Origin of the sequence: Deinococcus sonorensis KR-87 (assembly GCF_040256395.1) — a bacterium.
GTDB lineage: Bacteria > Deinococcota > Deinococci > Deinococcales > Deinococcaceae > Deinococcus > Deinococcus sonorensis.
In genome coordinates this window covers 114,549-344,673 of sequence record NZ_CP158298.1, presented here as the reverse complement: position 1 = coordinate 344,673, position 230,125 = coordinate 114,549, and the positions used below count along the sequence as shown (strand labels likewise).

Below are 230,125 nucleotides of genomic sequence, written 5' to 3'. Positions count from 1 at the left end.
GCCGCCGCCCGGCCCACAGGGGGGAACCTGCACACTGAGCATCCAGGTCCCGTCGCGCCCGTCGGTGGGGCCCGCTGCAGCTGCGGGAAGCGTCCGGGCCCGCACCGCCGCGTCACGTCGACGAGCCAACAGCGGCCGCCCTTCGACCTGGACCCACGAGGGCCGGCTCAGCAGCGGGCACGGGCCTGCTCCCCTGCCGCGGTGGTGGCGCTGCCTCAGCCGCCGACGTGCACCAGCGGCCGGCGGCTGCGGTCCGGCTCGGCGCGGCGCAGCACCTCGCGGGTGAGCGGCGCGATGTCCCCCTCGCCGGACAGCAGGAAGTGCCCCACGGCCTTCAGCGGGCTGCCCTCAATCCACTCGAAGTACACGTCCGGCCGCTGCCCGTAGTGGTCACGCACGTACAGCAAAAACGCCGCGATGGCGTTCGGCACGGCGCTCGATTCGATGCGCACGATCCGGTGGTCGCCCACCTGCACGCCGCGCACCTCCAGCACGTCGCTGAACTCGCTCGGGTCGGCCACCAGGACTTCCAGGAACAGCGCCGGCAGGCCGCTGGGCAGGTGCGTCTCGGCGCGCACTTCCCGCTCCTTCTCGTCGTATTCCGCGGTGTCCCCGGCATTGAGCTCGTTGGCGATGAACCGCAGGTCATTCCCGGCGGCCGCTTCGTCCAGGAAGCGCCTGGCGGTGTCGTCCAGCTCGACCCGTTCGGTGCGCAGCTCGGTGGCGCGCGCGGCGCGGGAGATCACCGAGACGACCACGATCGCCAGGATGAACAGCAGGCCGAGGCGCAGGCCGCTCAGGTCATCGATGAACGTGACCAGCAGGGTGTACCCGAAGATCACGCTGACCAGCCCGAAGCCGGCCACCTGCAGCACGTTCCGGCGGCGCACGGCCGACAGCGTCACCGCCACGGACGCGCTCCCGATCAGCACCAGCACCCCGGTCGCGTACGCGGCGGCCTGCGCGTTCACGTCCGCCCGGAACGCCACGGTGAGCAGCACCGCCGTGGCGGTGTAGATCAGCACCAGCGGCCGGGTCGCGCGCGCCCACTCAGGGGCCATGCCGTAGCGCGGCAGGTAGCGCGGCACGATGTTCAGCAGCCCCGCCATGGCCGAGGCGCCCGCGAACCACAGGATCAGGATGGTGCTGAGGTCGTACACGGTGCCGAACACCTCGCCCAGCTGGCGGTGCGCCAGGTACGCCAGCGCCCGGCCCGCTGCCTTGCCCCCCTCCCGGAACGCGTCCGGGGGGATCAGCAGGGTGGTGACGAACGACGAGCAGAGCAGCATCACGCTCATGATCAGCGCGGCCGCGAGCAGCAGCTTCCGGGCGTTGCGGATCCGGCCGGTCGGTTGCCGCTCAGTGTCTCCGGGATCGCCCTTCACCAGCGGCATCACCACCACACCGGTCTCGAAGCCGGACAGGCCCAGCGCCAGCCGCGGAAACACCAGCAGCGCCGCCCCGATCAACGCCAGCGGGCTGGTGAAGCTGCCGGAGAGCGCCCGGGTCCAGTCGGAGAACACGGCCGGGTGCGCCAGCACCTCCCGCACCGACGCGGCGATCACCACCGCGTTCAATCCCAGGTACGCCACCACCAGCACCACCGCGATGCCGATCGCCTCGCTGAACCCCCGGAGGAACACCCCGCCCAGCAGCAGGATCAGCGCCAGCGTGATCGGCACGTTCCACCCCGCCAGGGCGTGCGAGAACAGCGGGTTCTCCACCACGTGCGCGGCGGCGTCGGCGGCCGAGAGGGTGATGGTGATGAAAAAGCCGGTGGCCACGAAGCCGAGCAGCACCAGCACCAGCAGCTTGCTCGGCCAGCCGGGCAGCAGGCGCTCGAGCATGCTGATGCTGCCGTCGCCATGCGGACTTTCCTGGGCCACCCGTCGGTACATCGGCAGCGCGCCGAACAGCGTGACCACCACCAGCACCAGCGTGGCGACCGGCGACAGGGCGAGCGTGCCGGCCGAGATGGCCGCCAGCGCCGCGATGCCCGGCTGGTAGCCGAGGGTGCTGAAGTAATCCACGCCGGTCAGGCACATCACCCGCCACCACGCCTGGGCATGGTGCTGGGCGTGCGACGGCGACTCGTGGGGGCCCTGGGTGGGCTGGCCGTGCAGCAGCCAGGCTCGAACGGAAGCGCGCCAACCGGGCGCGGACGCTGTAGGATCGGCCATACCCCCACATTCTGGGGGCTTGCACGAACGAACGCCAGGACGGGCAGACACAGTGGCGCCGGGACCGGACCAGGTCGGGATCCGCTGAGACTGCTGTGGGCTCCCCGCCGGCGAGCGTTCAGCGGAAGCACGGTTCGGACAGCGCACCGACCACGCCGGTGCCCCACGGGACGCCAGCCGTCAGGGTGCACGGTCACTGGAGCACGGGAGGCCGCCCTTGAGTGGCGACGCGAACACCAGAATGCGCGCCTCCCTCGCGCCACGGGTCCAGGGTGTGAGCTCAGGCGCTGGCCGCCTCACGACGTGCCAACCCCGCCGGTGGAGACGTTCGTCTCGCTGGGACGGCTTCGTTCCCGGGCACACGTTACGGCCGACCTTGACCCGGCGAAGACGGAGGAAAAGGGCGGCCTGCCTTCACCTGGTGGGCGTGGGATGCCTCTGAACGGTCTGGGGGACATGGAAGCCCAGCACGTCACCACGCCTCGCCAGGGCCGCCCCCGCTGTTCGAAGTGGTCGTGGTCTGCCCCGTGGACACCCCCGCTTCCGGAGTCCGGCGAAGCGGCCACGGTCAGGGGGTGTGCCCAGCCAGGTCGCCAGTCCCCCCGGAACAGACAGTCATCCCCCCTGGGGTCGTGGGTCCGCAGCGTGCTCGCATGGCCTGACGCGGCGAGCCGGTGACGCGGCGGGCAGCCGAGGGAGGGCCCGGTGGCTGAAGGCGTCACGACCGGCCCGTGGCGCGACCCGCTGTACGCCCGAAGGAGCATGCTGAGCACGAACCCGGGGGCGCCCGCAGTTGATGGCCTGTGCCGTGTCTGCGTGCCCGGACCGAACGCGTGCCCACGTTACAGCGGCGTGAGGCCCAGTCGGAGCATGTACGCCCGGCCTTCGTCAGGTTCCGGCAGCCGGGCGTAGCGGTCGAGTAAGGCGTGCAGTTCGCTTCGCAGCGCGTGCGCGTCCGCTTCGGTCAGCGGCCGCTCCAGCCACGCGTTCACCACGTCCGGGCGGGCGCTCCAGTCCGGCCAGGCCTGGCGTCGGAGCGCCCGCACCGCGTCCGCATCCCGCGTCAGCAGGGTGCCGTGGCCCGCAGGGCGCTCGGCGATCGCCCGGGCGATCGCCGAGCCGAAGCGCTGTTCTCGAACCTGGCCATCGACCAGCACCTGGGTCTCCAGGGTGTCGGCGCCGGTCACGTCGAACGGCACGAAGAAGGCGGAGGCCACCGCCCGGTAGTGCCGCACGGCGCGCCCCGCGCGCGCCTCGCGGCGCGTTTCCCGCACCAGACCAAGGGTCAGCAGCCGAAGTGTCCAGTAGTGCGCCCGGCCAAGGGGCAGGGAGAGGGCGTGGGCCACCTGACTCACCGTCACCTCCGCGTCGATGAACGGCGACAGGTAGGCCTGACGGCGGGGATCGCTCAGGAACGCGGCGGCCGCCGAGTCGGACACGACGTGCGTGCCGACGGGAAGGCTACTCAGGATGCGCTCTGCCATTCGAAGCAGCGTAGCGCGCACGCTGGGTCATGACCTTCAACACGCCTGAATGGCACCCTGACCACCGCGAGGACATCGTCATGGCCGCGGCCGACGCCCTTGAAACGGGGTACGTGTACCCGGACCGGGGCGCGGCGCTCGCCCGGCACCTGCGCGCGTGGTGGCGCGAGGCGGTCGACGTACCCACCTCGCCCGGGCCGTTCGCCGAAGCCGTGACCGCCGCGATGCGCGTCCACACCCCCGACAAACACCTGCGGCTCATCCTCGCCGGCACCCCGTCACGTGATGAAGCGGCGGCCAGTGCGCACGGCGTACGGCGGGTCGAGGTCCTCAACCGAAACGTCGGCCTGCTCGAACTCCACCACTTCGACGCCCCGGATGAGGCCGGGCCGGCGCTGGCGGCGGCCATGCAGCTCATGGCGCCGACGCGAGCGCTGGTCCTGGATTTCCGTGCGCATCGCGGCGGGCACAGCGACACCGAAGGCCTGTTCGCCGGCTTCTTCTGCGCGGAGCCGGCCCTCATCACCACCTTCTTCGAGCGGGGCGATCCGGTGGGCCGGCAGATGTGGTCGGCGGCGTTCGTGCCGGCCCCCCGGTACCTGGAGCGCCCGGTGATCGTGTTGACGAGCGCGGTGACCGGCTCGGGAGCGGAGTCGACGGCGCACTTCCTGCAATCGAGTGGCCGCGCCACGCTTGTCGGCGAGACGACGGCCGGCGCGGCTCACCCCGGACGATTCGTCGCCGTGCACCCGCTGCTGCACCTGTTCGTCGCTTCTGGCCGGCCGGAGTCTGGCGTGACCGGCACGAACTGGGAGGGTGTGGGCGTGGTCCCGGACCACCCGGTTCCCGCGTCGGACGCGCTGAACGCGGCGCTGGCGCTGTTGGGGTAACGCCAGCGCCACCCGGCGACCTCCAGAAGGCGCCAGTCCTGACTTCACATGGTCGGCCGATGACCTCACCCGCAACCCGACCCTGCCCGGCTCAGCGCAGCGGCGTGGCGCTGCCCCGCCGAGTTGAGGGGCGACCGGGAGCGAGGTCGAGGCGTTCATGCGCCTCCACCAACCCGGCGCGCCGTCCAGGGACGGTGCGCCGCGCTTATTCCACGCTTGCCCCCGCTTGTCGCAGGCCGTGGAGGAGGCGCGGCCTCCTGACTCGCCGTGGAGCTCACGGAGACGCGCCAGGCGACCGCACGCCTGGACGACGCAGCGTCGCCCCTGCAGGACGAAGGGGTGCAGGCGCAGAAGACGAGGTCGACCGCCGTGCTGGCCTTAAAGGAAGGAGAGCCGGACCGGGCCAGGGGATGGGCGCTCGCCGCCGCACTTCCTGGGGGCTCGGTCCAGGACCAGCGGTGTCGCCGTGGCCTCTCCCGCGCTCCCCACCTGGCCATCACGCCCTGGACCCCACCCCGCGGATCGTCCGCCACGCCGTGACGCTGGCGGGTGGGGCCACCGGCGCTCCCCACCTGCTGGCCCGGCCACCTGACGTCCGCGAACCGCCACCCATGCCGCCACGCTGGAGGAGGAGCGGACGGCCCAAGGGCACGCCCTCCAGCAGACCACGTGGCCCTCCCTCCTGGCGGTCTCCCCTGCTCCACCGGGCAGGGACGCCCGGAAAGGGCCGCTGCTTGCCACGGAGGCCGATGCACATCAGCTGCGGGCGCTGCGGGACAGCCGCCAGCACCGCGCGGCGACCGCACCCGGGCCCGTTCCGGGCACAGATGCGTTGCGTGGTCGCTGGGAGGATGGCGTACAGTCGGGTGACTGTGGACCTGCCTCCGTTTCCTGACCTGACGCCCGAACGCCTGGACGCGCTGCTTGCCCGCCACGGGCTCACCGGCGAGCCCGTGGTCCGGCTCCCGGGCGGGGGGATCTTCAATGCGATTTTCGCGGTCGGAGCGCACCTGATTCTCCGGGTGCCCCGCCAGCATCCTGCCTTTATCGAAGCGGCGCGCAAGGAGCGCGTGGCCGTGCCGCTGGCCCACGCTCTGGGCATTCGCACTCCCGCCCTCATCGCGTTTGACGATGCAGCGGACCTGCTGCCTGTGCCGTACGGCCTGTATGAGCGCGTGCCGGGTGAAGCGCTGGAACACCTCAGGCTGGCCCCGGCCGGCACGCCGGACGCGTACCGCGAGGTCGGCCGGGACCTCGGGCGGCTGCACCGCGGTGCTCAGGCGCACGGCGCCCTGGCCACGTTGGTGCTGGAGGACGTGCCGGCACCGGACCGGTGGCCGGATGAGCTCGCGGAGCAGGGGTACCTCGGTCCGCTCGATGCCGCGTGGTTGTCCGCCTGGATGGCGCACCTGCAGGCGCTGGGCGCCGACACGCCCGGTGAGCGGGTGTTCCGGCATGGCGACGTTCAGGCCCCGAACATCATGGTGCAGCCCTGCGGTGCCTACGTGGCGTTGCTGGATTGGGGAGCGTGTGGGTGGGGTGCTGCGGCGCACGACTTTGCCGGCGTGCCCATGTCCGCCATGCCGTTCATGCTGGACGGCTACCGGGACGTGCGGCCCGTGCCGGAGGATGGGTCGTTCGAGGCCCAGGTGGTCGCGAGGCAGCTGCACCTGGCACTGTTCCTGATTCGCCGTGCCCCGCAACCGGACAAGTCCTGGGCGGAACGTCCACTCGGGATGCTGCTGGACCTGGTGCGGTCCCTGGCCGGAATGCAGGACGCCCGCTGGAGGCGCACGCTGCTTTGACGCAGAGGGCGGACCGGTGGGACCCGACCTCCGCGCCCCTGGACCCGGCGCACCTTGACGCTGCGGCGACCATGCCGCACAACAGCACGGTTCATCGAAAAGGTGCGGCCGACAGACCGGAAGGTGGGCTGATCCCCCACCAGCGCGCCGCCGGTCATGCAGACCCTAGTCTTGTCCACGGCCCGGGCTCGCGGGCCGGTGCGCTGGACGCCAGTTGGGCTTCTGGGGGCCAGCACGTCATTCCGGTCCCTATGGTGCGTCGCCGCACGAACGCCAGCCGCCGGTTCAGCGGCGGTTGGGGCTGGGTGGTGCCCTGAGATTCACCCGGTGTGGCGGCGACCTCCTTCGGCTGCTGGGTGTCGACGGTCACATCCACCATCACCGTCTTCAACCGGCGATTCACGTCCTCCAGGGCGCGGCGTCGGTTGGTGTCGTTGGTCACGCCACCGCCTCTGGGCGTCGTGCGGCGGAGGGTGCGCCCGGCCATGACGGGGACGCGAACATTGCCGCGGGAGAGCGCCCCGCGTCCACCGGCAAGAGGCGCTCCCCATCTGCGGGGCGCCGGACCGGTTTTTTGTCAGCGCACCTCCTGATGGTCCAGCGTGTCGCCACCGGCGTGGACGGAAGACCGGTGGCCACTCCACGGACTGGGCGCATGCGATGGCCATGGGCATCTGCACGTTCGGTGCCCCCTCGCCCCGTTCGGCCGGACGCGGTGTCGGTCTGCCACTAGCGGCCGGCCAGCTAACGGCGGCTAACGGTCACCTTTTAAGGTCTGGTCAGCTCGACAGAGCTTCTGCAGGACCACGGACCACCCGGCCATCGTCCTCTCCCGGAGCCGCTGCACCGGCAGCGAAGGAGCCACAGCCACGCACATCTCGCTTGACCTCCCGGCGCACGTCCATCCGAAGGTTCCGGTCAGCCCGCCCGGGCCGGACGCAACGCTCATCCATCCGCCGCCCACCCCGGTCGAGGGGACCGTGTGCCCGGATCCTGGTCGCCCAGACCGTGCTGGGCCGGTGGGCACACCTCGACCGTGGTCAGCGCTGCCCAGCGGCCGTCCTTTTCCGCTCCATTCATTGTTCTTCGCCAGGTGCCCATGATGCATGTTCCCTGTCTCCACCACCCCCGCCACCCTCTGACCGGCATCGCCGTCGCGCTGCTGCTGGCGTCCTGCGGGCAGAACGCCACCCCCACGGCCACGCCCGGCTCCGGCGCCACCCCGCCCGGAGGGGCAGCCGCCCCCACGGCGTCGGCCCTGCAGCTGCTGAGCGCCGACGCCACCAGCAGCACCTCCATCCACCTGGTGTTCAGTGGCGCGGTGGGGACCGGCAGCACAGATGCCCGAACGTACCGGCTGACCGACGCCAGCGGCGCGCCGCTGGAGGTGCTGGCCGCCTACCTGGCCGATGACGGTCAGAGCGTCGATCTGGCGACCCGCGTGCAGGCACCGACCGCGTACACCCTGGTGCTGGACGGGGTTCAGAGTCCGTCCGGTCAGCCGGTCGTGGGCAAGAAGACGGTGAGCGGTTCGGCGGCCTCTGCGCCGGTGCTGGGTGACGTCGTCCCGCTCGGTCCGTCGGAAGTCCTCCTGCGCTTCGAGGATCCGGTCAGCGGGCTCCCGGCCACGCTCGGTCAACGTGCGCTGCGGGCGGCCGCCTTCCGGTTCTCGCCGGCCGTCGAATTCAAAAGTGCCCGCCTGAGCCAGGACCGCAGCAGCGTGGTCGTCACGACCGCGGGCCTGAGTGCGGACAGCAGCTATACCGTTTCGGCGTTGAGCGTGCTGGCGACCGCCGGGGCCGGTCCGGCGACGCTGGTGGACCCGCAGCACAACCAGGGCACGTTCATCGCGTTGGCGCTGCGGGACACCGTCAAACCGGTAATCAAGCGGATGATGGCCCTGAGCAGCACCAGCGTGCAGCTGATTTTCAGCGAGCCGGTGTCGGCCAACGCCGCCGACCTGAGCACCTACCTGATCAAGGACGCGACCGGCGCCGTGCTGCCCGTGACCGGCGCCGACCTGAGCGAGTTCCGCACCTCGGTGACGCTCACCACCACGCCGCAGGCCATCGGCGCCACGTATACCCTCACTCCGGGAGACCTGACCGACAGCGCCGGGAACCCGCTGGACAGCGCCGCCGGGAAAAGCGTCCTGAGCTTCGCCGCGTCGTCCGGGCAGCCGGGGCGCGCCGACACCACACCGCTACGCGTGGCTGGGGCGACCTCGACCGGCAACGGCACGGTGCTCGTGACGTTCTCGGAAGCGGTGCGGGGCGGAACGGCCAGCGCGGAGAACCCCGCCCATTACCACGTGACTGGCCTGGAACAGCTGGCGGCGGCCCAGCCCGCTCCGGCGGCGGCGCCCAGCCTGCCGACGCCTCAGAGCGCGGCCCTCAGTATCATCTCCGCGGTCCTGCAGCCGGACGGCACCAGCGTCCTGCTGACCACCCGCGCGCAGTCGGACATCAAGTACGAACTTCAGGTCACCGGGGTGACGGACCTGGCCGGGAACCAGATCGCGGCCCCCGAGCGCGGCGTCGACCCGGGCAAGGCGAGCTTCACCGGCACCCCGGTCAGCGGCTACGGCAAGGACACGGACGGCGACGGGCTGAGCGACGCCACCGAGCAGCGCGGCTGGCTGGTCAGCGTGGTGCGCCTGGACGGCGGCAAACGCCAGTACGAGGTGACCAGCGACCCGACCCTGGCCGACACGGACGGTGACGGCCTGGACGACTCGGACGAACTGGCGAACCTGACCGATCCGCGCGTCGCGGACACCGACGGCGACAAGATCACCGACAGCGACGAGTACAACCTGGTGTACTCCAGCCCCACCAACGCCGACACCGACAGCGACACCCTCTCCGACGGCTCGGAGTACACCCTGTACGCCTCCTCGCCGCTGCTGGCGGACACCGACGGCGACCAGATCCGGGACGACGCCGAGGTGCTCACCAGCCTGCGCAACCCCCTGATCGCCGACCTGCCGGCGCCGCGCATCTCCGTCGACGGGGTGGACCTGCAACTCGACGTGAACTTCACCGCCACCAGCGACACCGGCACCCGGCAGCTCGACTCCAAGACGGCGCAGACGACCCTGACGCAGGGCACCAGCAACAGCACGGAACGCAGCGACACCACCACCAGCGAGTGGTTCGCCAATCAGAGCGTCGGGGCGTCGTTCCAGGAAACGATCGGTGATGAATTCAAGGCGTATCCCAAGGTCACGTTCTCGCAGAGCGTCACGTCCGACACCGGCACCAGCGGCTCCGCCGGCACCAGCTTCACGACCGCGTCGGTCCGGAATGCCCAGCAGGAGTACGCCGACAGCCTGACGACCGACAAGGAAGTCAGTGCCAACGACAGCGTGACCCGCAGCGTGTCGGGGGCCAGCCTCTCGGTGGGCGTGACGATCGAGAGTCAGAGCAACGTCGCGTTCACCATGACCAATCTGGAACTCACGGCGTTCATGCCGGACCCCTTCGCGCCGGGCAAGCTGATCCCCATCGCCACCCTTCAACCGGAGGGGGCTGTGGCGAGCGGTGGCGTGACCCTGGGGCCGGGCAGCCCCAGCCGTGGGCCGATCCGCTTCAAGGCGGTGCAGATCTACGCGTCGCTGGCCGAGAAGCTGATGCAGGACCCGTCCGGGCTGGTGTTCAAGATCAGCAACTACACGCTCTCGGACGAGACGCGCCGGGACCTGGCCTACGTGTCGCAGGGTGTCAAGGAACGGACCGCCGAGGTCTTCATCGATTACGGCGGCGCCCTGCCGTTCGAGCGCTCCAACGTGGCCACCTTCTCGAACTACGGCGCCGACAGCAAGCCCACGGGGATCACCATGCAACGGGTGATGGAGGGCATCCTGGGGCTCAAGCACTACGATCAGTCGCAGGACGCCGGCCTGAGCGGCACCGCCCTGCACAACAGCTACTCGACGTTCATGGACGACGGCGTCGAGAAGCTGGCACGGGTGCGCGAAAAGACCTTCGGATCGCTGAGTGAGCCCAAACGCTGGTTCGTGACGATCAACAACAACGGCTCGAACATCGGCTTCCGCGACACCATCGTGAAGGCGGGTGACAAGGTCCGCCTGGCGTACACCGAGGACCTGGACCGCGACGGCCTGACCCGGGCGGAGGAGGACCTGTACGGCAGCAGCGACACCACGGTCGACACCGACGGGGACGGCGTGAGCGACATCGAGGAAGTGTACGGCCCGGCGGACGCGAGTGGCCGGCGCTCGCCCCGAACGATCCTGCGCGACGACGGCACCACACAGGCCCTGATCTCCAATCCGGCGGCGGCCGACACCGACGGGGACGGCCTGACCGACTGCCAGGAGTTGTCCATCGTGATCGGCACCACCCGGGTCAACGGCCAGACCATCACCAATTACCGCTGCCCCATCGCCGTGCAGGCCCGGCTGCTGATCTACGGGATGCCGCTCGACCCGTCCAACCCCGACACCGACGGGGATGGCATCTCGGACCGGACCGAGCTGTTCGGCTACGCGGTCAAGAGCTACATCAAGACCGGCCAGCCGCTCACCGCGTACAGTGATCCGCGGAAGGCCGACAGCGACGGTGACGGGACGCCCGACCGCCTCGAATACCGGCTCGGCACGAACCCCGCGGTGGCGGACCGCGACCTGGTGCTGGACGACGACCGCGACGGCCTGTCGAACTACCAGGAGGTGCAGGGGTGGACCGTGACGGCGCAGACGGCCAACGGCCCCGTCACGAAGACGGTGACCTCGGATCCGCTCTCGGCCGACGGGGACAACGATGGGCTCAACGACGCTCAGGAGAAGGTGGCGCTCACCGATCCCCGCAGCGCCGACACCGACGGCGATACCCTGAAGGACGGAGCGGAAGTCAAGCTGAGCACCTTGCCGCTGCGCTGGGACACGGACGGTGACCAGCTGAGCGACGGCGCTGAGGTGAACTCGACCATGCTGGTGCACGTCAAGAGCGCCGCGGGCACGGCCTCCATTCCCGACTACGTCGCGAAGTTCAACCCGCTCCTGCCGGACGCCGACCAGGATGGGCTGACCGACGACCGGGAGATGAAGGCCGGCACCGATCCCAACCTGCGCGATACCGATCAGGACGGTGCAGACGACCGGTTCGAGGCGGTCACGTCCCACAACATTTCCGGCGCGAGCCCTCAGGGCACCGATCCGCTGCTCAAGGACAAGCTGCTGCTGGTGAAGCTGGAGAGTGCGGATGTGGTCGGCGACTGCGATCCACTGGCGGGCGACTCGAACGGCGAATTCAGCGGCGAACTGCTGATTCAGTCGGGCACCCACACCCCCACGCACCTGCTGTACCTCAAGCTGGATGGTCAGGACGGCCTGCTCGACCACACCAGAGAAGGCACCAGCTACACCTTCAACGACACCAAGGTCTACGAATACGTCACCGAGGACCGCGAGTTCCGGTTCCTGTCGAAGGGCCTCCAGGAGCTCGACACCGGGAACGCCAACGACCCGCTCAATCAGCTGAATGACGTCAAGGCCTACGCCGACGTGAAGACTGGAAACTACACGGTGGACGCGGTGGCCGCCGATGCCAGCGACAGCTCCTGCAAGGTCACCTTCCACTACAGCATCACGCTGCGCCAGAACTGACCGCCTGTCCTTCCCGCACCGTGCCGGGTGCCGCCTCAGCTGGAGGTGGCACCCGGCACGGTGCGGTGTCGGTGTGAGACGGGTGCCAAGGCACTTCTCAGCTTCGAGGCGGTGCTCGGTGTCGGCACCTTGGTCCTGTCCGTCCCGCTCGCAGGAGACGACCCGGACAGACGGCTGTTCTCCTGTCACTTCCTGATGTTCTTTCCGGAAAGAACACAGACGCGGGGCAAGTTCGCCGGCGAAAGACGCTGCTCAGGGCGGGGAGAAGCTCCGCCCTGAGCAGGGGAGCGACAACACACCCGCCTCTTGTTCCCGATTTGACTGAGGGGAGGTGGTGGACGGAGGTGCAGGAAAGCCGTTGTGGTGACACGCCAGTTCGCCCGCACCGCCGCACGCCTGATCCTGGGGACAGATGACGGTCACGGGACGGTGGGCGGCCGGGTCCGGCACCGATCCAGGTTGCTGTGCATGGTTTAACTGCCCAGCAGGACGAGAAGCTGGGTTTGAAGGAAGGGGCCTGGGCCAGAGTCAGGAATCGGCCAATCCCCCGTCTGGCGGGTGAAGCGGCACAGCCGCGATGCTGGTGCCACGCTGGCCGCAGGACCCCAAGGCCAGCCCACCCACCGTGTCCGCCCCGCGGATGGTCGCTGGGTCCTTCGACTGCCGTTACTCCAGCCCGGTGGCCTTGCGGAGTTCCTCCGGCATCTTGGCGAGCCACGCTTCCAGCTGTCTGGACTCCACATCGCTGAGTCTGGCCTGCCAGCGGGCGCTGGCAAGCTTGCGCCCCAGCTGTCCCAGGCGCTCGCGGTCCAGGCGACCGGCCGGCCGGGCCTTGAGCTGTTTCAGCGCGGCCTGCACCCGCGCTTTGCTCGCTCCGCTCAGGGCGAACTTCAACAGCTCCGCCTGGGCTTCCGGTGGGGCGGCGGCGACCAGCCCGGCGATGCTGTACGGCAGCCCCTGTTCCCGCATGGCCGCCAGCACCGGCGCCGGCCAGTTGAGGATCCGGACCTTGTTCTTCGCGAAGCTGGTCCAGTGCTCCCCCCCAAGCTCCCGGAAGAGGCGCTCGAGCATCTCCACGGCCGCCTCGTCGTTCGGCGCGCGCAGCAGGCCCAGCAGCCGGTGCCGGGCGGCGTCCACGCTCACGTCCCAGCGGGTGGCGATCAGCAGCAGGGTGGCGTCCACCTGATCGATCGTGCTGAGGTCCTCGCGCTGCAGGTTCTCCATCAGCGCCAGTTCCAGCGCCGCGCTGTCATCCAGCTGCTGCACCGTGACCGGCACCTCGCTCAGCCCGGCCAGTTGCGCGGCCCGCCAGCGCCGCTCGCCCGCCACGATCTCGTAGCCGTCCCCGCGGGGCCGGACCAGCAGCGGCTGCAGGATGCCGCGCTCCTTGATGCTCGCGGCCAGCTGCTGCAATCCAGCCTCGTCGAAGCGCCGACGCGGCTGGTGGACCGTGCCCGGCTGCACGGCCGTGACGGGCAGCGTGATCGTGCCGACCTCCGGCTCGGGGGGCGCGGCGATCAGGCCGGCGAGGCGGGCGCCGACGGTGGGTTTCTTCGGGCTCACGCCTGCACCTGCACGTTCAACCCGGCCGCGTCGGCGATCTCCTGCGTGACCCGCCGCACGTCCTTCCACGCTTCGCTGCGGGGCGCGTACACGCCGAGCGGCTGCCCGGCGGCCGTGGCTTCGTGCCACGCCGCGCCCCGGTCCGCGACCGGCTGGGCCACCGGCGACACCGAGGCCTTCAGCACCGCCAGGGTCTCCTGGTCGTGCTTGCGGCGGCCGTCGTATTTCATCGGGACGTACAGCGCCACCTTCAGGTCGCGCCGGGCCTTGCGGTACTGCTGCATCGCCTGATGCAGTCCCACCAGCCCGTTGAGGCCCTTCTGCTGGGTCAGCACCGGCACGATCATCGCGTCGGCCGCCAACGCGCCCAGGATGGCCACCTGCCCGAGGCTGGGCGGCGAGTCGATCAGCACCACGTCGTACCGCTCCTGGACCGCCTGCAGCGCCTCGCGGAGCGCCAGGTGGGCCCCGACCCGGCCCATCATGGCGCCCTCGACGAGCGCCAGGCCCAGGTCCGCGGGGATCAGGTCCATGCCGTAGACCGTGGTCGGCGTGGGCAGGTCGCTGCCCTGGGTGGCCACGCCGGCGATGGTGTCTTCCGGCTTCACGTCCTGGACGCCGAGCCAGTCGGTGAGGTTGGCCTGGGCGTCCAGGTCGATCAACAGGACGCGCTGGCCAGACTGAGCAAGGGCATATCCCACGTCGCGGGTCAGGCTGCTCTTGCCGGAGCCGCCCGCGTGATTAAAGACGGTGAGGGTGATCATCTGTGGCCCCAGCCTACCCGATGCAGTGCACGAGAAGCTGGAACCGCCGAGGACCACGGACGCAGGAGCGCACCTGACCAGGAGCGGGTGAACGCCTGAGGCGACCTGAACCGTCCGGCGTGTCGGGCCGGGGCGTCACGTGGAAGGCCCTCCAGCCACAGATGAACACCTCGACCACACATCACTGCCCCAGCAGCACCGGCCACTGGAGGGCGCTGTGGACGACTACCCAGCGCCCGACGACCGTTGGGCATCTGACGGAACACGGCGCTGCTCCTGCACGGCCTAGACCCGGACGAGCCGCGCAGACGGCTCGGAAGCGGGTGCACTCTGGGTCGTCGTCCACCCTGCTTCGCTGTTGCCGCACACGCGAAGGGCGCCGGTTGAGTCTGTCGTGGTCTGGAGCATCTCCTGGAGTGGACCCGTCCTCAGGTCAATGTTCCGGACAGGCCGGTCGTTCCGGCGGGTGTGGGTGTTCGTGGTGCTGGCCTCAGTGGACGAGACGGATCGCGCGGCGCTGTCGTGCGTCGCGGGCCCGTTCCACCGCCACCTCGGAGAACATCCACGTGTAGCCCAGTCGTTCGGTCGCCAGGTTCGAGGGACCGTCTGCTGGATCGGTCGGCTGAGGCTCGGCGGGTCACGTCGTGTTCTTTCCGGAAAGAACACGAGTACGTGTTCTTCCACAGCCGCATCTGTGCGTCGTCCACCCGTCTCCGCAGCAGGTTCCCATCGGCCCACACCGCTGCAGGTACGCCCAGATCACCAGGGTGCCCGCGGCCAAAGCCTGACGCTGTCGCTGCTCGACGTTGAGGGGCTGGAACGTCTGATTCATCGGTCGGAGCGTACCGGTTCGACGACTTCAGTTGACCGCCGGGACCGTGTGAGGGTCCGTCTGCTCCAGCATCAGGTCACGGATACCGCTCGTGAGCACCACCCGGTGGCGAACGGTCTCCTCGGGAGACGCGCAGGGCGCTCCGGCCAGACGTGCCGTCAGCGCACATGTGGGTGCGTGTGGGGAAGGCGGGCCAGGTGATGGCGTCCCAGAGCAGTGGAGAGCATGCGGCCTGGAAGAACCGCCGTGCGATGGCACGTGCTGCTGAGGTGGCCGCGGCCGACCAGGTGCAGCCGAGCCCACGGCTCCTTCAGCGGCTGGCCGGAGCCAGAATGGTCGGTGTCCGCCTGCAGGTCCAGGGTCCCAGGCCGAACGGTGCAGTCGAAGCCGGTCAGGGGTGGGTGCCGGGGCGGATCCTGGAAGGCACCGGAGGTCCCGTGCCTCAACCCGGGTGGTCTGGGCCGCCGGGACGGTGGCTGGGCAACGGCAGGTGGCAATCACGGTTCGGACGGCGCTGGGCCGCTGCTTTGCCGAGAGGCGCCGGTTCGCCTGGGCTAGTTCAGGGACGCGCAGCCGGGTGGTCAGCCGCAAACGCCCACAGCAGTTCAAGCAGGCGCTCCGGAGACTCGATCTGTGGCAGGTGCCCGGTGCCTTCCATCAAGACGAACTGCGCGCCGGGGATGGCGTCGGCGTAGGCGCGGCCGTTCTGCGGGTCGGTGATGCGGTCCGCTTCGCCCCACACGACCAGAGTGGGGAGCGTGATGCCGGGCAGCCGGGCGGGCAGCCCCGGGTCCACCATGGACGGCTCGCCCCCGTACACAGCCAGCGCGGCGCGGTTCAGTGCCATGACGCGCTGCGCCTCCGGGCTCAGCTGCGCCGGGTTCAGGCGGTACCGGTCCGGCTCGGCGTAACTGTACTCGGCGATCTGGTCGAACGTCAGCGTGAAGAAGTCCGCGACCGGGTGCTCCGGCAGGTCCACACCGACGGCATTGACCAGCACGATGCTTGACACGCGGGCGGGGTGGCGCAGCGCGAGCTCCGCGGCGATCCACCCGCCGATGGAGTTGCCGACGACCGTGACGTCTGTCAGGTCGAGGGCCACGAGCAGCGCCTCGTACACGGCCGCGAGCTGGCGTGGGGTGGTGAGCTCCGCGGGACGTTCGATGCCCTGGAAGCCCGGGTGGGTGGGGGTATACACGCGCGCGGCACGCGCTGTGGCCAGCTGCTCGGCGAAGCGGGCGACGGACGCGGGGCCCGCGCCGCCGTGGAGCAGCAGGAACGGACGGCCCTCACCGCGCGCGTCGAACTGCAGCGGCACCGGGCCGAGGTCGGGGAGGTCGAGACGCAGGGTGCGCGATTCGGTGGACGTCATGGAGCCTCCTGCAGGGCGCGGGGTAAGTGACCCGGTCTGCAATATCAACAACCTTAGATCAGGTTGTTGAGAAAAGCAAGCTGAGGTAGAGTGAGGGCATGGCGACCGAAGAGGACGTGGCCCGCGCCATCAAGCGGGTGCAGCACCGCCATCACCGGGCCTTCACTGCCGCGCTCGCCGATCTGGGCGTCTCGCTGGTGCAGTGGGATACGCTGCGCCACCTGCACCGCCACCCGGACGCGTCGCTGCACGACCTCGCCCAGCTGACCTTCCAGACGGACCAGGCGTTCGGCACCCTGGCCACCCGCATGACGGAACGCGGCTTGATCGAGCGCGTCAACGGGCCGGGCCGAGCCGTGCGCCACACCATCACTGCCCGTGGCGAAGCCGTGCGCGTCGCGGGCGAGCGCCGGGTGCGCGACACCACCCGCCGGTCCCTCGCCCAGCTGCACCCGAACGACCTCGACCTGCTCGCCCGGCTGCTCACCACTATCCTGGACACCCCGCTCGACCACGTCCCCGGCACCCCCAAGGGGGACGAGGCGCCTTGAAGACCCCCGGGCGAGGCGACCACCTGAGCCCTGCCCACGCCCACCTCCGATTCCTGCACAGCCGCCGCCGTGCCCAACGAGGGGGTGAGGCCGCCGGCGTTCGTCGGGCTGGATGTGGCCGGCACCCGCCGCGGAGGCGACCGGGAGTGGCGGCGATCACGGTCTGGACGATTCGCGGCCACGATCCGCCAGGCGCCTGGTGAGGCAGGCCGGTGCGGTCCACTCGTTCCGGAACGCCACCCGGACCGGGACGGCCCCATTCGCCCGCCGCGGTGCAGCGGTGCGGTTTGACAGGCACGGTCCCGCCCACTGGGCTGGAGGGCCTCAACCGGATCACCGCCCTGGACGCGCGGTTCGACGTAGCCCAGGGCCCTGAGGGTCGTTCAAGCCGGTTGGCCTGCGCGCCACTGCTTCCGGGTCGGGCGCCGGCCCGGAGGAGGGGAGACGGGCGGGGTGGGCATCGTGCAGCAGCGCGTGCTGGCGCTCCACATGCTCAGCGTGGCCCCCAGTGCTCCGCCAGGCCGCGCCGGTCAGGTGCCCCATCACTGAACACGCTCAGCGGTTCGCGCTCACCTTCACCCCTGCACGGGCCACGCGATGGTGCAGACGCGCTCGTCCTCGTCCACCCGGTCGGGTTCCGTCCAGTACACCTCCCGCGGCGCGCCCGCCATCTGGAGCCCCTGGCGCTGAATCGCGGTCGCCACCGCGTCATACGCTTCGAGGATGCCGGGAAAGGCCCACTGCCGTCGGGTCACGGTGGTGTACAGTTCGCGGCCGGCGGCGTCGGTTCGCACCACCAGCTGGCCTGCCGGCTGAAGGTGGCCCTCGAACGGCACGCAGAGCTCCACCGGGCCGTCACTGTCCTCGTTCACCTGCCCGTGAAAGACCACGAACCAGCCGTGGTCAGCGTGGGCCCCGGCGCCACGCAGCGCGTCGAACAGGTGCACCCGGGCTTCGCGCAGGAAGCCCTCCAGACCGGCAATGGGGACGTTGGCGCTCAGCGCCGCGACCTGCTGCGCTGGACGGACATGGTCGTGCACTTCGAACATGGTGTCTCCTGTTCCCTCGAGATGGCGTTGCAGGTACTGCGCCAACTGCCGCTTGACGGCCTGCTCACGCTCCACCTGCTGCCAGTAACGGCCGATCCGCGCGGCCGCCTGCCCAGCCGGCAGGTCAAGCACGTCCGCGATCTGGCCCAGCGGCATGTCGAGTTGTCGCAGCAGGGCAATCAGCTGGGCGCGGGCCCGTTGATCCGGGTGGTAGAAGCGGTAGCCACTGTGCGGATCCCGCACGCGGGGCACCAGCAGTCCCGCGGCGTCGTACAGGCGCAGGGCCTTGATGGACAGCCGGACCTCGCGGGCGAACACCCCGATGGTCCACCGATCCGCTTCCGCGCGTCCGGTCGGGTGTGCAGCGGTGCCGGTCTCGCCGTGGTCACTCACGCTTCAAGTGTGAGGCCTCCCCTTGGGGAAGAGTCAACCGGCCCGGAGCACGGCGCGGTGCAGGCACGGGTGGCTCAGGCGCGCCGCGGCTGGGGGTGGCGCCGGGCCGGTCCGCCCGGTGGGGTACCGGTGGTCCTGGCGCGGGACCGTGCAACGGCACCCACGCTCCGTTCCGCGGATGACCCGCCGTGGCGGCCGGTGGTGTGGCGGGCCGCTCGCCGTGACCCCCCGCTTGCCCGGTCCCGGGGCCCTCGTTCGTTGGGTTCTCCTTCATGTCCCGCTCCGCCTGCAGACGCCCCTGGCGCGCTTCGGGCGGGGCAGGTATATAACGGGCTTGGCCCGCTGCACCGGAGGCCCCGCGCGCCGCCGTCCCTGCATCCAGCGTGTTCGCGGTGTGGGGCACGACAGGAGGAGCATGACGAACCCGATCGATTCCCGCCCGGCGCAGGACCACACCCTGCCCGTCTCGCTGCACGTGAACGGTGAAGCACGCCAGGTGGACGTGCCGCCCCAGGCGACCCTCCTGGACGTGCTGCGCGAGCGCCTCGGGCTGACCGGAAGCAAGAAGGGCTGCAATCACGGCCAGTGCGGCGCCTGCACCGTTCACGTGGACGGCGAGCCGTACCTCTCGTGCCTGACGCTCACGCTCTCGCTGGAGGGCCGGTCCGTGACGACCATCGAGGGGCTGGCGGACGGGGCAGCGCTGCACCCGGTGCAGCGGGCCTTCATCGAGCACGACGCGTTCCAGTGCGGCTACTGCACGCCAGGGCAGATCATGTCGGCGGTCGCGTGCCTGCAGTCCCGGCACGCGCAGGACGAGGCGGCCCTCAAAGACTTCATGAGCGGCAACCTGTGCCGCTGCGCCGCGTACCCGCAGATCGTGCGGGCCGTGCAGAGCCTCGTCGAGGAGCCGGCCCGTGCGGCCCTTTGAGTACCTGCGGGCGGGCAGCGAAGCGGAGGCGGTGGCTTCGGGCGGGCGCTTCCTCGCCGGCGGCACCAACCTGCTGGACCTGATGCGGCTGGACGTGGAGCGCCCGGCCCGCCTCACCGACATCACCCGCCTGCCGTTGCGGGACATCCAGGAGACGGCCGGCGGCGGCCTGCGGATCGGGGCGCTCGCCAGCAACACCAGCGTGGCGGAGCACCCGCTGGTGCGGGCACGCGCCCCGCTGCTCAGCGAGGCGCTGCTCGCCGGCGCGTCCCAGCAGCTGCGCAACATGGCGTCGATGTCCGGGAACATCATGCAGCGCACCCGCTGCCCGTACTTCCGCAACCTCGACTTTCCGCACTGCAACAAGCGCGAGCTCGGCAGCGGCTGCGGCGCCCTGGAAGGCGACCACCGCAAGCACGCGGTCCTCGGCACCTCCTCCTGCTGCGTCGCCGTGCACGCCTCGGACGCGGCGGTGGCGCTGGTGGCGCTCGACTGCAGCGTGACGCTGCACGGCCCGGAGGGGGAGCGGGAGGTGCCGCTCCGCGACTTCCTGCTGCAGCCGGGCGACCACCCGGAGCGGGAGCACGACCTGCGCCGCGGCGAACTGATCGTGGCGCTGACCCTGCCGGCCTTGCCGTGGGCGGTGAACGCCACCTACCTCAAGGTCCGCGAGCGCGAGTCGTATGCCTTCGCGCTGGCCTCGGCGGCCGTGGCGGCCGATCTGGACGGCCGCACGGTCCGTGACGTGCGGATCGCCCTGGGCGGGGTGGGGACGGTGCCGTGGCGCGCGACCGCCGCCGAGGCGCAGCTGCGCGGCCAGCCGGCGACCCGGGCGAACTTCGAGGCCGCGGCCCTCGCCGCGCTGGCCGGCGCGCAGCCGCTGCCGCAGAACCGCTACAAGGTCCAGCTGGCGAGCAGCGTCATCGTGCGTGCCCTGGAGCGCGTGACCGGGGCGAGCGCATGACCCCCCCGCCCCAGGACCGGCCCGGCGGCGCCATCGGCCAGCCGATGAACCGGGTGGACGGTCCCGCCAAGGTGACCGGACGCGCCACCTACGCCGCCGAACATCCGCTCCCGAACCTCGCGCACGCGGTGCTCGTCACGTCGGCCATCCCGCACGGCCGGGTGCGGCGCATCGACACCACCGCCGCGCTCGCGGTGCCGGGTGTGCTCACCGTGCTGACCCACCAGTCCCCCGGCGTCACGCTCAGGCCGGTGGAGGCGCCGTACCCCAAAGGCCCGGCCGGCAGCGGGCTGCTGCCGCTGCAGAGTGACGAGATCCTGCAGCGCGGGCAGGTCGTGGCGGTGGTGGTGGCCGACACGCTGGAACAGGCCGAGCACGCCGCCACACTCATCGAGCCGGAGTACGAAGCGGCGCCCTTCATCGGCACCCTCGCCGAGAGCCTCACCAGCGACCGCGAGGACCTGCGGGCGCCGGTGGAGCAGGCCGACTACACCCGCGGCGAGCCGGAGCAGGCGTACCGGGCTGCCGAGGTGCAGCTGGACCTCACCTACACCACGCCTCAGGAGCAGCACAACCCGCTGGAGCTGCACGGCACGCTCGCTGTGTGGGAGAGCACCACCCGGCTGACGGTGTACGAGCCGAGCCAGTGGATTCTGGCGCCGCAGCACACCCTAGCGCACCACTTCGGCCTGGACCCGGAGGCGGTGCGGGTGGTCTCGCCGTACATCGGCGGGGGGTTCGGCAGCAAAGCCGCCACCTGGGCGCACCTGCCACTGGCGGCGCTGGCTGCCCGGGTGGTGCAGCGTCCGGTGAAGCTCGCGCGCAGCCGGGCGCAGGAGTTTGCGGGGGTCGGCTACCGGCCCGCCACGAAGCAGCGCTATCAGGTGGGGGCGACGCAGGACGGGCGGGTCACGTCGGTCCTGCTGCACGCCGACAGCCAGGCGGGGATGCACAACGACTTCCCCGAGCAGGTGGTCAACATCACCCGCATGCTCTACGACGTGCCGCACATGCGCACCGCGCAGCGCCTCGCCCGCACCCACGCGGGCGAGGGCATCATGATGCGGGCGCCGGGCGAGGCCAGCGGGTCCTTCGCGCTGGAGAGCGCCATGGACGAACTCGCGTATGCCGTGGGCCTCGATCCGCTCGAGGTGCGGCTGCGCAACTACGCCGAGACGGAACCGGAGAGCGGCCTGCCGTTCAGCAGCAAACTGCTGCGCGAGTGCTACGCGCAGGCCGCCCAGCGGTTCGGCTGGGCCCGGCGCACCCCCACGCCCGGATCGATGCGCGACGGCGACACCCTGATCGGTTGGGGGATGGCGAGCGTCACGTACCCGGTGTACGCCTCGGCGGCCACGGCCCGCGCGCGCCTGTTCGCGGACGGGCGGGCCGAGATCGAGGCGGGATCGCAGGACATCGGCACCGGCACGTACTCGATCCTGACCCAGATCGCCGCCGACGGGCTCGGCGTGGCGCCAGCGCAGGTGCGGGTCTTCCTGGGCGACACCCGCTACCCCAAAAACGCGTACTCCGGCGGGTCGCGCACGGCGGCCAGCGTGGGCGACGCGGTGATGGCCGCCTCGCTCGCCGTGCGCCAGGACCTCGCGCTGCTCGCCGTCCACGACCCGGCGTCCCCGCTGCACGGCCTGACGCCGGAGGCCCTCGAGATGCGGGCCGGCCACCTGTATGCCTGGGCGGACCCGGCACGCGGCGAAGCGCTGAGCGTCATTCTGGAGCGGGCGGGCCGCGACCACCTCGAGGCGTACCGCGAGGTGCTGCCCGTCGGGGGCGAGCGCAAGAATCTCCAGGAGATGATGAGCGCCAAGAACGCCTCGGTGCCGGCGGACGCCGGCGGGTACGCCCGGCATTCGTTCGGGGCGATCTTCGTGGAGGTGCGGGTGGACCCGGATTTCATGACGCCGCGCGTGTCGCGCATGGTCGGGGTGTACGACGTGGGGCGGGTGCTCAACCACAAGACGGCCCGCAGCCAGCTGATCGGCGGGATGATCTGGGGCGTGAGCATGGCCCTGCACGAGCAGACCGATGTGGATCCCACCACCGGCCTGGTGCTCAACGACAATCTCGCGGAGTATCACGTGCCGGTGAACGCGGACATCGGCGAAGTGGACGTCACCCTGCTCGACGTGCCGGATCCCCACGCCAGTCACCTCGGGGTCCGCGGTGCGGGCGAGCTGGGCACCGTCAGTACCGCTGCGGCTGTCGCCAACGCGGTCTACCACGCGACCGGGAAACGGATCCGCGACCTGCCCGTGTCCATCGACAAGCTGCTGTCCCCCGAGGACCGCTGAGTCCGGCCGGGCCCGCGCGATGGACGCCCAGGGGGGAGTGCGTGGGGGGTACTGGCCTTCCCGGAGCACCCAGGAGCGCGCGGTCGGCCCGCCAGATGCAGATGGGCGATGCTCTGGCACCGCGGGCTCGCCGCGCTGGAGCGTGGTCCGTGGCGGACCAGGTGTGGTCGGACCAGCAGCCACCCCGTCCACCCTGTACTCAATCGGCGTGCGCCCGCGGCGGTCCAGACGATGCTGACCGGATGACTCTTGTGGTGGGGCGGGCTATCGGAACTGCCATCCAGTGCCACCGTGCTTCTCTCAGGGTACCTCCAGCGGCTGACGGAGGCGCTGGCGGCCACCCACAGAGAGGAGCAGGTGCAAACCGTCACGCTGCAGCTGGCCATCACAGCCCTTGAAGCCAAGGTGGGAGGGTTGCTGCCGAGTTGGAAGCGATCTTCACCAGCCCCCGGAGGCCATCCGTGCGGGCACTGCCCAGGGCATCACCCGGGCCAACCCGGTGGCGTTACGCATGCTGGGATTCAGGACGCTCGACGACCTCAACTGGGATATCCACGAGCTAGCAGAACAGCTGCACAACCGCCATCCGAGGACCAGCGAGCGGATTTAGCTGGAGGAAGGGGCCGATGGGGCCTTCGCCATCGCGTTGCAGGGTCAGGCGCACACCTCCAAAGTGCTGTCGACCACCGGGGTGCGCCTGCTCCGGTCGGCGGCCGCGTCGGTCCTGCTGAATGGCATGGTCATCGAGGCGGTGGCCATCAAGCTGGAACGCCGTGTGTGGGAGCACACTGGTGAACTCGAAGCCCGGAACCGGAACCTGGAAGGTGTCGTCTCCGCGGTGCTGGACCTGCGGGATGACCCGGCCACGCTGATCCGACAGACGCAGGAGCTGGTGCTTGACCTGCCGCCGCCCGGCTATACGACGTACTTCGAGCCGGTCGAGGGCCGCTACCGGGGACGGGTGCAGACCGGGGACGCGGGCCCCCGCTGCTGAAGGCGATTATTGACGGGGGATTTCCGCTGGGCCAGACGCCCCTGATCGCGGAGTGCAGGTGCACACCGTATTTCGTGGATGTGGATGACCATGACATCCACATTGATCCGAAGGTGGCGGGGCACCCGAAGGCCGCGGCGTGCCTGCCCGTGATCGTAACCCAGAGTGTGCACTTTCCAATAAAAGAGTGGTCCCGAAGGAGCACCAGCGTATCTCAGAACGAGGGCAGCAGGTACGCTTTCCCGCCGTTTTCATACGCGAGTGACCCGTCGGCGCCCACCGCCACACCCGAGAGGTACTTGTTGGGTCCCAGGGTCGGCACGGCAGCAACCTTTAGGCCGGACGGCTGTGCGGACAGCTGCACGATCTGCTCGGAAAAGCTGTCCAAGTCTAAGTAGCGAAGGAACACAGCGTCTCCCGCTGCGAACAGCTGAAAATTGCCGCGCGAAAACGTGTCGAAGTTGAAGTGATCAAATGTCTTGCTGGCTGGGTGCAGCACATGGATGGTCGATGCGCGCTCATCGACGGACCAGACGTCCCCATTCTTCGTAATGGCCAGGTTTGACGATAAATGGCTATCAAAACTCCCGACGTCAAAGCTGGTGAACACATGGGTCGTGGGATTAAAACGGACCAGGCTGACGGTCGTCGTCCTTGTCCCGTCATCAGTGTAGTTCGGGGCCCAGATCTGGCCATCCGGAGCAACGGTCAGAGGCCATAAGGTGCCCTCCCAGGGATACAGGTTGATGGATCCGTCGGCGGGTGAGTAAATACCGATGGATGTCGTGTACACGACATAGTCGTCCGTTCGCGAATAATGAAAAGCGAGCCGCTGATCGGGAAGCGCCACCAGCGAGTCCAAGGTATGGATCACACCATCATCGTCGCCTATAGGAACAGAGGTGACGGATCCGTCCTTTGGATTGACGCCGAGCAGACGCGTATGAAAGCCGTTGTTGACGACCATCCACAATTTGTTCTGTGTGAAGGTCAGCCCGGAGTGGTCGTCAGAGACGCCCAACGGGTACTGGGTGGTTTGCACCGCTCCTGTAGCCAGATTGACGCCGATGAGGGGTGAGGTACCAGTCGGCGTGGTTGGACCAGGGGTCATCCAATAGGTGCCGTCATGAATGGTCGTCGCACCGTTAATCAACTGGCAGCTATCACAACCTGCGTCGGTCGGCATGGCGACCGAACGGTAGAGGTATGGAGCGAGATGGCTCGTTTTCGATACGCCTTTGCCGCTGACCACGACGTTCAACTTTGGGACGCCGGAGACTCCGCCCGTCTGAAGCTGCATGGTCAGTGTGGTGGCGCCTTGAACGTTGCCGTGCACCGGAGCGGCCGTCACACCAGCGGGGGGATTCACCAGTGTTGCGGTCACCTCACCGGTAAACCCGTTTTGCGGGGTGACCACGATCTGGACGGTGGTGCGTTCCCCGACAAGCCCGACGAGGCTGTCAGGTTCGACGGCGAGGGTGAAGGTGGCGCCAGTCGTGTCGGTGGGGGTGCCGGGTCCGGTGCTGCCACAGGCGGTCAACAGCAAGGCAGACATCAGCGTCAGGGCGGAGAGCTGGCCGAGGAATCGCATCCTCGGAAAGGTAGCAGTTATGAAAAACTTTTTAGGAAAATTTATGGTGTTACGGGACGGCCACCTGGAGTCCTGCCACGCCCTGCGGCCCCCAGTACAGCACCACGTCCCGGCGGACGCACGCCGGAGCGTCTGAGTGGACGCTCCATCCTACGCGGCCCGTGAGGTCTGCGCTGCCGCGCCCCGCCTGAAGGCAACGCGGTGTCCGTGAGCAAGGCCGTGCGGTGTCCCTGAGCGCGGCGGTGCTGTGGACCACCGCCTCCTCCCGGACGTCCAAGGCCCGCCCCTGCGAACCGCCTGCCCGCGTCCCCACAGTCTGCGTCCGATCGGGGGAGGCGAGGGCCCGGACGGGGCGGGCCCGAGCGAGCGGTCTTTGCACGGCGGAGCACCGATTCACCATGCCACGCCGTGCAGAGCTCCTGCTCCCGCCTGCAGGTGCGCCTAAAGCCAGCACGGCGGCCTTCGCCCCTGGTGGGGAGACGGCCCGGCCACGAGGTCTGCCCCGGGATCGGCGCTGCGGAGATGATCGCCTGCCTCGGCACCGTTTGCCCGCATGAGGCCTCCTTGCTGCGCGTGGCCCGGCGGGTCTGCATCAAGTCTTGCCGGATCTGCACCGCGTCTCCATCACCGGACGGTACGGTCGGGGCAGTTCAGAAGCGCCGGTGGCCAAGCAGCGGCCTCTGAACTCAGCTGCGCCGCCATCCTGTGAGGCTCCATCATGACCCTGTCTGCCCCGCCCGTGCTCCGTCCGCCTACCCCCGCCCGAGTGAGCGTCCACCCACGTCTGGTCCGGCTGGACCCCCAGACCCGGGCGCGCCTTCACGCCGCCGCGGAGGCGTTCGAAGTGCCCGCCGAACTGATCGCCGGGGTGCTGATTGATGAGCATGCCCGCCTTGACCGCTGGGACGCGATGCAGGACGTGGCGGTCCGCTTCGGGCTCCGCCTGCCCGGGCCCGTGGCGGCCGGGTGGTGGCGGCTGCTCGGGGGGTGCTGTGGCCGGCCGGTGGATTCGTTCAGTCTGGGGCGCGCGCAGATGAAGCCCGAGACCCTGCGGCACCTGGGGCGCCTCGGGTATGTCGACGTGCCCGCCACACCGGACGCCCTCTGGCGGATGCTGCTCGACGACCGGCTGGCGGAGCGGCTGGTGGCCGCCTGCCTGCGCGCCACCGTTGATCACTGGGCGGCGGGGGGCGTGGCGATCCTCCACCGGCCGGACGTGCTCGGCACCCTCTACAGCCTGGGTCTGACCGGCGCGAACGGCGTTCACGCCCATCCGGTGGCGAACGCGCGCGGGGAGGGCATCGCCCGGTGGGCCTCCTGGCTCAGCACCCAGGGCGTCCTGACTGGCCAGGCGCCCCAGCGCTGACCGGCCGAGGAGACGGACCGATCCGGAGATTGAGCGGAGACGCCACCACCGGACGCTGTTCTAGGGCAGAGGTCGCCGGCGCTTCAAGACGCCCGGTTGTGCAGCATCGGGCTGGGCACGAGGCTCGATCGCTGCACAAACCACTCAGGGGCATGCCGCCTCCAACGACATGCCGCGGCGCGCCGGACACGTCAGGAAGCGGCCCTGCCCTGATCGGGCTGCCACGTTCGTCCCCCGTGCACACGGTCGCTCCCTTTCGCCGCGGCCCGTCTGCGTCACTGCGCCTGCCCGGCCGACTGGTCAGCGCGGCAGACGCCCGGCTGGACCTCCACGTCTGTTCAGTTCGGTGGTGATGGGCGGTGAACGCTGGCAGGCGGTCTCCTGGCCGTGGCAGAGCGGAGGTTGTCCGCCCGATCGCTCGGGCAGCACCTCGCGGGTCACCATGGCCTTCGCGGCGAGACCAACACCAGCAGCGACTGAGCGGAACGACTGGCCAGGCGGCACTCTGCTCATCTCTGCCTAGCCGAGGTCCAGCTGGCCTCCGGTTTACTTCGTCGGGTGGGGCATCAGGCGCTCCAGGCTGCCCTGCCAGTTGGCGTGAAGGGCCTGCACCGCATCGTCCGTGGCGCCCGCGAGCAGCGCGTGGATGACGGCAGCGTGTTCGTCCAGCGACGCGGCGCCGGAGGCGGCGGCGTTGAAATACCCGAGCTCGATGCGGCGAAGTTTGCGCTTGAGCCCGCGCAGCGTGTGTTGCAGCTCCTGGTTGCCGCACTGGTCGGTCCAGACGGCATGGAAGGCGGTGTCCGCCTCGACGGCCGCCTGGGGGTCGCGCTGGTGCAGGGCCAGGCCCAGGTCCTGCTGGTGCTGCTGCAGACGTGCCAGGTCCCGGGCGGTGAGGCTGGGCGAAGCGAGGCGGAGGGCGAGGGCCTCCAGCGTGTCCACCACCGGGTACAGCTCGGCGGCCTGCTCGGCCCGCAGCGGCGCGACGCGGGTCCAGCGGTTCAGGGCCGTCTCGACCAGGCCCTCGTCCTCCAGGCGCCGCAACGCTTCGCGGACCGGGGTGCGGCTCACGCCCAACTGAAGGGCGATGTCCTGATCCCGCAGCGGTTCCTCCGGCGCGAGGGTGCCGTCGATGATCCAGCCGCTCAGCTGGCTGTACACGTCCTCGCGGGCGAGCGTACGGACGCGTTTTGGTGCGGTGGGGGGAATCGGCATGCTCGCGGTCCATGGTACCGGCTCGGGCGGTGCCATGTAGTATATCACCATGCCTGAGCGGTTGACTGACCTGCTGGCGGCCCTCGTTCGCCTCGACTCCACCAACCCCGCCCTGGTGCCCGGCGGCGCGGGCGAGGCCCCCATCGCCCGCTTCGTGGCCGACTGGCTCACCCGCCACGGCATCCCCGCGGACCTCGACGAAGCCGCGCCCGGCCGCCTCAGCGTGATCGCCACGGTCAAGGGCACCGGAGGCGGCCGGACCCTGATGCTAAACGCCCACCTCGACACCGTCGGCACCGAAGGGATGACGCGCCCGTTCGAGCCGGTCATCCAGGACGGCCGGATGTACGGCCGCGGCACCTACGACATGAAAGGCGGCCTCGCGGCCGCCCTGATGGCGCTGCTCGACGCCCGGAACGCGGGCGTGCGCGGCGACGTCATCCTCACGGCGGTCGCCGACGAGGAACACGCCAGCCTCGGCATGCAGGCGGTGCTGAAGCGCGTGCGCGCCGACGCGGCCATCGTCACCGAGCCGACCGAACTGGGCGTCTCGGTCGCGCACAAGGGCTTCACCTGGCACCAGATCACCACCCACGGCCGCGCGGCCCACGGCTCCCGCCCCGACCTCGGGGTGGACGCCATCGCCCACATGGGCCGCGTCCTCGGGCAGCTCGAACGCCTGCAGCGGGACCTGGCGCGCCGACCGGCCCACCCGCTGCTCGGCCACGCCAGCGTGCACGCCTCGCTGATCCGCGGCGGGCAGGAACTGTCCAGCTACCCCGAACGCTGCACCCTGCAGGTCGAACGCCGCACTTTGCCGGGCGAGACGCCTGAAGCCGTCACCCAGGAGCTGGAGGCGCTGTTGAGCGCCCTGAGGGCCGACCCGACCTTCCGGGCCGAGCATCATCTCACGCTCGCCCGCGACCCGTTCAGCGTCACGCTGGACGCGCCGATCGTCCAGCTGCTGCAGGCGGCGGCGACCCGGGTGCTCGGCACCGCGCCCACGGTGATCGGCCAGACCTTCTGGATGGACTCGGCGTTCCTGGCGGCGGCCGGCATTCCCACCGTCGTCTTCGGCCCGTGCGGCGCGGGAGCCCACGCGACCGAGGAATGGGTCGACCTCGCCTCGGTCGAGCAGTGCCGCCGGACGCTCACCGCCACCATCCAGGCGTTCTGCGCCTGACCGGAGACTCGCATGACCGCAGACCCCACACGCCGTTACCTCAAGCCCACGCCGCCCATGACCATGAGTGCCCGCCCCGATCCCGCCGTGCTGGCCTTCCACCAGCGGCTGCCGGACTACCACCCAACGCCCCTGGTGCGCGCCCCCCACCTCGCCGCTCGCCTGGCCGTCCCTGCAGGGTGGCCTGAGCGCGTCCATCGCCATTTCCGACCAGCAGGCCGAGGACGCCATGCGGCTGCTGGCCCTGGATGGGGTGGTGTCCGGCGAGAGCGGCGCGGCGGGGGCAGGCGGGCTGCTGGCCCTGCTGCGCGGGGAGGACACCGCGACCATCCGGACCCGGCTCGGCCTCGGCCCGGACAGCACCGTCCTGGTCATCTCCACCGAAGGCGCCACCGACCCTGAAGCGTACGCCCGCATCCTGCGCGGGCCGCAGTGAGCAGGTGCGGCCGCATCGGCCAACGGCACACCTCGCGTCCGCTTAACGGACCCGGCAGGGCGAGCAGCGCGTGGCGGGGCACACCACCTGCAAAGAGGCGAAGTTCCTCAACCTAACGCCTGGCCCACCCCTGACCGCTGGCCGCGTGGTGGATTCCCACCGCCTGCATGCGGGTCCTGTCGCCCGGGCAGTGGGCCAGTCCAGGGCGGTGGCCGGTGACGGTGCCGACGTGCGGTTCGGAGCCCGGATGATGGGCCTGGCCGCCCGCCCCTTGCTTCACGGCTCCAGCACCCCGGGTGGTGGGGAACCCTGCACGCGCCCGCCAAGCCGCCGTGTTACGCTGATCTCCTCGCTGCACGACGTTGCCCCGTCCCTGTTCATGGGTGGAGGACGATATGACCGGACTGCTGCCTCAGCTCACGCGCCGCGTCTTGACCGATGGAGGGCTGGAGACTGACCTGCTCTTCAATCGAGGGATCGAGCTTCCCTCGTTCGCCTCGGTGGTGCTGCTCGGCCATGCGGAGGGCCGCGCCGCGCTCGAAGCGTACTACCGCCCGTATCTGGAGCTCGCCCACCGCCTCGGCACGGGATTCATCCTCGAGAGCGCCACGTGGCGCGCCAGCCCGGACTGGGCCGCGCCCCTGGGCCTCACGCTACCGGAACTGGACCGCCTCAACGTCGCGGCCGTCGAGTTGCTGTCCCGCCTGCGGGCGGAGTTCATGAGCGGCCTGACGGTGATCAGCGGGTGCGTCGGTCCCCGCGGCGACGGCTATGTGCCCGGCCAGCGGATGAGCGTTCAGGAGGCCGCCGACTACCATGGGCATCAGGTGCGCGTGCTCGCGTCGGCGGGGGTCGACATGCTCTCGGCGCTGACCATGACCACCGTCAACGAGGCGGCCGGGATCGCGGTGGCGGCGGCCGCGGTGCAGCTGCCGGTGGCGGTGTCGTTCACGGTGGAGACCGACGGGCGCCTCCCGAGCGGCGAAACGCTGATGGACGCCGTGCAGGCCGTCGATGCCGCGACCGGAGGGTACCCCAGCTACTTCATGATCAACTGCGCCCATCCGGACCACTTTGCTGCCGTGCTGGACGACGCTGCCCCCTGGGCGCGCCGGATTCGTGGCGTGCGCGCCAACGCCTCGCGGTGCAGCCACGCGGAACTGGACGTCATGACGGAACTCGACGACGGGGACCCGGCGGAACTCGGGCACCTCTACCGTCAGCTGCTCGAGCGGCATCCACACATCACGGTCCTCGGTGGGTGCTGCGGCACGGATCTGCGGCATGTCACGGCCATTGCCGAGGCGTGCGCGAGTCTCCCTGGCCCGGCCTGACGGCGAACCGATTCAGCGCCTGGAGTGGACGTCAGCGTCTGGGCGGTCGTTTCCAGCGGGGCGACCTCTGTTCTTTCCGAAAAGATGCCGCGGTTGATGGAGTCAACAGCGGAGCCTAAGAGCCGTGCAGGGCGCTCCGTTCAACCGTTCTTTCCCGCCAGTGCGGAGGCTTCGGACTCCCCCTCGGTTTGCAGGAGCCTGCCTCGCCACGTGCGCCTCCCTGATCGCCGAACCGCCGGTGCGGCTGGGCGTGGCTGGCCCAGGGGTCAGGTGGGAACGCACGCCGGACGATCCCCGGTCGGTGCCGCTATACGCGGGCGCGACGTGTTTCCCTGTACCGTCGTCCCATGTCCGATCCCCTTCAACACGCCCTGCATTCGGTCGCGGTGCACAGCCCGCTGCTCTCCGCGCTGGCCGTGTTCTGTGCCGCGTCCCTCCTGTTCGTCTTGATCGCGGTGTTCGTCGTGCTGGGGCTGACCCGGGTCCGGCGCGTGACCTGGCTTCAGGTGGCGCGGATGGTGGCTTCCCTCGGCATCGCCGGGCTGCTGACGCTGGTCCTGAAGCACCTGGTGCACGATCCAAGGCCGTTTATGGTCGAGCATTACGCGCCGCTGACCCACGCTTCGTCCGACAACGGCTTCCCCAGTGACCACACCCTGATCGCGGCGCTGCTGGCCGGCTGGGTGTGGTGGCTGGACCGGCGCTGGCTGGCCCTGTTCATCGTCGGCGTGCTGCTGGTGATGCTGGGCCGCCTGGCGATTGGCGCGCACCACACGCTGGACGTGCTGGGCAGCCTCGCGTTCGCCGGACTGGGCCTGGCGCTGGCCGCGCTGGTGCTGTTCTCGCCCGCCTGGGAGCGTCCAGTGCTGCCAGGCCGCCCACCGAAGAAGGGCACGCCCACGTGAAGTGGCGCCTGAGGACTTCGCCGAACTCCAGCAGGGCAGGCACTCCGCCAGGAAGGGTCATCTTCGTCTCCTGAGCGGGAGGGCCGAAGTGGAGACGACGGGCGTCCACGTCCGGTGGACCGTGCCGCGTCCTGGGCAGCCGCGGGGCCCGAGGCACGCGCCGCTCACGCACCTCTGGCCCGCGTCACGCCGTAGCATGGACGCGGGCACCTCCCCGCCCGCCCCTTTTGTTTCCGGGGAACGCTGCTGCCCTGGCGTGTACCCGCCCCGGTCGCCGCGCCCTCACCCTCACGCCCAGCCGGCATCCCTCAGGAGGCCCCGATGTTCAATCCCGCTGCAGAAGCCATGCCGCTGCCTGTCCTGCGCGCCCTGCAGCTGGAGCGGCTGCAGGCCACCGTTGAGCGCCTGCACGAGCACGTGCCTGCCTACCAGGGCAAGTTTGCGGCGGCCGGCCTGACCCCCGCGGACCTGAAGACGCTGGACGACCTGCGCCGCTTTCCCTTCACCCGCAAACGCGACCTGCGCGACCACGCCCCGTTCGGCCTGGCGGCGGTCGGCCGCACCGAATTGCGGCGGGTCCACGCGTCCAGCGGCACCAGCGGCAAGGCCACGGTCGTGGGCTACGACGAGCACGACCTCGAGGTGTTCGCCGAGGTGGTCGCGCGCAGCCTCCACGCCGGGGGCGCGCGGCCGGGCATGCTGTTCCACAACGCCTACGGGTACGGCCTGTTCACCGGAGGGCTCGGCATTCATGCGGGCGCCGAACGGCTGGGCGTGGGTGTGGTCCCCGCCTCCGGCGGCAACACCGAACGGCAGGTGCAGCTGATCGAGGACCTCGCGCCGGAGGTGATCGCCTGCACGCCCAGCTACGCGCTGGTGCTGGCCGACGCGCTGCAGCGGCGCGGCCACACCCCAGGCACCATCAGCCTGCAGTACGCCATCCTGGGGGCGGAACCGTGGTCCGAGGCGGTGCGTCAGGAAGTGCAGGCCCGATTGGGCGTGCGCGCCACCAACATCTACGGCCTGTCCGAGATCATCGGCCCGGGGGTCAGCAACGAGGACGCGGGCGAGCAGCAGGGCAGTTACCTGTGGGAGGACCACTTCTACCCGGAGATCGTGGACCCCCAGACAGAAGAGCCGCTGCCGGACGGCGAATACGGGGTGCTGGTGCTCACGTCCATGTCCCGCACCGCCATGCCGTTGCTGCGCTACTGGACCGGCGACATCACCCGCCTGCTGCCCGGCGAGAACAAGACCGGCCGCACCGTGCGCCGGATGGACGGCATTCGCGGCCGCAGCGACGACATGATCATCCTGCGCGGCGTGAACGTGTACCCCACCCAGATCGAGGCGGTGCTCGCGCACCTGCAGGACCTGAGCCCGCACTACCAGCTGGTGCTGTCACGCAGCGGCGCGATGGACGAGTTGCTGCTGCGGGTAGAATGCGCCCGCGTGGACGCCGCGCTGCGCCAGGAAGTCGTCCGGCTGGTCAAGGCGCAGGTCGGCGTCACGATCGGCTGTGAGCTGTGCGAAATTGGCAGCCTGCCGCGCAGCGAGGGCGGCAAACTCCAGCGCGTGCTGGACCTGCGCGCCCCCCGCTGAACACACCCTGGGCGCCGGTCCTGGAACGCGGGCCTCCAGGGGCCCGGCCAGCCACGCCGTCCGAAAGCAGGGGAGGCGGTCCTGGCGGCGAGCCGATCGTAGACCGCGCTTCACCACCTGAGCAGGTCTGGGGACGACAACGCGCCCTGAAAGCCGGGCATCGCCCCGCGCAGGTCCAGGGCCGGGCTCACACGTCCCTCAGGTGCGCGCCGAACGCCACAGCGGCACCGGGAGACGCGGGACCACCGGACCGGGTGCCGGTGGTCGGCCCCGGTGGTGCGCGCCGCCGCTCCACCGGACGGCCGCGGCACCCGGGGTCAGGATGCTCAGGGCAGTGAGGAGGGTCAGCACGCGGGGCATCCCCCGAGGCTACGGCTTGGCCGCTGCCTGAGCGGCGTCACGTGAGGGGGGCGCTCCAGCGTGCCCCAGGTCCGATGGAGGGCCCCGGCGCCGCGCGGTCCACGGACCAGATGCCAAGATGACTTCACCTCGAAAGGAGGGGAGACGTGCATGCTGGTGTTTGAAACGATTCTGGGCCTGCTGTTGGGCGCGACGCTGTTGTCGCTGGCCGCGCGGCGCCTGAACATTCCGTACCCCACCCTGCTGGCCGTGGGCGGCGCGCTGATCGCGTTTCTCCCCGGGGTGCCGCGCTTTGGCCTCGCGCCGGACCTGATTCTGGCGCTGTTCGTCGCGCCGGTCCTGTTGGACGCCGCGTACGACACGTCGCTGCGCGACCTGCGGGACAACTGGCATCCGGTGCTGTCGCTGGTGCTGGTGGCGGTGGGCCTCACGACGCTCGCGGTGGCGTTCGCCGCCCGGCAGCTGCTGCCGGACCTGCCGTGGGCGGCCGGCGTGGCGCTGGGCGCGCTGCTCGCGCCGCCCGACGCGGTCGCGGCGCTGGCGGTGCTGCGGCAGGTGAACCCGCCCCACCGCATTCGCAAGGTGCTGGAGGGGGAAAGCCTGCTGAACGACGCGTCCGCCCTGCTCATCTACACGCTGGCGGTGGGCGCCGTCACCGCAGGGGGCTTCAGTGTCGCGGGCGCCCTGCCGACCTTCGCCCTGGTGGTGGTGGGCAGTGTGGCGGTGGGGTGGCTGCTGTCCTGGCCGACCGGGTGGCTGGTGGCGGCGATCGAGGACGCGCCCACCTCGGTGGTGGTGCAGTTCGTGCTGACTTTCGGCCTGTGGATCGCCGCTGAGCGCCTGGGCCTGTCCCCGGTGGTGACGACGGTGGTGTTCGGCGTGACGGCCGGGCGGCGCGGGAACCTCGCGGCGCGGCTGCGGGTGTCGACCTTCGCGACGTGGGAGGCGGTGACGTTCGTGCTGAACGTCCTGGCCTTCACCTTGATCGGCCTGCAGCTGCGGCCGATCGTGGACGCGTTGAACGGGCCGCAGCTCGCGCAGCTGCTCCGCGCGGCGCTGGTGATCCTGGCGGTGGTGATCGTCGTGCGCCTGCTGTGGGTGATGACCTACAGCCTCACGGCCCGCCCGACCGCCCGGCCGGCCCGCCGGGGGCAGGCGGTCGCCGCGCCGCTCACCCTCAGGGGCGGGCTGGTGATCGGCTGGGCCGGCATGCGCGGCATCGTCACGCTGGCCGCCGCCGCCGCGCTCCCAGCCGACTTCCCGCACCGGGACTTCATGCAGCTCACCGCGTTCGTGGTGGTGCTGGGCACGCTGGTGGTGCAGGGACTGACCCTGCGCCCGCTGCTCGCCTTCCTGCGCCTGCCGCCCGACACGGTGATCGAGATGGAGGTGCGCCTGGCCCGCAAGATGGCGCTCAAGGCCGCGATGCGCACGCTGGACGGCGACGACTCGGCCGCTGCGCAGCGTCTGCAGCTGGAGTACCGCGAGCAGCTGAGCCGCGCGTGGATCGGCGAGGATCCGCACGACTCGCCGGACAACGCGCTGCGCCGGCAGACGGTGGGCGCCGCCCGGCAGGCGATTCACGAGCTGCGCCGCAGCGGGAAGATCGGCGACGACGCGTACCACCTGGTGCAGGAGGAGCTGGACTGGCTGGAGTTGAGCACCACCGCGGCCACCGCCCCCGAGGTGTGAGCCGCTGCAGCGGGAACGGGGTGCGCGCTCGCCCACGGGCAGGGACGACAGCGGGCTCAGGCCGGCCGCCGGTGCGCGTCGCCTTCCCGCAGCGTACGGGTGGACTGCGAGTCAGCGTGGACGGTGTCATCCGGCCTGAGCGCGCTCAGCCGCCGTCCCGCGGATCCCTGGACGCTGAGGTACTGGCCCAGACATGGAAGAGCACGCCATCCGGGTGGCCGAACCGTCCTCCACCCTCCTCACCTCGCGCCCTGGTGCAAGGACCCGCGTGCCGGGGCCTCCAGCGCCCCACGCAACCGGAGGGTGCCGGGCAGGGGAGGGGGCCTGCCCGGCACCGGCCTGGACCTCACCGGGACGTCGTGCACACCGCGGCCGGTTCCGTTTATGGTGGGGGGATGCCGCTGACCTTCGAAGACCGCCTCGACCGGTACGCCGCGCTGCTGGTGCACATCGGCGTGAACCTCCAGCCCGGGCAGCGCCTGCTGCTCAGCATTGACCTGGAATGCGCCCCGCTGGCCCGGCGCATCACCCGCCACGCGTACGCCGCGGGCGCGCCGCTGGTGAATGTCATCTGGAACGACGCGGCCACCACCCGCATCCGGTTCCAGCAGGCCGCGCCCGAGACGCTCGCCACCTTCCCAGCGTGGCGCGCGGACCTGTGGCGGGACACCGCCGAGCGGGGGGACGCGTTCCTGCACGTGACGTCCGACGACCCGGCCCTGCTGACGGACATCGACCCGGACCGGATCGACCGGGAGCGCCGGGGCCGCCAGGGTCCGCTGCAGCCGTTCACCGAACGGATGCGCAGCAACGCGTTCGCGTGGTGCCGCGCGGCCGCCCCCAGCGCCGCCTGGGCGGCCCGCGTCTTCCCGGACCTGCCGGTCGACGCGGCCCTCGCGCGGCTGTGGAACGACGTGTTCACGGCCAACCGGGTGGACGCGCCGGATCCGCTGCGGGCGTGGCAGGACCACCTGGCGGACCTGGCGCGCCGCGCCGACACGCTGAACGCGCGCCGCTACCGGGCCGTGCACTTTCGCGGGCCCGGCACGGACCTGGAGGTTGGCCTGGCCGACACCCACCTGTGGGTCGGCGGCGCCTCCCCCACGCCGTCCGGCGTGCTGTTCGCCGGCAACCTACCGACCGAGGAGGTCTTCACCGCGCCCCACCGCGCGCGGGTGCGCGGGACGGTGCGTGCCACCACACCGCTGAGCCTGTCCGGCACGGTGGTTGAGAACATCAAACTGCGCTTCGAGGACGGCCGCATCGTGGACGCCCGGGCGTCGCGGGGCGAGGAGGCCCTGCAGCGGGCGCTCAACACCGATGACGGCGCGCGGTTCCTGGGGGAAATCGCCCTGGTCTCCACCCGGTCTCCCGTCGCGGCGACCGGCACCCTCTTCCTGGACAGCCTGTACGACGAGAACGTCGCGTGTCACCTGGCGTTCGGGTTCTCCTTCAGCGAGAACTTCGAGCGCGGCCGCGACCTGAGCCCGGGCGACATCGCCGCGCTCGGCGGCAACGACAGCCTGACGCACGTCGACGTGATGTTCGGCAGCCCGGAGGTGGACGTGGACGGCATCACCGACCGTGGGGCGCGTGAGCCGCTGATGCGCGGCGGGGACTGGGTCCGCTGAGCACTGGACCACGCTGGCACTGCCGGGCCCTGAAGGTTGCCCGGCGCCGTGGCGGCCTGGTGACCTCGCACCGGGACGCCCAGTGTGCCGACCGCCGTACCCGGCAGGCCTGCGTTGTCGCGGGTGAACGCAGCTGCGGCCGGAGCTGGGTCAGCGCGGGGCCCGGCGCGTCCGTACCGGGAAGGGCAGCGGGACCGGCACCCACCGCCAGATCACCAGTCGCCTCCCGAGCGAAACGGCCGGTGTGCGCCGGGCACGCTCGGCGGCGGTCTTGAGCAGGGCCGTGTGGTGGTTCACTGCAGCCGGGGCGTGTGCTTCTGAGAACATGGGTGCTCCTCGGCGGGCCGGTCAGCCCGCCTGAACGGTGGACAGCCGGAAGGGGGCGGCTCAGGTGTCGTGCAGCGCACCGGCAAAGCTCAGCACCACGAAGGTGCTGAGCGTCCCGCCGGAGCCGTCGGTTGGGCCCGGGAGGTCCGTCGGGAGGCGGTCCAGCGCGTCCTGCGCCTGCCGGTACTGCTCAGCGGTGACGTCGGACTGTCCGCAGCCGCATCGACGGCGGGTGCGGGCCGTCCGGCGGCCGGACCTCCGGCTCGGACGTGTGCACCTGCTGGCGGCCGTCCAACTGCACGGTGGGGTAGGCGCTGTCCACTTCGGGGGTCTGCGTGTCGCGGCGCGTCTGCCACCCGATGACGGCCTGCGCGTAGCCGCGCGTCAGTTCCCGCATGGCCGGCTCATCAGCGAGAGCGGTTAGGACAGCGGCACCAGCACGCGCGGCACGTGAAAGGTATGGGCCGCCACCTGGTCGTGGACGCGCGTTCCGTGCCGCCGGGCGACGCGCAGGAGGCCGGCCGCGGTGAGCTTGCGCACGTGGGAGGTGACGCGGTTGGCGGGTTCGGCCAGCGCGCGGGCGGCCTGGCTGGGCGTGGCGGGGTCCATAAACTGCTCGAGCAGGCGGACCCCGGAGGTGAAGTCCAGCAGCGCCTGGGCTTGAGCGGCTGTGCTCACCTGAAACGGCGGGGGAAAAGACGCGGTCATGCCCAGAGTGTGCGGTCATGCGTTTTCAAAGGACACCCCCAGTGTTGAACAGCGAATGGCGGAGTGATGGTGCGTGGACCCGGCGGGCCAGACAGGATCGTGCGCGGAGTCCGCTGGTCAGGGCGCCGCCCCGCCGCTCCGGGCCATCTCCACCCGCCTTGCCGACCGATTCGACCGCCTCCGAGAGCGTTCGGCCAGCCGGGCACCTCGCGGTGACGTTGTCCTTGGCGGAGCGGGCGCGTAGCACGCCCTTGACGGGGGCGCTGGCGTGCGCCGCGGCACGTCACCTGAAGGCCAGCTGACAGCGCTGCGCTTTCCTGCAGGCGTGAAGCTGCTTCCTGTCTTCGTCGCGCTCGGCCTGGCCTTCGCCCCGCCCGCCTCCGCCCTGGGCATCCAGGGGCAACTGGCCAACCCCGCGGTCGTGTCCCGCCTGATGGGCAGCAGCAGCGGCGTGTACGTGTTCCTGACCAGCGTTGCCAGCGGCACGGTGGCGGGTCTGGCGCCGCTCACCGGGGACCACTTTTACCTGCAGGTCCCCGACACCCAGCCGCGCCGGCTCGCGGCGCTGGAGATCTGCGACGGCCCGACGCTCAGCGCCCACCCCAGGGTCTACCAGGCCGAGACGATGCTGCTGTACAGCAAGGCGCTCAACCGGGTGGTGGGGCCGTTGATTCAGGCGGACGATCCGGCGAATCCGTCGCGCACGGTGCGCTGGATGTACAGCGACCGGGCGGCCGCAATCCAGGGCCAGTGCCGCGGCCTGAGCACCCGCTACGACCTGACGCTGCGGCAGGGCTGGAACGCCGTGATGACCGTCAACGACGACGCCCGCCTGACCTACAGCAACGCCCGGCAGCGGCTGCCGTACTGGGTGCAGGGCAACCTGACGCTCAACAACGCGCGCAGCGTGCTGCCGGCCGGCTTCTTCAACTCGCCCTGAGCGCCGGTCCGGTGAACGCGCCACTGCTGGTTCGAACAGGTGAGGACAGAACCTGCCGGCCCACAGTGCCGCCGGGCTGGGAAGCAGGGTCCGCCTCGGCGCCGCACTGGCGCGGATCACCCCAGGGGACGTGGCGGGCGCCGGGTCACGCCGCAGCCCCCACACGTATCCTGCCGCTGGTTGAGGGACGCACACGGGCGCCCCACCCCTGCCTTGAGGGTTCCCGGACGTCTCGCGCCGCGACCGGAGGCGGAGTCACCCGGGGCCACGCCGCACACCGCGCCCCAGGGCTGGTCGATGCGCTGCAGGGGACCAGTCTTCATCCGGATGTCGCCCGATCCGGCAGCGGTGATGAACCGGTACGCCGCACGGTTCATCACTGCTGCCGGAGGTTCACGATGGGGCTCATGACTGGGAAGAGCATGTCATGGGCGCAGCGGGGTGCGGCCACTCGCTCCGGGCCACCGCTCACCCAGCCTGTGCCGCTCCTTCACGCGCTGGAAACCTCACGGTGAAGACGGTGCCGGTCCCCACCTCGGTCTGAACCTCGGTGGTGCCGCCGAAATGCCCGTGGACGATGTCATGCAGAATGGCCAGCCCCAGCCCCGTGCCCTTGCCGGCTTCTTTGGTGGTAAACATGGCGTCGAAGATGTGCCCGATCACCTCCGGGGCGATGCCGCTGCCGTTGTCCTGCACCTGCAGGTCCACACCTCCCTGCTGCTCCAGGAAGCGCACGTCCACCCGCCGGGCCCCGGCGCGTCCCTCGCAGGCGTGAATGGCGTTGATCACCAGGTTGGTCAGCACCTGCGTGAAGCGTCCCGGTTCGCCCCGCAGCCGCAGCGGCAGCGGGTAGAACTCCAGGTGCAGGTCCACCTGTGCGGCGCGCGCCTCGTGCGCCACCATGGTGAGGGTATCCGAGGCGAGCTTGAACGGGTCAAACGAGCCCACGCCACTGACGGTATCGCGGGTATGGCCACGCATCTGGCGGATGAACTCCCCGATGCGTGCGGTGGTCTTGCCGGCCTCGTTCAGGGCCGCGAGGGTCTCGCTGGCGATCTCCTGGTGATCCGCGTCGGTGACCCCGGCGTGACCGATGGAGCCCTGGTACTCCTGCACCAGCCCGCGGGCGACGTGCAGGTAGTTCATGGTGGCGGCCAGCGGCGTGTTGATCTCGTGCGCCAGGCCGGCCGTCAGGCGGCCCAGACTGGCCAGGCGTTCACTGGACATCAGCTGCTGCTGGCTGACACTCAGCGCCTCACGGGTGCGGATCTGCTCGGTGATGTCGCGTGCGTTCACCACCAGGCCCTGCACATGCGGGTCGGTCAGCAGGTTGGTCACCCGTCCCTCCAGCCAGCGCGCCTCGCGGGCCGCGTTCAGAACCTGGAACTCGGTGCGCACGTTGCTGCCCAGGCCACTGGAGACCAGGTCCGCCACCACCTCACGGACGCCGTGATGCTGGTCTGCCGGCAGGTGGTCCAGCACCTGCTGCCCGAGCATCGCCGGGGCCGCGTGTCCGAACACCACTTCGACGGCGGGGCTGACGTACAGCACCCGCAAGTGCGCGTCCAGCACCATGATCAGGTCCGACGCATTCTGCACCAGGGAGCGGAAGCGTCCCTCGCTGTGCTGCAGGTGGTCATTCGCCTCCCGCAGCTGCTCGGTGCGGCGGTGAACCTGCTGCTCGAGTTCCGCCGCGTGCCGTTCCGTTCTCGCGCGTTCATGCTGGTAGAGCAGCGCGTGGCTGATCATGCGCAGCGGGGTCTCATCATCGAAGTACAGCCGCAGAATGCCCTCGCGTTCGTCGGCAAGCGCATCCGGACGGTCATACAGCAGGTAGCCGAACTGCAGGTCGCCGGCGTACAGCGGCGCGACCATCACGCTGCCGCGCTGCAGCTCGCTGGCCATGCTGCTGGGCAGCAGGCTGGAGGAGGGAAACGGGGCGCGGTCCACCGGGACGCCTGTGCCCTGGCCCAGCACCACCCGCGCGGATGGCGCGGGCGCCTGGCTGTACGGCTCGTACAGCGCCAGGATGTAGCGCCTGACCTTCAGGTGGTCCAGGTACTCGCCCACGGCGGTGAACAGGTCGTCGCTGGTGCGTGTGGCGAACATCCGGGCGACCCGCAGGCTGCGCTGCTCCTCCTGCGAGCGCAGGGTGACGCGCAGGTTGTGCACGCCATCCAGCACCATCTGGGTGGCCCGCAGCGTGAGCTGACCGAAGCGTTCCTGCGGCGCGTCCGGCAGTTCCGCGCGCACCCGCTCGGTCAACGAATTCAGGAAGTCAGCCCATTCGCCAGCGCCGCCCTCGGTGTGCACGGCCGTGATCACGGTGGCGCGCCACAACGACAGAAAGTCCTGATTGCCCTCGTCCAGGAGCGAGACGCGAAATGCCTGTTCCAGGGCCTCCCGGACCGGTGAGCTCAGGTGAGCTGCGGGCGGGGCCTCCCGTCTGGTGGCGGCCGCCTGGACCGGCCGGTCCGGGGCGCGCACCTCGACGCCGCAGGACTCGCGGACCACCAGGGTGGACTGCAGCGTCTCAAGATCCTCAGCGGAGTGGCCCTGAAGCAGCGACAGCAGCTTCCGGGCCGCCAGCTGCCCTTCCTGGAACACCGGCTGACGCACGGTGGTCAGGGGGAAGGGTGGTGCGCGCCAGTTCCATGTCATCGAACCCCACCACCGCGATGTCTTCAGGAATGCGCTTCCCAGCGGCGCGCACCCCACGCATCACGCCCTCGGCCATGTCGTCATTGGCGCACACCAGCACCTGGAGCTCCGGGGAGACCCCGCTCTCCAGGTAGGCGAGCGTGGCCTCCTGGGCCCGCAACATACTGAATTCGCCGTCGATGAACGACCGCTCGTCCACCGCGAGGCCATGACGGCGCAGCGTCTGCGTGAAGATCCGCTCACGCTCCGCGGAATCGTTGTTGCCCCGCTGACCGCGAACGAACGCCAGATGCGTGTACCCGCAGGTTCCCACCAGATGATCCATCAGGGCCTGCATCCCGGTGCGGTTGTCGACCTCCACGGACACCACACCAGGCAGGGACCTTCCGACACTGACCACCGGCAGCGGGGCGAGGCGGGCCACCAGATCCAGCAGTTCGTCCGGTTCCTGCCGCAGACTCAGGGGCAGGGAGAACAGCAGGGCGCCACGGTGACGTTCCGGACGAATCAGTGAATAGATGGCGCTGGACTGCGCATAGCCCTGCTCGCCCACCACCAGGGGGCCCCCGATGTAGACAGTCATGGGCACGCCATGGTCCTGCAGGACCGACTTCACCCCCGCGAGCAGCCGGGCGGCGTAGTAATGAAAGACAAAGTCGGTGATGACCGCAACACTGCGCGCGGGCGGGTGGGCTGGACCGGTCTGGGAATCACTCATCAACCTCTGCATCCTAAAAACCGTGCCCTGACACTTTTCTCCATCAGGGCACGAGACGCGGTCCTTCATCTGTTCATGCGCAGGTGGTCACCCGCCCGCGCGGTTCACCTCGGCAGGGGAGCCCCACCGGCGGCGTGGTGCCGGTCATCATGACCAGGCAAGCCACCCGGGACGGTTGAGCGGCCACGGCAGACCGTCAACGTCCGCCAGGCGGGCTTCCTCGGGGTCGTCCTCCGACGGCACTGATGGAGGGTGTGGTGGTCTGGCCCAGGTTCGAGGACACACCTGACGGGAGACTCGGCGCAGGGCGCGTGGTCGACCGCGAATCGGGCCAGGGGCGTCGCGCACCGCCGCATGAACGCTTCAGGCGTCCGGTGGGCCAGGGAAGCAGGGGCTGACACGTGTTGGAGCTTGGCCGCTGTCCGTCCGGCAGGACCGGAACGTGTCGCTCTCCCCATCTCCGCACCTCGGGTCGACCTCTGGTGAAGACATCGCCCCGGCCCAGGTCAAGTGGCCAGCCTCCCCCCCTCAACGGCGCGTCGCCTGCAGCACCTCGCGCATCACGCGCTTCAGGGCAGCGCGGTCCTGCCCCACCGACAGGGCTGCTGCACGGGTCTCAAAGGGCGCCAGGTCGATGTTCACGTCCGTGCGGTCCTCGACGCGCAGGTTGACCTTGTCGCGGTACACGCCGACCGGCTCGCCATCGTCAATCTCGAGGTCCCCGTCCAGATCCTGCCACGCGACGGCCGCGTAGGTGCCCTCCTCAAGGTCCCGCAGCTGGTAGGGGCTGCGCAGCCGCACCGCGTCCACCTCCGCCCACTGGCTGCGTTTGGCGTCCACGTCGTTCACATCCCCACCGCGCAGGTACAGCGCGAACACCAGGGTTTTGAGCGCGCCCGTGGGCGGCGGGGGCACCGGTGTGGGCTGCGGCTCGGCGACGCCTTTCAGGAAGGCGGCAGCGTCCACAACGCCCGCGCCGCACCCGTTCGCCACGCCGCAGTCGGCCGTGGACAGCGGATGCGCCGTCGCCCTGAGCCGGGCGAGCACCTGCGCTGCCGTGAGGTTCGGCTCCCGCCCCTTGAGGAGCGCGATGAGGCCCGACACCTGGGGGGCCGCCATGCTCGTGCCCTGATAGGGCGCGTACACGGGCTCACCCTGCTCGTTCAGGATGGTCGAGTACACCCCAGCGGGATACGACTTGCCGCCCACGTTGATCTTGAGGTTCATGTTCCCGCCGGGCGCCATCACGTCCACCCGGGGCCCGTGGTTGGAGTACGGCGCCCGCTTGCCGTCCGGTCCGACCGCGCCCACGGCGATCACGCCCGCGCAGTTGGCGGGAAACGCCCCAGCGGCGTCCTCGTTCTCGTTGCCGGCCGCCGCGACGACCGTCACGCCCCACGACCGCAGCTCGTCGAAGATGCCTTGCAGGTCCGCGGTGCACGCGGAGCTGCCGCCCAGGCTGAGGTTGACGACGCTCGCCGGATGCGGGTTCTGAGGGACCCCCTCCACCTCACCGCCCGCCGCCCACCACAGGCCCTCCAGGATGTCCATCAGCGAGCCGGCGCCCGCCGAGCCCAGCACGCGCACCGGCACGATCTTTGCTCCCCAGCTCACGCCCGCGACGCCCTCGCCGTTGTTGGCGCTCGCCGCCACCGTGCCTGCCACGTGGGAGCCGTGGTAGTCCGACTCGCCTCCCTCGTCCGTGGGGTCGGCATCACGACCGTCGCCATCCGCGCCGCTCGCGGGGTCGGACACGAAGTCGTAGCCGGGCAGCACCTTGCCGTCCAGATCCGGGTGGATCACGATGCCCGTGTCCACCACGGCCACCGTCACGTCCGCCCCGGTCGTGACGTCCCAGGCCGCGTGCATGTTCATCATCGCCTGGTCCCACTGCAGGGCGTGCAGGGTGTCGTTCGGTACGCTGTAGGCGTGCAGCACGAGGTTCGGGACGACGCTCTCCACGTCCGCGCGCGCAGCGAGCGCCGCGCGCACCTGCTCAGCCGTCTGGGCCGCCAGCGAACTGCCGGAAGCGCGGTACAGCCGGTACCCGAACACGCCGCGGCCCGGCTGCCGGGTCAGGGTCACGCCCGCGGCGCTCAAACCGGCGGCCTGCGCCTGCGTCCGCACTCCGGGCTTGAACCGCACGAGGTACTCGCCCGGCACGGCCGCCTGGCGGCGCGACTGCAGCCAGGGCTGGGGGCGCTCGCGCGTCTCCACGCTCGCCGATGCAGTTCCGGCGCCCGGCACGCTCACCACGCCGGACATGCTGTGACGGCCCACCTGAGGGCCGGGTTGAGGGGTGCCGCCACACGCGGCGAGCAGCGTCGCGCTGAGCAGCGCAGCCCCGGCGGCAGACCATGTCCTGTGCTTCATATAACCTCCGACCGCGCGTGGCGGTCCATTTCGAACGAATCTGACGCCCGTGTTCTGAACGCGAGCTCAGGGTAAAAAACGCAGGATGATCAGGGAATGACAGACCGGCCGGACCGGGCGCGGGCCCAGCGCGGCACCGTCGTGCTCACGCGGGTTCTGGAAGGTGCGACTCCGTCTGGGCCCGCGCCCTGCCCCTCAGGCCAGGTGCTTCCCGGGGACGGGTTCAGCCTCGACGTTGCCCGCGGGCGAATGGACCGCCGGAACCGGGCCGGGCGCTGTTGTCCTGAACGGGGCCGTCAAAGGGCGCACCGGACGATCTGGGCTGAGGCGCGGTGACGACCAGCCGCGCGGTCCCTCCCCACAGTTCACCGGTCGCGACGCCTGCGTCAGAGGCGGTCGGGGCCGGGCCCGCTCAGGGTGCGGCCAGGTGGGTTTCGATCCACCCGGTCGCGTACCGGGTGAACGCCCGGGCAGAGAACAGCTCCGCGGTGCAGTGGCCGACCGTGCCTGTCCGGGCGTGGCCTTGCGCCAGGAAGTCCAGCAGGATCTGCGGAAAGTAGTCGCCCCCGCTCCACTCCCGGATCCCATCGGTATCGTCCAGACCCTCGATCCACTGCTCGCCGAGCTCCGCGTGGACATACCGGCGCCGCGCGCGGCGCTTGCCTGGGATGTCCGCCCGGTACTCCGCCCAGTGGGTCAGCGTGACGGTATCGGGGTCCGCCCCCAGGCGCAGCACCTGACCGTCCGCGTCGACAAAGCGTTCGAGCACCGACCCGGGCCCGTAGTAGTCATGCAGCGGGGCGGGCTCCAGCAACCCGGACGCTCCCGGGCCGCTGGCCCCGAAACGCGCCGCCGCGTGATCGTTCACCCGCGTGCCCGCCCGCGTGCGAAAGCGCTCGGCGAGCACGCCCACGTCCGGGTCGGCCGGACTGGCGAGCGAGTCGAACGGAACGCGGTCATCGGCGGCCAGGAGCATCAGCACGGTCCCGGTCGGGCCCACCACCGAGAACAAGGCGTCGAGCGCGGCGTCCGCACCGCCCTCCACCGGCCCGAGCCGGCGGAGGCTCGCATGCACCATCAGGGTCAAACCCGGGTGCACCCCGAGCGACTGCAGATCGCGGATCAGCGTCTCACGTGTGACGGTTGAGCTCATCCCAGCTCCTCCTCCGTGGGCCCAGCGGAGGCCCCGGTGCCTGCCCGAGTGGCAAGTGACGGTCAACCGGCCACCCACGGAACCGGCCGGCACGCCCGACCGCCCACGGCGTGACGGACTCCACCGAGCGGCGCGCCGTTGCCGTTGAGGCGGACGGTTCACCCCACTCCAGTATGGGGGCGTACACGATGGCCATGGGGCGTGCACCCACGCCCGCCAGTGAGGATGGTCAGTCCGGACGCGGCTCGGCGTGGGCGGTGCGGCACTGGCCATACGAGCAGGTCTGGCTGGACCTGGAGCAGGGGGTCGTGGTGGCCACCGGTGGCGGTGGCCACGTCGCCGGCCTGTTGGTGACCACGGTGCCGCTCGGCGCGCCATGAGCGGTGAGGCTCACCCGAATGGGAGCGGCAACGGGACGGCGGCCGCGCGTGGGCGGCCATGCTGGCGCCGCGGTGCTCGGACGCTCAAACGCCCCGGATGAACTGCTGTTGCTCGCGCAGCACCGCGCCGTTCCGTTCGAAGATGCGCCGCATGGCATGGTTGTCCCACTCGGTGGTTCCGCCATGTCGCTGGTGCGTCTGGGCGGCGACCGCCAGCAGGTGCGCGTGCAGCGCGCGGCCCAGACCGGCGCCCCGGCGATCTGGACGGATCCCCAGCAGGTGAATGCCGCGCGTGCCGGGCGGGGCCGGGGTCAGCAGGGCCGCGCCCAGCACCGTCCCGTGTTCCACCAGCACGAACAGGCGCTGCTCTTCGTCCTGCACGTCCTCCGCAAAGGCAATGGCTGGGTCGATCTCCCCGGTGTCGCCGATAGTCCCCACCTCCACCAGGGCCGCGTACAGTGCCAGCAGGTCCCCGCTGAGCAGGTCGGAGACCGGGCGCTCCTGCACCCGCGGATCCAGCGGCCAGCGCCGGGCGGTCAGGTCGGTCTGGGCGATGACCGCGTGCGTGTCCCGGGTCCAGCCGGCCGCCGCCCACGGGGCTGACGCGAGCGGGGCCGCGCCCTCGGTGAGGATCACGCGTTTGTCCGGGGCGGCGCGCATCACGTGCTCAGCCAGCGCGTGCAGGCCGGCCGCCTCCAGCTCCAGGCGAACCCGGGGGACGATGACCGGGCCGGGGCCGTTGATCCAGACGCCTTCCAGCCCGCGGTCCGAGTGCATCTGGCGCAGGTGCGTGTAGCTTAGCCGGCCATCCGCCAGGCGCTCCTGCAGGGCGGCCAGGTTCGCGGACGCCTCCATGAAGCGGGCGTAGGGCTCCAGGGTGGCTGGCGTCGCATGGTCAAAGGTGTACGTGGTCAAGTGTCCAGCGTAGCGCGGATGGGTCCCGGCCGTCCCGGCATCTGCGTGGGCCGTCGCGGTTCGTTGGACTGCACTACGGTGGCCCTCGACCGCACGCGGGCCACGTCGGCTCAAGTCCTCTCCTGGAGGTACGGGGGCGGTGCCTGTCCACGGGCGGAGGCGAGGCCCGCCGCAGTGGTGCCCAGGGCGACGTGCTGCGTCGCCACGTGCGCATCGTGGAAGGCGCGCCAGGACGCCTTCGCGCAGGCTGGCCCCGCCGCCGAACTCGTGGGTGAGCGGCGTCGCGCGCCGCAGAGACGGCCGCGTGTCTGGCCATCACGCCCGTCTCTGCCGTGTCGTCCGCCGTGAGTGCGCCGCCGTCAGCGCCACGGCCCACGCGGCGTAATTTCCAAAATGCGCGCTAGGTCATCCGTCCCATAGGCAATGTGTTCGACGCTGGCTACCGTACGGTATGTCCCCTTCCTTCCCTTCCCCTCTGCTTGAACGTCTCCTCGCTGAGATACGTCACGCACCCGTTCGAGCGGTCGCAATCTCTGGCAGTTACGCCCGTGGAAACGCGGATGCGTACAGTGATCTTGATCTGGTGTGTTACGTACCGCAGAGCGAACCGACCAGCGAGTGGCTCGGCTATCGTGACGGCCTGCTCGTCAGCATTGATCGTCAGCACGTTGAAGCCCGCATACAGGACCTCACGCATCCGGAAAGCGCGGTGCGGGCGGTCATGCCGTTGCGTCGCCTCCATGCCCTGTATGACCCTGAAGGCGTGGTCGTGCGCCTGCAACGCGCTGCGCAGGACTTTCAATGGTCTCAGGTCGCTCTTCAAGGCCAAGCGTTCGCTGCAGAAGTGGTGACGCACCAAGCCGAAGTTATTCACAAACTGCTGGGCGGTTTGGCCCGTGGTGACGCGGCCCGGACTTGGTCAGCGACGACAGAAGTGGTGAACGCAATGATGGTGGCGATGGCCGTCTGGCGGGGGGTGCTTGCGGACAGTGGCAATACCTATGCAGCTCAGGTCTGGGAAGCGATGGGACCAACCTCTGCTTGGAGTCGATTGCATCGCAAAGCCGCCGGCATTGAGGACCTGAGTAGCCTCCGACAACGTGGGGAAACCACACTCACGCTGTACACGTTGACCGCGCAGGAAGTGGAGGCTGCACTTTCTGAAGAGGCAGTCAACGTGGTGACTGAGGTGCGCCACCGGATCGAAGCGGCTGGGTACACGTCCAGCAGCGCTCAAGACTGAAGCAGAAACAACCCAGCTCACCTGACTGCCAGCGAAAAGCTGGCGGTGCTGCATTGGAGCGTCCATGACTGGACTGCTGACCTTGCTGGTGCTGGCTTGCAGCATGGCCTTGGTCGCCACCGCACCGTCCACGCCCTCTGCACCTGCGGCTCCGGCCGCAGCACCGCTCGTCTACGGCGCCAACGATCTCACCTTGCGGACACGCCCACCCTGGCCACGAATGGGTGGGGCCGCTTTGAACCGCAGCAACGCGGGCCGGGCGGCGGCCGTCAGGTCGTGCTGAACGATCTCGCCCGGCTGGCTTAACCAGAGCATGGCAACAGCTCCGATGGGACCTCGCAACGCGACGTCATTCCGCAGCAGCGTTGGCGGAGGGACTGAGGACCGCGGTGTACGCCTCGAAGTTCGAAGTGACGGCTCAACTTCTTGAGGCCGGCGTAGATCCAACCGAGTGGTTCGATGGCACTGAATGTTCGGCGATGGCGACGGCCGTTGAGCAGGCCTGGCCACCCGGCTCGGAACTGTTCATCAGTCCTGGCGAGGACGTGAACGCACGCGAGGATGGCGGTTGGACACCTCTGCTCCACGTCGATACGATCGAAACCGACGGCGTGGCACAGGCGGGTGAGGCGCCAAGCCTGGAGCTGTAGCGCTTTTTGCTGGCGCACGGCGCGGATTCAAACCTGCGCGGTGACCAGGACCGAAGTGCAGCAGACGGAGCGCAGATGAACGGTTGGGCGGAAGCCGTCGACCTGCGATCGGGGAGCCATCTTAAAGCAGTCGCTCTATGCCTTGGCCTCCACGCCCTGGTTGTACGTCGGGGAAGAGACAGGACCTCATTGAGCGCGCAGCATCTCAAGATGCTGCGCGCGTTCGCTCCAGAAGTGTCACTGAACTCGATCCAGGAGAGATCTGTTCGCTTCAACTGTTGTGTAGGTTCGGAGCAAGCAGTGACCATACGTCGCCCTGATATCGCCGGACGGTTCCCTGGCGATGATAGCCTGCCTGCTCATTCAGCCGCTGAGTGGGCGCATTCAGCACGTCGGTGTCCAGAAGAATGGTCGAGAGCCCAGCCCTCAACAGGGTTTGTGTACCGCGCCGCAGCAGCTCCAGTCCGTACCCAGCCCCACGGAATTCGGGGAGGACCGCCAGGTACACCACGGTCCCTTCTGCTGGCCCCAACCGTCCGGGCAGAATGAACCCGACAAGCCCACCGTGCTCGTCGTAGGCCAGCTCCCACCACTCGGGCTGAACCTGGTAGTCGGCCATCCAGCTGCGATATTCGGACTCGGCCCAGCGCTGGGGGTCGCCGTGCTCACCCGCTTTCCGCTGCATGACCTGATCGAGGGAACCGTCCAGACTGAGCGCCATGGCGCCGATCAGGACCTGCATCCCGACCTCGCTGACCGGTTGGAAGGTCAGGCGTGCAGGCGGCGACGTGGGCGTCCCCCCAGGCCAGACGTACCGTACCGTTTCCCGAACGAGGGGGAAACCGAGCCGCTCAAACACGTTCACCTGAACTTCGGAATCCTTTCCATCCGGCTCTAGGGTGCGAATGAACTGCTGAGCGCCGTGCTGAGCGGTGAGACCCAGAACAAAACGCAGGAGGTGCGCACTGACTTCAAGCGGCACGGTGGAGGGCAACCGAAGTTCGACGATCCGGACGGACGGGGTCAGGGCCAGGATCATTCGACAGGCAATTCCAGCGATGAAATGCCCGTCCTGTTCGGCCACCACGCACCATTCAGGCTGACTGTCACCCCGCGCAAAGAGGGTCAGCAGATGCTGTCGGAGTCCAGCGGCGTGTTCTGGATGGGTGGTCAGGAGTTCGACGAAGGAGTCGAGCTCGTGCAGATGGATCGAACGGATGCCGGTCAGTTCAGTGGGATGTTGAGTCATGAGGACGCTCACTTGGGATGTCGGGAGGCGGAAGCTGGACCACAACGAGAACGCCTCACGTTGGAGTGAGGCGCTGGGGTTTGGACGTTGGCCTGGAAGGACGAACGATGGAACCGAAGGTCAGCTCAGCACCGCGGGGGCGCAGGTCCGGGCCGTTGGTTGCTGATCGTTCAAGCGTCTGGCAGGCATCGCACCACCCCCTTTCCGAAGTAAACTTGTTGTACCACACCCTGAGAACGCAGTCAGGCCAGGCGTCCACCCGCAACTGCCCGGTGACCAACCGGGCGTTGCCGTCTGTTCTGTCGAGCATGCAAACTGTCAGGCGCTCAACGGTGTCCTGTCTCTTCCCCGAAGTCCAGCGAGCCGTGGTGCTGGTTGCCTGCAGTGGCAATGAAAACCGTGAAGGGGCGCGGTCCAGGGCGTTGGGAAAGCCATCTTGCTTCCGCTGCGAGCACTGATCTGAGTCGTTGGCGTTGCTTGAACGCGGAGGACCTCGTTGTGGACCTGCGCATAACCGCAGTCGGTGAGCACTGCGACAAGCGGTGCCGTGTTCCGACCAACCATCTCGGAAGCAAGGATCGTCAACAGCGGACGTTCCTGGGTCGCCGGTTGGGAACAGCGAGCGAAGCCAGGGGTACCCGGGTTGGAGGGAGTCCGGGAAACCTTCATGCCGCTCCATGACTGCACCGTACCGACCAGGCAACCGGTCAGTTGCACAGACCCGAGTGGTCTGATTCGGCAGAACGCTGGGACTCGTCAGAAGGGAGTTGGCGCTCACCGGCGCTGGATATTGGTCAAAGGATCGCCGGCAGGTCAGGTCCACATCACAGGGCTTCGGCGCTCGGTTCGGGTGGGCGGGAACAGGGTGGTGGTGCCTGAACGGTACCGGGGGAGGTTGACCCGCCGTGACGGACGTGAAGCGCGACCATCACCGCTTTCTGATGCGCGTCGTCCAGCACGCCGTCTGGCGGGATCACCGCGGCCCACACAGTGACAGGAAATCCGCCACCCGGCGGGATGAAGGTCCGTCACGCGACGCTCCGGACGTGGTACATGCCCTTCAGGGTCCTGTGACCGTCCTGCCCTCCATCCGCCACACGCCGAAGTCAGGCGACATGAGCCCTCAGTATTCGTACACGGCGAACTCGGCGTTCAGTGTCTCGGCCTGCTTGAGGTGCCCGCCTTCCAGTTCCTGCGCCACCAGTGACGCGAGGAGCGTGCAGACGCTGACGAAGGGGGCCAGAGACGCCAGGACGTCCGTGCCCTGGGTCGGCAGGTGCAGGCTCTGGTGGGCGATCTTGCTTAGCGGGGACGCGCCCTGGTCGGTGATCAGCAGCACCTGGACGCCCTGCGCGTGGAGGGCGCGGATCATCCGGGTGGTGGCGCGGCTGTAGCGCCGCAGGGTGAAGACGATCACCACGTCGTCCGGGGTGGCGTCCAGCAGCTGCTCGGGACGGCTGAGCAGCAGGTCCGAAGCGTACGCCCGCACGCCGGGGCGGAACGACGACAGGATCGTTTCGGCGAGCAGTGAGATGCCGTACGAGGACCGCGCGCCCACCACCCACACCTGCTTCGCCCGGGCGATGGCCCGGGCAAACGCCAGCAGGGTGGCTTCCGGCAGGTCCTGCAGGGTCTCGAGGTTCCCGCGCTCACTCGCCCAGAAGCGCGCGACCACGCTGTCCCGTCCGCCCGGCTGCTTCATGCCGAGCGTGGCGCGCAGGTCATGGCGAATCACCCGCTGGAGGTGCGGGTAACCTTCGTAGCCGACCCGCTGGGCGAAGCGGGTGATGGCCGCGCCGCTCACGCCGAGCGTTTCCGCGATCTCCCCGGCGCTGAGAAAGGGAATTTCCTCCGCGTGGTCGATAAAGTAGCGGGCGATCTGCTGGTCACGCCGCCCGAACCGCTCCAGGCCAGAACGCAGAAGGTCCGTCGCTGCCATCGACGCAAGTATAGGGGCGCTGAACCCGGCCGTGGTCACCGCCTGTCCCGCCGCGGCGCGGTCATCCGGGCCTGCCCGGGGCGGCGCCCGGCCCATACAGGCGGCGTCCCGGCAGGGCGCCGGTGGGCTGGCCGCCCTGCAGCGTCTGCTGCCCGTTGACCCACACGTCGCGCACGCCCACCGACAGCCGGTTCGGGTCAGGGTAGGTGGCCACGTCGCGGACGGTGGCCGGGTCGAAGATCACCACGTCCGCGTACGCGCCTTCGCGCAGTTCGCCGCGGTCCTGCAGGCGCAGGTGTTCGGCCGGCAGGCTTGTCATGCGGCGCACCGCTTCCTCCAGGCTCATCACGCCGCGCTCGCGCACGTAATGCCCCAGCAGGCGGGTGAAGTTCCCGTAGGCGCGCGGGTGACCGCCCACGCCCACCTCCCCTTGCCGCGCGGGATCGTCGCCGGCCGCGTCGGAGCCGAGCATCACCCATGGCTCCCGCAGCTGCGCTTCGATGTTCTCCTCGGTCATCAGGTGATAGAGGCTGCCGATGCGCCCCGGCTCGTTCATGATCAGGTCCAGGCCCGCGTCGATCCAGTCCTGGCCGCGCAGCTCGGCGATCTCCGCCAGCGAGCGGCCCAGGTAGGCGCGGTGGTCCGGCGCGCTCAACCCCACCGGGAAGACGCCCTGCGGCCCCGCCAGGTGGCCCAGCGGTTCCCAGCTGCCGTCCGGGTCCAGCATCGCGGCGCGGATCTCCGCGCGCGCCTCGGGGTCGCGCAGGCGCTCTTGGAGCCGGTCGTCCTCGCTGGCCCATGGCGGCGTGATGGACGACAGGCCGGTGCCGCCCGCCGTGTAGAGGTACATGTCGGCATGAATGTCCTGGCCCGCGGCGCGGCCCGCGTTGACGCGCTCGATCAGCGTGGCCATCTGCGGCCACGCCGGCGCGCCCGCCGCCTTGAGGTGATAGATGTGCAGGCGCGCGCCGCTGCGCGTGGCAATCTCCTGCGCCTCGGCGTAGCCGTCCAGGATCGCCGCGCCCTCCGAGCGCATGTGGGTGATGTAGATGCCCTGGGCCCGGGCGACCTCCTCGCAGATCTCCACCAGTTCGTCGGTGCTGGCGTAGCTGCCGGGCGGGTAGATCAGCGCGGTGGCGAGGCCGAACGCGCCGTCCTCCATCGCCTCGCGGGTCAGGCGCCGCATCTCGGCGAGTTCCTCCGGGCTGCTCTCGCCCTGGGCGTGGCCTTTGACCGCCATCCGGACGGTGGCGCCGCCGAGGAACGAGCCGAAGTTCACGGCGGCGCCCACCTCCTGCTGCGCGCTCATCCAGTCGCCGAAGCGGGTCCACGCTCGGGAACGCTCGGCCCAGCGCTCGTCCTCGCCCGGCAGGCCATGGATGGGAAAGCCGTGCGGCTCTCCCGGCACCGCCGGGGCGGGGGTCCATCCTTCGCCCATGATCTCGGTGGTCACGCCCTGCGTGACCTTGCCGACGCTTAGGCCGTCGCGCAGCAGCGTCGACACCGAGTGGCTCATCACGTCGATGAAGCCGGGCGCCACCGTCAGGCCCGAGGCGTCCACCACCCGCGCTCCCTCCGGGGCCGGACTGCCGGGCGCGCGGACCTCGGCGATGCGCTCACCGTCGATCAGCAGGTCCGCCCGGCGGCCCGGCGCGCCGGTGCCGTCGATCACGGTGCCGCCCGTGATCCAGGTGCGGCTCACACCTCTTCCAGCGCCGGGAGGGTCGGGGTGTCCGTGCCCGCGTCCGCGTGCTCGCGCGGGTACAGCCGCACCACCACCTTCAAGAACTCCACCTGCCCCTGCGCGTCGCGCAGGAAGTCGATGGCGTACCCGTCCATGTCGCCCCCGTCGATGATCGCCTGGTCCGGGGCGATGAAGCGCAGCGCCGCGTCCTTCACGCCGCCGGATGCGGTGTCGGGGATCAGCAGCGTCAGCACGCCGTCCCGCACCTCCACGTTGATCTTCATCGGCTGCCCCACCACCAGGTAGCTGCCGGCCAGCGTGTTGAGCTCGTCCTCGCTGGGCTGGTGCGTGCCGGTCTCGGGCGGCGTGACGCCCAGCACCTCGCGCTTGACCCACTCGCTCAGCTTGCGGTTGTAGGCGTGGCCGTTGCTGCCGTTGGTCATGGCGATGAAGCCCACCTTGCGGTCCGGCGACACCCAGAAATCCGACTGCTGACCGAGGGTGGTGCCGCCGTGGCTGAGCACCATCGCGTCGTCGTACTGGTCGATGAACCAGCTCTGCCCGATGTGACCGCGCTCGCCGGGAAAGCCGTTGATCGCGATGCCGATCGGCCGCACCGGCGCCCACAGCCGGGGACGGTCCACGGCGGCCAGCGGCGCGGGTTCGGCGGCTTCACCTTCGCCGCTGCTGTCCTGCGCTGCCAACGTGCCGTCCATGATGAAGTGCGCGTACTTCGCCATGTCGGTCACGGTGGAGGAGCAGGTGGCGCCCGCCGGGCCGGCCGAGCGCATCATCTGCCACGGCCGCTGCACGACGAACGCCTCGTCGATCTTGTTGTGCCCGGCGGCGAAGCGGTGGGTCATGATCTCGTTCGGGAAGAACAGCGTGTGGTCCATGCCCAGCGGCTTGAGGACCAGCTCGGTCACGGCCGCTTCCCAGGTCAGGCCGGTGACGACCTCGATCACCCGCCCGGCCACGTAGAAGCCGGCGTTGTTGTAACTCCAGTGGCCGCGCAGCGGCACCACCTGCGGCGCTTCGGCCAGAATGTCCAGCACCCGCGCAAGGGCGTCGTCGCCGTCGCCGGTGTCCTCGAACAGGTCCCCCTGAAAACCGCCCTGGTGGGTGAGGGTGTCGAGGATGGTCAGCTGCTCGGCCACCGAACCGTCCTTCAGCTTGAAGTCCGGCAGGTACGTGCGCACCGTGTCGTCCCGCTTCAGCTTCCCCTGCGCTTCCAGCGCCGCGATGGTGAGCGAGGTCAGGGTCTTGGTGGTGCTGCCGATCTGGAAGATCGTGTCGGACGTGACGGGCAGCGGGTTCTCGAGGCTGGTGACGCCCAGGTTCACGAAGTGGTCGCCGTCCGGCGTCAGCAGCCCCAGCGTCACGCCGGGCACGCGGTGCTCGTCCATCAGGCGCTGGGCCTCCTGCTCGAAGGCGGCAACGAGTTCACTGCTGGTCCTGCGGGTGGTCGTGGTCATGGGAAACTCCTTCTGGGAATGGGGGAGGGGCGGGCGAGGGGACGGCCGGGGGCGTGCTCACTGCGGCGCTTTGGGACGCTCCGCGGAAGGCGGAGCGGACGGGCACCGTGGGGGATGTCGTTCCAGGTGGGCGGGCCGGCGCGGGGGGCACGCAGGCCCCCCTACGGGCGGCGCTTCGTTACTTGCTGAGCACCTTCAGCAGGTTGGTTTTGTTGAAGGCTTCGTAGCCCTTGAGGGACGCGCTGGTGGCCGCGAAGCGCAGCGGCTGCGGCAGCGGGAAGCCGTACGTCTGGGTGTTGAGGTACGTCAGCAGGGCTTTGTACAGCGGCTTGCGGGCGGCCTGCCCGACGGCGTCGCGCGCCTGATCCAGCATCTTCTCCAGCTTGGGGTCGTTGATGCCGGTGGCCGGGCCGAGGATGCCGCCGGCGCTGTACAGGCCGCGCAGGTTGGTGTCGGGATCGGCGCCGCCCCAGGTGAGCGCGCTGACGGGCGACTTGCCGCCCAGCAGCTGCGCGTTCGCGGCGCTGAGTTCCAGGGTGTTGACCTTGGCGTGGAACTTCGGGTTGATTGCCTCGATGTTCTGCTTGAAGATGCCCGCCACCACGTCCGCGATGCCCTGCCCGGGGTAGGTCTCCAGCGGCACGGTGAAGCCGGTGGTCCACAACTTGCCCCCGAAGGCCAGCTTGAACTCGGTCTCGGCGGTCTTGAGGTTGAAGGTTGGCGGGTGGAGCGTCGTGACTTCCGCCCAGTTGTTGGTGGGCAGCGTGGTGTGGCGCTCCAGGCCGAAGCCCTGCAGGCCGTCTCTCGTGAAGGTCTTGGTGTCGAACAGCGCCGCGAACGCCCGGCGGACGTGCACGTCACTGAAGAAATTGACCGGGATGTTGCTCTGGGCCAGCTGGCCGGCGGGCAGCAGCTTGTCGTCCTTGATGTTCTGGTTGAACAGGATCACGCTGGTCAGGTCCTGGGTGGGCAGCGACTCGTAGACCTTCACGCCCGCCACGCCCTTGAGCTTCGCGAGCGTGTCGCGGTCCGGGACGATGGCGATGTCCGCGTCCCCCTTCTGGAGCGCCAGCACGCGGGCGGTGTCGCTGTCGACCTTCTGCAGGATCACGTTCTTCAGTTTCGGCGCGCCGCCCCAGTATGCGTCGAAGCCTTTCAGGACGAAGCGGCTGGGATCGCGCGCCACGAACGCGTACGCGCCGGTCCCGACGGGCTTCTGCGCCAGCACCGAGTTGGACACGTCCTTGCCGAGCGAGGCGTCGAAGTCTTTTGCGGTGCCGCTCCAGTCGCCGCCCGCCACCAGCGTCTTCATCGGCACGATGTACACCTGAGTGATGGAATCCAGCAGGCTCGGCACGTTGCGGTCCAGCGTCAGCACCAGCTGCCCCGCCGCGTTGCACTTCACCATGCTCGCGAGCTTCGCGAAGGTGTAGGACTTCTTCACCTCCGGCGTGAAGCCGGAGATGCTCAGCAGGTTGGCGCGGATCTGCGCGGCCTGCGAGGTCTCGTTGCCGACCACCAGCGTGCGGCGCATCGAGTACTCGACGTCGGCGCAGGTCATGGGGGAGCCGTCGTGGAATTTCACGCCCTTGCGGAGGGTGAAGGTGGTGGTCTTGCCATCCTTGCTCTGGGTGTAGGCGGTGGCGAGCAGCGGTTCGTATTTGCCGAAGTTGTTGAGGTACAGGCCCTCGTAGATCTGCACCACCGGCAGCACGTCGTAGGTCGCGACGGCCTGCGTGGGTTCCACGCTGGCGATGGCGGAAGCGATCTGGTACACCAGCGTGTCGGCGGGAGTGGCGAGGGCGGGGGACACGCCCAGGGCGAGCGTCACGGCAATCAACGTACGGTTCATGAGGACCTCCAGGAGGAACGTTCAGCGGTTGCGTGGATCGAGTTGCTCGCCGAGCGCGTCGCCCAGCAGATTCCAGCCGAGGCTGTACAGGGCGATGCACAGGCCCGGGAAGAGGGTGACGTACCAGTACGCGAACGGCGCGCCCGGCGGCCCCTGAATCCACTGCTGCGCCAGGGCGATCAGCTGGCCCCAGTCGGCGAACCCGAGCGGCGTGCCGAGGCCCAGGAAGGACAGCGCCCCCGCCACGATCGGCAGGCTGCCCATCTCCAGCACCACGATGCTGAGGACCGGGCCGAGCGCGTTGGGCAGCACGTGGCGCAGCGCGGTCCGCAGGCGGGGGCTGCCGAGGCTGGTGGCGGCCGCCACGTAGTCCAGCTCGCGCAGCCGCAGCACCTCGGACCGGAGCAGGCGCGCCAGGCCCGCCCACGACACCAGGCTCAGCGCGATGATGATGTTCTGCAGGCCCGGGCCCAGCGCGGCCACCAGCACCAGCACCAGAATCAGGCCGGGAAAGGCGAAGGTGACGTCGGTCAGGCGCATCAGGATGTCGTCCAGCAGCCCTCCAAAAAAGCCCGCGGCCAGGCCGATCACGCCGCCGAGCGCGACGGTGAGCGCGACGATGGTGAGGCCCAGAAAGAAGGCGGTGCGGGTGCCCCACACCAGGCCGTAGCGGATGTCGTACCCGCCCACGCTGCCCAGAGGCGTGTCCGGGGTGGGGGGTTTCGGCTGCGCTGCGAAGCCCTGGCGCGGCATCTGCAGGCACGCGTCGGGCGGCGCGACCAGCTCGCGCAGGTACGCCATCGGGCCCGGTACCGTCTGCGTGTCGGTGAGGTTCAGCGCCCGCCGGCAGTTGCCCTGCGGCGGGGCCAGCACCGGCGCGAGCAGCGCCACCGCCACGTACAGCGAGATCAGCACCGCGCCCACCCGGGCCGGCACGTTGCGCCGGAAGGTGCGGCCCAGCACCGATCTCGGCGCGGGGCGCGCCCGGCGGCTCAGCTGGCCACTCACGGCGCTCACCCGAACCTCACGCGGGGGTCGATGACCGTGTACGCCAGGTCGGTCAGCAGGTTCAGGACGGCCACGATCGTGGCGGCCATCAGCGCGAAGCCCAGCACGCCCGGCAGGTCCCCTCCCGCCGCCGCCTGCGCGGCCCACGCGCCCACCCCGGGGTAGCCGTACAGCGTCTCGGCCAGCACCGCGCCCTGCAACAGGCCCGACAGACTCAGGCTGATCAGGGTCGCGACCGGCAGCAGGGCGTTGCGGCGGGCGTGCTTGTGGATCACAGTCCGCTCGGCGACGCCCTTGGCGCGGGCGGTGCGGACGTAGTCGCTGTGCAGCGCCTCGATCATGCTGGCGCGGGTGCCTTTGATCAGGGTGGGAATGCCGACCACCAGCAGGGTGAAGGCCGGCAGGACCAGGTGCTTCAAGCCGTCCCAGAAGACGCTCAGCTGCCCGCTGAGCAGCGCGTCGATGGTCACCAGCCCGGTGACGTGCCGCACGCCGCCGGTCAGGAGCACGATGGCGCTGTCGTTGCCGAGGTTGCCGGTGCCGGGCAGCCAGTTCAGCGCGCCGTAGAAGATCACCAGCAGCCACACGCCCAGCACGAAACTCGGCACGCTGTAGCCGAGCACGGCGATCACGCGGATCACGGCGTCCGGCAGGCGGTTGCGGTGAATCGCCGCCTGCCCGCCCAGCCACACGCCCACCCCCACCAGCGGCACCAGCGTGAACAGCGTCAGCTCCAGCGTGGCGGGGAAACGCGCGAGCAGGGTCGCCACGACCGGCTGGCCGCTGGTGCGCGAGAAGCCCAGGTTGCCGCTCAGTGCCTGGCGCAGCCACAGCCCGTACTGCTCGAAGACGCTGCCGTCCAGGTGGTTGGTCTTGATGATCTCCTGCACGCGGCCCAGCTGCTGCAGGTTGGTGGTGAACGCCACCGCCCGCTGCTCCGGCGGGATCAGCTGCATCACCAGCACGATCAGGAACGTCACTGCCAGCAGGATCAGCGGCAGGCTCAGCAGGCGGCGGACGACGAAGTTCAGCATGCGGACCCGGTGCGGGTGAAGAGGTACTGCGCCCGCGCGAGGTGCACGTCCGTCAGGGTGTGGCCGCCCGCGAACAGCCGGGTGAAGAGCGGCCCGGTCGCGCGGCGCCACGCCAGCGCCCCGTCGCGGTCCTCGCGCAGCATCCGCGAGAAGTCCGCGGGGACGCAGACGGCGAGCCGGTCCGGCAGCGCGCCGGGCAGGTCGCCGTCGAGCGGGTGGAGCGCCTGCTCAGGCCACGGTTCCTGCGCGTGCCCCGCCAGACGCGCCTCCGCCCGGGCGCTGCGGAGCGCCCACTCGGCTTCGAAGCGATCGGACGGCGCGCCCGCGTTGATGCCGCTCATCTGGCCGTAGTAGTCGGGCAGGAACGTGCGCACCACCGCGCCGAGCCGGTGGATGTTGAGGTGCGCGTTGATCAGCAGCAGCGGATCGAAGGTCCAGCGGACCTGCTGAATGCCGCGCTGCAGCGCCCAGTCGCGCTGGAAACGCTTGAGGCGCTCGCCCAGGTGCGCCCCGCGGCAGGTCGGATGCACCCCGAGCCGGTGCGAGTGCTGAACGGAGCCTTCGCGGGTGGGCAGCGCCACCAGGTACGCCCACAGCTGCCCGGCGTCATCCACCGCGCCCGCCACCAGCCCGCCGATGCGCTGCACCACCTGCAGCAGGGCGGGGTCCTCCGGGTGGTCGTCGTCGCCCCAGATGGCGCGCGCCAGCGGCGGCGTGAGCTGCAGCTCACTCAGCCCGCGCAGCTCCCGGATGGTCATGGCGGCGGGCCGGGTCACGGTGCGGCGGGCGCGGCGTGGGTGCGCGGCGACGTGACGTCCACCCGGGTCCGCGTGACCGTGTCCAGGAACGGCAGGTCCAGCGTCACGCCGGTGCCGGCGCCGGTGGGCACCGGCATCATCCCGCCGCTGGTTTCGAGCGGCTCCTGGATGATGTCGCGCGCCCAGTAGCGTGAGCTGCTGCTGGTGTCGCCCGGCTTGGTGAAGTTCTCCAGCGTCGCGAGGTGGATGTTGTGCGCGCGCCCCACGCCGCTCTCCAGCATCCCGCCGCACCACACCGGGGCGCTGAACGCGGCGGCGACGTCGTGAATGCGCCGCGCTTCCAGGTGACCGCCCACCCGCCCGACCTTGATGTTCACCAGCCGGCAGGCGCCCATCTCCAGCGCTTTGCGCGCGTCCTGGGCGCTGGTGATGCACTCGTCCAGGCACAGCGGCGTGTGCATCAGCGCCTGCAGTTTGGCGTGGTCGCGCATGTCGTTCCACGCGAGCGGCTGCTCGATGTAGTCCAGGCCGAGCGTGTCCAGCGCGCGCAGGGTGTTGATCTGCCCCAGTGAGTACGACGCGTTGGCGTCCACCGTGACCGGCAGGTCGCCCAGCGCCGCCTTGACGGCCCGCACCATCGCCACGTCCCAGCCGGGTTCGATCTTGAGCTTGATGCGCCGGTAGCCCTGCTCGGCGTGCTGCACCGCGCTCTGCACGGTGGCCTCGATGCTCGCCTGGATGCCCAGCGACACGCCCACCGCCACCTCGCTGCGCACCCCGCCCAGCACGGTGGAGAGCGGCAGGTTCAGACTTCTCGCCCACAGGTCCCAGAAGGCCATTTCCAGGGTGGCGAGCGCCATGCGGTTGCCGCGAATGCCCGAGAGGTGGCGCATCAGCTGCTCGGGGTTGGCCCAGTCCTGGCCGAGCACGCTCGGCAGCACCGTGTCCTGAAGGAGGCTGAGCGCCCCGCCGATCGTCTCCTCGCGGAACTCAGGGCGCACGTCCATCACGCCCTCGGCCGCGCCCTCCAGGCCCTCACTGAACAGCCGCAGCAGCACGAAGGTTTTGTCGGTCATCACGCCGAAGGACGTGCGGAACGGCTTGAGAAGCGGCAGCGAGACGAGGCGAAGTTCCGCGCGGTCAAGTCGCATGGGACCGCCCGGGCACGCGGGAGCTGGGGGGGAGGGCCTGGAAACGCCGGGAATGTGCGCGTGACAGCATGCATGCTCCTTCAACCGCGAGGCACAGCTCGAGCACGGGGCGAACCCCGAGTGAACGTCTTCTTGCATTCGATTTTACGGCAGTCTAAGGATCTGTAAGTTGTTTTGCAAGTCTAAGTGGGAGGTGATTTGAGGTTCGGTGACATGCGGCCCCGTTCGGCAGGGTTGCCGCGCGCGCCGAGCTGGGGGACAGGTCCGCATCGACTTCACGCCAGCCCTCGCGTTGCCGTATCATGAAGGCTTGCTGAACTTGTCATTCCATCTGAAAAGGTTTCGAATGGAATCATGGATGAGACCGAGCCCGAACCGCTGCAGCTGCACGCGCAGGTCCGTCACACGCCCCGGCGGCACGTCACCCTGCACGAGTCAAACGGGGAACGCGCCGCGCGACGTCCACGGGTAAACCGCGGGAGACACCGCAGCGGCATCCCCGGGTGGCCCCAGTGAGCGGCCTGCAGCTCTCCGGGTCCTCGCTCGCGCAGCCGCGGGCCCTCACCGTGTCGCGCCGGATCCTGCGGGTGTTGTTCGGTCCACCTGCCACGCGCCCGTTCGGGGTGCGCTGGTGGGACGGCCAGCAGGAGGGACCGAGGGGCGCCCCGGCCACGCTGGTGCTGAACCGGCCGGGCGCGCTGCGCCGCATGCTGCTGCCGCCCAGCGACCTGAGCCTGGCCGAAGGGTACCTGTACGGCGACTTTGATGTGGACGGGGACCTGGTGGCGCTGCTGCGTCAGCTGGTGCCGCTCGGCACCACCCTGCTGCGCCCCGCCACCTGGCTGCTGCTGCTGCCGCTGCTGCTGAGCCTCCCCGGAGACGACGCGCCGCCGCGCCCCCGCCGCAGCTCGCCTCACGAAGGCGAGGTGCACTCCACCACCCGGGACGCCCAGGCGATCCGCTATCACTACGATGTCGGCAACGACTTCTACGCCCTGTGGCTCGACCAGCGCATGGTCTACAGCTGCGCGTACTTCCCCAGCGGCCACGAAACGCTCGACGAGGCGCAGGTGGCCAAACTCGACCGGATCTGCCGCAAGCTGCGCCTGAAGCCCGGCGAGCGGCTGCTGGACATCGGCTGCGGGTGGGGCGCGCTCGCCATCCACGCCGCGCAGCACTACGGGGTCCACGTGACCGGCATCACGCTCAGCCCCGCGCAGCTGGACGTCGCGCGGCAGCGCGCACACTCGGCCGGCGTGGCGGACCGGGTCACCTTCGAACTGATGGACTACCGGGCCGTGCCGCCCGGCCGCCAGTACGACAAGATCGCCAGCGTCGGCATGGTCGAACACGTGGGCCGCGCCCGCCTGCAGGAGTACTTCACCCGCGTGTACCGGCTGCTCAAACCCGGCGGCCTCTTCCTGAACCACGGGATCGTCACCGCGACCACCCCGCGCTTCGTGCGCTGGGGCTTCGGGCTGCTGGAGTGGTACCTGAACCGCTTCTCCTTCATCCAGGAGTACGTGTTCCCCGACGGGGACCTGCGGCGCATCAGCGAGACGCTGCAGCGCGCGGAGCAGGCGGGCTTCGAGACGCGCGACGTGGAGAACCTGCGCGAGCATTACGCGCTGACGCTGCGCGAATGGATTCGCCGCCTGGAGCAGCACCACGCGTCGGTCGTTCAGCTGGCGGACGAGGTGACGTACCGGATCTGGCGGCTGTACATGTCCGGCAGCGCCCAATCGTTCGAAGCGGGGCGCATCGGGGTGGTGCAGTCGCTGCTGGCGCGCCCCGACGCCGACGGTCACGCCGGCGTGCCCCTGAGCCGCGCCGACATCGAGCAGCCCCCACCGCGCTGAGCTGGGGCAGCGCACCCCAGGCCCATCGCCCCTGAGCCGTCCTGGTGTCCCAGCAGGGACATGGGCGTTCGCACGTGTCCTCGTGACGAAGCCCGTCCCCTGTGGCCTCACGGCCCGGACGGGGTCAATGAAGGGCGCCCTCGCCCAGAAACAAGCCCAGGGTGAACGTCGTTTCTTCGTCGTCCTGCGCGTATTCCTCGAAGAGTTCCCCGAGCCGCTCCATCAGCTGGAAGGCGCGGTCCGGGGTCAGGCGCAGTTCGGTCCACTGCATCAGGTGGGGCCGGTCCTCCAGCGGGTCACGGCCAGACGCGGTGCTGATGACCAGCGACGTCTCCTCGCCCTCCCGGCGCAGCCGGAAGCCGAGCGTTTCCCGCTTTGCCTGCAGGTGCCCGAACAGGTGGCGCAGGAAGGTGTTCATGCGCGGTTGGTTCTGCTGTTCCAGAAACTCCAACAGGGTCTCGGCGGAGGTCAATTCGAACGGCACGAACCAGTCGCTGCGCATCCGGTAACGCTTGATCGGCCGGCCGGCACGCGCGCGCGTCTCGACCACCTGCGCGATGCCCGCGCGCTCCAAGGCCCGCAGCCGGTAGTGGGCGTCCTGCACGGTGCAGCCGAGCGCGAGCGCCAGTTCGCTGGCACTCTGGGGCGCTGTCATGAGCCGGAGCAGCAGCGGATGCAGATCGGCCCGCAGCAGCAGGTGAGCCTGCTCCGGCGTGGTGGCCCAGTGCTCGACCGGGATGCTGCTCGACGCGGGCTGGGCCATGGCCTGAAGGGTAACACCTCCGCTGAACATGCTCATGGAGAGACATCCCCAGGCTGGCAAAGCACGCGCATGACGAGGCCCACACCCGGGCGGGACAGGTCAGAGCCCACCGAAGTCCTCGGGTGTTCCCGCCCTTGGCAGGCGTCTCCCTTCAAGTGTGCAGGCGGTGGAACTCACGAGAGGCTGAGAAAAGCAGCGGGGCTCCCGCCCTGACGCCGACTCCACATCGGCACGGACAGCACGGTCAGCCCAGACCTTGGCCCACCAGGAGCGGGGTCCAGGCGTGGTCGTGCCCGGTCCCTTGGCTGACGGGAAACCCAGGGTCGGCGTTCGGGGGTGGAAACGACCCCGTTCCTGCGGCGCGGACCACCGACCCGCAGCCCCGCCTCGTCACCCCTTGGAACTTGCGATGAACACACGTTCGCCGTCGACGCGGCTGACCACGTGACGTGCTGCAAGGGACGTGGGCCGGGTGCCTGCCACGGCTCAGGTGCGCACCACGGCCCGGGGGCTGGGCCTCTGGATGCGGAATGTTGGGTATGGATGGGTGCCCGGTACCCCCATACCTTCTGCGGCACGGCCCATGGGCGCCGGCTCACCGCTGCCCATGGAGACGGACCCAAAGACGCCGCGACGTTACCGGCGGACGCCAGGAGGACACGGTGAACGTCGCCGGCCTGCCCTGGGCGGGCTTCACCTTCTGGCCATTCAGCCTAGCGGGAGGCGCCCTGGGCTAGGCCAGCCGGCAGACGGCCGTTCGCGCGCCTCCGGATAGCCTCGTGGTCATGCCTTACGTTGTCTTTTCTTCCGCTCTGCTCCAGGTGGTTCGCTGATGGCCCGACACACCTCCACCGTGGGCCTGAAGCGGCAGGTCGAGCACCAGCGTGCCCTCGGCCGCTGTGCGACGCAGGTCGACATCATTCCCTGGGCGAACACCGAGATCAGCGGGCCGCTGAGGTTCACGGTCGGACCCAGAACGGTGCTGATCGAATCGGTGAACTCCGGTGCGGTGCCGGTTCAGGTGCCGTGGCAGCTCGTTCCACAGGCGGACCTTGACCAGGCGCTCCGGACCCTGCACGCGCAGATTCTGGAGGAGGCCCACGCGCTCCCGCAGCTCCTGACCGGCGCCGCGTCGAGCGATCCTGAGGCCGCCGCTCCTCGCGCCGTTCAGCGCCGATTGAAACGGATGCTGGCCCTGCGCAGCCTGCTCGAACTGGCGGCCGCCTGGGAGGACGCCCTTGTGCCGGGAGGCGTGGCGCCCGGGTGGACGGCCGGACCCGGGCGGACGGTGGCGGTCCTGCCCTGGCATCCGGTGGCCGTGCCGGTGCGTGAAGGCTGGCATCTGCATCAGCTCTGCCGTTGGCATCAACCGCAGCCCGGAACGGACTGCTGGGCGCAGACCACCGCCGCCTGGATCACCCGCGCGGCGCTCCTGCAGGATGTGAGCGGCGGCGCCACGATGACCGGACCGCTCCCCGCCGGGCGGGCGGCGCGCGACCGGCAGCGAAAGGCCCGGGCGTCTTCCGCTGGTCGGGCCACGCCTCCTGCCGCCCCTGAGGCGGTTGACCTGGATCCGGACGCCTTTGTTCGTCGGGCTCGGCTGGCGCTCAGTGCAGTGCTGGAGCCGGCGCTCGCCAGCTTTCCGGATCAGGACGTGCTGCGGGCGGTCCAGGGCGCGCGCAGCCCCGCGGTGGCGTTGTCGAGGCTGCTGCCGAGAGTCGCGGCGGGGCCGGTGCACGCCCTCGGCCAGACGCTGAGGGCCTCCCTCCGGCACGGCCGACCGATCCGGCCAGACGAGGGGGGCCGTGCCGCCCAGGCCGCCGGGTCGTGTCCCGTGCGCCGCAGCGCCTGGACGGCCGCGCGGGCCGTGAGCGTTTCGCCGCACCGGTGCCTGGCGGCCGAAGCGGCGGCCGGTCCGCTGCACCTGCTGGTGCCCGGCCTGCCCCACGCCGGGCCGGCGAGCGCGCTCCTGCAGGACGGCCGGCTCTCCACCGCACTGGAGGAGGTCGTTGACCTGTTCACCGCGGTGGCCGCCCTGCCGGCCGAACAGGATCTCCCCCTGCCGGACTTGAGCGGTGTGCTGACCGGGCGCGGCCACCTGCGTCTGGGCGCCCATGCCGGGCCAGATCCGCTCCGGACGTCGGAGCCGGACACGCCCGGCCCAGACGACGACTGGCGACAGGCAACGGCACGGGCCCTGCTCGTCGTTCCGGGGCTGACCGAAGCAGTGGGCGCCCTCCAGGCGGTCCAGGCCGCCCGCGAGCACGCGCTCGACCGGGTCCGGGAGGAGGCCTGCCACGCCACCGGACTGAGCGAGGCCCACCTGCAGGAGGCCATCGGCGGCGAGCGGTCCTTTGAGCGGACGCCCGGTGACCCGGCCCTGGAGCGGGTGCTGCGCTGGACGGGTGGAGTCTGGTCGCTGCGGCTGGCCCGGCACCCGCAGGACCTGGTGGCCGACGGCCGGGCACTGGCGCACTGCGTCGGCTGGGGCGGCTACGCGCAGCGTGTGCGGGCCGGACAGGTGCGCATCATTCGCGTCCTGGCGCGAGGTCCAGACGACGAGCGGCCCGTTCCGCTGCTGACGCTGGAATTGCTGCAGAAGGAGAACGGCGAGGGTCCGCCAGCCGCGTCCACCTGGCGGCTGGGGCAGGCGCGCGGCCTCAGCAACCGCCTGCCGACCCGCGACGAGGCGACGCTGATCGCCCTCTGGGCACGGGAGGTGGGCGTGCAGCTGGACGCCGCGAGCGAGGTGGCGCCCGTTGCCCCCACCTCGCTCCGATCCGGACGAGATCGCCTTGCCGTGGCGTGGGACGCCGTTTCAGTCCGCCTGGAGCCGTCCGCGCCGCCGAGCTCCGAACGTCAGCAGGAGGCCAGAAGTCGGCTGGCCGACGCGATCGCCGCCCGCTGGACGCCGGCCGCCACCCACCAGGAGGGGTTGCGCCGGGTGGCGGCGCTGGTGGAGCGCGCGCGGACCCACCTGACGACCGAATGTCTGCGCCTGCACGCGCAGGGCGACCCCGGGCTGGTCGGCACGATGTCCGGAGATGATCTGCTGCCCGGCACCGGCACGCTGACCCTGGCGCCGGACCCCCGGCCCCGGCTGAGCGCGTTGTCGGACGCCCGTGCGGCGACGGGGACGTCCCGGCTTCTCGGGCTGCGCCTCGAACGGCGGCTGTCGCTGGACGTCGACGGCAACCTGCAGGCACGCGAACGGCGTCAGACGCTGGAACTGCGGGCCGGGAAGCGGCCCGGCGAGCTGATGTTGCAGTACTCGGACAGCCAGGGCGCCATGGTCAACACTTATCTCAGCCCGGCCGCCCTGATGAACACCGGGGTGCTGGATCCGCTGCATGTGGACAACACCTGGACCTGGGGCGTGGCGCGCCGCCGGCAGGCCGGCCTGACCCTGCTGTGGTCGGTACTGGACGAGCCGCTCGGCGACCTGGCGGCCGCCGCCACCGCCGTCACCGCTCAGCCGGGCGCCACCCTGCGCGCCCAGCTGACCGCCTTCACCGGCACCGCCGCCGCCAGGCGCTCCCTGCAGCAGTAGACCTACAGAGCGCTGCCTGAGCGCAGGCTGGATGAATGCGAATCAGCGCAGGGAAAGGTTCAGTGGAACCCATGACCCGGACAGACAATGCACTGGTCGGCAAGGAGGGTCGACCGCGCAGCACCCCGTCACCCAGATCGATCCAACCGTCACCCTCACCCCAGGTCCAGCTACACTTTTCTTGGCATGAACCTGCTGGAGCGGGCCCCTTCGCTGGAGAAACTTCTCGGGTGGTGGCGAGAAGCCGCTTCGGGCGAGGGTAGGCTGGTGCTCCTGGCCGGCGAAGCGGGGGTGGGCAAAACCGTGTTTCTCCGTGAGTTCATCCGGAGGTCGGAACGTCAGGCGGAGGTTCTGGTGGGGGCCTGCGATCCGCTCGCCACGCCGCGCCCGCTCGGTCCTCTGCTGGATATCGCGGGCGTGCTGGGGGGCGAACTGGAGCGCTTGCTGCTGGAGACGGGCCGGCGGGACGCCGTGTTCCGCGCGTTCCTGTCCATCCTGTCCAACGCGCGCACCGTTCAGATCGTCGTTTTTGAGGACGTGCACTGGGCGGACGAAGCGACCCTTGACCTGTTGCGCTTCCTCGGACGGCGCCTCGACAGAACCCGCGTGCTGCTCGTCGCCTCCTACCGGGATGATGAGGTCGGGCCCACCCATCCGTTGAGGGCCGTGCTTGGCGACCTCGCGACGTGTTCCTCCGCCCGGCGCCTGCTGCTCTCCCCGTTGTCGCAGCCCGCCGTCGGGCGTCTGGCGGAAGGCAGCGGCATTGAACCCACCGAGTTGTACCGCCGGACGGGCGGCAACCCCTTCTACGTCACGGAGGTGCTCGCCAGTGCCACCGGGGGCGTTCCCCCCACCGTTCGAGACGCCGTGCTCGCGCGGGCGGCGAGACTGTCCACCCCCGCGCGAGCGGTGCTGGAGGCGGCCTCGGTCATCGGTTCCCGCATCGAGCTGTGGCTGTTGGAGCGCGTCCTCCCGTCTTCCCTGAACGCCGTCGACGAGTGCCTGAGCGTGGGGGTGCTCCATGGGCAGGAGGACGCGCTCAGCTTCCGCCATGAACTGGCGCGGCAGGCGGTGCTGGAAAGCCTGTCTCCACAGCGGCGGCTCCAGCTGCATCAGCGCGTGCTGCAGGTCCTGAGCACCGCGCCCGCGCGGTCCATCGACGCCGCGAGATTGGCGGAACACGCGGAGGCCGCGAACGACGCCGAGGCTGTCCTGCACTTCGCCCGGCTGGCCGCCCGGCGGGCCAGGGCGCTGAAAGCCCACCGCGAAGCCGGCGCTCAACTGAGCCGGGCGCTTCGTCAGGCCCACCGGCTGACGCCAGCGGACCACGCGCGGCTCCTGGGCGAGTACGCGGAGGAGTGCTTCATCACCGACCAGCCGGAAGAGGCCATCCGGGCGCACCAGGCAGCCCTGGCCATCTGGCAGGAGATGGGCGACCAGGAGCGCGCGGGGGAGACCCTCTCGCATCTGGCGCGGCTGTTCGTGGGCATGGGGCGCAACGCCGACGCGGAACAGGCGAGCCGGGCGTCCCTGGACCTCCTCGGCGCCCTGGCTCCCGGGGGCGCCCTGGCGTTCGCCTACGCGTGCCAGGCGCACCTGCGCATGCTGAACCGTGACAATCAGGACGCCATTCGCTGGGGTCAGCGGGCCATCGAGCTCGCGGAGGCGCATCAGCGCCCCTCGCTCTTGGTGCTCGCGTTGAACACCGTCGGGACGGCCAGCCTCCTTCAGGAGGACGAGGTGGGACGCGCGTTCCTGGAACGCAGCCTGGACCTGGCGCGCGAATTGAAGCTGGACGAGCACGTGGCCCTGGCGTACCGCATGCTGGGCTCGGTGGCCGGCGAGTTGTACCAGTTCCCCCGCGCCGACCGGTACCTCCAGGACGGGCTGCGGTACTGCGAGGAGCACGACATCGACGGGCACCGGCTGTACATGCTGGCGTGGCAGGCGCTCTCCCACGCGTACCAGGGCCGCTGGACCGAGGCGACCGAGGCGGCCCTGGCCGTCACCGGGCGGCCGGGCACGTCCGCGACCAGCCGGATCATGGCCCTGCTGGCGCTGGGCCGGGTGAGGACCCGGCGCGGTGATCCGGAGGTGTGGCCCGCGCTGGACGAAGCCCTGGAGATGGCCGTGCAGACCGGCACGCTGCAACGGCTGGCGCCGGTCCGGGCCGCGCGGGCCGAAGCCGCCTGGCTGGCCGGGGACCTTGACCGGGTGCGGGAGGAGGCGCAGGCCGTGTACGACCTGGCCTGCGAGCATCAGCACCCCTGGTTCGCGGGGGAGCTGGCGTACTGGCGCTGGAAGGCGGACGGCGCCGTACCCGCCGGCCCCGGGATGGCCGAGCCTTATGCCCTTCAGCTTGCCGGCCGCTGGCCGGACGCCGCGGCCGCGTGGGACCGCCTGCACTGCCCGTACGAGGCCGCCAGGGCGCTGGCCGAGGGAGACCAGGAAGACGCCCTCAAACTGGCCCTGCACACCTTCGAGCGCCTCGGCGCCCGTCCCGCGGCCGTGAGGACCGCACAACGCCTGCGTGAACGTGGGGCCGGCGGCATTCCGAGGGGACCCCGGCCCTCGACGCGCGCCAATGCCGCCCACCTCACGCCCCGGGAGATGGAGGTGCTGCGCCTGCTGGGTGAAGCGCTGCAGGACACGGAAATCGCCGCGAGGCTCGGGCTCTCCGCCAAGACGGTGGGACACCACGTGTCCTCCATCCTCTCGAAACTCGGCGTGCGGAACCGGACCGAAGCGGTGCGGGAAGCCACCCGGCTGGCCCTCCTTCCAACGTAGGGAACCGGAACCGTCAATCTGGGGAGTCCTCCCGATGTGTGGTGACGCCGGGCGGCGGACAATCGTGGTGGTCCGGGCAACCACTCACGCTCGACCAAGGAGGCTGGAATGCCGCGCTACATGGTTGAACGCACCTTCCCGAACGGTCTCGAGATCCCCATCAACAGTGAGGGGGCCGCCGCCTGCCTCAACGTCGTGGACCGCAATGCGGACGTCGGCGTGACCTGGGTCCACTCGTACGTCAGTGACGACAAGCGCAAAACCTTCTGCATCTACGACGGCCCCACGACCGAAGCGATCCGTCAGGCAGCCGAGCGCAATGGGTTGCCCGTGGACCAGATCTCCGCCGTCTCGGTGCTCGACCCGTACTTCTACAGGTAGAACTCGCCCGGGGATGCCCTTCCACGCTGTTCGTCGCCAGCGCAGACGGAAAAGGCACGAGTTCGCAGAGCTCAGGGCCACTGTCGTGCGTCAGGTTCGGACGCGGCATAAGCACACCGCTTGACTTCAGGCGCGGAGCAACGGGTGGGTGACCTGCAGGGTTCGGCACGGGCCGCCCTGGAGGGAGGGGTCCGGCCGCGCCGATGTGTCGCTGGTGTGCCTGGGCTCCTTGCGCGGTGTCAGCCGTGCAGGAGCTGGGCCCAGCGGGCGGCCAGGCGACGCGTTTGCAGGTGTGGGCGTAGTCGCAGGCGTTCCCGTCGGCCAGGAGTGGATCAACCCGCCGGGCGTCCAGGCCGCTGCTGGCCACCTCAGCGAGCCAGGTGCCGACGCTGTTGTCGCCCGCCCGTCCAGGGTCGAGCGAGAAAGCCACCGGCCGGGCCCACCGCTCCAGCCACACCCAAGGCACCAGGCCGAACGCACTGCCCAGCCCGACCACGGTCCAGCCGGTGCCCTCAAGGGCCAGCGCCGTGACCCCATCGCGTTCAGTTCGCCCTCCACGCACAGCACGCCGGCGGGCCGTACCCCGGAACCAGGGCGGGTTCCCGTGGCCCTCCGGGAGCTCCAGGTCGTTCCGGCCCTCGGCACGGAGCACCTGGATCTTCAGGCCCTGCAGGTGGCCGTCCGGGTCGCGCAGGGCCACCACGCCATTCCCGTCCTCGTCCAGCCCTAGCTCCAGCCGCTGCAGGTCCATCCTGCCCGCAGGGGAGGGCGAGGGTGCCCGGATGGCCATAGGTGCTTCGGCTTAGCGGGAATTGGCCAGACGGCGCTGACCGGGCGCGCCTGGACCCGCTAGGCTGCTGGGGATCTGCGATGGACACCCGGCGAAAGTACCCTCGAATCCCCCACCTGCCCTGGTCCCTCGGCGCGGGCCACGACGACACGGTCCTGGGGGTCATCACCGGCTTCGCGGGGCGGGAGGTGGTGGTCACCGAGAAGCTCGACGGGGAGAACACCACCCTGTACCGCTCCGGGCTGCACGCCCGCTCGCTGGACCCGAGGCCGCACCCGTCGCGCGACTGGGTCAAGGGCCTGCAGGGCCGGATCGGGTACCTGATTCCGCCGGGGTGGCGGGTGTGCGGCGAGAACCTCTACGCCCGCCACTCGCTCGGGTACGACGACCTGGAGAGCTACTTCTACCTGTTCAGCGTCTGGGATGAGACCAACACCGCCCTGGACTGGGACGGCACGCTCGCGTGGGCGGGGCGGCTGGGCGTGCCCACACCCCGGCAGCTGTACCGCGGTCTCTGGGACGAGGCGACGGTGCGGGCCCTTCCGGTGGACCCGCGGGTGATGGAGGGATACGTGGTGCGGACCACCGCGGGGTTCGCCTACGCCGACTTCCAGGACCACCTGGCCAAGGTGGTGCGTCCCGGGCACGTGCAGACGGACGAGCACTGGATGCACCAGGCGGTCGTGCCGAACCGGCTGCGGAGCGAACCATGAGGCCGCTGCTGGACGCCCTGCGGGGTGGAGCCAGGCCCGACTTCGGTGCGCTGACGGCCGCGCTGGGGGATGTGCTGCCGCTGCTGGACCGGCTGCATGACACCAAGCAGGACCCCCAGTGGCACGCGGAAGGCACCGTCGCCGTGCATACGACGTTGGTGCTGCAGGAGGCGTACGACCTGGCGGACACGCACCGCCTGGACCCGGAGACCCGCCTGGCCCTAGTCCTGGCGGCGCTGCTGCACGACATCGGCAAGCCGCTCACCACCCGGCGGGAGCTGGACCGCGCCGGCCGGGAACGGATCATCTCACCGCGCCACGCCGACCGGGGCCGCTCCTTCCTGGCCTACCGGCTGCCGGAACTGCAGCTGCCCCACACGGTGCAGCGGCAGGTGATGGCCCTGGTCGGGCACCACCACGACCCCGTGCGGACGCTGGAGGCCGGCACCCCGGCCGCCTTCCGCCGGCTGGCGCGGCAGGTGGACCTGCGGCTGCTGTACCTGCTGGAGGTGGCGGACACCCGCGGCCGCGTCACCGCCGACCAGGCGGCGCGGCTGGACGACCTGGAGTACTTCCGGCTGCAGGCCGAGGAGTACGGCCTGTGGACCGGGGACGACCCGTACGCCGACTGGGCGCGGCACGTCTGCGCGGCCCTGCCGGACGCCCCGGCGGCCCTGCTGGACCTGACGCTGCAGCGCGGCATCCTCGACCACGAGGCGGGCCTGATTCACACGCCGCACGAAGCGGTCGCCCGCGGGTACGCCGCCCGCGGCGGCTTCCCGGACCTGGTGGTCACCTGCGGGCCCAGCGGCTCCGGGAAGAGCAGCTGGATCGCCGAGCACCTGCCGGACCACACGGTCGTGTCGCTGGACGCGCTGCGGCAGGACCTGGCGGGCAAGCGCGCCGACCAGTCGGTCAACGGGCAGGTGCTGCAGGTAGCAAAGGAGCAGCTTCGCGCCGCGCTGCGGCGCCACGGCCGGGTGGTCTGGGACGCCACCAACACCCGCCGCGACTTCCGGCGCGTTCCCATCGGGCTGGGCTTCGACTACGGCGCGCTGGTGACCCTGGTGGTGTTCCAGCCGCCGCTCAGCGCGCTGTTCGGACGCAACCCCGGCCGGGAGCACGCGGTGCCGCCGCAGGTGCTGGCGCAGCAGGTGGAGCACGCCGAGTTCCCCTCCCTCCCCGAAGCGCACCGCACCCTGGGATTGGACGAGTATCACCGCTGGACGCAGCTGGCCGGCTTCTCGGCCGCCGGGGACCGCCCGCCCAATGAGCTCGAAGGTGCGGGCCGCCGGCCCCGCGACCTCTGGTAGCGTAAGCATCACTGAAGTGTCCGAGGAGTGCCCCATGCTGCTGACCCTGACCACCACGCACCACCCGGCCACCGACCTCGGCTACCTGCTCCACAAGCACCCCGAGCGGGTGTTCTCCTTCAGCGTCCCGATGGGCCAGGGCCGGGTGTTCTACCCCGAGGCCCGCGAGGACCGCTGCACCGCGGCGCTGCTGGTGGCGCTCGATCCGGTGGAGCTGTCGCGTGGCCGGACGGGGCAGGGGAGCGGCGCGCCGCTGGAGCCGTACGTGAACGACCGGCCGTACGCGGCCAGCAGTTTCCTGACCGCGGCCCTCCGGGAGGCGTTCGGCACGGCGATGAGCGGCCGCAGCAAGGAGCGGCCGGACCTCGCCCGGCAGGCGCTGCCGTTCGAGGTGCACCTGCCGGCCCTGCCCAGCCGGGGGAGCCCGGACCTGGCGGCCCGGCTGTTCGGGCCGCTCGGGTACCGGGTGGACGCCCGCCCACTGCCGTTGGACCCGCAGTTCCCGGAGTGGGGCGACAGCCCCTACCTGGACCTGAAGCTCAGCGGCACCGTGCCGCTGCAGGTGCTGCTCGCCCAGCTGACGGTGCTGATCCCGGTGCTGGACGACGCCCGGCACTCGTTCGTGAGTGAGGACGAGATCGAGCGGCTGCAGCGGCTGGGCGACGGCTGGCTGGCCGGCCACCCGGAGCGGGACCTGATCGTGCGGCGCGCCCTCAAGCACCAGCGAGATCTGCTGCGCCTGGCGCGGGTCGCCTTCGGAGAAGCCGACCAGGAGACCGAACGCGAGCAGGAGACCCGTGTGGCCGCCCCCTCCCTGAACGACCAGCGCCTCCAGGCCGTGGAGGCGGAATTGACCGCCAGCGGGGCGGCGCGGGTGCTGGACCTCGGCTGCGGAGAGGGGCACCTGGTGCGGCTCCTGCTGGCCAACCCGCAGTTCCGGGAGATCGTGGGCCTGGACGTGAGCGCCCGCGAGCTGAGCCGCGCGGAGCGGTACCTGCGTCTGGAGGAGCTCCCGCCCACCGTGCGGGCCCGATTGAAGCTGATCCAGGGCTCGCTGACCTACCGCGACGCCCGGCTGCGCGGCTACGACGCGGCCGCCCTGGTGGAAGTCATCGAGCACCTGGACGAGGCCCGGTTGTGGACGCTCGAGCGGGTGGTCTTCGGCGACGCCCGGCCCGGCACGGTGGTCGTCACCACGCCCAACGCCGAGTACAACGCCCGCTATCCCTTTCTCGGGGAGGGGGAGACCCGCCATCAGGACCACCGCTTCGAGTGGGACCGCCGCACGTTCAGGAGCTGGGCTGAGCGGGTGGCGGACACCTTCGGGTACAGCGTCGTCTTCAAGCCGGTCGGCGAGGAGGACCCGGCACTGGGTCCCGCGACCCAGATGGCCGTGTTCAAAAGAGGCCCGGCGTGACCGCCCCGCTGTTGCCCCTCGGCACCCGCGTGGTGACGCGGATCGTGCTGCACACCCCCAGCGGGACGGTGCTGCAGCCGGCTGGGGCGCTGGGCGTCGTGGTGCAGGCGCCGACCGACCCGCTGCACGCCTACCGCGTCCAGTTCCCCGACGGCCACACGCACAGCCTGCTCCGACGCCAGCTGAGCCTGTATCGCGAGCATCAGGCGCTGGTACCGCCGGAGGACACCGAGCTGTGGCCGCAGGTGCAGCTGCGGGTGATCGTCGGCTCGCGGGCCTTCGGGCTGGACACCGACAGTTCCGACACGGACCGGCGCGGGTTCTACCTGCCCACCGCCGAGCAGCACTGGTCGCTGTGGGGCGTGCCGGAGCAGCTGGAGAACGAGCAGACCCAGGAAGTGTACTGGGAGCTGAAGAAGTTCCTGACCCTGGCGCTCAAGGCCAACCCCAACGTGCTGGAGGTACTGTCCAGCACGCTGGTCGAGCACGCCACCCCGCTGGCCCAGGCGCTGCTGGACATGAGGGGCGCGTTCCTGTCCAACCTGGTGTACCAGACGTACAACGGTTACGTGATGGGCCAGTTCAAGCGGCTGGAGGCCGACCTGCGCACCCACGGTGAGATCCGCTGGAAGCACGCCATGCACCTGCTGCGCCTGCTGCTCTCCGGCATCGCGGTGCTGGAGCGGGGCGAGGTGCTGGTGCACGTCGGCGAGCACCGCGAGGCCCTGCTGGCCGTCAAGCGCGGCGAGCTGCCCTGGGACGAACTGAACCGCTGGCGGCTCGCGCTGCACCGCCAGTTCGACGCCGCGGTGGCGCGCAGCCGGCTCCCCGACCGCCCCGACTACGCGCGGGTGAACGCCTACCTGATCCGCGCCCGCCGCGCCCAGCTGGAGACCCCCTCATGCCCACGTCCCTGACCGTTCCGGCCCCGCTGCAGGGCGCGGCTCTGACTCACCCCTACCCGCTCGTGTTCGCCACGGTCAGCGGAGCGCACCTGTACGGTTTTCCCAGCCCCGACAGCGACTGGGACCTGCGCGGCGTGCACGTGCTGCCGGCCCGAGAGGTCCTCGGCCTGCACGAGCGGCGCGAAACCATCGGAGACGAGCGGATCGTGGACGGCCTGGAGCGCGACCTGGTGACCCACGACCTGCGCAAGTTCATAACCCTGATGCTCAAGCCCAACGGCTACGTGCTGGAACAGTTGCACTCGCCGCTGGTGATCGCCACCACGCCGGAGCACGCCGAGCTGATCTCGCTGGGTCGCCGCTGCGTGACCCGATTTCACGCGCACCACTACCTGGGCTTCAGCGCCGGGCAGTGGAAGCTGCTGAACCGCGATGACCCCCTGAGGATCAAGCCGCTGCTCTACACCTTCCGCACCCTCCTGACCGGCCTGCACCTGATGCGGACCGGTGAGATCGAAGCCAACCTGGCCGTGCTGAACGAGGACGCGCGGCTGCCGTACCTCGACGAGCTGATGGCCCGGAAGCGGTCGGGGCGGGAAAAGGAACCCCTAGACGGGGACCTGACCCGCTACGAAGCGGAGTTCCGGCGGCTGACCGGTGAGCTGGACGAGGCGAGGGTGTCCACGTCCCTGCCCGCGAAGGTTGCGCCGGACGTCGAGGCTGCCCTGAGCGACCTGATGGTGCGCCTGAGGCTGCGGGCATGACGGAGGACCTGCAGGGGGCCGTCGCTGCGCTGCACCGGGCCTTTTCCGACGTCCCGCGACCGGTTCACGTGACCGGCTGCACCAACTGCTGCATTAGCGAAGCGGAGTTGCAGCGGTTGGTCGACGTGCCGAGGGAGCAGCTGATGGCGGACGAGCTGCAGTCCTATGCCTACAACGTGCCGGACACGGTGGGGGAGGAAGCGGATTTCAGGTACTTTCTGCCCCGGCTGCTGGATCTGGTGGCCCAGGGCGAACTGCAGGGGCTGGGGGCCGGCTGGGTCATTCGCCGGTTGAAGTACGCGCCCTGGACGACCTGGAGCTCCGCGCAGGTTCAGGCCATCCGGGGCTACCTGATGGTCTGGTGGCTGGATGCCCTGTCCGACCCAGCGGGCGGTCCAGACGAACACCTCGAGCATCTGGGGGAAATCGAGCCTCCGGAAGCGTTCGAGCGCTATCTCGACCGCTGGCTGACGGCTGGGCCAGTGGCCATTGATCATCTGGCGACGTTTGTACATCAGCACATCGCCGAGCTGGCTCTGGGCCGAGGATGGGACGCCTTCGCCACCCGAGTCGCGACCGACACCCTGTATCGATGGCTGCGCTCCGGTCCCCCGGCACAGACATTGGTGCAGAACGACGAAGCCCGCCCGGATGCCCCTGGTGCCCTGCTGCGTCTCGAAGCCGCCCTTCTGGTGACACCATGACCTCCATCTCCCTGCCGGCTTTCTGCCTGGTGGCCCTGATCGGCGCGTCCGGCTCCGGAAAGACCACCTTCGCCCATGCCCACTTCCGTCCCGGCGAGGTGCTGTCGAGCGACGCCTTCCGCCTGATGGTCAGTGGCGATGAGAACGACCAGGACGCCACACACGACGCCTTCGAGGCGCTGTACTTCGTGGCCCGCCAGCGCCTGAAGCGAGGTCTGCTGACGGTCATCGACGCCACCAACGTGCAGGCGGACGCCCGACGGCGCATCGTGACGCTGGCCAAGGAGTTCGACGTGCTGCCGGTGGCGCTGGTGCTGGACCTGCCGGAGGGCGTGCTGACCGAGCGGCACCGTGCCCGCAGCGACCGCACCTTCGGCCCGCACGTCATCCCGCAGCAGGTGATGCAGCTGCGCCGGTCGCTCGGCAAGCTGCAGGCCGAGGGCTTCCGGCAGGTCACGGTGCTGCACACCCCGGAGGAAGTGGAGACTGCCACGTTCACCCGCACCCGCCTCTACAGCGACCTGCGGCACCTGCACGGGCCCTTTGACTTTATCGGGGACGTGCACGGCTGCCGGGACGAACTGGTGGAGCTGCTGGCCCAGCTCGGGTACACCGTGGACGGCGCGCAGGTCACGCCACCGCAAGGCCGCACGGCCGTCTTCCTGGGCGACCTGGTGGACCGCGGCCCCGATACCCCTGGTGTGCTGCGGCTGGTGATGGGCATGGTCGAGGCGGGCACCGCGCTGTGCGTGCCGGGCAACCACGACGAGAAGCTGGGGCGGGCCCTCCGGGGCGAACGGGTCAAGGTGGCGCACGGGCTCGAACGCTCGCTGGAGCAGCTGGAACACGAACCCCCCGAGTTCCGCCGCGCGGTGGCTGACTTCATCCGGGGGCTGGTGAGCCACGCGGTGCTGGATGACGGCCGGGTGGTGGCGGCGCACGCCGGCATGAAGGAAGCCCTGCAGGGGCGGGCGTCCGGCCGCGTCCGCGCGTTCGCGCTGTACGGCGAGACGACCGGGGAAACCGACGAGTTCGGGCTGCCGGTCCGGTTGAACTGGGCGGCCGAGTACCGCGGCAAGGCCAGGGTCGTCTACGGGCACACGCCGGTCCCGCAGGCGGAGTGGCTGAATGGCACCATCGACATCGACACCGGCTGCGTGTTCGGCGGGGCCTTGACCGCCCTGCGGTACCCGGAGCTGCAGCTGGTGAGCGTGCCGGCCCATCACGTGTACAGCGAACCGGTCCGGCCGCTGCGGGTGGAGGCGTGGCGTGCTGCCCAGCAGGCCCACGACGAGCTGCTCGACCTCGGCGACGTGACCGGCAAGCGGGTGATCGAGACCCGGCTGCGGGGACGCGTCACCATCCAGGAGGATGAGGCGGCAGCCGCGCTGGAGGCAGTCAGCCGCTTCGCCGTCGACCCGCGCTGGCTGGTGTACCTGCCGCCCACCATGTCGCCCAGTGAAACCAGCCGGCGGGAGGGCTACCTGGAATCCCCCGCGGAGGCATTCGAGCACTACCGGCGCGCTGGGGTGGAGCAGGTGGTGTGCGAGGAGAAGCACATGGGCTCGCGGGCAGTGCTGGTGGTCAGCCGGGACGCAACGAGCGCCGCCCGGCGGTTCGGCATCCGGGACGGCCGCGCCGGGGTGGTGTACACCCGCACCGGGCGGCCATTCTTCGAGGACCGGGCGATGGAGGAGGCGGTGCTCGCCCGGACCCGCGAGGCCCTGAGCCAGGCGGACCTCTGGGAGGAGCTGCAGACCGACTGGGTGGTGCTGGATGCCGAGATCCTGCCGTGGTCGCTGAAGGCGGGGAGTCTGATCCGCGGCCAGTACGCGGCGGTCGGCGCGGCAGCGGGCGCGACCCTGCCGGCCGAGCTGGCCGTGCTGGAGGCGGCCGTTGGGCGCGGGCTGCCGCTGGAGGACCTGCTGGACCGCACCCGGCAGCGCCAGCAGCTGACGCAGGGCTACGTCCAGGCGTACCGGCAGCACGTGCGCCGCGTGTCGTCCGTGGCGGACCTGCGGGTGGCGCCGTTCCACCTGCTCGCCAGTGAAGGGGCCGTGCATGTCGAGCGGGACCACGCCTGGCACCTGGAGCGGCTCGGTCGGCTGGCCGGGGTGGCGCCGGACCTGTTCATCCAGACGGCCCACCGCCGGGTTGACCTCAACGACCCCGAGCGCTGCGACGAGGCGGAAGCATGGTGGCTGGCGCTCACGGCGGCGGGCGGCGAGGGCATGGTGGTGAAGCCCGCCTCGTTTGTCGCCCGTGGCCGCAAGGGGCTGGTGCAGCCGGGCGTCAAGGTGCGGGGGCGGGAGTACCTGCGGATCATCTACGGGCCCGAGTACACCCTGCCGGAGCATCTTGAGCGGCTGCGTTCCCGGGGGCTCAGTGGCAAACGCACCCTGGCCCTGCGTGAGTTCGCGCTGGGGGTGGAGGGGCTGGAACGCTTCGTGCGGCAAGAGCCGCTGCGGCGAGTGCACGAGTGCGCGGTCGGTGTGCTGGCGCTGGAGAGCGAAGTGCTGGATCCTCGACTCTGAACGGGCAGGTTGGGGAGGCGCAGCATGGGGAGCGGCCCCTTGAGGTTGGCCCACCCGCGCGTCCTGTCTGACTTGATCGGGCCGATCCAAGTGCCTCAGAGTGGCCATCCGCGATGCAGGGCCCGAGCCCGCCGGACGACCTCAGCCGGTGACGTCATGATCGGAGCGGACCGGGTCTCCGGCAGGGTGAGGCGTCCCCGTCATCGTGGGGCGGACACCAGGAAGATGGACACGAAGCTCCACCACGAATGGAGCCTGGAGGCGCCCGGTGGCGCGGCACGCTCGGAGGCGATGAGCAGCGACCTGGAGTTCAGTGACACCCGCGGCGGCCACGAATGCTATGCGGTCACGGTCGACGGCGTGACCCTCAGGTTGCGGTATGGACGGATCGGCACGGACGGAGCCGTGCAACTCTACACCTTCCCGACACGTCAGGCGGCCGAGGAGGAAGCGGTGAAGCGGCTGGCGGAGACACGCCGCAACGGATACGAGCCGGCCGTGAAGGGGGACCGGCAACAACCGAGCGTGCCGCGGCTGGCGTGGCGCCTCCCGAACCTCCTCAACCCGTGCCGGGACGCCCCTGAGGCGACCGTGCGCACCTACGTGCACCTGGAGGGAAAGCGAGGACCAGGGCCGGCGTGGACCAGCAAGCTCGGCGGCCGGCCGTGTCGACCTCCAGGAGATGTGTGGCCGCTCGCGCACGACGGCACGCCGCTCGTGTTCCTGGCGCAGATCGACTTTGCCGAGTTTCCTCCCCTGCCGGGCTTCCCGGAGCGGGGCATCGTGCAGTACTTCATTTGGGAGGACGACCTGTATGGCGCGAATTTTGACCGGAGCCTCGACATGACCAGCCTGGCGGTCGACGCGAACGTTCGCGTCCGGTACTTTGCGGACGTGATCAAGGACGCCAAGCGACTTGACCACACCGTTCCAGACCGGTTCTCCGACCCGGATGGAAGCTTGCCGCACGATCCCACGCTGGAATTCATCCTCGTCGGGACCCTGAGGAGCGGACCGGTCACGTCCGACGACCGGCTGCTCGAGCAGCTCACCGGATCAAGCCTCTGGGCGCTTTCGGAGGACGTACACCCGGATGATCTCGCTGAGCGCTACGCCAGGCTCACGGGGACCGGGCACAAGCTGGGCGGGTACCCGACGTTCACGCCGGCGGACCCCCGACGGGTGGAGGATCCGCAGGTGCTGCTCCAGTCGGACGACGACCTGGCGCTGATGTGGGGGACGCCGGCGTCTGCAATTTCTTCATCCACCCGGACGACTTCGCGCGCGGATTTCAGCCGGGTCGCCTACAACTGGGTCTGCAGCTGACGCGGCAGATGGGTGACCTGCAATCAAGCGCCATGTTCTGCGGGCCTTCCGGCGGTGGCGTGACGTGGGGTTCAGGATGGCTCTCGTGGTTCCGGCGAGGGAAGGGGGTGGATCGTCATCACTGAGGTCCGCGGTGTGCCGCTCCAGAACAGTGATGGCCGGGTGAAGGCGGCGTGGACTCCGTTGAAGACCGGAACCGTGTGACCGCCGGACGGAGCCTCGCCGCCTCAACCAGACATGCTCACGTCCGCACTTGGGCCACCTCAGTGAAACTGCAGACGAAGCATCCGCGAACACACGTGGCGCAGCCCGTCCCAGACGCGGGGAGCGGTCAGGCGGAGGTCCATCGCCTGCCGCGCCAACTGCCGCTCGAGCGCGTCCGTATGGATGGTCTCGATGCGGTCACTTACGCTGTGAATAAGCATTTCCGGGTGCTGACACATGGCAATCTCCTTCCGCCAGAAGGCTGGACAACGTCAAGCGAAGTTGGGCCCGACAGGGGAGTCGGGTGGGCACGGCACTTGCGGGTCAGGTGACGATCTGGACCAACCGATGGGCGGCGCGGGAGGCAGCGGCCAGGACGGCCCTGGAGGCCGGGCGCTGCCTCTTCTCGGGTCCACCCCGGTCACGGCGGGGTTGCTGAACCGGACTGGACCGTCAGCCGGGCGGTTCAGCTCGGCGCTGGCCGTCCGGTGTGACGCGGGTCGTGGTGTCCCGGCATTCGGTCTGACGGCGTTTCGTTCAGCCCCAGCGGGCGCCGTCTGCTCCCAGCACGCCCAGGGCGGTCTTGCCGACGAGCTCGTGGGTCACGGCCGCGTTGGCCGGGTGAAACGCGCCGCAGCGGACGTCGCGGTACAAGCGTTCCAGTTCGTTCTGCCGGAACAGCCCGCCCCCACCGCTGAGGTCCAGCGCCAGGTCCACCACGCGCTGGGCGCCTTGAACGCAGTGGTATTTTGTGGCGACGATCTTCGCGGGCCAGCCCAGGTCGTGTGGCACGCGCGCCGTCCAGTCGCGCAGCGTGACGTCCAGGTGGGCCACCATCGCGTCGAGCGTCATGGTCAGCTCCGCCGCGCGGTGCTGCACTTCCGGGTGGTGGGCCAGGCGGCGTCCACCCAGGGCGACCGAGGTCTTGGTCCGCACGGAGGTGATCGCCAGGTCGCGGGCGCGTTCGGCCAGGCCGAGGTACACCGCGGCGAACTGCAGCAGCGGCCAGGCGTACAGGCTGAGCATGAACGGCTCCGCATCGATGGTCCCGGCCGGCAGTCGCCGCGCCACGTAGCGGTCTGGGATGAACGCGCCGTCCAACACGGTGTCGTCGCTGCGGGTGGCCCGCATGCCGAGCGCGTCCCAGGTCCACTCGATGCGGCTGCCCGGCGTGTCCCTGGGCAGGAACGCATGGATGATGGCCGGTTGGTCCGGGATGGTGGCGTCCAGCGCATGCAGGCCCAGGCGCGTCCAGACCGGCGAGAGGCTCCCGAACTGCTTGCGGCCCCAGAGGCGGTAGCCGCCGTCCTGCCGTTCGGCCCGGGCGCTGGAGAACACGATCGGGAGATCGTTGCCCGCTTCGGCGTGGCCGGACGCGAGCACTTCCCCAGCGGCGACCTCCTCCAGCAGCCAGCGGAGCGTGGGGTCGCCCGCCTGGCTCAGCTCGGCCGCCATTCCGGTCCAGTACAGGTGCATGCTGAGGCCCAGCGCGGTGGCCGGCGCGTGATACGCCAGGCGGCGCTGGGCCGCGCACACGCCCGCCAGCGAGAGGCCCGCGCCGCCCAGCGCGGCGGGCAGGGCCAGCTTCAGGTACCCGGCGTCCCGCAGCTCCTCAAAATCCTCGCTGAAGAAGCGGTTCTCCCGGTCGTACACGGGCGCCCGCTGGTGGCAGCGGTCCAGCAGCGCGTCGGGGAAGCGCCAGGGCGAATCGGGCGTGAGCGTCGGACTCAGCATGCGGTGCCTCCCACGGCGTGAATGGGCCCCACCTTCGACGGACCTCGGCCGGCCTCCCGGCCCGGCAGTGACCACGTACGGTACGTCGAGTGTACTGGAAACGTGGCGGGCGCTGGCCCAGTGGGCCCACCGCCGTGGCCTTCACCGCGCGGGGCGTCCGGACAGCGCCACGGCGTCGCCCACGTCCAGCGGCCCCAGCTGCAGGTTCGTCTGCATCGACATCAACGCGCCGTCCATCCAGCTGGTGAGCAGCACCGAGGCGTTCAGGTCCGGCCCGAACCACACCTCGTAGTGCCGCGCGCCCGACTGGACATTGAGCTGCCAGCTCGGGGTGAAACCCAGCTCCTGCAGATACCCGGCCAGCGCCTCGCGCAGGGTCATGCACCGGTCGGCGCTGGCGCTGTGGGTACTGAAGCCGAGCAGCGCCTGGGCGAGCTGCTGCCGCTGCTCCGCCTGCGCATCGGCGGCCTGCGCGGCCTCGCCCACCGTGTCAAAGAACCGGCCCACCGGGGCGGGTGCCAGGGCGGGTTGACCCGCGCCTGGCAGGTCGGACGCGGGGTGAGTCACGACCAAGGCGTGGCCCGCTTGCGGGGTGAGCAGCAGCGCGCCTGTCAGCAGGGCCACCGTCCGGTACACGTTCGATACACGTCGTGTCATGATCCGACCTCCTGGGCGAGCTCCTCGCCCCTCCTGGCCCTCCGCAAAGGGCGAACCCGGACTGGTTCTGGCGGTCCGAGGGCGGCGCTGGCCGCCACCACGAGCATGCCCCCCGGACGTTGCCGGATTGTTGCCGGGCTTGTTGCGCCGAGCGGCGCGCATAATGGAGCCACCAACGTGCTCAGGAGCAGGGGGTGGAGATGGCGGTGTTGACGGTTCACCTCATCGGCGCATTCCGGGTGTGGCGTGACGGCCAGCCGGTCGTGTGGGCGCGGCCGACCACCGCCGCGGTCCTGAAGGTGCTGCTGATCCGGCCGGGCGAGGTCGTCTCGGCCGATGAGCTGATCGAGGCGCTGTGGCCGCACCTGAGCGCGTCCGCGGGCGCCCAGTGCCTGCGGGCGGCGGTGAGCGTCCTCCGGCGGCAACTCGAACCGGCGCTGCGGCGCGGCCCGGACTCGCGTCACGTCCTGCAGGTGCGTCCCGGCTACCGGTTCGACCCGGCCCACGCGCAGGTGGATGTGCTGGAAGTCGACCGGGCGCACCAGCGCGCCGAGCAGCTGCGCCGCCAGCAGCGGGTGGCGGAGGCGATCACGGCGTACCGCCTGGCGCTGCCGCACCTGCGCGGCGAGCTGTACGCCGACGACCCGTACGCGCCGTGGGCTCAGGACGCCAGGGAGCGCTGGCGGCGTCAGCAGCTCGAGCTGCTGGAAGGGTACGCGGCGTGTCTGGCCCTGAGCGGTCAGCACCGTGCGGCGGCGGAGGTGTGTCGGCAGGCCGGTCAGCTCGACCCGTACCGCGAGTCGGTGCAGGAGCAGCTGATGGTGAGTCTCGCCCGGGCGGGCGGGCCAGCCGAGGCCGCCGCGTCGTACCTGCAGTACCGCGCCCAGCTGGAACGTGACCTGAACACGGCGCCCTCCGCCCGGCTGCAGGCGCTCAATGAGCAGCTGTTGCGGGGGGAACTGCCCGCCCCGGACCGGGACCGTCCGGCGTCCGGGGCACGCCCGACCGTGGTCGGACGGATGGACGCCCTGGCCACCCTCGACGCGCACTGGCGCGCGGCCCTGGCCGGCGAGGGCCGCCTGGTCGCCGTCGCGGGGGAGGCGGGGGTCGGCAAGACGCACCTGGTGACGGCCGCGCTGCAGGCGCTGAGCGCGCAGGGGGCGTGCGTGCTGAGCGGACGCGCGTTTCAGCGGGAGCTGTCGGCCCCGCTGGACCCGGTGCTGGACGCCCTGGACCCGCTGCTGGAGCCGCAGGACCGCCTGGGTGGAGGCGGCCCGCCGCGCGGCGCGTCCGAGGCGTGGCCGGCGGACGCGCCCCGCGGCCCGCCGTTCGCGGACCTGCTGGCGGCCCTGATCCAGGCGTCCAGACCGGGGGGGCTGGTGCTGTTCATCGACGACCTGCAGTGGGCGGAGCCCACCACCCTGGCGTTCCTGAGTTTCGCCGCCCGGCGGCTGCATCAGGAGCGGGTGCTGCTGATCGTGACGTACCGCAGCGAGGATGAGGCGCAGCTGACCGGCTGGCTGGAGGGCGCCGCGGAGCACCGGACGCTGCACGTCCTGCGCCTGCCGCGGCTGCAGGCGGCGGACCTGCGGGACCTGCTGGCCGGCCGGTCGCGGCTGAACGAGGCGGACCGCGCCTGGCTGGCCGGCGTGCTGCAGGCCGAGTCGGAAGGCAACCCGTTCTTCGCCCTGGAGTATCTGCGCTGGCTCACCGACACCGGTGTGGTGGAGGCGGACGCGGGCGGGCCGCTTTGCAGGGTCTTCCCGGAACGCTGGACCCGCCAGCACGAGCACGTGCCCATGCCGGTCCGCGCGCTGATTGAGGCGCGGGTGCAGCGGCTGCCGGGACCGGCCAGGACCGTGTTGCAGCTGAGTGCGGTGCTGGGCCGGCCCGTCGACCTGGACCTGCTGGGCCGCGCGGCGCAGCTGCCGGTGCCGGCGCTCGTGCCGCTGGTGGACGCGCTGCTCCAGGCGCAGCTGCTGTCGGAACAAGCGGATCAGCGCCTGCAGTGTTCGCATGACAAGGTACGTCAGGTGCTGTACGGCGGGTTGTCGCTCCCCCGGCGGCTGGTCCTGCACCGGCAGGTGGCGGCCGCGCTGGCGGCGGACCTTCACAGCGCCGCGGAGCGGGCGCATCACCTGCTGGCGGGACAGTGCTGGGCGGACGCGCTGGACCAGCTGCTGCGGGCCGCGCGGCAGGCCGAGGCCGATCAGTCCTGGGCGTCCGCCCTGAAGTACACCTCGGTCGCCCTGGACGCCGCTACGCACCTGCCGGACGCGGACGAACCCCGGTACGCGCTGCTGACGGTGCGCGAGCGGCTGCTTGAGCGGATGCAGCTGCCGGACGAGCAGGTGAGTGTCGTCGAGGCGATGCTGGCCCTGGCCACCCGCCAGGGTCACCAGCAGCGGCGCGCCGAGGCGCTGGTGCGGCTGGTTACCGCCTGCACCGCGCGTTCGGACGGCGCCGGGGCCGCCGCGGCGCGGGATGAGGCGCTGCGGCTGTACCGCCGGCTGGGCGACCAGGCGGGCGAGGCGCGGTTGCATCAGGAGCTCGCCTACCTCGGATGGCAGCAGGGCGCGTTCAAGGCGGCGCTGCAGTCGGGCGAGCAGGCGCTGCAACTGTTCCAGGCGCTGGGCGATGCGCGGGCCTGCGCGGTGCTGACCAGCAACCTCGCGCAGCTGCTGCTGCGCCTGGGCCGCCCCGGGGATGCCCTGGACCGGGCGGAACACGCCACCCGCTTGTTTCGTGAGCTGGGCGACGTCGCGGGGGAGATCTCCGCCCTGAGCGTCCTGCCGGGCATCCACCGGCAACGTGGCCAGCTGGAGCAGGCGCTGCAGGTGCAGCTTCAGGTGCTGCAGCTGAGCCGCAGCGTCCAGACCCCGCAGATCGTGGTCGCCCGGCACATGGCGTGCGCCGAGCTCTACCTGGCCCTGAACCGCCCGGAACACGCCCTGGCGCAGTACCGGCTGGCCGCCCAGGAAGCGCTGACGCTGCGGGACTTCCGCCATCAGGGCCACCCGTTCCTGGGCCTGGCCACCGCGCTGGAGCGGATGGGGGACGCGGCCGGCGCGGTCAGGGTGTACCGCCGGGCCGTCGAAGCGCTGGAGTTGACCTACACCGTGACCGGCAACCAGGACGAACGGTTCGCGCTGGCGGACGCGCTGCTCCTGCTCGCGCGCGCGCTGGACGGCGGCCTTGCCCAGCCCACCGAGGCGCTCGACGCGGTCCGCGCCGCGGAAGCGCTGTGCCGGGACGGGGTCAGCGACCCGCGCGCGGCCGCGCGCCTGCCGCGCCTGCTGCTCGACCGGGCCGGACTGCTGTGGCGCCTCGGGCACCTGGACGAGGCCGCCCGGACGTACCGGACCGCCGCGGACCAGGCCGGGACCGTGAACGACACGGCGGTGCAGGCGGCTGCCGTGGCCAGCCTCGGAGTGGTGTACCGCGATCAGGGGCAATTCGATGCCTCGATCCGGTGCAGTGAGCAGGCGCTGGAGCTGGTGCGCCGCGTCCGGGACCCGCAGGCCGAAGCGTACGTGCTGTCCAGCCTGGCCGCCAGCCAGCAGGCGCTCGGCCGGTGGGCGCCGGCCAGAGCGGCACTCGAGCACTCCCTGAACCTGCGACGACAGACGGGAGACGCCGAAGGCGTGACGTCGGCTGAGCGCCCAGCTGCGGCAGCTGGACCTGCGTGACTGATCTGCGTTCCCTCGGCACGAAGGAGGAACCCCATGCCCAGATACATCATCAGCCGGACCCTGGACGCTACCCCTACACCCGAGGAGTTCGACGCCGGATTCATCCGTGCCAAGGACGCCCTGCAGGGCCTGCCGGGCGTGACGTGGGTCCGGTCGTATTACGCCGAGGACGAGAGCAAGATCTACTGCGAGTACGAAGCGCCGTCGCTGGAAGCGTTGATCGAACACGCCCGGAGGGCCCACATTCCCTTCGACGGGGCGGTGGTGGTGCGGGAGTTCCTCCCCGGGATGTTTCAGTAGATCAGCAGCGGGGGCGCTCACTGCACGACGTGTCGATCGTTCGCCCGGGGCCGGTGATGCAAGCGCCGGTGTCAGGGTCGCGAACGCTCCGTTGATGCGCCGTTCATCCCGCTGCATCCGCTTCAACCGCCGGCCACGGTGTAAGGACGGCTCTGGGCTGAGCAGCTTCGTTCAGGCCGTCAGCGATCTCGCAGGCGTCCCGCACGGTGACCCGACCGAACCCGGAGCCGGCACCGGCTCGGTCCTGAACGCTGTGGTCCCCGTCGACAACTCGGAGCGCGGGGTCCTGCGGCTGAGACCTCAAGGCGACCCGCGAGTCGGCTTCTTTTGCTCCACAGACGGGTCGTGATCCTTAACGCGATCAGCGGAGGCGACGGACTGGCCTGTGGTGATGCATGCTGGCCCGGCGCTAGCGCGCCAGGTATCTGGTCAGCACGACAGCAGAGATGGCGGAACCCAGGACACCGAACCCCACCGTGAGACCCTGGCTCCACGTCAGTGGGTGCATTTGCAGGCCACCGATGCCACTCGTGAGCGCCGCGAGGACAGCGCCGATCAGCCCGCGCACGACAGAGCGCAGGCTGCCGTCCAGGCGGTGGGTGAGCGGCACGCTCACCAGCCAGGCCACCAGCACCCCGAGCGGGGCCCACGGCAGGGCGTGGCTGTCGGTGCCCGGGACCAGCTGGATGAGCACAACCAGGAGCGGCAGCCAGTCGGTGAACGGCCCGAATCTCATCGGGTAGATCTGGCTGAGGGAGCTCCACCCGGCCGCCAGGTAGCTGCGCACGTACTGCCGAGCCGCGGCTGCGAGATCACCCATGTCCCGCACCGCCTGCGCTTCGGTCAGGCCCGCTTCGATCGCGTCCTGCACGTGCGCCCGCAGCGCCTCGGTGAGGTGCTTGGCTGCTGGAGGCGCGAGGTCTGCGGTGGCGGACTCCAGCCAGACAGTGAGGGTGATCCCGCTGTTCGCTGGAGCGGCGTGTGCAGTGACAGTGTCCACCGTGGGCTCCTCAACGTGCACGCCGGACGTGTGCCTGCCGACTTGGGAAGGTGCGTCGAACGCGCGGCCAGCAGCTGAAGTGGAGAAACTCGAATCACAGCACGCTCACCGGCAGGCTGAAGCTCTGGAAGCTCGGGTCGATGTGTGTACCGGAGTCGCCCCAGCCCTGGAGGGCCGTGAATCCGGCGGTGAACATCCAGAGCGCTGGGCAACTGTTGCCGAAGCGCCACGCGTTGAACCCGGTCGCGACGTTGGGCCAGCACGAAGCTCAACACCTACACCAGCAGCGCCACCACCTCACTCCACGACAGGGAAGACGGCAGGTCTGCGAAGCGAGTCCGGGTCCTGTCGGCGTGCAGGATGAACAGCGGCAGGCACCAGTACATGCCTTGCAACACGAACGCCGTGAACCAGGGGGAGTTCGGGATCTGCCACTCCCAGGTGCTGAGGGAGGGCCGCTTGCACCCGCTCGGCCGCGGTGAACGGCAGCAGCTGCGCCGCGTCCTCCCACTTCAGGGCGATCTCGGCGTCGCTCAGGGGCATGCTCAGGCGCCGCCGGGACCGGCGATGCCCCGCACGAAGAAGCCGCAGCCGGACTTGCCGTCGGCATGCGGCACGGTGCAGTCGCAGAAGACCAGCATGGTGCCGCGCGGAGCGGATGGGTGCTGAGGGGCGCGCCACGCCAGCGGGCCGTGCCACCTCTCCTCGGTCATGTCCGGCCGCACCGGGTACGTGGTCATCACCAGCCGTTTGCTGACCGGATGCCCGCAGCGCGGGCAGTGACCGGCCTTCACCCAGTCCTGGCCATCCAGCTGCCAGGGCCAGCCCTGCACGTCTGCCACCTGGAGCGCGCTGCCTTCCTCGAGTCGGTACGGCACCTCGTTCGCGGCCATCCTGCCTCCTGGGAGTCGCGGCCTCCCTGTCCTGATGGTGGACCGGCGGAGGCGTCCTGGCAAGCGGACGAAGTCAGGGGGCAGACACGCCGCAGGTCGCCGCACTGGTGAGCTCAGGGCGGTACTCGAAGTGCATGGTGTCGTAGTGGTACCAACGCCCACCCCAGATCCACCCGTGCCGCTCGAAGATCTGGACCAGGGCCAGCGGCAGTCGGTTGCGGTACCGGATGCCCGGCTGCCCTTCTTTGAAGCCACGCCACAACCAGTAGTCCGAGTACGCCGTGTTCAGGTCGATGGCGGCCCCGAAACTATGAACACTTTGCCGAGGTGTGCCCGCCACCTTACGCCACAGGAAGGTCCCCGCGCTGGGATGTACGTAGCGCAGCAGTTCCGGATGCTGAGCAACCTCGTTGGCGACCGCCCGCAGGGAGGCGGCCGCGCCGTTCACCCCCGTGACCTGTACCGTCTGCCCGAACCAGTTCACTGGCTCCAGGTGGGAGCGGACCTCGCGGGCACTGGCGCCATACATCTTGAAGAACAGCGGCTCGTAGCGGGTGCGCCCAGGATCGAAGGTGAAGGAGGGCGTGTTCAAGGACTGACAGGCCGGGTAGGGCAGTTCCAGCTGATCCAGCAGGCCCGGCTGATCCAGCCGCGCGGAGTAGGACCTGGTGGCGTTATGGGTGAGCGGCATGCGTGTGCCGTCCTTCCAGACCAGCTCCTTCCCATCGAGCCTGGCCAGGAAGTCCGGGTAGGCTTGGATCAGCCGGGTGACCCGAGTCTGCTCTTCAGCTGTGAGCGGCTGAGCCATCGCCACTGGCGCCAGGACCAGACTGGCCACGCCCAACAGCCTCAGGGGGTGCCGTCGTTGATCCATGGCGCCCGCCCGTCACAGCTCAACCAGACCTTGGTCGAATCGTCCATGGTGGTGTCCAGCGAACGGGAGCACTCCAGGGGCACTGAGCCAAGGTCAGGGGCCACCTCGAGGAACCCCCAGCTGTTCTGCACGTCCAGCCAGGTGGTGATGGCGGCCTTCCGCTCGGGGCGCAGGTTGAAGTGCTCCCAGTCCCAGGTACTCTCTGTCGCTGCCCTGGTGAAGAGGGTGCGCTTAGGACGCGTGAGGGTCACGCGCTGGGCGTCCAAGGTCACCCGGCTGACCCGGCCCGCCGGAATCCTGGACCAGGAGCCTATCCCGATCCGCAGCCTGGGGTCCCCCGAGGTCCACTGGCTGACCAGAACGGCAGTGTCGCTGGACGTGACCTGGCCGGTGGCCTGCGGCCTCAAGGTCAGCCGGGACCTGAGGGGCGGCGCGGCTCTACGGACCAGGCCGGAACGCGACGGGGCCGAGGAGGCGTTGGCCATACGCCAGTGTAAGCCCCCTCAACTGCGGCCGCCTCACAGGTAGGGGACAGCAGCAGGAATGCAAAAGGGTGGGTGATCAGACGACCCTTCGCGAGTGTTGGCGGTGGTCGCTGGCGTTAGCCGAACTTCGACCCCACCCCGCACAAGCGTACAAGGCGGGCCCGTATCGCCGGCCCCCTGCCAAAGGGAAGCATGTCCGTGCCCCTCCGTCGTTCAGTGAGCCCTGTGCTTCACCCGGGCGCACGCCCAGATGGATATGGACCCGCGCACCACGCCCAGACCCGGGCCAGGTCGGTCGGCAGATTCGGCACGGTGAGCAGCATGTCGGGCGCCTGCACGGCCGCGTCGTGGGCCCGTGCTGGCCCGCTCCACTGGAACAGCAGTCGGGCCAGCGGGAGGACCACGGCGCCCAGGCCACGACCAGCAGGAGGTGGGAGCACGCCGGCCCCGGGTCGAGCCGCGGGCGACCAACGAGGTCCCCCGCCGGCGCGGCGCCCAGGGTGGACCTGGGCCGCTGCCTCGAGCGGGAGCGCCGCCCGGGCCCGCCCAGCCCCCGTTACTGCGCGGATTGGTGCGGGAGGGTGAAGTGAAAGGCGCTGCCCTCTCCGGGTCTGGTGTCGACCCAGATCCGGCCCCCGTGGTGCTCCACGATTTTCCGTACGATGGCCAGCCCCATCCCGTTGCCCGCGTAGTGCTGCCGCATGTGCAGCCGCTGGAACATCTGGAACACCCGCTCGGCGTACTGCGGTTCGAAGCCGATTCCGTTGTCCTGCACGGTCAACCGCCAGCCGTCCGGCTCCCGCCGCGCCGCCACGTGAATCTCCGGGGGGACGTCCTCCCGGCGGAATTTGATGGCGTTGCCCAGCAGGTTCTGGAAGAGTTGCGTGAGCTGGGACGGCGAGCCGTTCACGCTGGGCAGCGGGTCATGGGTGACCACCGCGCCACTGTGCTCCACGGCGGCCTGCAGGCCCCGCAGCGCTTCGCGGAGCGGGTCGTGCAGCGCCACCTGCTGTTGCGGTTCATGCACCGCCCCCAGGCGTGAAAACACCAGCAGGTCGTCGATCAGGGTCTTCATCCGCTGCGCGCCATCGCTGACGAGGTGCAGATAGCGGCGCCCCCGCTCGTCGAGCACGGCACTGTAGCGCAGGTCGATCAGCTCCGCGAAACTCGCGACGGTCCGCAGCGGCTCCTGCAGGTCGTGCGACGCGACGTAGGCGAAGCGCTCGAGTTCCGCGTTGCTGCGCTCCAGGTCCCGGGTGCGCAGCCGGAGCGCCTGCGCGCTTTCCGCGCCTTCCAGCGCGAGGCCCAGGCTGCGCGAGACCGTCTCCAGCACCGCCTGGTCCATCGGCGTCCACTGCCGCTGCACCAGCACCCCCACGCCCAGCAGGCCGTGCACCGCGCCGTTGACCAGCACCGGGAGCATGGCGGCGGCGCGCACATGCGGCGCCACGTCCGGATCCGTGTCGGCGCCCTGGGTGGAGGTGTCCTCGAACACCGGCTGTCGCGTCTGCCAGGCCCGGTCCAGGGGGGCGGTGTGCCCCCGGAGCAGCCCGGCGTCCACCGCCCGCTGCAGGTCCGGGTCGCCCAGCTGCCCGACCTGCGAGCGGCTGACCCAGCGGGCCTGCTCCGGCTGCCAGTACAGGGCGTACCCCTCCGGCAGGAGCGACATCAGGATCTCCTGCGCGCGCCGGACCAGCGCGAGGCTGTCCCCGGCGGTGGTCAGGTCGCGCGTCAGCAGCGCAAATGCCTCCAGGGCGCGCGACCGGGCGTCCAGCGCGTCGCGCTGCGCTTCCATGTGTGTTGTCTGCGCGGCGCGCTCCAGCGCCAGGGTGAAGCTGCGCCCGACCGCGCCGAACAACGCCTTGTCGCGCTCAGTCCAGCAGGACGTGCCGGTGCGGCCCATCGACAGGATGCCGAGCACGTCCCCCTCCACCACCAGCGGGAACGCGCCCACCGCCCCAAAGCCCTCCGAGCGCTCGACCTGTTCCCGGTCGGCGTCCCAGCCGTCCACGTACACCGGGGTGCGGGTGCGCAGCACGCTCGTGATGGCCGGCGTGTCGCTGGGCAGCCCGGCCTGCAGCGACCGCACCACCGCCGGGTCCATGTTGTCGCTCCATTCCCGCAGCGTCCAGACGGGGCCGTCCGGGGCGTAGTAGCCCACGGCGTCGTCCGGAAACCGCGTGCGCAGCACGGCGATCGCCTGCCGGGCCAGGGCGCGCACATTCGTCTCGCTGCCGACCGCCTCGGTCAACGCCGCGAAAGCGTCCAGGGACGTCGCCTGCGCTTCGAGTTCCTCGGTGCGTTGCCGCACCCGGCCTTCCAGCTGCGTGTGGCTGTCCTGCAGCTGCTGGTACAGCCGGGCGTTGTCCAGCGCGACGGCCGTCTGCGTCGCGAGCCCGAGCGCCAGCTGCTCGGCGCGGTCGTCGAACACCCCCGGTTCCGGGTGCCCGAAAAACAAGCCGCCCAGCACCTCACCGCGGCGCGACACGACCGGCACCGCCAGGTAACTGCGGACCGGCAGGTGACCCTCCGGCATCCCGTGGTGCGGCGCATTGTGGCCGTAGCGGGGGTCCTGGGTGATGTCCGCGACCCGCATCACCCCGTCCCCGGCGAAGGTCGGGCCGAACACCTGAGTGTTGCGGGGCATCGGAAACCCGGCGAACGCTTCGCGCGGCGCGCCGGAGAGGGTGTAGAGCGTGTAGCTCTCCTGGCGTTGGTTGACGACGTTGTAGAAGAACGCTCCGAACGCGGCGCCCGTCAGTTCCACCGACGCGTCCGTGACCGCCTGCACCAGCGTGCCCAGGTCGAGTTCCGCCGAGACCAGCCGGTTGACCCGGTTGAGGGTGCCGAGCAGTTCGGCCTGCTGCTGGTGGTACACCGTCGCGTTCACCCGGATCAACGCCTGGGTGGCCAGCGTCACCAGGGTCTGCAGGAACGTGCGTTCCGGTTCGTCGAAGTGCCGCTCCTCCTGGAAACTCAGGCTCAGCACGCCCCACAGCGTGCCGTTCAGCAGCAGCGGCAGCGCCGCCAGACTGCGCGTCTGCTCCCCCCGCACCCCCACGGCGTCCGGGTACGCCCGGTCGAACTGCTCACCACTGATGAAGACCGGCACGCGGCGCCGGGCGGCGTCGCACACCGGGATGTCGAGGCTCAGGGGGAAGCGTTCAAACCGGGCCCGGAGCGCCGCGGGGTAGTTCACCTCGTCCAGCAGCTGCAGATGCTCCCCGTCCGCGGACGGCACGACCAGCGAACCCGTGAGCGCGCCGGCCGCGGTGGTGGCTTCGTGCATCAGGGCCTTCACGACGTCGTCCACCACCTGCACGCTGGTGAGGGCCGCGGTGAAGCGTTGCAGGGCCGCCGTCCGGTGCTGCTCGGTCACGTTCCGGATGTGCACGCCCAGCCCGGAGGCGCCCGGCACGACCTGCACCTGCACCCACCCGCCGAACGCGGGATTGAACGCGTCGTACTGGACCGGCCGCTGCTCCGCCTGTGCGCAGCGGCTCGCGTCCAGCCAGGTGGGGCTGAAGGCGAACCCGAAGTCCGCTTCCAGCGACCGGCCGATCAGGTCCGCCGGCGTCAGGTGCACCATGGCCGCGGCCGCCGCGTTCGCGTACACAAAGACGCCGTGCGGATCCAGGCTGAAAAAGGGGTCCGGGCTGCGGTCAAGCAGCGAAACCAGGGCATCCGGGACGGGCACCTGAGGCGGACGCGTCACGGGGCAGGCGTCCTGAAGCGGCGGCGGAGGGAGCGGCGGAAGGTCACGGTCCGTGCAGTCTAGAGCCTCGGGGCCCGACCCGGCGTGGAAGGCCGTCACCGGCAGAAGCGGCTTACCCAGCGGGGCCCACACCACCGGGCAGGGACCGGCCAGCCGGTGCATCGGGTTGACCCCCCGTGCGTCACCCGCGACAGGAAAGAACTCAAGGCGACCTGCGAGCCGATTTTGTTTGCCGGGGAGGCCGCACCGCGGGCACCGCCCCCGGACCTTCTGGACGTCCTCCAGGCTCAGCCCCCCGGGCGGATGTGCACCGTGCACGGCAGGACGCCATCAGGTGCACCCCACGAAGGCCGGCCCAGGGCAGCGCGGAAGCGGACCCTGGCGCGTCAGAAGGCGCTGGCGTGCACGCCGATCCGCCCGGCAGACGCGGCCGTCGCCCCACCCCCGTGGGTGTCATGGGCGCACCGGCCAACGGTCCGTGGGTTCGGAGCCGCGGCGGAGCGTCCGCGGTGGGGGTCCAGCCGCGTTCCACCGCCCGTGGGTCTCCGCATTCCGCGAGGCCGAGCGGGAGGGGCGGTGAAGCACCGCCCGCGGCGCGCCTGGGGAACACGTTCATGAACGGGTGTGGAGGGACGCGTGTCAGAACAGCTGGTCTACCGTGAAGGCATGAAAGCGCTCGGTACGGTTGCAGGTGTGGTTTCGTTCAGTCTCGGCATGGCGTCACTCGTCGCGGGGGACGTCTCCGGTTCGCTGTGGTCGCTGACCGGCGTCACCCTGGCGTGGTACTCCCGCCCGGACTTCATGAGGCGCTAGCCGGCGGCCGCCGCGGGCGGAAGCGTGCCGCGACCGCCCGCGGTCACGCGCTGGCAGCGCTCCGCCACGCACTCCACCCGCCGTTCCGGCCAACGGTCCCTCCTCCAGTCCTGGAGGGTTCATTACCAGGCGCTCCCTAAAGGGGTCATGTGCCAGGTGGAGGGGAAGCCGGACGGGCAAGCCCTTCGCTTCGGCCCAGTCACGCTTGCCCGTCCGGAAGGCGTCGTCGCGGGCGCGCTGCACCGACCTCCACGGGCGGACCGACCCGTCCGGGCGGCTGGGGTGCCAGCCGAGTGCCGGCCCGGTCAGCGCACGGCATTGCCCGCGTCGGTGCCTGGCGGCTGCCCGGCGGGGTGCCAGCCGAGTGCCGGCGCGATGTGCTGGGCGATGGTGCCGAGCAGGCGCGTGTTGTACGTCACGCCCAGCTGGTTCGGCACGGTGAGCAGCAGCGTGTCGGCCGCCTGCACCGCCGCGTCGTGCCGCAGCGCCTCGGCGATCACGTCCGGCGCGCCGACGTAGCTTCGGCCGAAGCGCGCGCGGACACCCTCGAGCACGCCCACCTGGTCGTGCGCCGGGCTGCCGCCGAACAGCTGCCGGTCGAGGTCCGTCACGACCGGCAGCACGCTGCGGCTCACCGAGACGCGCGGCTCGCCGGGCCACCCGGCCGCGCGCCACGCGTCTCGGAACACCTGGATCTGCTCGGCCTGCAGTTCATCGAAGGGACGGCCGGTGTCTTCGCTGAGCAGGGTGCTGCTCATCAGGTTCAGGCCCTGCTCCCCGGCCCACGCGGCCGTCTGGCGCGTGCCGGACCCCCACCACAGCCGCTGGGCCAGCGACGGCGATTGCGGCTGGATGGCCAGCATCCCGCTGGACGGCCGTCCGCCCGCCGCGGCGGGCACCACCGGCGCGCCCGCGATGGCCGCCCGGAACTGCTGCGTTTTGCGCCGGGCCAGGTCCCCGTCCGTTTCGTGCTCGCCGGGCGTGTACCCGAACGCCTCCGCGCCGCGGTACGCCGGTTCCGGGGAGCCGCGGCTGAGGCCCAGCTGCAGCCGCCCGCCGCTCAGCAGGTCGGTGCTGGCCGCCTCCTCCGCCATGTACAGCGGGTGCTCGTAACGCATGTCGATCACCCCGGTGCCCAGCTCGATCCGCTGGGTGCGCGCCGCCATCGCGGCCAGTAGCGGGAACGGCGCCGAGAATTGCCGCGCGAAGTGATGCACCCGGACGTACGCGCCGTCCAGGCCCAGCGCCTCGGCCGCCACCGCCAGCTCGACCGTCTGCAGCAGCGCGTCGCGGGCGGTGGGGGTGAGCGAGCCGGGCGCGGCCTGCCAGTGCCCGAACGTCAGGAAGCCGATGCGTTTGCCGGGCATCATGCGCCCCCCGAGCCGCCGCGGGCGTAGGCGGGCGCGGTCGGCGCTTCAGCGGGCTGGAGGCTCGGGCGCGGCGCGTCCCGCAGCCCCAGCGCGATCAGCAGGCCCGCCACCGCCAGACCCGCGCCGACCAGCGCCGACGCGGTGTAGCCGTACCCGGCGGCGATCGGCAGCCCGCCCAGGAACGCCCCGAGCGCGTTCGCGAGGTTGAAGGCACTCTGGTTGGTGGCGGCCGCGAGCGTCTCGGCGCCCCGCGCCGACTGCAGCGTGATCAGCTGCAGCGGGCTGGCCAGCGAGAAGGCGATGGTGGTGAAGAGGAAGAGGGTCACCACGGCCGTCACTGGCCCGTGCGCGGCGAACGACAGCACCACCAGGATGGCCGCCAGGGCGGCGAGCAGCGCCAGGGTGGCCCGCCGGGGCGCCCGGTCCGCGACCCGGCCGCCGATCAGGTTGCCGGCCATCATGCCGAGACCCGCCACCATCAGGATCGGCGTCACCGCCGCCGCGCGGAAGCCGGCCACCTCGGTCATCAGCGGCGCGACGTAACTGAATGCCGCGAACATGCTGCCGAAGCCGATCACCGTGACGGCCATGATCCGCCACAGCTGCGGGTTCCGGAACGCGCGCAGCTGCTGCCGCAGGCCGCCCGCCTGGTTGTTGTCGAGGTCCGGGATCCAGCGCCACACGCCCAGGGCGGACAGCACCCCGATCAGCGCCACGACCGCGAAGGTCACGCGCCAGCTGAACGTCTGACCGAGCCACGTGCCGAACGGCACGCCCACCACGTTGGCGAACGACAGGCCCAGGAACACCAGCGCCATCGTCTGCGCCTCGCGCCCCCGCGGGGCGAGCCGGGCGGCGACCACCGCGCCCACCCCGAAGAACGCCCCGTGCGGCAGGCCCGACAGCAGCCGGGTGAGCATCAGCAGCGGGTAGCTGGGCGCCACGGCTGACAGCAGGTTGCCGAGCGTGAACAGCGCCATCAGCAGCGTCAGCACCGGTTTGGGCTTCAGGTGGCGGGTGAGGGCCGCCAGCGTCGGCGCGCCCACCACCACCCCCAGCGCGTACGCGCTGATCAGCAGCCCCGCCGCGGTGATGCTGACGTGCAGGGAGGTTGCGATGTCGGGCAGCAGGCCCATCGCGACGAATTCGGTCATGCCGATGCCGAAGGCACCCACGGCGAGGGAGAAGACAGGCAATCGCACGACCGATCCTAAGAGCTCCCGGCGGCCCGCAGGGTAAAGCATGCACATTCGAGCGGGCCCGTCGCCCGCCCGGCACCGTCCGCCCGGGTTACGGCAGCGGCACCAGCGAGCGCCGCCGGCCCTCGAAGCGGGCGAAGTGGGTGTACCCGAGTTGCCGCAGCAGCGCCACCGCGCGGGGGAAGTCGGCCGCCACGTCCTCCGGGCGGTGCGCGTCCGAGCCGAACGTGACCGGCACCCCGTGCGCGCAGCAGCGCGCGAGCCATTCGGGTCCCGGGTACGGCTCGCCGAGGCCCTTGCGCCACCCGCTGGTGTTCAGTTCGATCGTGACGTCCGCCGACTTCAGCACCCGCAGGGTCTCCTCCAGCTGCGGGGTGAGGCTCAGCTCCGGGAGGTGACCGCGGGTTTTCAGCCCGTCCAGGTGCCCGATGATGTCGTACGCGCCGCTGCGCGCGGCCGCCTGCACGGTGCGCAGGTACTCGTCGTACACCTGGGCGGCCGACCGGCCCGGCGGGAGGGCCGGTTCGAAGATGCTCCACGTGCCGAGCCAGTGCACGCTGCCGATCACATAATCCAGGCCCGCGTCCTGCCACAGGGTCCGGTAGTGCTCGTCCCAGCCGAGCACGTAATCGCTCTCCACCCCGAGCCGCACCGTGATCTCGTCGCGCATCTCAGCCTGCACCTGCCGCATCTCCGCCAGGTACGCGGGCAGTTCCCCCTGCGCCATGGCGGTGCCGGGCCGTGCATGCGGATCGTCGCCGAGGTGGTAGATCGGGCTGTGGTCGCTCAGCCCGATCTCCGCAAGCCCGGAACGCACCGCCGCCCGCGCGTAGTCGATCAGCTCGCCGGACGCGTGCCCGCAGCGGCGATGATGGGTGTGGTAATCAACGAGCATGGCGCCTCCTCGCCCGCCGCAGGGCGCAGTCCTGCCGGGCTGCACCGATGCTACCGGAACACCGGCCGTGCCGGAGCGCCGCAGCCCCCACGTAGGCGCGGCTGCGCCACAGCCTGGTCACGGCTGAACTGCCGGGTCCGACGGGCCGGGTGGGTGACCGTGAGGGCTGTCCGCACGCTCGCCCGTGGTCATTCGTTTGGTCCGCTCGTCCACGCGCGGCACCCCGGGAGGAACGGCGGACCCTCCAGGCAGACACGGTGAAGTCCCGCGGTGGTGAAGCTGGACGCCACGGCCGCCCGGCCAGGCGCCACAAGGCGGCGTTCAGGCGTCGACGGAGGCCAGGGAAGGGCAACCGGACCAGCGGCACCCCGTTCACGCCCATCCACATGGCGCGCCGATCGGATGAACGGCTGGAGCTCGTTCGGGGCCGCGCTGCGAGTGGACGAGCGGCCCGCGTGGCGGGCAAGATGCAGACAGCCGACACGTCGGCAAGGAGGTGACGCGATGAACCCACGAGCCGAGCCGCGCCCGGCCAGAGGCATTCGCCAGGATCAGGCGGGTCACGGGGGCGCCGCATGAGCGCGGACGCCACCACGCCAGAGGGAATGCATGTGGTGCCGAGCGCCTTCCCCCCCGCGGAGACGGTGGACCGCCTGGAGGCGATCCTCCGGGAACGGCACTTCAGGGTGTTCGCGCGCATCGATCAGGCGCAGGAGGCCCGGCAGGTCGGGTTGACGCTCCGCCCGACGATCCTGCTGCTGTTCGGCGACCCGCAGAGTGGCACGGCCCTGATGCAGGCGTCGACCACCGCCGCGCTGGACCTCCCCCTGCGCATCGTCGCGTGGCAGGATGCGGCGCAGCACGCCTGGGTGACCTACGACGATCCCGCGTACCTGGGCCGTCGCCACCACCTGCCGGACGACCTGGTCGCCCGCATCTCCGGCATTCACGCGCTTGTCCACGCGGCCGCGGCCGAATGAACGCTGGGTCAGACGTGCCCCCGCGTTCGCGGTGTGCGCTCGTGATGGGTGCCGGCCGGGGCTCCGGTTCGTCCCAGAGGGGTGGGCCAGCCTGAAGGTCGAACGCCTCGCTTGGTCCTGCTGCGTGGGGCCGTCACGCGCCCGCTTCAGGCCTCGTCCGTGACCCTGCCGAACGTGCGCTGACCGCCTTCGAACGCGCCTCAGGGGCCGGTGACGTGCAGGACCAGCTTCCCGACGGTACGTCCGGTTTCCTGCGCGCGGTGCGCGTCTGCGACCCGGTCGAGCGGGAACACCTGGCTGACGTGGGGCCGAAGGGCCCCGTCCGCAATGAGCTGGTTGAACCGCTCGAGCTGCGCCCGGGACGGGTGCACCAGGAGGCGCTGCGCCGTCACGCCGTACTGCTCCGCCAACGCGGCAGACGGGGTGCCGACGATGGTCACCAGCCGCCCGCCCGGCCGGAGCACCTGGAAACTGCGCGCCTGCGTGTCGCCGCCGACCGTGTCGAACACCACGTCCACGCCCGACACCTGCTGCTCGAACGGCTGAGCACGGTAGTCAATGAACTGGTCCGCGCCCAGCTCGAGGATGAACGCCCGGTTGGCGAGCGACCCGGTGGCCAGGACGGTGGCGCCACGGGCTTTCGCCAGCTGTACCGCGAAGTGCCCCACCCCTCCGGCGCCGGCATGAATCAGCACCCGTTGCCCGGCCTGAAGGTCTGCCGCTTCGAACACCTGCTCGGCGGTCAGGGCGGCCAGGGTGGTCGCGGCGGCCTCCTCGAAGCTCAGCCGCGGCGGTTTGAGGGCCAGGTCCGCGGCGGGTGCGGCCACGTATTCGGCGTACGCGCGTCCCTCCTGGGGAAAGCGCACCATGCCATACACCGCGTCCCCGACCTGGAAGTCCGTGACGTCCGGGCCGAGGGCCTCGACCACCCCGGCGACATCCCAGCCGAGGATCACCGGGAAGGTCGTGAACGGCCCGTGCTGGCGCCACTTGTAATCGACCGGGTTGATCGCCACGGCACGCACCGCCACCAGCACTTCACCCGCCTGGGCGACGGGCGTGGGGAGGTCTTCTTGCTGAAAGACGTCCGGGCCGCCGTAGTGGCGGAGGGTCATCGCTTGCATACGTCGCCTCCTGGCCTGCCGGGCGAACGGAAGACGGCGGTCACCCGGACCGCGGTCGTTCGACCGGAGCACGGCAGGCAGTGTAAGTTTCGCGGGCGCGCTTGACAAGCCCGCAGACAGCACCCCGGGTACCGGCTGCCCGGCGCGGGTGGGTCGCGTGGCGGGCGCAGGGGCCGTGGCGAGCCGCACCCCGGACGGCGCCGCCGTTCAAGACGCTCGCCAGGTGAAGCCCAGCAACGGGCCTGATGGGCGTTCTGCGGGGACGTCCTGCATGGGCTGCATTCTGGCGCCCCACCCTGGACCTCAAACCCCTCGCCAGACGTCTGGTGGAGCGGCGCCGGAGGACATTCGCCTTGCTGAAGGCAGATGTCTGCTCGGCTCGTGGTCCTTGCCGGTCGGCTGGGAGCAGGCCCACGCAGGACCCCTTGGAGCGCAGCGGCCGCCGCGTGCCAGCCGCTGAGCATGGGTGCCTCGGGGAACCATGCGGAGGCGCCAGCCCGGAATCAACGGCCGCGGCGGTGATGGCTGGGTGTTCCGAACAACACGGCGGGCCAGCGGATGTCCGCTGGCCCGCCGTGGGTGTCGGGGGTTACTGGGGGCCGACGTTGACGTTGGCGGTGGTGAGCTTGGAGAGCCAGCGCTGGTACTCTTGCTTCTCGGTGTCGAGGGTGGCGGTGCCGCCGTTGACGTTGCCGCTGCAGATGGTGTTGTTCAGGCCGCAGTCCGGCACCCACCAGGGGTTGGTCGTGGTGGTGCCGTCACTCTTGACCTTGGTCCACATCACGAAGTTATCCCGCATCACGTTGTTCGCGAACATCGGCGGGCTCTTCTTCCCGAGATCGTAGGGATCCCACACGTACAGGCCCACGTTCTGCGCCGCGATCGGGCGGCCGTCCGGGAGGCGACCGCTGCTGATCACCCGGTTGTTGTAGATCTGGTTGTCCACGCCACCCGCGATGCCCAGTCCATGGTTGGAGGTGCTGACGATCTGGTTGTTGTACACCCGGGCGTGGCCCATCAGGCTCGGGTCACTCGCCTGCCCGTCGCCCAGCAGGATCCCGCCGCCCGGGTAGGTCGCGTTGGTGGCCGGGTCGGCGTTGTAGGCGCCCTGGATGTAGTTGTCGTGGACCCGCATCGGGCTGCTGGCGGTGCCGCTGCTCATGTACAGGTTGATGTTCTCTTCGGGATAGCTGTTGCCGGGCGTGTTGATGATCTCGTTCCAGCTGATGTCCACGTTGGCCACCTTCTGGATCGTGTTGAACAGCACCGCCTGCGCGATGGTGCGCTGCCCGTTGTACCCACCCGCCCCGTTGCTCTGGCGGCCATCGATGTTGCGCAGCTGGTTGTTGCGGATGCGGATGCCCTCACCCTTGCTGGGATCCCCGTAGAAGGCACGCAGGTAGATGCCGGTGCCATGCTCGAAGTAGTTGTTCTCGATGGTGATGTTGTACGCCTCTTCCAGGTTGGCAAACCGTCCGAAGATCTTGCCGTACACGTTGGGGTTGAGCACGTAGCCTTTGTTGTTGCGCAGGGTCACGCGGTTGCGGAAGCCCGCCACCAGGTTGCCGCGGCCGCGCAGCGTGCTGTTCTGAATGATCACCGGTTCACTGGTCTTGATCGTGATGACTGGGACGTTGGGGTCCGTGCTTTCCCAGTTGCCCGTGTATGTTCCGCCCTTGGTGATGGTGATCGGGCCACCGAAGCTCTGCGTCGTGATGGTCGTGCCGGAGCAGGTGTGCAGCACGGCGTTCGCCCAGTCCGCGTGGTCGTAGTTGTTGCCGTCGCCGGCGTCGGTGACGACCAGCTTCAGTTCCTGCTTGCCGCTGATGTTCACGTTGACGCTCTTGGTGGCGCTGCTGCCGGTCATGGTGCCGCTGTCATAGAGCTTGGCGCCGTCGGCGTATACCTGGAACACCACGCTGCCCTGGCTGCCCACCTCGTCGTCCAGACCGATGTCCGAGGTGAAGGTCGCGCACTTCCCGCCGGTGCTGAAGGTCATCGAGCTGTTGGCGTGCGTGCCGAAGCCGGTGGTGTAGGTCTTGCCGTTCAGCGCCAGGGTCTGGCCGTCGCCCGCCGTGCTGCCGGCGTTGCTCTTGTTCTTCTCGATGGGCCCCCAGCCGTTGGTGGCGGCGGTCCAGGTCTGGCTGCTCAGCGTGTTGTCGCCGTCCGTGATGGACAGCGCCCGGATGGTCTGGCTGGGTGCGGCGGTCCAGGGCGCACCCTGTCCGTCGTTCTCGAAGGTGCGGGCGGCACCGGCGGGCGCCGGGGTGCTGCCGCACGCGGCCAGCGTGGCGGTCAACGCGGTAACCAGGCCCAGAACAGCGGGACGTTTCAGCAGAGAAAAGGCAGCGAAAGAAGCGGTGGTCATGGAATCTCCTGTGGGTCTGCGCCGTGCGCGCGGCATGAGGCACCGACCAGGCGGAAGCCTGGGTCCGGGTGCTGGAGCGGAAGCGCGGAGACGATGCGGGGACAAGAGCGCTTACGGCGGAGGGAAGTGGTGGGTTCAGGGTGCGGTGTGTGGGGCCAGCGCAGTGGTCTGACCGGTGAACCGGGAGTTGATCGGGAAGAGCAGAAGGACAACGGTTCTGGTGCGGTTCGGGACGATTCGGTGAACCGTTGAAGGAAAACTGGGTAAAGTAAAACTAAACGTTTCCTTCGGGGGACATAAAAACCTATGCCGAAATGAAGAGCGTGAGATTCCTCTGATCCGTGTGCCGAAAAACCATGAGATAGCGGTAAAAAGACGCCTGAGACGGACAGGGAGGCGTGCAACAACATGAGAACCAGCAGCCGGAGGCGGCAGTTCGTCAGCCCACGCTGGGGGTCTCCGCTGCAGGGCCTGAGCTGAACCTGAGCTGAACCGGCGGCTCATGTCCTCGGGAGCGGCAGCGATCTCCTTCCCAAGGTCGACTGCTGCGGTGCGGGCATCTTCCGGGCACCGGGCTCCACACGGATGACCGAGCCGCTCACCGCACGCTCGGTCTGCAGAGCCCACAGGAGGACGCCCACACCCTGGCCGCCCACAGCACAGCCAGAACCGCGACGGTGCCCTCAGCAGCGGTCAGAGGCACAGGTACCCACCCTCATCGTGACCAGCCAGGGCCCCGTGCCGGCGGTGCGGGAGACGTTCACCGCGGGCGTGGCCGCCCCCACCCGTTCCGGTCCATCCGGTCGAAGATGTCACGCAAACGCGGCTCGCCGGCCCTGATCGGCGCGGCCGTGCCCACGTCGGGAAGGCACGAATCGTTGGTCGCTCCGGCACGGCAGGCCAGATGGAGTGCCCGGTCGCGTCCACCCGTGGGGCGTGCACCGATGCGGGCACCGGTCGGTTCCGGTGCCCCAGGGGGCGTCGCGGCCGCGGGGCGCCCGTGGCGCCAGGGCAAGCATCCACAGCAGGGTAAAGTCCGGCCGCCAGACGGCCGCCCGACCCAACCGGACCGGGCCCGGTTCGGCGGTGCAGCCTCAGTCGGGGTCCGGCCTCACGGCCCTTCGGGCGTTCTGGTAGGTGTTCCCCGCCAGGTCCACGCCGCGGGCCAGCCACAATCGGTGCCCGGGGTTCTTCTCCGGGATGATCCGGGCCGTGGTGGGGAAATACCGCATGGTGTAGCCCGCGCGGCGGACGTTGGAGGTGTTCGCCCGCGCGCCGTGCACGATGCGGGCCTCGTGTAGGCTCGCCTGGTTGGGCTCCAGCGTGAAGAACACCGCCTTCGTTTCGTCGATAGCTTCGGGCCTGATCCGCCGTTCGAAGCCCGCGAAGTGCGCCTCGGCGCCCTCCTTTTCGTACTCGGAAAACCCGTTCGTGTGGGTGCCGGGCATCACGCCCATCGAGCCGTTCTCCGGGAACACCGGGTCCAGCGCCAGCCAGACGGTGCAGATGCCCGCCATGTCCGAAATGCGGCCCATCCAGTACGCGCTGTCCTCGTGCCAGGGCGTCGCCTTCCCGGTGCGCGGCTCCTTGGAGATGAAGTGGCTGGCCCACAGCCCGATGTTCGGTCCGGTCAGCGGTTCGACCAGGTCGAGCACCTCCGGCGCGAGCAGGAACTCGAGCAGACGTTCGTCCCGGGTGTGGGGCATATCGAGGTTCGCCGCGCCGTACTCGGCCAGGTTCTCCTCGAAGATGGCCTTCAACCGCTCGAACCGCTGTGGCGCGAACACCGGCTGGCGAAAGAGGGTGTAGCCGTCGCACGCGTACTGCTGGATGTCCTCTCGCGTCAGTCGACCTGTCGCGTTCGCTTCCTTCGTCATCGCCTGACCTCCCAGCCTCAAGCGTAGGCGTGGGCGCAGGGGCCCGTCTTGCGAGCGACGGACGTGGTTTATGCTGTGTCAACATGACCGCGCCCCAACTTCGGTTCGAACGGGTCGCGCCCGGACGGGCCTTTCATGCGGCGGTCGTCCAGGTCCGCGGAGGCCAGGGGGTGACGGCGCACCGGCATGACTTCTGGGAACTCTTCGTGGTCCGTGAGGGCCAGGGCCGCCACCTGGTGGGCGGCGAGGACCTCCCGCTGGGCCCGGGCAGCCTGGTGCTGGTGCGTCCGGAGGATCAGCACCGCATCGAGACGCGGCCGGACGGTCACCTTCAGTTCGTGAATGTGGCGGTTCCCGACCGTGCGTGGCGGGAGATTGCCGCCTGGACCGGACTGCAGGGGACGCTGCAGGAGTGGTCGGCCACGGCCCTTCCACCGACTGTGACCGTGGCCGCGGAGCGGCGTGGCGAGTGCGTGGAGGCCTTTCGTCTGGCGCTGCGGGCGTATGGGCAGTCGCCGGACCGGCTCGCGCTGTGCCGGTTCCTCGGGGCGGTGCTGCCGCTGCTGTGCCCAGCACCGCCTCCGAGCGCGGCGGTTGGGCCACCGTGGCTGGCGCCCGCGCTGGCGCTGCTGCGCGACCCGGAGCACCTGCGCGCCGGGGTGCCGCGCCTGCTTGCGCACGCCGGGGTGAGCGCCACGCATCTGGCGCGGGTCGTGCGGGACGTGCACGGCGTGACCCCCACGCAGCTGGTGAACGGGCGGCGGCTCACGCGGGCGGCGGACCTGCTGATGACCACGCCCGCCGAGGTGATCGAGGTCGCGGCCCTGTGCGGCTTCGAGAACCTGTCGCACTTCTACCGGCTGTTCAAGCAGCGCTACGGCACACCGCCGGGCACCTTCCGCCTCGAAGCGCGCTCGGCCGTCGCCCCCTACCGTTCGGGCCGCGAGGAGGTGGACGAGGCGTGACGAGGTGACCCTCGCGCGGCGGTCGCCTGCAGGGCCGCGCCGATCCAAACTGGCCGATGACCCGTGGGCCAGCCTCACCCCACGCCTCCCGCTTCAACGCCCCTTCCGTCATCGCCGTCCACAGGACCACCGACGGATACGGAACGGCATGCTCTGGATGCTCGGTTCCGGCGCCCCCGGGCGAGACCTCCCTGAACAGGACGGCACGTGGCACAGCGTCTGCGTGCGTTTCCAACGCTGGACACGTCTGGGCCTCTGGCCGCGTCCCCTGCACCACCTGCGCCGCGATGCTGAGCCGCAGGGTCTGCTGGATGGGCGCAGACGTCCTTCGTTGACGGTACCGTCATCTGCGCTGACCCCGGTGCACTTGGTGGGCGGAACGGTCAGGCACTCGGCTGCTCCCGTGGTGGATTCCGCACTCAGCGACACGGCCGAACAGCAGGGAACGGCAGGCCGATCGCACTCGTTCTGTCTGGCGGTGGGTGGCACGAAGCGGCGGACCTGGAAGCCCTGCTTGACCTCGGTCGAGTCAAGCGGGAGCGGCACGCCCGCCCGCGTGCTCGTCCCGCCGTGCCGGTCGGTGACAGAGGATTGAGCGACCCGGGTGCGCGCCGTCTACGGCAGCGCATGGCGGTGCGGCCCCGACGTTCGGACCTCGGACGAACGACGTCGTTTGACGGCTGGTGAACCGCGGGCGGCACAGGGTCGAGCGCCTCATAGGCGCCTGAACCGCTCCCGTCAGGTCGTGCCGCGGGACGACAAGCTCGCCGTGATGTTCGGGGCGTGGGTCATGCCTGCCGGCGTCTTGAGGGGGCAGAGTCCCCGCCGGGAGACCAGGGCCGTACCGTGAACCTGTCCCGCGAGCCGTCCGCCGGCGCGTCGCTTCACGGAGTGGTGGGGCCCGGCGGGGGGGACGCGCAGACGGCATGTACGCTGAAGGTGTTCCCCGGAGGTGATCCCGACGCCCACGCTGCTGTTCCCGACCCTGCCGACCCTGTCCGGTGCCGTGATTGGGCTGGCGCTGCTGTACGTGGCGGCGGGCGTGTGCGTGGGGGTGCGCCGCCTGGGGCAGGCGGCGCGTGGCGGTGGGCCGCTCGCGGAGGCCAGCACCGCCGTGCTGCTGACAAGGCTGCTGTCGCTGTGCGCTGTGCACAGCCTGCTGTGGCCCCTGCTGATGCACCCGCCCCGCCGCAGGCACGCCCGGCCCCGCCGTGCGGGTACGGCACGGCGACGGACCGGACGGGGGACCCTGAGGCCAGGCCGGCGGGCCACGGCACCCAGACGAGTCGCCGGGACAAAGCGCTCCCAGAAACCACACAGGAAGGTGACGACACCACAGCGTCGGGGGTCCAGGCCGCGCCGTTCAAGGCGCACCACCTGAGCCTCCCGCCCAGCATGACGCGCGGAGATGGGCGCTGCCCGGCTGTTGCACATGCCCGCCGTGCCGGACGCGCGGACGACCCTGTTGCCGCTTAAGCCTGCGCCGGTCGACCATGAGATGCGGGCCACCCACAGGCACCTTCCTGGGCCGTACGGTCGTGGCATGGCGTTCGTCACCCCCGGTCCATTCGGATCGCGGCGGCGCTTGCGGTGTAGCTCGCCTCTGCCGTCCTCGCGGGTCCTGGTCAGCGCGGCACTTCGGAGGCGACGACCGACCTGATCAGGTGGGGGTTGACGGTGGCCCTAGCCTCTATGTCCTTCAGCTGTGACCGGGCGGTGCACGACCCGGAAGCGAAGGAACTGCGGCACACCCTCCGCCAGGGCGGCGCACGGTATCTGGTGGTGGCGGGTCTGCTGCTGCTCGGGTGGGTGATCACGTCCGAGATCCTGGCCCTGGCTCAGGCGCCTGGCGCGAGTGCACGGCATCCCGCCGACCAGATCATCAGCCCGGTCCTGGTGGACGTGGACTTGACCGCCGTCGTCTTTTTCCGCTTGACGGCGCTTCAAATGATGCTGGAAGCGGCCCTGTGTGTGGCGTTCGTTGAATGGAAACGCTCACCCGGCTGAGGTCAGCGGGTCACGAGCGGCTGGGCACCCCGCTGCCGTCCCCAGGACGCGCCGCTGCAGCGTCCGGAACCCTGCGGCGGGACGGGGTGCCCTGGTGGCGTGTGGGCCCTCACCCTGGTCCGCCGCGGGCGTCCTGCAGGGCCACGCTCTCCCTCCGAGCAGCGCTTCGGTTCATGCGGTGCTCGGCAGGCTCCGGGCGACCCCCAGGGCCAGCAGCAGCAGCGCCGCCGTGAACGCGGCCACCCACGTCCACCCGCCGGCCGTCCAGAACCACCCGCCGGCGAGGCCGACCACGCTGGAGCCCAGGTAGTACGCCAGCAGGTAGAGCGCGGACGCGTGTCCCCGGTGGTCCGGCGCGGCGAGCCCCACCCAGCCGCTCGCCACCGCGTGCGTCACGAAGAACCCGCAGGTCAACAGCGCGACGCCGAGCACCACGCCCGGCAGCGGCATGCTCAGCGTCAGCGTCACGCCCAGAGCGGACGTGATCAGGCCGATCAGCATCACCCTGGCCCGTCCGAACCGGTCGGCCGCCGCGCCGCCCAGCGGGGAGAGCACCACCCCGAACAGGTACACCGTGAACAGCGCGCTCAGCTGGCCCTGACTCAGGTGATGCGGCGCGTCCATCAGGCGGAACCCCAGGTAGTTGAACACCGCGACAAACACCCCGAGGTTGATGAAGGCGATCACGAACAGGCGCGCGAGCGTGCCGTGCCGCAGGTGGCTGGACCAGATGCGCAGGTGCGTCGTGAGGCCGCGCGCCGCGGCAGGCCGGGCGCCGCGGCAGGCCGGGCGTGGGCGATGGCCGGCAGCATCAGGCGGAAGCCGAACGCCGCCAGCAGCGCCACGCCCGCCAGCACGCCCAGCGCGGTGCTCCAGCTGGTGAATTCCGTCAGCACCCCGACGCTGACGCGGCCCATCATGCCGCCGAACGCGGTGCCGCCCACGTACATGCCCATCGCCCGCCCCAGGTGGCGGGCGTCGATCACGTCCGCGAGGGCAGCCATGGCGATGGCGGGCACGCCGCCCAGCACCAGGCCGGTGGCGGCGCGCGCGCCCAGCAGCAGGGGCCAGGACGGCGCCATGGCCGCCGCGAGCGTCAGCAGCGCCGCGCCGCACATCGCCGTGAACATCACGTTCCGCCGGTTCAGGCGCTCGCCGAGGGCCCCCATCAGCAGGATCGCCGCGGCGAGGCAGCCGGTCGTGAGCGACAACGCGAGCGCGCTCTGCGCCGGCGTCACATGGAACGCCAGCGTGAATGCCCCGAGCAGCGGCTGAACGCAGTAGATCAGCGAGAACGACGCGAAGCCGACCAGGAAGAACGCGGCACTCACCCGGGTGTAGGCGCGGCTGCCCTGCTGAACGGCCGTGACTGGCCCCTGGACCTGAGGGGAGGTCGCCTCAGGCGGATGGGTGCGGGTCGGCGGCATGCGGGCACTCTAGACCCCCACCCGCCAGAGGTCCATTCGCGGACCGGACAGGGCGAGGCTGCTGTCCGGTCGACCGGCGCGGGGGGCGAGGTCTCGCGCTGCGGCTGTTCTGGGCCATGCCCCCGCCGACCGGACGGCCATCTGGAGGAGCGCGCGTCAGGCGGACCACCCGCCCCTGCTCAACCGGGAACGCGCCGTGCTCGGCGCGAAGCCCGCAGGGTGCTGGTCCGCCCTCACCGGCGATGCAGCTGGCGTCCCGGCGGACGTCCGGACCTCCTGCACGCCGCTTGAGTGGAGCCCGGGGCCTCCACCTGCCCTGGGGCCGCGGGCGACAACCGTGCGGTGCGTCAGGAGCTGCCCCCTGGTCCGGGCGCGCGGCCTTCCGTGATCGCCCACTGCAGGGTGTTCAGCCGGGATGGTGCGTTGTCCGCGCGTCGCCGAGCGCCCAGTCGACCGCCGCTCGGGCGTGCAGGGTGGTGGTGTCGAACACCGGCACGGGGCTGTCGTCGGCGCCCACCAGCAACATGATTTCAGTGCAGCCCAGGATGATGCCCTCGGCGCCCCGCTCGGCCAGTGCCTGCATGATGCGCACGTACTGCACTTTCGAGGTGGGCTCGACGCGGCCCTGAATGAGTTCTTCGTAGATCACGCGGTGAACGGTCTGCTGGTCTTCGGCGTCCGGCACGAGGACGTCCAGGCCGTGGCGGTCCTGCAGGCGGCGCGTGTAGAAGGCCTGCTGCATGGTGAACGCCGTGCCGAGCAGGCCCACGCGGGTCATGCCCGCCGCCCGGATGCGCTCGGCCGTGGGGTCGGCGATGTGCAGCAGTGGGATGCGGACGCTCGCCTGGATGTCGTCGGCCACCCGGTGCATGGTGTTCGAGCAGATGATGAGGCAGTCCGCTCCGGCGCGTTCGAGACGCCGGGCGGCGTCCTGCAGGATCGCGGCCGCCTGGGGCCACTCACCGGCATGCTGGTGCCGCTCGATCTGCTCGAAATCGACGGTGTACATCACGCTGCGCGCGGAGTGCGTTCCGCCCAGTCGGTCGCGGACCGTTTCGTTCACGATCCTGTAGTACACGAGGCTCGACTCCCAGGAGAGACCGCCGATCAGGCCGATGGTCTTCATGGCACGGCGGGACGATATCGCTTGGGACTTCAGATTGGTAGCGCTACTATTGGTATTCACGTAGTAGAGTAGCACAAGGAGGTGGCCATGGCGAATACAGGTTCGGTCGGTCGGCTGGTCAAGGCCCTGCTCCAGCACATCGAGCAGGACGGGCAGCCGGGTGAGCAGCTCCCCACCACGCGCAGTCTGGTAGAGCGGTACGCCGCGAGCCCGGTCACGGTGCAGAAGGCCCTGCGCGAACTCACGACCCGCGGCGTCATCGAGACGCGCCCCGGGCAGGGGACCTTCATCGCCGCCCTGCCCACCCCACCGCGCGCCGCGCGCTTCGAGTGGCAGACGCTGGTGCTCGGCGAGCGCCCCGACACGCTGGACGCCTTCGGCACGCTGTTCGCCCCGCCGCGCCCGGACGTGCTGCCGCTCGGAAGCGGCTACCTCGACGCGACGCTGCAGCCGCTCACCGCGCTGGCCGGGGCCATGTCCCGCGCCGCCCGGCGGCCCGGCGCGTGGGATCGCCTGCCGGCCGAGGGGCACGAGGGTCTGCGCACCTGGTTCGCCGCGCAACTCGGGCCCGGGTTCCACACCCGCGACGTGCTGATCGTGCCGGGCGGTCAGGCGGCCCTGTCCACCGCGCTGCGCGCCCTGACCCGCAGCGGCCAGGCGGTGGTGGTCGAGTCCCCCACCCACCTGGGCGCCCTCGCCGCGCTCCGCGCGGCGGGACTGCGCGCCGTTCCGGTGCCGACCGACGCCGGCGGGCTCGACCCGGACCGGCTGCACGCGGCCCTCGAGACCAGCGGCGCCCGGGTGGTGCTTTACCAGCCGCTGCACGCCAACCCCACCGGAACCACACTCGCGCGCGAACGCCACGCCGCGGTGCTGCAGGTGCTCGCCCGTCACCAGGCCTACCTGGTGGAGGATGACGCCGCGCGCGACCTCACCCTGGAGGGCGCCCCCACCCCACCGCTCGCCCTGCACGACGACGCGGGGCACGTGCTGTACATCCGCTCGCTCACCAAGTCCGTCGCCCCGGGCCTGCGCGTCGCGGCCCTGGTCGCGCGTGGACCCGTCAGTGCACGCTTGCGCGCCCTCCGAACCGCAGATGAGCTGTTCGTACCCGGCCCGATGCAGGAAACAGCGCTGGAATGGGTGAGCAGCCCCGCGCGAGAAGCGCATCAAACCAGACTCCGCACGCACCTCCGGTCGCGGCGTGACGCCCTGCTCGCCGCCCTCGCCACCCACCTCCCGGCCGCCCGCGTCACCCGCGTGCCACGCGGCGGGCTGTTCGCCTGGCTGGAACTGCCGGAGGGAAGCGACGACGTTCAGCTGGCCCGCGCGGCGCTGGACGCAGGCGTTCAGGTCAATCCGGGCGCCGCCTGGTTTCCTGCCGAGGCGCCCGGCCCGTTCGTGCGCCTGAGTTACGCGGCGGCCAACGAGACCACGCTGCAGGCGGGCGTGCAGCGCCTGGCGGAGGTGTGGACCCTCGGCCAGTGATCCGGTGAGCTTGCGCCGTCTGACGTGCGGGGCGCCCGGTGATGCGCGCCGGCAGATCCCGCTCACGGGGCCCAGCGTGACGGGCCCGCCGCAACTGCGGGAAGGAAAGGAGAGCGCCGCCCCGATGGAGTGGGGAGCCGCCGTGGCCGAACGCCGCAACGGCGATGCACGGTGTGCCTGCATCGCCGGGGACGGCTGCACGCCGATGACCGCAGCTCCGTTATCCAGGCAGCACGGCCAACGCGTCGAGGAACAGGAACTCTGGCCGGCCCAGCGTGCCGCTCGACTGCATGGTGGCCCTCGTGGAAGTGTCGTTCAGGAAGCGCTCGAATGCGGCTCTGCTCTCCCAGCTGAACAGCACGCGAACCTGCCCGTCCGCCTCCGGCAGCGTGAACAGCTGGCAGCTCCGGCTGCCGTGCTTCCGGCGGGCGGCGGCGCCTGCGGTTGAAAACACGGCGATGAACTTCTGAAGGTCCTCAATGTGAACGGTGGCCCAGATGTAGGTCATTTCGGTCTCCCTGAGAGGTGTGGTGGGTGCACCGGGTGCGCCGCGGTTCGTGTGGACGGCTTGGGGCGCTCACGGTGCGTGTTTCGCGGAAGTGAACGGGGTCGGCTCCGTTCACCCGCACGCTAAATGAACCCACATGATGGGAGCATGATGAGAAAAGGGAGTGGGTATGGCGCTGGGCGCACTACACCGGACTCCACCTGCGGACAGATCACCGATGACGGCCCACCCACCGGATCTGGCCAGAGGGTCATCCAGCGAGGCCTTCGCAGCGGCGGGCGGGGGCGGGCCGCGGCCACGCTCCGGCCGTCCCGCTCCCGCTGTCGGCGCCCGCCTGGCGACCATCTGCTCATCATGGCCATGCGGCTACGCTCCGAGCATCAAGGCGCCCTGGGCCCTTGGAGGAGCACACACATGAACCGACACCCCATCTGGAACCTGTCGCTGCTGAGCCTGGGCCTGCTGGCCAGTTGCACCGCCACCCCTGGACCCCACGAGACGAAGTCCCCAGGCGTCCGCCTGGTCGCCACCCCCTCCACCCTGACGGCCCCAGGGCCCCTGGCCCTCGAGGCCACGGTCGATGGCGAGACGCGCGTCACCCAGGTCGACTTCTACAAGAATGGTCAGCTGTACACGGCCGACACCGCCGCTCCCTTCACCGCCTCCGAGGACTTCCCCGCGACCACGCCGGGCGGCACCTTCACCTACACGGCCACCGCCCGGGACACGGCCGGCCAGGCCACCACCAGTGCCGCGGTCCGCGTGACGGTCCGGCCGGCGAACACCGTCCCGGGGGAAAAGGGATGGATCACCGGCCACGTCCGCAACAGCGAAGGCCGCCCCATCCCGGACGTGGACGTCTGGGCGGACAACCAGTTGCTGTACGACAGCAACCTGAGCGCCGTCACGGACGTGAACGGCGCGTACCGGATCAACATCAAGGCCATTCCGACCACGTGGCGCGTGACGGCGAACGCGAACTTCAGCTACAAGGGCCAGAGCATTCACGTGCCGCTGGTCCCGACCAATCCGGCGGACGTCGCCGGCCCCGAAGGCGGCGTCCGTGACTTCGTGATGCGTCCCCAGGACATCACGGACAGCGACCCCTACGGGAACCTCGGCATCGTCAGTGTGACCCAGCCGGTCGGCGAGTACGACATTGACGAGTCGAAGGTGAGGCTGACGCTCGAACCGGTCGGGCTGCTGGCCGACGGAACGACCGGGACGGCCAGGACCGTGAAGCCCATCCGGTCCGGTTCCGGCTGGATCGTGCCCAACGTGATGTACGGCACCTACCGGGTGACCGCCACGCAGGACGGACGGCCCCTCGAGATCCGCAAGCGCGCCAGCGGCGCCGAAACGCCACCGTGGGGCCCGAGCTACACCGGGGACTTCATTTACGGCTGGAACTCCACACGGCTGATCCTGTACGTCGAAGTGCGCGATTGATCCGGAACGCCGCGAGAGCATGGCAGCGGGCTGGGAGACCTGGACCCTAGCCCTCCCTCGGGGCCCAGGCGGGCGCCGTCACCCCCGTGGTCCGCCGCTCCCCCGACGCGGCCGCTCATGGCGCTGCGCGCGTCTCGTCCAGGGCCATGCAGGCCAGCGCGGCGTCCCGCGCGCCGGCCTCGTCGCCACTCCGCTCAAACGCCCGCTGCGCGTCCTCAAAGGCGCCGCGGGCCTCCAGCAGCCGCGCCTTGCGCAGGGCCGCCGCGCCGGCCCGCATGAACCACGGCGCGGCCTGCCGGTCCTGCTCCCCGGCCCGCCAGTGCCAGGCGATCAGCCCTGGGTCCGCCTGGTGCCGCTCCAGCGCGCGCGCTGCATTGCGGTGCAGCACCTTGCGCACCACGTCCGGGGTGTCGTGCGTGATGGTCTGCGCGATCAACCCGGAGGGAAACTGCTCACCCAGCACCACCTGGGCGCGTTCCAGTTCCGCCCACCGCTCGGCGACCTCCAACACCGGCGCCTGCAGCACCTCCGCCAGCAGGTCCAGCGTGAAATCACGCTGCAGCGTGGCCGCGGCGCGCGCCACCTGCAGGGCCGGGGCGGAGAGCCGGCTCAGCCGGGCGCTGATGGTCTGTTGAACGCGGGCCGGCAGCGGCAGGTCCTCCGGAAGGGCCTGGTCCAGCGCGCCCGACTCCAGCAGGAACTTGATGGTCTCCAGCAGAAACACCAGATTGCCACCCGCGTGCCGCCACACCCGCCGCCGCCACCCCGCGTGGTCCGGCACGCCCAGCGTGTCCATCAAGCGGTCCGCGGCAGCCTCATCCAGCGCGCCCACGGTGATCACCGTGGCCAGGTCCGCGTTCACCAGCGCCTGGATGGCGGCCTCGATGGCCGGCGGGAGTTCACCGGTGCGGTAGGTGTCCACAAAGTGCGGCAGTCCCCCCGGCTGACCCAACGGGAACCCTGAGGCCAGCAGGAACCCACCCAGTTCGAACGACGCCTGATCGTAATGCTGCAGGTCGTCCGTGATGAGCGTCCGCACGTCGCGGCTGGTTTCGCGCACCAGGTGCAGGATCGCCTGCTGGAAGTGCAGGACATGCCACGACTCGGGCGGCGCCGCCCCGAACTCCGGCAGCAGATGCGCCAGGGCCAGCCGTTCCCATTCCGAGGGGGGGACGTACGCGCGCTGCGCCAGGTGCCGCCGCAGCAGCCGGACCGCCGAAGCGTACAGTTCCTGTTGATCCCCCGGCCGACCCTCGAGCCGCAGGTACGGGCCGTGCCTCGCGGCGAATTCCTCCGCGAGTCTGGTTTTTCCGGTGCCCGCCTCACCCGCCAGGAAAATCACGTGCCCGCGCGCCCGCGCCTCTTCCATCCGCCGCCACTCACGCTCCCGCCCCACCAGGACCGGAGGGCGCTGCACTGCGAGTGGAATGCCGGAGGACACGCGCCCTGCCGGCCGCAACGGCCCTTCGCCCCGCGTGATGTCCTCGGCCAGCCGCACGGTGTCCGGCATTGGCGCCACCCCCAGGTCCCGCTCCAGGCGCGCGGCGCACGCCCGGTAGGTGGCGAGCGCCGCACCCCGGTCTCCCGTCAGGTACGCCAGCCGCATCACGTGGCGGTGCGCGTCCTCACTCAGGTCGTCGAGCGCGAGGATCCGCTCGGCATGGCCAAGCGCCTGTGCCAGCTCGCCCTGCTGTTCCGCCGCGGCCCTCAGCGCGTGCAGCTGTCGCAGGGACAGCTGCAACAGCCGCTCCCGCTGAAGGTGCATCCAGTCGGTCAGCTCCGGCAGGTCCCCGAACGTCACGTCGCTGAGAAATGTGGCGCCCGGCAGGCGCTCCGGGGGGAGCGTGCCAGCCACCAGCGCCTGAACGTCCGTCCACACCACTGGGCTCAACGTCAGCAGGTCCTGATTCAGGATCAGCTCCGTCCGGGCCATGGACGCCACGCGGCGCCGCAGGTGCACCAGGTTGTTCCTCGCGACACTCTCCGCCGAGGCCGGCCACAGCAGGGACGCCAGCCGGGCGCGGGAGGTGGGGCCCTCCACCGCGAGGTACGCGAGCAGCGCCAGCGTCGTCCCTTCACAGCGTAGCCGCCGTCCATCCGGACGGTGGAACGACGGCGTGCCGAACACCTGGAGCATCCAGCCTCGAGTGGGGCTCATGACCTCTTCACGGTAGCAGAGGGTACGGCCACGCTCCAGCGTCACCACCAGCCGCTCAGGCGCTCGGCACGTTACCGCCCGGGCCGGTCAGGAACAGCGCCCGGCAGCAACGCCTGCCGGAGGGGGTCCGTGACTGCCGCGGCCTGCGCTGGCTCGGACCCGGTGGTCCGCAGGAGCGGCGCGAGCGGCCGCCCCACGCCCACCGCCACGGCCAGGCGTTGCTGCCGGAGCCCAGCGCCGATGCCCGGCCGTGGTCCTGCGGGCCGCGCTGGACCTGACCCGTGCGGACAGACCCCCAGGTCAGCCCCGAGACCAGCCCATAGCGCCGCCTGGCTCAGGAGCGTTCCCCGCAGCCCAACATCGCCCGACAGGGCGGTGCTGAGCCGCGCGAAGATCGTGCTGACCGGTCCGCCAACATGGGTGCTGGTCAGGGTCGCCCGGATACGCGGTGCGCCGTGCAGCGGCTGTCCGAGGACGGTGAACGCCGCCTCGGACAGGGAACGCCACCTTGGACAGGGTCAGGGCCATGGTCCGCCAGCCGAAAGGCAGGAACGCCGACGTGGTGGCGAGCAGCGTGAAGGCGAACGCACCCATCAGGACCCCCAGGCTCGCCAGGGTGCGACCGACCGCCGGGGCGAGCCGTGCGGAATGAGTAGAGCCGGTCGGAACGTGAGGCTGGTCTGGGTGCGCGTCCAGCCACGCTCAGCTGAGCGTCGACCGCGCCCCGCACGCCACCGTCGTGGGTGCGGCCAGCGCCCCCACCAGGGAACGCTGGCCAGCGGGGATCCGGACCCTCAGCTCAACGTGATCAGCTGGGCCGGCACCGGGCTGCAGCAGCCGCTGTCCGGGGTGCAGCCTTCGCTGGGCTCAGTGGCACCCACCGACGGGCCACACGCTTCACCCGCCTTGCACTGCACCCCGGGCGCGCGCAGGTCCACGATCACCCGCTCCGGTTCCAACCGGATGCCCGTCACGTGGTACTGCAGGGCCGGGGTGCTGGCGGTGCCGTACTCGAACCGCACCTCCGCCTCGGCCCGCACCGGGACGTGCTTCGCGACCCGGTCGTAGATGCCGAGGAACTTGCGGGTGGTCATGTGGCCGCCGTTGGCCTCCTCCGCGGTGCCGTCCATCAGCTGAATGATCGTTTCACGCCAGGCGTTCGCCTTGCCGCCGCAGTCCATGGCTTCGATGGTGACGGCCTTGACCTCGGTGACGTGGTACCCGGGCTGCACGAGCACCGCGCTGTCGAGGTGGAACTCCAGCGGGCGCGGCTCGGTCCCCCGGAGCGTGCGGATCAGGGTGTCGGTCGCGGTCTGCGGGGTGAGGCCGGGGATCGGGAGGGTCTGGGCCATGGGAGCACTCCTGAGCAGGTGAGGCAGGGCGGAGGAACGTGGCCGCGGGGGGTGGGGCCGGACGGTCCGCGGACGTTGACGCGGGGCGCCGCTGACGTTCGGTGGACCACAGGTGCGGCAGCTCCGCATTTACCTCAGGTGCTCCTTGGGGTGCAGGCGTCGTCGCCGTTGAGTTCAGCCTGAAGCGCCTGGGTCAGGCCCTCGAGGATGCGGAGCGCCTGGGCACGGTCCTCCACCGGCAGGCGGGCCAGCACGCGGGCGGACTGGCGGTTCAGTTGGGTGTCGAGGTCCCGCGCGGCCTGGTGCCCGGCGTCCGTGAGGTGCAGCAGCAGGGCACGGCGGTCGCTGGGGTGCGGCGCCTTGATGAGCAGGCCCTGCTCGACGAGGTCGTCGGTGCTGCGGCTGAGCCACGCCTTGTCGAGGTTCAGCGTGCGGGTCAGGTGGGTGAGGGTGACGTCCCCCTCGCGCTGCAGGGTAGTGAGGATCACGCACTGGGTGGCGGACTGGACGTCGCAGCACGCGAAGTTGCGCTGCTGCAGTTCGGCGAACAGGCGGGTAACACAGCGCAGCAGGAGGCCGGTGCTGTCCGTCCCGGCCACTTGGTTGTCTTCGGCAACGGTCATGTGGTGACTGTACGCTTGACGAATTCGATTGTCAAGAACAACAATTGAGAATGACAACGGCACATGCGTTCACCTCCCGTCCCGCCACCCCGGATGATGCCCCCGCCATCGCGCACATCTACACCCAGGGCATTGAAGACCGCACCAGCACCTTCGAAACGCGGCCCCGGAGCGCCGAAGACATCCGCGGCTGGTTTGACGGCGTGCACCCGATCGTGGTCATCGAGCGGCAGCATCAGGTCATCGCCTTTGCGAGCACCAGCACCTACCGCCCCCGGGACTGTTACGCCGGCATCGCGGAGTTCAGCGTATACGTCGAACGAAGTGCACGCGGCAGCGGAGCGGGCAGGGCCGCGATGAACGCCTTGATCGCCGCGGCCCGGGACGCCGGGTACGGGAAGCTCGTCTCGCGCGTGTTCCCCGAAAACAGCGCCAGCCTGCAGCTGCTGGCCGGCCTCGGCTTCCGGCAGGTCGGCACCTACGAGCGGCACGGTCAGCTCGAAGGCGTCTGGAAGGACGTCGTGATCGTTGAGCGGCTGCTGTGACGCCATCGGTGATGACCGGACGGACCGCGGATTGATCGGCGGGCGGGGAGGACGCGGGTATGGAAGGTGAGCTTCTCCGGCGTTCTGTACGACCGTCTGCGGTGGGGCGGGCCCACGTCACAGCGGTGGAGCCTGAGCCGACCGGGACGCGCACGTTGCTCGTGGGCCGCACCGGGGTCGGCGGCGCGGTCCCGCTCTCCGCCGGCCTTCAACGTGGTTCCTGGCGCTTGTGGCGGGGACGCGTGTCTGCCCGGACGTGCCACGCGGGACCAGCGGGTGCACGCACCCCGGGAGACGTGAACTGGATGGCGGGGTGGACGGCCGCCTGCCACGTCTGACCTTCCGGTTGTGGAAACGCGCTGCGGGCGTGTGGGGCCGTGCTCTGCCGACGAGGTGCTTGAGGGTGGGGTGCTCCGGGTGCGCTGCACCTGGACGGCCATGCCCGCGAAGCACTCCCGCTGGGAACAGGCGTTCTCAAAGAATCAGGGTCAGTCATGGGAGACGCCCTGGAGGTCATGTGCGCCACTCAGGGTGCGGGCCACTCGTGAAGCGGTCATGCCACGTTGACGTCTGATGCTCAGCGAGCACGTGTCCGCCCTGTCTCTCGGCGTGCCTCCAGGATGGACGCGGGTGAGCCCCGCGGGGCACGCGGCTCGGAAGCGTCCCCCAACAGCGTGAAGGCACTAGGATGCGGAACATGCCGTCATTTCCCGACCAGCATCAGGCACTGACGCACCTCCTGGCCCAGAGCGCCTCGACCCGTCAGCGTCTGCTCGAGATGGCCGCGCGTGAACATGTGGGCGTTGCGGCCCTCAATCAGAGCACGGCGGTGGAAGAGATCATTGCGGCTGGCCGCGAGCAGATTGAGGTCACCGCGGCCCTTCAAGGGGTCCTGCAGCAGACGCTGGAGCAGCTTCGTGAGGGAGGAAGGGTGCAGACTGAAGTTGAACCGCCCGATCATTCCGGCGTGCTGCACCGAATCCTTGAGGTCGGCCAGGCCCAGCGTGACATCGCCGCGTTGATGAGCAACCAGATCGTCGATGCGCTGGAGCGCGTGACCCGCATTCCGGTCGAGGACATCAGCCTGACCACGCTCCGTACAGTGCAACGCACTGTGCAGGCCGAAATCAAGTCGTTCCGCACCCTCGTTGGGATGGCCCGACAGCAGGTCACGACGCGTCAGGACCTTGATCACCTGGATCGCATTGAGCGGGACCTCAATGCCCGGCTGGGTCACCTGCGGCACGCTGAGGCGATCGATAAAGTCAGAGGGTTTGAGCAGCTCGCTGAGGAGGCGGTATCCAACATCATGCGGGTGGCAAACGCGGAAATTGATGACCAGATCCGGGCACTCCAAGTGCTGGTGGAGCACGCACGACGAATGCTTGCCGGGTTGAGAGAGCCGTGATCTGAACATCTCTGTCCGAGCCGGCGCCGGAGGATGGAGATGTGGTGGTCGCGCCCCCACCCAGGTCAGCCGGGAGGCCCTGTCGGAGGGCGGCGGAGGTGATGGTGGAAACGAGATGCCACTCGGCCGAGCGGCATCGTTCCCGGTGCCGTTCAGCAAGCCGGTCTTCTTTCCGCCAGCGGTGCCAGGCCGGAAGTGGACATGTGTGGTAGTCACGCTGAATCCAGGCATGTGCAGCTGGTCGGCCACCTCACCCACCGCGAGTCCATTCCATCTTGGAGGTGGCCGGTGACGCTCACCGGCCTGGTTGGCCAGGGCCTTCTGTTACTGCGGGCTTTCCGTGTCCAGGAAGAACGCGATGTCCGTCTCGTACGCCTCAGGGTTCGGGGTGTCAGGAACGCTCTTCACATAGAATTCGGCGGTCACCCCGTTGATCCTGAGGTCACGGCGCATCGCTTCTTCCACCACCACGGCATACGCGGCGCCCGTCTTGTCGTAGGAACCCACGAACCGCCCAATGAAGGCCAGGCCCCCTTCAAACGTGCGCACTTCAATGCGGCCGTGGCCTTCGACAGTTCCCACGACCGGCAGGTGCACCTCAACGAGGCTTCCCTCGCCCGTGTCGTGGGTGTCGTGCACGAAGAAACTTGGCCGCTCGAGCTGGTATCCCCGGGCCTTCGCGTACGTCGTGACGTCCTTCAACGCTTCGGGAATCACCTCGTAGTGGGGGGGCTGCAGACGCGCGCGAATACTCAGGGTCTGTCGTGCGGGCAGGTGTTCGATGCGGTAGTTCATTGCTTCCTCCTTGAGGTACGCGCGCACGGTCCGCAGCGAGTGCTGACGGTCTTCGATCTCGTCACTCAGCCGCTTCGCGTGCCGGGCCAGTACCTCCGGTGCCTCGGCGGGTCGCTGGATCATGATCCGGATGTCGTCGAGCGGCAGTCCCAGTTCACGCCAGCGGCGAATCCGGACCGCCAGTTCGATCTGAGCGACGCCGTAGTACCGGTACCCGGTCTGACCGTCGACGGCTGCGGGACGCAGCAGGTCGATCTCGTCGTAGTACCGCAGCGTCGTGGAGGACAGACCGGTCAGGACAGCAAAGCGGGAGATGATCAGGCGACCTCGCATACGCTGCCACGCTAAGCGTTCCAGCTGCAGGAAGGTCAAGTGCCTCCCGGGCACCTGAGGTGCCGTGAGCCCCGGCGTGGGGTTCTCCGCCATCAGGGGTTCCAGCTCCATCAGGTCATAAAGCGCCATGCGTTTGAGCGAGAACGTACGCGGGCCCAATCCACCTGTTCGTGCATGGAACTCCGGATGCCTCCTCCAGCTTCCTCGCCGCCCATCGTTGTCGGCGATCTGCACGGCGGCCGCGGTGAGCTCGATCATCTGTGCACAGCCGTTCCCGACCGCGGCTTCGTGTGCCTGGGCGACGACCTGGACCGTGGCCCGGACCCTGGGATGATGCGCCGCGTCCGGCACCTGGTCGTGGCCGGCCGCGCGTACCGGCTGGGCTTCGGTGGCTGCGTGTCCGGGTTGCGCCGCGCGGGGAGAGGAAGGCCGGGCAGGCACAGCGGCGTCCTTGAGGAGGCGCGGCCAATCTTCCAGAATCAATGGGACGGCTGCCGCCCAGCCCGGGTCGGCCTCCGGCAGGAGAACCAGACGGCATGCGCCGGGAGGAGGGAGCTGTGGGCAAGAGGAATTATCTCGTTGAAGGCGGTTCCGGCACGGGCAAGACCTCGGTGGCCGAAGAGTTGCAGCGGCGCGGGTACCACGTCCTGCACGGGGACCGGGAGTTGAAGTACCGGGGGGATCCCGAGACGGGGGCGCCCGTCCGTGAACCCGTCCATCAGAGCGAGCGCGACAAGGCCGTCTGGCAGCACGAGCACCTCCTGTGGGATGTCAACAAAGTGAAGGCCGTGATCGGCGATCACCACCACGAGCTCTCCTTTTTTTGCGGCAGTTCGAGGAATGTCGCGCACGTTGTGGGGCTGTTCGACGGCGTGTTCGTGCTCGAGGTTGACGACCTTGAGATGGTGTACCGGCGGCTGGACGAACGTGTCGCGCGGGATCCCACCGACTGGGGCGGTACACCAGCGGAGAAGGAGCTCGTGGCGCGACTGCATCGCATGAAGGAGGATCTGCCCAGGGGCGGCATCGCGATCGACGCGGCACAGCCGCTCGTCCGGGTGGTGGACGACATCCTTCGCCGTGTCCACGGCTCGACTTGACGCGGTGATGGCGCCGGCGGTATGTGGCTCGCCCTGGACGTGCTGCGGCGCTCCCCGGTCGCCTGGTCTGGCCCGCCCGCGCTGCTGCTGGCCTTCTGGCACAGTGACGGCGGTTTCGCCGGTGCCGCTGCGCCGTCTGGAGGTGAATGATTCGCCCAAGTGCGGGGCGAACGTCCGTCCGCACCGGCTGCCTGGGGAGCACGGCGCAGCCCACGGTGAGGTGACCTTGACGGGTGGAGCGCCGGCGGACCGCAGTGCCGAGTTGAAGCGGTTCGGTGCCCCGCTGGCCCCGGAACCCTCACCCTTCCGAGCATTGCGGGTGATGCAGCTTGAAACAGCGCGTTCCTGACCGCCCGGGTGTGGTCGCCCAAACTCACCTTGCAGATGGAGCGTGGATGCGTCCTCACGGACGTCCTGCTCGCCGTTCGGTGAGCGCCGGGGTTCAGCGGGAACCCCGGTCCTGGTCAGGGGCCTCGGCGCCGCCATGGCTCTGGGGAAGTCGTCGGCGCAGCGCTGAAGTTCCGTGCCTGGACCCATCGCTGGCTTGGAAGGGCACGTTGGGCGCCGGCCCCGGCCCGGTGGCGGGCCACGTCTCCGGCGCGTGGTGCTCAGCCGGCGGAACGACCCTCCAGGCGGTGCGGGAAACGTCCAGGGACGCGCGGTGGTGCCGGTCGGGAGACGCGCGCAGTGCGAAGAACCGGGGTGCGCGGAATTCGCCTGCGGGTCCGGCGCGCGTGGGCTCCCCGGCCGGCCTGGGGAGAGCGCCGGGCCGCGGTTCAGGCGATGGGCAGCGACAGGGCGGGCTGTGCGGTGCGGCGGCGCAGGTGCGGGTCGAGCAGCGCGGGCGGCGCGTCGTGTTTCTCGTCGGGGGCGAGGTCGGTGCCCGGCGCGACGACCCGGTCGATGGCGTCCAGCACGTCGGGGGGCAGCACGGTGTCCGCGGCATCCAGCTGGCTGCGCAGGTGTGCCATGGTGCGGGGGCCGATCAGGGCGCTGGTCACGGCGGGGTGCGCGTTCACAAACCCGAGCGCCAGCTGGATCAGCGTGAGGCCCGCCTCCTGCGCGATGTGGGCCAGCTGCTCGACGGCCTCCAGCTTGGCGCGGTTGGCGGGGAGCGACAGGTCGAAGCGCTGGGGCATGAAGGTCGAGCGGTTGGTGGTGACGTCCTGGCCCGCCCGGACGGCGCCGGACAGCCAGCCGGACGCCAGGGGGCTCCAGACCAGCACGCCCATCCCGTACTGCTCGGTGACGGGCAGGACGTGCGTTTCCGCGCCGCGCTGCAGGATCGAGTAGCCGGGCTGCTCCGTCACGTAGCGGCTCAGGTGGTTCGCCTGCGCGGCCCACTGCGCCTGCACGATGCGGTAGGCCGGGAACGTCGAGGAACCGAAGTACCGGATTTTGCCGGCCCGCTGGAGGTCCGTCAGCGCGGAGAGCGTCTCCTCGTCGCTGGTGGCGGGGTCCCAGCGGTGCATCTGGTACAGGTCGATGTGGTCGACGCCGAGTCGCTTGAGGCTGTTGTCGACCTGGGTGTAGAGCCAGCGGCGGGAGCTGCCCTGGTGGTTGCGCAGCTCACCGATGGGCAGGGTGGCCTTGGTGGCGAGGATGATGTCGTCGCGGCGCCCGGCGATGGCCTGGCCGACCAGAAGCTCCGAGTCGCGGTAGGCGTCGGCGGTGTCGATCAGGTTGATGCCGGCGTCGAGCGCGGCGTCGACCATGGCGGTGGCTTCCGCCGGGGTGGTGCGGCCGATCTGGCCGAAGTTCATGGCGCCGAGCGACAGGGTGCTGACCGTAATGCCGGTGCGGCCCAGGGTGCGGTACTGCATGGGGTCCTCCTCAGGTGAGACGGCGTGTCGTGGCGGGCGGTGCTCCGCTCGCATGATGATCCGGAGCACTGCTCCGCAAATATACGGAACGATGTTCCGTTTGTCAAACTCGGTGATTGCGCCCGCCACACCGCAAGGAGAACCATGAGCAACACCGAGCCGCCCCCGGGCCGGCGCCGACGGGCCGACGCAGACCGCGACGCGCAGACCCTGCTGGCCGCCGCCGAACTCTTCGTCACCTCCGGCATGGACGTCCCGGTGCGTGACGTCGCCGCGTGGGCCGGCGTGGGCATGGGCACCCTGTACAGGCACTTCCCCACTCGCGCGGACCTGATCATCGCCGTCTACCGCTCCCAGGTCGACGCCTGCGCCGCCGCCGGACCCGCCCTGCTGCACACCAGCGCCAGCCCCCACGCCGCCCTGAGCGAGTGGATCAACCGCTTCGTGGACTTCCTGATCACCAAGCACGGCCTCGCCGCCGTCATGCAGTCAGACAAGGAGGGATTCGACATGCTGATCAGTCACGTCCTCGACCAGCTCGTCCCGGTCTGCAGCACCCTCCTGCACGCGGCCCACGCCGCTGGCGAACTTCAGACTGACATTGAGGCGTACCCGCTGCTGCGCGGTGTCGGCAGCCTGTGTGCCGGCGCCACCAGCGACGGCCGCAACGACGCCCGCAGGCTCGTCCACGTGCTCATCACTGGTGGCGCAGGCACACCCCCCAGAGTTGCCGTGACCGTCAGGAGGGCCCGCCGTGCGGCGGCCGCGCCGGACCGTCCTCACGAACGCGCGGCAGACGCCGGTTCACTGGCCTCGCGGCGACGTCCGCTCCAGGCCGGCACCGGTGAGCACCACCGCCGCGCCACCCGCCCGTTCCACGGCGGCACGGCCCGCAAACGGACCAGCCAGACGGGGTCCGGGGAGGGGCGGCCTGGCCACGCCGGCCCGAACGCCCCGGCTGGCGCTGCTGCCGCGCGACCAGGGCTTCCCGCACCGACACCAGCTGTGCCGCAACTGGCACGTCACCCTGACGGGAGCGGGCGGAGACGGGCCCGGTTCACGCCCCGCGGGCCTGGTGCTCAGAGGGTGAGCGTCTCGCCGTCGTCCGGGATGACTAGCCGATCGGCGAAGCCCTGCTCGGCCGCGAAGGCGCGCAGCTCGCGCCGCGAGAGCACCGCGTGCGCCACGCCCTCCAGGTGGGCGGCGACGAGCGTGGCGTCCGGCGCGGCGCGGTGCACCGCCAGCACGTCCTGCGTGTTCATGATGATCGACCCCAGGCCCGTGATCTGCGCGTCCCCGGCATTCAGCACGATCACCGCCGGCTGGTGGGCGCGGATCGCGCGCGCCACGTGCTCGTTCCACACGGTATCCCCGGCCACGTACAGCGTGGGTTCCTCCGGGTGCTGGAACACCACGCCGCTCACCTCCCCCAGCCGCTCGCCGATGGCCGCCATCGCCGCGTCCGAGCCGTGCTGCCCCGCCGTCTTGCTCAGCGTGATGCCCCGGAAAGTGGTCGTGTCGCCCAGGACGCGGACATCGGTGAAGCCCGAGGCGGCCACCACGCGCGCGTCCGCGTCGTGCTGCACGAAGACCGGCAGGTGCCTGGGCAGCCGCTCCCGGGCCACCTCGTCCCAGTGGTCGAAGTGCGTATGCGTGACCAGCACGGCGTCCACGGCGCTCAGCCGTTCCACCGGCACCACCAGCCGCGCGGTCGGGTTGCGCAGGTGGCTGTTCGGCGCGCCCTGCAGGCCCGGGTAGGCGCCTTGCTCCGCCAGCATCGGGTCGATCAGGAAGGTCGTGCCGGCGTACTCGAGGCGCAGGGTGGCGTTGCGGATCAGCTGAATGTTCATGGGCCCTCCAGGGGTAGGGGAGAGGACGCGCGCCCGGAGCGGTCCGGGGCGCAGGGGCGGCGTGGGTGGTCAGTCTCTGAAGCTCGCCGGGCCGTGATGAGCGCGCGTCTCGAGGCGGCGTGCGGCCGCGAGCAGCTGATCTCGCAGCTGCTGCAGCACGGCGATCTGCGCGTCGACATCCGCGATCTTGAGGGCGTACAGGGCGCGCACATCCTCCGCGGGCGCGTCGAGCGGCGCAGTCCCGTACCGGAAGCACGGCGCGCGCGTCCGGATCTCCTCGAGCGTGAACCCGGCCTTCAGGAACAGCTGAATGATCCGGACGCGGTCGACGTCCTCCGCCTGAAAGCGGCGGTACCGGTTGTCCTCGCGGGTGGAGGTGAGGAGGCCGAGGTGGTCGTAATGCCGGATGGCGCGGACGCTCACGCCCGCCGCCTGCGCCAGTTGACCGATCCGCATCGTCTCCACGCCCCCAGGGTAAACCCTGACACATACGTCAGAGTCAAGCGGCCCCCGCACGGCGGAACTCGCACCCCAACCGCGACCACCTGCCACGCTGCCGGGCGTCGGTGGTTCATGTCATGGCTCCGCACGCCAGGCCGGCCGACCTGGCGTGCACCGGTGCCCGTGAGGGACCGCTGGGGTCGGCGCGCTGGGGGTTGCGCCCAGCCAACGCGCCTTCTGCCGGGCCATTCGATCGGCGACCGCGTGGAGGCTCGAGCCGCCCCGCTTCCGGTCCGGCGTCCGAAGACGGAGACGACCGTGAGCAGCACCTTTTCCGTCCCGTCCCTGCTGACCGTGAGCGTCCTGCCCGGCGCCGTCGGTGCCCGCCCGACCGCCGCTCAACCCGGCACGGGGCGCGGCGTGGCGCTCGACCCCAGGGCCGCCCTGCAGCTGCTGGACGAAGCGGCCTCACCCGCCCAGTGGCCCCGCCTGATCCTGTTGGACCTCCACCTGTCGGGGATGTCTGGACTGAGCGTGCTGCACTACCTGAACGCGCATCGTCAGCTGCGGAGTATGCCGGTGGTGGTGATGAGCATGTCGGACGCAGGCATGGACATTCTGGCGAGTGACCAGCACCACGCGTTCAGTTCCCTGCACAAACCAGCGACGTTCGAGGGGTGGGTGCGCATGTTGCAGGCCCTGTCGGATTTCTGGCTGCACACTGCCGTTCTGCTGCGCCACCACAGCGCCGGCGCGACGTCCTGAGGACGCGGGACGCCATCCGTCACAAGGACGTGGCTGCGCGCTTGCCATGACGCCCCCGCCGTGCCTGAGCGCAGCCCCGCGCGCCGGGCCGGCCCGAGCCGAGCGCCCCGAACTCCCTGGGGAGGCCGCCTGGCCTGGTCGGACCCGACACGGTCAAGCGCTTACATGCCGAACGATCGTCGCGCCCGACGAGCCTCCGCCTGTGCCACAGCCTGGAGGTCCGTCGGGCGCGGCCATGGACGGCCATCATGCCCTGAGGTCCTCCAGCGCCGTGTTGAGGCGTTCAGCGCGAAGCGTCGCCCCGCGCCGATGAGAGGCCAGATCACCTGGACGAGCACGGAAGGGTTCGGGCGCAGGACAGACACCATGCTACCGTGGGCCCATGGCGGTACAGCGGATGGATAACGTCGGCCTCGTCGTCCATGACCTCGATGCAACGATTGAGTTCCTGCGTGACCTCGGCCTCGAACTCGAAGGGCGGACCATCATCGAAGGCGAATGGGCCGGGCGGGTCACCGGCCTCGGGGACCAGCAGGTGGAGATCGCCATGATGCGCACGCCGGACGGCCATGGCCGGCTTGAGCTGTCCCGCTTTCTCGCGCCGCCGGTGGTCGAGGATCACCGCACCGCGCCGGTGAACGCCTTCGGGTATCTGCGCGTCATGTTCGCGGTGGATGATCTCGACGAGACGCTGGAGCGGCTGGCACGGCGCGGCGCCGCGCTGGTCGGCGAGGTGGTTCAATATCAGGACGCGTACCGACTGTGCTACATCCGGGGGCCGGAAGGGGTGCTCATCGGACTCGCCCAGGCCCTCCGCTGAGTCAGCGTCCGGATCTGCACCGGGGGACACCACCGCCAACGTCGTCCGTCCACGCCTGGCGCTCTGACGTCCCATGGATGCCAGGGCCACGCTTCGAGCGCTGTCTTTCAAGGCTGCTTGAGCCGGGCTCGGTCAACCCAGCCCACGGCAGGTGGGCATCGGCATCCATGCACGGGCCTCGCCGAGGCGTGGACGATGTGTAGCTGAAGCTTTTCACAATTTTTTCTGCACCACGTCTTAAACAATATTTTATGCTGCTCCCAGGTCAGTCCGCAGCACCTCACCGTTCTCTTCCAGCTCTCGTCATCTCAAGGTCGGCCCTGCTGTGTTCCTCTGACGCGCTCCCTGCTGAAGAGCTGTCCTTCACCGGCCCTGCTCGCCTGACTGACAGGCACCCCAGAGGAACACACGATGCCAACACACCACTCGCGTGGTACTGCCCGTCTGGCCCACCGCCTCGGTACGTTGAGTCTCATCGCGCTGCTGGCCGCCTGCAACACCGCAGCGCCGCCCGCCGCTCAGACGCCGGCAGGCGCCCCGCCGGCGCTCACGGCCGCGCCTGTTCAGGCGGCCGAGCCCGGACAGGCGCCGTCCCGTCTGACCGCCGCCGTCGTGAACCAGCTGGAGCAGGCGCAGACGAACCTGGATGCTCAGGCCCTCCCGCTGCGGCTGGTGAGTTACACGTTCGGGCCCGGCCTGGAGTCCGCCGCGCAGGTGACGGCCATGGGGGACCGGCTGGTGGCAGACCAGACGGTGGTGCCGCAGTATGACGGTGTTCATCCTGACTCCTTCACGCTGAATACCATTCAGGAGCGCATGCGCGCCTTTCAGACGGATCAGCTGCAGCATCAGGACGTGGTCTCGAATATCCGGTCAACGGTGCTGCCGCTGCTCAACGTCGGTCAGGGAACCGTCCGGCTGACGTGGCAGAGCGAGGGCAAGCAGTTCCAGACGACAGGTGTCTATGACCGCAGCGGCCTCGTCTACGACAGCCTGCTGTCGAATATCGTGCTGGTCCAGGACGACACCGCCCCCCAGACGGCGTCAACGACGCAGGCCGGCGCCCGCTGGAACCATGCGGACGCCAGCGTTCAGCCGATGAGCACCAGGGCGCGGACCGCGCGGGCACTCAGCCTGACCCTCAAATGGGTGTGGGGCGGCACACGCGGCAAGATCACGGTCGATCACACCGTCATCATCAAGGGCTCCAAATTTATCGATCAGAGCGGCAGCGCCCATTACTACATGAATCTCGGCAGCGCCGGGGCCAAGACCCGCAACACGGTGCTGAAGGCCACGCAACTGGCCAAACTTGCGTACGGCTATGCCTGGGCCACGCCCACCGCGAGCTTCAGTATTTCCTTCGATGCCAAGAAAGGCGATGTGGGCGGTTCATTCAAGGTGTCCCTGAAGGGCCTGGGCAGCAAGGGCGGGGGAGACGCCCACCACACCTTCTACTTCTAGACGCTCGCTGGCCAGGGTGGCCCCACGGGGTGGGCGTGTGGCCGCCAGCAGACGGTGGGCGGCCCGGAGTGGGAACGGTGCTCCAGGTTCCGCCGCAGGCGTCTCAAGCGCGACGCCCCGGCAAACGACGGTTCCACCGCGCAGCGCTCCGGGAGCGGGAGACGCCCTGGGTCGCCTCCGGTCGCCGGACCACCAGGTTCGATCGAAGACCCGTGGCTCGACGGGCCGTTTCCTTGCCGGTGTCGCCCTGATCCGTGCCGGCCACCTGCACGTTCACCTCATTCGCTTCCTGGCCCTCCGGGCCGGAGTGATGCCCTCGAGCGCGGTTGTGCTCAACAGCGGTCAGCCGTGCCTGCGGCTGGTCCGGCGGGCCAATGGCCCGCTGGCTGTGTCTGCGGGGGCACGCCGTCTATCGGTCCAGGGTTCGCGGGACATGCGTGGACCCCCGCCCTCTTCATCGTGCTTCAGGGCGGTCGGTGACGTTCGAGCGCAAGGCCTCGCGAAATGAGGGAGGCCACGCATCCAGGATCGACGTGGGCCCATGCGGGCGCATCCATGCACTGACCCTTGCGCACAGCGAGCGCAGCACTTCGGGATCAGCCTGCGTGACCACCGCCGCCACCTGCAGCTGAAGACGTGTGACCTTCAGGCCCAGGGAGGCGAGGGGCGGCCATTGCCCGTCGAGTCGATCCCAATACGGTGTCCACCGGCCCGCCAGACGAAAGCCCCCGTCAGGCCGCGCCGTGACAGCGACTCCAGCGTGCAGGCGGGCGCCCAGCGCCTCACCTTGCGCCACGCCTTCACGCTCCGGTGCGTGCTGTTGAGGTACCGGTCCAGCGCCTCCACCCGACCGGTACGACGACGGGGGGGCTCCAGCACCTTCCGTCCGGCTTGATTGAAGCCCTGAGGATCGAGCAGCGCCCGGCCCTGGGACAGGCCGAAGTTCTGCCAGTGCACGTGGTGGCCAAGGGTCAGCCACCGGTCAAGGGCCAGGACGTGGCCCTCCGCTTCAACCGGCTCCACACCTCGCCACCGTTCCGCTTCGGGGATCTGAACGGCATCAACGACGACGAGCAGGTCCATGTCGGCGTCCTGGGCGCCCTGGCCAGGCGCACGGGAGTCGAAGAGCAACGCGCGCAGGCGGTATGGTCCACCCGCTGCAGCAGCTCCACCACCCACGGAGAAACCGGTGCCCTATCGCTGGCAGCTGGCCTGAGCGTACGGTCCCGCGCCTGGCGGCCGTTCGAAGCGGGCTCAGCCACAAGGACTCGGAATGCAGCTGGAGCAACACCTCCGGTCCACAGCGGAGCACCGCGCCTGGGTCGAGGTTCGCAAGGGCGGCGTGCCCGCATCCGGCGGGAGCGGAGCGTCGGCACGCCCCCCTGAACGCATCGTGCTGAGGTGAGGGGGTTGTCAGTGACCTCCCGCTTGCCCGGCTGCTTCACGACGGGATGTGCTTCACCCAGAAGCAATGCTGAACCCAGACGGCGTCCGGAGCGGGACTGGAGTTCATCCACACACATGTCGGGCCGCTGTCAGGCGATCGCCTTTAGAATGATGGGAAGCCGTGCATTCCGACCTGAGCTCCCGCATCCCCGGCAGACCGTATGGCACGGTGGTCCGGTCGCCTGCCCCCGACGCTGGCCTGCAGGCGCCCGGTTCGTCGGCCGGCGCGTTGCCCCCTCGTCTCCCGTCCGGACAGCAACGCTGCTCCGGCACGCCATCCTGGGGAAAGGCGGTCCCGCGCTGAATTCCGCGCTGCCTGGTCATCCCTCCGACCCCCTCCTTGAGGTGCTGTGGAAGGTCAGCAGCAACCTGATCGTGGTGCTGGACCAGGAGCGCCGCCTCATCCACGTGAATCCAGCCGCGCAGGCGTTCTTCCTCGGGGAGGACCCCCCGGCGCGGCCGGAGGACGCGGAGGACTGGACGGTCCGTCATCTGGCGCGCCGAGTGCACCCGTCGGATGTCGCTGAGGTGGGCGCGACGCTCGCTTCCCTGACCGGCACGGACACGTTGACCCTGGCACCATTCCGTGCGCGTGACGCGCGTGGCGCGTGGCGCTGGCTGGAAGGCCGGGCGTGCCGTCTGGACGGCCCACCCGCCGTGGGCGGCATCATCATCACCCTCAATGACGTCACGGACCGCGCGGCCGATGCGGCCCGCACGCAGGCGGTGATGGCCATCGCGTCGGTCCTCAGCCACGCCCACGGGAGCCAGGAGATCACCCAGGTGATTCTGAAGGAGGTGCTGCGGGTGATGCAGGCGTCGGCCGGGTCGGTGCTGCTGCTCGACGAGGGCGACCAGACGCTGGTGATGGCCGGCAGCGTCGGGTACCCGGAGGCGTTGAAGGACCCGTGGCGGCGGTTCTCCGTCCAGCTGGACACGCCGGCGACCCAGGCCCTCCGGACGGGCGAAGACCTGTACCTGCAGGCCGCCGGGTGGGCCGCCCTGTTCCCGCATCTGCCGCACCGCCGTGGCGCGGCGGCCGCCATTCCCTTGCAGGTGGACGGGCGAATGCTCGGCGTCCTCACGCTGACCTTCGCGGAGGACCGCAGCTTTTCCCCGGCAGACCGGGCGTTCATCCGCTCCCTCGCCGACCAGTGCGCGCAGAACCTCCAGCGGGGCCAGCTGCTCGAGCAGATGAAGGCCAGTCAGGCGAGATTGCGGAAGCTGACCGAGCACAGCGCCGACTTCACCCTGGTGCTCACGCTCGCCGGGACGCTGACGTTCACCACGGACGCCAGCCTGCACCTGATCGGCTACACGGAGGACCAGCTGGTCGGGCAGAACGTGCTGTCCTTCATCCATCCGGACGACGTCGCGTTCGTGAAGGTCGCCCTCGAGCGCACCCCACAGCATCCCGGCATCCCGATCACCTTCCGCTTCCGGGCCCGGGCCGGCCACTGGCTGTGGCTGGAAGCGGTCGGTACGGACCACACCGCCGATCCGGACATCGGGGGCATCCTCGTGAACGCGCGGGACGTCACCCGCACCATCACCCTGCTGCAGGACCTCGCTGGGCGGGAGGCGGCGTTCCGGCACCTGTTCGAGCACAATCCTCTGCCGATGTGCGTCACGGACATCGAAACCCTCGAGATCCTCGCGGTGAACGACGCGGCGGTGGACCGGTACGGCTACACCCGGGAGGAGTTCCTGGCGCTGAACCTGGTGGACCTGCGGCCGGCCGAGGACACCCAGCAGCTCCGGGCGGCGCTGGAGGCCATGAAGCGGCAACCGAGCAACGTCATGCAGGTCCGGCATCGCCGGAAGAACGGGGAGCTGATGGACATCGTCGTTCACGCGCGTGCGCTGACCTTCGCGGACCGGGCGGCGCGGCTCGCGGTGCTGGAGGACGTCACGGAGCAGCGCCGGAGTGAGCGCGCCCTGCGCAGCAGTGAGCGGAAGTTCCGGCTGCTCGCGGAGAACGCCCACGCGGTGATCATCGCCAGGAACGTCGCGGAAGCGGACACCTACATCTCCCCCTCAATCGACCGCCTGATCGGGTATCCCCCGGGGGAGGTCGCCCGCACCCCACTGCAGCACTTCGTTCACCCGGAGGACCGCGCGGCGTTCACCGCGTTCTGCCGGCAGGTCGCGTCCGGCGCGGTCACGCCGGCGGAACTGGAACTGCGTCTGCGGCACGCCGCGGGCCACACCATCTGGGCCCACCTCATCGTGACGGCCGGATATGACGCCCACGGCACCCTGACGGACTACCAGGCGACGGTGCACGACATCACGCACCGGAAAACGGCGGACCAGGACCGTCAGGCTCAGCAGGACCGGGACCGGCTGCTGCTGGACGTCACGGCCGCGCTCGAAGCGCAGCAGCCGCCCGAGCGGATCGCCCGGATGGTCCTGGAGCGCTGCGTGACGCTGCCGGGCGTGGATGCCGGCGCGTACCTCACCGACGCGGGACGCCGCGGAACCTGGGTCACCGCGGGCCGCACGGTGCCGCCACTCCCCCGGGACCTGCGCCGGCTGTGGGCCCTCGGCCGGGCCGACATGCCGTCGGCCGGCCCGGTCACGGCCCGGATGGCCCCGGCGCTCCAGGACGGCTGGCGGTCGGTGATGACTCAGCCGGTGATGGTCGATCACGAGCTGGTCGGGGCCTTCATCCTCCTGTCCGCCGATGAGGACCTGGCGACCGAAACGGTCCGGCTCCTGCGGACCGTGACGGAACGGATGGCGGTGGCGATGGAGCGCACCCGTCATGTGGCCCAGCTGCAGCAGTCGCGGGAAGAGACGTTGCGGGCCATGGGGGTGTTTCTGGAGTACCGCGACTACGAGACCAAAGGCCACATCGACCGGGTGGTTCAGCTGACCGAAGCATTCGCGCGCGCCCTGGCGTTCCCGGCCACGGAGCTGGATGCCCTGCGGTGGGGCGCGTACCTGCACGACACTGGAAAAGTCGCCATTTCAGACCGGCTGCTGCTGAAGCCGGGCCCGCTGACGGACGACGAGTTCCGCGTGGTGCAGCAGCATCCGACGATCGGGCACGACATGCTCCGCGCCATCCCGAACCTCCCCGCCACCACCCTGGACGTCGTGATGCATCACCACGAGCGGTGGGACGGCACTGGGTACCCGCACGGCCTGACCGGCCCGGCGATTCCGGTGGGGGCCCGCCTGTTCGCCCTGGTGGACGTCTTCGACGCGCTGATCAGCGCGCGACCGTACAAGCGGGCGTGGCGTGTCCAGGAGGCCCTCGCGGAGATTGAGCGCACCAGCGGCCACCACTTCGACCCGGACCTGGCCGCCCAGTTCCTCCGGCTGATCCGGGAGGGGTGGGGTGCTGCGGCCGACGAACGTGCCTGAAGACGGCCGCCCCTAGTGTGGGTGGAGGCGAGGGGTGGGGGTGCACCGGGGAGCGCCGCTCGGAGCCCTTCTCCGAGGTGACCGCGGGCACGGGACGGCCTGTGCCTCCCGTGCTGGAACGGCCCGGGGCTCTGGCCGCCGACCCCGGGCTCCAACGCCACCCCCAGCTGAACGGAGGCGCGGCCCGCGCGCCGTGCTGCTGCGGCCGGCCATGTCCGGGTTGGCCTGCGGTGGCGTCTGAAGCCCCATGGGCGCCGCACCGGTCGAACGGCGACTGGGACCGTCTGCCGGGTGGTTCGGGCGGACCGTTCACGCTGCAGGCGCCCCGCGTTGCCCTCCACACCCTCCTATGCTGTAATGCCCAGATGCGTTGTTCCAGGCTCTGCCCGCCCCGACCCGTCCGCCGATGAGCGTCGCCCGTCCTCAGGCCCCGTCCCGCGCCCCGACGCTGGCGTTCACGCTGGTGCTGGGCACGATCATGGCCATCGGGCCACTGACCATCGACCTGTACCTGCCGGCCTTCCCGCAGATCGTGCAGGACCTCATGGCGACGCCCGGGCAGGTGCAGTACACGCTGGCCGTCTACCTGTTCGGCCTGGCGTTGGGGCAGGCGCTGTACGGCCCGGTCGCCGACAAGTACGGGCGCCGCGCGCCGCTGCTCGCGGGGCTGGCGCTGTACGTCGCGGGCGCGGCGCTGTGCGCGCTGGCCCCCAGCATCGGGGTGCTGATCGCGGGGCGGCTGGTGCAGGCGCTCGGCGGCGCCGCGGGCGCCGTGATCGTGAGTGCGGTGGTGCGCGACCGGTACGAGGGCAAAGCGGCCGCCAGCCTCTTCTCGACGTTGATGCTGGTCACCGGCGTGGCCCCGGCCATCGCCCCCACGCTCGGCACGTGGCTGCTGACCTTCCTGCACTGGCGCGCGCTGTTCGGCGTGCTGGCGGCGTACGGGGCGCTGTGCCTGCTGCTCTCGGCACAGCGCCTGCCCGAAACGCACGCGGTCGCCGCCCGCGCGGGCATGCGGCTGCGCGATACGGCGGTCGTCTACGCCGGGCTGGTGCGGCAGCGCCGCTTTATGGGGTACTCGCTGGCGGGCGGCTTTTCCTTCGGGGCGCTGTTTGCCTACATCACCGGATCGCCCTTTCTGTTCCTGCAGGAACTCCACGTCCGCCCGGGCGTGTACGCCCTGCTGTTCGGCGTGAACGCGGCGGGCCTGACGCTCGCCTCGCAGGTCAACCGCGCGCTGTTGCGCCGCTACGAGCCGGAGCAGATGGCCCGGGTCGCGGGCCGGGTGGCCCTGCTCGTCGGGCTGCTGCTGCTGGCCGCCGCGCTGCTGCAGCTGTTGAGCGTGCCGCTGGTCGCCGCGTTGTTCTTCGCGCTGCTGTGCTGCGCGGGCATGCTGTTCCCCAACAACTCGGCGCTGGCCCTGTCGAGTGTCAGCGAGCGGGTGGGCAGCGCCAGCGCCCTGAACGGCACCCTGCAGTCGGCGCTGGGCGCGCTCTCCGGCACACTGGTCGGCGCGCTGGGTGGTGGCAGCGTGGCCATCATGACCGTAATCACCGTGTGCGCGCTCGGCGTGTTGATCTGCCATCAGGTGGCGCGGCGGTAACGGTTCCGGGCGGTCACGCGACGCCGTCCCCAGCCGCAAGTGGCGGACCGCCCGCCTGCGTTGGCCCTGCGGTCCGGTGAATGGTCGGACGGACACCAGCGCGCCGCCGAACTGCAGGGCCGCGTCAGCAGCTGGGGGTGCATCCCCCGCTGCTGGTCCCGTGACGGCAGATGCACCGTCACCACCCTCCCCCGCGCCTGGACCCTCTGACCGCCTTGGCTGGTGCGGGGGCTTGTTCGTCGCCCGAGGGACGCCCCTCACCAGTCCAGGGCAGGCCCTGGACGCGCGTCTTTCGGTACGGTCCACCTCTGCCCGCGACGGGGACGCTCCGGCGCTTCAGGCGATCGCTCGTGCGCCCTTGACGCTCCCTTCCCCCGGTGAGGGTGCGTCAGATGACGATGCATACCGCGCTGCTGCTTTTGTCCCTCCGGTGGAGGCAGACGGAAGCGGCAGCGCGTCCTTCCCCGGAGCCCTCAGCTCCGGGGTTTTCTTGTGGTGGTCCGCCCCTTGCCTTCACGCGAATGAGCCGGACCGTGACCGACACACCTCGCCGCATTCACATCTTCGACCCCACCCTGCGCGACGGTTCACCGTCGCCCGGAGTCGCCCTCCACCCTGCGCAGAAACACGAAACAGCCCATGCCCTGGAACGGCTGGGCGTGGACATCATCGAGGCAGGGTTCTCCATTCCCAGCGACGGGGACGTCGACTGCCTGACCCGCATCGCCCGGGAGGTCCGTGGCCCCACCATCGCCCCCTCGCCCGCACTGGAGGCCGCTGCAACGCGCTGCCTTCATGTCTTCACGTTCGCCGGCGCCATCCACACGGAGTACATGCTCCGCACCACTCCGGACGAGGTGCCGGCGTCGTCCGTGCAGGCCGTGAAGCTCGCGTGCCAGTCCACCGACGAACCGACGAGGTGCAGTGCTCCGCCCCGGACGTGAGGCGCGCGGACGTTGACTTCGTGATCCGCCTGTACCGCGCCGCCATCGAGGCAGGAGCGACGATCATCAACATCCCCGGTCCCGTGAGGACGGGACCCCGCCCGAAGACGGCGCGGTGATCGCCCGGGTCCGCGATGAAACTGTGGCGGGGCAGGCGGTCGAGATCAGTGCCCACGGCGACAACGACCCGAGCCTGGCCACGGCGAACAGCCTGGCGGCCGTGGAACACGGCGCCACGCAGATCGAAGGCACCGTCAACGGCATCGGTGAGCGGGCGGGGAACACCGCCCTGGAAGCGGTGGTCATGGCCGTGCACACCTGACGCCCCCACGACCGGGCCGCGATGGTCGTGCCGCCCAACAAGGCGCTGTGGGGGACCATGCCTTCGCGCACGAGACGGGCATTCGTCAGGACGGCGTCCTCAACCACAAGGAGACCTGTGAGATCATGAACGCCAAACAGAGAGGCCGCGAGGCCGGCGTCTTGGTCATCGGCAAGCACTCGGGCCGGGTGGACTTCCGCAAGGCGCTGACCGACCTGGCCTCCGATCTGGATGGCCACCGGCACCACCGGCTGAACGAGGAGGCCATGAACGCCGCGCTTCGTGCACTTCAAAGCGCTGGCCAACCGCAAGGGGCCGCTCTCCGCCGCCGACCTGCGCGCCCCTGGGGCAGGAGACTCCGGCCGGAGTGCTCCGCATGACCCACCCGCCGCGTCAGCCGCTGCCGCCCACTCGGCCGGGGCGTCCACGTCGCTGATGTTCTGGCGCGGATCGCCCGGCCTGGCGGGCTGGCGCGAGGTCACTGCACGTCGTCGGGCGTCAACTTCGACAGGGTGATGTCAATCCCCTGGGCCGGTGGGGTGACGGCGGTCACGCTCTGCCCATCCGAGGTGTAGACCCCGTACATGTCCCCGGCATCCACCTGGTTGTTGTCATTCACGTCCGTCCAGGCAAACACGTTGTGTGGCACGTTCGTCACGTTCCCGAGGACGTAGCTGCCCGAGGTCCCCAGGTCACCGGGATGGGTGTAGCGGAAGGCGTCCCCAGCCGCAGCGCAGGTCCCGGACGCCGGGCAGGCGAAGACCGACACGGCCCCGATGGTCTCGCCACTCTTCGCCACGTGAAGGGTGCCCTTGATGGACCCCGCCGCGCCGCCGGACCCGGGGGTCGAGGTCCCGCGCGGCCGGTTGTAGTGGCTGTCCACCGCCTGATGGTCCGGGTCGCCGAGCGTGAGCACCGCCTGCGCGCCGCTGCCGGCAACGTTCCAGGTGTTGACGGACGTGTTGAGCGCGCGGTTTTCGAAGGCGTCGCTCGGGGAGCAGCGGTAGCCTTTTGCGAGGGACACCTTCGGCGTGAGGGTGAGGGTGGTGCCGCTGAGCGTCACGATGCCCGTCTGGTGCAGCAGGATTTTGCTTGTGCAGTTGTACGTGGTGACGACGGTGATGCCAGTGCGTTCGTACGTGCCGTCCGCGGTGAACTTGAGGATGTCGCTGGTACCGCTCGCCTCGGCGTACTGCCCGGAGGTGGGATCGTAGTACTCAATCGGTGAAATGGTGCCGTAGTTCCACTCGCCCTGCAGCTCGGCGGGCAGTGCGGTACCGCCCCCACCTCCCCCGGTGCCGGGCGTCCCGGTGGGCGGAACGCTCCCCGCGTTCCCGCCGCACGCGGTCAGTCCCAGGCCCAGCACCAACGCAGCCCCCATCATCATCCGTGCCTTCATCAGTTCGCTCCTTTCAGCGGGCGGCGGTCCGCATGTGCGCTCCTGGGCCGCCCCTCTGTGCACCGAACAGTACCGGCAGCAGGATGGCCGGCCGATGGTGGCCCTGAGCGTCCACGGCGTCTCCACTCCGGGGAGATCTCGCGGACTTCAGGTGAGGTCACGGGGCGTGGACGGGACCGCGGGCGGCTGGCGTGTCACGCGCTGGTGCGCGGCCGGGCCTTCGGCGGGCGACGTGTTCTGGTCGGAGGGGTGTCGCGCCGACGCGCCGTGCCTGGGGACCATCCTGCAGCCATGACGGGGGCGCTCCGGTGCAGAAGCGAGGCACGGGACGACACGCCAGGGCCCTCCCCTGGGACCGCGGTTCACCGGGCCGTGGGACGCGCCCGACCCGATGACCGGCGGGCCGGGCGCATGCCACCGGTCGTGAAGCGCCCCCACCTCGATGATCACGAACTTCCGATCACCGCCGCCCACATTCCTGCACCCAACAACGCGTCCTCACAGGAAAGCCACTCCCGGACAGCGCACTCGATCGCCACACCGCGCTCCGGTGTTGAGGCGATGTAGACTCCACAGATGCCCGCTTATGTGATGGTCAACACACGGGTTTCTGACCCCACGCGCATTCAACTGTACCGTGACCTGGCCGAGCAGTCCGTCAAGCAGTTTGGTGGCACGTACCTGGCGCGCGGGGGTCACCTCCGGGTGCTGGAAGGCACCTATCACCCGGAGCGGATGGTGCTGCTGGAATTCCCGACCCTGGAGCGTGCGCAGGCGTGGTATGCCTCTGACGCGTATGCAGAGGCCAGGCGGGCCAGAGCGGGAATCGCTGAGTTTGAGATGGTGCTCGTCGAGGGCCTGCCGGCGCCCCTGTGATGGGGGGAGCGGCGTCCGGTCGTGCCTGCTCCATGCACACCCGAGGCAGGCCCGGCTGAGCAGGCATCCAGAGTGGTGGTGCGATGGGCTGCACCCAGGCCACGCCGTCACCTGACAGTGAACTGCCGGCCGCGACCAGGGGCAAGGTCAGCGGCAGCCGCCCGAACGCCGCTGCCGCCACCGTCTCGTCATCGTCCGCCACTCTTTGCCTCGCTCTGCCCAGGCAGCTGGCGCCGCCTGGTGAACCCTCCTCCAGACATGCGGGCCAGGGACTGGTTGCTCCGGACCGGCGTGGCGGATGGTTGGCTCATGCGTTCCGGCAGGCACCGGTACAGGGAGCCTGCCTGCGGTGCAAGAACGATATCGTCGGCCACGCGGAGCCTGCCGTCCTCCTGCCCGCAGTCCATCACAAGCGGCGCACCGGTGAGGCCGGGTCAAGCACTGAACGACGCTCCAGCGTCTCGCGACGGTACGACCCACGAGCCAGCACCGGCGTGGCCGGTTCGGTTCATGCCCTCACGCTCCGCAGTTCCGGCCTGCGGGGGTCCTCGGCATCACGGATTCAGGCGGAGGAGCCTTGCGCGGCTGGGTCGTCCAGCCGCAGGCCCTCCCGCAGCGCTTCCAGGCTGCGCTTCAGGAACGCCGTGGAGACAGGCGCGCCGGCCCTGAAGGTCTCGCTCGCGTGGTACCCACCCTCCACTTCGAAGAACTCACACGGCACGCCGGCCGCCGTGAGGCGCTGCGCGTACGCCTGATCTTCCCGGTAGAACAGGTCGAGGGTGCCCACCCCGATCCACGCCGGCGCGAGTCCACGGAGGTCTTCGCGCCGCGCTGGTGCCGCGTAGGGCGGGGTTGAGTCCAGGCCAGGGACCTGCCCCAGGTAACACGTCCAGCCCAGCCGGTTGGACCCGGGCGTCCAGACAAACTCCCCCCGGCCCTCGTGGTCGGGGCGCACGACCGTGCGGTCATCCAGCATCGGATACAGCAGCAGCTGGAAGGCCACGTTCACCTCGCCTCGATCGTGGGCGAGTTGCGCGAGTCCGGCGGCCAGTCCCGCGCCCGCGCTGTCCCCGGCAATGGCGATCCGCGCCGGGTCGATGCCCAGCTCCGCCGCGTGCTCGTGCATCCAGTTCAGAGCGGCGTAGGCGTCGTCCATTGGGCCAGGAAACGGGGTCTCCGGGGCCAGACGGTACTCGACGTTGACGACCAGCAGCCCGAGTTCGTTTGCAAAGCGCGCACATTGCTGGTGATAGTCCTGAGCCGACCCGGCAATGAAGCCGCCGCCGTGGAGATACAGCAGCGATGCGGTGTTCCGCGGCCCGTCCAGGGACCGGTACAGCAGCACCGGCACGTCCGGGGCGCCGGGGGGCCCTGGGAGCGCGCGCCGTTCAACGTGCACGTCGGTCGGGTCGGGCACGGTGCGCGGCAGGCGCCGCATCAGCGACACCAGGGTGCGCGTGAAGGCGGGGTGACGCAGCCTCAGCAGCGGGTGGCGCAGGTCCGGATGCAGCCATGCAAAGGACGTGGCGCGTCGGGTGTAGACCCACGCGCCGGTCGCGCCCAGCGCCGCCACCCAAGGGACGATCCTTCTGGAGTTCATGCGTGCTCCTTTCCACTGGGGAGGTGATCTGCTGGAGGTGGCGGATGCCGCGCCCGGTTAGGGAGCGAACGGTTCGCTCTCCTTCCCGTGGTGAGTGTTAGCGCAGGAAGGCCTCGATCAGGGCGAAGAACCGCTCGGGTTCCTCCAGGTTCGGCACGTGACCGCTGTGTTCCAGCACTTCAAAACGCGCCCCTGGAATCAGCTGCGCGATCCGCTCCCCCTCCTCCGGCGGGTTGAGCGCATCGTGACGCCCGCTGATCACCAGCGTCTCGGCCGTCACCCGCGGCAGGTCCGGGCGGAAATCGAAGCCTTCGAGCGCCCGGTTCGCGGCCAGATTCTGTTCGGGCGTCAGCATCAAGCCGTCCTGCGCCTGCTGTTGCACGGACGCCATCATCGACGCCCGGACCGGCGCGGGGGTCGTGGGTGCGAAGACCAGGTTGAACATGAACGCCTGCACCTCCGCCTCGCTTTTGCCCTGCAGCTCGTCCGCATGCTGGGCCAGGAGACGGGCGGAGGACGACGTGGCGCCGTGCGCCTTGGGCGTGACCAGCACCAGCCGCTTCACCCGCGCCGGCGCACGAATCGCCACGCCCTGCGCGATGTAACTGCCCATCGAGCTGCCCATCAGCTCGACCTGCGTGAGGTTCAGGGCGTCCATGACGCCGAGCACGTCGTCCACGTGGTCGGTCAGGGTGTACGCGGAGGGCTTATCGGAGCGGCCATGCCCACGACTGTCGATGGCGATGACGCGCCGCGAGCGGCTCAGCCGGTCGATCTCGGCGCGCATGCTTTCGATGTTGGCGGTGAGCCCGTGCAGCATCACCAGCGGTGAGCCTTCGCCGGTCTGTTCGACGTGAAGCTCCAGGCCATTCAGGTGCATGACGCAAGATACCGCGTGGGGTTTGTCCGCCCTGGTCGAAAGGGGGTGGAGATCCACCCGCAAGAAGCAGCGGTGCTGGGACACGGCTCGTCGAATGGAGGACTGTGAGTTGGCTGTGCCCGGTCGACGACGTGTCGGTGGCCCACACCGGGTGCCGTGGCCCGGACGACCCGCCACGGCCTCACTCTTTGCCTTCCCGCATCCGGCGCGAGGAGGACGCTGCGTGGCCCGCGTGACCCGGCACGCCGCCCAGCCGCTCATGGCCCGCATCTGGAGTGAGCTTCAGCACCCGTGCCGTCTCGTTGCCGGGCCTGAAGGCACCGGTCGGCAGCATGAGGACCGGCAGCCGCTGTTTGCCATTCCCGCCGGTGGACCCGGATCGGGGCGGTGGCCTGGACGCTCCAGCGGGGGTGTCCGTGCGGGCGTGGCGGACCTGCGCCTGCCCGCTGCTGACCATGCCTTCCTTCCAGCGTCGGGACAAGGCGCGGCGCGTTCAGGGCTGCCGGCCCAGGGGTGGCTATGCAGGGGGGCGAGGACGGCACCGACGTGGGCGCGTTTTGCGACGCTGTGGATCGGGCGCCGTGGCCTTCAAGAGGTTGAGGCGACGGACAGCCTCGCCCACCCCGGTGAAGGCCCCCCCCATTCGGTTGACCTCGTTCAGTCCTGGTCTGCTTTCGGCTTTCTTGGGCGCTTGACGGTTGCCTTCGGGGCGTCCGTGTCGGAGGCCGCCGCTTTCCGGCGTGGTGTGCGGGTCACCGCAGCGCTCGCCTCGGGCTGGACGACCACGGCCGGTGCTGAGGCGTCCACCGCAGTCTTCCGCTTCCTGGGCGCAGCTGGCGCTTTGGTCGGCTGGCCCGCATCAGCTGGGACCGGCCGCACCAGGATGCCCAGGGCGTCGAGATACCGCCCGGCCCGGCCGAACAGCCCGGCCAGTTCGGTGCCGGGCGGCAGGTCATAGCGGAACTCCGATTCGCCGCCGTCCCCACCGAACGTGACCGCTCGTCCGCGGCTGGTCGTCAGCGTCAGGGCGTCGATATGCTGCCCGCAGCGCCCGGAAATCCGGGTGAGTGTCTCGCCCGGGTCCAGCATCAACCGGCTGGTCTCGCCGCCTGACCCGCCGGCCAGCTCAGGGGCGCTGGCCGCGTCGTTCGACATCGCCGTCCCCTCCAGCGACCAGATCAGACCGACGGCGTCGATCAGACCGGCGTGCCGGACTTCCACCCCCAGCAACCGGGCCTCAGGCTCGGCCGTGAGCAGGAACGGCGCCCCCCCGTGACCACCCGAAGCGCCCAGGTAAGCGAGCGGCGAGGCCCCGGCAGAGGTCGGTTCCGCCGGGTGTGGGGTGGCCGCGGTGCGTTTGGTCGAGGTCCGGCGAGTAGCGGGTGGGTTGGTCATCAGGACTCCTCGGCTGATCCGGGATGGCCCCGGACCGCATCCCTCAGAGTCTACACGGCGCGGCCCCGCTCCCCGATGGCCCCTGCCGGGGTGGAGGAACGCGGCCCTACCCCGGTCGTGCGGCCACGTCAGGCCTGGTCGTCGCCGGGCGTGCTGCCCAGCACCACCCTCAGCCAGGCACTCGCCTCGTCGAGCGCCGTCTGCGCCTGGTCATACGTTCCGAGGCCCGAGACGAACCCGTGGTGCATGCCGTCGTAGCGCGTGACCTGCGCCGCGCCGCCCGCCGCCTGGAGCGCCCGGGCGTACGCCTCTCCCTCGTCACGCAGCAGATCGTATTCCGCCGTGATCACCAGGGCGGGCGGCAGCGCGGCCAACGACTCCGCCCGGCTGGGAGACACGTGCGGGTGCGTGGCCTGCGACGCCTCACCCAGGTACTGCTTCCGGAACCAGTACACGTCCTCGCGCGTCATCCCGTACCCCACGCCATTCTCCTGCCACGACGCGGTCTCCTCGTGCAGGTCCGTCGACGGGTAGATCAGGAGCTGGCCCCGCAGCGCCGGGCCTCCCTCATCCCGCGCCCGCAGCGCCACCACGGCCGCGAGGTTCCCTCCCGCGCTGTCCCCCGCCACCGCGATGCGCTCTGGGTCCCCCCCAGCGCCGCCGCATGGTCCGCCACCCAGCGGGTCGCGGCAACGCTGTCATCGGGCGCGGCGGGAAACGGATGTTCCGGCGCGAGACGGTAGTCCACGCTGACGACCACCGCACTCGCCCCGGCGCACAGTTCCCGGCAGATGGGGTCGTGCGAGTCGAGGGTGCCGATGGTCCAGCCGCCGCCGTGGAAGTACACGACCACCGGGAAGGTCCCCTGCCCTTCGGGCGTGTAGACCCGGACGGGCAGCTCGCCCGCCGGGCCCGGGAGGACGCGGTCCTCGACACGCGCCACCTCCGCGGTAGTCGTCACGGCCTGTGGGGACGAGCGGATGAGGTCACGGAGCGCCTGCGCCGAGAAGGTGTGCAGCGGGGGCATCAGGCCGGCCTGCTGGTCGAGGGCGGCTTTCACTTTCGGGTCGAGTGGCATACAGCTCCTGTTCGCAGCTCCTGAGCTGCCGGTGATGGTTGCGTCGAGCTCCGGCCTGTGGGGCGCACTGGATGCCGGATGACCGTCCTGACCGCACAGGCTTCAGGTCGAGGGGGTGAGGAGGGACGATGGAGCGAGCGCCGGGTCAGGACAGCACTGCCGCGCCGTCCCCTTCCTCCTGCGCCGCCGTGCGGGCGGATGCACCTCGCCGTGATGCTGCACCCTGGCGGTTGTAGTTGCTCGTTCTCCTCACGTGCTGACGAAAGACTGGCGTTCCGCTTTCGGGGAGGTGCCGAGGCCCTGAACCGCCCCACGAACGTTGACTTCGTTCGGTTCACCGGTGATCCAACGACGTCGGGGGTACTGGAGTGGACCGGCGCATGGCCTCGCGCCTGATCCGCGCCAGGCGCGGGCCGTTGCGTTGTCGCTGGCCGGACTGCGAGCGACTCACGGTGGGCGCTGTGCATCGCTGGCTCGATCGAGCGGGCGCGTCCCGGATCCTCACCGCTGGGCGGAGCGCGCGTCGACCTCGTGCAGAAACCCGATCAGGCCGTCAAAGTAGCGCTCCTGATCGTCGTAGAACGCCATGTGGCTGCCGTCCGGGCAGTGGAGGTGGCGGCCGTTGGGCAGTTCGCTGGCCATCCAGGCCATGTGAGCGGGGTCCATGGTGTCGTGCTGGGCGCCGATCACCAGCGTTGGGATGGTGACGCGGTGCAGGTCGGCGGTGCGGTCCCAGTCCACCAGCTTCCCGCTCGCGCCCAGCTCGCTGGGGCCCTGCAGCGGCACGTAAATGGCCGGGTTGATGTGCGCGAAGGCCCGGTTGACCGGGTCGGGCCAGGCCTCGGGCGGCAGGCGCAGCACGTGGTGCACGTAATGGTGCGGGATCAGCAGCTCCATGTAGCGGGGGTTTTCGAAATCCGAGTCGGCTTCCAGCCGCTGAATTTCAGCCAGCGCCTGCGGGTCCATGGCGGGCATCAGGGTGGAGCGCGCGTAGGCGTTGTACTGCGGGATGCTGGACATCATGTTGGAGATGATCAGGCCCTTGAGCTGCTCGGGGTACTTCAGGGCGTACTCGAGGGCGAGAATGCCGCCCCAGGAGTGCCCCAGCAGAAAGAAGTTGTCGTGGGACAGCCCTAGGGCCCGGCGGACCTGCTCGACTTCCTCCACGAACCGCGGCAGTTCCCACAACGCTGGCAGGTCCGGCTGATCGCTGTACGCGGAGCCGAGCTGATCGTAGTAGTAGTACTGGATGCCGGCGGCGGGAAGGTAACTGTCGAACGCCTCGAAGTACTCGTGGGTGGCGCCGGGCCCGCCGTGCAGCAGCAGCACCTTGATGGTCGGGTGGTTGCCGACGCGTTTGGTCCAGACCTGGAAGGTGCCGTGCGGCGTGTCGACGGGAATGCGTTTCACGCCGCCACTCAGACGGTCGTCACGTCCGGTCGCATCGAAGTAGGTGGCGGGATCGGGCGGGGGACGCGTCATACAAGCCTCCTGAAGACCGGCGCAGCAGCCGTTCCCACCACGGACCGGAGATGGGCAGAAACAGACGTGGTTCCCGGACTGATCCCAGCATAAATCGGCCGGCCGCGGATGGGGAAGGGCCGCGACTGGTCGAGGTCCAGGCGTGGCTCCGCTCCGCTGCTCGTGGGGTTCCGCAGGGCTCCCCAGGCACTGCCAACCGCTGGCGGCAACAACGGACCTCGGCGACCGCCGAGGATCTGGCCCGCGCCGCTGGACGTGGCGCTCCGGGGATCCGCGCGTCGGCTGCGGGCCGGACCCGCACCACCTTGAGGACAAGGCGCTGCTGCGCTTGCCGGCCCACGCCGGGACGCGCCCGGAGCAACAGCGCCGTTCCTGTCCCTTCCTCTCTGCCGTGCGGGGAAGCTTCAGAGCTCACCACCCTGATGCCGCGGGTGGGTTCGAGCGGACCGGCAAGCGCTTCGCCGGCAGGGACTGAGCGCTTGGGCGAGGTCGTCTTGAACCTGCGGCCGAAGTGAACGGGGTGGGGCAACGTCACGCCGGAGGAACGCGGGTCGGTCGTATACCCGGCCGTCAACGGGTCTCACCTGCCGCTGCGCTCTGGCGGCGGGGAGAGGACCGTGCGTCGCGATGACGAGGGTGTGGCCCGCACCGTGCAGTTCGGCGAACAGACTTCAGCTGTCGCCCCACCCGGCCTGCGGAAGATTCCAGGTGGGTTCGTCGGCGAGCAGCAACGCCAGCTGGCGGACGCCGCAGCCCAGGACCTCACGATGTCCCGCTGAGTCCCGCTGAGTCAGTGCCCCCGCTGTTGCACGGTCGCGAGCACCGGAAGATGGGGCCGGCGGATCGTCTGCACTTGGGTGGCGACGGCGGTGTCGAGGTTGCCCACCCGCGCTCGTTCCGGCCCCTCGGCTGCCCTGGCCATCGTGGCGAGGGTTTCAGAGCAGCTGGCCGTGACGGTTCCTGAAGGGCTTCCTTCGACCCGAAGACCTGGAGCACCGGGGCGACGTTGACGCCCGCGTCCGCGGTGATCTTGCCCAGCGTCGAGGCCGCGTCCCCGTCTCCAGCGCCGTGGGTTCATGTGTCGTAGAGGATCGTTTGCCGGATCGTGGGTGTTCCTGGGCAACGGCCACCTCGTGGCTCCCTTCGCTCCAGGCGCGGCCATCGGTATCCGGGGTGGTCAGCCGGCGTCGCGGGCGGGCCGCTCGGCGCGGCCCGGTCAGGGGCTCCGGGGCATGTCAGCGCCGGCGCTCCCCAGCCCGCCCATCAGGTGCTGGAGAGCCAGGGCATTGTCCACCGCGGCGCCTGAAGCGGTGTTGTCGAAGATGACCCAGGTCCGGCGCGCCGCGTGCTCCTGAAGCGTCCGGGCGAGCGCCTGAAGGGCCTCCTGCCCGTAACTGGAGCTGTATATCTTTGGCGAGCCGTGCCACCGGTAATACACCGGCTCCAGCGTCCCACCGGGGACAGCCGCCCGCGTCGTGATTGCCGGGTCCGCTGCCACCCGGCCGACCCCCAACGCTGCCAGCAGCTCGCCCGCTTCCGGCGTGAACCAGGTCGGGTGCCGGGGCTCGCAGACCACTGGCGCGGACGTCCGCTCCTGCAGCGCCTGGAAGAAGGTGCGGGCCACGTCCGAGTCGAACGCCAGGCTGGGCGGCAGCTGCACCAGCAGGCACCCGAGCTTCGCTCCGAGGCCACTCACCTCGCCGAGGAACGCCGCCAGCAGGTCCGGACGGCCCTGCAACCGGGCGACGTGAGTGATGCTTTTCGGGAGCTTGACACTGAACCGGAAGTCGTCCGGAACGCTCTCGCTCCACCGCCGGTACGTGCTCTGCCGGTGCGGCCGGTAGAAGGAGGAATTGATCTCAACCGCGTTCAAGCGGGTGGCGTACACCTCCAACACGCTGCGCCCGGCACCGAAGCGGGAACGCTGCCCACTGGAAACGCTCCAGCCAGCACAGCCGATGAACACCGTGGAAGCGGTCATGCCAGATGGTGGCACGCGTTGGCGTCCGGCGTGGCCACCCGCGACCGCCGGGCCAGGACCCCTCTTCAGGACATCCCCGGCCCGAACCGACGCCCGGTGGACTTCACGTGTCGGTGCATGACAGGCACACCGAACCGGCATCCGACCAGCGCAGCGCGACCGCGCTTCCAGGTGCGGACCGGACGGGCAGCCGGTTCAGCCTGCGCTGGCCCTCGAAGGGGCCGCTCACCTCCAGCACGATGGAACGCAGCTCGGAGGTGGACCATGACGGACCGGCCGGCAGCGTGACGCTCAACGTGCCCTCAGCGTCTGGATGCCGGCCCGCCCCTGGTGCCGTGGCGCGTGAGGGCCGGACCGCTTGCGCTGGGGGCGATACAACGGCGCCCGGCGCTCCCGCACATGCGAAGAGCGCCGGGCGGGAGGGGCGATCAGCTGCGGTTGCGGCGGCGGCTGGTGACGACGGGCGGCGCAGCGAACGGATCGTCGTTCGACTCGCCCCGCTGGCCCTCCTCGTCACCACCCTGCTCCTCCGCGTCGCCCGAGGTGCGGGGCGACTCGTCCTCCAGGGTGAGCGGCGTGTCGCTCGTCTCGCCGGTGGTGTGGGCAGTGGGCGTGCTCAGGTCGCCCACCGGGTCGGTGGTGGCCATGCTGGTGTCGGCAGCGGTGTCTTCCGCGGCGTTGGACGCGGTCGCTTCCGGGGCGGCCTGGACCGGCGCGGCGGGCGGGACCACCGGGTCGGCGTTGACTGGGGTGGCGGGGACGCCGCCCTGCGGCACGTCGTTGCTGAAGTCGAGCGCGGCGAGCACCCGGTCGAGTGCGGCGAGTTCCGGGCTCTGCTCGATGCGCAGCGTCTCGGCGTCGATCAGACTTTTCAGGTGTGACACGCTGAACGCCGGGTCCTGCACGGCGCTGCCGGCCAGCAGCTGCAGCTGCTCGAGCGCGTCGCTGGCGTTGACGCTGCCGGCGCGGTGCTGCAGCTCCGCGGTGGTGACACTCTCCCCGCCGAGCAGCGTCAGCGTGACGGGGTCAGCGGTGGTGTTGAACAGCACCACCTGCTGCTTCTGCTCGCGCATGATCACCTGGAGCAGCATCAGCTTCCGGAAGGCGTGCAGCCGGATCAGGAGCGGCAGGTGGGCGGCGACGGTGCCGGCACGCTTGAACGCGCTGGTGGTGCGGGCGGTGGGTGCAGTCATGGAAGTCTCCTGTGCGGTGAAGGGGGTGCTGGTGCGGGTATGGTAACACTTCGCTCTGTTGCGGACAATATCAACCTGATCTTTTACGCCCAGGGCCATGGACGGCGCCGCAGGGAAGCGGCCACCTGCGCGGGTGGCGCACGACCCGCGGCTCATTCACGATCTGCCGGCCGGTCCGCGGCTCTCCTTTCGCCCAGCGCACCTCCTTCGTGATCCCCTCCACGGAGACGACCTCAGCGTCATGAACAACGTCTGGTGTTGTGACCACGGAAGCTCAGGGGCGCCGGAACGGCGTGCTCCGGCGCTGTACGGCGCGTCACCCGGATGTCACGCGCCGGTTGATACTTCTGGAGTCCAGGGCCACGGGCCCGGAGGGAATGTGATGACGCAACGCTGGACGGTGCCGATGACCGCCTTACTGCTCGCCGGGTGCGCTGGTCCGCCTGCCCACCCACCGGGGGCGCTGGACCTGCGTCCGGACCACCGGTACGTGGAACTGGTCCCCCACAGCGCCAGTGAGCTGCGGCTGGACGTGCGGGGTGGCCGGCCCAGCGACCCGCTGGACCTGCAGGCGCGTGGCCTGCCGCCCGGCACGGCCCTGCGTGCCGGGGCAGACCGCGTGACCTTCACGAGCCTGGACGTGCAGCCCGGCGCGTACGCCTTCACCTTGACCGGCCGCAAAGGCCCGTTCGTTCACGAGGTGCCGCTGCAGCTGTACGTCCCGACGACGGGGCCCTTCGCGCTGGAGCCGGCGCGCCCCGTGGACGTCACGGTGAAGACGGACGTCCCCCTCAGCGTGACCGGGCAGGTCACTCCGGCCGGTGGCACGCTGAACGTTACCGGCCCGGACGGCGTGCAGTACACGCTCAACGTGCCGCCCGGGGCGGTGCTCGAGCCCACCCCGGTGCGGCTCACGCCGGTCACGGGCGTCGACTGGAGCGGCTTCAGCGCGTCACGGGGGGTGCGGATCGAGCCGGACGACCTGCAGCTGTGGAAACCGGCGCGGGTGGACGTGACGTTTCCGTCCAAACCCGCCGGAGCCGGGATCTTCCGGGCCTTCGGCGCGCAGGGCGCGGGCCGGGACCTGTTCCTGAAGGAGGTGGCTGTTCGTGATCTCACGGCGACGCTGAGCGTGACTCGGGGCGGGGTCGGGGGGGTCGGCTGGGTGCTGCCCGAAGCGCTGGAAGATCCGCCCATTCCGTCCGCGCCCGAGGCACGCCGGTCTGAGCGTCTTGCCCGGTTTGCCACCGTCAGCGAAGGGTCACACACCGAGCGGATGTACGAATGGACCCTGAACGGCCGGCTGACCGGGGCGGGGGCGCCGTCAAGCGAGGGCGCGCAGGCGCTGAGCACCCTGCTGCGCGAGGTGGCGGTGTGGAACACCGACCTGCAGACGCGACGCTGGTCGGCCGCGTGGGCTGGGAATGCTGGGCTGCTGTGGGCGCACCTCGCGGAACTCGCGGTCGCCCAGGTCGGGCCCTATCAGGCCCGCTGCCTTCAGGGCGGGACGGCGGATCCGGCGTGGACCGCGGAACTGGTCCACTGGCAACGGGCGGCGGCCGTCCTGCCCGCGTGGCAGGGCGCGCTCGGGCCCGAGGGGCTTCGTGACCTCACCGCAGCACTGAACGCGTGCCGCTGAGCTGGCATCCGGCGGCACCGTTCATCCTGTGTCGTGAGGTGTGCCTGGCCGGGAAGGGGCGCCGCACGGGCGCGGGGCCGGCTTGCCCGGGTCGGTCGCTGCCGACGGGCCGCTGTCCGGGCCCGGGTTCGCCCACTGAGCGGGCCATTCAGATCCCTAGCGCTGTTCGGTCTGGTGCGACCGGTGGAGTGGCGACCTTCCCGGACCAGTAGACGGCTCGCCGGGTCAGGGTCACCCGGTGGTGCGGCGGTATTCACCCTGCACCGGGTCGTTGCCTGTTCGATGTGCCGGTGTCACGCCGCGGTGGACCCGCGCACGCTCAACGCTCAGGTGTGGAAGGAACAGCGCCGCTCGCCTTGCTTCGCGGCCAGCGTGGCCAGTGCCGTCAAGCCTGCCGCTTCGTACCGGGCACGCTGCTCGTGCATGCCGCGCCGTGAACCGAATGCCACCCGCCTGAATCACCACGCCTAAGGCATCCACGCCTGAACCTCACGCAGGAATTCCAGTTCGACGCCCGGTCTGCGCCTCGGCGCAGCCAGTACTCCACGCGGGTGTCGACACGGTTCAGCTGCCCCACCGCCTGCGGATCACGACAGGAGTTGTCGAGAAACGGCGCCACCGGATGGACAGATAACAACCCCATAAACCGGCCCTGGTCCGCGCTGAAGATGCTGAACCCGTAGGCCTCATCGCGTTCGTGCTCGCCCATGTGCATTGCGAGATCCTCGGCATTCTTGCCCGGGAATCCATGACCGCGTCGTCATCCACGGCGGTGTCGATGAGCAGGTGACGGCGCCGCACGAACCGCGGTGTAACGAATTCCGTCGGAACGGGCAGGGTTGTGGGGTTGAGCGTCATGCGGACCTCCAGTCGCGCAAAGGTGAAGTGGGCGGCAAAAGGGCGTGGTGACCCGCGGTTGAGGGCACGGCGGACCGTGGACCGCGTGATCCCGAATCTGGCTTCCACCGTGGACGCGCGACCTGAAGCCTGTGCGGGATGCACTGTGACCGGTGGATGATGCGCGCCGCCGCTCGCGTGGCCTGAACCGGGTGACCCGCGGGGCCGCAGGGCGATCCGGCGTCGCCGCCAGCGCCGTTCCACCTGGACCTCGCCTGCCGGTGCGGCGGGGTCCGTGTGATGCCGGTGCGGGAAGCCACACGGCGTCCTATTCGGGCGGGACGCGCCCGGCGAGCGTCCCGTCCGGGTGCCCGCGGATCACGCAGGCCCTTCCTGCAGGGCCCACTTGCGGTGGAGGGTGGCGTGAGGCGCCTGTGCCGTTTGGGTGAGCAGCCGCTTCCGCGTGACGGTTCGTCGGGCGTGTTCAGCACATTGCAGGGCGCGAGTTTTGCTGCCGGGCCCATCCACCTGAGCAGCGCCCTCCGAAGGTTCAGTCGGTGGACGTTAGGGTGAGGAGGACGGGCGGATCCACCCGGCGTTCCACTTCTTTTCCCATGCCCACGCCAGCCGCGAGGGCCCGGTCCTGGCTGAGGCCAGCCTTCAGCCGCCGTGCCTCTTGGCGGTGAGGGGACGGCCGCGGCTGGGTGTGGCGTGACCCTGGCCCGTGCAGAGGCCACGGTGGCACCACCGGACCGAGCGACCGGGCGGTGACCTGCCCGGTGCGGCGGGCTTGTCCGTGGCGCACCATTCACGCCTCACGTTTCGATTTTTCAGAACAATCCGTGTGAAACCTTGCGATAGACCTCAAGATTTCCGCTCCGTACCATCAGGCATCCGCGCATTCGCGCGTCCAGGTTCAAAGGAGGCCACCCTCATGCCGTTTGTTCGTCTTTCGCTGCTCCAGGGCAAATCACCCGCGTACCTCAGAGCCCTTGCCGACCGTGTGCACGAGGCACTCGTCGAGGCGTTCGAGGTGCCCCACGACGACCGCTTTCAGGTCATCCACCAGCACGCGGAAAGTGAGTTTATCTTCGACGACCAGTACCTCGGCATTCAGCGCAGCCGCGACCAGGTCTTTATCAGCGTCACCGCTGGGCGCGCCCGCTCCGCCGCCGCCAAGGCGTCGTTCTACCGGTGCCTGGTTGAAAAACTCTCCGTCTCCCTGGGGCTGCGCCCCGAGGACGTGATGGTCACCATCACGATGAACACCGCGGAAGACTGGTCGTTTGGCTGCGGCGTCGCCCAGATGCTGGCCGGGAACACACCGGTGCCAGGGCACCGGCAGGAGGCCTGATGCACCGCCGGAACAACAGCGACCTGATCACGACTCCAGGGCCCGCCGACCTCTTCACCGGTCAGGTGTGGGTGGACGCGCTCACCCCGGACGCCCCGGACATCGAAACGAAACTCCTGCGGGTGACCTTCTCGCCCGGCGCCCGCACCGCGTGGCATATCCACCCGCATGAGCAGATCCTGGTGGTCACGCTCGGACGCGGCCTCCTGCAGCGCAAAGGCGAAGCCCCTCAGGTGATGACTCCGGGTGACACCCTCATTGTCCAGGCCGGCGAACAACACTGGCATGGCGCCGCGCCCGACAGCCTGATGCAGCACCTCGCCATCCAACCGGCGCTCGCCTCACACGCCACGCAGTGGCTCGCGCACGTCGCCGACGGTGACGATCACCTGCCCCCACCGGAACCCAAGGAGCGCCACCATGCATGCGATGCAGTATGAATTCACCTTGCCTGCCGACTACGACATGCAGATCATCCGTCACCGCGTCGCCACCAACGGACACGCCACCGACCACTTTCCAGGGCTGGGCCTGAAGGCCTACTGCGTGCGGGTTCGCGGCGAGCAGGGCTCCACCGTTCACCAGTACGCGCCGTTCTACCTCTGGGTCGATCCCGACGGGATGCGCCAGTTTCTGCTGGGCGAAGGCTTCAGGAGACTGTCGGGTTCCTTCGGCCGGCCGGCCGTGCGCCGGTACATCGGCCTTCAGTACCTGCCGGGTCAGGCGGCCGCGCCGCAGCCCGTCGCGGCCTCCCGCCGCACCGCTCGCATCCCGGCCGACGCTGAACTGCACGGCGTTCTGGACCGTCATCTCGCTCAGGCGTCGGCGCGCGCCGCCTGTTCGCAGGTGTACGCCACGGCCGTGGCCTTTGATCCACAGGCCTGGGAAATCGTCCACTTCACCCTCTGGACGCAGGGTGTGCCCAACGACGATGACGTTCAGTACCGGGTGCTGCACGTCTCACACCCCGGCATCGACCAGCTGGCCATGGCCCCTCACCCACCAACCGTCCTTCACGGCCAGGTTGACCCGTGACGCCTGTCCCTGCGCTCGGCCACGTCAGGAGCTGCCATGTCACACCGCATCGGGGTTGTCCGGAAGAGCCACGCCGACCCTGGCGGCCTGGCACTGGGTTGTACGTGCCTGAACTCGCTCAATCGTCCGCTGGCCTCGCCGCGCACGGCGGAAGGCCACCTCGGGACGGCCCGGGCCCTCAGGATCGTGATCGCGGCCGCTGGTTGAGCATCCCGCCGGGCAGGTCAACCTCGGGGAGGACGTCAGCTGCGCGGTGGGCGAGCACGGCACGACGTGGGACGTCCTGGACCCCCCGGCCGTCGCCAGGCTCGGCCCCGACATTTCCTTCCCGAGGGGCACCGCCGCATCCGTGGTCCGCGGCGCGGTGTCCACGCACGCGGCGCCTGTGGTGCCGCCCGTCGAAGCAGACCCGGGGTGGATGCCTCTGCTGAACCCAGCATCGGCCCCATGCCCGTCGCCGAACCGACCGTTGCCTCGCTGGAACGCTGACGCGGCCGCTGGCCCACCAGCGAGGCGCCTGGCGCCTCCCGGGCAGCGCCGCCCGTGGCGTCCGTGTTCAACGGCAGCAGCCACGCTGTGGAGGACACCCGCCCAGAAGGAGACGATGCTGTGCGTGCATTGCTGATCGACGCTCCGTCCACCGGTCCGGACACCACCGGCCTTCACATCCTGCCGCTGCCTGTTCCTGGCCCCACGGACGTCACCATCGATGTCGCGTATGCAGGCATCAACTACCTGGATGTGATGGCGCGCCGTGGCGACGCCGGGTACGTTCAACACTGGCCCTACGCCCCGGGGTTGGAGGTGGCCGGCACCGTGCGGGCGGTCGGTTCACACGTCGACGGCCTCACGGCCGGTCAGCCGGTCGTGGCCCTGACCACCGGTGGAGGGTACGCCGAGGTCGTCCGGGTTCCCGCGGCACTCACCGTGCCGCTTGCTGCCGGCGTGGACCTCGACTTGGCGGCGACCGTCCCCCTGACCGTCTCCACGGCGCTGCTCCTGATCACCGATGCGGCGCGCGTGCAGGCCGGAGATACGGTGCTCGTTCAGTCCGCCGGCGGGGGGCTGGGGCACGCCCTCGCCCAGCTGCTCCCGCTGTACGGCTGCTCGCAGCTCATCGGAACGGTGGGCCAGGCCAGCAAAGAAGAGGCGGCCCAGAACGCTGGCTTTGACCTGGTGCTGTCCAGGGAGGACGGTGAATTCGAGTCCTTCGCTGCGCAGTCCCCGGGGGCGTGTCAGGTTATCCTGGATCCGCTCGGCACCGCGCTGCTGGACACGGACCTGCGTGTGGCCGCTCAAGGTGCACGCGTGGTCCTGTTCGGCAACCCCTCGGGTGAACCGTTCGGGCCGCTTCCTCCCGCGCCGCGGCTGCTTGCCGGAAATATCGCCGTCGGCGGCTTCAGCCTGCGGGCCCTCGCGGCCCGCGCGCCCCACCGGGTGCGGTGGGCCATGGAATGCAGCCTCGCGCACCTCGCCGCGCGACGCCTTCAGCTGCCCCGACCGTCCGCGGTGGAACTCGCGGACATTCCCGAAATCCACCAGCGGATGGCGAGCGGACACAGCACCGGCAAGTTCGTTGCCCGGATCACGTCGTAACGCCAAGCGTTCACGCGCGGACAGCCCGCTGGCGTTCCCCGGGCCCGACACCCACACCGCTCGGCGCCGGCCACGTCCCCGGACCGGATGGACTCGTGGAGCGAGTGTGCCGCAGGAGACACACCATGATGGATTTTGACCTGAACGCGGCTCAGCGTGCCATCGCCGCAGACCCGTTCAGCCGGCTGCTCGGCACGCAGGTGACGGCCGCGCAGCCCGGCCAGGTGGAGCTGAGCCTGGAGGTGCGCCCGACCTTCCTTCACCGGGCCGGCACGGTTCACGAAGGCCTGCTGAGTTCCCTGGCCGACACGGCCCTCGCCTGCGCGGGCGGCAGTGTCCTCGGGCCCCAGGTGGTGACGGCCAGCATGCACATCAGTTACGTGGAGCCGGCCGAGGGAACCTGGGTCGCGGCGCAGGCCCAGGTGATCCGGGCGGGCAGGCGGACCGCGCTGTGCCGCTGCAGTGTGGTCGTCGTGAAGCAGGGCACCAGGGTCCTGTGCGCCACCGCCCAGGGCACCATCGTTGCTGTCGGCAACGCGTCCCGGACGACATTTCTTGACAAATGAGCCACACAGTTCAGGGGCGGCCACCCGAGACCCGCTCGAACAGGAGCAGCACATGACCATCGTACACACATGGATTGGTGTTCTCGTGGCTTCGTCCCGTGTGGCCGGGGAACGGCGCTGGAGTGAACCGGTTCACCCGCTGCGGCCGGGCCCGCAGGTCAGGCGCCACCGGCTGGACGCCGCGACAGCCGGATCACGCGCGGCTTCGGTGCTGCCGCGCCACCCGGCTGTGCGGCAGCGCGGGTGGTGGTCCACAGAGGCGCAGCGTCCAGATCAGCCGCGCTCCCTGCCACACGCGCAGGCCCGTTCGAACCTGTGCTCCGCAGGCTCGGCGACCGGTCCGGGCCAGCCGGCTCCTCGCGTCACGGACCTGCGGCGGCCCCGCGTGCCGCTCACACCACAACCGGCCCTGAACTGCAGGACTGGGTTGAGGCTGGACCCCCGGCCTTCCGGACCACCGGGGGAGGCCGGAGTGCAGGAGCACGGCACCGGCACCGCCCGCGACGACGTGCCCCGCCGCCTCATGACGGGTACACGCCCCCAAAGCCGCCGCGGCACGGTGAGGTCATGAACGAAACCCAAGGCGGGCAGCCACCCCTGGTCTTGCCCTATGACCCGTCGTGGCCGGCCGCTTTTCAGCTGCTGCGCCGCCGGATCTGGCCGGCGGTGCAGCGCACCGCCTTGAGCGTCGAGCATGTGGGCAGCACGGCGGTCAAGGGTCTGCCGGCCAAACCCATCATCGACCTGACGGTGGTCGTGCCCTTTCGCAGCGATGTTCCCGACATCATTGATCGTCTGAGCGTGGTGGGGTACCGCCATCTCGGCGACCAGGGCATCGAGGGCCGCGAGGCCTTCGACAGTCTCCACGACGGGCCACGGCACCACCTTTACCTGAGTCCGCAGGGCAGTCTCGCGCTGCACAATCACTTGATCATCCGGACGGCACTCCGAAGGAACCCCGCACTCGCGCGCCGGTACGCCGAGTTGAAACTGCACCTCGCGCAGCGCTTCAGTCATGACTTGGACGCTTACACCGCGGGGAAAACGGAGTTCCTTCTGGAGGTCCTGAGCCTCGCCGGGCTGGACACCCACAGGCCTCGGGACATCAGGAGCGCCAACGCCCTGCCGAGCCACTCTGAACGGTGAAGCGCGACGGCGCCGGCTTCCGTGCCCCGACGGCCGACAGCTCGATCATCCCGCGGCGGCCTGGCCCGGAGCCAAGGTCCGCCGCGTGTTCCGTCCTGTCGGCCGGCGCGCGGACAGCCCCGGGTGCTTGACGACGGCGGAAGCCCCACGGCCCGTCGCCCCCGCACCTCAGCAGGCCTTCGGCCGGCGAGGCCGAGCTGGAGGACCGTTCTGGGCCATGCGGAACGCCGCAGGCCTCACGACGCATCACCGTTCTGAAGCCGGAGGAAACGGATGACACACCGCCCACCGAAACGGATCCGTACCTCAGTGGAACAGGCAATGATCTGGGAACACTGGCGTTGAGCGCCTGTCCTCCGCCGTGGTCAAGGCCGGGTCTGAGCTCATGATCGGCGACGGGGTCTCGCGTCCAGTCTGGCGCGTTGCTGGTGGAACGCACCCTGGCGATTCGCTCTACGATGAGCCCCTCTGCCGGGCGGCGCACCACCTGCTCCGCCTCTGTCGCCGTCTTCCGGTTGCCTGGAGCGTCTCGAGGAGCGGACAAGAACGTCCGTCTGGCACTTGAACGGGGTGCCCCGTGTCCCACCGCCCTGAACCCGTCCCGAGCCCGCAGGAGGCCGGGTGCGCACAGGGTCACGGTCGTCGAGGCCTCAAGCTCACCTGGACTCGCCGGAGACGGACGTTGACAGCATGGCTGATTGTGGGCGTCCCCGCTGATGGCTGATCGGGTGGACTGGACCGGAGGAGCAGGGGGGACCCCCCACCGTTCGAATTCCTTGCGTGCTCGTCTGATGGAGGTGCCTCTGCTGCCATTCGGGCACCGTTTGACGTGTGGCCTTGCACTGGTCCTCATCCGACCTGTGGGCCAGACCACGTGAATCTCGTTTGCATCCGTTTCGGGGCGAGGGGATGGGTACCGTCGTCGCCGTGTTGCTTGAGCGGCGAGCGGAGCTGGTTCGGCACCGGCCATCCGGCGGGCCCGCCGGTGGTGCACCTGCAAAGCGGGGCATGCCGCTGCCCTGAGCTCCTGAACGTGAATTCCCACTTGCCCACCTGGCTTGGCTGGTGTCACCTGCCCGTCATCCTGTTCAGCCTAACGTGACGGTGGGAACGCTGAAGGAACAGCGAGGCAAAGCGGGCAGGGCACCTGCGCCCAGAGCAGGAGGTCCGGTGCCCCGCAGAACGTACTCCCTGGTGGACAGCCGTGAAAAAAGCTCCTCAACAACATGGAGACAAGAGGTGGCGTAGGGTGATACATGCAGCCGATCTTCAACCTTACCTGGACGCGGTTGCCGCTGTCCTCGAAACCGAGTTGGACGCTCAGCTGGTGGGGCTGTACTTGTTTGGTTCCGCCGCCTATGGTGCGTATGAACCGGGCCGCAGTGACCTGGACCTGCAGGCCGTGGTCAGGCACAGGCCTCCGGCGGAGCAGTGCCGGCGCCTCGCACACCTCCTGAGCGTCAAGCAGTTGCCTTGTCCGGCGAGGAAACTTGAGTTCGTCCTGTATACGGCTGGCGCTGTTGCGCCAGCGCAGCGGCATCCCCGCTTTGCCATGAACTTCAACACCGGCGGTGGACAGCCGGACCTCCTGCAGCTCGACGCTGAGCAGACCGACAGCCACTGGTTTTTGTTGGATATCGCGATGGGCCGGGCGGTGGGTCAGGCGCTGCGTGGTCCACCGCCCGGAGACGTCTTTGCCCTGATCCCGTACCTCTGGGTGTTGGAAGCCGTGCTGGACTCCCTGACCTGGCACCTCGCACACGAGCGCGACGATCCGAACACCGTCCTGAACGCCTGCCGGGGTTGGCGCTACGCTATGACCGGGATCTGGGGCTCGAAGCAAGAGGGCGGAACCTGGGCCGAGCACCGACGGCCGGACCTGAGTGTCATTGGTCAGGCGCTGTCCGCTCGGATGTCCGGGACCACCCTCCCGCCTCACGCGGTGCTTGCGTTCACGGCACTGGTCCGCCACCAGGTGCAGGCGTGCCTTGAGCGGTTCAGCTGACGGCCGCGGACTGAACGAGCGGTGCGCCGCCGGACCGGCGGAACCGGGCGCGCCCCTGCTGAAGTACGGCGTTTACAGCAAGCCTCACGCCGTCGGGGTCAGCGAGGGCAACCTGTGGGGAGATTACTCCTACCTCGAGGCCCTCGTGTGGTTGACCCGGGGGGTGCGACGCTTCGGCTGAGGAACGGGGAGGCAGTGAAAGCGGAGCGCCTCCCGGCACTGTCCGCGTGTCCCGGCCCAGACCGCCACCCCAGGGCCCTGGATGCCGGTCCTGATCAGTGCACAGCAAGCCCGAACCTTGCGAGGCGCCCGTGTTCCCAGTGAGACGGGCGGCACACTGGTCGGTGGCTACTCCAGTCGCTGACGTGTGGACGTCACCGGCCTGCTGCCCTCCCCCGGGCGGCCGTGAGTATCCGGACGCCGACGAACAGGGAAGCGAGGGAGGAGGGGAGCAGCTCGATCTGATGCGTGAGCGCCCGGCCGGGCTGCTGGAATATGTGGGCGAGTGGCAGGCTCACCCGCCGGACCATGACCTTCGGACCAGTCGGAATGACCGGATCTTGTTCGCCGGGCTCCGCCCTCGGCGGGCGATTGACGGTGATGTGTGGCGGCCTGCACCGGCGCGTGAGCACTGGATTGGGACCGCTGTCGGTCACTGCGGCACTGAATGTCGGCCTGCTGCTGTTTTCGTGCGCCGATATGTCTTCTTCCACGGCTTGGAACTCACCAGCACCTGTGCCCTGTGCTGGGTTGGACGACCAAGACCATGACCGGAACCGCCGGCCAGGTGTACCGCCCGCGCAGCACTTGGGAAACGTTCGTGGACCCGGGCGCACCCGCTGCGTGAAACTGACCCTGGCGGGTCGACCCGCCGGACCATCAGGCGTTCCCCGCCATGCCTTTTTCGCGTCACGAGCTTCAGCGTCATCACCCGTGCGCAGCGGCGGGCCATCACTGCCATGCGCCCCCATGCTGTGCCGGCCTCCATCCCGTCGGCGTCCAGAGCAGAGGACCGTGCGTCCTCCGCACCGTATCACCGAGCTCTTGACAACACCAACCTTATGGTGTATATGCTTGAGGCGTGGGAACCGAAAACAGCGTCCCACACGCGAAAATGCATGGAGGTGAATGATGACACTCGTCCCCAACCGCAGCAGCCTCGCCCCCTGGAGCCCGGAGGCGATGCCCACCTCACGCTCCCTCCTCGACCGGATGCTCGAGGAATTCACCGGACTTGGGCCGTCCACCGCACGTCTCCCGCTCGACTTGACCGAGACCGCAACGCAGGTGCTGATCGACGTGGCCCTGCCCGGTGTCCGACCAGAGGACCTCGACATTCAGGTGGAGCGGCGCACCCTGACGATCCGTGGCCGCTACGCTCCGGTGAGCGCCGAAGGCGGGAACCACTGGGTCCGGACGCTGCCCCGCGGCGACTTCCACGTCACCCTGACCCTGCCGGTGAGTGTGGAGAGCGACAGCGTGAACGCGACCCTCGACGCCGGGCTGCTGCACCTCGAACTGCCCAAGGCCGCTGAGCACCGCGCCCGCAGGATTGAGGTCCGGCAGCGCACGAACGACGCCACGCCGCACAACAGCTGAACACGTCCCGGGGGCGCCGGCCGTCGTGAGCCCGGCGCCCACCCCCTTCCAGAAGGTGATTGCGATGTCTCGCGTGACACTTGCGTTCCTGCTGGCTGGACTGCTGTTCGGTCCAGTCGGTGCTGAGCCCAGCACGGTTCTCGCCCAGACGCGCCCGGTCCAGACGGCGTCCGTTCCGTTGCGCAGCGTCGACCAGGTGCTCGGCTCGCTCGTGACGGTGACGCCAATCCGGGCGTCCAGTGTCACGGGCCTGAGCTCCCTCGGCTGGAGTCCCGCCCTTCCTCCACTCGCGTCCCCGGTCAACGCCGGGACCGGCTTCGTCGTGGGGATCGGGGAGGTGCTGACCAGCGCCAGGCTCGTGCAGGGCAACGACACCGTCCGTGTTCGCACGCGTGATGGCCGCACCCTGACGGCCCAGGTGGTCAGCACCCGGCCGGACCAGGACCTGGCGCTGCTCCGCGTCACGAAGGCCAGCGCGCTGCTGCTCGGGCCACCCGTGACGCTGGGGAACAGTGACCAGCTCGTCACAGGCGAACGGCTGATCGCCCTGGGGCTCACCCCGGATGGCGGCTTCACCGCGCAGGAGGTGGCGGTCCGCGACGTGGGCGCGGGCGGTCCTGAACTGACGCTCGGGACCGCCCTGAACCCCGCCGCCCGCGGAGGGCCCCTGGTGAACGCCGCCGGGGAGGTCGTGGCGCTCAACACCGGGCGGTTCGGCGCGCGCGTGGCGCTGCCCTTCCTGACCGGCACCAGCAGCGCCGCGCTTCCGATCAACGCCGCGAAGGCCATCCTGTCCGAACTCCAGGCGGGACAGGGCCAGACCCCGCTGAACCAGACGCTGGGCACTTCGCCAGACCACCCCAGGTTGGGCGTGCAGATCGTCGACCTGTCAGAGTTCACGGCGGCACAGTTGCGTCCGCTGAACCTCCCGAACGAGGGCCTGCTGGTCCAGCAGGTGCTCCCCGGCAGCCCGGCTGCCCGCGCGAACCTGAGCACCGGCTCGATCGAGAAGCGGGTCGGGCATGCGGTGCTGCGCGTTGATGCCGATGTGATCGTCGCCGTCAACGGCCAGCGGGTGCGGACCCCAGTGGAATTGCAGCGCGCCGTGGGCGCGGCCGGAGCGACCGCCGAACTGGAACTCGTTCGCAACGGACAGACCCGCCGGGTTCCGGTCCAGCTGGAGCCATCCGGCGGTCGTCGAACCTGAGGGCAGACCCTGGAGGTGCGCGGTGGAAGACCGCACAGGTAGGAGAGTGGCCCCGCCTGTGCGGCCTTCACCGACCAGTACGCACGGCAGAGGAGTACAACAGGCTGGGGCGGCGCGCCGGGCGTCCGACCGACGTCCCGCGGGCGAAGGGTCACCGTGAGCCAGGCGCCGCTTGACGTGGTGCGTGCCACCCGGCCCGTGCTGTGAGCGGGTGCCGGTCGCCCCGACCCCAGACTGCCCCAAACGACAAAGCGCCTCATCCCTGGCCTGTCGGCGGGCGGGTCGGCGCTTGAATGACAACGACGAGGTGGTGCTGTGAACAGGCGGTGGGCGCAAGAGCGGGGTCAGGTTTGCTGCCACTCGCGCCCTCACGCTTGAACCGCCGTCCCCGCCACGGCCGTCCTGGATGCCTGATCAGCGCCAGGCGGGCCGGCGCGTCCCGGCTCGCGGGTCCAGACTGATGGTCGTCGTCACCCGCGGATCGCGACGTCGAGGACCACCGCTGCCGGCGGCACATTCGAGATGATCATGACGTGCTGTGGTCGTGCGGCCGTAGGTTCGCCCCGGCACCTTCAACAGCAGTGCTCGCGTCCTGCGCGGACGGCAGCTGCTCATCGCGCTGATGGAGCCGCGCGGACGCGCTCGCGATCAGGACATCGACTTCGGCCAGCAGGGCGCGTGAACGGGTGATCAGCGCCTGGAGCTCTTGCACTTCGTCCTGCAATTCCTGCAGAACATGGCTGGTGGAAACGTCATCGGGCGCACCGAGTCGGTCCATGGTTGACCTCGGCCGTTGGAGTCGGCCAGAGGAAGGTTCAGGAAGCTGGGCGCGGTGCCAGGGCGTGCAGGAAACTGAACAGTGAACAGGGACGGTCCATACCGCCACTGGGCCCTCAAGATGAGGCAGACGTCCACAAGGGTGGCCGTCCCCCTCATGTTAACCGTTCCGTGGTGAACGACAACAGGGAGACCGCTGGCGGCGGGACCGCCGAAGCGCATGGATCAGCCGAGCGCGACACGATGGGCCAGGGCTTCCCACCTCCAAGCCGCTGCGGCGTGCATTCGAAGCCTGCTGGCGAGGTGGCGCCCGTCACCTCGCCAGCGCAGGAAACGCAGCAGTGGAACTTTCGGCGTCACCACCTGCCCGTTGGGTTCCAGGGATGCTTAGTGTGGGTGGCTGCGATGGTGCGTCATTCATCTGTCAGGCCCGGCTGCCTACGGTGAGGCATGTACCTGGCCGAACTCATCGTGAGTGACGACGTCTACCCCCTCGGTCTGTTCCCGACGGCGCCGCAAGCTCGACTGCATTGTTTCCGGCACACGCGGGGCCTGCTGAAACTGCACTGGTACGAGGTTGAACATGAGGTATGGATTGCGACCCTGACCCATGACCGTGACTTTCTTGTCCGCCATGTGGCCGAGCGGGTTTCCGCATAGCCCTGGGGACCAAGCACCTCTAACGCAGGCCGCCCGCCGGTGACGGCTGGCCTGCGCGAACAGTGGAGACCACGGGATAAACATCGTCAGGGTGGAGACTCCATACCTTCCTCGACATCGGTGAGGCCCGCCTCAGACGCCCTCCCCAGATGCATGGCCGGAGAGGACACTAAGGGCATGGGACGGGATGAACAGCCACACGACCCGGCACCGTCCCAGGAGGACACGCTTCTCCAGGCTCAGCTGGCGCTAAGCGGCTCGCGGTGTGGGCAAGCCGCACCATACGGCTGCGGATTCGGAGCCGGGCCCTTTGGCCCACGCCGCAGCACCGCGCTGCGTGGGAGGCCCGTACCGTCTTCCAGTCCCGCGAACCCTGGAGAAATTCATGTCTGTTCTTGGTCCGGCTGCGTGTCGGCCGCTCCGTCCGGGGTGTGGACCAGTGCGACGGTTGAGGGCTGAGCGGGGCAACTGGGCTGTGTCCAACGACGCGGTGAACCAGGGGAGGCACCCCCGAGAGAGGGGCGATACGGCCGCAACATCCTGCCCGATTTCCTAGGGCATCGACGAGCTGGAGCTGGAGGAGCGACGCGGACCGCGGGAGGCCAGATGCCAAGCCGTGCAGGTGCCGTTGATCTGGACGCGCAAGGACCTGAGCCGGAGGGCGCACCGTCATCTCCCCCTGGAAGCCCGATTGCTGGAGCGCCAGGCGACGCTGGGTACAGCGGCCCGGTGGCGGACCGGAAGGATCACCGGACGCGGCGGCTCACCACGATGGTCCTGTCGGTCACCAACCAGGCATGGCCTCCGCGGCGCCAGAAGCCCAGCGACGACCTGGAACGCTCCTCACACCTGGGCGGTGGGGGCGGCGTCCAGGTTGACGGGATGGACCTGGGCTCAGGCGTAACCAACCCTTGATCTTTACCGCATCACTTGCGCCTGAAGACGCGACATCCTGAGGCATGGACGATCAGCAGGAGGTGCGCGCGATGGCGGACGCCGCATGGGCGGAACTGCACACCGCCCAGACGACGCTGCTCGATCTGGAAGAGCTGGTGAACCGGTCCCGCCAGCTTCACGCGGAGACGCGCCATCAGCTGATGCAGAGCCGGCGCCTGAACCGACAGGACTGGAACCGGTTGGCGCTGGTGCAGCAGGCCGAGCAGATGCGGCAGACCAACCTGGCCATCGAACGGCTGAGAGCCGACCCGGCGCTGATCGGCATGTTCCCGGACGAGCAACCAGACTGATTCCCTGCAGGGCGCACGCTGGGCCGCGGCATGCACGGAACGCTGTTCATGGCAGTGCGCCGCCTCTTGTACCTGAGGACGTGCTCCAGGGGAGAGCCATGACCCGCGGGCGCCTTCACCTTCGATGCAGGTGTGATGCGCCACTTGGACAGGGGCGAGAAGGAGGAGCCGACGCAACTCCGCCAGGACTGGACGCCGCATCGGCGGAGGGGCGCAGAGGGCCCATCTCATCAAGAAGGACGGAGGAGCCGCGGGACGCGACCCTGCAGGGGCGCTGGCGGGTGGGGTTGAGAATGCAGATGACTGGGGTGCGGAGCCCCGCCAAATGGGCAGACGGGGCGTATGCCGACCACCCCGCCCTGAACTTATTGAGGACCTGAGACGTCACCCACAGCTGGCCGCGCTGTTTCCGGATGACGATCAGGAGCGCGGATCACCCTGACGGACGCCCACCGCTCAGGGGCCCCGGTGAACGGTCAACGCACCGGGTTCACAGCGTCCAAGGTGCGCCTAGTCATCCAGGCCAGGAATTCCACTGGGGCGCGCGGTTGCGTCCCCCGTGCCGATGCCCTGGATGGCGCCCATCGGAATGACCACGATCGGGCGGATCGAGCTTTCCCCATTTACGACGATGCGTGCGTCCCGGAGCGCCAGGTAGTTCCCGCCGCCCAGCCCGACCGCTTGCCTCAGTCGGTTGATGTCCTCATCGCCGTGCCCGGCCGGACCATTCTGAACCAGCTCGCCTTCAAACATGCCGGCTGCGGTGTACACGTAGACTTTCATGCGGTCATCTTAGGGCGCCCGGGTGCGCCGCCGCCAAGGTGCTCCCCTCCCGCTGTGCAGGGATGGTGGAGGAGAGCCGCCCGCCGCCGGCCCGGCGCTCAGCCGCGACACCTGCCGGTTGCGGCCCTTCGCGACCGTCCGCAGCCGGCAGGTGTCGCGCTTGTCCGTGTGAATGTCGCATCAGGTGCTGAACCATGGCACCTCCAACGCCGGCAGCCACCTGGTGAGCGCTGGCCTGGATGAAGCGATCAAGGTGAAGGACGGGCACTTCCGAAGCAAGCAACGGTGTGCAGGCGCGCTCGGTGCCTGTCATCTCGGGCACCGAACCCGACCGTCCGGCTCCCCACCCGCTCAATCGCTCGCTGGCCAGATCACGTTGAGGAGTGGTTCGGCAGCCCTGGAGGAAGACGGCGCAGGCACTGCTCGGCCTCCACCGCGGCGCCCAGCACCAGACCCGCATCGCGCAGCACCTGCAGCACCTGCCACACCTGACCGCGCTGATCGGTGATCAGCTGGCCCCGAACAGGCGTGCCGGCGCGCGGGTCGAGCGTGATGGTGGCCCGCACGCCCCGGGCGTGCAGCGTCCGGATGGCGGTGGCCGGCAGCACCTGCCGGGTCATTGCTGATCCTCGGCGGGCGGGTCCGCGTCCACAGCGGGGATGAGTGACCGGGCGGTCGCCTGTTGCAGCAGGGCGTCCACTTCGACCAGCCGTTGCCGGGTCTGGGCCACCAGGGTGTGAAGCTGCTGCACCTCGGCGCGCAGGTCCTGGAGCAGGGGGCTGGTGGTCGACGGGTCGTTGACGACATCATCAGGAGGCGTCATGAAGAACCTCAGCCCCTGGAGGGGCAGGATGAGGTTCACAAAGCCGGGCAACGTGCCAAGAAGGCCAGTTCGGTGAACGAGAACAGCGCCGATCCAGTGTGGCGCTGCTGCCCCAGGATGGAGCGTGTTCAAACACGGGACGGCTTGGACCCCTTCATCGTACCTCAGCCAGGGGAGGGTGCCGCCCAGGTGTGCATTCTCCTCGAGAACAGCCAGGGTTCCTTGGCCGGACCCGGAAGGAACAGCCTGGGGTGGGCTGGAGCTCACCGGTGGGGGCGTGCCAGGCAGGTCGGCCGCTGGAGGCGCACGTGCTCCACCACGGTGCGTATGGGGTCTCCCATGCAGGCGGCCAGCTCCGGAAGGCTCCAGCGTGGGCTTGGGTGGAGCGGCGCTCGCCAGGCGGGTGCGATGGGGCCGGTGGAGGGGTGAGCCGCTCGCTCAGCAGGCACCACAATCCAGCCCAACCGGTCACTGGCGGGTGGTGCAGGCGACTCAGGAAGAGGAGCGCGGATACGGGAGGTCCTTCCTGACCGGCTGGAGGGACGAGCGCCCGTGATGGAGACGCGACTGCTCCTTCAGGGTGGTTCCGGAACGGGGAGGTGGGTGAACAGCAGCTTGCCCAGCGATGGCGCGCGCCTCGCGGTGGCCGGCGATGACGTGGCTCAGGCGCGTGCTTTCCCGCCCACCCACAACGCGCGGACCCGTCTGGCGCGTCCAGGCACAATAACCTGGGTGCGCTGTGGCCCCTCCTGAACGCCTTCAGGTCGGCCAGAACGCCAAGCGGCAGCGCGCGATCCGTGGTCCCGGCCTCCTGAAGGTTCAGGCGGCCTCCGGCTCAGCGAATGCTGGCGATTGACGCGCTGCCGCCGAAGCGCGTGGCCCCGATCATCAAGGCCGCCGGATGTCTGTCCGTGTGCGCGTACGTCGCCGTTGCCCGCTCCCTGTGGTACGCGGCTTGACCACGCCCGTCTGCTGATTGCCGACGGGGTGAACGCGTCACCGTGGTGGCCGAAGCCTGCTCAAGCGCCTGGAGGTGGACCCCTGAATCCAGATCGGCCTCGTCGTCGCCCCGCGGGTCCTGCGCACCGTGCTCAAGCGCTTCGTCCGCCTCGGACCTGACCACGACTCACGCTTCCGGAAGGGACGGCGGGCTGAACATGGACGCCAGCGCCAGCACGGCATGCTCGGCGGACGATGCGGTGAAATCTCGATCCAGCGGCTCGTGCGTGCCCCCCAACTAGAGTCTTCTGGCGCGCATCATGGCGGAGCAGGCCCTCCTGCTGGGTTGACGCCCACGCGTTAGTCCACGATGAACAACGTGGCCCCGCTGGGGGCAGACGAACGGTGCGCTTCGGCATCGTCGGCCACCTGATAGCTCATGCCGGGAGTCAGCGTGAAGGTGCGGCCATCTTCGAGCTCCGTGTTCAGGTGCCCACTCAAGACCAGCAGGATATGCCCCTTGCGGCACCAGTGGTCGGCGAGGTAGCCCGCCGTGTATTCGACCCGGCGAACTCGAATTCCACCGAAGTGCAGGGTCCGCCACCGCGCTGAACCCTCTTCACCCGGATGGATGGTCTCTTCGACCTGGGACCAATCCGTCGTGGTGAAGGGGATGTTCTGCATGTCCATACGGTGAGTCTAGCTTGTCGGGAACGGGTGGCCGAGGGCCTCGACAGGCCCCCGGTGACCCGTCAGGATCCAGACCCTGACGGGTCACCGGCCCACGGGGACGCTGGACGAGCAGGTGGCGGTCCATCCGGTGCGTGGCGGGTACGGCGGCCCGGACCCGGCGTTCACGCTCGGCTGTGCCGCGTGGCCGGTACCATGGATTCATGGTGAACCCGGCGGCCTCTGCGGGCGTGCATCCGTTCGACTGGGTGGACGACATCATTTTCATGCTCGACGCCGAAACCCGCTTTACGTTCGTCAACGCCTACGCCCTGAACGCCTGGAACACCCACCCCCACGAGCTGCTCGGCCGCACCTTCGCCGATGTCCTCCCGGTTCAGGCAGCCGCGGAGCCGATCGCCGCGGCGTTCCAGCAGGTCCTGATGTCCCGGCAGCGGACGGAAGTCGAAACCTTCAGTGTGGGCCAGCAGGCGTGGCTGAACATCACCGTCTACCCGCATGAGGCTGGCCTGATCGTGCAGGTCAAACGGCTCCTCAGGAACAGCCGGTCGACGGGGCCCGCAGATCACGACGCCTTGACCGGTTGTCTCACCCGCGCGGCCTTCCAGACGCGGATGCAGACGGTGGCGCTGCCAGCCGCATTGGCCATCGTCGACCTGAATCAGCTGAAAAGCGTTAACAGCCTGCGCGGGCACAGCGGCGGGGACGCGCACATTCGCGCCGTCGCGCACACCTTGAGAGCTGCGTTGCCTCCAGCGGCGTTCATCTGCCGGTGGGGGGAGACGAGTTTGTGATCGTCGTTCCCGGTCATCATCGGGACACGCTCCAGGAGCTGCTCGACGCGACGAACCACACCGCGCCGGGGCCGCTGCCGGACACGGCGGCCTTCACCGGTGGCCTGGCCGACTGGGCGCAGGGCACGCCGTTCGAGCGCGCCTTCGCCGCGGCGGACGAACAGTTACAGCTCCGGAAAGAGCAGCTCCGGGAGGTCGTCGCCCCGTGGGAACACGAGGCGGACACCTTCGTGGCCTTCTCCCGAGAGCTCGAGGGTCTGCGTGAGCCCGGTGACCTGATCCAGCACACGCTGAACCGGCTGCTCCGCGTGATGGACTTCGATCAGGCGGCCTACGCCATCCTCGAGGAGGACCAGCTGGTCTACGTTCATGAGGCGCACCGCGACGGCGTTCCGGCGCCGGAACCCGGCCTGCACGTCCCGGTTCCCCTCGCCGGCACCGCTTTCCAGCGGGTGCAGCGCACGCGGACCACCGAGTGGAGCACCGACTACCCGTCCACCCCAGGCGCCCTGCCTCAGGTGGTCGAGCAGGGCGTCAAGAGCGGTATGGTCACGCCCGTCCTCCGTCAGGGACACGTGATGGCCACCATCGTGCTGTGCACCGTGAACCGCTGGCAGACCATCACGCCGCACATGCGCAAAACCGTGGAACTCACCGTGCTGCGCCTGGAGCACGCCCTGGAGCTGCGCCGTGCGGTGGGCGAAGTCCGTTCCACGCTCGAAGCGGGCATGCGGACGCTGAGCAGGGTGCTCGAAGCCAGAGACGCCGAGACGCAGGGACACACCGCGCGCGCGGCCCGCTTGGCCACCCGCCTCGGTGCGCACTTCCGGCTGGACCGCACGGCCCTCGAGCACCTGCGGTACGGGGCGTACCTGCACGACATTGGGAAGCTCTGCATTCCGGAGCGGATCCTCAAGAAACCCGGCAAGCTCACCCCGGAGGAACGCGCGACCATGCAACGCCACGCCACCGAGGGGCACGACCTGGTCACCCGCCTCCCGGGTGTGGCGCCGCAGATCGTGGCTGTCATCCGCTCGCACCATGAACGCTGGGACGGCCGCGGTTACCCGGACGGCCTTGCGGGCACCGACATTCCCCTGGGCGCCCGGATCTTCTCGGTGTGCGACGTGTACGACGCGCTGATCAGCGAACGGCCGTACAAGCGCGCGTGGAGTCACGACGACGCCGTCCTGGAAATCGAGCGTCAGGCGGGAGGGCAGTTCGACCCGGAGGTCGTCCGGGCCTTCCTGGCGCTGGTACGCGACCCTTGAACGGCCAGATTCGGAGAGGGCCGAATGACGAGCAACGGACATCCATACGCGACGCGTTCGGATCGCTCCCGGCAAGTCCGATGCTCCTGACCCAGTTCCGCCAACACAACTGTTGACCGGGTTCAGGCCATCACCCGTCACGGACAGACAGGATCGTGAACGGCCCGCGCCATCGCGTGAGGGTCACCGCGTGTCCCGTTGCCGGTCCGCGCCATCCCAGTTGATCTTGCGGATCGAGCCGCTGCATGGTCCAGAGTCCAGCGTCGCCACCCAGGTGCTTGGCTGTGGTGCGTTCGGGACCGGACCCCTTCTGGGGGCGCCGCGAAGCACCGCGACATGCACGGATGGGTGGGGATGGGGGCGCACGCAGGTCGTACACGGCCGATTCAAGCGGAATGCCGCCGGATGGCCCGACCAGAAGGGAAGACGGTCAAGGCACCGCTAACGCCGCCGGTGTGGGTCGCTCGACCATCCAGACGTGGATGCGGTCCGCCGATGACCACGGTCACGTCGCCTTCCCCGGGCACGGCAGGGCACGACTCACCGCCGAGCAGGAAGAACAGAGCGCTGGAACAACGAAACGCTGCGCCAGGCGCGTGCGCGGGGAACAGCGGCGGCCGGGTCAGCGAACGACGTCTGGGGGAGGACTGCGCTGTTCGCGCCCGACGCGCGCAGGGCCCCGTCAGGGTGCCGTGCCGGGGCTGAACGAGTCCGAGAGCGGCGAGCACTTGTGGTGACCAGACGGCAGGCATGTCTGGACGATGAGGCGCGCCTTCTCGCGCCCATCCCCAGAACAGCGAGGGTCAGGAGTACACCGCAGCATTTGGTGAACCTCGAGTGCGTCACCAACTTCAGAGCCTCAGCCTGCCGGAGTCGCGCTTCTGCCGTCCCCGGCTGCTCCTCAGCTGGACCGGGTCGGCCGCCCACAGAGCCTTCACTGACCTTAAGCGCCTGGGCGCGGGGTGACCGTTCTGACCCCGCAGGATGCGGTGGAACCACCCCGGTGGAAGGTCATGCAGCTGTGGGCAGGACGCCATCGAGGTGCCCTGCAAGAGTGTGGAGAACCGCTCGGCCAGCCGGAGCGACGTGCATGCATTTGGGCTTGGGTGCAGTGGACGTTTGTTGTGGCCGTGGTGGGAACAGCGCTGGTGACCGGCGTGCGGTGGCTGGAGATCCACGCTCCGAGGCGCGTCCTCACCGGCAGGGCCGCCCGTGTTGGCTGAATCGGACGTCAAAGAGACTGCCTGCCTCCCGAGCGAAGGCGTTGCCCCGCGGGTCGGTGCGGATGGCCCGGCGGGGACTGGAGGGCTCTCCCTGCACTGGATTGGCGACTGGCCACGGCACCGGGGCCGCCGTGGGGCCCACAGCACGCGTTCGTTCAGGCTCACGCATAGCTCGATGCACGGTACGCCTCACCTCCAGATGTCCTACTCCCGCTGCACTTGCGCCCGTGGCGGACCTGGTCCTGGTGTCTCGTGCTTCTCCCAGTGGACACCGATCAATGGAATTTCTTGACAAAACTGTTATCTTCTTCAAATAATATATACATACTAAGGCTGGTGGAACTCATCCAGAGGACTCGTGGAGAGAACCATACAGGGTCGTCACGCTGTACTGATCGCTCACCACCCGCGGACCAGAACGGTCCGCCCCGCACAGCGCCGGTCCGCCGCTGCGGACAAGCCCTGGGTCACCCGGTCGCGTCGGCGGTCCCGCCCTTTTCTGGCACATCTACGGTGGAACCATGCATAAACCTGTCTCGCTCGCGCTCCGCTGGCTGCTCCTGAGTGTGTCGCTCGCCGCCTGCGGCGCCACCACCCCCCTGCCCCACACCAGCACCGTGGCCATCGTGCCCGAGTTCGGCGCGCAGACCGTGCAGAGCGTCGGCGCGCCCCGGATCCAGACCCTCGCCGGCGCCTTCGTCACCGCCGGCGCCTTCGTCACCGCGGGTGCGTTCGTCACCGCCGGCGCGTTTGTGACGGCCGGCGCCTTCGTCACCGCGGGCGCGTTCGTGACGGCCGACCCGAGCGTCTGGACCGCCGCGCTGGACCTCTCGACCGTGCCCAGCGGCCCGAACAACACCTTCACCGCCAACGGGCCCATCTGGCAGACAGTGGGCCTCCAGCAGGCCCAGCAGCAGACCCCCCAGCTGGGCGACGGCATCACCGTCGCGGTGATCGACTCGGGCATCGACCTGCCGCACGCCGCCTTCACCGGGCATCTGAGTGCCAGCCGCCGGGACTTCCTGGACGGCGATGACGTGCCGCAGGAGGGCGGCAGCCCCAGCGACATCGCCTTCGGGCACGGCACGGGCGTGGCGGACATCATCCTGCAGGTGGCGCCGCGCGCAACGATCATGCCGCTGCGGGCCCTGCAGCCGGACGGCAGCGGCGACACCCGCGAGATTGCTGCCGCCATCCGGTATGCCGTGCAGCACGGCGCGCAGATCATCAACGCGTCGGTCGCCAGTGAACCGGACGCGGACCTGGACGCGGCGCTGAGCGAGGCGGCCGCGGCGGGCGTGTACGTGGTGCTGTCGGCCGGCAACACCGGCGCGAGCCCGGTGCTGTATCCCGCCCGCACCGCCAGCGGCACCGGCGCGACCGCGGCGTCCACCCTGTCGGTCGGGAGTTCCAGCACGTCGGGCGTGCGGTCGAGCTTCTCGAGTTACGGCGAGGACCTGGAAGTGCTGGCGCCGGGGGAGGGCGTGGCGACGGCGTACCCGGGGAATCACGCGGCGGTGTGGCGCGGCACGTCGTTTGCCGCGCCGATGGTGAGCGGCGGGCTGGCGCTGGCCCTGAGCCACGCGGGAAGCGCCGGCGTGAACGTGGCCGCCCGGCTGAGTGACACCGCCACCAACGTTGACCGGGTGAATGCCGCGTCGCTGCTGCCGGGCAAGTCCACCCTCGGCTACGGCGAACTCAACATCGCCGCCCTGGTCGCCTCCCTCCAGTAACACGCGCGATCTCAGCGTCCCTCGGGCGCGCGAGCCGCTTGGCCAGCCCCGCTGCACCTGTTCCCGAGAACAGGTGCAGCGGGGCTGATTGTCCATGCGGCCACCTGAACCTCACACGGCCGGTGCGGGACCTTCAGGTCCGCGGCGCTGCCACGACCTTGCTGGCCCGCTTGACCCAACGGGCGCCGCTCACCTCACCACATCAAGTGGTGGCACGCTCATGGCCCGGGCCCAATCAGGCGTCCTGCCGGTGCCGCCTGCGGCAACCTGAGCAGCGCGGAAGTTCGGTGCCTCCCCCGGCGGGACGGGGGGCAACTTCCCCCGTCCCGTACCCCTCGACATGTATTGAAGGGGCCTTCCTGTGATGGAGCTGTTGTGGTGTGCGTGCTGGACGTGGCGTTTGCTTAGCGTGTGGGCATGAGCAGCGGACGGGTAGCGCTTGAGCCGGTTCCTGTCTTCTTTCACACTAAGCCGCAGGCTTTCGATGCCGGTCGCGGTGGGCCTGCTGACTGGGTTCAGAGAGGCACACATCCTCAGCCGCCTGAGCCGGGCCGAGGAGATTCTGGCGAGCGGCTTTCAGCCGAAGAGCCCCGGCGCTTTCTTGGTGGACGTGATCAAGGATACGGCCGGCAAGTACGACCCGGCGGCGATCATCGAATTGCGGCACAGGGGCACCGGTCACGCCCAGCGGGCGCGGAGGTAAAACGTCAGGGGCGAGGAGCGATGGGCAGCCCACCTGAGCGTCAGCTGTGGTCGCCTGAAGGCCGCGCGCCCACGGCTGAGGAGCAGCCGGTCGAATCGGCGGTCCAACTCGGCATTGCGGCGCGCACGGAAGCGGAGGCACAGGCGTCCCTCACTGGCTGGAGCACCGTGCGCCTCACCTTAGACCCGAAATAACGTCTGGATCGGCTTTACGCCCTTCACATCCGCGTTTTGGCCGGGCGGTCTCACTGAGGGCGGGTGACTGCTTCGCCATAGAACGCTTCAGTGCACGTGTCTGCGCCTCGGCGTTGACGCTCAACGCAGAGACGCATGCGGGCGCCGCTACCGCTGCAGCTTGGGCTGCTTAGGCCAGGCGAACCAGAAGGTCGCGCCCTCGTCCACCTTCCCTTCCGCCCACACCCGACCCCCGAACAGCTCACACAATCGCCGGACGGTCACCAGGCCCACCCCGGTCCCCTCATAGGCCTTGGAGGAGTGCAACCGGCCGAACAGCTGGAACAGTCGGTCTTTGTGGCGCAGGTTGAAGCCGGTGCCGTTGTCCTCCACCCCAATGCGGTACTCCGAGGTCGTTTCCTCCACCCGCAGGTGAATGCGCGCCTCGTCCCGCCCTTTGGTGAACTTCAAGGCGTTCGCCACATACTCGTCGAAAATCAGGAGCAGCGCCTGGCTGTCGCCCTGCACGGTCGGCAGCGAGTCGTGTGTGATCCGGATGGTCCGGTCGGCCATCACCGGTTGCGCGCGCTTCAGGACTTCCCGCAGCACCTGCCCCAAGGCCACCGGCCGGACGTGCAGGCGCATGGAGCGCATCTGCATGTACCGGCCCATGGACGCCAGCAACGCGACGATCGCCTGAATCGCCTGCTCTGTCTGCATCAGCGGCCGGGTGACGGCGTCCGGCTGGTCTCCCAACTTCTGACGCAGCCGCCTCAGGACGTTCATGGCCTGGTCCACCGGATGATGCAGCTGCTGGAGGAAGGCGGTGACGATCTGCTCCAGCTCCTGGTTCAGTGTTCGCATTCGGGCGCCCTGCGTCAGCAGCTCCTGCTGGTGGGTGGTATTCGAGCTCAGCAGGTCCTGGTGCACCTGCTTATACGTCGTGATGTCGGTCAGCACCACACGGAAGTGCAGGAACACACTGTCCACTTTGGCCGCGTCGATGTCCAGGAGCACGTCGAAGGGCGTGCCGTCCGCGCAGAACAGCTGCGCTTCCCCTCGCTGCTTCAGGCCATGATTCATCACCTGGTGGAGCAGCACGTCCGCGTCGGACTGAGACGCGGGGGCGAGGAACTGAGCCAGCCGTTTTCCTCGCAGCGCTTCCGGCGTGTGGCCCAGCAGGGCGGAGGCCGCGGCATTCACTTCCTTGAAGCGGCCCTGCGCATTCAGGAGCAGGTACGGTACCGGCGCTTCGCTGAACAGCGTCATCGCCTGATGCTCAGTTGCCTGGACTTCGCTGAGCTGGGTTTCGAGCGCCTGGAAGCGATCGTGCAGGGCGGCGTACCGCTCTTCAATCGAGGGGAGAGCGTCGTGCGTCATGGTCGTGACCTGAAGGGTGCAAAGAGGCGGGCACCCGGTGGTGTCTTCAGGACCAGGGATGATGCTGACGTAGCCGTGCAGCAGAAGGACCCCAAGCATACCCGCTTCTTGATGATCCAAAACCAACGTGGCTTGCCTTCGCCGAGGATCGACATTCCCGCCGGGCTGCCCGTTCACTGCTGAGGGTGGTGAATGGGCCTACACGGGCAGCCGGTGGCCGTGAGGCACATCTGGCCCGGTCAGGTCCGGCCACGTCTTCGCCTGCACGGTGGGCAGAGCGAAGCGGGGACACGGCGAAGGGGAAGACACCGCGCTCGAACGTGGGCAGGTCCGCAAAGGCCCTCGGCGCCGGCGCTCTTCCTCCGGCGAGGGCCCGTCCATCGGCGCGCTGTGGCGCACCACCGCCGGCGCCAAGGACACGACCGTGGCCGCCGCTCCGGTCGCGGCCGTGCCGGCCAGCAGGGCCGCCAGCGGACCTGCCGACGCGCGGGGCGCGTTCAGGGCGCTGAGCAGCGGCAGCAGACCCTCCGCCAGCCGTGGGGGTCCCTGGCGCCTGGTGCTTCGTCACCTCACCCGACGGTGACCCGCTTCCTGGACCGCTCGCTCGATCTCCACAACGCGCTCGAGCAGAAGTTCCTGACGTCCCGGGAACGCAGCGGGAAGCGGTAGGCGCGTCAGACGGCGTCGCCGATCACCGCGAGGGGAAACCGGTCGCCAGGAAGCGTGTGCCGCTCAACACCGTCACCCTCTCCCGCCCCTTCACCGCTCTGGGCGTCACACGGGGAAGAGGCGCCTGGCGCCTCCTCGCTGTGGCAATCGGTGCAGCACGCGCTGGCGGAGTGGGCGATGGCGACCGGGCAGGAGACGGAAGCCGAGGGGGACCCGGAACGCGTGCAGGCGCACATCCTGGACATGCGGGCTGTGCAGCTGCGGGCCGGACTCCTCGAAACGCAGGCCTGCCTCGCCGAACGCCGGGGCGAGCCGGCCAGGGCCGCCGCCCCTTTACCGCCGGATGCTGGACGAGCTGGGCCCGGGCGGAGCGCCCGACCTGCTGGAGGAAGCCCGCCGGGGCCGGGCCCGCCTGGAGGAGCGCGCAGCTCCGGTGCCGCCACCCGCCCGTGTCCGCTCCGCCGCTGGCCTCACCGACCTCACGCCCCGCGAGGTGGAGGTGCTCGGCCTGGTCGCGCGGGGACACCAACGCGCTCATCGCGCGGACGCTGGGCATCAGCGTGCCCAACGTCAACGCGCACCTGCGCACCATCGCCCCGAAGCTGGGGGTGGGCAGCCGGGTGCTGGTCGCCCGGGTCGCCGTGGAGCGCGGGCTGCTCGGGCTCGACTGGCCCGGGCCGCCCGCGCGGGCGTAGGCTGGGACCGGAACCACGACTGACCTGCCGACACCGTCCCGGCGCCGCGCCGCTCCCGCCGCCCACCCCCTGCTCGGGCGGGACTGCGAGATCGGCGGGATCCTCGTGCTGCTCGCCCAGCCCGGGCCGGCGCTCGTCACGCTCACCGGACCTGGCGGTGTGGGCAAGGCGCGCCTGAGCCTGGCCGTCGCGCCTCGGCCGGGAAGGAGGCGGTCCGGGTGCTCCTGGCCGCGCTGCCAAGCGCCGAGCTGATCCTGCCGGCCGTGCTGCGCGCCGTGGCCACCGCTCAATTCAGATTCTGGATGTTTTTCGCTTGCCTGAAGGATCTCGCGGCTGCCGCGCGCAGGGGATCGGTGCTGCTCAACAGCGTGGCGAGCAGGGCGGTGCTGACGGTCAGCATGCTCCGCGCCAGCTTCGCCTCTTCGGGCGTCCGGTGAAGGGGCATGGCGATCAGTTCTTCTGCCAGGTTGACCATCGCCTCAACGTGGCGCAGCTCGTGGAGTGCTTCGTTCAACGTCATCGCTTCACCATGCGGGCCAGCCCTGGCGCGTTCAAGCCAGACAAGGCTATACGAAGCTCTCCCGAGGAGCCCCAGCCGGTGCGCCTCCCTCCATGCCCGGCGCGGATCCGGCCGCCGGACAGGTCGAGCCCCACGCGGAGCCACCTCATCATCTCGGTTCCCTGCGTACGTCGGGATGGCGAAGCTGTGGTGAGGGACAGAACGCGGCCCGGACAGCCGTCAGACTGCTGGAGCAGGAGCGCAGACCGAGCACCAAGACGTTGCGAACGCGGCTTCCGAAGCTGCAGGAAGTGGCCAGGCGGCTCGCGCGTGAGGCGCACGAGGCTCGGACCACCCTCGCCACGCTGCAGGAGCGCCGCGCCCTCGTACAGGTTCCACGACTTGAAGCGGCCCTTGCCCGCCTGGAGGGTTCACCAGGTGCGGTTGGGGGCGGTCCGTTCCGGACGAACCGCCTCCGGCGCTGACCGGTCCGGCATCCCACGCACCATCGCCTGCGCTTCGGTGGAGGTCTCCACTCCAGCGCGGGTCGCCGCCGGATCCGGGTAGGTGCGGCGGGCCAGCCACACCTGCGGTCCCCGGAACGCCATGTACTGGGTGTGGGTGAGCGTCAACGGACCCGAAAGCCCCAGCGGCAAGATCCCGCCGTGCAGCCGGATCTCCCGGTAGTACCGGGGGGCGAGCCGGGTGCTGACGTCCTGATGCTGCGGGTCGCGGTGCCATGCCTGCACGGCGGCGTGGCCCCGGAAGACCACCAGGTTGATCCACTCGTCGTCCGGCAGCAGGCGGCAGCTGTACGCGACCAGGGCGCGGCCCAACCGGGCGACCAGGTCCGTGTCGGCCAGCGTGATCGCCGCCTCCAGCTCAGGGGCGGGGTCCGGCCGGCGGAAGCCGCGGAAGCCGACGATGACCAGCGGCTGTGGGTGCTGCAGCGCGGCGTGGTCCACTACCCGCACCCAACCGGACCCCAGATCCTGCCGAACAACCACGCGGAGCAGGTCCGCCTGCATCTCGCGCAGCAGCGTGGCGTCACGGTCGGTGTGGTCCGGCCGGCTGAAGCTGGGCGCGGCCGGGTCGTGGTGCGGCGGGAGCAGCGTCACGGGTGGTCGCGCGTCAGGCATACACGGCGTCCAGCCACGGGGCGGCGCGGCGCTCGGCGGCGCGGATCGGGGCGTAGTCGTCGTCGGTGACCGGCACGTAGCGCTCCACCTGGGCGAGGTCCAGCACGCGGCGACCTTCTGGGCTGTGGTGCAGGGTGGTGAGCGCCTCGGTCCAGCGGGCGCGCTGTTCGGTCGGCACGCGGCGGTGCACCACCAGCGGCGGCGCTGGGTACGGCCCGAAGGACGTTACGACCTGCAGGGCACCTTGAAGCGCCGGGTTCTGCTGCAGGGCGAGCTGCAGCACGCTGCTGTCCACGGCCGTCACGTCCGCGGCGCCCGTGACCACCTGCTGCAGCGAGGCGAGGTGACTGCCGGTCACCTGCGGGACGCCCAGGAACGAGGCGTCCAGGCCCAGGTCGCGCAGGCCGGCCAGCAGCGCAACGTACCCGGAGAATGACGCGCGCTCGTTGATGACCCACCGGGCGCCGCGAAGGGCAGGGAGCGGCAGCGGCCCGGCGCGGCGGCGAACCACCACCTGCGAGCAGTACAGCGGGGAGCGGGTGGCCGGCGTGGTGCGCGGCACCGGCGCCACCAGCACCCTCAGCGCGTGCTGGTGGCGGGTGTACAGCAGGCCGCACATCGCGGCCAGCGGCGCATCGCCGTGCAGGACGTCATCCAGGCCGGCGTGTGGATCGAAGTGCACCGGCAGCTCCGGGGTCGAGAGGACGCCGCCCAGCGCGGCGTACATCGCCGCGGCGTTCGCGGAGAGCATCGACGCCAGCCGCACGCCCGTCACCGCAGCAGGCCTTTGCTCTTGAGGTAGGCCTGGGCGACATCGGCGGCGCTGCGGCCCTCCACGGCGATCTGGCCGTTGAGCGTCTGCAGCGTCTGCTGGTTGAGGGTGGCAAACACTTTGTTCAGGATGCCCTCAATCTGCGGGTTGGCCTTCAGCGTCTCGGTCCGGATGATCGGGGCCGGCTGGTAGACCGGCTGCGCGCCCTTGGGATCGGTCAGGGCCACCAGCTTCAGCGCCGCCAGGGTGCCATCGGTGCCGTAGGCCATGGCCGCGTTCACGCCGTTGGTGCCGGCGGCGGCGGCCTGCTGCGTCTGCGGGGGGGTGGCGCCGGCCAGCACCAGCTTCTGATCGGCCTTCAGCGAGAAGCCGTAGGCCTTCTCGAAGGCGGGCATGGTGTCGGGGCGGTTGAAGAACTCCGGGCTGCCGGCGATCTTGAAGGTGCCGCCGCCCTTCAGGTAGGAGGCCAGGTCCGCCAGGCTCTTGAGCTTGTTCTTGCTGGCAAACGCTTCCGGCAGCGCCACCACCCAGGTGTTGTTGGCGTTGGCGGGCTTCAGCCAGGTGATGCCCTGCTTGCTGTCCAGCTGCCGGGCGAGCGCGTAGATGCGCGTGGGGTTGCCGGCGTCGGTGGCGGGAATCTTGGCGGTGGGGAAGAGGTAGACGGCGTTGCCGGTGTACTCGGCGTAGGTGTCGATTTCACCGGCCAGGATGGCCTTGCGGTTCACGCCGGTGTCGCCGAGGCTGGCCTTGTCGGTGACGTCCAGGCCAGCGTGTTTCAGGGAGAGGATGATCAGCTGACTGAGCAGCTGCGCCTCAGGGTCCAGTTTCCCGCCCACCACAATCGGTTTCGCACTCGCGGCCGACAGCAGGGAGGCGCTCAGCAACAGGGCAGTGCGGCGGGCCAGGGGCGTGGGGCGGTGGTGGGTCATGCGGCTCCTGTCACAGCGTGAAGGGGTTGGCCTGGGCGGTGGTGTCCGCTGGCCCATGGGCGGGGCTGATCAGCTGGGATGCCGTCAACAGCGCCACGGCCGGCTGGTCGTCGCGTTCGGCGTGGTCACGGAACTCGTTGAGGTGCGGTCGTGGTGGTGTGAGGTCACGGCCGCCGGTTCCCAATTGGGCACATCGACACGTTAGAACAGATGACAAAAGTTGTCAACTATAGGAGTGTGACGGTCCAGCCGCTGACGCTCAGCATCCAACACCGCCTTCCTGACGTCCGGAGCATCCCGCTGGAGCTGGTCAGCGCCCACTCGCTGAGCTTGTGACACGAGTCGGTGAATGACCAGGCCAGAAATCTGGAACTGCTGATCCAGGCCGCGCTGGACGAGGAGCGGTCCAGCGGGCAGGGGGTGCTGGCCCAGCAGGCCGTCGAACAGGGCCGCACCCATGAAGCCGAAGGTCAGACCCCGGCGGTGCAGCCCACCCTGCTGGAACAGATGGCCGTGACGTCATTGGAAGTCATCGACCATCTCCGCGCCAACACCACGCTGCGCCGCGAAGAACTTGAACTCCTGGAGCAGGCGCAAGCCGACCTGCACCGGCGGACCGCACAGCTCACCCAGGAGGGGGACATGCTTCACACGAACCTGCATCAGGTGCGCCTGGCACCCAAAGACCAGTGGGAGGACGCGAATTTGACCGTGCCGGAGGTCGCGGAGGCGCTTCCGTGCCATCAGCCACATCAAGTGCTGGCCGCCGATCGCTGCCGCCTGGACACGGCGACGATGCTCTGCGCCACTGTGGATGTGATGTCCGTACCACTTCGCTGTGGTCCGCGTCACCCCCCGCCGTCCGTGCCTCCCAGACCCGCCTGCCTGGCCTTCACGATGGCCTGCGCCCGGTCCGCCACCTGCAACTTGCTGAAGATGTTCGAGATGTAGTTGCGCACCGTCTTGGAACTGAGCGCCAGGTGCCGCGCAATCTCTGGGTTGTTCCGCCCGCCCGCCATCAACTTCAGGATGTCCAGCTCGCGGCCCGTCAGTTCCGGGAAGGCGCTCACCGGCAGGGCGGCCAGCGGCGTCTGGAAAAAGCGCAGCACCCGCGCCGCAATGCTCGGGCTGAACAGCGCCTCCCCGCTCGCCACCGCCTCCACCGCGCGCAGCAGCTCCATCTGATCCGCGCCCTTCACGATGTACCCGCGCGCGCCCGCGCGCATGGCCATGAACACAGACTCGTCGTTGTCGAACATCGTCAGCACCAAGATGCCCAGGTGCGGCCAGCGCGACAGGGCGGCGCGGGTCGCTTCGATGCCGTTCAGGCCCGGCATCTGCAGGTCCATCAGGATCACGTCCGGCATGACTTCCCCAATGTGGTCGAGCACTTCCTCGCCGGTGGCGGCCTCGGCCACGACCTCCACCGTCGGCAGGGACGCCAGCAACACCTTCAGCCCCTGACGGAAGAGGCGGTGGTCATCGGCGATCAGGACGCGGATGCGTTCCACGTGGGCCCTCCTTCCGATGGAATCGGCAGGACGGCATGGAGACGCGTCCCGCCCGCTGACGACACCACCGTCAGGTGGCCGCCGAGTTCCTCCGCCCGTTCGCGCATGGACCGCAGGCCCACCCCCCCCTGTGCGTGGTCCGGGACGCCCTGCCCGTTGTCCTGCACGTCCACCGTCACCTGCTCCGCGACGTGGACGGTCAGATCGCAGCGGGAGGCGTGCGCGTGCCGGACGACGTTCGCCAGCGCCTCCTGCACGATGCGGTAACACGCGACTTCTGTCGCGGCGGGCAGGTGCGCGAGGTCGCCGGTGAGGTGCAGAGAGACGCTGAGGGCCCCGTCGTACCCCCGAGCCTGCTCCCGGAGCGCGCCCTCCAGCCCCAGGTCATCCAACGCGGGCGGGCGCAGGGCATACACCAGACGCCGGATGCCGCTCAGCGCGTCCTGCGTCTGTGCCTTCAGCTCGAGCAGCAGATCATCGACACGCGTGGCGTCGCTCTTCAGGAGATTCCGGGCGGCGTCGAGCTTCACCGCCAGCGTGGCGAGTTCCGGTCCCAGCCCGTCATGCAGGTCGCGCCGGATGCGCCGCCGTTCCTCCTCACGCGCCGCGACGAGCGCCTCGCGGGAGCGCTGCAGGTCGAGGTACTGCCGCACGATGAACGCGGCCACACTCGCCTGATGCGCCACCGTGTCCAGCAGGTTCCGCTCGGCGGGCTTGAAGACGTCGCCCACGCGGGGGGTGAGGCACAATTCCCCCACCGTCTCCCCCTGGTGGACGAGCGGCCACGTCAGCACATCCTCAGCTGGCGTGCCCGCGAAGGCCACCACCCTGGCCTGTTCCCCCGAGTCGAGGGTGATCGCGACGTACGGCAATTTCAGCGTGCTCGCGATGGTCTGCGTGATGGCGGGCAGCACCGCGGAAGGGTGGGCAGCGCGCCCCACGCGGTCACTGAGCGTGCGCAGCACCTGGTACGGCTCGTCCCGCTCGCCGTATAGCAGACGGTTCACCCCCCGTTGCAGACTCCGCCGGAGGGGATCGAACAGCACCGCGATCAGCCCGGTCGCCAGCAGGGACAGCGTGCCGCTGGCCGGCAGACCCAGCAGGGACCCCAGGCCGCGCACGACGAGGGCATACGCCCCGACGACGCCCGCCGTCAATCCGCCGTACACGAGGGTGCGGTTCAGGATCACGTCGATGTCGAACAGGCGGTACCACAGCAGCGCGATGGTCGTGCACACGGTGTACACGAAGTCGCACAGGCACTCCTCGATCAGCAGCCGGGAGAGCCACGGCACTGCGGGAAGCGCCTGCAATTGCCACGCTCCGTGCAGGACCGTGATCAGGCTGGAGAACGCGTACCCGAAGCCGAACCACCGCACCTGGGCCCGGCGCGGTTCATCCCGCACCGTCACCAGCAGCACGATCACCACGGCCAGGCTCGCCAGGTTGTACGCGGACATCAGGTGAAACACCAGCGGTGCGTTCCCGGTCACCCAGATGACCCCGAGCACCCCCCAGGGGGCGCCGTACATCACGAGGTGCGTCCACCCGCTGCGCAGCACCCGGGTGGGCGCGGGGAAGCTCAGGATGAAATGCAACCCCAGCGGGGGGACGACCAGCCAGAACACCATCGAGCCCAGCAGCCGCGCCAGGTAGAACGCGGCGGGAACGAGCGTGTCCGCCACACTCAGCAGCGACCCGGTGGTGCTGAGCGCGGCGGCGACCGGCACGGTTTGCAGCAGCAGGAACAGCTGCGCGCTGCGGGACGTGGGCTGCCGCCAGACGGCGTAGGCGGCCAGGATGAACTCCAGCCACACGTACACCCCGCCCACCGGAGGATCGCTCAGGGTGCGCCAGGACGCGTTCGCCAGTCCCCTGGCCGACCAGCGTCCCAGCGGAACGTCCAGGGTCAACGTTGTCCCCGCCCGCTCCACCGTGTACTCGACCCGCTGCCCCGCCGCGTAGTGCAGGGGGACGGGTCAAGGCGAACGGCCCATCCCATCAGCTCCGGCATCGGCACGCCCTGCACCGCCAGCAGGTGATCCCCGGGCCGCAGCGCGGAGGGCAGGCCCAGCAGGTTCTCCTGAAACACCGGCGTCTCATCCGACGCCGCGGCCGTCCGCCACCCGTCGGTGGGCAGGGACAGGCGGTAGGCCTTCTGCCCCGCGGACACGATCAGGAGCAGCAGGACCAGCCCCAGCGTGACCCCGGCGGAACGGCCGGGGCGAGAAAAGACGCTTCGGTGACCGGACTGCTCAGGCATGCCCATGACGTCCTCGGCGGTTCCGCCAGCGACTTACGGAAGTTTGACCAGTTGCACCTGCATTGTGACACCCTTCGGGGCCCGCCCGCTGAAGAAGTCGCTGGTCGTTAAGGTGCCCAGCGTGGCGGGCGTGGGGGTTTCCGCGCCCTCTGGCCCGCACGGGCAGGGGACGACGTGGTTCTGGCCGTTCGCGCGCGGGGCATACAGCAAGGAGTTTCTCGCCCAGAGGGTCGACTTCCCCTTCAACACGCCGGCCGGGAAGGTGGAGGTGCGCAGGAACGCCTCGGCCTGCTCGTCATAGATGCACGTCCCGGAGAAGGGCTTGACGTGCGGCTCATCGCACGCCCCCTCCGGCCCGGCCCCCGCGCGACCACGGAAGATGTTCGAGCCAATGTACGTCATGGTGCGCCCATCGCTGTGGAGGTGCCCGATGAAGCTGAAGCTCTCCCACCACGCGGGGAACACCGGCTGACCGAACGCGGCCACGCACAGCGCCTCCGTCTCACAGCGCATCTCGATGGTCCAGGCATACTCCCCGGCACTCCCCGGCGGGCAGGGCCGAAGCGGGCTGAGCCTGGCTCGCGGCGCTCCCTCCACAGCTGGCGAACAGCAACAGCGCGATCTGTATACGGTGGGTCATGGTGACCTCCTCGCGGCAAGTGTCGGCGGGGCGGTGTCCCAGGCGCACGGGACGATAGTCCCGTAAGGAACGGGACCCCCCTTCTATGGGTCTGCAGTGAACACGTGGCCCAGCAGGGCGCGCCACGCCTCAGTTGGGGTCTGGTTCCTCACGAAGCCTGAACTGGAGCGGCTGGAAGCCCTGGCCAGAGCAGGAGTCCTCCGCGCCACCCAGATCGCCAGGGAAGCGAGCCGAGCCCACGCCGCAGGCACCCTGGACGCCTGGACTCAGGGATTGAGACCACAGCTCGGGTAACGACAGCTGCACCCTTGTCGCACAATAAGGTAAGACATGTCCCTGCCAAAACTGCTCGTCCTACTGTGCCTGACCGCCATCCTCGGTGCGTGTACCACCACCGTTCCAGGCGTCCCTGGAACCCTCTGGCCGTTATCAGGGTTGGCGATCGATACGCACAACGAGGGCAACCTCCAGCTTCCCTGCGCGGGCGGCGTGGGGTATGACCTCACCACCCCCGATCTGCACCTGGTGGGCACCGCGGAACCCGACACGGTGTCGATCCCGGGCGGACAAGGATCACTCCGACGCGGCGCGCCCTACACCCTTGTCGCAACGTGCCTGGACCACACGGGCCGTGAAACTGGGCGGAGCCAGCTCACGGGCACGGTGCCGGTCAATGGCTTGATTCACAAGCCATTCAACCAGGGGCCATCTCCGTTCGTCCTGCACATCTATCTGCGGGCGGATCGTTCCAAACCACAACCGGTTGTTCAGCACTGTGTCGGCAGATCTCAAGGCACCGCGGCGCCCTGCCTCCAGGTGGAATACTGATCAGGGATAGCCCCACGTCCGGTACATCCTGAATCTCCACGCCTTGCCCAGGACAGCGAGTGGCGTTTCACTGCGCTTTGGCTCCGCAACGTTCCGGTGTCTCTGGAGGCGTGTCTACTGAAGGCAGACAGGGGCACACCTCTACGGTGCTGGCCCCTGTACATTCACGGGTCCAGGAACGGCGCGTGTGAGCCCAACAGTCCTGTGGCCGCGTCAAGCAGGTCATCTCGCAGCCTCGACAGCCCGCCGGCGTTGCGGATGATGTCCTCCGCCATCATGGCCGCGTGGAGCTGCTGGTCCTGAACTGTGATCGATGGCAGCGGCAGCACCTGTGGCCCAATCAGGTCGAACCAGCGCCGGATCTCCGGTTTCGAAGTGCGGCCCTGGCGGCGGTCCGCACCCGCCCGGCGCAGGACGTCGGCCAGGATCTCCGCGATCTGCAGCAACGGGCTGAACTCGCTGCTCGCGAACGTCGGGACACGCAGCGACTGGTCGTGATCCCGACGTTGCCGCTCGGTGAGCATGGCGAAAGGCGAGAAGCGGTGATATTCCTCATCGTCACAGACCACGTCTGCCACGATGCCCTGCCGGGTCAGGATGTGGTTGAGCAGGGTCAGGAGACGGGGGAGGGCAGACGTGAAAGGCTTGGTCTCCAGCCGGACCATCTCCCGATACATGGCGTCGAGCGCCACCGCTGGGCCACTGTGCTGGACCCGCTCACTCAGCGCTTCGGAGAGCAGCGGCTGGTTCCGATGGTGTGGGTGTACCAGGCGGACCTCCGGGATCTGCAGCGCCAGGATCTTCAGGGCGGCGCGGGGTGAAGATCGAAGGCGCGTTGCACCCAGGCGGAATGCCGGTGGGAGTGTCGCACATCAGCCAGGCCACGCGAGTGTCACCACCACCCGCGCATCCGTCGAGGTCCCGGCAGACGATCTCGCCGATCTCTGACTGTCGGAGTTGAACGCCGACGACCCGTGCCTGAGCCGCAGAGAGGGTTTTGTGCTCACTTCGATGGATGACGGTTGTGGTCGTCCTGAAAACGTACCCCCTGCAATGAATTCACCACTCGACACCACTGCACGCTGCCATTCAACCGCCCAGAGCCAGCACAGGAGGCCATTGGACATCCAGGGGGTTCAGGGACTTTAATCGCCTAAGGCGTACCTCCGGAGGTCCGCGGCTTCCAGAATGGCTCTGGCAAACGCGTGGGGCACCTCCTGGGGAAGGTTGTGGCCCGCACTCGGGACCTGATGATGCATGCGCGGCCCGGCGAACTGAGCCGCCGATGGGCGGCCATCCGTCGCGGGGAAGTTGCCATCCGCGAGGCCGTCCAGGGTGACCGCCGGGACGGTGATGGGCGGCAGTGCCGCCAGACGCGCTTCGAGACCTTCGTATCGCGGGGCGCCGGGCGCCGCGCCCAGGCGGTGCCGGTACGAGTGAATCACCACGTCCACGTAGTCAGGGTTGTCGAACGCCGCGGCGGCCCGCTCGAACACGGCGTCATCGAAGGACCACTGCGGGGAATTGCGTGTCCAGATCACCCGGGCGACCTCACGCCTGTTCGCGGTGAGACCCGCCCGGCCCCGCTCGGTCAGAAAGTAGAAGAAGTACCACAGGCCCGCTTCCAGGTCCGGCCGGATCGGTGTCATGGCCCGCCGGATGTCCTGGATGAGGTAACTGTTGACGGTGACGAGCGCGGTACACCGCTCGGGCCACAGGGCGGCGGCGACGCACGCCGCCCGCCCACCCCAGTCGAAGCGCGCGAGGATGGCCTGTGGGATGTTCAGCGCGTCCATCAACCCGATCACGTCCGCCCCGAGGGCGGCCTGCTGTCCTGAGCGCTCGGTGGTGTCGTCCAGGAAGCGGGTGGGGCCGTGACCGCGCAGATACGGCACGATGACCCGGTGGCCCGCCCGGGTCAGCAGGGGCAGGACGTCAACGTAACTGTGAATGTCGTAGGGAAACCCGTGGAGCAGCAGCGTCACCGGGCCATCTTCCGGTCCCGCCTCGACGTACGCCACGTCCAGGACGTCCGTGCGGACCGACCGCGCCGGTTCGAGTCGGAGGAAAGGCGCGGTCATCTCCGGCGCTTCGAACGGGAACCTGGAACCACGGTCGGTGTGCTGCACGAGCGCGCGGAGCCCTGTTCCGGGACGGCTGGTGGACGTCTGGGGATGAACGCCATGATCCTCTCCTTTGACGATGAGTGCAGGTGCGGGGCCGCGAGCGCCGCTCTCATCCGGATCCGCAGGTCCGGTGCTCAGAGAGCCGAGCAGGCCCCGCGACCGGAGGTCGGTCATCCCGCCCTCGACACTTCCACTGGTCCTGGGTGACGGTCGCGTGCACGTCTGCGACCGTCCGCGGCTCAGGTGGGCCCGCCGGTGGGTCCGAAGCGCTCGGTGATCACCCGTTCCGGGCTGAACCCCAGCGTCACGAGCATCGTCGCGGCCCCTTCCACGAACGGCGTCGGGCCGCAGACGTAGGGGGAGTACCGCGTGCCACTCCCTGTATGTCGTGCTGCGCGCTCCCACACCCAGCTGAGGAACGTTGATGGTGGAAGTACTCAGGTCCACGGAGGACCGCACCGGGTTCCAGTACAGCCGCACGCGGAGACGCTGGTCGCATTCCATCGGTCCCATCTCGCCAAAACAGGCTGAAGGGTGGGCTCAACGCTGCTTCACCTGTTGTTACCGTCCGCAGCGTTACTCACTGTCGGCAAGCGTCGTCTTTGAACATGTGATCTGTCGAGAGGGAACGAGCGTGCCGATGTGCGCTTGAACATTGAGCATGCCTGACCTGGGCGTGGGATGCCGTCTGGCGGCAGTGCATGACTTCAACGCACCGCTGACGTGCCGGTTCGCGGGTGCTGCTGCAGGCGATGTCTCACGCCATCGAAGGTCAGGACGAACGCCCGCAGCATGTCGCTCCCGATCATTCCCTCGTTCGTCAGCACGGGGCTGAAGAGGACGTCCGGCTCAGGGATGACGGACCGCCCCGACGGGACGTCCTGCCGCAGACGACCCCGCCGGGTGCGAATCTCGCCCGCTGCCTGGTGGTACAGGGATGGCCCCACCTCAACAGCCTCTTGGAGGGGCGGGTCAGCCTCCGGGTGCACGGGCAGGATCAGTCCAGGCGCCGCTCCGGTGTCCAGATTGAACCAGCGTGTCCGCTCTCCGAGTTCCAACTTCACGTCAGGCATGCGGTCATGCAGGGGAGACGGCAGGACGTTCAGTTGGTCGGCTGCCGGCAGCGCTCCAGCTTGCCAGGGTCGCCGCTGGCCGTGCAGGTCGAGCGTCAGCAGCCTCTCCCGAAACACAGTGAACCCAAGGACGCCATCCCCACCGAGCGCTGGCTCCCCCACGACACTTTTTTCGCAAGCGTACCTGCTCCCGCCGCAGGGTGTTGCTCTCCAGCACGCTTCGTGAATAGAGCTGCTGGAGCACCGGCAGTCGCAGGACGCGGGCCACCCGGGCGTGCACACTCACCACGTTCGCGCCAGTATCGACCAGAAAGCGCGAGGGGCCCTGGTCAGTCACGTGCACGTCCACGAGCGTGCCGACTACCGGTACGGCCACGGCATCCTGCAGCTCGATGTGGTCGGTCCTTGCCGCACCCGATCAAGCAAGTGTGGCTGCGGTGGAAGGACCGGTCTGGGGACGCGGGCGTCCGGACGGACCACGGCGCAAACGGGAACGGGACGAAAGTTGACGGCCCTCCGACCGGCCGCGCGGGAGCGATCACCGTGGCACGTCGTGTCGCCGCGCGGGCCAGCAGGGCACGCTTGCCGCCCGGCGGCGTTTTCAGCCGTGAATGTGGGTCTCCGCTGCGGGTGACCTGCGACGCTCATCGTTCGGAGGGTGGGTCAACCTCCGGTTCAGGGGAGCGTGCCCAGCACCTCCTCAGGAGGCACGGAACCGTACTCCCCCTGCGGCGCTCACTCCAGCCCCCAGGACCGCACATCGTACGCTTCGTCGGCCCCGCCTGTGGCACGATGACCGTGCCCATGCGCCGCCGACTGCTTCCGCCGCTCGCCGCTGATCCCGGCTCCCGCCGCCCGGTGACGGTGCGCTCGGCGTTCCTGCGGCCCCTGCTGCTCCCCCTGCTGCTCGCGCTGGCCGTGACGCTCACCGTCGCGTGGTCGGTGCGCACCACCGTGCACACCGCCGCCCTCGCCCGCGACGCCCAGGTGAACCTCACGCTCCTCCAGACCATCCTCAACGACGTCATCGACCTGGAAACCGGTCAGCGCGGCTACCTGATCACGCACCAGCAGAGCTACCTTGAACCGTACCACCAGGCGAAGGTCCGCCTGCCGCAGGATCTGGCGGCGCTGCGGCAGGCGCTCAGCAGCCAGGACCCTGCCGGCCGGACGATGCCGCTGCCGCAGCTGAACACCCTCGAAGCGCGGATCAGTGAGTGGGAACGCCAGGGCGGCGGGCGGGAAGTGCAGGTCGAGCGCCTCGACCCGGCCCGCGCCGCGCAAATGGTCCGGACCGGCCGCGGCAAGGCACTCATCGACGACGCCCGCCGGATCATCGCGCGCTTCCAGGCGGACGAACTGCAGGTGCAACAGCGCCTGGACGTCATGAGCAGCGTCAGCGCGCAGCAGGCGCTGCTCGTCACGGTCGCCGGCCTGTTGCTCGCCATCGCCCTGGCGGTCACGTCCGCCGTGCGGGCCGCGTCGCGCGTGACCGTCACCCTGCGGCAGCTGTCGGTCGCGTCGGCGCAGCTCGCCCGTGGCCACCTGCCACAGCGGCTCCCCGCGAGCGACATCCGGGAGCTCGACGATCTCGCGCAGGACTTCACCGTCACCGGGCAGGTGCTGCAGGCCCGGGAGGCCGCGCTGCGCGACGGGCAGGAGCGGCTCGAACTGGTCACGCGTCACGCGCCGGTGCTGCTGTTCTCGCTTGACGCCGCGGGGACCTTCACCTTCTGCGAAGGACGCGGCCAAGGCGGGCAACGAGGCGAGCTGCTGGGCCGCAGCGCCTTCGACGTGTACGCCGCGTCCCCGGAGGCGCTGCCGTTGTTCCGGGCGGCGCTGCGCGGCGAGCGGGCCGAAGGCCGGGTGACGGACGGCGCGGAGGTGTTCCTGATGCGCCTGAACCCGCTGCACGACGCGCGCGGCGCCGTTCGGAGCGTGGTGGGCGTGACGGTCGACGTGACCGAGCTGGAGCGCGCCCGCGCCGCGCTCGCGCGCGCCAACACGGAACTCGAGCAGTTCGCGGCCATCGCCTCGCATGACCTGCAGACGCCGCTGCGCAGCATCATGAGCTTCGCGCAGCTGCTGGACCGCCGCGCGGGCGTGGCGCTCGATGACCGCTCGCGGGTGATGCTGCAGCACATCGTGAACGCCAGTGGGCGGATGAAGACCCTCATCGACGACCTGCTGCAGTACGCCCGCCTGGCGCAGACGCCGCCACAGCAGCGTGACATCGACCCGAACCAGGTGCTCGCTGAAGTGCTCGCCGACCTGCAGGAGGAGATCAGTGCGGCCGCCGTGCAGGTCACGAGCGACCCGCTGCCGGTGGTGCTCGCCGATCATCTGCCGGTGCGGCAGCTGCTGTTCAATCTGATCCTCAACGCCGTCCGGTACCGCCGCGCTGAGGTGCCAGGGTCCGTGCACGTCAGCGGGCGACGGGAGGGAAGCGAGGTCCGGATTGACGTGACGGACAACGGCCAGGGCATCGACCCTCAGTTCCACGAGCGCATCTTCACGGTGTTCCAGCGGCTGCACCGCCAGGACGAGGTGGCCGGCACCGGCATCGGCCTGGCCGCCTGCAAGCGGATCGCCGAGGCGTACGGCGGGCGCATCACGGTCGACAGCCGCCCAGGGCACGGCAGCACCTTTACGTTCACGCTGCCCGCCGCGCCGGACGGGCGGGCACCTGCGGCCGCCCTGGGGTGACACCCCCGCCCGCCCCTCGGCCGGCGGGCGGCGCCCACCGGCACGTTCGGGAAGATCAACCCCCGCTGCTGGAGCTGGAAGTGACCGAAGGGAGCGCCATGCAGGACGTCCACGGCACCGCCGCGCGGCTCGAGGCGCTGCGCGCCTGAGCGTGCGCATCGCGGTCGACGACTTCGGCACCGGGTACAGCAGCCTCAGTTACCTGCGGGCGCTGCCGGCGCAGGTGGTGAAGGTCGACCGGTCCTTCGTGCGCGACCTGGTCCATCCCGGCGGCACCGAGGCGGAGATCATCCGGGCGATCGTGACGCTGGCCCGCCAGGTGGGGATGCAGGTGGTGGCCGAGGGAGTGGAGACCGAAGCGCAGCGGGCGGCGCTGCTCGCGCTCGGGTGCGAGGAAGCGCAGGGGCTCCTGTTCGCCCGCCCGGAGGACCCGGACGCGGTGAGCCGCCGGCTCCGCTGACCCGCGCTCCAGACGGCAGCGCTGCCGACGCTGGTGGGGTCTGCTTCCACACGGTGCGCACCCGTTCCCTGAGACCAGCATGGCCGTCGAGTCAGCGGCCAGCGAACCAGTGACGATGTCCCCGCGGCCCCGCTGGCCACGGCCTTTGACGCAGGCCTGCCGAGCGACGGCGGGAGGCGTGCGGCTCACGTGCCTTGGGCGCGTCTGACCCTCGGCACCGTCACCTGGTTGCTCGCGTCATTCGGTGGGCGCGGCGGCAGGCAACGTGAAGTGAAACGTGCTGCCCTGCCCGAGCTCGCTCTGCACCCAGAGGCGACCGTGGTGCTCCTCGACGATCTTCCGCACGATCGCCAGGCCCATGCCGGTCCCTTCGTAGCGCTCACGCGTGTGCAGGCGCTGCAGCACCTCGAACACCCGTTCGTGGTCCTCCGGGGCGATGCCAATGCCGTTGTCCGAGACGGTGAAATGCACGGCTGCGCCCTCCTGCGTGGCTTGAATGGCGAGGTCCGGAGGCTGTCCCGGAACCGTAAACTTCAACGCGTTTCCCACGAGGTTGGAGAACACCTGACGCAGCTGCGTGGCGTTTGCCATCACCGCCGGCAGCGGGGCCGCATGCACCGACGCGCCCTGCGCCTGCAGGCTGCTGCTCAGGTCGTGCAGGACGTCCTCCAGCACCTGCTGCGCCTCCACCCGTACCCGAGACCGTTCCTGGCCCACCATCCCGTACGTCAGGAGATCGTCAACCAACTGATGCATGCGGTCCGCCGCCTGAAGCGTCATGCGCAGGTACGTCCGGGCCCGCTCGTCCAACAGCGCGCCGCTGCGGCGCTCAAGCAGCTGCAGGGAACTGATCACCGTCCGGACCGGCGCTTTCAGGTCATGGGAAGCGATGTGGGTGAACTGCGCGAGCTGTTGGTTCGAGCGCTCGAGTTGCCGGGTGCGCTCCTGCACCCGCAGCTCCAGCTGCACGTTGACGTTCCGCAGTTCCTCCTGAGCGGCATGCCGGTCCGTCACGTCGTGCTGCACGCCATCCCACACCTCCCGTCCATCCGGCAGAACGCGCGCCTGGGAGCTCAGGTGCATCCAGCGGACCTCACCGTTCGGCTGCCGGAACGGGACCTCCACCGCGAACGCCGTTTTGGTGCGGACCGCGTGCTCCTCGGCCGCGAGGACCGACGAGAGGTGGTCCGGGAGAATCCGCTGGAACAGCAGCGTGGAATCCGCATACACCTGCTCGGCAGTGACCCCGTTGAGCCGCTCAACATTGGCGCTGACGTACACGAAGCGGGTCTGGCCTCCCGGCTGACGCTCCGCCTGATACAGCATGGTGCCCGGCAGGTTGTCCGACAGCGCGCGAAACTGCGCTTCACGCTCCGCCAACGCCAGCCGCGCGTGCTCCGCGCGCCTCAAGGCCGACAGTCGGTGCGAGCCGAGCCAGCTGACCGCGACGCCGACCAGCACGAACACCAACAAGCTTCTCACCTCATGGGGAGGCAGGTGGATGTTGAACTGGAACGCCGGTTGCGTCACCAGGAAGTTCACGCCGACGGCACTGATCAGCACCGCACACACGCCCGCACGGAAGCCCGCCAGGAACGCGGCGGCGGTCACGGCCAGCAGGGAGAACAGGAACGGGGAGCTGCCGTCCAACAGCGGGTTGAGCGCGAACCGCACCAGCAGCGCCAGCACGGACAGCCCCAACGTCAGCAGGTACGCCGCCCTGCGGCGCTGGGGGTCCGGCAGCCGTGGAGGCGTGGCGGATCGTGTGTGGAGGGGAGAACGCATGCGGCGGATCTCAGTGTAGGGCCTGGCCGGCCGACGAACACCGGAGTGCCCTTGACGTCCTTGGCCCGTCACCACCGCATGTCGGCCGGCCAGGTCGCCGCCATCCGCCCCCTGCGTTGAGGGCACCACGGCCCACACCCGACCACCAGGGAACGTGGGGTTGGAGCGCGGTTGTCTGTTGCGCGGTCACGGCCAGTGCGGCGATTCGAGGGGGGCTGGCCCCAGGTGCACCGGGCGCTCCGGGAGCCGGACATACGCCTGGCTCCAGAAGGCCAGCAGTCGCGTGTACAGCCGCTCCACCTGCGAGTACTCGACGGGTTTCACGATAAACGCGTTGGCGCCGCTGGCGTAGCACGCGCGAATTTCCTCCGGGTCGTCCGCCGTGCTCATCATGATGACCGGCAGTCGCCGCAGGTTCACATCCTCCTTGATGCGCTTGAGGAGCTCCACGCCCGACTGTCGGGGCAGGTTGACATCCAGCAGCATCAGGTCCGGGAGTGCCCGCCCTTCGGTGTGCCGCTGGCGCAGCACCGTCAACGCCGCCGCGCCACAGGTGAGCACGGTGCAGGTGGGGCGTGGCTCGAACGTGTCGAAGACGCTGGAGAGGAGATACCCGTCCGCTGGGTTGTCATCGACGACCAGAATGTTCAGGTGATGCGCCTTCGGCATACTCAACTCTGCAACACACATCACATAAAGACCAGGTGAATTCTCGCAGTGTCCCGCGCTGAGCCGTTGCGGATTCACGCCTGCTGTTGCAGCACTTCAGCACGTGCCCCGTCCTACAGGGTGGTGCTGGGATGGTGGATTCCTCAGGGCGGTGAGCGTCTCGCAGGCAGCCTGGGCTGGCTTCAGGCTTCCCCTCCCCGCCACGAGCGGCACGTCCACACAGTCCTTGTCGCGCCAGTCGTGCGCCTTCGCCCCTCGCTCACGTGCACTCAGGCGGTCACGGGTGGGGTGTGCCGCGGCCACCGTCGGCCAGCCGGCTCGGTTCAGCGGCCAGCCACGCCGAGATGGACCCGGCGGGCGCCGGTCGGCCCAGCAGGTAGCCCTGAACCTGATCGCACTGCTGAGCTTCGAGAAACGCCAGCTGGGCGGGCTGCTCCACGCCCTCGGCCAGCACCTTCAGGTTCAGCGCGTGCCCGAGTTGGATGACCGCGCTGATCAACGCCTCGTCCCGGGGATCGTTCGGCCCCGCGCCCGCCAGGCTCTGAATGAACGACTGGTCGATCTTCAGGGTGTCGATCGGGAAGTGCTTCAGGTACGCCAGGTTGGAATAGCCGGTGCCGAAGTCGTCCACCGCCAGCCGGACCCCCAGGTCCTTCAGCCGCTCGAGCGTGCCGGTCGCCTCCACCGCCTGCATCAGCATCGTCTCGGTGAGTTCGAGTTCCAGCTGCGCGGCCGGCAGGCCGGACGCCTGCAGGATGTTGCGGAGGTCGCCGATCAGGTCCGGCTGCTCGAACTGCCGTGCCGAGAGGTTCACGGCCATCGTCAGGCCCGGACTCCGCCGCGACCACGCCACGGCCTGCCGGGCAGCTTCGCCGATCACCCAGCGACCGATCGGGACGATCAGGCCCGTCACCTCCGCCAGCGGAATGAAGTCGCTCGGCGGGACCAGCCCCAGCTCCGGATGCTGCCACCGGAGGAGGGCCTCCATGCCGCGCAGCCGGCCGGACGGCACATCGAACTGCGGCTGGTAATGCAGGATGAACTCCTCGCGTTCCAGGGCCCGGTTGAGGGCGCTCTCCAACGTGACGACCGACGGCCCGCGGCTGGGATCCGGGGTGTACACCGAGACGCCGCCCCCACGACGTTTCGCCCGGTACATCGCCGCGTCCGCCTGCTGGAGCAGCGTCTCCGACGTCAGGCCCGCGTCCGGGAAGACGCTGAACCCCACGCTGGGCCGGACGAACACCTCGTGCTCGTTCACGTGAAACGGCTGTTCCAGCGAGCTGATCAGGCGGTCGGCCAGGTGCTCCAGCTGCCCGGGATGGGTGAGGCCGGTGAAGGCCAGCAGGAACTCGTCGCCACCCATCCGGGCCAGACCGTCGCCGGGCCGCAGCGTCTGATGGACCCGGGCGGCGACCTGCTGGAGCAGCAGGTCGCCGGCACTGTGCCCGAGGGTGTCGTTGATCAGCTTGAAGCGGTCGAGGTCCATCAGCCCCACCGCCACCTGGGTGTGCCCCTGCCGGGCCTGCTCGATGCGGCGTTCAAGCTCCTGACCGAAATGCAGGCGGTTGGGCAGGCCGGTCAGCGAGTCATGCAGCGCCTGGCGTTCCAGGCTCCGCTGCGCGTCGTAGCGGTCAATCACCAGCCCCGCGAGCTGCGCGGCGGCCTCCACCCGCGCCTGATCTTCCGCTCCGAGGCGGACGCCGGTGGTGGACAGCAGGGCGATCACGCCGCGCTGGCGCTCCTGGCTGCCCTGAATGGTGCCGGTCACACCCCACCACTGCGGGGTGTCGGCGGACCCGAGCGCCACCGGCGAGGCGCTGCCGGAGCGCAGCAGGGCCTGCAGCGCGGCGGGCTGCGCCCAGGCCGGAGCGTGGTGCTGCCGCGTTCCGGGATACAGCAGCGGCTGCGGGGCCTCGGCCAGGATGATCGCCACCTCATGCCCGGGGAAGGCGCGCTCGAGGCTGGCGATCAGCCGGACGAGCACCTCGGCGAGCGGCACGTTGCGCGCGGCGAGTTCCAGCACCGCGTTGCGCTCGCGCTCCTGATGGACCTCGGACGTTTTGCGTTCGGTGACGTCACGCTGAATGGAAATCCAGTGGGTGTACCAGCCGTGCTCATCCGCGACCGGGGCGATGCTCAGCTCCACCCAGAAGGGCGTGCCGTCCTTGCGGTAGTTGATCACTTCCACCTCGACCGGCTGCCAGGCCTTGAGGGCCGCCCGGATGCGGTCCAGCGCCTTGCGGTCGGACCGTGGACCCTGCAGGAGCCTGGGCGTCCGGCCGAGAATCTCCTCCAGGGTGTACCCGGTGGTGCGGGTGAACGCTTCGTTGGCGTAGAGGATCCGCGGCCCGGTCCCATCAATGGGTTCCGCTTCGGTGATCAGCACCGAGTCGTTCGCGAACGCCAGCACCGATTCGAGCAGCGACCGCTGCTGCTCGGCGTGACGCAGCCGCTGTTCATCCGCCGTGACTTCGCGGGCCACCCCGACCAGCCCCAGCACTTCATCGCCCTGTCGGTACGGCGCGGCACTCAACTCCAGGAGCCGCGCCTGACCGTCCTTCCCCACCTGCTCGACATGCTGCACCGGCGCCGGCTGGCCGGCGTCCAGGTGCCGCCGCAGCGACAACAGGGCCGCGCCGAGCTGCGGGTCCGGCACCTCGCGCCCCAGCACGTCCGCCTGCGGGTACCCCAGGGTACGTTCGGCCGCCTTGTTCCAATGCCGGATCAGGCCGCCGAGCGTGACCGAGTACACGGCCAGCGGGGCCGCCTGCAGCATCGCCGACAACTGCTGGTGCGACGCCATCAGCTCTGCCTGGTGAGCGTACCAGCCGAGTTCCCGCTCCAGCAGTTCGGCCAGGCCCTGAGCCACGACGGCCAGCGGCGTGCCGTCCGCCGGTTGAGCGCTCAGCGTCACCGTGCCGGACACGTGCTCCCGCCCGAAGGGGACCGTGGCGGACGGCACACCCGACAGGCGACGGCCCGCCTCCCAGGTGGAGGTCCGGGTGCCCTGTCGGTCACGCAGCACCAGCACCACGTGATGGTTCGGGAGGGCGGCGCAGTACGCCCGGACCGTCGGGGCAAAGAGCTCGGCAGGGGGCGCGTCGAACGACAATGGCATCATCACAACTCCGCGGGAGGGCAGCAGGCCGGACACGACCCTGAATCGAGGGGGAGAGGAAGTGGGGAGGAGGGTGGGACCGGCGCCCGGAGGCCCAGCGCGCCACGCGACTCACCTCGGTCGGTCGCCACGCTCGTGACGGCCGGCAGGGACAAGGATACGGACAGCCGATGCTCCTGCATCTCGGCCAGGCGTCGGAAGGGGGTGAGGGTGAGCGCGACAGAAGTGATGCAGCAACGCCAGCCATCTGAACGGGGCTCGTTCAGAAAGCGCTTCATTTGGTTGAGGTCAATGGTCAATTCCTGAGCGGAAGGGAGGAGACGGCACGACGTGAACGGCGAGGAAGAAGCGGTGTTCCGACGCAAAAATGCTACAGAAACTGGAGTGACAGAACCATCACTCGTGATCACCGAATCCTAAGTAAAGTATCCAAGAACACACTGCTGGGCTGGAGGTCGTTGCATCGAGCAGGAACCAACGCATCGGTGGCGGCGTGACCACGCCAGGCGCTCCCGCAGCTGGGGAGGATCAGCATCGACGGCGCGATGTTCCACTGGAGCCTCCACGTGGTCGTCCCCTGAGCGCGTTGGGATGCCTTCGGGTGGCGCCTCCGCCGACGCCGAACCAGCGGAGAGGAAAGCAGGTCAGGTGCGCCTGTCTCGGGGGATGGAGGACCAAGGCGACCCCACGGGCCTCGCCAGAATGGGAACGATCGGCCTGCACGGTCCACCAGACCAACGACAGCGCCACGCGCTCCGGATCCCCGGCGCAGAACGTACCCCCCTTCCGCACAGGAGCGCCAGGACGAGCCCTGAGCGCGACACGAGTCCAGTGCCGGCTGCACGCAGGGGTGCGCTGCCTCTGCGACCGGTCGCCTGCCGGCCCATGCTGAACCGCGCGTCGGGATGGGGGGAGGGGCACCTCAACCGGCCGGGAACGGAGGACGAGGTGGACTGCCTGGACGATCGGGGCCCCTCCCAGGCTACTGTTGGGCATGGGCACGATCCCCATCACCCTCATCACGGGCATCATGGCGAGCGGCAAGTCCAGCGTCGCGCAGGCCCTGGCGCAGCGGTCCCCCCGTGGCGTGCACGTGCGTGGCGACCTGTTCCGCCGCATGATCGTCTCGGGCCGCGCCGACATGACGCCCGACGCGCCGCCCGACGCCGAAGCACAACTTCGGCTGCGCTACCAGCTCGCCGCGCAGGTGGCGCGGACGTATGCCGATGCCGGGTTCGATGTGGTGGTGCAGGACGTCATCCTCGGTTCCGTGCTCTCCGACGTGATCGCCCTCTATGCCGGCCACCCGCTGCGGCTGGTCGTGCTCTGCCCTACACCGGAGGTGGTGATGGCCCGCGAAGCCGGGCGCGGCAAGCGCGGCTACGGCGCGTGGACGCCTCAAGACCTCGACCGAGCCTTGCGTGAGGCCACCCCCCGCCTGGGGTTCTGGCTGGACACCTCCGTCCTGACCGTGGAGGAGAGCGTGGAGGCCATCCAGGCCCACTTCGGCGAGCGCTGACGGCCAGCGGGGTCAGGCCAGGTTCGGGGAGGGGGTGCAATTGTGGCCCCAGGCGCTCCACCGTTCAGACGGGACGCGCCGGTGCGCTGCTGGACGACGATCCAAGGAGCCAACGGCTCGCTGAGGCAGTCCAGCGCCCGCGCGTCAAACCCGGCCCTGTCCAGGTGTCCTCCTCGCCGGCGCCGTTCACCGCGCGCCTGGCCGTCCGTGCTCCGGTGCCGGTCCGCTCCAGCACGGTGCGGGTGCCGGTCGTGGCGGGCTGCTCTGGTCACGGTGTTCCTGAGGGTGGTGAGTTGGCTCGGGTCGGCTGGCACAGGGAACAACGTCACCGCCTCGGGACGTGAACGGGGACGTGCCGCCCGGAGGGCCCGTGGTGCGGCGGGCCACCCGCATTGCTGCCCCTGACCTCGCCTGATACGGTCACACGAGGGGGTGGGTCCGGGTCACCGCCGGGAGGGGAGGTCGTGCCCAGGCCCGGTTCAGGTGGCGTGCTCCAGCAGAGGTGCGTGGTCCTCGCCGTGCGGCGCCGCTGGAGGTGCGGCGAGCAATGGGCTCCACACCACGAGCTGTCCGACCACCGGACTGAAGTCCCGCCCGACGTCCGAGTGGGCGTAGGTGGTGCGGGGCGGCATCAAGGAGTGCGCCGTCCGGTCAATCAGGCCCATCTGTTCCAGGTCCACGAGGCGACGCCGGAGCGTGGTGGGGCTCGCCGCGTCCACCCGGCGCTGCAAGGCGTTGAAGCCGAGCGCACCGGCCATCAGCTCGCGCATGATGCGCATCGCGTACCGGCGCTGCAAGGCCGTCAGGAGCAGGGCAGGGTCGTGCTGCGGATGCTGCTCGTGAAAGCGGACGAGCGCGGCGAACACGCCGCGGAGTTCGTGTCCGGTGGCGGTCAGGGCGTACCGCTCCTCGTGGTGCAGGATGACGCCGGCGTCCTGCAGGTCCCGGAGCCGGGCGTGGAGGGTGGTGGCGCTGGCCGCCGCGGTGCGCTGCTGCAGCGCCGTGAAGCGCAGGGGCCCGTCGAGCAGCGCCCGCACGACGGGGAGCGCGTAACGCGCCTGGAACAGCTGCAGGGCGGCCTCGGGGGTGGTCGCCTCACCGCCCGGGCACTCCATTTGTTGATGCGCTTCACTTTCTGGCATACTCGAGTCCGCTCCACGCCGGACAGTGGAGTGTACACCTCAGAAAGGCGGCGCTTATGCACCTGGCCCTGCTCGGCGGCACAGGACGAACTGGACGGCTCCTCATCGACATCGCCCTCGACCAGGGCCACACGCTGCGGGTCCTCGCCCGCGATCCCACCCGACTGCACCGCACCCACCCGCACCTGCATGCCATCACCGGTGACGCCCGCGACGCGGGCGACCTGCAGCAGCTCATGCAGGGCTGCGAGGCCGTGCTGAGCGCGCTGGGTCCGGTGCCACACTCACCCGACGACACCATGACGCTCGCCGCCCAGCACCTCACCCGGGTACTCGCCGAGCACGGCGTCCGCCGCCTGATCACCCTGACCGGTGCGGGCGTGCCGCACCCGGGCGACACCCCGACGGTCCCCGACCGCCTCATCCGGACGCTGCTGCGGCTCACGCAGCCACGCGTGCTGGATGACGCCATCCGGCACGCCGACATCATCCGCGCCAGCACGCTCGACTGGACCATCGTCCGCGCCCCGCGCCTGACCGACGGGCCTGTGAAGCCGGTGCGTTCCGGAAGGGTCGGCACCATCCGGCCGGTCGTGACCCGGGCCAGCGTGGCGCACTTCATGCTGGCGCAGCTCGCCCCCGGCACGCCCGTCCGCCAGGCCCCCGCCATCAGCAACTGACGCTCAGGAGGACTACCCATGCGCTCCGCCACCTTCCACACCTTCGGGGATCCGTCGGTGCTCCGCGTCGAGGAAACCGACTGGCCCACTGCCACCCGCGACGAGGTGCTGATTCACGTGCACGCGTCCAGCATCAACGGCACGGACCTCGGCCTGCGCGCCGGGCAGGGCCCCTTCCGCCTGGCCGTGCGGCTCCCCTTCACCCCGGGCTTCGACGTCGCGGGCGTTGTGGTGCGCTGCGGCCCTCAGGTGACGGCCTTTCACGTGGGCGACCCGGTGATGGCCCTGCTCGGGCACGGCGGCGGCGGCGCCGCCGAGTACGTCGCGGTGCGCCAGTCGCGCGTCGCCCGCGCACCAGAGCGCCTGTCCCTGCTGCACGCCGCGGCCGTGCCGCTGTCGGGCCTCACCGCGCTGCAGGGCCTGCGGCGCGGCGCGGCGCTCCACACCCAGCCGCGCGCCCGCGTGCTGGTGATCGGGGCCGCCGGCGGCATCGGGTCATTCGCAGTGCAGCTGGCTCGCCTGTACGGCGCCCACGTGACCGGGGTCGCGCGGCCGGAGAAGCAGCCGTACGTCCGGGACCTGGGCGCGGACGACACCTGCACGCCGGACGAGCTGAACGGACCGTCCTTCCCCGCGTGGGACGTGATTCTCGACGCCGCACCGCGCCTGACCCTCTCGGCCGCCCGCCCGCTCCTCACCGCCCGCGGCGTGCTGGTCAGCGTCCGGCCCATTCCCACCCAGTGGCCGGAAGTGCGTTCCCTCGCCCACCCGGGCGGACACCCCCGCTTCTATGGGGTGCAGACCCGGGAGCGGGGCCAGGACCTGAGTCTGCTCGCGCACCTGATCGGCACGGGGCAGCTCCGGGTGCCGGTGGACCGCAGCTACCCCCTGACGCAGATTCAGGACGCGCACCGGTACGCCGAAGGTCCGGAGGTGCGCGGCAAGGTCATTGTGACGTCCGTGTGACCACCACTGGGCTCACACCTGCCCTTCACCTCAACGGCCGCACGCCTGGTGTCCGCTTGCCGAGCGCGCCACACGCGTGGTGCATCACGGCGGGTCCTGAACCTGGAGACGCTCAGCGTGCATGGCCTGCCGGGCCCGCCGCGGGAGCAGGGCCAGAGGACCGAGTGAATTCGCAGGATGCGGGGAATGCCAGGAGGAGGTGCGCGGGTGCCGTGCCCCTGTTCACGCTGGGCTCGGTTCACCTGACCGCGTCGCGGGCCGGTCAGTGGACGTCGGTGCGGCCGGCATTGCTGCTGCCGAACCACGCCCGCACGCCCACCCCCATGTGCACCAGGTGCAGTGCCACCAGCGCGGCCACCACCCCTGACAGCGGCAGGGGCAGCAGCGGCACCAGCAGCGCCGCGGCCCCCGTCCCCACGCGGAGCAGCACCAGCCGCCCAGACGGGATCAGTGGCGGGTCCTCCGGCTCCAGGGTGCCTTCCAGTCCCGCCATGCACAGGTAACACACCGCGAACGCCCCGCACAGGATCCAGCGCACCGCCCCTTCCGGCACGCCCGACGCCACCTCGACGCTGTGCGCGAGCATCGCGCCGATCGCCGCGACGCCCGTCACGAACGGCAGGTGCAGGTACACCCACACCGCCAGCGTCAGCGACCCGCCCTCCGAGCGCGGTTCGCGCCGCCCGATGTTGTCGAAGTACACCCACCACAGCCCGAAGCCCACCATGAAGCCCAGCAGGAAGCGCAGCAGGGTGCTGAAGGTGACGTGCTCCGCGTCCGTCAGGCCGTCCACCACGCCCACCAGGCTCTCGCCCAGCACGATCAGCACGAACAGCCCGAAGCGCTCCGGCAGCTTGCGGGCGCGGCCCAGGAACACCCGCCGCTGGGCCGGCAGGGTCAGCAGCGGCACGCCGAGCTCCGCCAGCAGGCCCACCACCCGCAGCGCGGTGCTGAGCGGGGAGGGCGGCAGGACGGCGGAGGTCACCCACAGGGCGACGCTGAAGGTGAAGGCCAGCACGTACAGGGTGGTGACCGGCCGCACCGGGGGGTTGTGCCAGCCGGCGCGGAACCACATGCCGGTGAGGATCAAGCGGGCCGCGGCGTACGCCAGCGCGAAGCCGCTGGCGGTGCGGTCCACGCCGCCCTCGGCGGTGGCCGCCATGGCGGCCACCGCCAGCATCTGCAGGAACACGAACACCCGGAAGCTCAGGTCGTACGTTTCGAAGCGCTCGTTGTAGTACGTGCCGCTGACCCACACCCACCACACCGGCACGAACAGCAGCAGGAACGCCCGCAGGCCCTCGGCGTCCGGGTGGGCGTTCAGGTGATGCGCGAGGCGGGCAATGACCACCACGAACACCAGGTCGTAGAACAACTCGAGCCAGGTGACGCGCTGGGACGCGGTGCCGGGCGCGTGCACGGCCGGCTTCTTCCACCACCGCCTGAAGGTGTTGCGCATGCGTCCATCCTGCCGCTTCACGACCAGGGCCGTGCGCCCCCCGTCAGACGGGTGGGCGCCCGCGGTCCTGTGAACCGGCAGGTCCCGGCGCGCCGGCAGCCCCCGGCCGCGCCCCTCCTGCCGACGGAGTATCGAGCGCACATCACCGGACCGCGCTGCCATCGCGCCGGGACGCAGCCGCCCACCCTGACCAGGCGCGTTCAGGTCCAGCACCGGTCTTCCCGCTGAGCCGCGCCCGCGCCTGCTGCGCGGCGTGCGCATCGGACGCCCGTCCGCTTCGTCCGCGGTCCTGGTTCCGAACAGCGCTCTTGACCCGCTTCCAGACGTTGCTGAGCAGTCCGTGACGGACATGGGAAGGGCCGGTGGGCCACGGTGGTCTCGCTTCGGGAAGCGCGTGCCTGGTGATAGCACCGCACTGGACCGACAGGATCGCGTCGATGATACGTCGCCAAAGCCATCCGGGACGGGTTTCCCGTGTCGACCGAGGTGACCAGACGGCGTGGAGCGTCGCCCCCATTCCGCATCGGTGAGGGCCGGGCCGGACGTCGTCGCGGGCATCACCCCACGACGCGAGCCCTGCCTTTGAACGGCGTCATTGCTGAACCGCCCTCCAGGGAAACTTCACCGCCTCGAGCGCCGCCACCACCCGGTGACCGTGAAGGTGAACGCGACCGCCCGTCAGGGGCAGTGCACGGGCGCTTCGACGCGGACCCGGGTGCCTCGGCCAGCTTCACTCGTGACGGTGCAGGTGCCGCCGATCCCACGGGCACGTTCGCGCATGGACGTCTGACCGAGGCCACCGTGCCCAGTGTCGTTCACGTCGAATCCTGCGCCATCGTCCTGGATGTCGAGCACGACCGTGTCCGGCCCGCACGTCAGTGTCAGCTGGACGGTGCGCGCGCGCGCGTGCTTCACGGTGTTGTGCGTCGCCTCCTGCGCGATGCGCAGCAGCGCCACTTTGCTGTCGAGTGGCACGCCCGGCTCGCCGCACACGTCGAGCGACACCTCGAGCGCGTGGCGGGCGTGCAGCGCGGAGGCGAGCTTCGTCAGGGCCATGCTGAGGCCCTCCTGCTCCAGAGACTCGGGGCGCAGCTCGAAGATCAGGGCGCGCATTTCTGCGAGGCCCGCCTCGGCCAGGCTCAGCATGTACCGCACCGCGTCCGGCGCCTGGTCCGGCGCACGCTCGAGGTGCCGCAGCGCTGTCCGGCCCCCCAGGGCAATGCCGTAGAGCGCCTGACTGACGCTGTCATGCAGGTCGCGTGCGAGCTTCTGCCGTTCCTCGAGCGCCGCGTGATTCTGCGCGGCCGCGAACAGCCGCGCGTTTTCCACCACCACCGCCGCCTGGGTGGCCAGGCCGCCCAGCAGGCGCCGCTCGTTGTCGTCCACCCGCGCCGGATCCGCGTAGGACGCGCGGAGCAGGCCGAGGTGCCGCTCGCCGTACACCAGCGGCAGGGTGATGACCTCAGGCCCGCCGGTCAAGGTGGAGGGCGGGTCGCGCGGGCGAAGCGGGTTCGGCGCGGGCGGCATCGGCGGGCCGCGCCGCGGTCCGGGGCAGTCCGCCGCGCCCACGCTCAAGGCGTGTCCCTCTGCGGTGCTGCCGGTGGCGTCGTTCAGCAGGACCGTGACGGCGCTGGCGCCGGTGGCCGAGACCACGCTGTGCGCCAGGCGATCGAGGTTGTCCTTGAGCTGCTCGGCGTACGTCAGGTTCCGCGTGACGGACAGCAGCGCCTCCAGGTCGCGCGTTCGCGCGGCCACGCGGTCCTCCAGCACCCGCAGGGCCTCGACGCGGTCGGTGATGTCGGTGTGGGAGCCGGCGAGCCGCACGGGACGCCCAGAAGCGTTCCGCTGGACGGCGGCGCGCGACAGAATCCAACGGTACTGACCGTCCTGGTGGCGCAGGCGACACTCGAATTCAAGCAGATCGTCGCGGTTCGCCTGCAGGTGCGCGAGCCGCCGCAGAATGCGTTCGCGGTCGTCGGGATGCAGCCGGTCCGTCCAGGTGTCGACGGTGCCGCTGCGCGGCTCGGCCGGGTCACCGAGCATGCCCATCCAGCGCCCCGAGTAATACACCTCGCCGCTGTCCATGTGCCAGTCCCACAGGCCGTCGTTGGAGCCGCGCACCGCGAGCTCATACCGTTCCTCACTGCGTTTCAGCGTGTGCGCGTGCGCCTGCAGGCTGCCGAGCATGACGTTGAAGGTCCGGGCGAGCAGACCGAACTCATCGCGGGCGCCGTCGGGGAGGCGCACGTCGAGCCGGCCGCCGGCGACGTCCCGGGCCGCGCGGGTCAGTCGGGCGACCGGACGGATGATGCCGGTCTGGGCCAGACGCCCCGCCGTCACGAGACCCATCAGAAAGCACCCGAGCAGCAGGGCCACCGTCCAGCGGAGCGTGCGGTCGGCGTCCCGGGTGATGGCCTGCGCCACGCTGCCGTACTGGGCCGTGACTTCGTCGCGGGGCGCGAGCAGCAGCAGCGTCCACCCGGTGGCGGGCATCGGGGCCTGCGCCAGCAGGTACGCGGCGCCCCGTGCGGTCAGCGGCTGGACCCCCGGCGTTCGGCCCCCCAGCCGGGCACGCAGGGAACGCAGGGCCGATCCCGGGGCGTGCAGCAGCGACACGGCCAGCTGCCGCTTCGGGTCGCGGGGCGGCCGCTGGCCGAGCAGGACGGTCCAGGCCCGGTCCGGCGCGGCGAGGACCCGGCCGGACCGGTCGAGCAGCACGGCGAATCCGCCCGGCGTGGGTTTCAGGGAGGCGAGCGCCTGAGCGAGGCGGGTGAGCGAGACGTCCGCGGCGATGATGCCGCGAAAGCGGCCCTGCACGACGACGGGCGTGCTGGCACTCACCAGCAGTCCATGCCCCGACGTCATCCAGGTACGGGGGCGACCACACCGTGCGCCCCGCGGCACCCGGGTGCTGCGCGCCCGTGAAGACCGGCTGGGCCGTGAAATCCAGCGAGGCGGCCACCAGCCGGTGCAGGCCGATCGGCGGGACGTACCGCACGACATTCCGCCGGCTCAGGAAATACAGCGCCGCGGTATCGGGACTCTCGGCCAGCAGCGGGGGCAGCAGCGCGTCGAGCAACCGCGAATCCTCGATGTCGCGGCGCACGTCCCGGTCGATCGGACGGTTGCGGTTGATCCACAGGTCACTGCGCCGGGTGGGCGCCGGGTCATAGAGGGCGCCGGTCCGGCTGACGGCCAGCGTGACCGGGCGGGGGTCCGCCCCCGCCGCGAGCAGCCCCGGCCACGCCTGCGCCGCGATGCGGGTGCTGGCGGCCGCTTTGAGCAGGCGCGCTTCACTCAGCGCCGCCTCGCGCGCCGCCAGGTCCGTGAGCCGCCGCTCAATCTGCGCTTCGACCCCCTGGCTGGCCAGGGTGGCCGCGTGACGCCGCGTTTCCCGGAACCCTGACGTGACGGCGCCGGTGACGGCGGTGCCCAGCAGCAGCAGCAGCAGCGCGACCGCCAGCATCACCCGGACGGGCAGCGGCGGGGACAGCCGTGGTGACCGGGCCGGTGCAGCGTCACTCAACGCCGATCAAGCCCTCCCGGTACGCGAAAATGGCCGCCTGCGTGCGGGACGCGAGGTTCAGCTTCGCGAGTATCCGCGCGACGTGCGTCTTCACGGTGGGTTCCTCGATGGTCAGGGTTCGAGCGATCTCCTTGTTGGTGCGGCCATGCGCGACGAGTTTCAGAATCTCCGTTTCGCGCGGCGTGAGGTGCTCGCGCATGTCCGGCGTGCGCAGCTCGCGGGCCAGCCGTTTCGCCGCTTCCGGGTGCAGGGTCACCTCGCCGCGCGCCGCAGCATGAATGGCCGCTTCCAGCGCGTCCGCGTCGGTGTCTTTCAGCAGGTACCCGGTGGCGCCGGCCTGCACGGCGTCCACGACCTTGCGGTCCTCCAGCACGCTGGTGAGAGCGATGATCTCAATCTCCGCGTGCTGCGCGCGCACTTCGCGAATGGCGGTGACGCCATCCATCACCGGCATGTTGAGGTCCATCAGGACCACGTGCGGTGCGACCTGGGCACTCAGCGCGAGCGCTTCCTGGCCATTGCTGGCCTCACCGACGATTTCAATGTGTTCGGCGGTGGCGAGGAACATGCGGATCCCCTGCCGGACCACCGCATGGTCGTCGACCACCAGCACCCGGACAGGCAGGGAGGGCAACATACCCTCCCATGTTAACCGCTCCTTTATGAAAGTGGGTGGGCCTGCGCCCACCCGTGCCGCTCACGCGAGCAGCGCGAGCAGCGTCAGGCTGACGTGCGACGCCGCGTGCGCCAGCATGCCCGCTTCCAGCGAGCGCCGGAAGAACAGCCAGCCGCACGCCACGCCCACCAGGGCGTTCAGCAGCACGGTGCGCGCCACCAGCACCGCGCTCAGCGGGGCGTAGAGGGTCACGGCGGCCAGGTGCGCCGCACCGAACGCCAGCGCCGCGAGCAGCAGCGCCATGACACTCACCCAGGCGGGCGCCTGCGGGTGACGGCGGGCCGCCGCTTTCCACAGCGCCAGGGCCAGCACGCTCATGACCCCCCAGCGCAGCAGCAGTTCCTCGGTCAGCCCGCCGTACAGTAGGCCGGACACGGTGATGGCCAACGTGCGTGGCTGCTGCGCCGCCGCCGCCAGCCACGCTTCACCCAGATACGGCTTGAACAGCAGGTCCAGACCCACGACCAGCGCGCCGGCCAGCAGCCCGGTGGGCAGCGCCACCGGCAGGTCCCGGCGAAGGCCGCGGCCGTCACGCTGCAGCAGCCGGCTGTGCAGCCCCAGCCGCGGAGCGGCGTACCCGCCTGCCAGCACCGCCGCCGCCAGCATCACGCTCGCCTGCACGCTCGACAACGTGACCAGCACCCACAGCGGCGGGGCCCCCTCGGGCTTCAGGGCGATCAGTGGCCGCAGCATCGAAGGCAGGCTGGGGAGCAGCGCTGCAATGCCCAGCAGGCCCAGCGGATACAGCGTCCGGAATGCCTGGGCGACGGCCGGGCGGGACGAGGAACGAAGTGTGGTCATGAGCAGAACCTCCTCAAGGGACGAGACGCGGCAGGTGGACGGCCACGCGGTGCAGACGGAGCGCCGCAGGCGCCGGGTGGAACACAATCAGGAGTCGTGCCGACGGGCTGGGAAGGCGCACCACCCGAAGCGCCTCCCTGGGTGACGCTCAGGTGCCCGGGTGGCGGAGCGGACGGGGGGCGGCCCCCGCGCCCCCGGGCCTGGTGCCGGCACGCAGCAGCCGCAGGCCGTACACGGCAATCAGCAGCGAAATGCTCAGCTTCGCGACCAGCAGCATCACGGACGCGTGCTCCACAGCGAGGCCACCCGCCGCGCTGAACTGAACAAAATCATTCAGAGCGTGCAGCAGGATCAGCGGCCAGATGGAGCCGAGCCGCAGGCGCAGCGCGGCGAACCCCACGCCGCCCAGCAGCGACGCGACGACCTGCACCGCCACGAAGGCCGGATCACGTCCGACCAGCAGGGAGTTGATGTGGATGGCCCCGAACAGCGCGGCCGACCCGAGCACCGCCTTCCGCGTCCCCAACGGCGTCAGCGCGTGCAGCAGCACCCCACGAAAGATGGCTTCCTCCTGAAACGCGATCAGGAGCGTGATCAGCGTCAGCGTCAATGCGCGGCCGAGCGGCGGAAGATCCACGCCAACCAGCACCGCCGGTCCCACCAGCAGCGCCACCGGCAGGGCCAGCAGCCACAAGTCGCCGGGCCGCCCGACGCGGGTGAACCCCGCGGCACGCCACCAGCCGAGCCGGGTCAGCAGCACGCCCGCCACCACCGCGTTGATCAGCAGGATCGGCGCGTCCAGGTCCAGCAGTGAAACCTCAGGCAGGAACAGCCGGGCGGCGCCCAGGCACAGCAGCAGGACGGCCTCCAGCCCAAGCATCACCAGCACGGCAAACCGCAGAGGCTGAGCAGGCAACGTGGACATGGGTACGGACATCGGTGTGGTCATAGGTGAGCTCCTGGTGGGCCTTCGCCCCTGATGTGCACCATCACGCTTCCAGCCGGGCGGTGCGGTCAAGGTAGAGGGACGCGTCTGGCGCCACGTCATCCGTTCGGATGACGCCGCGCGTGCCCTCAGCGGATGACGGCGCACGTGGATGCCGCCGCTACGCTGTGCGGCACGCTCGCCATCGCAGGGCGAGCATGCCCGGATGCCGCGGCTGCAGTGTGGCGTTCGTCCAGCGCATGTCGCTCCGGGCCTGCGGACCCCAAGACCTGCACCATCCACCTCCAGACAAGGACACCACTGAACATGACCGAACCGATCAAGTCCATCACCCTGTTGCGGCACGGCTGGTCCGCCGCGGATGACGAACGCGTCCATGAGGGCCGCTACGATTCACCCCTGACGGACAAGGGCCGCGGCCAGGTGGCCCGCCTCGCGGCCCGGTGGGTGGCGGAGCGGCGGATGATTGACCACCTGATCTGCTCGCCCCTCCAACGCGCGCACGAAACGGCCCGGCTGTTGGGTGCCGCACTCAACGTGGAGCCCCACCCGGACGACGCCTGGCTGGAACACGACAACAGCCCGGTGGCGGGACTGCCGCTCGAGGAAGTCCACCGCCGTTTTCCGCACGCAGATGTCAGTCCACCCCACACGCCTCCCTTCGGGCCGGGGAGCGAATCACGCGCCGCCATGCACCGCCGTGCCGGGGCGGCACTGGAACAGCTGCTGACGCTTCCCGGTGCGCACGTCCTGGTTGTGGCCCATGGCGGGATCCTAAACGCGGTGATGCGGAACATCGTGAGTGCGGCGTGCCCCCCCGGCAGCGGGGGCGCCTGGTTCGCCTTCGGCGACACCGGCTTCACCACCCTCCAGTACGACGTCCATCACAGGTGGGGCATTCTGGGTGTCAACGATCAGCTGCACCTGAGGTGACGGTCCCGAGCCGTGGTGGAGGGGGTGAGGTCAGCCCGCCGCCTCAGGCGCGCCGCATCGCCGCTGGTCAGGACGGCGTCGGTTCGAGCAGGCGGCCGGGTCTCGGCCGCGTCCGGCCATGGGTAGCGCAGCCGGACGTGCGGGCCAGCGTGGTTCGCCCTGTCAGAGGGGCGTGATACCGGCGCCGGTAACGTGCCGCCATGATGAATGCCGGCCAACCCGGCGGGTTCAGTTCACGCCTGACCGCTCCTGAACGGCTGCTCGCCCTGGCCCGCCATGACCTGCCCAGCCGCACCGCGGACCCGGCCCTCGACACGCTGGTGGCCCTGGCGGCCCGTGCACTGCAGGTGCCGGTCGTCGCGGTGAACATCGTCGACGCGCAGCGGCAGGTGACCCTCGCGGTGAGCAGCGGCGACGCGGGCCACGTGAGTGTGCGCCACTCGTTCTGCGCGCGGGTGGTGGAGCGCGGGTCCCTGAGTGTGGCCGCCGACACACGCGTCCACCCGGACTTCTGCGACCTGCCGCTCGCCCGCTCCGGCGCCGTCGTTGCGTACGCGGCCGTGCCGCTGCGCACCCTCGACGGCCAGGTGCTCGGCACGCTGTGTGCGGTGGACCGTCGGCCGCGGACCTTCAGCCCGTCGGAGCTGCAGGACCTTGAGGCGTTCGCGCACCTCGCCGAATCGTTGCTGTCGCAGCGGCTGGCGCTGAAGACCGTCCGCCATGAACGCGAGCAGCTGCGCGCCCTGATTGAGGCGATCCCGCTCGCCACCTACGCGGTGGATGACGCCGGGGCCGTCTGCGTCTGGAATCGGGCCGCCGAGCACCTCTACGGCCACCTGGCCGCCCAGGTGCTCGGTCAGGCACCGCCAGAACTGCAGGTCGACGGACCGCCTCCGGCGCCGGTCCCGCAGGGTGGGCAGCTTCAGGGGGTGGGCGAGGCGCGGCGCGTCACTCGTCAGGGGCGGATCATGGACGTCCGCTACCACCGCGCCACGCTGCGGGACGTTGATGGGCGCGTCACCCTCACCGTCGACACCGCGGCGGACGTCACAGACCGTAAGCACGCGCAGGCGCAGCTGGAGCAGCAGGCCCGGGTGCTGGAGGACATGAGCGAGGCGGTCATCAGCTGCGATGAGCATTTCCGACTCCGGACCTGGAATCCCGCCGCGGCCCGACTGTACGGCTGGCAGCGTGAGGAGCTCGAGGGCCGCGACCTGCGGGAGCTGATCCCCACCGATTTCCGGATGCCGGACGAGGGCGCGTTCCTCAAGAGCGTCGAGGAGCGCGGCTACTGGGAAGGGCAGGTGGTGCAGACGCACCGGAGTGGCCGTCAGCTGGACGTGCGCTGCCGCATGACCATCGCCCGGCATCCGGACGGCCGACCTGCCGGCCTGATCACCGTAAACGACAATATCACCGAGCGCGTCGCGGCGCAGGCGCAGCTTGAGCACCTCGCGTACACCGACGCCACCACCGGCCTCGCCAACCGACCGGCGTTGCTGCGCTTCCTGCACCAGGAAGCGCAGGAGCCTCACTGCGGTGTGCTGTTCATTGACCTCGACGAATTCAAGCGCGTGAACGACCTGTACGGCCACGCGGTGGGCGACCGGGTGTTGGTCCGGATGGCCGGTCGGTTGCGCCGGGCCGCGCCGGACGCGTTCATCGCCCGGTACAGCGGGGACGAGTTCGTGCTCGTCACCCGGGACGCCGGGGCGCTGCTGGTCCTCGCCGGGCATGTCCTGAGCGCGCTCGAACGTCCGGTCCGCGTGCAGGGCGCGCCTGAGGTGCGCCTCACGGCAAGCGTCGGCGTGGCCTGGAGCGACGCTCATGTCGAGCCCGAGGAGCTGCTGCGGCGGGCGGACGTGGCGATGTACAGCGGGAAAGCGGCCGGGAAGCACCGGGTCGCGGTGTATGACGAACGCTCGGACGAGGCCCGGCATGACCGGGCCCGCCTGGCCGACGAGCTCCGGGCGGGGCTGGCGCGCGGCGAGGTCACCGTCGCGTGGCAGCCGCGGGTGCGGCTCGCCGACGGGCGGGTGATGGCGGTGGAGGCGCTCGCGCGCTGGCGGCACCCGGAGCGCGGCACCGTCTCACCGGGCGTGTTCATTCCGGTGGCGGAGGAGAGCGGCGTGATCCACCCGCTGGGTCAGGCAGTGCTGCGGCAGGCGTGCCGGCAGGGCCAGCGCTGGGCGGCGGCCGGCACACCCGTCACGGTCGCCGTGAACGTCTCGGCGATGGAGCTCGCCCGGGAGCACTTCCTGCAGGACGTGCAGGACGCCCTCAGGGCAGAGGGGCTCGCGCCGGACTTGCTGGAAATTGAAGTGACCGAGTCCGCGGCGATGCGGGACGTGCGGGCGAACGCCGAGCGCCTGCGGGCGCTGCGCGACCTGGGGGTGAGTGTCGCGATTGACGACTTCGGCACGGGGTACAGCAGCCTGAGTTACCTGCGTCAGCTGCCTGCCAGCGTCGTGAAAGTCGATCAGTCGTTCGTGCGCGACCTGACCGAAGACCTCACGGCCACCGAAGCGTCGATCGTGCGCGCGGTGGTGACGCTCGCGCACGGGGTCGGCATGCGGGTGGTCGCTGAAGGCGTGGAGACCGAAACACAGCGGCGGGCCCTGATCGCCCTGGGGTGCCAGGAAGCGCAGGGGTACCTGTTCGCGCGCCCGCAGGACGCCGCGTCGGTGGGGGATCTGCTTCAGTGAAGCGGCCCGCTTGATCACCCGCGGCCCGGCAGATTGACCCGGCATCTCGGCTGCCGGTCACATGCCATTGACGTGGTCTGCATCGGCGGACGCAAGGGAAGCCGCTGCCTACCGACGGCGGTGAGGCCCTTGACCCCCAACCGGAACCGCCCGCTGCGATGGGCCATGAACGGCCTGCCGTTCACCCTGCAGGAAAGCCGTGGGGCCGTGTGGGCGCTGATCTGCCGGTCGGCCTGCGAGCATGCCGTTCACCCGCACTGAACTGAATCAGCGCCACCGCGGCATGGGCCAACTGCAGGTCCACCTCACTGGCCGACCCGCCCTCTGTTCCATCTGCTGCGTTGACGCGGATCTGCAACTCGCTCCCTGTCATTTGATCCCCCGGTACCCGGCCGCCTGTGCCGCAGCGGGTGTAGCAAAGCAGGCCTTGGCCTTGATACGGCTGTAGTTCGCGTCCCCCGTCGGCAGGTAGTAGATGCCCGCCTGGCTGACCTTGAGCGGCGCGGAGGCGGGCATGAACCATCTGCAAGCGGCTGGACGGCACCGGAGACCGGGGCGCTCACGGGCGGCGTCGGCGTTACCGGAGTGGGAACGGTGGTTGGCCCGCCAGAGTTGCCGGGCTTCACCACGCTGGCCCACCGGGCAGCGGCCCAACGTACTTCACCTAGGCGGCGGTCCAGTTGCTGGCAATCGCCTGCTGCGCCACCCGGATGTCCAGTTGGCTGCTGCAGATCAATGCGTGCAGCTTGTTCTCTAGGGTGTCCTTGACATGCGCGTTCAACGGCTGAGTCTCAAAGCTCTCCGGATAGAGATTGAGGGCCGAGTTGGAGCCGCCGAGTTCCAGAGAAACGATGTGGTCGATCTCATACTCACCGCTCTCCCGGTGGGTGATGCCGTATTCGCGGTAGATCTGTTCCTTCAGCGGCTGGGGGACGTTCCGGACGGTCTGGTTGTAGCCCGGTTGGCAGATCAATGTGGTGTCGGTGGTGAGGACGTCCTCTGGGGAGAGCTTGGGATCCGGGAGGATCGCGGCTTGCATGTTGTAGCCCTGAGCCGACGCCAGCCCCAGTAGGGCCAGGATGAGCAGTAACGGTCGCATGACTCAGTCTGCTGGACGGAGGTAAACCGGTTCTGATGATCGGCCCAGGCCTGGAGAAGCAAGCTCCCCCCTCTGTCGTCCGGAGGTCCTGAAAGGAAGAAGGCGACCACGAAGGTCGCCTTTGATGTTGACAATTCTAGCGCCGTATACATCGGCGGTCAACCGTATCCATCTCAACCAGCCAAGCTCAGGCAGCATCCCTCATTTACCGGCGGATAGAGTTGGCAGTGTTCAGCCCTTCATCGTGATCACCTGTACCCACCCCAGGCTTCTGCATCCAATCCTCGTTGGCCCAGCCTCCAGTGCCGATGTAGCCCTTCATGGCCTCAGGGTACGCCTCGCGCGCGAGGCGACTGCGAAGGCTTAAGTTAGCTGTAGGTCTACTCGTTTGATCTGGACTGAACATACATACGAGGCCACATATTCGAGCAGCCTATGAGGCAATGGCTGATACGGTGCCTCGGTGAAGACTCGACTGATGCTGGCCAGCGTAGGACTAACGATCGGGTTGAGTGCCTGCGGAAACGTTGATGAACACCTGTCTCCTGCTCCTCCCAGCATCAGCGGCGTTGTGAAGAACGTCCACGGTGGACCCGGGACGGTCGAGTTGCTGGCGAACCCGGCTCAGGACAACAGCTCCGACACCAATCCGCTGGTGGCACAGGCGACCATGGATGCGGCTGGGAAATTTGTCCTGATCCTGCCAAGCGCGGAAATCCTCAAACCCTACATGCATCGACTTGGCACGGACGCGGTCAACGATGGCGTGTGCGCCGGCCAACGAATCTCGAGCACACCCACGGCCAGGTCCTGGGGATTCAACACCCTCAACGTGTGGCGTGATGGCACCTACATCACCATGGCCTTTATGGGGACCGGCAGCACGACCTACACGGTGGACACCGAAACACGTGTTTTTCAGTCTTCAAGTTGGTGGTATGTCGATCAAGCAACCACCTTGAGCGGCAGCACAACGTGCCTAGACCCGGTTGATGGGCGTGGCACGGTGACGTACGAGTCGGGCACCAAACTGAACGCCGGTTGGAACCTGATCGCGTTTACGAGCACAGTGGTGGATCATCATGGCTCGAGTCCAGAGGAATGGTCCATCGTGTATAGTCTGTCCTCTGCTGCTGGGCCGTCCATCTTCAATACGCCACCCTACACAGCCCTCTCGCAGAACAGAGGGATGCAGACGCAGCATGTGGTCAGGGCAATCGACGGTCTGATCTACTAAATCGCGAGGTTAAGAACGCGCACGATGGTGGGACGTCCAGATTTATTTCTGTTGCCGCCAGGACGAGGAACAACATTGTGCGCTGCAGTTATTTATTGATCCTACGATTGCAGGTGCTGTGAAGGGGCCCTCCACATCAGATGCTGAACGCCCCCTTTGTCGCGCTGATTTAGTTGCGGTGGAAAAACGTGCTGTGCGACCGTAACTCCTTGAGCACGTTCACGGCACTCACGCTCTGGGCTGTGGCCGGCCCGTCTGTCCCAGCGGCGGTCCACACGGTCGCCGCGGTCGTCCCCTGGATGAACTTATCCATGAGGGCTACACGCCCATCCAGATAGCCAATGCCAGTGGAAACGATGGACACAAGATTCCAGCCTGCCTGCAAGTTCAGGTCTGCCTCCGAAACCAACGTGTATTCGGCCTCAGTGCAGGTCTGGGAGCCGGCGAGGCGAGTCGGAACGTCCGTGTAGAACAGCACGTTGGTCGTATACGTCGCGGAGACGGACCCGTCGCTGTTCTGTTTTCTGATCATGGGGGTCGTGGACATCAACGCTTGCACACCGCCGGTGTTGGTCAGGTTCAGCGAGTCGATGAGGGTCTGGCGCGCCGTTGATGGGGTCGCTCTGACCGTCCCGCTACATGTCCTGTCGGCGGGCGGAGTGGGCATCGCCTGCAGGTATGGGTTCACTTTGGCGGCGGTAGCGAGCTTCAGCGTGAAGGTCCCATCGGACCCGACCTGCGCGGTGGCGAGCGGTGCCGTGCCGGTCACACTGTTGCTCGGCAGCAGCTGAACATGGGCTGCGCCATCTCCGGTCAACGCTTCCTGGCCCTGGACGCGGGCGTGCAAGGCAGTGAACGTGGCCACGGGAGGGGTGGTGGGTTGGGTGCATGCCCCGAGCAGGAGGGTCAATGCAGGGATGACGAGGGCGGGCAGGAGCTTGTTCATCTCAGAGACTTTAGGCCACAAGGTGGTTGATGCACCCCACATATGTCGTTGACCTGAGGTGCTTATGACCTAGCGGTTACCCATAGGCCTTGTGCGGAAGTGTGTGGATAACCTGCCGGAAGAATTGGCCGTCTCACCAGAGTTCGCCATGTCATGCTCGTCCCATGCCCTGGTGCACGGAGGTCTCCACCCCCGATGGCGAAGACCTGATCAGCGAACTCGGTGAATGGGAGACCGCGACCGCTGGCCGGGCCACCGTTTCAACTCCGCCAATCCGACACTGAACTGGCAACAGCTGGAGGACGGCAAGTGCTGGGCGAAGGGGCCAGAGTCGTGGTACATACTTCCACAGAACGCCGAGGCTCACGACCAAGCGCGCTTCTGGCTTGATCGGGTGTTCCTGGGCGGCATTGAGACTGCCTAACCGCGTCAGACCACTCCTGCCCGCCAGTGCGCGCACACTTACGGCCCAGTCGGGCGCGTCCGGTCGCGTGGAACGGCTCACATGTGTGGGGTCCACCGGACACGACGCGCCTTACAGTGCCCTGGTGAAGAACCTTCTCCCTGGCCTCAGCATTGCCGGCCTGACGCTCGTGCTCGCCGCGTGCACCCCACACCAACCCCCCACCATCACCCCGCTCACGACCCTACACGGGCAGATCCAGGGTCAGGACGCCCTGACTGGAGGTGGCGCGGCCAGCGTGCTGTTGCGACCACTTCCGGTCCCCGGCGGCAGCTCGGCGCCACTCGCCACTGCACAGGTCGCGGCCGACGGGACGTTCACGCTGTCGCTCCCCACAGCCGCCGACGTGGACGTGGAACCGTACCTGCAGCCGGTTCCCAGTTTTTCCAACCCGTCGTGCAGCGGGCAGATCGACGTGACGCCCCCCACCACCCGACAGACCGGCTTCAGCACGTTGTTTTTGAGCACAGATGGGACCATGCAAGTGCCGCTGGGATCCATCAAGCGCACGAGCACTCAGAAGAGTGATGGATCCACCCTCTCCGTCGACACCGTCAACCTTTGGGTGTACGTGGACGTACCGGCCCGCATGGCCGGCACCCAAACCTGCGAAGGTTCAATCACCACGCAGGTGGATTTGACGCTGCAGAAGGGCTGGAACGCCATGACCAGCGTGGATACCAGCGTGGTCTTTCCGGATGGGCACGTCACCCGCACCTCCAAGCTCAGTCGAGGAACGGAGACGACGACGGTCTGGACCAGCGACACGATTGAAGCCTATTAAGTCAACGGCAACAGGTGGGCTGAGTGCTGGTCAGCTGCGAGGTTCAATCCACCTGGACGAGAGCGTCATCACAGGGTGGTCCACGAGGTGTGTGGATCACCCTGTCGGCATTCCTGGCCCGTTACACTTACACCGCCCGCATCAGCCAGTGCTCGCGCACGATCACCACGCGCACCTTGGCATACGGCGGGTCCATGCCCTGCAGTTCCACGTTCCAATACTCCGGGTGTTCCTGCAGCACCCGCCGCACCTCGTAGCGCGGCTCGGACTCCCGACCCATCCGGGAGATGGTACCCGGTTGCGGGGGTTCGCTCATGGAGGAATCCTACACCCCGATTTACACAGTAGTTTGACGCGTGCGTTCCAATGGAGTGAACACAACACGTAGACAAACGTCTATGGATGGCGGCACGATAGGGCATGGGCAGAACACCAAGTTCGATCCCGAGCACATGGAGAAGGAGCGGCGCGAGATTGCTGCGATGGAGCAGAAGCGTCAGGATGACCGGCTTCGGCGCGAGTTGACCGATCCCTTCTACCTCACCCTGACCAAAAGCGCTGACGCCGCGTACCTGGTACAGCAGGCCTCCGGGCCGGACCTGATCCCGGCTGGGCATTCTGGCCACCGACGTGCGCTTCGTCAGCGCCACCGGGAAGGAAGCCACCTTCCCATATCCGCCGGCCACTGAACCCCAGCCGCACCCGCACGAGCTGACCAACTTGGAGCTGCTGCACCTGACCGACCCCCAGCTGTTCGAGGACACCCGCATCGATCAGCGCGAGCTGTTGGTTGAACGGGTTGCATGGGTGTTGTGTTTCCCAAGCGAAGTCGAGTCCCATCGGAAAGATCTTTCTCTCAGCGTACTCCTGATTCAGAGCACGACGATGGCAGCCCAGCACCGTCATGCCCGGAGCCCTGGACGACCCGCTGATCACTGTCGGCCTGGACCTATGCGGACGAGCCTCGCAGGCTCACTCACGTGGCCTTCGACGCGCAGGTGCGCACCAGACGCCAGCGCATTGCCGCGAGAAGGGGGCCCGCCGGACGGGGTGCCGGAGGTGAGACCGGTGCCCTGGACGCCCCCCGCTCCGCATCACCTACGGGAGGCGCCGAAGCGGTCCATACGCCCGCAGGAAGGCCGCGACCCCATCGACAAGGATGGGGTCGATCTCGGCCAGGTCATCGCTGCCCAGTTCACGCCAGGAGTTCTGCCCCAGGTGATCCAGCGCCAGTACGAAGGTGAGCGCGGTGAAGTGCTCCGCCGCCCGAAGTGCATTGGGGGCCTCCAGCAGACCAACCTGGGTGAGCGTGGCAAAGCGTTCGGCGATCTTCGTCTCCGGCGTGTCGCCTGCCGGCTGTCCGGGCAGGGGAAAGCGTGCGGCCTCGGTCACCAGCAGTTTCCGGAGGACAACGTACGACGACGACGAGAACGTGTCGGTGGCGACCCGCCGGGTAAAGCCGAGCAGCGCCGCCCCGAGGTCACGGCCCTCGGTCAGTTCGTCATCCAGCGCGGCCTGCACGGACGCCATCAACGTCCGCTTGGCCGCTTCCACCACGGCGACGAACACCGCCTCCTTGTCACCGAAGTAGTCGTAGACGGTCCGCTTCGAGACTTCAGCGCGCGCGGAGATCGCGTCAACGCTCGTCCGTTCGTAGCCCTCGGTGAGGAAGAGCGTGCGGGCCGCCTCCAGAATGCGCTCGCGCTTGTGGGGGGAACCGGCCCGCGTCTTGCTCGCACTCTGCGTCCTCATCATCGGCGTTCACTCTATCATTCGCCAAAACTACACTATACGGTGTAGTATAGATGCGGAACCGAAGTTCCAGGAGGCCACCCCATGCATGATCACATCACCGACGTCCTGATTGTCGGCGCAGGACCGACCGGGCTCACGCTCGCCTGCGACCTCGCGCGGCGCGGCATTCCGCACCGCATCATCGAACGCGCGCCGCAGCCCAGCACGGCGTCGAGGGCCAAGACCATTCAGCCCAGAGCGCTCGAGGTGCTTGATGACCTGGGGGCCGCCGCGCGGGTGATGCAGCGCGGCGTGGTCGACCTGCCCACCCGCTTCCATGACGCGGCGGGCACGGTGGTGGACCGGCCGAACATCGCCGCCCGGGTCGGCCGCCCGTCCGAGACCCCGTTCCCGGACCCGGTGTGGATCGCCCAGTTTGATGTGGAAGCGGCACTCCGCGAGCAGCACGCGCGATGGAACGGTCACGTCGAGTTCGGGATGGAGGCGACCGCGCTGCACCAGGACTCCACCGGCGTGGCCGTGGACGTGGTGACCGGGAACGGCGTGCAGACCATTCGTGCTCGCTACGTCATCGGATCGGACGGTGGAACGAGCCGCATCCGCAAGCTCGTGGGGCTGCCCCTCGTGGGGGAGACGTACGAGGACCAGCGGTGGTACCTCGGGGACGTGACCGCCCCAGGGCTGGACCGGGGGTACCTGCACGTGTGGACCTCCCCGCAGGGCATGATCGGGCTCACCCCGCTCCCAGGCACCGACCTGTGGCAGCTCCAGAGCCCCATCCCGACGGAGACTGGCGAGCCCGCCCCGCCCTCGCTGGCGCTCTACCAGCAGATGCTCGACGAACGCGCCGGCGTTGGCGTGGTGAGGCTCACGAGCGCGTCCTGGCTTTCCATCTCGCGCGTGAACGTCCGGATGGTCGAGCGGTACCGTCAAGGGCGGGTCTTCCTGGTGGGCGACGCCGCGCACGTCCACCCGGCGGCGGGCGGACAGGGCATGAACACCGGCATTCAGGACGCCTATAACCTCGGGTGGAAGCTGGCCGCCGTCCTCGGTGGCGCGGCCCCGGCCCTGCTCGACACCTACGAAGAGGAACGGCTTCCGGTCGCCCAGGCGGTGCTGGAGGACAGCAACCGCAAGATGCAGCAGGCCCAGAGCACCATGCGCAGGGAGAGCGGTGCCGGCCTCTCAAAAACCCTGGGTGAGCTGTCCGACGACCTCACGAGCGGGCTGTCCATCGCCTACCCCACCAGTTCCCTGACCTCTGGGGCGATGACCGGCGCCTCCGCCCTCCCCGCTGGGCGACGCGCCCCAAACGCCATGGGACTCCACGGTCCACAGTTCGACGGGGCGGTCTTCGACCTCCTCCGCGGCCCCCACTGGACGCTCCTCGCCTTCACCGAAGGCCCCCGGCCCACCCTGGCCGGCCTTGACCCTTCCCAGGTCCACGTTCACCAGATCGGCACCCGTGAGGGGACGGAACTTCAGGACACGACGGGGGAGACGACGCGGACCTACGCCCCCGATGGCGACGAACTCATCCTCATCCGCCCGGACGGCTACCTCGCCGCACGTGTGCCCGTGGGCCAGGAAGCAGCCATCATCGGGTACCTGCGTCCTCTCCTCCCCGACCACCTTCAGCACCGCTGAGCACACCGTCAGCTGCCTGGTCGCCCTGAACTCGGAGGGAGATGGGTGTGCCAGTGGCCAGCGCGTCGAGGAGGTCACGCCAGCGCACCCCAAGCTTGACGCGCCAGAGGAGGCCGTCAAAAAAAGGCTCAGTTCGGCGGCCGGTGTCCGCTGCTCGCTCCGACCGGGCGAGCTTCGGGTCCAGGCCGGTGCCCAGGGCGTTCGCGGAGGTGCTGAGGGCCTGCTCCCGCCCCGCTATACTACCCCTCATGCCCCGTGCCGCCCGCGCTGAGATCACGCTCGAAGCCCCTCTGGAACGGGTCTTTGACCTGCTGGTGGACTTCGGCGCCTACAGGCGCTGGAATCCCTTCGTGGTGGACGTCACGGGCGCCAGCCGCGCGGCCGAGGGCGTGCAGATGCGCTTCCGGCTGCGCTGGCGTGAGGGCCGGTACATCCATTCCGACGAACGGGTCACGCGCGTGCACCCTCCTGCCGATGGTGCGGCGCTGGTCGCCTGGCGGTACGACAGTCCGTTCGCCCGCTGGGGCCTCCTGCGCTCCGAGCGGGTGCAGACGCTCCGGCGCCTCCCGAACGGCCACACGGCCTACACCACCGAGGAGGTCTTTCACGGCCCGGCCGCCATCTTCGTCCCCGTGCAGTGGGTGCAGGCGGGATTCGAAGCCCAGGCGCGGGCCATGCAACGTGACCTGTCGTCCGCCTGAAGGCCAGTGGTGTCGCCCGGGGGGGCGCAGCGCAGTGATCTTCCCCCTGTTTCGGGTGCCAGTCGGATTGAAATGGAGACGTTGTGCGCGTTCGCATCCCTTGGTGAACCCACCGCGTTGAGCGTCGCCTCCCTTCTGCCCCTGCGCCTGAGGGGCCCATGACCCCCGGACCGTCGAGGACCTGAACGCGGACCTTGCAGACCTGCGTAGCCGGGTGCCGGAGGCTTCCCCGTACAGCACGTCCCCCACTTCTTCGCTGGCATGACACGGGTTCAGGTTAAGATGCCAGACAAGCCCAGCCCATCCGAGGAGGTCCACCCATGGTGCCCACCCACCCCGACGTCGCCGCCCTCACCGAACGCGTTCAGGCGCTCATGCTCGAACACAAGGTCCCCGGCGTCGCCCTTGGCCTGATCGTGGACGGGGAAGCGCACACGGCCGCGTTCGGCGTCACCAACGCCGAGCATCCCCTCCCGGTCACCGAGGACACGCTCTTCCAGATCGGCAGCATCACCAAGACGTACACCGCCCTGGCGCTGATGCGCCTGGTCGAGCGCAGCGAGCTCGACCTCGACACGCCCATCCGCCTCCACCTGCCCGAATTCCGGCTCGTGGACGAGGAAGTCGCCGCGCGCGTCACGCTCCGCCATCTCCTCACCCACACTGGCAGCTGGCCCGGGGACTTCTTCGAGAAGCAGGGCGACGGGGACGACGCGCTCGCCCGGTACGTCGCCCGCATGGCCGACCTCGAACAGACGTTGCCGCTCGGGGAGGTGTACTCGTACAACAACGCCGGCTTCGCCCTCGCTGGGCGGCTCCTCGAGGTGCGGACCGGCCAGAGTGTCGAGGCCGCCATCCGCGACCTCGTGCTCCAACCGCTCGGTCTGCAGGCCTCGTTCTTCTTCCCGAACGAGGTCATGACGCGCCGCTTCGCGGTCGGGCACTTCGAGCTGGAGCGGGGGGCCGAGCCGGTCGTGGCCCGCGACTGGTACGTCGGTCGGTACGCGGCCGCGATGGGCGGCCTGGTGACGTCCGTCACGGACCAGCTGCGCTACGCGCGCTTCTGGCTGAATGGCGGGGTGAGCGAGACGGGTGAGCGGCTGCTGTCCCCGGCGACCATCGCCCAGATGCGTGAACCGTATCTCCCCGCCTCGCCGGTCGCCTCCATCGGGCTCGCCTGGCACGTGCGTGACGTGGACGGCGTGCAGCTCATGTCGCACGGCGGAGGGACGAACGGGCAGATCGCGCAGCTCACCCTCGCCCCAGAGCACGGCGTTGCCGTGAGCGTCCTGACGAACGCCTTGAACGGGAGCGAGCTCGTGACCGCCCTGCTCGGCGAGGTCCTGGAGCGCCTGCTGGGCGTGAAGGTGCCCGCACCGGAGCCGCTCACACTCAGTCCCGAAGACCTCGAGCCGTATGCCGGGCGGTACCGGGGGCGGCCGAACGGGGAAATCTTCGAGTTCCGCCCGGCGAACGGCGGCCTGATCCTCGAGTTCTCCCCTGGGGACTACTCGGCCTTCGCGGACCGGCCTGCTCCGCCTCCGGTGCCCCCGCGGCAGGTGGCGTTGACGTCCGAGCGGACGTTCGTGATCACTGAAGGAGAGGGGAAGGGCGCGCAGGGGGAGTTCCTGCGCGACGCGAGCGGCGCCGTGCGTTGGGTGCGGGCCGGCCGCGTGCTCGAGCGGATCGATCCCGCCTGAGGTGAAGAGCAGGCCCGCTCGCATCGAGGGACCGGCGTGGGGCATGTCGGATACGCCGTAGCACGATCTTTTCCGGTTGTGGCACGGAGGACCTGGCGCTCCCTGAGGCCGTGCTGATGATGCTCATGAAAAGGAGGTTCATATGACGGCCATGACTTCAGTGAGTGACGTCTTCATGCGGGTCCACGAGATCTTCAACACCGGTGATCAGCAACAGATCGACACGCTGTTCTGGCCGTCAAGTGACCTGCTCGTCATCGGATCTGACCCCCAGGAATGGTGGGAAGGCGAAGCGCCCGTACGCCACGTGCTCCGCACGCAATTAAACGAGATGCGCGCTGGTGGCATCCAGGTGCAGCCCGGACCACGCCAGCGCATCGTGGAACGCGGCGACACCGGATGGGGGGCCGAGGACGTCCACCTGGTCATGCCCGACGGTCAGGTGGTGCCCGCGCGGCTGACGTTGGTCTGCGTGCGTGACGGAGAGGAGTGGCGGGTGGCGCACTGGCACTTGTCGTTCGGGGTGGGCAACGAGACGGCCCTCGGTCAGGACTTGACCATGTGAACCACACGCCGCTCGGGACCGACGGACGCGCTGACGGGCGAGGGCTCCCGTGCGACACGCTCGCGTCGGCGTGTCCCTTGCCACCCGGTGCCGTTGACCGATGCCCCCACGTGTGACCGAGTTGGGCCGCAGCACGACGGCGGGAGGCACAACACCCATGCGGCGGGCTGGGCCACATGGCCGCAGCGCACCAACGACGTCGGCCTGCCGCACTGAAGCGGGCGCCTAGGGCACCTGCACGCGCTGGAACTTCTTGTCCAGCTCCGCGAAGACCGCGTTGCTCAGGTTCTGGTCCGTCCCGCTGATCGCCACGCTCGTCGAAGCCCCGTTCTGCAAGGCCGTGATGATCACGCCACTCTCCGAGCTGTTCGAGCCGCCCAGGGCGTCCACGATTTTCCAGCCGGTCGTTTCATCTGCAGCGCAGGTCACCGCGGTTGGCGTGATGGCCCGGACGCTCATGTAGTTGTGCATCGAGTCCGGGCGCAGCGCCGGGCAGATCTGCGCCGCCGTCGCCAGGATGTCGGCACTGGTGCCGATGTACACGATGGGTGGAGTGCCACGGGCCGGGGCGCAGGCGATGAGGGCCAGAACGGGCAGGATCATCAGCAGATTCTTCATGACAGCTCCTTTGGGATCGGCGTGCGGCATGCCTCCGCACACTGAACATCCCTGCGCTGAACTGTAGTCGTGCGCGGATGACTGGCCGATGATGCCCGGCCGGACCCATGGCCGGACGGTGTGCCTGGGCGAGCGCGACCGGTCGGCCGTTGGCTGACCAGGCCCGGCTCCGCTTCCTCGCTCGGGACCGCCGCGCCGAGCGCACGGACAGCCAGGCGGCAAGGGTGAGGCGGTCCGCGGGTCGCCGTGGCCTCAAGGTCGCAGACAACGGATGACGGTCGGCTGGGTCATGCCTGCATGCGCCGGGGACGCCAACACCTCTGAGTGGACGCATCCGCCGATGCCCTCGATGCGCAGGGTGTGGTCCTGCCGGTCCGCCGAGGGGCGGCCGTCCTGCACCTGGTGCGACGACGGGTCGGTGACGTTCAGCGGCGTCCACGGCACACTCAGGTGCGTCCAGCCGCCGGCGGTGCAGAAGTCCTCGGTGAGGTCCCGGCTGGCCGGATCTTCAGCCCCTCCGCCGCGCAGCTGCCCGGGTTCGTCCGTCTCGGCCGGGTAGACCGTGCCGTCCCGGCCGAGGCGGCGGATGTTCGGCAAGGTCACGTACGGCACCAGCGGCGCCACTGGGACTGGCGTGGCGTGCGGGTCGTACAGCCGGTAGGTCTGCTTTCCGACCACCTGCGGCTTGAATGGCCGGTACCCGCTGTTCACCAGCAGCTGCCCCTTGGTCCCCTTCAGCGTCACGCGGCACTCGTCTCCAGCGGTCGGGTGCACGTCGAAAAGGAGCACACGGGTCTGCCCCTCCGTCTTCCAGGCCAGTTGCACTCCTGCCGGGGTGGCCTCGCCGAGCAGGCCCGGTGCGCCGGGAACGGCTGGCATCGCCTTCGCTTCAGCGCTGCACAGCGGCGGGTCCCCCTGCGGGTCAGTGGCGATCGGGCCGTAGTGCTCCTCGGCGTCCAAGGTGTTCAGCCACTGCGGTGTGTTAATCGCCGGGCGTTCCAGGTCGAAGTACATCCAGTTGCGCTTGAACCACTCGTCGAGCCACGCGAAGACGATCCCGCCGGCGAGGTTCGTCTGGCGGATGATGCGGTCGAGCTCCACGTCGATGCGGGCCTGATCCGGAGGAAGTCGGCGCATGCAGAGTCTCCCGAAGGTACCACCGGTTGGCCTCAGTGCTGGTGATGCGGCCCCATTCTGATGCCGAACATGCACGTCGGTTCTGAAGGACGTGTCCGACCACGACCCCGACCCGGCCCGAACCGTCCTGTTCCGCCCGGGACCAGAATCATGGCGTGGCCGAGTCATGAAGAACGACCAGAATGCGCTTCACCCGTGCCTGCAGCGGTGTACCTTGGCACCATGACCCCGCCAGACTGGTTCCTCCACCTTCTTGGGGGGCTCGCGGTCGTCTGCCTGCTGTTCCTTCTGAGACCCCTGATCGTTCGCCGCCGCAGGCCCACTCCGCCGCGCCCGCGGCTCACGCCAGAACAGCAGTCGCGCAAAGAGGAACTGCAGGTCCGTGCTCAGGCGCATGCCAGAGCGGTGATGCAGCCCGGACTGCTGAACGCGTTCTTCGACCGTGACAGCGTGGCCATGGGCGACGACGCCGAAGGCCACCAGTGCCTGCTGGTCTTCACGCGGGACGCGCCGCTGTCGGTCTTCCTCGGAGCGCCGATCCATCAGGTCCTGGCGTCCATCAGCGGTGGACACGCCACCTGGGTGATTCAGCTGCACGAGCTGCTCGTGGCGCCCAGCCCACCGGATGCTGGCCGGGTGCGCGTGACAGACGTCGCCGTGGTCGCCGAGCAAAGGACCGCACCTCGCCTGCTCGTCCCGGACGCCCCCGTCTCGCAGGTGGGCACAGGCACCCTGTTCGCCGTGTACCTGGCCCAGCAGGATCCGGACGAGGTGTACACAGCGCTTTCCCGCCGCGGGGACGGTGACGCCCAGCTGCAGCCACACCTGCCCAAGCGGGCGTCCGATCGGCAGTTCGGGGCCTTGCGGGCGTTTCCCAACCCCAGGGTCCAGAAGACCTACACCCAGTATCCGAACAACCCGGAGGAGATCCCGGCCGAGCAGCGCGTGATGCTCAGGCTCCCAGCGGCCGAGCCGCACGCTGGCGTAGGACGAGAGACCTGATCGATCAAGGCCAGAGCAAGAAGCTGGGAGGGAACGTGGTTTGTTCCCTCCCAGCTGTCGCCTGTGTTCAGTGGCACTGAGGCGTTGAGGTGAACTGGTACGTGCCGCTGTAATCGTCCGGAATGGCCGTCACCGAGTATGTGTAGCAGGTGTAGGCGCTCGGTGCAGGCACCGACACGGAATCCACGCTCTTCGTCTCTCCAGGGGCCAGCGGCGCGTTCAGGACGGCAATGTCGTCACCGACCTGCTTGGTGCCCAGGGTAAAGGCGACTTTCGCTGAGGTCTGCGCCAGCGTCTTGGTGCCGGTGTTCTTGAACGTGAACTCAAACGCCAGCTTGGTGCTGGACGTGGTCGAAGGCACTTCCTTCACGCTGGTCACTTCCGCTTTGATGCTTCCACCTGCGCTGGGTGCCGGCGTGCTGCCGCTGGGCGTGCCGCCGCCACAGCTGACGAGGGCGCTGAGGGTAAACACTCCGGCAATGATGTGCATCGGGTTGATCATGATTCCTCCAAAGGCGCGTCAGAAGTTCGCCTGGATGGTTATAGCGCCTCAAACATCGGTCGAGACCTTCACTTGAAAACGCTTGTATAGAATGCTGAGGAACATGCCCGCTGCCGCTGGCCGGGCGTGGAACACTGCCCGCCTGCCCAGGTCGTCTGACGAACATCCCAGCGCGACTGAAGTGCGCATTTCCGGCCTCAGCAGGCGTGTCCTGTATGTGCTGAGGAACACGTCTGCGCGCATGGTTGGCTCAAGCAGCCGGGGGTGGTCGGGTCGCGTCCACCGTTCCATTCTAGTTTCACACCAATTTACATTAGTGCGAAAAACGAAGGCGAAACGGCACTGTCTTGCCTCCCGTCCCCCCTGCACCCCACGCACGAAAAACCACCGTCCAGGACGCACTCCAACACACCTTCCTCACAGGAAAGCCAGGAAGGCCCCTCCAGCACGCGCTGAGGGGTACAGGAGGGGGCCACGTCACTCCGGTTGACCGTGCCCTCGAACCGCACATGTGCACGGACGCGGTGCAGCATGCCGCACTCGCCCGCTCTTCCGCGTGAGCTAAAAGCGGCTCACGACCCACCGTGAAGCCCATCAAACATCTTCAGGTGGTGCAACGCTGCGGTCGTTTTAGGGTCAGTCAACATCTCGTCGAGCGGGGGAACCTGAACAGTTGCCAGCACGGTTGACCCAGCCGCCCACAGCGAGGTGGCGCACCGTCGTCGGCCGTCACGGAAGACTTCCACCTTCCGGCATTCCCAGCGGTCCGCATTTGAGTTCGGAATCGATGCGGATGGGCTCATCCTCGAACTCGTGGTGCCAGTCGTAGACCTCGGACGTCAGCGCGCCGGACACCACGTCAGGGTATGGCCGTGGTTCTGCCTCGACTTCGCTGACGTCCAGCGAGGTGAACATGCTTTGCGGAACGGAGATCTGCGAGGCGTTGCTTTTCCTGAAACCCGGGTGTACAGTGCACCTCATCGTTAATAAAGTTTCTTATCGAGGAGGCATTATGGGTCGGCCGCGTGAGCTACGGCGTCTGAATCGTCGCGCCGTCACACAATTGTTGTGTGCAGGGCCTGGGTTGACACGCCCGCAGCTTGCGAACCAGACCGGTCTCTCCAAGGTCACCGTCAATGTCGTGGTGCAGGAGCTCCTCAATCATGGGATCGCCCAGCTCTCCATCTTCCCCGATCAGGGCGTGGGGCGCACGCCTCACCGGGTCGAGTTGCATCCACAGGTGGGCGCGGTGCTGGGGGTGGACCTTCAGCCGACCCAGATCCACACCCAGCTCAGCGGTCTGGCGGGCGGCCCGCCCAAGCAGCAGCAGGTTTATTGCGCTGAAGCGGAGCTCACCAACGTGCTTCTGGACAGCTTCACTCAGGCGTTGGCCGGTTCTGCGTACGGGCCGCTGCGCCACGTGTTGATCGGCCTGCCGGCGCCAGTTGATCCCCAGGGGCGGGTGCGGGAACCCAATGTCACCCATCACCTCGACGTGCATCGTGTCACAACCTTTCTGGACGACGCTGGCGTGACCTACGCCTTTGAGAACGACGCGAACCTCGTGGCGCTGGCCGCCACCCGCGAATCTCCCGGCTGGAGTCACGTTGCTGTCCTGGTCGAACGGCCCAGCGGCACGGGCATCGGTCTCCTGCTCGGCGGCGAACTGTACCGGGGGATGCACGGCCGCGCCGGAGAGATTGGCCGCGCGCGCTGGCCCACCCCGCGCGGCGCGGCGCCGCTGGAAGGGTTGCCCAGCCCCGAACGCCTGGACGCCACGGCGTTCATGCTGGCTGGACTGGTGCATACCCTGGACCTGCAACATGTCGTGCTCGGGCTGCCGCAGGACCGCGCTGCTGCCCTGCAGGAACAGTTGAGCGACCTGCTGGACCTGTCGATCACCACCCACCTGCTGCCGGATGTGGGTGACGCGGTGCTGCGCGGCGCGGCCCTGCTGGCCCGCGAACAGGCACACGCACACCTGCTGGCCCGCGTGGAAGACCTGGGGGGAGCCACCACCGATGTGGCATGACACCTATCTGCGGGTCGTCCTGCAACCCGATTACGACTACGCCTCCGAGCACCTGCTGCCCCACCTGTTCGACGCCCTGAGTGCCCACGCCCTGATGCTGGACGGCTGCGGCGTGGCGCACGCGGACGAGGCGGCAGCGTTGCTGCGCGAGCTGCGCCGCGAGCCCTTCCCCGCCTACGATCCCAGTGTCGAGGACGTGTTCTTCACGCTGGACCGGACGCTGGCCGCCCGCAACGCGGGCGCGGCCGGCGCGCTGCGAACGGCGCTGTCCCGCAACGATCTGGACATGACCCTCTATCGGCTGAGCGCCCGACAGCGCCTGATGCGGGCGATGGAGCGGGTGCTGCAGCTGCGGCGCACCCTGCTGGACCTCGCCGCGCGTGAGATCGACACGGTGATCGTTGCGTACACCCACCACCAGCCCGCTCAGCCCACCACCCTCGCGCATTACCTGACGGCGGTGGAAAACGTCCTGTCACGCGACACGGCGCGCATGCTGGGGGCCATGACCCACCTGAATCTCAGCCCGATGGGCGCGGTGGCGCTGGGCGGCACCAGCGTTCCCATTGACCGGACGCGCACGGCGGCGCTGCTGGCCTTCGACCGACCGATCGAGAACACGTACGACGCCGTGAGCGCCAGCGACTGGCAGGTGGAGATCGCCAGCGTGATCACGGTGGTCTCGACCACCCTGTCGCGGGTCCTGTACGACCTGCTGTTCTGGGCGTCGCGCGGACTCCTGTCGCTGGAAGACGGCCTGGTGCAGGGCAGCAGCGTGATGCCGCAGAAACGCAACCCGGTGGCGCTGGAACACGCCCGTACCAAGTTCAGCAAGGCCATCGGCGTGACGCAGAGCGTGATCATCTCCAGCCACAACGTCCCGTTCGGGGACATCAACGATCCCGGCGCAGACCTGCAGCCCGCCCTGACCAGCATGTGGCACGACTTCCGCGACGGCCTGGACCTGCTGATCTCCTCGCTGACCAATCCCAGGCTCAACCGCGAAGAATGGGTGCGGGAGGCGCGGCAGGGCGAGACGGTGGTCACCGAACTGGCCGACGTGATTGCCCGCACGACCGGGTGCGGGTTCCGGGACGCCCACGCTCACGTCAAGGCGCTCCTCGCGCACCTGCATGCTCAGGGCCGCACCGTCAGCACCCTGACGGCCGCCGATCTTGAGGGGGTCGGCCTGAACCTGCCCCAGGCGGAGGTGCACCGTGCCCTGAATCCAGCAGAGTTCATCGCCCGCCGCACCACCTTTGGCGGCCCTGC

Annotated in this window: 192 protein-coding genes and 2 pseudogenes (1 of these 194 running past the window's edge); 93 read left to right on the top strand and 101 right to left on the bottom strand. The window is 69.7% G+C overall.

Annotation, left to right across the window (positions count from 1 at the left end):
- Positions 1-215: 215 nt before the first annotated feature.
- Both ABOD76_RS04785 and ABOD76_RS04780 read right to left on the bottom strand, forming a co-directional pair.
- Positions 216-2,180, bottom strand: a complete 1,965-nt coding sequence (locus ABOD76_RS04785) for an amino acid transporter (protein ID WP_350241948.1) — start codon at positions 2,178-2,180, stop codon at positions 216-218.
- A gap of 842 nt (positions 2,181-3,022) precedes the next feature.
- The gene (locus ABOD76_RS04780; RefSeq protein WP_350241946.1) at positions 3,023-3,664 is read right to left on the bottom strand and encodes a hypothetical protein; all 642 of its coding nucleotides are present in this window, start codon (positions 3,662-3,664) and stop codon (positions 3,023-3,025) included.
- A gap of 29 nt (positions 3,665-3,693) precedes the next feature.
- On the opposite strand from ABOD76_RS04780, the gene ABOD76_RS04775 reads away from it, so the two are divergent.
- A complete protein-coding gene (locus ABOD76_RS04775; RefSeq protein WP_350241944.1) occupies positions 3,694-4,554 on the top strand; it encodes a S41 family peptidase in 861 nt (286 codons plus the stop codon).
- Between the two features lie 872 nt (positions 4,555-5,426).
- On the top strand, positions 5,427-6,359 hold the full coding sequence (locus tag ABOD76_RS04770; RefSeq protein WP_350241942.1) for a phosphotransferase family protein: 933 nt from the start codon (positions 5,427-5,429) through the stop codon (positions 6,357-6,359).
- Between the two features lie 154 nt (positions 6,360-6,513).
- On the opposite strand, the gene ABOD76_RS04765 is transcribed toward ABOD76_RS04770, so the two are convergent.
- Complete coding sequence (locus tag ABOD76_RS04765) at positions 6,514-6,801, bottom strand: hypothetical protein (protein ID WP_350241940.1); 288 nt, start codon at positions 6,799-6,801, stop codon at positions 6,514-6,516.
- 657 nt (positions 6,802-7,458) lie between these two features.
- On the opposite strand from ABOD76_RS04765, the gene ABOD76_RS04760 reads away from it, so the two are divergent.
- On the top strand, positions 7,459-11,988 hold the full coding sequence (locus ABOD76_RS04760) for a binary toxin-like calcium binding domain-containing protein (protein WP_350241938.1): 4,530 nt from the start codon (positions 7,459-7,461) through the stop codon (positions 11,986-11,988).
- Between the two features lie 666 nt (positions 11,989-12,654).
- On the opposite strand, the gene ABOD76_RS04755 is transcribed toward ABOD76_RS04760, so the two are convergent.
- The 3 genes from ABOD76_RS04755 to ABOD76_RS04745 all read right to left on the bottom strand — a co-directional run bounded on the left by ABOD76_RS04755 (position 12,655) and on the right by ABOD76_RS04745 (position 16,519).
- Positions 12,655-13,551, bottom strand: coding sequence for a ParB/RepB/Spo0J family partition protein (locus ABOD76_RS04755; protein ID WP_350241936.1), 897 nt, complete (start codon positions 13,549-13,551; stop codon positions 12,655-12,657).
- A complete protein-coding gene (locus tag ABOD76_RS04750; RefSeq protein ID WP_350241933.1) occupies positions 13,548-14,315 on the bottom strand; it encodes a ParA family protein in 768 nt (255 codons plus the stop codon). Before ABOD76_RS04750 ends, ABOD76_RS04755 begins: the two co-directional genes overlap by 4 nt.
- Before the next feature lie 1,391 nt (positions 14,316-15,706).
- Complete coding sequence (locus tag ABOD76_RS04745) at positions 15,707-16,519, bottom strand: alpha/beta fold hydrolase (RefSeq protein WP_350241931.1); 813 nt, start codon at positions 16,517-16,519, stop codon at positions 15,707-15,709.
- 98 nt (positions 16,520-16,617) lie between these two features.
- Between ABOD76_RS04745 and ABOD76_RS04740 the strand changes: the two genes are divergently transcribed.
- Positions 16,618-17,070, top strand: coding sequence for a MarR family winged helix-turn-helix transcriptional regulator (locus ABOD76_RS04740; RefSeq protein WP_350241929.1), 453 nt, complete (start codon positions 16,618-16,620; stop codon positions 17,068-17,070).
- 575 nt (positions 17,071-17,645) lie between these two features.
- On the opposite strand, the gene ABOD76_RS04735 is transcribed toward ABOD76_RS04740, so the two are convergent.
- Positions 17,646-18,512, bottom strand: a complete 867-nt coding sequence (locus ABOD76_RS04735; RefSeq protein WP_350241927.1) for a MerR family transcriptional regulator — start codon at positions 18,510-18,512, stop codon at positions 17,646-17,648.
- A gap of 415 nt (positions 18,513-18,927) precedes the next feature.
- On the opposite strand from ABOD76_RS04735, the gene ABOD76_RS04730 reads away from it, so the two are divergent.
- The 4 genes from ABOD76_RS04730 (at position 18,928) to ABOD76_RS04715 (ending at position 23,710) form a co-directional block, all read left to right on the top strand.
- A complete protein-coding gene (locus ABOD76_RS04730) occupies positions 18,928-19,443 on the top strand; it encodes a (2Fe-2S)-binding protein (protein WP_350241926.1) in 516 nt (171 codons plus the stop codon).
- A complete protein-coding gene (locus tag ABOD76_RS04725; RefSeq protein WP_350241925.1) occupies positions 19,430-20,407 on the top strand; it encodes an FAD binding domain-containing protein in 978 nt (325 codons plus the stop codon). Before ABOD76_RS04730 ends, ABOD76_RS04725 begins: the two co-directional genes overlap by 14 nt.
- Positions 20,404-22,716, top strand: a complete 2,313-nt coding sequence (locus tag ABOD76_RS04720; RefSeq protein WP_350241923.1) for a xanthine dehydrogenase family protein molybdopterin-binding subunit — start codon at positions 20,404-20,406, stop codon at positions 22,714-22,716. The genes ABOD76_RS04725 and ABOD76_RS04720 overlap by 4 nt, the downstream gene beginning before the upstream one ends.
- Before the next feature lie 673 nt (positions 22,717-23,389).
- The gene (locus ABOD76_RS04715; RefSeq protein WP_350241922.1) at positions 23,390-23,710 is read left to right on the top strand and encodes a hypothetical protein; all 321 of its coding nucleotides are present in this window, start codon (positions 23,390-23,392) and stop codon (positions 23,708-23,710) included.
- Positions 23,711-23,924: 214 nt separating this feature from the next.
- On the opposite strand, the gene ABOD76_RS04710 is transcribed toward ABOD76_RS04715, so the two are convergent.
- Positions 23,925-25,301 carry a hypothetical protein gene (locus ABOD76_RS04710; RefSeq protein ID WP_350241921.1) on the bottom strand — a complete coding sequence of 459 codons (1,377 nt, stop codon included), beginning with the start codon at positions 25,299-25,301 and terminating at the stop codon, positions 23,925-23,927.
- Positions 25,302-26,067: 766 nt separating this feature from the next.
- Here ABOD76_RS04710 and ABOD76_RS04705 point away from each other — a divergent pair.
- Entirely contained in the window at positions 26,068-26,667 is a 600-nt protein-coding gene (locus ABOD76_RS04705; protein ID WP_350241920.1) for a hypothetical protein, read from the top strand.
- A 546-nt stretch (positions 26,668-27,213) separates the two neighbouring features.
- On the opposite strand, the gene ABOD76_RS04700 is transcribed toward ABOD76_RS04705, so the two are convergent.
- Positions 27,214-27,882 carry a GntR family transcriptional regulator gene (locus ABOD76_RS04700; protein ID WP_350241918.1) on the bottom strand — a complete coding sequence of 223 codons (669 nt, stop codon included), beginning with the start codon at positions 27,880-27,882 and terminating at the stop codon, positions 27,214-27,216.
- A 49-nt stretch (positions 27,883-27,931) separates the two neighbouring features.
- On the opposite strand from ABOD76_RS04700, the gene ABOD76_RS04695 reads away from it, so the two are divergent.
- The 5 genes from ABOD76_RS04695 to ABOD76_RS04675 all read left to right on the top strand — a co-directional run bounded on the left by ABOD76_RS04695 (position 27,932) and on the right by ABOD76_RS04675 (position 33,342).
- Positions 27,932-29,065, top strand: a complete 1,134-nt coding sequence (locus ABOD76_RS04695) for an ArgE/DapE family deacylase (RefSeq protein ID WP_350241916.1) — start codon at positions 27,932-27,934, stop codon at positions 29,063-29,065.
- Between the two features lie 67 nt (positions 29,066-29,132).
- A complete protein-coding gene (locus ABOD76_RS04690; RefSeq protein WP_350241914.1) occupies positions 29,133-29,501 on the top strand; it encodes a hypothetical protein in 369 nt (122 codons plus the stop codon).
- A 395-nt stretch (positions 29,502-29,896) separates the two neighbouring features.
- On the top strand, positions 29,897-30,835 hold the full coding sequence (locus ABOD76_RS04685; protein ID WP_350241912.1) for a homocysteine S-methyltransferase family protein: 939 nt from the start codon (positions 29,897-29,899) through the stop codon (positions 30,833-30,835).
- 347 nt (positions 30,836-31,182) lie between these two features.
- Positions 31,183-31,740, top strand: a complete 558-nt coding sequence (locus ABOD76_RS04680; protein WP_350241909.1) for a phosphatase PAP2 family protein — start codon at positions 31,183-31,185, stop codon at positions 31,738-31,740.
- A gap of 321 nt (positions 31,741-32,061) precedes the next feature.
- On the top strand, positions 32,062-33,342 hold the full coding sequence (locus tag ABOD76_RS04675; protein ID WP_350241907.1) for an AMP-binding protein: 1,281 nt from the start codon (positions 32,062-32,064) through the stop codon (positions 33,340-33,342).
- 198 nt (positions 33,343-33,540) lie between these two features.
- Here the strand turns inward: ABOD76_RS04675 and ABOD76_RS04670 are convergent, their stop codons facing one another.
- Positions 33,541-33,702 (bottom strand): hypothetical protein, encoded by a 162-nt coding sequence (locus tag ABOD76_RS04670; protein ID WP_350241905.1) that lies wholly within the window; start codon positions 33,700-33,702, stop codon positions 33,541-33,543.
- Between the two features lie 150 nt (positions 33,703-33,852).
- Here ABOD76_RS04670 and ABOD76_RS04665 point away from each other — a divergent pair, with 150 nt between their 5' ends.
- Both ABOD76_RS04665 and ABOD76_RS04660 read left to right on the top strand, forming a co-directional pair.
- Complete coding sequence (locus ABOD76_RS04665; protein WP_350241903.1) at positions 33,853-35,394, top strand: cation:proton antiporter; 1,542 nt, start codon at positions 33,853-33,855, stop codon at positions 35,392-35,394.
- 395 nt (positions 35,395-35,789) lie between these two features.
- Positions 35,790-37,025 (top strand): aminopeptidase, encoded by a 1,236-nt coding sequence (locus ABOD76_RS04660; RefSeq protein WP_350241901.1) that lies wholly within the window; start codon positions 35,790-35,792, stop codon positions 37,023-37,025.
- 150 nt (positions 37,026-37,175) lie between these two features.
- On the opposite strand, the gene ABOD76_RS04655 is transcribed toward ABOD76_RS04660, so the two are convergent.
- The 3 genes from ABOD76_RS04655 to ABOD76_RS04645 all read right to left on the bottom strand — a co-directional run bounded on the left by ABOD76_RS04655 (position 37,176) and on the right by ABOD76_RS04645 (position 38,060).
- A complete protein-coding gene (locus tag ABOD76_RS04655; RefSeq protein WP_350241899.1) occupies positions 37,176-37,352 on the bottom strand; it encodes a hypothetical protein in 177 nt (58 codons plus the stop codon).
- Between the two features lie 190 nt (positions 37,353-37,542).
- The gene (locus ABOD76_RS04650; protein WP_350241897.1) at positions 37,543-37,749 is read right to left on the bottom strand and encodes a hypothetical protein; all 207 of its coding nucleotides are present in this window, start codon (positions 37,747-37,749) and stop codon (positions 37,543-37,545) included.
- A gap of 23 nt (positions 37,750-37,772) precedes the next feature.
- The gene (locus ABOD76_RS04645) at positions 37,773-38,060 is read right to left on the bottom strand and encodes a helix-turn-helix domain-containing protein (RefSeq protein ID WP_350241895.1); all 288 of its coding nucleotides are present in this window, start codon (positions 38,058-38,060) and stop codon (positions 37,773-37,775) included.
- A gap of 325 nt (positions 38,061-38,385) precedes the next feature.
- Here ABOD76_RS04645 and ABOD76_RS04640 point away from each other — a divergent pair, with 325 nt between their 5' ends.
- The gene (locus tag ABOD76_RS04640; protein ID WP_350241893.1) at positions 38,386-39,000 is read left to right on the top strand and encodes a hypothetical protein; all 615 of its coding nucleotides are present in this window, start codon (positions 38,386-38,388) and stop codon (positions 38,998-39,000) included.
- Positions 39,001-39,468: 468 nt separating this feature from the next.
- Here the strand turns inward: ABOD76_RS04640 and ABOD76_RS04635 are convergent, their stop codons facing one another.
- The 4 genes from ABOD76_RS04635 to ABOD76_RS04620 form a co-directional block, all read right to left on the bottom strand.
- Positions 39,469-41,619 (bottom strand): sensor histidine kinase, encoded by a 2,151-nt coding sequence (locus ABOD76_RS04635; RefSeq protein WP_350241891.1) that lies wholly within the window; start codon positions 41,617-41,619, stop codon positions 39,469-39,471.
- Positions 41,543-42,448 (bottom strand): LacI family DNA-binding transcriptional regulator, encoded by a 906-nt coding sequence (locus tag ABOD76_RS04630; RefSeq protein ID WP_350241889.1) that lies wholly within the window; start codon positions 42,446-42,448, stop codon positions 41,543-41,545. Before ABOD76_RS04630 ends, ABOD76_RS04635 begins: the two co-directional genes overlap by 77 nt.
- A 459-nt stretch (positions 42,449-42,907) precedes the next feature.
- Positions 42,908-44,752, bottom strand: a complete 1,845-nt coding sequence (locus tag ABOD76_RS04625; RefSeq protein WP_350241887.1) for a S8 family peptidase — start codon at positions 44,750-44,752, stop codon at positions 42,908-42,910.
- Between the two features lie 412 nt (positions 44,753-45,164).
- Positions 45,165-45,905, bottom strand: a complete 741-nt coding sequence (locus ABOD76_RS04620; protein WP_350241885.1) for an aminoglycoside N(3)-acetyltransferase — start codon at positions 45,903-45,905, stop codon at positions 45,165-45,167.
- 194 nt (positions 45,906-46,099) lie between these two features.
- Here ABOD76_RS04620 and ABOD76_RS04615 point away from each other — a divergent pair, with 194 nt between their 5' ends.
- Positions 46,100-46,285, top strand: coding sequence for a hypothetical protein (locus ABOD76_RS04615; protein WP_350241883.1), 186 nt, complete (start codon positions 46,100-46,102; stop codon positions 46,283-46,285).
- A gap of 84 nt (positions 46,286-46,369) precedes the next feature.
- On the opposite strand, the gene ABOD76_RS04610 is transcribed toward ABOD76_RS04615, so the two are convergent.
- Positions 46,370-47,200 (bottom strand): GNAT family N-acetyltransferase, encoded by an 831-nt coding sequence (locus ABOD76_RS04610; RefSeq protein ID WP_350241881.1) that lies wholly within the window; start codon positions 47,198-47,200, stop codon positions 46,370-46,372.
- A 451-nt stretch (positions 47,201-47,651) separates the two neighbouring features.
- On the opposite strand from ABOD76_RS04610, the gene ABOD76_RS04605 reads away from it, so the two are divergent.
- Together ABOD76_RS04605 and ABOD76_RS04600 are read left to right on the top strand one after the other, a co-directional pair.
- Positions 47,652-48,443, top strand: a complete 792-nt coding sequence (locus tag ABOD76_RS04605; protein WP_350241879.1) for a nucleotidyltransferase domain-containing protein — start codon at positions 47,652-47,654, stop codon at positions 48,441-48,443.
- A gap of 389 nt (positions 48,444-48,832) precedes the next feature.
- Complete coding sequence (locus ABOD76_RS04600) at positions 48,833-49,093, top strand: hypothetical protein (RefSeq protein ID WP_350241877.1); 261 nt, start codon at positions 48,833-48,835, stop codon at positions 49,091-49,093.
- Between the two features lie 271 nt (positions 49,094-49,364).
- On the opposite strand, the gene ABOD76_RS04595 is transcribed toward ABOD76_RS04600, so the two are convergent.
- From ABOD76_RS04595 to menC, 9 genes are all read right to left on the bottom strand, one after another.
- Positions 49,365-50,342 (bottom strand): GNAT family N-acetyltransferase, encoded by a 978-nt coding sequence (locus tag ABOD76_RS04595; RefSeq protein ID WP_350241876.1) that lies wholly within the window; start codon positions 50,340-50,342, stop codon positions 49,365-49,367.
- 1,123 nt (positions 50,343-51,465) lie between these two features.
- Entirely contained in the window at positions 51,466-52,281 is an 816-nt protein-coding gene (locus tag ABOD76_RS04590; protein WP_350241875.1) for a MurR/RpiR family transcriptional regulator, read from the bottom strand.
- A gap of 61 nt (positions 52,282-52,342) precedes the next feature.
- A complete protein-coding gene (locus ABOD76_RS04585; RefSeq protein ID WP_350241874.1) occupies positions 52,343-53,983 on the bottom strand; it encodes an N-acyl-D-amino-acid deacylase family protein in 1,641 nt (546 codons plus the stop codon).
- Positions 53,980-55,440 carry a serine hydrolase domain-containing protein gene (locus tag ABOD76_RS04580; RefSeq protein ID WP_350241873.1) on the bottom strand — a complete coding sequence of 487 codons (1,461 nt, stop codon included), beginning with the start codon at positions 55,438-55,440 and terminating at the stop codon, positions 53,980-53,982. The genes ABOD76_RS04585 and ABOD76_RS04580 overlap by 4 nt, the downstream gene beginning before the upstream one ends.
- Before the next feature lie 178 nt (positions 55,441-55,618).
- Complete coding sequence (locus tag ABOD76_RS04575) at positions 55,619-57,292, bottom strand: ABC transporter substrate-binding protein (protein WP_350241872.1); 1,674 nt, start codon at positions 57,290-57,292, stop codon at positions 55,619-55,621.
- Positions 57,293-57,313: 21 nt separating this feature from the next.
- Positions 57,314-58,309: an ABC transporter permease gene (locus ABOD76_RS04570; RefSeq protein WP_350241871.1), complete on the bottom strand. Its 996-nt coding sequence runs from the start codon at positions 58,307-58,309 to the stop codon at positions 57,314-57,316.
- Positions 58,306-59,334: an ABC transporter permease gene (locus ABOD76_RS04565; RefSeq protein WP_350241869.1), complete on the bottom strand. Its 1,029-nt coding sequence runs from the start codon at positions 59,332-59,334 to the stop codon at positions 58,306-58,308. Before ABOD76_RS04565 ends, ABOD76_RS04570 begins: the two co-directional genes overlap by 4 nt.
- On the bottom strand, positions 59,328-60,110 hold the full coding sequence (locus ABOD76_RS04560) for a GNAT family N-acetyltransferase (RefSeq protein ID WP_350241867.1): 783 nt from the start codon (positions 60,108-60,110) through the stop codon (positions 59,328-59,330). Before ABOD76_RS04560 ends, ABOD76_RS04565 begins: the two co-directional genes overlap by 7 nt.
- Positions 60,107-61,243, bottom strand: a complete 1,137-nt coding sequence (gene menC / locus ABOD76_RS04555) for an o-succinylbenzoate synthase (protein WP_350241865.1) — start codon at positions 61,241-61,243, stop codon at positions 60,107-60,109. The genes ABOD76_RS04560 and menC overlap by 4 nt, the downstream gene beginning before the upstream one ends.
- Positions 61,244-61,755: 512 nt before the next feature.
- On the opposite strand from menC, the gene ABOD76_RS04550 reads away from it, so the two are divergent.
- Positions 61,756-63,102, top strand: coding sequence for a cyclopropane-fatty-acyl-phospholipid synthase family protein (locus ABOD76_RS04550; protein ID WP_350241863.1), 1,347 nt, complete (start codon positions 61,756-61,758; stop codon positions 63,100-63,102).
- 124 nt (positions 63,103-63,226) lie between these two features.
- On the opposite strand, the gene ABOD76_RS04545 is transcribed toward ABOD76_RS04550, so the two are convergent.
- Positions 63,227-63,865, bottom strand: a complete 639-nt coding sequence (locus tag ABOD76_RS04545; RefSeq protein ID WP_350241861.1) for a helix-turn-helix domain-containing protein — start codon at positions 63,863-63,865, stop codon at positions 63,227-63,229.
- An 832-nt stretch (positions 63,866-64,697) separates the two neighbouring features.
- Between ABOD76_RS04545 and ABOD76_RS04540 the strand changes: the two genes are divergently transcribed.
- From ABOD76_RS04540 to ABOD76_RS04490, 11 genes are all read left to right on the top strand, one after another.
- Complete coding sequence (locus ABOD76_RS04540; RefSeq protein WP_350241859.1) at positions 64,698-67,415, top strand: hypothetical protein; 2,718 nt, start codon at positions 64,698-64,700, stop codon at positions 67,413-67,415.
- Positions 67,416-67,601: 186 nt separating this feature from the next.
- On the top strand, positions 67,602-70,202 hold the full coding sequence (locus tag ABOD76_RS04535; protein ID WP_350241857.1) for an ATP-binding protein: 2,601 nt from the start codon (positions 67,602-67,604) through the stop codon (positions 70,200-70,202).
- Between the two features lie 108 nt (positions 70,203-70,310).
- Entirely contained in the window at positions 70,311-70,583 is a 273-nt protein-coding gene (locus tag ABOD76_RS04530; RefSeq protein WP_350241855.1) for a DUF4242 domain-containing protein, read from the top strand.
- Between the two features lie 870 nt (positions 70,584-71,453).
- A complete protein-coding gene (locus ABOD76_RS04525; RefSeq protein WP_350241853.1) occupies positions 71,454-72,086 on the top strand; it encodes an RNA ligase family protein in 633 nt (210 codons plus the stop codon).
- Positions 72,083-73,399 (top strand): AAA family ATPase, encoded by a 1,317-nt coding sequence (locus ABOD76_RS04520; protein WP_350241851.1) that lies wholly within the window; start codon positions 72,083-72,085, stop codon positions 73,397-73,399. The genes ABOD76_RS04525 and ABOD76_RS04520 overlap by 4 nt, the downstream gene beginning before the upstream one ends.
- 34 nt (positions 73,400-73,433) lie before the next feature.
- Positions 73,434-74,816, top strand: coding sequence for a 3' terminal RNA ribose 2'-O-methyltransferase Hen1 (locus ABOD76_RS04515; RefSeq protein WP_350241849.1), 1,383 nt, complete (start codon positions 73,434-73,436; stop codon positions 74,814-74,816).
- A complete protein-coding gene (locus tag ABOD76_RS04510; protein ID WP_350241847.1) occupies positions 74,813-75,733 on the top strand; it encodes a nucleotidyltransferase domain-containing protein in 921 nt (306 codons plus the stop codon). The genes ABOD76_RS04515 and ABOD76_RS04510 overlap by 4 nt, the downstream gene beginning before the upstream one ends.
- Positions 75,718-76,485: a nucleotidyltransferase domain-containing protein gene (locus ABOD76_RS04505; RefSeq protein ID WP_350241845.1), complete on the top strand. Its 768-nt coding sequence runs from the start codon at positions 75,718-75,720 to the stop codon at positions 76,483-76,485. The genes ABOD76_RS04510 and ABOD76_RS04505 overlap by 16 nt, the downstream gene beginning before the upstream one ends.
- Positions 76,482-77,189, top strand: a complete 708-nt coding sequence (locus ABOD76_RS04500; RefSeq protein ID WP_350241843.1) for a hypothetical protein — start codon at positions 76,482-76,484, stop codon at positions 77,187-77,189. Before ABOD76_RS04505 ends, ABOD76_RS04500 begins: the two co-directional genes overlap by 4 nt.
- Complete coding sequence (locus ABOD76_RS04495) at positions 77,186-79,723, top strand: polynucleotide kinase-phosphatase (protein ID WP_350241841.1); 2,538 nt, start codon at positions 77,186-77,188, stop codon at positions 79,721-79,723. Before ABOD76_RS04500 ends, ABOD76_RS04495 begins: the two co-directional genes overlap by 4 nt.
- 291 nt (positions 79,724-80,014) lie before the next feature.
- Positions 80,015-81,049: a DUF1963 domain-containing protein gene (locus ABOD76_RS04490; protein ID WP_350241839.1), complete on the top strand. Its 1,035-nt coding sequence runs from the start codon at positions 80,015-80,017 to the stop codon at positions 81,047-81,049.
- 263 nt (positions 81,050-81,312) lie between these two features.
- Here the strand turns inward: ABOD76_RS04490 and ABOD76_RS04485 are convergent, their stop codons facing one another.
- The 3 genes from ABOD76_RS04485 to ABOD76_RS04475 form a co-directional block, all read right to left on the bottom strand.
- Entirely contained in the window at positions 81,313-81,474 is a 162-nt protein-coding gene (locus ABOD76_RS04485) for a hypothetical protein (protein WP_350241838.1), read from the bottom strand.
- A 316-nt stretch (positions 81,475-81,790) separates the two neighbouring features.
- A complete protein-coding gene (locus ABOD76_RS04480) occupies positions 81,791-82,987 on the bottom strand; it encodes an acyl-CoA dehydrogenase family protein (RefSeq protein ID WP_350241836.1) in 1,197 nt (398 codons plus the stop codon).
- A gap of 141 nt (positions 82,988-83,128) precedes the next feature.
- A complete protein-coding gene (locus ABOD76_RS04475; RefSeq protein WP_350241834.1) occupies positions 83,129-83,644 on the bottom strand; it encodes a hypothetical protein in 516 nt (171 codons plus the stop codon).
- A gap of 200 nt (positions 83,645-83,844) precedes the next feature.
- On the opposite strand from ABOD76_RS04475, the gene ABOD76_RS04470 reads away from it, so the two are divergent.
- Both ABOD76_RS04470 and ABOD76_RS04465 read left to right on the top strand, forming a co-directional pair.
- Positions 83,845-87,333 carry an ATP-binding protein gene (locus ABOD76_RS04470; RefSeq protein WP_350241832.1) on the top strand — a complete coding sequence of 1,163 codons (3,489 nt, stop codon included), beginning with the start codon at positions 83,845-83,847 and terminating at the stop codon, positions 87,331-87,333.
- Between the two features lie 36 nt (positions 87,334-87,369).
- The gene (locus tag ABOD76_RS04465) at positions 87,370-87,636 is read left to right on the top strand and encodes a DUF4242 domain-containing protein (protein WP_350241830.1); all 267 of its coding nucleotides are present in this window, start codon (positions 87,370-87,372) and stop codon (positions 87,634-87,636) included.
- 409 nt (positions 87,637-88,045) lie between these two features.
- Here the strand turns inward: ABOD76_RS04465 and ABOD76_RS04460 are convergent, their stop codons facing one another.
- The 6 genes from ABOD76_RS04460 to ABOD76_RS04435 form a co-directional block, all read right to left on the bottom strand.
- Positions 88,046-88,636, bottom strand: coding sequence for a hypothetical protein (locus tag ABOD76_RS04460; RefSeq protein ID WP_350241828.1), 591 nt, complete (start codon positions 88,634-88,636; stop codon positions 88,046-88,048).
- 275 nt (positions 88,637-88,911) lie between these two features.
- Positions 88,912-89,034, bottom strand: a complete 123-nt coding sequence (locus ABOD76_RS04455) for a hypothetical protein (protein WP_350241826.1) — start codon at positions 89,032-89,034, stop codon at positions 88,912-88,914.
- Positions 89,035-89,181: 147 nt separating this feature from the next.
- Positions 89,182-89,529: a hypothetical protein gene (locus ABOD76_RS04450; RefSeq protein WP_350241825.1), complete on the bottom strand. Its 348-nt coding sequence runs from the start codon at positions 89,527-89,529 to the stop codon at positions 89,182-89,184.
- A 73-nt stretch (positions 89,530-89,602) separates the two neighbouring features.
- A complete protein-coding gene (locus tag ABOD76_RS04445) occupies positions 89,603-90,220 on the bottom strand; it encodes a M15 family metallopeptidase (protein ID WP_350241823.1) in 618 nt (205 codons plus the stop codon).
- 158 nt (positions 90,221-90,378) lie between these two features.
- A complete protein-coding gene (locus tag ABOD76_RS04440) occupies positions 90,379-90,888 on the bottom strand; it encodes a hypothetical protein (protein ID WP_350241821.1) in 510 nt (169 codons plus the stop codon).
- Positions 90,889-91,444: 556 nt separating this feature from the next.
- On the bottom strand, positions 91,445-94,603 hold the full coding sequence (locus ABOD76_RS04435) for a GAF domain-containing protein (protein WP_350241819.1): 3,159 nt from the start codon (positions 94,601-94,603) through the stop codon (positions 91,445-91,447).
- Positions 94,604-95,239: 636 nt separating this feature from the next.
- Here ABOD76_RS04435 and ABOD76_RS04430 point away from each other — a divergent pair.
- Positions 95,240-95,416, top strand: coding sequence for a hypothetical protein (locus ABOD76_RS04430; RefSeq protein ID WP_350241817.1), 177 nt, complete (start codon positions 95,240-95,242; stop codon positions 95,414-95,416).
- A gap of 305 nt (positions 95,417-95,721) precedes the next feature.
- On the opposite strand, the gene ABOD76_RS04425 is transcribed toward ABOD76_RS04430, so the two are convergent.
- The 3 genes from ABOD76_RS04425 to ABOD76_RS04415 form a co-directional block, all read right to left on the bottom strand.
- Positions 95,722-96,783 (bottom strand): LLM class flavin-dependent oxidoreductase, encoded by a 1,062-nt coding sequence (locus ABOD76_RS04425; RefSeq protein WP_350242326.1) that lies wholly within the window; start codon positions 96,781-96,783, stop codon positions 95,722-95,724.
- Positions 96,783-97,988, bottom strand: a complete 1,206-nt coding sequence (locus ABOD76_RS04420; RefSeq protein ID WP_350241815.1) for an MFS transporter — start codon at positions 97,986-97,988, stop codon at positions 96,783-96,785. The genes ABOD76_RS04425 and ABOD76_RS04420 overlap by 1 nt, the downstream gene beginning before the upstream one ends.
- 88 nt (positions 97,989-98,076) lie before the next feature.
- Entirely contained in the window at positions 98,077-98,880 is an 804-nt protein-coding gene (locus ABOD76_RS04415; RefSeq protein ID WP_350241813.1) for a histidinol-phosphatase HisJ family protein, read from the bottom strand.
- A gap of 575 nt (positions 98,881-99,455) precedes the next feature.
- Between ABOD76_RS04415 and ABOD76_RS04410 the strand changes: the two genes are divergently transcribed.
- Entirely contained in the window at positions 99,456-99,860 is a 405-nt protein-coding gene (locus tag ABOD76_RS04410; RefSeq protein WP_350241811.1) for a DUF302 domain-containing protein, read from the top strand.
- Positions 99,861-100,060: 200 nt separating this feature from the next.
- Here the strand turns inward: ABOD76_RS04410 and ABOD76_RS04405 are convergent, their stop codons facing one another.
- The 3 genes from ABOD76_RS04405 to ABOD76_RS04395 all read right to left on the bottom strand — a co-directional run bounded on the left by ABOD76_RS04405 (position 100,061) and on the right by ABOD76_RS04395 (position 105,229).
- Complete coding sequence (locus ABOD76_RS04405) at positions 100,061-100,984, bottom strand: NADP-dependent oxidoreductase (RefSeq protein ID WP_350241809.1); 924 nt, start codon at positions 100,982-100,984, stop codon at positions 100,061-100,063.
- Between the two features lie 589 nt (positions 100,985-101,573).
- On the bottom strand, positions 101,574-103,352 hold the full coding sequence (locus tag ABOD76_RS04400; RefSeq protein ID WP_350241807.1) for an NPCBM/NEW2 domain-containing protein: 1,779 nt from the start codon (positions 103,350-103,352) through the stop codon (positions 101,574-101,576).
- 1,094 nt (positions 103,353-104,446) lie between these two features.
- A complete protein-coding gene (locus ABOD76_RS04395) occupies positions 104,447-105,229 on the bottom strand; it encodes a phytanoyl-CoA dioxygenase family protein (RefSeq protein ID WP_350241805.1) in 783 nt (260 codons plus the stop codon).
- Between the two features lie 83 nt (positions 105,230-105,312).
- Between ABOD76_RS04395 and ABOD76_RS04390 the strand changes: the two genes are divergently transcribed.
- From ABOD76_RS04390 to ABOD76_RS04380, 3 genes are all read left to right on the top strand, one after another.
- A complete protein-coding gene (locus ABOD76_RS04390) occupies positions 105,313-106,194 on the top strand; it encodes a helix-turn-helix transcriptional regulator (protein WP_350241803.1) in 882 nt (293 codons plus the stop codon).
- Positions 106,195-106,198: 4 nt separating this feature from the next.
- Positions 106,199-106,789: a transposase gene (locus tag ABOD76_RS04385; protein ID WP_350241801.1), complete on the top strand. Its 591-nt coding sequence runs from the start codon at positions 106,199-106,201 to the stop codon at positions 106,787-106,789.
- Between the two features lie 1,097 nt (positions 106,790-107,886).
- Positions 107,887-108,201, top strand: coding sequence for a hypothetical protein (locus ABOD76_RS04380; RefSeq protein ID WP_350241799.1), 315 nt, complete (start codon positions 107,887-107,889; stop codon positions 108,199-108,201).
- A 171-nt stretch (positions 108,202-108,372) separates the two neighbouring features.
- On the opposite strand, the gene ABOD76_RS04375 is transcribed toward ABOD76_RS04380, so the two are convergent.
- From ABOD76_RS04375 to ABOD76_RS04365, 3 genes are all read right to left on the bottom strand, one after another.
- Entirely contained in the window at positions 108,373-108,888 is a 516-nt protein-coding gene (locus ABOD76_RS04375) for an MFS transporter (protein WP_350241797.1), read from the bottom strand.
- A complete protein-coding gene (locus ABOD76_RS04370; protein ID WP_350241795.1) occupies positions 108,885-109,628 on the bottom strand; it encodes an MFS transporter in 744 nt (247 codons plus the stop codon). The genes ABOD76_RS04375 and ABOD76_RS04370 overlap by 4 nt, the downstream gene beginning before the upstream one ends.
- A 406-nt stretch (positions 109,629-110,034) precedes the next feature.
- Positions 110,035-110,754 (bottom strand): aspartate/glutamate racemase family protein, encoded by a 720-nt coding sequence (locus ABOD76_RS04365; protein WP_350241794.1) that lies wholly within the window; start codon positions 110,752-110,754, stop codon positions 110,035-110,037.
- 87 nt (positions 110,755-110,841) lie between these two features.
- On the opposite strand from ABOD76_RS04365, the gene ABOD76_RS04360 reads away from it, so the two are divergent.
- A complete protein-coding gene (locus ABOD76_RS04360; RefSeq protein WP_350241792.1) occupies positions 110,842-112,242 on the top strand; it encodes a PLP-dependent aminotransferase family protein in 1,401 nt (466 codons plus the stop codon).
- Between the two features lie 220 nt (positions 112,243-112,462).
- Here the strand turns inward: ABOD76_RS04360 and ABOD76_RS04355 are convergent, their stop codons facing one another.
- Positions 112,463-112,750, bottom strand: a complete 288-nt coding sequence (locus tag ABOD76_RS04355) for an antibiotic biosynthesis monooxygenase (protein ID WP_350241790.1) — start codon at positions 112,748-112,750, stop codon at positions 112,463-112,465.
- A gap of 414 nt (positions 112,751-113,164) precedes the next feature.
- Between ABOD76_RS04355 and ABOD76_RS04350 the strand changes: the two genes are divergently transcribed.
- Positions 113,165-114,199 carry an Ig-like domain-containing protein gene (locus ABOD76_RS04350; protein ID WP_350241788.1) on the top strand — a complete coding sequence of 345 codons (1,035 nt, stop codon included), beginning with the start codon at positions 113,165-113,167 and terminating at the stop codon, positions 114,197-114,199.
- A 115-nt stretch (positions 114,200-114,314) separates the two neighbouring features.
- Here ABOD76_RS04350 and ABOD76_RS04345 read toward each other — a convergent pair whose 3' ends face one another.
- From ABOD76_RS04345 to ABOD76_RS04335, 3 genes are all read right to left on the bottom strand, one after another.
- Positions 114,315-116,357, bottom strand: a complete 2,043-nt coding sequence (locus tag ABOD76_RS04345; RefSeq protein WP_350241786.1) for a BTAD domain-containing putative transcriptional regulator — start codon at positions 116,355-116,357, stop codon at positions 114,315-114,317.
- A gap of 794 nt (positions 116,358-117,151) precedes the next feature.
- Positions 117,152-117,709 (bottom strand): DUF6428 family protein, encoded by a 558-nt coding sequence (locus ABOD76_RS04340; protein WP_350241785.1) that lies wholly within the window; start codon positions 117,707-117,709, stop codon positions 117,152-117,154.
- Between the two features lie 134 nt (positions 117,710-117,843).
- Positions 117,844-118,332, bottom strand: coding sequence for a MarR family winged helix-turn-helix transcriptional regulator (locus tag ABOD76_RS04335; protein ID WP_350241783.1), 489 nt, complete (start codon positions 118,330-118,332; stop codon positions 117,844-117,846).
- Positions 118,333-118,382: 50 nt separating this feature from the next.
- On the opposite strand from ABOD76_RS04335, the gene ABOD76_RS04330 reads away from it, so the two are divergent.
- Together ABOD76_RS04330 and ABOD76_RS04325 are read left to right on the top strand one after the other, a co-directional pair.
- Positions 118,383-118,877, top strand: a complete 495-nt coding sequence (locus ABOD76_RS04330) for an arsinothricin resistance N-acetyltransferase ArsN1 family A (RefSeq protein WP_350241782.1) — start codon at positions 118,383-118,385, stop codon at positions 118,875-118,877.
- A 697-nt stretch (positions 118,878-119,574) separates the two neighbouring features.
- Positions 119,575-120,285 (top strand): hypothetical protein, encoded by a 711-nt coding sequence (locus tag ABOD76_RS04325; RefSeq protein WP_350241780.1) that lies wholly within the window; start codon positions 119,575-119,577, stop codon positions 120,283-120,285.
- A 324-nt stretch (positions 120,286-120,609) separates the two neighbouring features.
- On the opposite strand, the gene ABOD76_RS04320 is transcribed toward ABOD76_RS04325, so the two are convergent.
- Complete coding sequence (locus ABOD76_RS04320) at positions 120,610-121,896, bottom strand: MerR family transcriptional regulator (RefSeq protein ID WP_350241778.1); 1,287 nt, start codon at positions 121,894-121,896, stop codon at positions 120,610-120,612.
- A gap of 74 nt (positions 121,897-121,970) precedes the next feature.
- Here ABOD76_RS04320 and ABOD76_RS04315 point away from each other — a divergent pair, with 74 nt between their 5' ends.
- Positions 121,971-122,513, top strand: a complete 543-nt coding sequence (locus tag ABOD76_RS04315) for an AAA family ATPase (RefSeq protein ID WP_350241776.1) — start codon at positions 121,971-121,973, stop codon at positions 122,511-122,513.
- Positions 122,514-123,289: 776 nt separating this feature from the next.
- On the opposite strand, the gene ABOD76_RS04310 is transcribed toward ABOD76_RS04315, so the two are convergent.
- Positions 123,290-124,336 (bottom strand): aldo/keto reductase, encoded by a 1,047-nt coding sequence (locus ABOD76_RS04310; protein ID WP_350241774.1) that lies wholly within the window; start codon positions 124,334-124,336, stop codon positions 123,290-123,292.
- A 144-nt stretch (positions 124,337-124,480) separates the two neighbouring features.
- On the opposite strand from ABOD76_RS04310, the pseudogene ABOD76_RS04305 reads away from it, so the two are divergent.
- Positions 124,481-125,041, top strand: a pseudogene (locus tag ABOD76_RS04305) (TetR/AcrR family transcriptional regulator); the annotation flags it as partial.
- A gap of 374 nt (positions 125,042-125,415) precedes the next feature.
- Here the strand turns inward: ABOD76_RS04305 and ABOD76_RS04300 are convergent.
- Positions 125,416-126,186 (bottom strand): MBL fold metallo-hydrolase, encoded by a 771-nt coding sequence (locus ABOD76_RS04300; protein WP_350242318.1) that lies wholly within the window; start codon positions 126,184-126,186, stop codon positions 125,416-125,418.
- 69 nt (positions 126,187-126,255) lie between these two features.
- A complete protein-coding gene (locus ABOD76_RS04295; RefSeq protein ID WP_350242325.1) occupies positions 126,256-126,642 on the bottom strand; it encodes a MerR family transcriptional regulator in 387 nt (128 codons plus the stop codon).
- A gap of 303 nt (positions 126,643-126,945) precedes the next feature.
- On the opposite strand from ABOD76_RS04295, the gene ABOD76_RS04290 reads away from it, so the two are divergent.
- The 3 genes from ABOD76_RS04290 to ABOD76_RS04280 all read left to right on the top strand — a co-directional run bounded on the left by ABOD76_RS04290 (position 126,946) and on the right by ABOD76_RS04280 (position 129,676).
- On the top strand, positions 126,946-127,392 hold the full coding sequence (locus tag ABOD76_RS04290) for a response regulator (protein WP_350242317.1): 447 nt from the start codon (positions 126,946-126,948) through the stop codon (positions 127,390-127,392).
- A gap of 382 nt (positions 127,393-127,774) precedes the next feature.
- Positions 127,775-128,212, top strand: coding sequence for a VOC family protein (locus ABOD76_RS04285; RefSeq protein ID WP_350242316.1), 438 nt, complete (start codon positions 127,775-127,777; stop codon positions 128,210-128,212).
- Between the two features lie 465 nt (positions 128,213-128,677).
- Positions 128,678-129,676, top strand: a complete 999-nt coding sequence (locus ABOD76_RS04280; RefSeq protein WP_350242315.1) for a hypothetical protein — start codon at positions 128,678-128,680, stop codon at positions 129,674-129,676.
- Positions 129,677-130,321: 645 nt separating this feature from the next.
- Here the strand turns inward: ABOD76_RS04280 and ABOD76_RS04275 are convergent.
- Positions 130,322-130,759, bottom strand: a complete 438-nt coding sequence (locus ABOD76_RS04275) for a hypothetical protein (protein WP_350242314.1) — start codon at positions 130,757-130,759, stop codon at positions 130,322-130,324.
- 708 nt (positions 130,760-131,467) lie between these two features.
- Between ABOD76_RS04275 and ABOD76_RS04270 the strand changes: the two genes are divergently transcribed.
- The 5 genes from ABOD76_RS04270 to ABOD76_RS04250 all read left to right on the top strand — a co-directional run bounded on the left by ABOD76_RS04270 (position 131,468) and on the right by ABOD76_RS04250 (position 137,743).
- Complete coding sequence (locus ABOD76_RS04270) at positions 131,468-134,494, top strand: PAS domain S-box protein (RefSeq protein ID WP_350242313.1); 3,027 nt, start codon at positions 131,468-131,470, stop codon at positions 134,492-134,494.
- A gap of 406 nt (positions 134,495-134,900) precedes the next feature.
- Complete coding sequence (locus tag ABOD76_RS04265) at positions 134,901-136,097, top strand: multidrug effflux MFS transporter (protein WP_350242312.1); 1,197 nt, start codon at positions 134,901-134,903, stop codon at positions 136,095-136,097.
- Between the two features lie 533 nt (positions 136,098-136,630).
- Positions 136,631-137,041 carry a hypothetical protein gene (locus ABOD76_RS04260; RefSeq protein WP_350242311.1) on the top strand — a complete coding sequence of 137 codons (411 nt, stop codon included), beginning with the start codon at positions 136,631-136,633 and terminating at the stop codon, positions 137,039-137,041.
- Positions 137,042-137,156: 115 nt separating this feature from the next.
- Positions 137,157-137,363, top strand: coding sequence for a hypothetical protein (locus tag ABOD76_RS04255; protein ID WP_350242310.1), 207 nt, complete (start codon positions 137,157-137,159; stop codon positions 137,361-137,363).
- Between the two features lie 47 nt (positions 137,364-137,410).
- Positions 137,411-137,743, top strand: coding sequence for a homocitrate synthase/isopropylmalate synthase family protein (locus ABOD76_RS04250; RefSeq protein ID WP_350242309.1), 333 nt, complete (start codon positions 137,411-137,413; stop codon positions 137,741-137,743).
- A 98-nt stretch (positions 137,744-137,841) separates the two neighbouring features.
- On the opposite strand, the gene ABOD76_RS04245 is transcribed toward ABOD76_RS04250, so the two are convergent.
- The gene (locus ABOD76_RS04245) at positions 137,842-138,762 is read right to left on the bottom strand and encodes a hypothetical protein (RefSeq protein ID WP_350242308.1); all 921 of its coding nucleotides are present in this window, start codon (positions 138,760-138,762) and stop codon (positions 137,842-137,844) included.
- 576 nt (positions 138,763-139,338) lie between these two features.
- Between ABOD76_RS04245 and ABOD76_RS04240 the strand changes: the two genes are divergently transcribed.
- Positions 139,339-139,638, top strand: a complete 300-nt coding sequence (locus tag ABOD76_RS04240; RefSeq protein WP_350242307.1) for a DUF1330 domain-containing protein — start codon at positions 139,339-139,341, stop codon at positions 139,636-139,638.
- 562 nt (positions 139,639-140,200) lie between these two features.
- Here ABOD76_RS04240 and ABOD76_RS04235 read toward each other — a convergent pair.
- The 5 genes and pseudogenes from ABOD76_RS04235 to ABOD76_RS04215 form a co-directional block, all read right to left on the bottom strand.
- The gene (locus tag ABOD76_RS04235; RefSeq protein WP_350242306.1) at positions 140,201-141,238 is read right to left on the bottom strand and encodes an alpha/beta hydrolase; all 1,038 of its coding nucleotides are present in this window, start codon (positions 141,236-141,238) and stop codon (positions 140,201-140,203) included.
- A gap of 97 nt (positions 141,239-141,335) precedes the next feature.
- Entirely contained in the window at positions 141,336-142,202 is an 867-nt protein-coding gene (locus tag ABOD76_RS04230) for an alpha/beta fold hydrolase (RefSeq protein ID WP_350242305.1), read from the bottom strand.
- A 573-nt stretch (positions 142,203-142,775) separates the two neighbouring features.
- Positions 142,776-143,513: a jacalin-like lectin gene (locus ABOD76_RS04225; protein ID WP_350242304.1), complete on the bottom strand. Its 738-nt coding sequence runs from the start codon at positions 143,511-143,513 to the stop codon at positions 142,776-142,778.
- Positions 143,514-143,641: 128 nt separating this feature from the next.
- A pseudogene (locus ABOD76_RS04220) lies at positions 143,642-144,351 on the bottom strand (alpha/beta hydrolase); the annotation flags it as partial.
- Between the two features lie 741 nt (positions 144,352-145,092).
- Positions 145,093-146,073, bottom strand: coding sequence for a proline iminopeptidase-family hydrolase (locus ABOD76_RS04215; protein WP_350242303.1), 981 nt, complete (start codon positions 146,071-146,073; stop codon positions 145,093-145,095).
- Between the two features lie 617 nt (positions 146,074-146,690).
- On the opposite strand from ABOD76_RS04215, the gene ABOD76_RS04210 reads away from it, so the two are divergent.
- The gene (locus tag ABOD76_RS04210) at positions 146,691-146,852 is read left to right on the top strand and encodes a hypothetical protein (RefSeq protein WP_350242302.1); all 162 of its coding nucleotides are present in this window, start codon (positions 146,691-146,693) and stop codon (positions 146,850-146,852) included.
- 437 nt (positions 146,853-147,289) lie between these two features.
- Here ABOD76_RS04210 and ABOD76_RS04205 read toward each other — a convergent pair whose 3' ends face one another.
- The 3 genes from ABOD76_RS04205 to ABOD76_RS04195 all read right to left on the bottom strand — a co-directional run bounded on the left by ABOD76_RS04205 (position 147,290) and on the right by ABOD76_RS04195 (position 149,247).
- Positions 147,290-148,054, bottom strand: coding sequence for a DUF72 domain-containing protein (locus ABOD76_RS04205; protein WP_350242301.1), 765 nt, complete (start codon positions 148,052-148,054; stop codon positions 147,290-147,292).
- Positions 148,055-148,157: 103 nt separating this feature from the next.
- On the bottom strand, positions 148,158-148,349 hold the full coding sequence (locus tag ABOD76_RS04200) for a hypothetical protein (protein ID WP_350242300.1): 192 nt from the start codon (positions 148,347-148,349) through the stop codon (positions 148,158-148,160).
- Positions 148,350-148,482: 133 nt separating this feature from the next.
- Positions 148,483-149,247, bottom strand: a complete 765-nt coding sequence (locus ABOD76_RS04195; RefSeq protein ID WP_350242299.1) for a hypothetical protein — start codon at positions 149,245-149,247, stop codon at positions 148,483-148,485.
- Positions 149,248-149,653: 406 nt separating this feature from the next.
- On the opposite strand from ABOD76_RS04195, the gene ABOD76_RS04190 reads away from it, so the two are divergent.
- From ABOD76_RS04190 to ABOD76_RS04145, 10 genes are all read left to right on the top strand, one after another.
- Complete coding sequence (locus tag ABOD76_RS04190; RefSeq protein ID WP_350242298.1) at positions 149,654-150,886, top strand: hypothetical protein; 1,233 nt, start codon at positions 149,654-149,656, stop codon at positions 150,884-150,886.
- A 1,771-nt stretch (positions 150,887-152,657) separates the two neighbouring features.
- Positions 152,658-153,077, top strand: coding sequence for a tautomerase family protein (locus ABOD76_RS04185; protein ID WP_350242297.1), 420 nt, complete (start codon positions 152,658-152,660; stop codon positions 153,075-153,077).
- Complete coding sequence (locus ABOD76_RS04180; protein ID WP_350242296.1) at positions 153,077-153,517, top strand: cupin domain-containing protein; 441 nt, start codon at positions 153,077-153,079, stop codon at positions 153,515-153,517. The genes ABOD76_RS04185 and ABOD76_RS04180 overlap by 1 nt, the downstream gene beginning before the upstream one ends.
- Positions 153,498-154,112 (top strand): DUF4865 family protein, encoded by a 615-nt coding sequence (locus tag ABOD76_RS04175; protein ID WP_350242295.1) that lies wholly within the window; start codon positions 153,498-153,500, stop codon positions 154,110-154,112. The genes ABOD76_RS04180 and ABOD76_RS04175 overlap by 20 nt, the downstream gene beginning before the upstream one ends.
- A 576-nt stretch (positions 154,113-154,688) precedes the next feature.
- Positions 154,689-155,708, top strand: a complete 1,020-nt coding sequence (locus ABOD76_RS04170) for a quinone oxidoreductase family protein (RefSeq protein ID WP_350242294.1) — start codon at positions 154,689-154,691, stop codon at positions 155,706-155,708.
- A 125-nt stretch (positions 155,709-155,833) separates the two neighbouring features.
- Entirely contained in the window at positions 155,834-156,274 is a 441-nt protein-coding gene (locus tag ABOD76_RS04165) for a PaaI family thioesterase (RefSeq protein WP_350242293.1), read from the top strand.
- 567 nt (positions 156,275-156,841) lie between these two features.
- Positions 156,842-157,420, top strand: a complete 579-nt coding sequence (locus ABOD76_RS04160) for a GrpB family protein (RefSeq protein WP_350242292.1) — start codon at positions 156,842-156,844, stop codon at positions 157,418-157,420.
- A 1,204-nt stretch (positions 157,421-158,624) separates the two neighbouring features.
- Complete coding sequence (locus ABOD76_RS04155) at positions 158,625-159,425, top strand: aminoglycoside adenylyltransferase domain-containing protein (protein WP_350242291.1); 801 nt, start codon at positions 158,625-158,627, stop codon at positions 159,423-159,425.
- A gap of 1,128 nt (positions 159,426-160,553) precedes the next feature.
- Positions 160,554-161,024 (top strand): Hsp20/alpha crystallin family protein, encoded by a 471-nt coding sequence (locus ABOD76_RS04150; RefSeq protein WP_350242290.1) that lies wholly within the window; start codon positions 160,554-160,556, stop codon positions 161,022-161,024.
- A 64-nt stretch (positions 161,025-161,088) separates the two neighbouring features.
- Positions 161,089-162,231 (top strand): S1C family serine protease, encoded by a 1,143-nt coding sequence (locus tag ABOD76_RS04145; RefSeq protein ID WP_350242289.1) that lies wholly within the window; start codon positions 161,089-161,091, stop codon positions 162,229-162,231.
- A gap of 526 nt (positions 162,232-162,757) precedes the next feature.
- Here ABOD76_RS04145 and ABOD76_RS04140 read toward each other — a convergent pair.
- Positions 162,758-163,009 (bottom strand): hypothetical protein, encoded by a 252-nt coding sequence (locus tag ABOD76_RS04140; protein WP_350242288.1) that lies wholly within the window; start codon positions 163,007-163,009, stop codon positions 162,758-162,760.
- 449 nt (positions 163,010-163,458) lie between these two features.
- Here ABOD76_RS04140 and ABOD76_RS04135 point away from each other — a divergent pair, with 449 nt between their 5' ends.
- The gene (locus ABOD76_RS04135) at positions 163,459-163,668 is read left to right on the top strand and encodes a hypothetical protein (protein ID WP_350242287.1); all 210 of its coding nucleotides are present in this window, start codon (positions 163,459-163,461) and stop codon (positions 163,666-163,668) included.
- Between the two features lie 959 nt (positions 163,669-164,627).
- Positions 164,628-164,915 carry a hypothetical protein gene (locus ABOD76_RS04130; RefSeq protein ID WP_350242286.1) on the top strand — a complete coding sequence of 96 codons (288 nt, stop codon included), beginning with the start codon at positions 164,628-164,630 and terminating at the stop codon, positions 164,913-164,915.
- A 510-nt stretch (positions 164,916-165,425) separates the two neighbouring features.
- On the opposite strand, the gene ABOD76_RS04125 is transcribed toward ABOD76_RS04130, so the two are convergent.
- From ABOD76_RS04125 to ABOD76_RS04110, 4 genes are all read right to left on the bottom strand, one after another.
- On the bottom strand, positions 165,426-165,698 hold the full coding sequence (locus ABOD76_RS04125; RefSeq protein WP_350242285.1) for a hypothetical protein: 273 nt from the start codon (positions 165,696-165,698) through the stop codon (positions 165,426-165,428).
- A gap of 371 nt (positions 165,699-166,069) precedes the next feature.
- On the bottom strand, positions 166,070-166,318 hold the full coding sequence (locus tag ABOD76_RS04120; RefSeq protein ID WP_350242284.1) for a hypothetical protein: 249 nt from the start codon (positions 166,316-166,318) through the stop codon (positions 166,070-166,072).
- Positions 166,315-166,521: a hypothetical protein gene (locus ABOD76_RS04115; protein ID WP_350242283.1), complete on the bottom strand. Its 207-nt coding sequence runs from the start codon at positions 166,519-166,521 to the stop codon at positions 166,315-166,317. The genes ABOD76_RS04120 and ABOD76_RS04115 overlap by 4 nt, the downstream gene beginning before the upstream one ends.
- 1,299 nt (positions 166,522-167,820) lie before the next feature.
- The gene (locus tag ABOD76_RS04110; protein WP_350242282.1) at positions 167,821-168,150 is read right to left on the bottom strand and encodes a DHCW motif cupin fold protein; all 330 of its coding nucleotides are present in this window, start codon (positions 168,148-168,150) and stop codon (positions 167,821-167,823) included.
- Positions 168,151-168,353: 203 nt separating this feature from the next.
- Between ABOD76_RS04110 and ABOD76_RS04105 the strand changes: the two genes are divergently transcribed.
- From ABOD76_RS04105 to ABOD76_RS04090, 4 genes are all read left to right on the top strand, one after another.
- Positions 168,354-168,944 (top strand): diguanylate cyclase domain-containing protein, encoded by a 591-nt coding sequence (locus ABOD76_RS04105; protein WP_350242281.1) that lies wholly within the window; start codon positions 168,354-168,356, stop codon positions 168,942-168,944.
- Complete coding sequence (locus ABOD76_RS04100) at positions 168,941-170,215, top strand: HD domain-containing phosphohydrolase (protein ID WP_350242280.1); 1,275 nt, start codon at positions 168,941-168,943, stop codon at positions 170,213-170,215. Before ABOD76_RS04105 ends, ABOD76_RS04100 begins: the two co-directional genes overlap by 4 nt.
- 1,744 nt (positions 170,216-171,959) lie before the next feature.
- On the top strand, positions 171,960-173,171 hold the full coding sequence (locus tag ABOD76_RS04095; RefSeq protein ID WP_350241175.1) for a S8 family serine peptidase: 1,212 nt from the start codon (positions 171,960-171,962) through the stop codon (positions 173,169-173,171).
- Between the two features lie 484 nt (positions 173,172-173,655).
- Positions 173,656-173,874 (top strand): hypothetical protein, encoded by a 219-nt coding sequence (locus ABOD76_RS04090; RefSeq protein ID WP_350242279.1) that lies wholly within the window; start codon positions 173,656-173,658, stop codon positions 173,872-173,874.
- Between the two features lie 341 nt (positions 173,875-174,215).
- Here ABOD76_RS04090 and ABOD76_RS04085 read toward each other — a convergent pair whose 3' ends face one another.
- On the bottom strand, positions 174,216-175,526 hold the full coding sequence (locus ABOD76_RS04085; protein WP_350242278.1) for a sensor histidine kinase: 1,311 nt from the start codon (positions 175,524-175,526) through the stop codon (positions 174,216-174,218).
- Positions 175,527-176,656: 1,130 nt separating this feature from the next.
- On the opposite strand from ABOD76_RS04085, the gene ABOD76_RS04080 reads away from it, so the two are divergent.
- Positions 176,657-176,791 (top strand): hypothetical protein, encoded by a 135-nt coding sequence (locus ABOD76_RS04080; protein WP_350242277.1) that lies wholly within the window; start codon positions 176,657-176,659, stop codon positions 176,789-176,791.
- Positions 176,792-177,077: 286 nt separating this feature from the next.
- On the opposite strand, the gene ABOD76_RS04075 is transcribed toward ABOD76_RS04080, so the two are convergent.
- The 5 genes from ABOD76_RS04075 to ABOD76_RS04055 all read right to left on the bottom strand — a co-directional run bounded on the left by ABOD76_RS04075 (position 177,078) and on the right by ABOD76_RS04055 (position 180,314).
- The gene (locus ABOD76_RS04075) at positions 177,078-177,311 is read right to left on the bottom strand and encodes a hypothetical protein (protein WP_350242276.1); all 234 of its coding nucleotides are present in this window, start codon (positions 177,309-177,311) and stop codon (positions 177,078-177,080) included.
- Positions 177,312-177,721: 410 nt separating this feature from the next.
- The gene (locus tag ABOD76_RS04070) at positions 177,722-178,429 is read right to left on the bottom strand and encodes a hypothetical protein (protein ID WP_350242275.1); all 708 of its coding nucleotides are present in this window, start codon (positions 178,427-178,429) and stop codon (positions 177,722-177,724) included.
- The gene (locus tag ABOD76_RS04065; protein ID WP_350242274.1) at positions 178,422-179,195 is read right to left on the bottom strand and encodes a phosphate/phosphite/phosphonate ABC transporter substrate-binding protein; all 774 of its coding nucleotides are present in this window, start codon (positions 179,193-179,195) and stop codon (positions 178,422-178,424) included. The genes ABOD76_RS04070 and ABOD76_RS04065 overlap by 8 nt, the downstream gene beginning before the upstream one ends.
- 5 nt (positions 179,196-179,200) lie before the next feature.
- Entirely contained in the window at positions 179,201-180,130 is a 930-nt protein-coding gene (locus ABOD76_RS04060; protein WP_350242273.1) for a glycine betaine ABC transporter substrate-binding protein, read from the bottom strand.
- A 10-nt stretch (positions 180,131-180,140) separates the two neighbouring features.
- Positions 180,141-180,314 carry a hypothetical protein gene (locus tag ABOD76_RS04055; protein WP_350242272.1) on the bottom strand — a complete coding sequence of 58 codons (174 nt, stop codon included), beginning with the start codon at positions 180,312-180,314 and terminating at the stop codon, positions 180,141-180,143.
- A 161-nt stretch (positions 180,315-180,475) separates the two neighbouring features.
- Between ABOD76_RS04055 and ABOD76_RS04050 the strand changes: the two genes are divergently transcribed.
- Complete coding sequence (locus ABOD76_RS04050; RefSeq protein WP_350242271.1) at positions 180,476-181,081, top strand: hypothetical protein; 606 nt, start codon at positions 180,476-180,478, stop codon at positions 181,079-181,081.
- Here the strand turns inward: ABOD76_RS04050 and ABOD76_RS04045 are convergent.
- Genes ABOD76_RS04045 through ABOD76_RS04030 form a run of 4 tightly spaced genes read right to left on the bottom strand, consistent with a single transcriptional unit; the run spans position 180,979 to position 184,390 of the window.
- On the bottom strand, positions 180,979-181,641 hold the full coding sequence (locus ABOD76_RS04045) for a response regulator transcription factor (RefSeq protein ID WP_350242270.1): 663 nt from the start codon (positions 181,639-181,641) through the stop codon (positions 180,979-180,981). The two genes, ABOD76_RS04050 and ABOD76_RS04045, sit on opposite strands and share 103 nt — an antisense overlap.
- A complete protein-coding gene (locus ABOD76_RS04040; protein WP_350242269.1) occupies positions 181,620-183,554 on the bottom strand; it encodes a sensor histidine kinase in 1,935 nt (644 codons plus the stop codon). The genes ABOD76_RS04045 and ABOD76_RS04040 overlap by 22 nt, the downstream gene beginning before the upstream one ends.
- Positions 183,551-183,904 (bottom strand): hypothetical protein, encoded by a 354-nt coding sequence (locus tag ABOD76_RS04035; RefSeq protein WP_350242268.1) that lies wholly within the window; start codon positions 183,902-183,904, stop codon positions 183,551-183,553. The genes ABOD76_RS04040 and ABOD76_RS04035 overlap by 4 nt, the downstream gene beginning before the upstream one ends.
- Positions 183,905-183,937: 33 nt before the next feature.
- The gene (locus tag ABOD76_RS04030) at positions 183,938-184,390 is read right to left on the bottom strand and encodes a hypothetical protein (RefSeq protein ID WP_350242267.1); all 453 of its coding nucleotides are present in this window, start codon (positions 184,388-184,390) and stop codon (positions 183,938-183,940) included.
- Positions 184,391-184,874: 484 nt separating this feature from the next.
- On the opposite strand from ABOD76_RS04030, the gene ABOD76_RS04025 reads away from it, so the two are divergent.
- The gene (locus ABOD76_RS04025; protein WP_350242266.1) at positions 184,875-185,372 is read left to right on the top strand and encodes a hypothetical protein; all 498 of its coding nucleotides are present in this window, start codon (positions 184,875-184,877) and stop codon (positions 185,370-185,372) included.
- Positions 185,373-185,536: 164 nt separating this feature from the next.
- Here ABOD76_RS04025 and ABOD76_RS04020 read toward each other — a convergent pair whose 3' ends face one another.
- The 3 genes from ABOD76_RS04020 to ABOD76_RS04010 all read right to left on the bottom strand — a co-directional run bounded on the left by ABOD76_RS04020 (position 185,537) and on the right by ABOD76_RS04010 (position 188,571).
- The gene (locus ABOD76_RS04020; protein WP_350242265.1) at positions 185,537-186,064 is read right to left on the bottom strand and encodes a hypothetical protein; all 528 of its coding nucleotides are present in this window, start codon (positions 186,062-186,064) and stop codon (positions 185,537-185,539) included.
- Between the two features lie 453 nt (positions 186,065-186,517).
- Positions 186,518-187,453 carry an alpha/beta fold hydrolase gene (locus ABOD76_RS04015; RefSeq protein WP_350242264.1) on the bottom strand — a complete coding sequence of 312 codons (936 nt, stop codon included), beginning with the start codon at positions 187,451-187,453 and terminating at the stop codon, positions 186,518-186,520.
- Between the two features lie 752 nt (positions 187,454-188,205).
- The gene (locus tag ABOD76_RS04010) at positions 188,206-188,571 is read right to left on the bottom strand and encodes a hypothetical protein (RefSeq protein WP_350242263.1); all 366 of its coding nucleotides are present in this window, start codon (positions 188,569-188,571) and stop codon (positions 188,206-188,208) included.
- A 792-nt stretch (positions 188,572-189,363) separates the two neighbouring features.
- Here ABOD76_RS04010 and ABOD76_RS04005 point away from each other — a divergent pair.
- The 3 genes from ABOD76_RS04005 to ABOD76_RS03995 are packed head-to-tail and all read left to right on the top strand — an operon-like array spanning position 189,364 to position 191,737.
- Positions 189,364-191,277 carry a sensor histidine kinase gene (locus tag ABOD76_RS04005; protein WP_350242262.1) on the top strand — a complete coding sequence of 638 codons (1,914 nt, stop codon included), beginning with the start codon at positions 189,364-189,366 and terminating at the stop codon, positions 191,275-191,277.
- Positions 191,274-191,426, top strand: a complete 153-nt coding sequence (locus ABOD76_RS04000; RefSeq protein WP_350242261.1) for a hypothetical protein — start codon at positions 191,274-191,276, stop codon at positions 191,424-191,426. Before ABOD76_RS04005 ends, ABOD76_RS04000 begins: the two co-directional genes overlap by 4 nt.
- 2 nt (positions 191,427-191,428) lie before the next feature.
- Entirely contained in the window at positions 191,429-191,737 is a 309-nt protein-coding gene (locus tag ABOD76_RS03995; RefSeq protein WP_350242260.1) for an EAL domain-containing protein, read from the top strand.
- A 237-nt stretch (positions 191,738-191,974) separates the two neighbouring features.
- Here the strand turns inward: ABOD76_RS03995 and ABOD76_RS03990 are convergent, their stop codons facing one another.
- The 3 genes from ABOD76_RS03990 to ABOD76_RS03980 form a co-directional block, all read right to left on the bottom strand.
- On the bottom strand, positions 191,975-193,522 hold the full coding sequence (locus tag ABOD76_RS03990) for a sensor histidine kinase (protein ID WP_350242259.1): 1,548 nt from the start codon (positions 193,520-193,522) through the stop codon (positions 191,975-191,977).
- Between the two features lie 186 nt (positions 193,523-193,708).
- Complete coding sequence (locus tag ABOD76_RS03985; RefSeq protein WP_350242258.1) at positions 193,709-194,191, bottom strand: response regulator; 483 nt, start codon at positions 194,189-194,191, stop codon at positions 193,709-193,711.
- A gap of 277 nt (positions 194,192-194,468) precedes the next feature.
- Complete coding sequence (locus ABOD76_RS03980) at positions 194,469-197,315, bottom strand: sensor domain-containing protein (RefSeq protein WP_350242257.1); 2,847 nt, start codon at positions 197,313-197,315, stop codon at positions 194,469-194,471.
- A gap of 991 nt (positions 197,316-198,306) precedes the next feature.
- Between ABOD76_RS03980 and ABOD76_RS03975 the strand changes: the two genes are divergently transcribed.
- A complete protein-coding gene (locus ABOD76_RS03975; RefSeq protein ID WP_350242256.1) occupies positions 198,307-198,831 on the top strand; it encodes an AAA family ATPase in 525 nt (174 codons plus the stop codon).
- Between the two features lie 479 nt (positions 198,832-199,310).
- Here ABOD76_RS03975 and ABOD76_RS03970 read toward each other — a convergent pair whose 3' ends face one another.
- A complete protein-coding gene (locus ABOD76_RS03970) occupies positions 199,311-199,973 on the bottom strand; it encodes a winged helix-turn-helix transcriptional regulator (RefSeq protein ID WP_350242255.1) in 663 nt (220 codons plus the stop codon).
- 56 nt (positions 199,974-200,029) lie between these two features.
- Here ABOD76_RS03970 and ABOD76_RS03965 point away from each other — a divergent pair, with 56 nt between their 5' ends.
- Complete coding sequence (locus ABOD76_RS03965) at positions 200,030-200,653, top strand: NAD(P)-dependent oxidoreductase (protein ID WP_350242254.1); 624 nt, start codon at positions 200,030-200,032, stop codon at positions 200,651-200,653.
- 18 nt (positions 200,654-200,671) lie between these two features.
- Positions 200,672-201,619 (top strand): NADP-dependent oxidoreductase, encoded by a 948-nt coding sequence (locus ABOD76_RS03960; protein ID WP_350242253.1) that lies wholly within the window; start codon positions 200,672-200,674, stop codon positions 201,617-201,619.
- A gap of 262 nt (positions 201,620-201,881) precedes the next feature.
- On the opposite strand, the gene ABOD76_RS03955 is transcribed toward ABOD76_RS03960, so the two are convergent.
- Positions 201,882-203,078, bottom strand: coding sequence for a low temperature requirement protein A (locus ABOD76_RS03955; protein ID WP_350242252.1), 1,197 nt, complete (start codon positions 203,076-203,078; stop codon positions 201,882-201,884).
- A gap of 678 nt (positions 203,079-203,756) precedes the next feature.
- Positions 203,757-205,919 (bottom strand): PAS domain-containing protein, encoded by a 2,163-nt coding sequence (locus tag ABOD76_RS03950; RefSeq protein ID WP_350242251.1) that lies wholly within the window; start codon positions 205,917-205,919, stop codon positions 203,757-203,759.
- Between the two features lie 67 nt (positions 205,920-205,986).
- Between ABOD76_RS03950 and ABOD76_RS03945 the strand changes: the two genes are divergently transcribed.
- Entirely contained in the window at positions 205,987-206,484 is a 498-nt protein-coding gene (locus tag ABOD76_RS03945) for a hypothetical protein (protein ID WP_350242250.1), read from the top strand.
- 112 nt (positions 206,485-206,596) lie between these two features.
- Here ABOD76_RS03945 and ABOD76_RS03940 read toward each other — a convergent pair whose 3' ends face one another.
- The 3 genes from ABOD76_RS03940 to ABOD76_RS03930 all read right to left on the bottom strand — a co-directional run bounded on the left by ABOD76_RS03940 (position 206,597) and on the right by ABOD76_RS03930 (position 209,030).
- The gene (locus ABOD76_RS03940; protein ID WP_350242249.1) at positions 206,597-207,241 is read right to left on the bottom strand and encodes a response regulator transcription factor; all 645 of its coding nucleotides are present in this window, start codon (positions 207,239-207,241) and stop codon (positions 206,597-206,599) included.
- A gap of 60 nt (positions 207,242-207,301) precedes the next feature.
- Positions 207,302-208,081, bottom strand: a complete 780-nt coding sequence (locus tag ABOD76_RS03935) for a CPBP family glutamic-type intramembrane protease (RefSeq protein ID WP_350242248.1) — start codon at positions 208,079-208,081, stop codon at positions 207,302-207,304.
- Between the two features lie 148 nt (positions 208,082-208,229).
- Positions 208,230-209,030: a CPBP family intramembrane glutamic endopeptidase gene (locus ABOD76_RS03930; protein WP_350242247.1), complete on the bottom strand. Its 801-nt coding sequence runs from the start codon at positions 209,028-209,030 to the stop codon at positions 208,230-208,232.
- A 132-nt stretch (positions 209,031-209,162) separates the two neighbouring features.
- Here ABOD76_RS03930 and ABOD76_RS03925 point away from each other — a divergent pair, with 132 nt between their 5' ends.
- Positions 209,163-209,960: a histidine phosphatase family protein gene (locus ABOD76_RS03925; RefSeq protein ID WP_350242246.1), complete on the top strand. Its 798-nt coding sequence runs from the start codon at positions 209,163-209,165 to the stop codon at positions 209,958-209,960.
- A gap of 200 nt (positions 209,961-210,160) precedes the next feature.
- The gene (locus ABOD76_RS03920; RefSeq protein WP_350242245.1) at positions 210,161-212,665 is read left to right on the top strand and encodes a bifunctional diguanylate cyclase/phosphodiesterase; all 2,505 of its coding nucleotides are present in this window, start codon (positions 210,161-210,163) and stop codon (positions 212,663-212,665) included.
- A gap of 369 nt (positions 212,666-213,034) precedes the next feature.
- On the opposite strand, the gene ABOD76_RS03915 is transcribed toward ABOD76_RS03920, so the two are convergent.
- Together ABOD76_RS03915 and ABOD76_RS03910 are read right to left on the bottom strand one after the other, a co-directional pair.
- Positions 213,035-213,181 (bottom strand): sunset domain-containing protein, encoded by a 147-nt coding sequence (locus tag ABOD76_RS03915; protein WP_350242244.1) that lies wholly within the window; start codon positions 213,179-213,181, stop codon positions 213,035-213,037.
- 148 nt (positions 213,182-213,329) lie between these two features.
- Positions 213,330-213,764 (bottom strand): hypothetical protein, encoded by a 435-nt coding sequence (locus ABOD76_RS03910; protein WP_350242243.1) that lies wholly within the window; start codon positions 213,762-213,764, stop codon positions 213,330-213,332.
- 463 nt (positions 213,765-214,227) lie between these two features.
- Here ABOD76_RS03910 and ABOD76_RS03905 point away from each other — a divergent pair, with 463 nt between their 5' ends.
- Positions 214,228-215,001, top strand: a complete 774-nt coding sequence (locus ABOD76_RS03905) for a hypothetical protein (RefSeq protein ID WP_350242242.1) — start codon at positions 214,228-214,230, stop codon at positions 214,999-215,001.
- Positions 215,002-215,170: 169 nt separating this feature from the next.
- Here the strand turns inward: ABOD76_RS03905 and ABOD76_RS03900 are convergent, their stop codons facing one another.
- Positions 215,171-215,947 (bottom strand): hypothetical protein, encoded by a 777-nt coding sequence (locus tag ABOD76_RS03900; RefSeq protein WP_350242241.1) that lies wholly within the window; start codon positions 215,945-215,947, stop codon positions 215,171-215,173.
- Positions 215,948-216,495: 548 nt separating this feature from the next.
- Here ABOD76_RS03900 and ABOD76_RS03895 point away from each other — a divergent pair.
- Positions 216,496-217,194, top strand: a complete 699-nt coding sequence (locus ABOD76_RS03895; RefSeq protein ID WP_350242240.1) for a hypothetical protein — start codon at positions 216,496-216,498, stop codon at positions 217,192-217,194.
- A 127-nt stretch (positions 217,195-217,321) separates the two neighbouring features.
- On the opposite strand, the gene ABOD76_RS03890 is transcribed toward ABOD76_RS03895, so the two are convergent.
- Positions 217,322-217,510: a hypothetical protein gene (locus ABOD76_RS03890; RefSeq protein ID WP_350242239.1), complete on the bottom strand. Its 189-nt coding sequence runs from the start codon at positions 217,508-217,510 to the stop codon at positions 217,322-217,324.
- Positions 217,511-217,592: 82 nt separating this feature from the next.
- Between ABOD76_RS03890 and ABOD76_RS03885 the strand changes: the two genes are divergently transcribed.
- Complete coding sequence (locus ABOD76_RS03885; RefSeq protein ID WP_350242238.1) at positions 217,593-217,883, top strand: hypothetical protein; 291 nt, start codon at positions 217,593-217,595, stop codon at positions 217,881-217,883.
- 409 nt (positions 217,884-218,292) lie between these two features.
- Here ABOD76_RS03885 and ABOD76_RS03880 read toward each other — a convergent pair whose 3' ends face one another.
- Positions 218,293-218,949 (bottom strand): TetR/AcrR family transcriptional regulator, encoded by a 657-nt coding sequence (locus ABOD76_RS03880; protein ID WP_350242237.1) that lies wholly within the window; start codon positions 218,947-218,949, stop codon positions 218,293-218,295.
- 81 nt (positions 218,950-219,030) lie between these two features.
- Between ABOD76_RS03880 and ABOD76_RS03875 the strand changes: the two genes are divergently transcribed.
- From ABOD76_RS03875 to ABOD76_RS03860, 4 genes are all read left to right on the top strand, one after another.
- On the top strand, positions 219,031-220,596 hold the full coding sequence (locus ABOD76_RS03875) for an FAD-dependent monooxygenase (RefSeq protein ID WP_350242236.1): 1,566 nt from the start codon (positions 219,031-219,033) through the stop codon (positions 220,594-220,596).
- 248 nt (positions 220,597-220,844) lie between these two features.
- Positions 220,845-221,297, top strand: a complete 453-nt coding sequence (locus ABOD76_RS03870; protein WP_350242235.1) for an SRPBCC domain-containing protein — start codon at positions 220,845-220,847, stop codon at positions 221,295-221,297.
- Positions 221,298-221,617: 320 nt separating this feature from the next.
- Positions 221,618-222,997 carry a serine hydrolase domain-containing protein gene (locus ABOD76_RS03865; protein WP_350242234.1) on the top strand — a complete coding sequence of 460 codons (1,380 nt, stop codon included), beginning with the start codon at positions 221,618-221,620 and terminating at the stop codon, positions 222,995-222,997.
- 142 nt (positions 222,998-223,139) lie between these two features.
- A complete protein-coding gene (locus ABOD76_RS03860; RefSeq protein WP_350242233.1) occupies positions 223,140-223,562 on the top strand; it encodes a nuclear transport factor 2 family protein in 423 nt (140 codons plus the stop codon).
- 225 nt (positions 223,563-223,787) lie between these two features.
- On the opposite strand, the gene ABOD76_RS03855 is transcribed toward ABOD76_RS03860, so the two are convergent.
- A complete protein-coding gene (locus tag ABOD76_RS03855; protein ID WP_350242232.1) occupies positions 223,788-224,180 on the bottom strand; it encodes a hypothetical protein in 393 nt (130 codons plus the stop codon).
- A gap of 252 nt (positions 224,181-224,432) precedes the next feature.
- Positions 224,433-225,317, bottom strand: coding sequence for a hypothetical protein (locus ABOD76_RS03850; protein ID WP_350242231.1), 885 nt, complete (start codon positions 225,315-225,317; stop codon positions 224,433-224,435).
- A 408-nt stretch (positions 225,318-225,725) separates the two neighbouring features.
- Between ABOD76_RS03850 and ABOD76_RS03845 the strand changes: the two genes are divergently transcribed.
- Positions 225,726-226,319, top strand: coding sequence for a hypothetical protein (locus ABOD76_RS03845; RefSeq protein ID WP_350242230.1), 594 nt, complete (start codon positions 225,726-225,728; stop codon positions 226,317-226,319).
- Positions 226,320-226,386: 67 nt separating this feature from the next.
- On the opposite strand, the gene ABOD76_RS03840 is transcribed toward ABOD76_RS03845, so the two are convergent.
- From ABOD76_RS03840 to ABOD76_RS03830, 3 genes are all read right to left on the bottom strand, one after another.
- The gene (locus ABOD76_RS03840) at positions 226,387-226,821 is read right to left on the bottom strand and encodes a CARDB domain-containing protein (protein ID WP_350242229.1); all 435 of its coding nucleotides are present in this window, start codon (positions 226,819-226,821) and stop codon (positions 226,387-226,389) included.
- 572 nt (positions 226,822-227,393) lie between these two features.
- The gene (locus ABOD76_RS03835; protein ID WP_350242324.1) at positions 227,394-227,567 is read right to left on the bottom strand and encodes a hypothetical protein; all 174 of its coding nucleotides are present in this window, start codon (positions 227,565-227,567) and stop codon (positions 227,394-227,396) included.
- Positions 227,551-227,676, bottom strand: coding sequence for a hypothetical protein (locus ABOD76_RS03830; protein WP_350242328.1), 126 nt, complete (start codon positions 227,674-227,676; stop codon positions 227,551-227,553). Before ABOD76_RS03830 ends, ABOD76_RS03835 begins: the two co-directional genes overlap by 17 nt.
- 229 nt (positions 227,677-227,905) lie before the next feature.
- On the opposite strand from ABOD76_RS03830, the gene ABOD76_RS03825 reads away from it, so the two are divergent.
- Together ABOD76_RS03825 and ABOD76_RS03820 are read left to right on the top strand one after the other, a co-directional pair.
- On the top strand, positions 227,906-228,853 hold the full coding sequence (locus ABOD76_RS03825; protein ID WP_350242228.1) for an ROK family protein: 948 nt from the start codon (positions 227,906-227,908) through the stop codon (positions 228,851-228,853).
- Positions 228,843-230,125, top strand: the 5' portion of a protein-coding gene (locus ABOD76_RS03820) for an argininosuccinate lyase (protein WP_350242227.1). Its footprint extends 127 nt past the window's final position; the window shows 1,283 of its 1,410 coding nt (coding positions 1-1,283); the start codon lies at positions 228,843-228,845; the stop codon falls past the right edge of the window. The genes ABOD76_RS03825 and ABOD76_RS03820 overlap by 11 nt, the downstream gene beginning before the upstream one ends.

What these genes read in the sequence shown, in the direction of transcription:
- ABOD76_RS04785 (WP_350241948.1), bottom strand. Translation starts at nt 2,180, where the DNA reads ATGGCCGATCCTACAGCGTCCGCGCCCGGTTGGCGCGCTTCCGTTCGA.
- ABOD76_RS04780 (WP_350241946.1), bottom strand. Translation starts at nt 3,664, where the DNA reads ATGGCAGAGCGCATCCTGAGTAGCCTTCCCGTCGGCACGCACGTCGTG.
- ABOD76_RS04775 (WP_350241944.1), top strand. Translation starts at nt 3,694, where the DNA reads ATGACCTTCAACACGCCTGAATGGCACCCTGACCACCGCGAGGACATC.
- ABOD76_RS04760 (WP_350241938.1), top strand. Translation starts at nt 7,459, where the DNA reads ATGATGCATGTTCCCTGTCTCCACCACCCCCGCCACCCTCTGACCGGC.
- ABOD76_RS04750 (WP_350241933.1), bottom strand. Translation starts at nt 14,315, where the DNA reads ATGATCACCCTCACCGTCTTTAATCACGCGGGCGGCTCCGGCAAGAGC.
- ABOD76_RS04745 (WP_350241931.1), bottom strand. Translation starts at nt 16,519, where the DNA reads ATGACGTCCACCGAATCGCGCACCCTGCGTCTCGACCTCCCCGACCTC.
- ABOD76_RS04740 (WP_350241929.1), top strand. Translation starts at nt 16,618, where the DNA reads ATGGCGACCGAAGAGGACGTGGCCCGCGCCATCAAGCGGGTGCAGCAC.
- ABOD76_RS04730 (WP_350241926.1), top strand. Translation starts at nt 18,928, where the DNA reads ATGACGAACCCGATCGATTCCCGCCCGGCGCAGGACCACACCCTGCCC.
- ABOD76_RS04720 (WP_350241923.1), top strand. Translation starts at nt 20,404, where the DNA reads ATGACCCCCCCGCCCCAGGACCGGCCCGGCGGCGCCATCGGCCAGCCG.
- ABOD76_RS04710 (WP_350241921.1), bottom strand. Translation starts at nt 25,301, where the DNA reads ATGCGATTCCTCGGCCAGCTCTCCGCCCTGACGCTGATGTCTGCCTTG.
- ABOD76_RS04700 (WP_350241918.1), bottom strand. Translation starts at nt 27,882, where the DNA reads ATGCCGATTCCCCCCACCGCACCAAAACGCGTCCGTACGCTCGCCCGC.
- ABOD76_RS04695 (WP_350241916.1), top strand. Translation starts at nt 27,932, where the DNA reads ATGCCTGAGCGGTTGACTGACCTGCTGGCGGCCCTCGTTCGCCTCGAC.
- ABOD76_RS04685 (WP_350241912.1), top strand. Translation starts at nt 29,897, where the DNA reads ATGACCGGACTGCTGCCTCAGCTCACGCGCCGCGTCTTGACCGATGGA.
- ABOD76_RS04680 (WP_350241909.1), top strand. Translation starts at nt 31,183, where the DNA reads ATGTCCGATCCCCTTCAACACGCCCTGCATTCGGTCGCGGTGCACAGC.
- ABOD76_RS04675 (WP_350241907.1), top strand. Translation starts at nt 32,062, where the DNA reads ATGTTCAATCCCGCTGCAGAAGCCATGCCGCTGCCTGTCCTGCGCGCC.
- ABOD76_RS04670 (WP_350241905.1), bottom strand. Translation starts at nt 33,702, where the DNA reads ATGCCCCGCGTGCTGACCCTCCTCACTGCCCTGAGCATCCTGACCCCG.
- ABOD76_RS04665 (WP_350241903.1), top strand. Translation starts at nt 33,853, where the DNA reads ATGCTGGTGTTTGAAACGATTCTGGGCCTGCTGTTGGGCGCGACGCTG.
- ABOD76_RS04660 (WP_350241901.1), top strand. Translation starts at nt 35,790, where the DNA reads ATGCCGCTGACCTTCGAAGACCGCCTCGACCGGTACGCCGCGCTGCTG.
- ABOD76_RS04655 (WP_350241899.1), bottom strand. Translation starts at nt 37,352, where the DNA reads ATGTTCTCAGAAGCACACGCCCCGGCTGCAGTGAACCACCACACGGCC.
- ABOD76_RS04650 (WP_350241897.1), bottom strand. Translation starts at nt 37,749, where the DNA reads ATGCGGGAACTGACGCGCGGCTACGCGCAGGCCGTCATCGGGTGGCAG.
- ABOD76_RS04645 (WP_350241895.1), bottom strand. Translation starts at nt 38,060, where the DNA reads ATGACCGCGTCTTTTCCCCCGCCGTTTCAGGTGAGCACAGCCGCTCAA.
- ABOD76_RS04630 (WP_350241889.1), bottom strand. Translation starts at nt 42,448, where the DNA reads ATGAAGGACCGCGTCTCGTGCCCTGATGGAGAAAAGTGTCAGGGCACG.
- ABOD76_RS04625 (WP_350241887.1), bottom strand. Translation starts at nt 44,752, where the DNA reads ATGAAGCACAGGACATGGTCTGCCGCCGGGGCTGCGCTGCTCAGCGCG.
- ABOD76_RS04620 (WP_350241885.1), bottom strand. Translation starts at nt 45,905, where the DNA reads ATGAGCTCAACCGTCACACGTGAGACGCTGATCCGCGATCTGCAGTCG.
- ABOD76_RS04615 (WP_350241883.1), top strand. Translation starts at nt 46,100, where the DNA reads ATGGGGCGTGCACCCACGCCCGCCAGTGAGGATGGTCAGTCCGGACGC.
- ABOD76_RS04605 (WP_350241879.1), top strand. Translation starts at nt 47,652, where the DNA reads ATGTCCCCTTCCTTCCCTTCCCCTCTGCTTGAACGTCTCCTCGCTGAG.
- ABOD76_RS04595 (WP_350241876.1), bottom strand. Translation starts at nt 50,342, where the DNA reads ATGACTCAACATCCCACTGAACTGACCGGCATCCGTTCGATCCATCTG.
- ABOD76_RS04590 (WP_350241875.1), bottom strand. Translation starts at nt 52,281, where the DNA reads ATGGCAGCGACGGACCTTCTGCGTTCTGGCCTGGAGCGGTTCGGGCGG.
- ABOD76_RS04580 (WP_350241873.1), bottom strand. Translation starts at nt 55,440, where the DNA reads ATGACCACGACCACCCGCAGGACCAGCAGTGAACTCGTTGCCGCCTTC.
- ABOD76_RS04575 (WP_350241872.1), bottom strand. Translation starts at nt 57,292, where the DNA reads ATGAACCGTACGTTGATTGCCGTGACGCTCGCCCTGGGCGTGTCCCCC.
- ABOD76_RS04565 (WP_350241869.1), bottom strand. Translation starts at nt 59,334, where the DNA reads ATGCTGAACTTCGTCGTCCGCCGCCTGCTGAGCCTGCCGCTGATCCTG.
- menC (WP_350241865.1), bottom strand. Translation starts at nt 61,243, where the DNA reads ATGCGACTTGACCGCGCGGAACTTCGCCTCGTCTCGCTGCCGCTTCTC.
- ABOD76_RS04545 (WP_350241861.1), bottom strand. Translation starts at nt 63,865, where the DNA reads ATGGCCCAGCCCGCGTCGAGCAGCATCCCGGTCGAGCACTGGGCCACC.
- ABOD76_RS04540 (WP_350241859.1), top strand. Translation starts at nt 64,698, where the DNA reads ATGGCCCGACACACCTCCACCGTGGGCCTGAAGCGGCAGGTCGAGCAC.
- ABOD76_RS04535 (WP_350241857.1), top strand. Translation starts at nt 67,602, where the DNA reads ATGAACCTGCTGGAGCGGGCCCCTTCGCTGGAGAAACTTCTCGGGTGG.
- ABOD76_RS04530 (WP_350241855.1), top strand. Translation starts at nt 70,311, where the DNA reads ATGCCGCGCTACATGGTTGAACGCACCTTCCCGAACGGTCTCGAGATC.
- ABOD76_RS04525 (WP_350241853.1), top strand. Translation starts at nt 71,454, where the DNA reads ATGGACACCCGGCGAAAGTACCCTCGAATCCCCCACCTGCCCTGGTCC.
- ABOD76_RS04520 (WP_350241851.1), top strand. Translation starts at nt 72,083, where the DNA reads ATGAGGCCGCTGCTGGACGCCCTGCGGGGTGGAGCCAGGCCCGACTTC.
- ABOD76_RS04515 (WP_350241849.1), top strand. Translation starts at nt 73,434, where the DNA reads ATGCTGCTGACCCTGACCACCACGCACCACCCGGCCACCGACCTCGGC.
- ABOD76_RS04505 (WP_350241845.1), top strand. Translation starts at nt 75,718, where the DNA reads ATGCCCACGTCCCTGACCGTTCCGGCCCCGCTGCAGGGCGCGGCTCTG.
- ABOD76_RS04500 (WP_350241843.1), top strand. Translation starts at nt 76,482, where the DNA reads ATGACGGAGGACCTGCAGGGGGCCGTCGCTGCGCTGCACCGGGCCTTT.
- ABOD76_RS04495 (WP_350241841.1), top strand. Translation starts at nt 77,186, where the DNA reads ATGACCTCCATCTCCCTGCCGGCTTTCTGCCTGGTGGCCCTGATCGGC.
- ABOD76_RS04490 (WP_350241839.1), top strand. Translation starts at nt 80,015, where the DNA reads ATGAGCAGCGACCTGGAGTTCAGTGACACCCGCGGCGGCCACGAATGC.
- ABOD76_RS04485 (WP_350241838.1), bottom strand. Translation starts at nt 81,474, where the DNA reads ATGCTTATTCACAGCGTAAGTGACCGCATCGAGACCATCCATACGGAC.
- ABOD76_RS04480 (WP_350241836.1), bottom strand. Translation starts at nt 82,987, where the DNA reads ATGCTGAGTCCGACGCTCACGCCCGATTCGCCCTGGCGCTTCCCCGAC.
- ABOD76_RS04475 (WP_350241834.1), bottom strand. Translation starts at nt 83,644, where the DNA reads ATGACACGACGTGTATCGAACGTGTACCGGACGGTGGCCCTGCTGACA.
- ABOD76_RS04470 (WP_350241832.1), top strand. Translation starts at nt 83,845, where the DNA reads ATGGCGGTGTTGACGGTTCACCTCATCGGCGCATTCCGGGTGTGGCGT.
- ABOD76_RS04465 (WP_350241830.1), top strand. Translation starts at nt 87,370, where the DNA reads ATGCCCAGATACATCATCAGCCGGACCCTGGACGCTACCCCTACACCC.
- ABOD76_RS04450 (WP_350241825.1), bottom strand. Translation starts at nt 89,529, where the DNA reads ATGGCCGCGAACGAGGTGCCGTACCGACTCGAGGAAGGCAGCGCGCTC.
- ABOD76_RS04445 (WP_350241823.1), bottom strand. Translation starts at nt 90,220, where the DNA reads ATGCCGCTCACCCATAACGCCACCAGGTCCTACTCCGCGCGGCTGGAT.
- ABOD76_RS04440 (WP_350241821.1), bottom strand. Translation starts at nt 90,888, where the DNA reads ATGGCCAACGCCTCCTCGGCCCCGTCGCGTTCCGGCCTGGTCCGTAGA.
- ABOD76_RS04425 (WP_350242326.1), bottom strand. Translation starts at nt 96,783, where the DNA reads ATGCCCGGCAAACGCATCGGCTTCCTGACGTTCGGGCACTGGCAGGCC.
- ABOD76_RS04415 (WP_350241813.1), bottom strand. Translation starts at nt 98,880, where the DNA reads ATGCTCGTTGATTACCACACCCATCATCGCCGCTGCGGGCACGCGTCC.
- ABOD76_RS04410 (WP_350241811.1), top strand. Translation starts at nt 99,456, where the DNA reads ATGAGCGCGGACGCCACCACGCCAGAGGGAATGCATGTGGTGCCGAGC.
- ABOD76_RS04405 (WP_350241809.1), bottom strand. Translation starts at nt 100,984, where the DNA reads ATGCAAGCGATGACCCTCCGCCACTACGGCGGCCCGGACGTCTTTCAG.
- ABOD76_RS04400 (WP_350241807.1), bottom strand. Translation starts at nt 103,352, where the DNA reads ATGACCACCGCTTCTTTCGCTGCCTTTTCTCTGCTGAAACGTCCCGCT.
- ABOD76_RS04395 (WP_350241805.1), bottom strand. Translation starts at nt 105,229, where the DNA reads ATGACGAAGGAAGCGAACGCGACAGGTCGACTGACGCGAGAGGACATC.
- ABOD76_RS04390 (WP_350241803.1), top strand. Translation starts at nt 105,313, where the DNA reads ATGACCGCGCCCCAACTTCGGTTCGAACGGGTCGCGCCCGGACGGGCC.
- ABOD76_RS04380 (WP_350241799.1), top strand. Translation starts at nt 107,887, where the DNA reads ATGTCCTTCAGCTGTGACCGGGCGGTGCACGACCCGGAAGCGAAGGAA.
- ABOD76_RS04370 (WP_350241795.1), bottom strand. Translation starts at nt 109,628, where the DNA reads ATGCCGCCGACCCGCACCCATCCGCCTGAGGCGACCTCCCCTCAGGTC.
- ABOD76_RS04365 (WP_350241794.1), bottom strand. Translation starts at nt 110,754, where the DNA reads ATGAAGACCATCGGCCTGATCGGCGGTCTCTCCTGGGAGTCGAGCCTC.
- ABOD76_RS04360 (WP_350241792.1), top strand. Translation starts at nt 110,842, where the DNA reads ATGGCGAATACAGGTTCGGTCGGTCGGCTGGTCAAGGCCCTGCTCCAG.
- ABOD76_RS04355 (WP_350241790.1), bottom strand. Translation starts at nt 112,750, where the DNA reads ATGACCTACATCTGGGCCACCGTTCACATTGAGGACCTTCAGAAGTTC.
- ABOD76_RS04350 (WP_350241788.1), top strand. Translation starts at nt 113,165, where the DNA reads ATGAACCGACACCCCATCTGGAACCTGTCGCTGCTGAGCCTGGGCCTG.
- ABOD76_RS04345 (WP_350241786.1), bottom strand. Translation starts at nt 116,357, where the DNA reads ATGAGCCCCACTCGAGGCTGGATGCTCCAGGTGTTCGGCACGCCGTCG.
- ABOD76_RS04340 (WP_350241785.1), bottom strand. Translation starts at nt 117,709, where the DNA reads ATGGCCCAGACCCTCCCGATCCCCGGCCTCACCCCGCAGACCGCGACC.
- ABOD76_RS04335 (WP_350241783.1), bottom strand. Translation starts at nt 118,332, where the DNA reads ATGACCGTTGCCGAAGACAACCAAGTGGCCGGGACGGACAGCACCGGC.
- ABOD76_RS04330 (WP_350241782.1), top strand. Translation starts at nt 118,383, where the DNA reads ATGACAACGGCACATGCGTTCACCTCCCGTCCCGCCACCCCGGATGAT.
- ABOD76_RS04325 (WP_350241780.1), top strand. Translation starts at nt 119,575, where the DNA reads ATGCCGTCATTTCCCGACCAGCATCAGGCACTGACGCACCTCCTGGCC.
- ABOD76_RS04310 (WP_350241774.1), bottom strand. Translation starts at nt 124,336, where the DNA reads ATGCAGTACCGCACCCTGGGCCGCACCGGCATTACGGTCAGCACCCTG.
- ABOD76_RS04300 (WP_350242318.1), bottom strand. Translation starts at nt 126,186, where the DNA reads ATGAACATTCAGCTGATCCGCAACGCCACCCTGCGCCTCGAGTACGCC.
- ABOD76_RS04295 (WP_350242325.1), bottom strand. Translation starts at nt 126,642, where the DNA reads ATGCGGATCGGTCAACTGGCGCAGGCGGCGGGCGTGAGCGTCCGCGCC.
- ABOD76_RS04285 (WP_350242316.1), top strand. Translation starts at nt 127,775, where the DNA reads ATGGCGGTACAGCGGATGGATAACGTCGGCCTCGTCGTCCATGACCTC.
- ABOD76_RS04275 (WP_350242314.1), bottom strand. Translation starts at nt 130,759, where the DNA reads ATGGACCTGCTCGTCGTCGTTGATGCCGTTCAGATCCCCGAAGCGGAA.
- ABOD76_RS04265 (WP_350242312.1), top strand. Translation starts at nt 134,901, where the DNA reads ATGAGCGTCGCCCGTCCTCAGGCCCCGTCCCGCGCCCCGACGCTGGCG.
- ABOD76_RS04245 (WP_350242308.1), bottom strand. Translation starts at nt 138,762, where the DNA reads ATGAAGGCACGGATGATGATGGGGGCTGCGTTGGTGCTGGGCCTGGGA.
- ABOD76_RS04240 (WP_350242307.1), top strand. Translation starts at nt 139,339, where the DNA reads ATGCCCGCTTATGTGATGGTCAACACACGGGTTTCTGACCCCACGCGC.
- ABOD76_RS04235 (WP_350242306.1), bottom strand. Translation starts at nt 141,238, where the DNA reads ATGAACTCCAGAAGGATCGTCCCTTGGGTGGCGGCGCTGGGCGCGACC.
- ABOD76_RS04225 (WP_350242304.1), bottom strand. Translation starts at nt 143,513, where the DNA reads ATGACCAACCCACCCGCTACTCGCCGGACCTCGACCAAACGCACCGCG.
- ABOD76_RS04215 (WP_350242303.1), bottom strand. Translation starts at nt 146,073, where the DNA reads ATGACGCGTCCCCCGCCCGATCCCGCCACCTACTTCGATGCGACCGGA.
- ABOD76_RS04205 (WP_350242301.1), bottom strand. Translation starts at nt 148,054, where the DNA reads ATGACCGCTTCCACGGTGTTCATCGGCTGTGCTGGCTGGAGCGTTTCC.
- ABOD76_RS04195 (WP_350242299.1), bottom strand. Translation starts at nt 149,247, where the DNA reads ATGACTGCACCCACCGCCCGCACCACCAGCGCGTTCAAGCGTGCCGGC.
- ABOD76_RS04190 (WP_350242298.1), top strand. Translation starts at nt 149,654, where the DNA reads ATGACCGCCTTACTGCTCGCCGGGTGCGCTGGTCCGCCTGCCCACCCA.
- ABOD76_RS04185 (WP_350242297.1), top strand. Translation starts at nt 152,658, where the DNA reads ATGCCGTTTGTTCGTCTTTCGCTGCTCCAGGGCAAATCACCCGCGTAC.
- ABOD76_RS04180 (WP_350242296.1), top strand. Translation starts at nt 153,077, where the DNA reads ATGCACCGCCGGAACAACAGCGACCTGATCACGACTCCAGGGCCCGCC.
- ABOD76_RS04175 (WP_350242295.1), top strand. Translation starts at nt 153,498, where the DNA reads ATGCATGCGATGCAGTATGAATTCACCTTGCCTGCCGACTACGACATG.
- ABOD76_RS04165 (WP_350242293.1), top strand. Translation starts at nt 155,834, where the DNA reads ATGATGGATTTTGACCTGAACGCGGCTCAGCGTGCCATCGCCGCAGAC.
- ABOD76_RS04160 (WP_350242292.1), top strand. Translation starts at nt 156,842, where the DNA reads ATGAACGAAACCCAAGGCGGGCAGCCACCCCTGGTCTTGCCCTATGAC.
- ABOD76_RS04150 (WP_350242290.1), top strand. Translation starts at nt 160,554, where the DNA reads ATGATGACACTCGTCCCCAACCGCAGCAGCCTCGCCCCCTGGAGCCCG.
- ABOD76_RS04145 (WP_350242289.1), top strand. Translation starts at nt 161,089, where the DNA reads ATGTCTCGCGTGACACTTGCGTTCCTGCTGGCTGGACTGCTGTTCGGT.
- ABOD76_RS04140 (WP_350242288.1), bottom strand. Translation starts at nt 163,009, where the DNA reads ATGGACCGACTCGGTGCGCCCGATGACGTTTCCACCAGCCATGTTCTG.
- ABOD76_RS04135 (WP_350242287.1), top strand. Translation starts at nt 163,459, where the DNA reads ATGTACCTGGCCGAACTCATCGTGAGTGACGACGTCTACCCCCTCGGT.
- ABOD76_RS04130 (WP_350242286.1), top strand. Translation starts at nt 164,628, where the DNA reads ATGGACGATCAGCAGGAGGTGCGCGCGATGGCGGACGCCGCATGGGCG.
- ABOD76_RS04125 (WP_350242285.1), bottom strand. Translation starts at nt 165,698, where the DNA reads ATGAAAGTCTACGTGTACACCGCAGCCGGCATGTTTGAAGGCGAGCTG.
- ABOD76_RS04120 (WP_350242284.1), bottom strand. Translation starts at nt 166,318, where the DNA reads ATGACCCGGCAGGTGCTGCCGGCCACCGCCATCCGGACGCTGCACGCC.
- ABOD76_RS04115 (WP_350242283.1), bottom strand. Translation starts at nt 166,521, where the DNA reads ATGACGCCTCCTGATGATGTCGTCAACGACCCGTCGACCACCAGCCCC.
- ABOD76_RS04110 (WP_350242282.1), bottom strand. Translation starts at nt 168,150, where the DNA reads ATGGACATGCAGAACATCCCCTTCACCACGACGGATTGGTCCCAGGTC.
- ABOD76_RS04105 (WP_350242281.1), top strand. Translation starts at nt 168,354, where the DNA reads ATGGTGAACCCGGCGGCCTCTGCGGGCGTGCATCCGTTCGACTGGGTG.
- ABOD76_RS04095 (WP_350241175.1), top strand. Translation starts at nt 171,960, where the DNA reads ATGCATAAACCTGTCTCGCTCGCGCTCCGCTGGCTGCTCCTGAGTGTG.
- ABOD76_RS04090 (WP_350242279.1), top strand. Translation starts at nt 173,656, where the DNA reads ATGCCGGTCGCGGTGGGCCTGCTGACTGGGTTCAGAGAGGCACACATC.
- ABOD76_RS04085 (WP_350242278.1), bottom strand. Translation starts at nt 175,526, where the DNA reads ATGCTTGGGGTCCTTCTGCTGCACGGCTACGTCAGCATCATCCCTGGT.
- ABOD76_RS04075 (WP_350242276.1), bottom strand. Translation starts at nt 177,311, where the DNA reads ATGACGTTGAACGAAGCACTCCACGAGCTGCGCCACGTTGAGGCGATG.
- ABOD76_RS04070 (WP_350242275.1), bottom strand. Translation starts at nt 178,429, where the DNA reads ATGCCTGACGCGCGACCACCCGTGACGCTGCTCCCGCCGCACCACGAC.
- ABOD76_RS04060 (WP_350242273.1), bottom strand. Translation starts at nt 180,130, where the DNA reads ATGACCCACCACCGCCCCACGCCCCTGGCCCGCCGCACTGCCCTGTTG.
- ABOD76_RS04035 (WP_350242268.1), bottom strand. Translation starts at nt 183,904, where the DNA reads ATGCCTGAGCAGTCCGGTCACCGAAGCGTCTTTTCTCGCCCCGGCCGT.
- ABOD76_RS04025 (WP_350242266.1), top strand. Translation starts at nt 184,875, where the DNA reads ATGTCCCTGCCAAAACTGCTCGTCCTACTGTGCCTGACCGCCATCCTC.
- ABOD76_RS04015 (WP_350242264.1), bottom strand. Translation starts at nt 187,453, where the DNA reads ATGACCGCGCCTTTCCTCCGACTCGAACCGGCGCGGTCGGTCCGCACG.
- ABOD76_RS04010 (WP_350242263.1), bottom strand. Translation starts at nt 188,571, where the DNA reads ATGCCTGACGTGAAGTTGGAACTCGGAGAGCGGACACGCTGGTTCAAT.
- ABOD76_RS04005 (WP_350242262.1), top strand. Translation starts at nt 189,364, where the DNA reads ATGACCGTGCCCATGCGCCGCCGACTGCTTCCGCCGCTCGCCGCTGAT.
- ABOD76_RS03990 (WP_350242259.1), bottom strand. Translation starts at nt 193,522, where the DNA reads ATGCGTTCTCCCCTCCACACACGATCCGCCACGCCTCCACGGCTGCCG.
- ABOD76_RS03985 (WP_350242258.1), bottom strand. Translation starts at nt 194,191, where the DNA reads ATGCCGAAGGCGCATCACCTGAACATTCTGGTCGTCGATGACAACCCA.
- ABOD76_RS03980 (WP_350242257.1), bottom strand. Translation starts at nt 197,315, where the DNA reads ATGATGCCATTGTCGTTCGACGCGCCCCCTGCCGAGCTCTTTGCCCCG.
- ABOD76_RS03975 (WP_350242256.1), top strand. Translation starts at nt 198,307, where the DNA reads ATGGGCACGATCCCCATCACCCTCATCACGGGCATCATGGCGAGCGGC.
- ABOD76_RS03970 (WP_350242255.1), bottom strand. Translation starts at nt 199,973, where the DNA reads ATGCCAGAAAGTGAAGCGCATCAACAAATGGAGTGCCCGGGCGGTGAG.
- ABOD76_RS03965 (WP_350242254.1), top strand. Translation starts at nt 200,030, where the DNA reads ATGCACCTGGCCCTGCTCGGCGGCACAGGACGAACTGGACGGCTCCTC.
- ABOD76_RS03960 (WP_350242253.1), top strand. Translation starts at nt 200,672, where the DNA reads ATGCGCTCCGCCACCTTCCACACCTTCGGGGATCCGTCGGTGCTCCGC.
- ABOD76_RS03955 (WP_350242252.1), bottom strand. Translation starts at nt 203,078, where the DNA reads ATGCGCAACACCTTCAGGCGGTGGTGGAAGAAGCCGGCCGTGCACGCG.
- ABOD76_RS03940 (WP_350242249.1), bottom strand. Translation starts at nt 207,241, where the DNA reads ATGTTGCCCTCCCTGCCTGTCCGGGTGCTGGTGGTCGACGACCATGCG.
- ABOD76_RS03935 (WP_350242248.1), bottom strand. Translation starts at nt 208,081, where the DNA reads ATGACCACACTTCGTTCCTCGTCCCGCCCGGCCGTCGCCCAGGCATTC.
- ABOD76_RS03930 (WP_350242247.1), bottom strand. Translation starts at nt 209,030, where the DNA reads ATGACCACACCGATGTCCGTACCCATGTCCACGTTGCCTGCTCAGCCT.
- ABOD76_RS03925 (WP_350242246.1), top strand. Translation starts at nt 209,163, where the DNA reads ATGACGGCGCACGTGGATGCCGCCGCTACGCTGTGCGGCACGCTCGCC.
- ABOD76_RS03920 (WP_350242245.1), top strand. Translation starts at nt 210,161, where the DNA reads ATGATGAATGCCGGCCAACCCGGCGGGTTCAGTTCACGCCTGACCGCT.
- ABOD76_RS03915 (WP_350242244.1), bottom strand. Translation starts at nt 213,181, where the DNA reads ATGCCCGCCTCCGCGCCGCTCAAGGTCAGCCAGGCGGGCATCTACTAC.
- ABOD76_RS03910 (WP_350242243.1), bottom strand. Translation starts at nt 213,764, where the DNA reads ATGCGACCGTTACTGCTCATCCTGGCCCTACTGGGGCTGGCGTCGGCT.
- ABOD76_RS03900 (WP_350242241.1), bottom strand. Translation starts at nt 215,947, where the DNA reads ATGAACAAGCTCCTGCCCGCCCTCGTCATCCCTGCATTGACCCTCCTG.
- ABOD76_RS03890 (WP_350242239.1), bottom strand. Translation starts at nt 217,510, where the DNA reads ATGAGCGAACCCCCGCAACCGGGTACCATCTCCCGGATGGGTCGGGAG.
- ABOD76_RS03885 (WP_350242238.1), top strand. Translation starts at nt 217,593, where the DNA reads ATGGATGGCGGCACGATAGGGCATGGGCAGAACACCAAGTTCGATCCC.
- ABOD76_RS03880 (WP_350242237.1), bottom strand. Translation starts at nt 218,949, where the DNA reads ATGATGAGGACGCAGAGTGCGAGCAAGACGCGGGCCGGTTCCCCCCAC.
- ABOD76_RS03875 (WP_350242236.1), top strand. Translation starts at nt 219,031, where the DNA reads ATGCATGATCACATCACCGACGTCCTGATTGTCGGCGCAGGACCGACC.
- ABOD76_RS03870 (WP_350242235.1), top strand. Translation starts at nt 220,845, where the DNA reads ATGCCCCGTGCCGCCCGCGCTGAGATCACGCTCGAAGCCCCTCTGGAA.
- ABOD76_RS03865 (WP_350242234.1), top strand. Translation starts at nt 221,618, where the DNA reads ATGGTGCCCACCCACCCCGACGTCGCCGCCCTCACCGAACGCGTTCAG.
- ABOD76_RS03860 (WP_350242233.1), top strand. Translation starts at nt 223,140, where the DNA reads ATGACGGCCATGACTTCAGTGAGTGACGTCTTCATGCGGGTCCACGAG.
- ABOD76_RS03855 (WP_350242232.1), bottom strand. Translation starts at nt 224,180, where the DNA reads ATGAAGAATCTGCTGATGATCCTGCCCGTTCTGGCCCTCATCGCCTGC.
- ABOD76_RS03850 (WP_350242231.1), bottom strand. Translation starts at nt 225,317, where the DNA reads ATGCGCCGACTTCCTCCGGATCAGGCCCGCATCGACGTGGAGCTCGAC.
- ABOD76_RS03845 (WP_350242230.1), top strand. Translation starts at nt 225,726, where the DNA reads ATGCAGCCCGGACTGCTGAACGCGTTCTTCGACCGTGACAGCGTGGCC.
- ABOD76_RS03840 (WP_350242229.1), bottom strand. Translation starts at nt 226,821, where the DNA reads ATGATCAACCCGATGCACATCATTGCCGGAGTGTTTACCCTCAGCGCC.